Annotated in this window: 178 protein-coding genes and 4 tRNA genes (1 of these 182 cut by a window edge); 106 read left to right on the forward strand and 76 right to left on the reverse strand. The window is 36.9% G+C overall.

Features of this window, described 5'->3' with window-relative positions:
- Positions 1–497 precede the first annotated feature (497 nt).
- The 4 genes from IKK64_00005 to IKK64_00020 are packed head-to-tail and all read left to right on the forward strand — an operon-like array spanning position 498 to position 4,223.
- On the forward strand, positions 498–2,060 hold the full coding sequence (locus IKK64_00005) for an exo-alpha-sialidase (protein MBR4118443.1): 1,563 nt from the start codon (positions 498–500) through the stop codon (positions 2,058–2,060).
- 40 nt (positions 2,061–2,100) lie between these two features.
- The gene (locus tag IKK64_00010) at positions 2,101–2,649 is read left to right on the forward strand and encodes a TIGR00730 family Rossman fold protein (protein MBR4118444.1); all 549 of its coding nucleotides are present in this window, start codon (positions 2,101–2,103) and stop codon (positions 2,647–2,649) included.
- Between the two features lie 21 nt (positions 2,650–2,670).
- A complete protein-coding gene (locus tag IKK64_00015) occupies positions 2,671–3,282 on the forward strand; it encodes an SIS domain-containing protein (protein MBR4118445.1) in 612 nt (203 codons plus the stop codon).
- A gap of 38 nt (positions 3,283–3,320) precedes the next feature.
- On the forward strand, positions 3,321–4,223 hold the full coding sequence (locus tag IKK64_00020; GenBank protein MBR4118446.1) for a carbohydrate kinase: 903 nt from the start codon (positions 3,321–3,323) through the stop codon (positions 4,221–4,223).
- 221 nt (positions 4,224–4,444) lie between these two features.
- On the opposite strand, the gene tnpA is transcribed toward IKK64_00020, so the two are convergent.
- Entirely contained in the window at positions 4,445–4,891 is a 447-nt protein-coding gene (gene tnpA, locus IKK64_00025; protein ID MBR4118447.1) for an IS200/IS605 family transposase, read from the reverse strand.
- Between the two features lie 907 nt (positions 4,892–5,798).
- Between tnpA and IKK64_00030 the strand changes: the two genes are divergently transcribed.
- From IKK64_00030 to IKK64_00060, 7 genes are all read left to right on the forward strand, one after another.
- The gene (locus tag IKK64_00030) at positions 5,799–6,884 is read left to right on the forward strand and encodes a tyrosine-protein phosphatase (GenBank protein ID MBR4118448.1); all 1,086 of its coding nucleotides are present in this window, start codon (positions 5,799–5,801) and stop codon (positions 6,882–6,884) included.
- A 232-nt stretch (positions 6,885–7,116) separates the two neighbouring features.
- A complete protein-coding gene (locus IKK64_00035; GenBank protein ID MBR4118449.1) occupies positions 7,117–8,634 on the forward strand; it encodes a GH3 auxin-responsive promoter family protein in 1,518 nt (505 codons plus the stop codon).
- Positions 8,635–8,645: 11 nt separating this feature from the next.
- Entirely contained in the window at positions 8,646–10,688 is a 2,043-nt protein-coding gene (gene metG, locus IKK64_00040; GenBank protein ID MBR4118450.1) for a methionine--tRNA ligase, read from the forward strand.
- A 90-nt stretch (positions 10,689–10,778) separates the two neighbouring features.
- Positions 10,779–12,239, forward strand: coding sequence for a lipopolysaccharide biosynthesis protein (locus IKK64_00045; GenBank protein MBR4118451.1), 1,461 nt, complete (start codon positions 10,779–10,781; stop codon positions 12,237–12,239).
- Positions 12,236–13,138, forward strand: a complete 903-nt coding sequence (locus tag IKK64_00050; protein MBR4118452.1) for a glycosyltransferase family 2 protein — start codon at positions 12,236–12,238, stop codon at positions 13,136–13,138. The genes IKK64_00045 and IKK64_00050 overlap by 4 nt, the downstream gene beginning before the upstream one ends.
- Positions 13,135–14,388 carry a glycosyltransferase gene (locus IKK64_00055; GenBank protein MBR4118453.1) on the forward strand — a complete coding sequence of 418 codons (1,254 nt, stop codon included), beginning with the start codon at positions 13,135–13,137 and terminating at the stop codon, positions 14,386–14,388. Before IKK64_00050 ends, IKK64_00055 begins: the two co-directional genes overlap by 4 nt.
- Positions 14,388–15,104 (forward strand): glycosyltransferase, encoded by a 717-nt coding sequence (locus tag IKK64_00060; GenBank protein MBR4118454.1) that lies wholly within the window; start codon positions 14,388–14,390, stop codon positions 15,102–15,104. Before IKK64_00055 ends, IKK64_00060 begins: the two co-directional genes overlap by 1 nt.
- Before the next feature lie 87 nt (positions 15,105–15,191).
- Here the strand turns inward: IKK64_00060 and IKK64_00065 are convergent, their stop codons facing one another.
- Both IKK64_00065 and IKK64_00070 read right to left on the reverse strand, forming a co-directional pair.
- Entirely contained in the window at positions 15,192–15,947 is a 756-nt protein-coding gene (locus IKK64_00065; protein ID MBR4118455.1) for a DNA alkylation repair protein, read from the reverse strand.
- 53 nt (positions 15,948–16,000) lie between these two features.
- Entirely contained in the window at positions 16,001–16,966 is a 966-nt protein-coding gene (locus IKK64_00070) for an NAD(P)-binding domain-containing protein (GenBank protein MBR4118456.1), read from the reverse strand.
- 86 nt (positions 16,967–17,052) lie between these two features.
- On the opposite strand from IKK64_00070, the gene IKK64_00075 reads away from it, so the two are divergent.
- The 11 genes from IKK64_00075 to IKK64_00125 all read left to right on the forward strand — a co-directional run bounded on the left by IKK64_00075 (position 17,053) and on the right by IKK64_00125 (position 32,333).
- Entirely contained in the window at positions 17,053–18,585 is a 1,533-nt protein-coding gene (locus IKK64_00075; protein MBR4118457.1) for an arylsulfatase, read from the forward strand.
- Positions 18,575–19,819 (forward strand): anaerobic sulfatase-maturation protein, encoded by a 1,245-nt coding sequence (locus IKK64_00080; GenBank protein ID MBR4118458.1) that lies wholly within the window; start codon positions 18,575–18,577, stop codon positions 19,817–19,819. Before IKK64_00075 ends, IKK64_00080 begins: the two co-directional genes overlap by 11 nt.
- A gap of 30 nt (positions 19,820–19,849) precedes the next feature.
- Positions 19,850–20,419 (forward strand): manganese efflux pump, encoded by a 570-nt coding sequence (locus IKK64_00085; GenBank protein ID MBR4118459.1) that lies wholly within the window; start codon positions 19,850–19,852, stop codon positions 20,417–20,419.
- 8 nt (positions 20,420–20,427) lie between these two features.
- Positions 20,428–20,799, forward strand: coding sequence for a hypothetical protein (locus tag IKK64_00090; GenBank protein ID MBR4118460.1), 372 nt, complete (start codon positions 20,428–20,430; stop codon positions 20,797–20,799).
- A 262-nt stretch (positions 20,800–21,061) separates the two neighbouring features.
- Entirely contained in the window at positions 21,062–24,097 is a 3,036-nt protein-coding gene (locus IKK64_00095) for a SusC/RagA family TonB-linked outer membrane protein (protein MBR4118461.1), read from the forward strand.
- A gap of 12 nt (positions 24,098–24,109) precedes the next feature.
- On the forward strand, positions 24,110–25,492 hold the full coding sequence (locus tag IKK64_00100) for a RagB/SusD family nutrient uptake outer membrane protein (protein MBR4118462.1): 1,383 nt from the start codon (positions 24,110–24,112) through the stop codon (positions 25,490–25,492).
- Between the two features lie 37 nt (positions 25,493–25,529).
- Complete coding sequence (locus IKK64_00105; GenBank protein ID MBR4118463.1) at positions 25,530–26,798, forward strand: DUF4929 family protein; 1,269 nt, start codon at positions 25,530–25,532, stop codon at positions 26,796–26,798.
- A gap of 14 nt (positions 26,799–26,812) precedes the next feature.
- Positions 26,813–29,644 (forward strand): insulinase family protein, encoded by a 2,832-nt coding sequence (locus tag IKK64_00110; GenBank protein MBR4118464.1) that lies wholly within the window; start codon positions 26,813–26,815, stop codon positions 29,642–29,644.
- A gap of 114 nt (positions 29,645–29,758) precedes the next feature.
- Positions 29,759–30,625, forward strand: coding sequence for a ChaN family lipoprotein (locus IKK64_00115; protein MBR4118465.1), 867 nt, complete (start codon positions 29,759–29,761; stop codon positions 30,623–30,625).
- A 188-nt stretch (positions 30,626–30,813) separates the two neighbouring features.
- A complete protein-coding gene (locus tag IKK64_00120) occupies positions 30,814–31,743 on the forward strand; it encodes a helix-turn-helix transcriptional regulator (protein MBR4118466.1) in 930 nt (309 codons plus the stop codon).
- Between the two features lie 119 nt (positions 31,744–31,862).
- Positions 31,863–32,333: a T9SS type A sorting domain-containing protein gene (locus IKK64_00125; GenBank protein ID MBR4118467.1), complete on the forward strand. Its 471-nt coding sequence runs from the start codon at positions 31,863–31,865 to the stop codon at positions 32,331–32,333.
- 107 nt (positions 32,334–32,440) lie between these two features.
- Here the strand turns inward: IKK64_00125 and IKK64_00130 are convergent, their stop codons facing one another.
- Positions 32,441–33,460 carry an alpha/beta hydrolase gene (locus IKK64_00130; protein MBR4118468.1) on the reverse strand — a complete coding sequence of 340 codons (1,020 nt, stop codon included), beginning with the start codon at positions 33,458–33,460 and terminating at the stop codon, positions 32,441–32,443.
- A 193-nt stretch (positions 33,461–33,653) separates the two neighbouring features.
- Between IKK64_00130 and IKK64_00135 the strand changes: the two genes are divergently transcribed.
- From IKK64_00135 to IKK64_00195, 13 genes are all read left to right on the forward strand, one after another.
- Entirely contained in the window at positions 33,654–34,004 is a 351-nt protein-coding gene (locus tag IKK64_00135; GenBank protein ID MBR4118469.1) for a 30S ribosomal protein S6, read from the forward strand.
- A gap of 3 nt (positions 34,005–34,007) precedes the next feature.
- A complete protein-coding gene (locus IKK64_00140; protein MBR4118470.1) occupies positions 34,008–34,280 on the forward strand; it encodes a 30S ribosomal protein S18 in 273 nt (90 codons plus the stop codon).
- A gap of 18 nt (positions 34,281–34,298) precedes the next feature.
- On the forward strand, positions 34,299–34,742 hold the full coding sequence (rplI, locus tag IKK64_00145; protein ID MBR4118471.1) for a 50S ribosomal protein L9: 444 nt from the start codon (positions 34,299–34,301) through the stop codon (positions 34,740–34,742).
- A gap of 232 nt (positions 34,743–34,974) precedes the next feature.
- Positions 34,975–35,289 (forward strand): septum formation initiator family protein, encoded by a 315-nt coding sequence (locus tag IKK64_00150; GenBank protein MBR4118472.1) that lies wholly within the window; start codon positions 34,975–34,977, stop codon positions 35,287–35,289.
- Positions 35,290–35,334: 45 nt separating this feature from the next.
- Entirely contained in the window at positions 35,335–35,718 is a 384-nt protein-coding gene (locus IKK64_00155) for a hypothetical protein (protein ID MBR4118473.1), read from the forward strand.
- Positions 35,715–36,455 carry a type III pantothenate kinase gene (locus IKK64_00160; protein ID MBR4118474.1) on the forward strand — a complete coding sequence of 247 codons (741 nt, stop codon included), beginning with the start codon at positions 35,715–35,717 and terminating at the stop codon, positions 36,453–36,455. The genes IKK64_00155 and IKK64_00160 overlap by 4 nt, the downstream gene beginning before the upstream one ends.
- Positions 36,456–36,483: 28 nt before the next feature.
- A complete protein-coding gene (locus IKK64_00165) occupies positions 36,484–37,710 on the forward strand; it encodes a hypothetical protein (GenBank protein ID MBR4118475.1) in 1,227 nt (408 codons plus the stop codon).
- Between the two features lie 15 nt (positions 37,711–37,725).
- Positions 37,726–38,361 (forward strand): LPS export ABC transporter periplasmic protein LptC, encoded by a 636-nt coding sequence (gene lptC / locus IKK64_00170; GenBank protein MBR4118476.1) that lies wholly within the window; start codon positions 37,726–37,728, stop codon positions 38,359–38,361.
- A gap of 125 nt (positions 38,362–38,486) precedes the next feature.
- Positions 38,487–40,535 (forward strand): SurA N-terminal domain-containing protein, encoded by a 2,049-nt coding sequence (locus IKK64_00175; protein MBR4118477.1) that lies wholly within the window; start codon positions 38,487–38,489, stop codon positions 40,533–40,535.
- A gap of 133 nt (positions 40,536–40,668) precedes the next feature.
- The gene (gene rlmN, locus IKK64_00180) at positions 40,669–41,685 is read left to right on the forward strand and encodes a 23S rRNA (adenine(2503)-C(2))-methyltransferase RlmN (protein ID MBR4118478.1); all 1,017 of its coding nucleotides are present in this window, start codon (positions 40,669–40,671) and stop codon (positions 41,683–41,685) included.
- Between the two features lie 69 nt (positions 41,686–41,754).
- On the forward strand, positions 41,755–42,855 hold the full coding sequence (gene pdxA / locus IKK64_00185) for a 4-hydroxythreonine-4-phosphate dehydrogenase PdxA (protein ID MBR4118479.1): 1,101 nt from the start codon (positions 41,755–41,757) through the stop codon (positions 42,853–42,855).
- Between the two features lie 30 nt (positions 42,856–42,885).
- Positions 42,886–43,815: a CDP-alcohol phosphatidyltransferase family protein gene (locus IKK64_00190; protein MBR4118480.1), complete on the forward strand. Its 930-nt coding sequence runs from the start codon at positions 42,886–42,888 to the stop codon at positions 43,813–43,815.
- A gap of 13 nt (positions 43,816–43,828) precedes the next feature.
- Entirely contained in the window at positions 43,829–44,551 is a 723-nt protein-coding gene (locus IKK64_00195) for a 2-C-methyl-D-erythritol 4-phosphate cytidylyltransferase (protein MBR4118481.1), read from the forward strand.
- Between the two features lie 123 nt (positions 44,552–44,674).
- Here the strand turns inward: IKK64_00195 and IKK64_00200 are convergent, their stop codons facing one another.
- The 4 genes from IKK64_00200 to IKK64_00215 form a co-directional block, all read right to left on the reverse strand.
- Complete coding sequence (locus tag IKK64_00200) at positions 44,675–45,862, reverse strand: pyridoxal phosphate-dependent aminotransferase (protein ID MBR4118482.1); 1,188 nt, start codon at positions 45,860–45,862, stop codon at positions 44,675–44,677.
- A 277-nt stretch (positions 45,863–46,139) separates the two neighbouring features.
- Entirely contained in the window at positions 46,140–47,303 is a 1,164-nt protein-coding gene (locus IKK64_00205) for an NgoFVII family restriction endonuclease (protein ID MBR4118483.1), read from the reverse strand.
- A complete protein-coding gene (locus IKK64_00210) occupies positions 47,276–48,559 on the reverse strand; it encodes a DNA cytosine methyltransferase (protein ID MBR4118484.1) in 1,284 nt (427 codons plus the stop codon). Before IKK64_00210 ends, IKK64_00205 begins: the two co-directional genes overlap by 28 nt.
- Positions 48,560–48,904: 345 nt before the next feature.
- Entirely contained in the window at positions 48,905–52,210 is a 3,306-nt protein-coding gene (locus tag IKK64_00215) for an exo-alpha-sialidase (protein MBR4118485.1), read from the reverse strand.
- Between the two features lie 339 nt (positions 52,211–52,549).
- Between IKK64_00215 and IKK64_00220 the strand changes: the two genes are divergently transcribed.
- The 4 genes from IKK64_00220 to IKK64_00235 all read left to right on the forward strand — a co-directional run bounded on the left by IKK64_00220 (position 52,550) and on the right by IKK64_00235 (position 56,027).
- The gene (locus IKK64_00220; GenBank protein ID MBR4118486.1) at positions 52,550–53,794 is read left to right on the forward strand and encodes an OmpA family protein; all 1,245 of its coding nucleotides are present in this window, start codon (positions 52,550–52,552) and stop codon (positions 53,792–53,794) included.
- 48 nt (positions 53,795–53,842) lie between these two features.
- Positions 53,843–55,168 carry a hypothetical protein gene (locus tag IKK64_00225; GenBank protein ID MBR4118487.1) on the forward strand — a complete coding sequence of 442 codons (1,326 nt, stop codon included), beginning with the start codon at positions 53,843–53,845 and terminating at the stop codon, positions 55,166–55,168.
- 157 nt (positions 55,169–55,325) lie between these two features.
- A tRNA-Arg gene (locus IKK64_00230) sits at positions 55,326–55,402 on the forward strand.
- Positions 55,403–55,475: 73 nt separating this feature from the next.
- The gene (locus tag IKK64_00235) at positions 55,476–56,027 is read left to right on the forward strand and encodes a hypothetical protein (protein ID MBR4118488.1); all 552 of its coding nucleotides are present in this window, start codon (positions 55,476–55,478) and stop codon (positions 56,025–56,027) included.
- An 87-nt stretch (positions 56,028–56,114) separates the two neighbouring features.
- Here the strand turns inward: IKK64_00235 and IKK64_00240 are convergent, their stop codons facing one another.
- The 6 genes from IKK64_00240 to pyrB all read right to left on the reverse strand — a co-directional run bounded on the left by IKK64_00240 (position 56,115) and on the right by pyrB (position 61,988).
- Entirely contained in the window at positions 56,115–57,638 is a 1,524-nt protein-coding gene (locus IKK64_00240) for an SLC13/DASS family transporter (protein MBR4118489.1), read from the reverse strand.
- Positions 57,639–57,793: 155 nt separating this feature from the next.
- Positions 57,794–59,074: a serine hydroxymethyltransferase gene (locus tag IKK64_00245; GenBank protein MBR4118490.1), complete on the reverse strand. Its 1,281-nt coding sequence runs from the start codon at positions 59,072–59,074 to the stop codon at positions 57,794–57,796.
- Between the two features lie 97 nt (positions 59,075–59,171).
- Positions 59,172–59,882, reverse strand: coding sequence for a PorT family protein (locus tag IKK64_00250; protein MBR4118491.1), 711 nt, complete (start codon positions 59,880–59,882; stop codon positions 59,172–59,174).
- Positions 59,879–60,454, reverse strand: coding sequence for a flavin reductase family protein (locus IKK64_00255; protein ID MBR4118492.1), 576 nt, complete (start codon positions 60,452–60,454; stop codon positions 59,879–59,881). The genes IKK64_00250 and IKK64_00255 overlap by 4 nt, the downstream gene beginning before the upstream one ends.
- A 152-nt stretch (positions 60,455–60,606) precedes the next feature.
- The gene (locus IKK64_00260) at positions 60,607–61,068 is read right to left on the reverse strand and encodes an aspartate carbamoyltransferase regulatory subunit (protein MBR4118493.1); all 462 of its coding nucleotides are present in this window, start codon (positions 61,066–61,068) and stop codon (positions 60,607–60,609) included.
- Between the two features lie 5 nt (positions 61,069–61,073).
- Positions 61,074–61,988 carry an aspartate carbamoyltransferase gene (pyrB, locus tag IKK64_00265; GenBank protein MBR4118494.1) on the reverse strand — a complete coding sequence of 305 codons (915 nt, stop codon included), beginning with the start codon at positions 61,986–61,988 and terminating at the stop codon, positions 61,074–61,076.
- A gap of 292 nt (positions 61,989–62,280) precedes the next feature.
- Between pyrB and IKK64_00270 the strand changes: the two genes are divergently transcribed.
- The 4 genes from IKK64_00270 to IKK64_00285 all read left to right on the forward strand — a co-directional run bounded on the left by IKK64_00270 (position 62,281) and on the right by IKK64_00285 (position 67,730).
- Positions 62,281–64,659, forward strand: coding sequence for a transglycosylase domain-containing protein (locus IKK64_00270; GenBank protein MBR4118495.1), 2,379 nt, complete (start codon positions 62,281–62,283; stop codon positions 64,657–64,659).
- Between the two features lie 263 nt (positions 64,660–64,922).
- Positions 64,923–65,474 carry a hypothetical protein gene (locus IKK64_00275; protein ID MBR4118496.1) on the forward strand — a complete coding sequence of 184 codons (552 nt, stop codon included), beginning with the start codon at positions 64,923–64,925 and terminating at the stop codon, positions 65,472–65,474.
- 16 nt (positions 65,475–65,490) lie between these two features.
- Positions 65,491–66,513, forward strand: coding sequence for an FAD:protein FMN transferase (locus IKK64_00280; protein ID MBR4118497.1), 1,023 nt, complete (start codon positions 65,491–65,493; stop codon positions 66,511–66,513).
- Positions 66,513–67,730: an S-adenosylmethionine:tRNA ribosyltransferase-isomerase gene (locus tag IKK64_00285; GenBank protein MBR4118498.1), complete on the forward strand. Its 1,218-nt coding sequence runs from the start codon at positions 66,513–66,515 to the stop codon at positions 67,728–67,730. Before IKK64_00280 ends, IKK64_00285 begins: the two co-directional genes overlap by 1 nt.
- 98 nt (positions 67,731–67,828) lie before the next feature.
- Here IKK64_00285 and IKK64_00290 read toward each other — a convergent pair whose 3' ends face one another.
- The 8 genes from IKK64_00290 to prmC form a co-directional block, all read right to left on the reverse strand.
- Positions 67,829–69,895 carry a sialate O-acetylesterase gene (locus IKK64_00290; protein MBR4118499.1) on the reverse strand — a complete coding sequence of 689 codons (2,067 nt, stop codon included), beginning with the start codon at positions 69,893–69,895 and terminating at the stop codon, positions 67,829–67,831.
- Between the two features lie 39 nt (positions 69,896–69,934).
- Positions 69,935–70,426 carry a hypothetical protein gene (locus IKK64_00295; protein ID MBR4118500.1) on the reverse strand — a complete coding sequence of 164 codons (492 nt, stop codon included), beginning with the start codon at positions 70,424–70,426 and terminating at the stop codon, positions 69,935–69,937.
- 64 nt (positions 70,427–70,490) lie between these two features.
- Entirely contained in the window at positions 70,491–71,828 is a 1,338-nt protein-coding gene (gene argH, locus IKK64_00300) for an argininosuccinate lyase (protein ID MBR4118501.1), read from the reverse strand.
- A gap of 21 nt (positions 71,829–71,849) precedes the next feature.
- Positions 71,850–72,260 carry an SRPBCC family protein gene (locus tag IKK64_00305; protein MBR4118502.1) on the reverse strand — a complete coding sequence of 137 codons (411 nt, stop codon included), beginning with the start codon at positions 72,258–72,260 and terminating at the stop codon, positions 71,850–71,852.
- 30 nt (positions 72,261–72,290) lie between these two features.
- The gene (locus tag IKK64_00310) at positions 72,291–72,926 is read right to left on the reverse strand and encodes an orotate phosphoribosyltransferase (protein ID MBR4118503.1); all 636 of its coding nucleotides are present in this window, start codon (positions 72,924–72,926) and stop codon (positions 72,291–72,293) included.
- A 190-nt stretch (positions 72,927–73,116) separates the two neighbouring features.
- On the reverse strand, positions 73,117–73,821 hold the full coding sequence (locus IKK64_00315; protein MBR4118504.1) for a ComF family protein: 705 nt from the start codon (positions 73,819–73,821) through the stop codon (positions 73,117–73,119).
- A gap of 1 nt (position 73,822) precedes the next feature.
- A complete protein-coding gene (locus tag IKK64_00320) occupies positions 73,823–74,308 on the reverse strand; it encodes a RecX family transcriptional regulator (GenBank protein ID MBR4118505.1) in 486 nt (161 codons plus the stop codon).
- Complete coding sequence (gene prmC / locus IKK64_00325) at positions 74,293–75,132, reverse strand: peptide chain release factor N(5)-glutamine methyltransferase (protein ID MBR4118506.1); 840 nt, start codon at positions 75,130–75,132, stop codon at positions 74,293–74,295. The genes IKK64_00320 and prmC overlap by 16 nt, the downstream gene beginning before the upstream one ends.
- Positions 75,133–75,206: 74 nt before the next feature.
- Between prmC and ribD the strand changes: the two genes are divergently transcribed.
- From ribD to murI, 9 genes are all read left to right on the forward strand, one after another.
- The gene (ribD, locus tag IKK64_00330) at positions 75,207–76,223 is read left to right on the forward strand and encodes a bifunctional diaminohydroxyphosphoribosylaminopyrimidine deaminase/5-amino-6-(5-phosphoribosylamino)uracil reductase RibD (GenBank protein MBR4118507.1); all 1,017 of its coding nucleotides are present in this window, start codon (positions 75,207–75,209) and stop codon (positions 76,221–76,223) included.
- A gap of 149 nt (positions 76,224–76,372) precedes the next feature.
- The gene (locus tag IKK64_00335; GenBank protein MBR4118508.1) at positions 76,373–77,923 is read left to right on the forward strand and encodes a cadherin-like beta sandwich domain-containing protein; all 1,551 of its coding nucleotides are present in this window, start codon (positions 76,373–76,375) and stop codon (positions 77,921–77,923) included.
- Positions 77,924–78,010: 87 nt separating this feature from the next.
- On the forward strand, positions 78,011–78,682 hold the full coding sequence (locus IKK64_00340) for an outer membrane beta-barrel protein (GenBank protein MBR4118509.1): 672 nt from the start codon (positions 78,011–78,013) through the stop codon (positions 78,680–78,682).
- A 17-nt stretch (positions 78,683–78,699) separates the two neighbouring features.
- Positions 78,700–79,440 carry an isoprenyl transferase gene (locus IKK64_00345; GenBank protein ID MBR4118510.1) on the forward strand — a complete coding sequence of 247 codons (741 nt, stop codon included), beginning with the start codon at positions 78,700–78,702 and terminating at the stop codon, positions 79,438–79,440.
- Positions 79,437–82,076: an outer membrane protein assembly factor BamA gene (gene bamA, locus IKK64_00350; GenBank protein MBR4118511.1), complete on the forward strand. Its 2,640-nt coding sequence runs from the start codon at positions 79,437–79,439 to the stop codon at positions 82,074–82,076. Before IKK64_00345 ends, bamA begins: the two co-directional genes overlap by 4 nt.
- 110 nt (positions 82,077–82,186) lie before the next feature.
- Entirely contained in the window at positions 82,187–82,705 is a 519-nt protein-coding gene (locus IKK64_00355) for an OmpH family outer membrane protein (GenBank protein MBR4118512.1), read from the forward strand.
- Between the two features lie 54 nt (positions 82,706–82,759).
- Complete coding sequence (locus IKK64_00360) at positions 82,760–83,260, forward strand: OmpH family outer membrane protein (GenBank protein ID MBR4118513.1); 501 nt, start codon at positions 82,760–82,762, stop codon at positions 83,258–83,260.
- 68 nt (positions 83,261–83,328) lie between these two features.
- Complete coding sequence (locus IKK64_00365) at positions 83,329–83,835, forward strand: OmpH family outer membrane protein (protein ID MBR4118514.1); 507 nt, start codon at positions 83,329–83,331, stop codon at positions 83,833–83,835.
- Between the two features lie 91 nt (positions 83,836–83,926).
- Positions 83,927–84,757 (forward strand): glutamate racemase, encoded by an 831-nt coding sequence (murI, locus tag IKK64_00370; protein MBR4118515.1) that lies wholly within the window; start codon positions 83,927–83,929, stop codon positions 84,755–84,757.
- Between the two features lie 118 nt (positions 84,758–84,875).
- Here murI and IKK64_00375 read toward each other — a convergent pair whose 3' ends face one another.
- Positions 84,876–85,304, reverse strand: coding sequence for an amino acid-binding protein (locus IKK64_00375; GenBank protein ID MBR4118516.1), 429 nt, complete (start codon positions 85,302–85,304; stop codon positions 84,876–84,878).
- Between the two features lie 12 nt (positions 85,305–85,316).
- Positions 85,317–86,615 carry a phenylacetate--CoA ligase gene (locus tag IKK64_00380; GenBank protein ID MBR4118517.1) on the reverse strand — a complete coding sequence of 433 codons (1,299 nt, stop codon included), beginning with the start codon at positions 86,613–86,615 and terminating at the stop codon, positions 85,317–85,319.
- A gap of 132 nt (positions 86,616–86,747) precedes the next feature.
- Here IKK64_00380 and ruvX point away from each other — a divergent pair, with 132 nt between their 5' ends.
- The 3 genes from ruvX to IKK64_00395 are packed head-to-tail and all read left to right on the forward strand — an operon-like array spanning position 86,748 to position 88,494.
- A complete protein-coding gene (gene ruvX, locus IKK64_00385; GenBank protein MBR4118518.1) occupies positions 86,748–87,173 on the forward strand; it encodes a Holliday junction resolvase RuvX in 426 nt (141 codons plus the stop codon).
- Positions 87,170–87,727, forward strand: a complete 558-nt coding sequence (def, locus tag IKK64_00390) for a peptide deformylase (protein ID MBR4118519.1) — start codon at positions 87,170–87,172, stop codon at positions 87,725–87,727. The genes ruvX and def overlap by 4 nt, the downstream gene beginning before the upstream one ends.
- 35 nt (positions 87,728–87,762) lie before the next feature.
- Complete coding sequence (locus IKK64_00395) at positions 87,763–88,494, forward strand: hypothetical protein (protein ID MBR4118520.1); 732 nt, start codon at positions 87,763–87,765, stop codon at positions 88,492–88,494.
- An 82-nt stretch (positions 88,495–88,576) separates the two neighbouring features.
- Here IKK64_00395 and IKK64_00400 read toward each other — a convergent pair whose 3' ends face one another.
- Genes IKK64_00400 through rsfS form a run of 3 tightly spaced genes read right to left on the reverse strand, consistent with a single transcriptional unit; the run spans position 88,577 to position 91,885 of the window.
- Positions 88,577–89,431, reverse strand: coding sequence for a phosphatidate cytidylyltransferase (locus tag IKK64_00400; protein ID MBR4118521.1), 855 nt, complete (start codon positions 89,429–89,431; stop codon positions 88,577–88,579).
- A gap of 4 nt (positions 89,432–89,435) precedes the next feature.
- Positions 89,436–91,505, reverse strand: a complete 2,070-nt coding sequence (ftsH, locus tag IKK64_00405; GenBank protein MBR4118522.1) for an ATP-dependent zinc metalloprotease FtsH — start codon at positions 91,503–91,505, stop codon at positions 89,436–89,438.
- Between the two features lie 20 nt (positions 91,506–91,525).
- Positions 91,526–91,885 (reverse strand): ribosome silencing factor, encoded by a 360-nt coding sequence (gene rsfS, locus IKK64_00410; GenBank protein ID MBR4118523.1) that lies wholly within the window; start codon positions 91,883–91,885, stop codon positions 91,526–91,528.
- A gap of 254 nt (positions 91,886–92,139) precedes the next feature.
- Between rsfS and prfB the strand changes: the two genes are divergently transcribed.
- Both prfB and argB read left to right on the forward strand, forming a co-directional pair.
- Positions 92,140–93,250 (forward strand): peptide chain release factor 2 gene (gene prfB, locus IKK64_00415; protein MBR4118524.1). Its coding sequence is split into 2 segments (ribosomal slippage): positions 92,140–92,202 and positions 92,204–93,250, totalling 1,110 coding nucleotides; the frame shifts between segments, so codons are not numbered across the junction.
- A gap of 23 nt (positions 93,251–93,273) precedes the next feature.
- Positions 93,274–94,047, forward strand: a complete 774-nt coding sequence (gene argB / locus IKK64_00420; protein MBR4118525.1) for an acetylglutamate kinase — start codon at positions 93,274–93,276, stop codon at positions 94,045–94,047.
- A gap of 80 nt (positions 94,048–94,127) precedes the next feature.
- Here the strand turns inward: argB and IKK64_00425 are convergent, their stop codons facing one another.
- Positions 94,128–95,636 carry a catalase gene (locus IKK64_00425; GenBank protein MBR4118526.1) on the reverse strand — a complete coding sequence of 503 codons (1,509 nt, stop codon included), beginning with the start codon at positions 95,634–95,636 and terminating at the stop codon, positions 94,128–94,130.
- Between the two features lie 209 nt (positions 95,637–95,845).
- On the opposite strand from IKK64_00425, the gene IKK64_00430 reads away from it, so the two are divergent.
- Positions 95,846–98,587: a beta-N-acetylglucosaminidase domain-containing protein gene (locus tag IKK64_00430; protein ID MBR4118527.1), complete on the forward strand. Its 2,742-nt coding sequence runs from the start codon at positions 95,846–95,848 to the stop codon at positions 98,585–98,587.
- 132 nt (positions 98,588–98,719) lie between these two features.
- Here IKK64_00430 and galE read toward each other — a convergent pair whose 3' ends face one another.
- The 6 genes from galE to IKK64_00460 form a co-directional block, all read right to left on the reverse strand.
- The gene (galE, locus tag IKK64_00435) at positions 98,720–99,757 is read right to left on the reverse strand and encodes a UDP-glucose 4-epimerase GalE (GenBank protein MBR4118528.1); all 1,038 of its coding nucleotides are present in this window, start codon (positions 99,755–99,757) and stop codon (positions 98,720–98,722) included.
- 123 nt (positions 99,758–99,880) lie between these two features.
- Positions 99,881–100,183: a nitrous oxide-stimulated promoter family protein gene (locus IKK64_00440; GenBank protein ID MBR4118529.1), complete on the reverse strand. Its 303-nt coding sequence runs from the start codon at positions 100,181–100,183 to the stop codon at positions 99,881–99,883.
- Positions 100,170–101,564, reverse strand: coding sequence for an efflux transporter outer membrane subunit (locus IKK64_00445; protein ID MBR4118530.1), 1,395 nt, complete (start codon positions 101,562–101,564; stop codon positions 100,170–100,172). The genes IKK64_00440 and IKK64_00445 overlap by 14 nt, the downstream gene beginning before the upstream one ends.
- A gap of 15 nt (positions 101,565–101,579) precedes the next feature.
- The gene (locus IKK64_00450) at positions 101,580–104,729 is read right to left on the reverse strand and encodes an efflux RND transporter permease subunit (GenBank protein ID MBR4118531.1); all 3,150 of its coding nucleotides are present in this window, start codon (positions 104,727–104,729) and stop codon (positions 101,580–101,582) included.
- Between the two features lie 141 nt (positions 104,730–104,870).
- Complete coding sequence (locus IKK64_00455; protein MBR4118532.1) at positions 104,871–106,022, reverse strand: efflux RND transporter periplasmic adaptor subunit; 1,152 nt, start codon at positions 106,020–106,022, stop codon at positions 104,871–104,873.
- A 218-nt stretch (positions 106,023–106,240) separates the two neighbouring features.
- Positions 106,241–106,825, reverse strand: coding sequence for a hypothetical protein (locus tag IKK64_00460; protein ID MBR4118533.1), 585 nt, complete (start codon positions 106,823–106,825; stop codon positions 106,241–106,243).
- 249 nt (positions 106,826–107,074) lie between these two features.
- Between IKK64_00460 and IKK64_00465 the strand changes: the two genes are divergently transcribed.
- The 18 genes from IKK64_00465 to IKK64_00550 all read left to right on the forward strand — a co-directional run bounded on the left by IKK64_00465 (position 107,075) and on the right by IKK64_00550 (position 125,290).
- Positions 107,075–108,199 carry a chain-length determining protein gene (locus tag IKK64_00465; GenBank protein ID MBR4118534.1) on the forward strand — a complete coding sequence of 375 codons (1,125 nt, stop codon included), beginning with the start codon at positions 107,075–107,077 and terminating at the stop codon, positions 108,197–108,199.
- Between the two features lie 145 nt (positions 108,200–108,344).
- Positions 108,345–109,691, forward strand: a complete 1,347-nt coding sequence (locus IKK64_00470) for a hypothetical protein (GenBank protein ID MBR4118535.1) — start codon at positions 108,345–108,347, stop codon at positions 109,689–109,691.
- Between the two features lie 26 nt (positions 109,692–109,717).
- A complete protein-coding gene (locus IKK64_00475; protein ID MBR4118536.1) occupies positions 109,718–110,269 on the forward strand; it encodes a hypothetical protein in 552 nt (183 codons plus the stop codon).
- 5 nt (positions 110,270–110,274) lie between these two features.
- Positions 110,275–111,804 carry an oligosaccharide flippase family protein gene (locus IKK64_00480; GenBank protein ID MBR4118537.1) on the forward strand — a complete coding sequence of 510 codons (1,530 nt, stop codon included), beginning with the start codon at positions 110,275–110,277 and terminating at the stop codon, positions 111,802–111,804.
- Positions 111,805–111,810: 6 nt separating this feature from the next.
- Positions 111,811–112,596 (forward strand): glycosyltransferase, encoded by a 786-nt coding sequence (locus IKK64_00485; protein MBR4118538.1) that lies wholly within the window; start codon positions 111,811–111,813, stop codon positions 112,594–112,596.
- Positions 112,597–112,598: 2 nt separating this feature from the next.
- The gene (locus IKK64_00490; protein ID MBR4118539.1) at positions 112,599–113,669 is read left to right on the forward strand and encodes a glycosyltransferase family 4 protein; all 1,071 of its coding nucleotides are present in this window, start codon (positions 112,599–112,601) and stop codon (positions 113,667–113,669) included.
- The gene (locus IKK64_00495) at positions 113,666–114,856 is read left to right on the forward strand and encodes a glycosyltransferase (GenBank protein ID MBR4118540.1); all 1,191 of its coding nucleotides are present in this window, start codon (positions 113,666–113,668) and stop codon (positions 114,854–114,856) included. Before IKK64_00490 ends, IKK64_00495 begins: the two co-directional genes overlap by 4 nt.
- A gap of 61 nt (positions 114,857–114,917) precedes the next feature.
- Entirely contained in the window at positions 114,918–115,250 is a 333-nt protein-coding gene (locus IKK64_00500) for a lipocalin-like domain-containing protein (GenBank protein ID MBR4118541.1), read from the forward strand.
- A gap of 2 nt (positions 115,251–115,252) precedes the next feature.
- Positions 115,253–116,713 carry a hypothetical protein gene (locus tag IKK64_00505; protein ID MBR4118542.1) on the forward strand — a complete coding sequence of 487 codons (1,461 nt, stop codon included), beginning with the start codon at positions 115,253–115,255 and terminating at the stop codon, positions 116,711–116,713.
- 18 nt (positions 116,714–116,731) lie between these two features.
- Positions 116,732–117,295 carry an acyltransferase gene (locus IKK64_00510; GenBank protein ID MBR4118543.1) on the forward strand — a complete coding sequence of 188 codons (564 nt, stop codon included), beginning with the start codon at positions 116,732–116,734 and terminating at the stop codon, positions 117,293–117,295.
- A gap of 29 nt (positions 117,296–117,324) precedes the next feature.
- Positions 117,325–118,344 (forward strand): radical SAM protein, encoded by a 1,020-nt coding sequence (locus tag IKK64_00515; protein MBR4118544.1) that lies wholly within the window; start codon positions 117,325–117,327, stop codon positions 118,342–118,344.
- On the forward strand, positions 118,341–119,429 hold the full coding sequence (locus tag IKK64_00520) for a glycosyltransferase family 4 protein (protein ID MBR4118545.1): 1,089 nt from the start codon (positions 118,341–118,343) through the stop codon (positions 119,427–119,429). The genes IKK64_00515 and IKK64_00520 overlap by 4 nt, the downstream gene beginning before the upstream one ends.
- 45 nt (positions 119,430–119,474) lie before the next feature.
- Complete coding sequence (locus IKK64_00525) at positions 119,475–120,887, forward strand: MBOAT family protein (GenBank protein MBR4118546.1); 1,413 nt, start codon at positions 119,475–119,477, stop codon at positions 120,885–120,887.
- A 5-nt stretch (positions 120,888–120,892) separates the two neighbouring features.
- Positions 120,893–121,807 carry a hypothetical protein gene (locus tag IKK64_00530; protein ID MBR4118547.1) on the forward strand — a complete coding sequence of 305 codons (915 nt, stop codon included), beginning with the start codon at positions 120,893–120,895 and terminating at the stop codon, positions 121,805–121,807.
- A 10-nt stretch (positions 121,808–121,817) separates the two neighbouring features.
- Positions 121,818–122,390, forward strand: coding sequence for a hypothetical protein (locus tag IKK64_00535; protein MBR4118548.1), 573 nt, complete (start codon positions 121,818–121,820; stop codon positions 122,388–122,390).
- Positions 122,387–123,004: a hypothetical protein gene (locus IKK64_00540; protein ID MBR4118549.1), complete on the forward strand. Its 618-nt coding sequence runs from the start codon at positions 122,387–122,389 to the stop codon at positions 123,002–123,004. The genes IKK64_00535 and IKK64_00540 overlap by 4 nt, the downstream gene beginning before the upstream one ends.
- The gene (locus tag IKK64_00545; GenBank protein ID MBR4118550.1) at positions 123,001–123,861 is read left to right on the forward strand and encodes a polysaccharide deacetylase family protein; all 861 of its coding nucleotides are present in this window, start codon (positions 123,001–123,003) and stop codon (positions 123,859–123,861) included. The genes IKK64_00540 and IKK64_00545 overlap by 4 nt, the downstream gene beginning before the upstream one ends.
- Before the next feature lie 115 nt (positions 123,862–123,976).
- Entirely contained in the window at positions 123,977–125,290 is a 1,314-nt protein-coding gene (locus IKK64_00550) for a UDP-glucose/GDP-mannose dehydrogenase family protein (protein MBR4118551.1), read from the forward strand.
- Between the two features lie 314 nt (positions 125,291–125,604).
- Here IKK64_00550 and IKK64_00555 read toward each other — a convergent pair.
- From IKK64_00555 to IKK64_00625, 15 genes are all read right to left on the reverse strand, one after another.
- A tRNA-Gly gene (locus IKK64_00555) sits at positions 125,605–125,677 on the reverse strand.
- A gap of 77 nt (positions 125,678–125,754) precedes the next feature.
- Positions 125,755–125,828, reverse strand: a tRNA-Arg gene (locus tag IKK64_00560).
- Positions 125,829–125,981: 153 nt separating this feature from the next.
- Entirely contained in the window at positions 125,982–127,418 is a 1,437-nt protein-coding gene (locus IKK64_00565; protein ID MBR4118552.1) for a rod shape-determining protein RodA, read from the reverse strand.
- A 1-nt stretch (position 127,419) separates the two neighbouring features.
- Entirely contained in the window at positions 127,420–129,282 is a 1,863-nt protein-coding gene (mrdA, locus tag IKK64_00570; GenBank protein ID MBR4118553.1) for a penicillin-binding protein 2, read from the reverse strand.
- Positions 129,279–129,791, reverse strand: coding sequence for a rod shape-determining protein MreD (mreD, locus tag IKK64_00575; protein MBR4118554.1), 513 nt, complete (start codon positions 129,789–129,791; stop codon positions 129,279–129,281). The genes mrdA and mreD overlap by 4 nt, the downstream gene beginning before the upstream one ends.
- The gene (gene mreC / locus IKK64_00580; GenBank protein MBR4118555.1) at positions 129,788–130,621 is read right to left on the reverse strand and encodes a rod shape-determining protein MreC; all 834 of its coding nucleotides are present in this window, start codon (positions 130,619–130,621) and stop codon (positions 129,788–129,790) included. Before mreC ends, mreD begins: the two co-directional genes overlap by 4 nt.
- Before the next feature lie 19 nt (positions 130,622–130,640).
- The gene (locus tag IKK64_00585) at positions 130,641–131,660 is read right to left on the reverse strand and encodes a rod shape-determining protein (protein ID MBR4118556.1); all 1,020 of its coding nucleotides are present in this window, start codon (positions 131,658–131,660) and stop codon (positions 130,641–130,643) included.
- Between the two features lie 3 nt (positions 131,661–131,663).
- A complete protein-coding gene (gene purH / locus IKK64_00590; GenBank protein MBR4118557.1) occupies positions 131,664–133,187 on the reverse strand; it encodes a bifunctional phosphoribosylaminoimidazolecarboxamide formyltransferase/IMP cyclohydrolase in 1,524 nt (507 codons plus the stop codon).
- Positions 133,188–133,295: 108 nt separating this feature from the next.
- The gene (locus IKK64_00595) at positions 133,296–135,110 is read right to left on the reverse strand and encodes a U32 family peptidase (protein MBR4118558.1); all 1,815 of its coding nucleotides are present in this window, start codon (positions 135,108–135,110) and stop codon (positions 133,296–133,298) included.
- 7 nt (positions 135,111–135,117) lie between these two features.
- Positions 135,118–136,035, reverse strand: coding sequence for a homoserine O-succinyltransferase (metA, locus tag IKK64_00600; GenBank protein MBR4118559.1), 918 nt, complete (start codon positions 136,033–136,035; stop codon positions 135,118–135,120).
- A gap of 23 nt (positions 136,036–136,058) precedes the next feature.
- Positions 136,059–136,835 (reverse strand): PorT family protein, encoded by a 777-nt coding sequence (locus tag IKK64_00605; GenBank protein ID MBR4118560.1) that lies wholly within the window; start codon positions 136,833–136,835, stop codon positions 136,059–136,061.
- 22 nt (positions 136,836–136,857) lie between these two features.
- On the reverse strand, positions 136,858–138,081 hold the full coding sequence (locus IKK64_00610) for a PCMD domain-containing protein (protein ID MBR4118561.1): 1,224 nt from the start codon (positions 138,079–138,081) through the stop codon (positions 136,858–136,860).
- Positions 138,082–138,255: 174 nt separating this feature from the next.
- Entirely contained in the window at positions 138,256–139,194 is a 939-nt protein-coding gene (locus tag IKK64_00615; GenBank protein MBR4118562.1) for a ribose-phosphate pyrophosphokinase, read from the reverse strand.
- Positions 139,195–139,286: 92 nt separating this feature from the next.
- On the reverse strand, positions 139,287–140,960 hold the full coding sequence (locus IKK64_00620; protein ID MBR4118563.1) for an alpha-amylase family protein: 1,674 nt from the start codon (positions 140,958–140,960) through the stop codon (positions 139,287–139,289).
- 14 nt (positions 140,961–140,974) lie between these two features.
- Complete coding sequence (locus IKK64_00625; protein ID MBR4118564.1) at positions 140,975–141,274, reverse strand: Dabb family protein; 300 nt, start codon at positions 141,272–141,274, stop codon at positions 140,975–140,977.
- 141 nt (positions 141,275–141,415) lie between these two features.
- Between IKK64_00625 and IKK64_00630 the strand changes: the two genes are divergently transcribed.
- Together IKK64_00630 and IKK64_00635 are read left to right on the forward strand one after the other, a co-directional pair.
- Complete coding sequence (locus IKK64_00630; protein ID MBR4118565.1) at positions 141,416–142,828, forward strand: transporter substrate-binding domain-containing protein; 1,413 nt, start codon at positions 141,416–141,418, stop codon at positions 142,826–142,828.
- A 170-nt stretch (positions 142,829–142,998) separates the two neighbouring features.
- Positions 142,999–143,544 carry a DUF3332 domain-containing protein gene (locus IKK64_00635; protein MBR4118566.1) on the forward strand — a complete coding sequence of 182 codons (546 nt, stop codon included), beginning with the start codon at positions 142,999–143,001 and terminating at the stop codon, positions 143,542–143,544.
- A 106-nt stretch (positions 143,545–143,650) separates the two neighbouring features.
- Here IKK64_00635 and IKK64_00640 read toward each other — a convergent pair whose 3' ends face one another.
- From IKK64_00640 to IKK64_00685, 10 genes are all read right to left on the reverse strand, one after another.
- On the reverse strand, positions 143,651–145,966 hold the full coding sequence (locus IKK64_00640; GenBank protein ID MBR4118567.1) for a patatin-like phospholipase family protein: 2,316 nt from the start codon (positions 145,964–145,966) through the stop codon (positions 143,651–143,653).
- Between the two features lie 20 nt (positions 145,967–145,986).
- Positions 145,987–147,228, reverse strand: a complete 1,242-nt coding sequence (gene serB, locus IKK64_00645) for a phosphoserine phosphatase SerB (protein ID MBR4118568.1) — start codon at positions 147,226–147,228, stop codon at positions 145,987–145,989.
- 175 nt (positions 147,229–147,403) lie between these two features.
- On the reverse strand, positions 147,404–151,708 hold the full coding sequence (locus tag IKK64_00650) for a M60 family metallopeptidase (protein MBR4118569.1): 4,305 nt from the start codon (positions 151,706–151,708) through the stop codon (positions 147,404–147,406).
- A 201-nt stretch (positions 151,709–151,909) separates the two neighbouring features.
- The gene (locus IKK64_00655; protein ID MBR4118570.1) at positions 151,910–152,113 is read right to left on the reverse strand and encodes a hypothetical protein; all 204 of its coding nucleotides are present in this window, start codon (positions 152,111–152,113) and stop codon (positions 151,910–151,912) included.
- Between the two features lie 459 nt (positions 152,114–152,572).
- Positions 152,573–153,424, reverse strand: a complete 852-nt coding sequence (locus tag IKK64_00660; protein ID MBR4118571.1) for a hypothetical protein — start codon at positions 153,422–153,424, stop codon at positions 152,573–152,575.
- Positions 153,425–153,664: 240 nt separating this feature from the next.
- The gene (gene rsmI, locus IKK64_00665; GenBank protein MBR4118572.1) at positions 153,665–154,333 is read right to left on the reverse strand and encodes a 16S rRNA (cytidine(1402)-2'-O)-methyltransferase; all 669 of its coding nucleotides are present in this window, start codon (positions 154,331–154,333) and stop codon (positions 153,665–153,667) included.
- Between the two features lie 5 nt (positions 154,334–154,338).
- Complete coding sequence (locus IKK64_00670; GenBank protein MBR4118573.1) at positions 154,339–155,229, reverse strand: hypothetical protein; 891 nt, start codon at positions 155,227–155,229, stop codon at positions 154,339–154,341.
- Positions 155,230–155,254: 25 nt separating this feature from the next.
- A complete protein-coding gene (locus IKK64_00675; GenBank protein ID MBR4118574.1) occupies positions 155,255–156,421 on the reverse strand; it encodes a phosphoribosylformylglycinamidine cyclo-ligase in 1,167 nt (388 codons plus the stop codon).
- 32 nt (positions 156,422–156,453) lie between these two features.
- On the reverse strand, positions 156,454–157,065 hold the full coding sequence (locus IKK64_00680) for a riboflavin synthase (protein MBR4118575.1): 612 nt from the start codon (positions 157,063–157,065) through the stop codon (positions 156,454–156,456).
- Between the two features lie 113 nt (positions 157,066–157,178).
- Positions 157,179–158,852 carry a putative transporter gene (locus IKK64_00685; protein ID MBR4118576.1) on the reverse strand — a complete coding sequence of 558 codons (1,674 nt, stop codon included), beginning with the start codon at positions 158,850–158,852 and terminating at the stop codon, positions 157,179–157,181.
- Positions 158,853–158,983: 131 nt separating this feature from the next.
- On the opposite strand from IKK64_00685, the gene IKK64_00690 reads away from it, so the two are divergent.
- The 4 genes from IKK64_00690 (at position 158,984) to IKK64_00705 (ending at position 163,928) form a co-directional block, all read left to right on the forward strand.
- Complete coding sequence (locus IKK64_00690) at positions 158,984–160,177, forward strand: metallophosphoesterase (protein ID MBR4118577.1); 1,194 nt, start codon at positions 158,984–158,986, stop codon at positions 160,175–160,177.
- Positions 160,170–160,550: a 2-amino-4-hydroxy-6-hydroxymethyldihydropteridine diphosphokinase gene (locus IKK64_00695; protein ID MBR4118578.1), complete on the forward strand. Its 381-nt coding sequence runs from the start codon at positions 160,170–160,172 to the stop codon at positions 160,548–160,550. Before IKK64_00690 ends, IKK64_00695 begins: the two co-directional genes overlap by 8 nt.
- Positions 160,551–160,614: 64 nt before the next feature.
- Positions 160,615–162,054 (forward strand): ATP-binding cassette domain-containing protein, encoded by a 1,440-nt coding sequence (locus IKK64_00700; GenBank protein MBR4118579.1) that lies wholly within the window; start codon positions 160,615–160,617, stop codon positions 162,052–162,054.
- 5 nt (positions 162,055–162,059) lie between these two features.
- Positions 162,060–163,928 (forward strand): ABC-F family ATP-binding cassette domain-containing protein, encoded by a 1,869-nt coding sequence (locus IKK64_00705; GenBank protein ID MBR4118580.1) that lies wholly within the window; start codon positions 162,060–162,062, stop codon positions 163,926–163,928.
- A gap of 242 nt (positions 163,929–164,170) precedes the next feature.
- Here the strand turns inward: IKK64_00705 and IKK64_00710 are convergent, their stop codons facing one another.
- Positions 164,171–165,814, reverse strand: coding sequence for a diphosphate--fructose-6-phosphate 1-phosphotransferase (locus IKK64_00710; protein MBR4118581.1), 1,644 nt, complete (start codon positions 165,812–165,814; stop codon positions 164,171–164,173).
- A gap of 266 nt (positions 165,815–166,080) precedes the next feature.
- Here IKK64_00710 and IKK64_00715 point away from each other — a divergent pair, with 266 nt between their 5' ends.
- From IKK64_00715 to IKK64_00725, 3 genes are all read left to right on the forward strand, one after another.
- On the forward strand, positions 166,081–167,322 hold the full coding sequence (locus IKK64_00715) for an Ig-like domain-containing protein (GenBank protein ID MBR4118582.1): 1,242 nt from the start codon (positions 166,081–166,083) through the stop codon (positions 167,320–167,322).
- A 270-nt stretch (positions 167,323–167,592) separates the two neighbouring features.
- Complete coding sequence (locus tag IKK64_00720) at positions 167,593–168,294, forward strand: hypothetical protein (GenBank protein ID MBR4118583.1); 702 nt, start codon at positions 167,593–167,595, stop codon at positions 168,292–168,294.
- Between the two features lie 18 nt (positions 168,295–168,312).
- On the forward strand, positions 168,313–169,323 hold the full coding sequence (locus tag IKK64_00725; GenBank protein MBR4118584.1) for a GGGtGRT protein: 1,011 nt from the start codon (positions 168,313–168,315) through the stop codon (positions 169,321–169,323).
- Positions 169,324–169,470: 147 nt separating this feature from the next.
- Here IKK64_00725 and IKK64_00730 read toward each other — a convergent pair whose 3' ends face one another.
- Positions 169,471–170,250 carry a TerB family tellurite resistance protein gene (locus IKK64_00730; protein MBR4118585.1) on the reverse strand — a complete coding sequence of 260 codons (780 nt, stop codon included), beginning with the start codon at positions 170,248–170,250 and terminating at the stop codon, positions 169,471–169,473.
- A 388-nt stretch (positions 170,251–170,638) separates the two neighbouring features.
- Here IKK64_00730 and IKK64_00735 point away from each other — a divergent pair, with 388 nt between their 5' ends.
- The 3 genes from IKK64_00735 (at position 170,639) to IKK64_00745 (ending at position 177,071) form a co-directional block, all read left to right on the forward strand.
- Positions 170,639–171,085, forward strand: a complete 447-nt coding sequence (locus tag IKK64_00735; GenBank protein ID MBR4118586.1) for an NfeD family protein — start codon at positions 170,639–170,641, stop codon at positions 171,083–171,085.
- 34 nt (positions 171,086–171,119) lie between these two features.
- Positions 171,120–172,091, forward strand: a complete 972-nt coding sequence (locus tag IKK64_00740) for an SPFH/Band 7/PHB domain protein (protein ID MBR4118587.1) — start codon at positions 171,120–171,122, stop codon at positions 172,089–172,091.
- A 273-nt stretch (positions 172,092–172,364) separates the two neighbouring features.
- Entirely contained in the window at positions 172,365–177,071 is a 4,707-nt protein-coding gene (locus IKK64_00745; protein ID MBR4118588.1) for a hypothetical protein, read from the forward strand.
- 125 nt (positions 177,072–177,196) lie between these two features.
- Here the strand turns inward: IKK64_00745 and IKK64_00750 are convergent, their stop codons facing one another.
- A complete protein-coding gene (locus IKK64_00750; protein ID MBR4118589.1) occupies positions 177,197–178,561 on the reverse strand; it encodes a TrpB-like pyridoxal phosphate-dependent enzyme in 1,365 nt (454 codons plus the stop codon).
- A gap of 144 nt (positions 178,562–178,705) precedes the next feature.
- Between IKK64_00750 and IKK64_00755 the strand changes: the two genes are divergently transcribed.
- The 4 genes from IKK64_00755 to IKK64_00770 are packed head-to-tail and all read left to right on the forward strand — an operon-like array spanning position 178,706 to position 183,265.
- The gene (locus IKK64_00755) at positions 178,706–180,049 is read left to right on the forward strand and encodes a TolC family protein (protein ID MBR4118590.1); all 1,344 of its coding nucleotides are present in this window, start codon (positions 178,706–178,708) and stop codon (positions 180,047–180,049) included.
- Positions 180,050–180,087: 38 nt separating this feature from the next.
- A complete protein-coding gene (locus tag IKK64_00760) occupies positions 180,088–181,287 on the forward strand; it encodes an efflux RND transporter periplasmic adaptor subunit (GenBank protein ID MBR4118591.1) in 1,200 nt (399 codons plus the stop codon).
- A gap of 14 nt (positions 181,288–181,301) precedes the next feature.
- Entirely contained in the window at positions 181,302–182,045 is a 744-nt protein-coding gene (locus IKK64_00765) for an ABC transporter ATP-binding protein (GenBank protein MBR4118592.1), read from the forward strand.
- Entirely contained in the window at positions 182,045–183,265 is a 1,221-nt protein-coding gene (locus tag IKK64_00770) for an ABC transporter permease (protein MBR4118593.1), read from the forward strand. The genes IKK64_00765 and IKK64_00770 overlap by 1 nt, the downstream gene beginning before the upstream one ends.
- 76 nt (positions 183,266–183,341) lie before the next feature.
- On the opposite strand, the gene IKK64_00775 is transcribed toward IKK64_00770, so the two are convergent.
- On the reverse strand, positions 183,342–183,563 hold the full coding sequence (locus IKK64_00775) for a hypothetical protein (protein ID MBR4118594.1): 222 nt from the start codon (positions 183,561–183,563) through the stop codon (positions 183,342–183,344).
- Position 183,564: 1 nt separating this feature from the next.
- Positions 183,565–184,938, reverse strand: coding sequence for a D-alanyl-D-alanine carboxypeptidase/D-alanyl-D-alanine-endopeptidase (dacB, locus tag IKK64_00780; GenBank protein MBR4118595.1), 1,374 nt, complete (start codon positions 184,936–184,938; stop codon positions 183,565–183,567).
- Positions 184,939–185,027: 89 nt separating this feature from the next.
- Here dacB and IKK64_00785 point away from each other — a divergent pair, with 89 nt between their 5' ends.
- Together IKK64_00785 and IKK64_00790 are read left to right on the forward strand one after the other, a co-directional pair.
- Positions 185,028–186,122, forward strand: a complete 1,095-nt coding sequence (locus IKK64_00785) for an AI-2E family transporter (GenBank protein MBR4118596.1) — start codon at positions 185,028–185,030, stop codon at positions 186,120–186,122.
- Complete coding sequence (locus tag IKK64_00790) at positions 186,119–187,654, forward strand: sulfatase (protein MBR4118597.1); 1,536 nt, start codon at positions 186,119–186,121, stop codon at positions 187,652–187,654. Before IKK64_00785 ends, IKK64_00790 begins: the two co-directional genes overlap by 4 nt.
- Positions 187,655–187,699: 45 nt before the next feature.
- Here the strand turns inward: IKK64_00790 and sprA are convergent, their stop codons facing one another.
- The 4 genes from sprA to IKK64_00810 form a co-directional block, all read right to left on the reverse strand.
- Positions 187,700–195,208, reverse strand: a complete 7,509-nt coding sequence (gene sprA, locus IKK64_00795) for a cell surface protein SprA (GenBank protein MBR4118598.1) — start codon at positions 195,206–195,208, stop codon at positions 187,700–187,702.
- A 48-nt stretch (positions 195,209–195,256) separates the two neighbouring features.
- Positions 195,257–195,838: a Holliday junction branch migration protein RuvA gene (ruvA, locus tag IKK64_00800; GenBank protein MBR4118599.1), complete on the reverse strand. Its 582-nt coding sequence runs from the start codon at positions 195,836–195,838 to the stop codon at positions 195,257–195,259.
- A gap of 224 nt (positions 195,839–196,062) precedes the next feature.
- Complete coding sequence (locus IKK64_00805) at positions 196,063–197,361, reverse strand: sensor histidine kinase (protein MBR4118600.1); 1,299 nt, start codon at positions 197,359–197,361, stop codon at positions 196,063–196,065.
- A complete protein-coding gene (locus IKK64_00810) occupies positions 197,345–198,046 on the reverse strand; it encodes a response regulator transcription factor (GenBank protein ID MBR4118601.1) in 702 nt (233 codons plus the stop codon). The genes IKK64_00805 and IKK64_00810 overlap by 17 nt, the downstream gene beginning before the upstream one ends.
- Before the next feature lie 187 nt (positions 198,047–198,233).
- Here IKK64_00810 and IKK64_00815 point away from each other — a divergent pair, with 187 nt between their 5' ends.
- Genes IKK64_00815 through IKK64_00835 form a run of 5 tightly spaced genes read left to right on the forward strand, consistent with a single transcriptional unit; the run spans position 198,234 to position 202,868 of the window.
- Positions 198,234–199,286, forward strand: a complete 1,053-nt coding sequence (locus tag IKK64_00815; protein ID MBR4118602.1) for a hypothetical protein — start codon at positions 198,234–198,236, stop codon at positions 199,284–199,286.
- Between the two features lie 29 nt (positions 199,287–199,315).
- Complete coding sequence (gene pstS, locus IKK64_00820) at positions 199,316–200,374, forward strand: phosphate ABC transporter substrate-binding protein PstS (GenBank protein MBR4118603.1); 1,059 nt, start codon at positions 199,316–199,318, stop codon at positions 200,372–200,374.
- A 12-nt stretch (positions 200,375–200,386) separates the two neighbouring features.
- Positions 200,387–201,244 (forward strand): phosphate ABC transporter permease subunit PstC, encoded by an 858-nt coding sequence (gene pstC, locus IKK64_00825; protein MBR4118604.1) that lies wholly within the window; start codon positions 200,387–200,389, stop codon positions 201,242–201,244.
- Between the two features lie 2 nt (positions 201,245–201,246).
- The gene (gene pstA / locus IKK64_00830) at positions 201,247–202,113 is read left to right on the forward strand and encodes a phosphate ABC transporter permease PstA (GenBank protein ID MBR4118605.1); all 867 of its coding nucleotides are present in this window, start codon (positions 201,247–201,249) and stop codon (positions 202,111–202,113) included.
- Positions 202,101–202,868, forward strand: a complete 768-nt coding sequence (locus tag IKK64_00835) for a phosphate ABC transporter ATP-binding protein (GenBank protein ID MBR4118606.1) — start codon at positions 202,101–202,103, stop codon at positions 202,866–202,868. The genes pstA and IKK64_00835 overlap by 13 nt, the downstream gene beginning before the upstream one ends.
- Before the next feature lie 103 nt (positions 202,869–202,971).
- Here the strand turns inward: IKK64_00835 and IKK64_00840 are convergent, their stop codons facing one another.
- From IKK64_00840 to IKK64_00860, 5 genes are all read right to left on the reverse strand, one after another.
- Positions 202,972–204,678 carry an acyl-CoA dehydrogenase family protein gene (locus IKK64_00840; GenBank protein MBR4118607.1) on the reverse strand — a complete coding sequence of 569 codons (1,707 nt, stop codon included), beginning with the start codon at positions 204,676–204,678 and terminating at the stop codon, positions 202,972–202,974.
- Between the two features lie 4 nt (positions 204,679–204,682).
- On the reverse strand, positions 204,683–205,702 hold the full coding sequence (locus IKK64_00845; GenBank protein ID MBR4118608.1) for an electron transfer flavoprotein subunit alpha/FixB family protein: 1,020 nt from the start codon (positions 205,700–205,702) through the stop codon (positions 204,683–204,685).
- Positions 205,703–205,704: 2 nt separating this feature from the next.
- Positions 205,705–206,571 (reverse strand): electron transfer flavoprotein subunit beta/FixA family protein, encoded by an 867-nt coding sequence (locus tag IKK64_00850; GenBank protein ID MBR4118609.1) that lies wholly within the window; start codon positions 206,569–206,571, stop codon positions 205,705–205,707.
- Positions 206,572–207,071: 500 nt separating this feature from the next.
- Positions 207,072–207,398: a hypothetical protein gene (locus tag IKK64_00855; GenBank protein ID MBR4118610.1), complete on the reverse strand. Its 327-nt coding sequence runs from the start codon at positions 207,396–207,398 to the stop codon at positions 207,072–207,074.
- Between the two features lie 223 nt (positions 207,399–207,621).
- Complete coding sequence (locus IKK64_00860; protein MBR4118611.1) at positions 207,622–208,449, reverse strand: 4-(cytidine 5'-diphospho)-2-C-methyl-D-erythritol kinase; 828 nt, start codon at positions 208,447–208,449, stop codon at positions 207,622–207,624.
- 126 nt (positions 208,450–208,575) lie between these two features.
- On the opposite strand from IKK64_00860, the gene IKK64_00865 reads away from it, so the two are divergent.
- The 7 genes from IKK64_00865 (at position 208,576) to IKK64_00895 (ending at position 226,434) form a co-directional block, all read left to right on the forward strand.
- A complete protein-coding gene (locus IKK64_00865; GenBank protein MBR4118612.1) occupies positions 208,576–209,295 on the forward strand; it encodes a 1-acyl-sn-glycerol-3-phosphate acyltransferase in 720 nt (239 codons plus the stop codon).
- A gap of 103 nt (positions 209,296–209,398) precedes the next feature.
- Positions 209,399–209,469 (forward strand) — tRNA-Gln (locus IKK64_00870).
- Between the two features lie 277 nt (positions 209,470–209,746).
- Positions 209,747–213,604 carry a T9SS type A sorting domain-containing protein gene (locus tag IKK64_00875; GenBank protein ID MBR4118613.1) on the forward strand — a complete coding sequence of 1,286 codons (3,858 nt, stop codon included), beginning with the start codon at positions 209,747–209,749 and terminating at the stop codon, positions 213,602–213,604.
- A gap of 218 nt (positions 213,605–213,822) precedes the next feature.
- On the forward strand, positions 213,823–217,656 hold the full coding sequence (locus tag IKK64_00880; protein MBR4118614.1) for a T9SS type A sorting domain-containing protein: 3,834 nt from the start codon (positions 213,823–213,825) through the stop codon (positions 217,654–217,656).
- 243 nt (positions 217,657–217,899) lie between these two features.
- Positions 217,900–221,691, forward strand: a complete 3,792-nt coding sequence (locus tag IKK64_00885; GenBank protein MBR4118615.1) for a T9SS type A sorting domain-containing protein — start codon at positions 217,900–217,902, stop codon at positions 221,689–221,691.
- A 142-nt stretch (positions 221,692–221,833) separates the two neighbouring features.
- The gene (locus IKK64_00890; GenBank protein MBR4118616.1) at positions 221,834–225,679 is read left to right on the forward strand and encodes a T9SS type A sorting domain-containing protein; all 3,846 of its coding nucleotides are present in this window, start codon (positions 221,834–221,836) and stop codon (positions 225,677–225,679) included.
- 23 nt (positions 225,680–225,702) lie between these two features.
- Positions 225,703–226,434 (forward strand): SDR family NAD(P)-dependent oxidoreductase, encoded by a 732-nt coding sequence (locus IKK64_00895; protein MBR4118617.1) that lies wholly within the window; start codon positions 225,703–225,705, stop codon positions 226,432–226,434.
- A 152-nt stretch (positions 226,435–226,586) separates the two neighbouring features.
- Here IKK64_00895 and lgt read toward each other — a convergent pair whose 3' ends face one another.
- From lgt to metH, 3 genes are all read right to left on the reverse strand, one after another.
- Entirely contained in the window at positions 226,587–227,471 is an 885-nt protein-coding gene (gene lgt, locus IKK64_00900; protein MBR4118618.1) for a prolipoprotein diacylglyceryl transferase, read from the reverse strand.
- A gap of 17 nt (positions 227,472–227,488) precedes the next feature.
- Positions 227,489–228,385, reverse strand: coding sequence for a diaminopimelate dehydrogenase (locus tag IKK64_00905; protein MBR4118619.1), 897 nt, complete (start codon positions 228,383–228,385; stop codon positions 227,489–227,491).
- Positions 228,386–228,479: 94 nt separating this feature from the next.
- On the reverse strand, positions 228,480–230,686 hold the 3' portion of the coding sequence (metH, locus tag IKK64_00910; protein ID MBR4118620.1) for a methionine synthase. It continues 1,471 nt past the right edge of the window; 2,207 of the gene's 3,678 nt are visible here — the last part of the coding sequence; the start codon falls outside the window, past its right edge; the stop codon is at positions 228,480–228,482.

Consider the following 230,686-nt stretch of genomic DNA (forward strand, 5'->3'; position numbering starts at 1 on the left):
AATCCATTTTATGTTGTATACTCTTAAACTCCTCCCCTCAAGTAGGGGAGGTGGCTGTAAGTCGGAGGGGTAATAAACTGAGAGCCTCCAATGTTGTAGGGACTTGGCCGCCACGTCCGCAAAAACGGGTATCAAAAGTAGTAGGGACAGAGCATGCTCTGTCCGCCAATGGATTACGTAATCCATTTTATGTTGTATACTCTTAAACACCTCCCCTCATGTAGGGGAGGTGGCTGTAAGTCGGAGGGGTAATAAACTGAGAGCCACCCAAGCAGTAGGGACAGAGCATGCTCTGTCCGCCAAAATAGAAAAATGGTTGTCCTTTTGAGGGCAACCATTTTTATTGTCTAATTAGTCCAATAAGTCTAATTAGTCTAATTGGTCCAATAACTAATTCCTAACAGCCAACAACTAACTCCTAATTCCTAACTCCTCATTCCTAATTAAAATAAAACCCCTATCTTTGTAAAAAAATAAACATTATAAAAAACAATAATATGAGAAGGTGCTTTTTTATACTATCAACACTCTCGCTACTACTATTGGTGGCATGCACAAAATCGCAAGTAACTGTTACCTCAAATCAGTTATACTATAATCAATACGTAGGCAAAGGAACATCTGATGAACCTTTCGGCAGGGTTATGATGACGGTTGCCGAGAGCAAAGCAAAGGTTAATGACATTACAATTGATTTTAGCGGAACATCTGCTCTTGCCGATATAAAAAGTGTAAAACTGTTTGCTACTGCCGATACTGTTTTTTGTGATGCCTTACTTTTGGGTGAGATCTCCACTCCTTCAACTGCTACGGTTGTTATGCCTATTGGTGAGAAAATGCCTATTGGCAATCACGTATTATGGCTCACTTGTGATGTTAGGGAGGAGGCTTGTGAGGGAAACTCGATTACTGCTATGCCAACCTCTATTGCAATTGACGGGTGTGCATACCCCTTAGAGGCTACAAACTGCAAGAGGGATGTTCTTTTGGCATACAGCATAGTGTATGACTTAAATCAAGATGGCTCAAAATATTATCGTATTCCTGCATTGGTAACTGCCCCTGATGGTGCGTTGGTTGCCATATCTGATAAGCGCGGAGATATTCTGACAGATCTGCCCAATACTATAAGTATTGTTTCTCGTCGCAGTACCGATGGCGGTAGAACGTGGGAGGCTGCTGTTACTGTTGCTCGTGGCGATTCGCTCACTGGTAAAAAGTATGGCGATGCTGCTGTTGTTACCGATTTTGTAAACAATAAAATTGTTGCTGTGTTTGTGGGTGATAAAGGCTTATGGGACTCAACTGCCGAAGAGCCTCAACGTCTCTATCTCTCGGAGAGTTACGATTCGGGCAAAACTTGGAGCGAGCCTCGCGATATTACCGAGCAAGTTTATAAAGGTGTGTATGGCCACAGGGCAGGGCATGGAATGTTTGCAGGCTCGGGACACGCATTGCAGTTGGAGAGTGGACGTTTGATGTTTGTTGTGGCTGCACGTCACTCAGCAAAACCCTATCAGTCGTTGCATAACTATGCGGTCTATTCTGATGACTTTGGTAAGACATGGAAAGTGTCACAAAACTCGCCAACACCTTCGCCATCAAACAGGGGCGATGAGGCAAAGGTTGTGGAGTTGGCTAACGGAGATATTTTAATGAGTATTCGTAATCCCGAAAAGGGTTATCGAAAGTTTGCCATATCAAAAACCAAAGGAGAAACGTGGCATCCTGCTTACGTGTCGGATAACCTCATTGAACCAGCCTGCGATGGTGATATTTTGCGTTACACCTATGGTGGAAAGGATTTGTTGATACACTCTGTTCCCGCAAGTAAAACCGACCGAGAGAATGTTACTATATATATCAGCACCGACAATGGTAAAACATGGGATGTGAAACGCCAATTGGTTGATGGTATGAGTGCATACTCTTCACTAACCATTCTGCCTGACGGAACAATAGGCTGTTTGGTTGAGGTGGGCAGACACGTTGAGCCTACCGATATTGGTATGCGTATGATATATTATAACTTCTCGTTAGACTGGATTTTTAATAAATAGAACGTACTATTAAAAAATTTGTAGTATCTTCGCAAATAGTATGATAAATAGCATTGGAATATTCTGCTCCTCTTACGTTGATATTGAGGAATCGTTTTTTGATGATGCCCGATTGTTGGCTGCGTGGATTGGCTCTAATAAAAAGAATTTGGTCTATGGCGGTACCAACAAAGGAATGATGAACGTTTTTGCAGAGACGGTAAAGGCGAGCGGTGGTACGGTTACTGGAGTTATCCCTCAAACTATTATTGATAGAGGGTTTGCTTTTAAGGCTCTTGATAAGATGGTTGTTACAACATCGTTGAGCGAGCGAAAAGATTTGCTAATATCAAACTCCGACATTATAATTGCTATGCCCGGTGGCTTTGGTACTTTGGATGAGGCTTTCTCTACCATTGCACAACGCAAATTGGGATTTCATGATAAGGAGCTGATATTTTGCAACACTAACGGAATTTTTGATGAGTTGATAGCATGCCTTGAGAAACTATACTCCTCAAAGTTTGCTCCAACAGTATATAAAGAGTATTATAAAGTATTTAACTCAGCACAAGAGTGTATTGAGTATTTAAAAGAACTTGAAGATTAGTCTAATAACTAACACCTGAATATGAAATCAGAAGAGATAAAAGAGTTGCTTCAGAGCGAGGCTCAAGCAATATTGAATATACCTGTTACAGACAATTTTGAGAAAGCAATTAATTTAATTGTTGAACAAGTGAACAAAAAGGGTGGTAAACTTGTTACAAGTGGTATGGGTAAGGCAGGACAAATTGCAATGAACATTGCCACTACGTTCTGTTCAACAGGAACACCTGCAATATTTCTTCATCCAAGTGAGGCTCAACATGGAGATCTTGGTGTTATTCAAGAGAACGACATAATGTTGGTTATCTCAAACTCAGGTAAAACACGTGAGATATTGGAACTGTTGATATTGGCTTCGCGTCTTCGTCCCGAGCTTAAATATATTGTTATTACCGGTAACAACGATGGCGAGTTGGCAAAACGTGCCGATGTGTGTCTATATACAGGAAATCCTGCTGAGGTTTGCCCATTGGGATTGACACCTACCACCTCAACAACAATGATGACCGTAATAGGTGATATATTGGTTGTTGGAACAATGAAAGCAATAGGCTTTACAAAAGAGAAGTATGCACTTCGCCACCATGGAGGCTATTTAGGAGTGCTTTCACGCGGAGAAGAGGAACAGAATTAACAAACGAATCTTTGTTAGCTAACACAAACAACTGCATAATGCAAAAGGTTATTGGTATAGGAGAGACCGTTTACGATATAGTTTTTAAAAACGGAGTGCCCACAAAGGGTGTGCCTGGTGGTAGCGTATTTAATGCAATGATAACACTTGGCCGTTTAGGCGTTCCTGCTCACTTTATCTCAGAGGTGGGTAACGACTCTGTTGGTAAGAGCATAATATCGTTTATGCAAGAGAATGGTTTAGACACCACAAGTGTTGATATGTTTTGTGACGGACAAACTGCACTATCATTGGCATTCCTAAACGAAAATAACGATGCACAATATACATTCTACACCAACTATCCCGATACTCGTTTGAGTGTAGTGTGGCCAAGAATTGATCCTAATGATGTTTTTCTATTAGGTTCGTTCTATGCTCTTAATCCCGACATACGTCCAAAGATATTGGAGTTCTTGGAGTATGCCCGAGAGCGAGAAACAATTATATATTATGATCCAAACTTTCGTAAATCGCACGCTGATAAGGCAATACAGATGATGCCTTCGCTATTGGAGAACTTTGAGTTTGCCGATATTGTGAGAGGCTCAAGCGAAGACTTCTTCTATCTTTTTGGCGAGACAGATGCCGAGAAGATATATCGCAACAGAATAAGTTTCTATTGCCCAATTTTCATATACACTGCCGCTGCTAATGGCGTTGAGTTATTTACTCCACAAGGGCACCGTCACTATGATAGTGCAAATATTACCCCCATTAGCACCATTGGAGCAGGAGATAACTTTAATGCAGGAGTTATTTATGGTATCACAAAAGAGGGTGTTACTCGCGATGAGATACTCACCCTGCCTCTTGACCGCTGGGACAAAATAATTTCGTATGCACTCGACTTCTCAACCGAAGTGTGTATGTCGTACGAGAATTATATATCAAAAAGATAGTTTCTCAGTTTTTGTTTGTTATTAGCCTAATTGGATAAAAAAAGTTTGCATTTGTGCAAACCTTTTTTTTGCAGACAGAGCGTGCACTGTTCTACTTGCTTATGATATTCTCATTTGTCTGAAAGACAATGTTGAGCAAAGCGAAACTACGTAATAACCGCGGACAAAGTCCGTGGTTATTGATGTTTATTCTTCCTCCGTCTGCAAAGACGGGAAATTATTTATTGGGGGAAATATGGTTCGTTTGGAGATACGCCCATTTCAATTAACCAATCTCTGTATTCATCTCTAAAAGAAATCTTTTTATGATGCTCTTTCTGATTGGTTATATAATTAATAACTATGGGTATCTCTTTTGAGGAATATGAAAATGCGGCATACCCCTCTTCCCAACCTTGCCATTTGGGAATTATATTGTTTTGAGAAATAATAAAACTTGATTCTTGTTTTAATTTCTTTACAAAATTAGAGAGACTTAATTTGGAGGATATATCAACTAATATGTGAATATGATCAGGCATACCTCCAATTCTATAAGTATGACCACCATATCCATTTATAAGGTCATATATAATTTTGTATATATTTCGTTCAATCTCTAAAGAGATTAACTTTTCTCTCTCTCTTGTGCTGAATACAATGTGATAAACGGATTGGGTGAAACTCATAACTTACAGTTTATTTACAAAGATAAATTTTATTTTATTCTTATCAAAATTATACGTGGAGGTGTTTCCCTCTTTGCGGACATTGGAAGAACACCTCAATTATATTAGGATAAAGTTGTCTGAAAGACAATGTTGAGCAAAGCGAAACTACGTAATAGCCGCGGACAAAGTCCGTGGTTATTGATGTTTATTCTTCCCCCGTCTGCAAAGACGGGATACTCTATATTTTACTGCTTGGGTGGCACGTTTCCCGTCTTTCAGACGGTGGGTATGGTTGCTCTCCTTTCCGTAGGTTTGAAAACCTACGGCTATTAAGTAGGAGAACAAGTTCTCCCCTGTCTTCCAGACGTGGAAAAGTTACTTTAAAATAAAACCCCACAATTATAAAACAGAGTGAGAACTTGGGTTACTATCATTTGTCTGAAAGACAATGTTGAGCAAAGCGAAACTACGAATAGCCACGGACAAAGTCCGTGGTTATTGATGTTTATTCTTCCTCCGTCTGCAAAGACGGGACCTCTATGTTTTACTGCTTGGGTGGTACGTTTCCCGTCTTTCCGACGGAGAGGATGAGGGACCTCTTTTCCGTAGGTTTGAAAACCTACGGCTATTAAGTAGGAGAACAAGTTCTCCCAGGTCTTTCAGACCAATCCTGTTACATATGGTAGTATGTTCATCTATCTTTTAGACAAATGATAAATTTTACAAATATTTACTAAACTCGGTATATTTTCACAAATTACAACAATTTTCAGTTATTTTTATATATAAATGATTGTTGTGCTATGTACTATATATCTCTTTATGTAATATATTTGCAAAGGTAATTTCAGACTCTATAAAAGAGAAATTAGACACTTTAAAATAGAACTCTGAAAAATAAGAAATATATAAATACCTTTTGCCGATGATAAAAAAAATACCCCTTGCTATAATAACAATTATCATTCTGTTTTTGTTCTCTGCCTGTTTTTCGCATACACACGACTCTAACGTGTCGTGCGACATTACTATGGATAATGAGTATATCATCAAGTGGGAAATATTTCCAAAGGCAGAGGGTAAGGTAAAGATATATGTTTCTGACTCTCCCGATAACTTTGATACTTGGCAAGATCCTGTTTCGGTTGTCGATGCTGATGATGGTGTTGCGGTTTTTCCTACACCTGATCCCCTAAAACGTCACTATTTTCTGCTCGATTTTAATAACTGTTTCTCTCGTATTGTTGCTGCTCGTGCATCGTACATTAGAAGTGCATACGACTTCCGCGATATGGGTGGATATTCGGGTATATCTGGTAAGAAAACAAAGTGGGGAATGATTTACAGAACTGGTCCTTTGGATACTCTTTCTACTGTTGATATTCAGCGTGTTAAAAATATTGCACCCAAAACAATTATAGAGTATCGCGATAAGAATGAGTGTAGATATTCTGCATCGGAGTTAGGCGTGGAGAATGTTGTTTATATGCCTTATGTTTCGTTTGATGTTGACTCTATTATTAAAAGGGTTTATCAAGGCGATTTCACATCACAAGATGCTCGTGCGGTTATTAACGATTATTACTTCTCGGCTCTTACCGATGATGCAAAGCAGTGCTTTTCTCAACTCTTTGATGTTTTGCAAGATGAAGCAAACTATCCTGTAATCTTATCATCGCACTATGGAAAGGGTTGTAGCGACTTGGCTTCATTGTTTATCCTCTATTCGTTAGGTGTGGCTATTGATGAAGTTTATGAAGATTATACTTGGGCAAATAAGTATTTCTGCAAAGGGCGTATAATGTCAAAAATATCGCATCTGCCAACGGATGTTCGTGAGGCTGTTGCTTCGGTAATCCACAATAACCATCGCGATATTGCAAATGTTATAAATGCTCTTGAAGTTACTTATGGCTCTATTGATGCCTTTATGATTGATAGTCTTAATCTGTCACTTGATAAACGCAAAAATATCCACAAAATATTGTTGGTTGATGAGTCGGAACTTTAGGTCTTGGCCACCTTTGTCTAACAACTAACAACTGAAAAGTTATTTCTTATTTCTCTTTCAACGAGCTAATACTCGTTAATCAATAACTTTTTCAACTAAAAGTATCTGCAATCCTGCAAATTTATTGTAAATTTGTAGGTTATTTAGTATGTGTGCGTAATTGTGTGCCTACATATTAAAGCAAAGTATGTTTTTAATATTACTATAAAAACTTTTAGTTAAGAGATAAAAGATGAACTTAACCTTAACATCCTTAATACGACCATTCTTCTTGAAACGAATTAAAGAACTTGATTCGTTTACTAATAATGGGGAGGATATTCAACGTAAACTCCTTGCATCGTTGTTAGATGCGGCAAAGCATACAGAGGTAGGGCGTAAATATGGTTTCTCTGATATTAATGATAATTACCGTCTCTTTGCAGAGCGTGTGCCTGTTATCGACTACGAAGGTGTTAAACCCTACGTTGAACGTATGCTGGCTGGTGAACAGAACTTGATATGGAATACAAATATAAAATGGTTTGCTAAATCTTCGGGAACAACCAACGATAAAAGTAAATTTATTCCTGTTAGTGATGAGGCTCGTAAGGATTGCCACTATAAAGGTGGACAATCGTGTGTGGCATCATATCTTAATCTTAACCCTAATAGCCGTTTGTTCGATGGCAAGGCTCTTATTCTTGGCGGAAGTCACGAGATAAGTAATCTTGCAGGTCACTACCATTGTGGCGACCTTTCGGCAATCCTTATTCAAAATATGCCAGAGTTGGCAAATAAGGTGCGTGTGCCGTCAAAGGAGATTGCTCTTATGTCGGAGTGGGAGAGTAAACTCGAAAAGATTGCTGTTACTACAGTTAACGAGAATGTAACAAATCTATCGGGAGTGCCATCGTGGTTTATGGTTCTTATCAAAAAGATATTGCAGGATAACAACAAACAATACCTTACTGATATTTGGCCAAATTTGGAGTTGTTCTTTCATGGCGGAATTAGCTTTGCGCCATATCGTGAGCAGTACAAAAAACTTATCCCATCGGATAAGATGCACTACGTTGAAACTTACAACGCATCTGAGGGATTCTTTGCTGTACAAAACTCTTTTGATGAGCAATCAATGTTATTGTTGATTGATCTTGGTATCTTCTTTGAGTTTATACCAATGTCGGAGATTGGAAGTTCATCGCCTAAAGTATTACCCTATTGGGAAGTTGAGAAGGGTGAAAACTATGCTCTTGTAATCACCACCAACAGCGGATTGTGGCGTTATTTGATTGGCGATACCGTAAGAGTTGAGAGTGTAAACCCTGTCAAGATTACAATATCGGGACGAGTAAAGCACTTTATTAATGCCTTTGGCGAGGAACTTATGGTTGATAATGCCGAGAAGGGATTGGCTAAAACTTGTGCTATGACTGGTGCGGTAATATCAAACTACACTGCTGCTCCTGTCTTTATGTCGGAGGGTACCAGAGGTCGTCACCAATGGTTGATAGAGTTTGACAAAGAGCCTGCTTCTCTTGATGAATTTGCTCGTATATTGGATGCTTCGCTTCAAGAGATAAACTCTGACTATGAGGCAAAACGCTATAAAGGTATTGCTCTTGATCGCCTTGAGATTGTACCAGCCCGAAAGGGGTTGTTTGAGGATTGGCTTAGAGCAAAAGGTAAACTTGGAGGTCAACACAAAGTGCCTCGCTTGAGTAATAACCGCAACTACATTGATGATATGTTGAAATTAAATAAATAAAAATATATACTATGGAGAAAAACTTTAAAAGAACACTTGTTACCACTGCGTTACCATACGCAAACGGACCTGTTCATATAGGACACTTGGCAGGAGTGTATGTGCCTGCCGATATTTATACTCGTTACCTACGTTTAAAGGGCGAGGATGTTATTCTTATTGGTGGCTCTGATGAGCATGGTGTACCAATTACAATTAAGGCTCGTAACGAGGGTGTTACCCCACAGGATATTGTAGATCGTTATCATGGAATAATCAAAAAGTCGTTCGAGGAGTTTGGTATATCATTTGATATATACTCTCGTACAACTTCTGAGATACACCACAAAACAGCATCGGAGTTCTTCCGTAAACTTTACGATGAGGGTAAATTTATTGAGAAGACATCGGCTCAATACTACGATGAGGAGGCTGGACAATTCCTTGCCGACCGCTACATTACAGGTACTTGCCCTCACTGTAAAAATGAGAATGCTTACGGTGACCAATGCGAAGCGTGTGGAACATCTCTAAATGCAACAGACCTTATAAATCCAAAATCAACAATAAGCGGAAGTGTTCCTGTGCTTAAAGATACTAAACACTGGTATCTTCCTCTTGACCAACACGAACCATTCCTTCGTGAGTGGATTTTGGAGGGACATAAAGAGTGGAAAACTAACGTTTACGGTCAATGTAAATCGTGGTTAGATATGGGATTGCAACCTCGTGCTGTAAGTCGCGACATTGATTGGGGAGTTCCTGTACCTGTTGAGGGTGCTGAGGGCAAAGTGTTGTATGTATGGTTTGATGCTCCAATTGGCTATATCTCAAATACAAAAGAGTTGATGCCCGATAAGTGGGAGTTGTACTGGAAAGATAAAGAGACTAAACTTGTTCACTTTATTGGTAAAGATAACATTGTGTTCCACTGTATAGTCTTCCCTGCAATGCTTAAGGCTGAGGGTAGTTTTATCTTGCCAGAGAATGTTCCTGCAAACGAGTTCCTAAATCTTGAAGGAGATAAAATCTCTACTTCAAGAAATTGGGCTGTATGGTTGCACGAATATCTGGTTGACTTCCCCGGTAAACAAGACGTTTTGCGTTATGTTCTTACTGCAAATGCTCCTGAGACTAAAGATAATGACTTTACTTGGCGTGACTTCCAAGCACGTAACAATAACGAGTTGGTTGCAATTCTTGGTAACTTTATTAATCGTAGCATTGTTCTCACTCACAAATATTTTGAGGGTAAAGTGCCTGTTGCTGGAGAGTTAACTGAATATGACAACGCAACAATAGCAGAGTTTGCATCGGTAAAAGAGGAGATAGAGAAGTTGCTACAAAACTATCGTTTCCGCGATGCTCTGAAAGAGGCTATGAACTTGGCACGTATCGGAAACAAATATCTTGCTGACACTGAGCCTTGGAAACTTGCTAAAACAGATATGGCACGTGTGTCAACAATCTTAAATATAGCATTGCAAATATCGGCAAACCTTGCAATAGCATTTGAACCATTCTTGCCATTCTCTGCTGCTAAACTTCGCAAAATGTTGAATATGACAGAGTGCGATTGGAGTCGTTTGGGTGAGATGAATATTCTTGCTGAAGGTGCTGCTATCAACGCTCCTGAGTTACTGTTTGAAAAGATTGAAGATGCTGCCATTGAGGCACAAATTCAACGTCTGCAAGATACAAAGGCTGCTAACGAACAAAAGGCAAAGAAGGCAAACCCAATAGCAGAAAACATTGATTTTGAAGACTTCTTGAAATTGGATATTCGCGTAGGTACTGTTTTGGAGTGTACTAAAGTTCCTAAAGCCGATAAACTACTCATGTTCAAGATTGATGATGGTTTGGGTGGTAGAACTATTGTTTCGGGTATTGCAAAACACTATTCTCCTGAAGATTTGGTTGGTAAACAAGTTTGCTTTATTGCAAACCTTGCTCCTCGCAAAATTAAAGGCATAGAGTCGCAAGGTATGATACTCTCTGCCGAAGACTTTGTTAATAACAAATTGGTTGTTACCACTACTAACAGCGAGGTTTCACCAGGTAGTGAAGTAAAATAATTTATGAGTTTTTAGTTTTCGGCTTCGCCGCCCAGTGGGGTAGTTTTAGTTGTTGGAATTTTAACTGACAACTAACAACTAACAACTGAAATGAACCTAAAGCAAAAAACTGAAAAGGCACTTATATGGAGTTTCGTGGATAAGTTCGGACAACAGATTATATATTTTGTTTCTGGAATTATCCTCGCTAATCTCCTTATGCCTGGCGACTATGGTAAGATAGGTGTTTTGACAATATTTATTGTGTTGTCAAACATACTTATTGATAGTGGTTTCAGTTCTGCTCTTATCCGAAAGAAAGGGGCAACAGATAGAGACTACTCAACAATATTTTTCTTCAATCTGATAATATCGTTAGTGTTCTATCTGATACTCTACTTTTCGGCAATATTCATAGCAAACTACTTTGATATCCCCGATTTGGTGTCAATCTCACGTGTCTTGTTCCTTTCAATAATATTCAACTCGTTGGGATTGATACAGCAAACCCGAATGTTTAAAGAGATTCGCTTTACCGAGTATGCCAGAATAAATATTGTGGCTCTAACCATATCATCTGCATTTGCTATATGGTTGGCATCAAACGACGGAGGTGTGTGGGCTTTGGTTGTTCAAACTGTTGGATTATCAATACTTAAAACTTTACTCTTGTGGTGCTATGGCAGATGGTTTCCTAAACTGATATTCTCAATAGCCTCAATAAAAGAGTTTTTGAGTTATAGTGCAAACCTTTTGGGAACAGGGGTTCTCAATGCTGTTTTTAATAACATCTACCCCCTTATCATTGCAAAATCTTTTTCAACAGCAACAGTTGGATTTTATACTCAGGCTCAAAAACTGCAAGATATTCCATCTGCTCTCATTGCAAACATTTTCCGCAGTGTGGCATTCCCTGTGTTATCATCTATAAACGATGACAAACCTCGTCTTTTGAGAGTGTTTGGTAAGTATATCAGAACAACTGCTTTCTTTATATTCCCCATAATGATGTTACTCATTGTGGTGGCAAACCCTTTGATAATATCGCTTATTACCGAAAAGTGGAGTGCATCGGTGCCAATGTTACAGATTCTCTCTTTGGCAGGAATGTTCTCTCCGTTTATAATATTGTATTATGACCTCTTCAATACCGAAGGGCGTTCAGATATAAACCTAAAACTTGAAATTGCAAAGAAGATATTTCTTGTGCTATCAATAGCCGTTGTTCTTGTTCTGAGCAACTCAATAATAAACCTTATATGGGTATGGGTGATATATACAGTCCTTTCGCTTGTGGTAACAGCAATAGTGGCATCAAAGGTGGCTGGCTACAAGATAGCAACCCTTTTGAAAGATATACTCCCTTACTTTGCGGTGGCTCTTGTTTCGGCACTCGTTTCGCTTGTAACATATCTTTTTCTCAGCAATAGTTGGTTGCAACTTATAGTGGCAACAATAATATTTGTACTGTCGTATATTGCTATTGTGGCACTCTTTAAAATGGAGATTTGGCTGGAGTGCCTGTCGTTGGCAAAACGTAAATTAGGAATAACAAAAACGCCTGAATCATAATGACAGCACCAATAATACTATTTACATATCGTAGAGCAGTGCACACAAAGAGGTGTATTGAGTCGTTAAAACAATCTCACTTGGCAAGTGAGAGCATCCTGTATATCTTCTCCGATGCCGCAAAGGGTGGTGAAGATATGGTAGATGTTTTAGCGGTGCGAAGTTATATAAAAAGCATTACAGGTTTTAAAGAGGTAATCATTGAGGAGGCTACACAAAACAGAGGCCTTGCCGATAGTGTGATATATGGAGTTGGCAAGGTGCTTGAAAAGCATGGCAGAGCAATTGTCTTAGAGGATGATTTGGTGCTATCTCCTCACTTCCTTACCTATATGAACGAGGCTCTGGATATGTACGAAGATGTTGAGGAGGTGATAAATATAAACTCGCACGTATTGTCCTCGCCTATGACTTTTGATGATAACTTTCTTATAAGTTTTGCCAATAGTTGGGGATGGGCAACATGGAAGAGAGGTTGGCGTTACTTTGAACCAGACGCAAACAAACTTCTTGAAAAGATAAAAGAGGAGAAGAGAGAGCGTGAGTTTGATATGGGTTATCACTTTACACGAATGTTAAATGAACAGTGCAAAGGCAAGATAAACTCGTGGGCAGTACGTTGGAATGCCTCGCTATTTGTAAGCCGTAAGCTATCTCTAAATGTAGGTAAACCATTAGTAACAAACAGCGGTTTTGGTGCAGGAGCAACACACTGTAATACCCCTGATTTGTTCTCTGTAAAACTATATACCGATGAGTTACATCCACAAATGATAACTCCCGTTGAGGAGAACAAAGAGATGCGAAACAGGTTGCGTAAAACCTATATGATACGTACATCATATACAAATAAATTGAGAGTGGCAATAGTTGCAATGCTAAAACGAATATTCTTATGAAGGTAGCCCTTATAAATACCAAACAGAGTGGAGGAGGAGCAGCAATAGCGGCTCAGCGTCTGCACAAGGCTCTTTGTGAACAGGGTGTTGATGCAACTCTTGTTGTTGCTGAGGGCGAAGGAGGAGAGTCTGTTGAGGTACTCTCAAAAACTCTGTGGGGCAAGATAAGATACAAAATAGCATTTCTGTTTGAACGATTAGGTATATGGCTAACAAACCGCTTCTCACGTAAAAACCTCTTTACAGTATCAACTGCACTATTTGGAACAGATATAACAAACCTCAAAGCAGTAAAAGATGCAGATGTGATACACCTCCATTGGGTAAATCAGGGAATGGTGTCGCTAAAAGGTATAGAGAGTTTGGTGGCAATAGGCAAACCAATAGTAATAACTCCACACGATATGTGGTATGCAACTGCAATATGCCACCATGCAGGGGAGTGTAACAGATACACAACCGAGTGTAAAGATTGCCCCTATTTGGCAACCTCATCTGATAAAGACCTCGCTGCAAAAGTATGGCATAAAAAACAGAACCTATATAAACATAATGTAACATTTGTAGCAATAAGCAACTGGATGTTACAACGCCTGAACAGAAGTGCATTAACCTCTACAAACCCAAAAGAGGTAATCTGCAATGTGATGGATACCAATACCTTCCGCCCACACTCAAAAGAGGTGTGCCGTCAACGTTTGGGAATATTACCAACTGAAAAGGTATTAGCGTTTGGTGCAGCAAAACTAAACGATCCCATAAAGGGAGCAGATATGCTCTTTAAAGCAATAGAGGAGAGTGGCGAAAAAGAGAATTTGCTACTGCTGCTCTTTGGTGCAATAAAAAATGATGAAGAGCTTTTACAACGCATCCCTTGTAGATACATATATGTTGGAGAACAGTTAGATAAAGAGCAATTAGCACAACTCTATTCGGCTGCCGATGTGGTGGTGGTACCATCGCATTATGAGTCACTTTCGTTGGTTATAGCCGAAGCAATGGCGTGTGGAACACCGGCTGTGTCGTTCAACAATGCTGGGCAAACAATGCTGATAGACCATAAAAAAAACGGATACCTTGCAGAGTACCCATCAACTCAGGATTTTGCTGAAGGAATAAATTGGATATTGCAAAACTCTGATGAAAAGATGCGAGATTGTGCAATAGCAAAAATAGATAGAATAATGTCGCCCCAAGAGGTAGCAACCCAACACATTGAACTATACAAACGTTTACTAAACCAAGAGTAATGGCAACACCCGTAATATCAATAATAACAGTGTGCTATAATGCCGAAAAAGAGATTGAAGCAACCCTTAAAAGTGTAAAGGAACAAACCTTTAAAGGGTATGAGTATATAATTGTTGACGGAGCATCAAAAGATAATACCCTAAAAGTTATAGCAGATAGCGGAGTTACTCCCACACACTTAATAAGCGAAAAGGACAAAGGCATATACGATGCAATGAACAAGGGTCTTGCCTTGGCAAAGGGAGATTATCTGATGTTCCTAAATGCAGGAGATTCTCTATATAGCCCCAATACATTGCAACAGATAGCCGATGTAGCTAAAACCAACCCCGATGTAATATATGGCGATACAGCAATAGTAGATACCGAAAGAAATTATCTGCGTCCACGCCGTTTACGTCCACCAAAACACTTGACACGCAACAGTTTTAAAAACGGGATGTTGGTGTGTCATCAAGCCTTCTTGCCCAAACGAGAGTTGGCAATGCCTTACGATATGCAATACCGCTTCTCTGCCGACTTTGATTGGTGTGTGAAGATACTCTCAAAAGCAACCCATTGCACGCCCATTGAAGGGTATATGGTAAACTATTTAGAGGAGGGAGCAACCACTCGCAACCATGTAAAATCACTCAAAGAGCGATTTAGAATAATGGCACATCACTACGGATTGCTAACCACAATCTTTAAACATATTTGGTTTTTAGTAAGGTAGAATATATCTTTGTAGAGAAGAGATTAACTAAAAATAAAATATTAGAGTTATGAGAAAGTTTATGTTATAATTAATAATTCTAAATAATTATCTCTTCATAAACTCTTTACGCTCTTCTGGAGAGAACTTTTCTATAGCATAGCGGAGCATTGTGCGAGGCATAATGTTTTTATACTCGTTTAAGAAATTGCGAAGTTGGTTTTCATCACGTTTCCCTGCTTCGCGTAACATCCAACCCACAGCCTTCTGCATAAGGTCGTGGCGAGTATCCATAAATAGTTTGGCAAGAGCGTAGGTGTGAGTAAACTCCCCTTTACGAATAAACGTAAGAGTTGCTACAACAGCAATACGTTGTTTCCAAAGGTGGTTGCTTTTAGCAAATTCATACAACAGAGAGCAATTCCCATTATATAAATGATTCCCTACAATATTAGGTGCAGACAAATCTACCAAATCCCAGTTATTGATATAATGAGTATTAGATATATAAATATTAAAAATCTTTTCCCTTAAACATTCAGGTGAGTAACTCAGTGTGTAGTGGCGTGACCTGCCACGTCCGATAGAAATATTCATACTATCTTCATACATCTTTACCAAAAGCAATAGAGCGGTAAGACGAGCTTCGTGATATTCGCTGTGCAGTAGGCTTTCAATCTCAGTTAAATCAATATGGTTAACACACTCTTTAACAATCAACCTGACTTGTGGCACCATAACCCCTAAAAAGTTGTCGCCATAGCCATACTCTCCCTCGCCAGTCTTAAAAAATCTGAGTTGCACCTCCCTCTTCTCGGCAGATGCAACACCTTTCAACCTCTCTATAATATCATCTCTTTTCACTCTAATAACTAACAACTACCCCGCAGGGGCGGTGAAACCGATAACTAACAACTCTAAATATGGTTTACCTTAAACACCTCTCCTCCCTCAAAAAAGTTTATAATATTTTGCGAAACAACAAATGCCATTTCGTTGCGAGTCTCAATAGTTTGAGTACCCAAATGAGGGTTAAGAACAGCATTGTCGAGTGTGGCAAGTTCATCTGAAGGGTAATCGCCATTCTCAAACACATCCAATCCGGTACCCCAAATCTTACCCTCTTTAAGAGCCACTACCAAAGCCTTTTCATCAACCAAAGGACCACGAGCAGTATTGATAAGAATTGCCGAAGGCTTCATCAACTCAAACTCCGCTTCTCCAATAATATGGAACGTTTCGGGAGTATAAGGAGCATTAACCGAAACAATATCGGCACACTGCAAAAGCTCCTCTTTACTCATATATGTGGCATTATATTTTTGCTCCTCGTCTTCGCTCATACGATTACGTTTGGTATAGACAATCTTCATCCCTGCAGCCATTGCTCTACGAGCAAGAGCGCAACCAATTCTGCCCATACCAATAATACCCAGAGTCTTACCATAAAGCGAGTGTCCAAGATTTTCGAGCAATCCCACATGAACATTACCTTTAATTCTTATGCGTCTGTCCATTTCGGCAATACGGCGTGTAACAGCATATATCAAACCCATTGCTTGGTCGGCAGTAGGCTCGGTAACCGAGTGAGGAGTATTGGTAACTTGTATTCCCAATCGTGTGGCACATGCAACATCAATATTATCAAAGCCAACAGCGTAGTTCGATATTAATTTAAGTTTCCTGCCATTGGTCATAAGAGCCTCATCAACCTTAAAGTTGAACATCGATTGCAGAACATCATAATCCTCAATCATATCCAACACCTCTTCGTAGGTAAACGACTCTTGCCTTTCGGGCGGAAAAGTAACATCAAACTTCTTAATCAACTCGGCATAACCGGCCCTGAACATATTGTAAGTAACCAAAACTCTCTTTTTCATAATTGCGATGAATTTTATAGTGCGAAGATACTAAAAAATATATTCAAAATATTAACTTTGTAGATGTTTGAAAGTAAACATACACAATGAAACGTATCCCATTAATATTTTCAATAGCATCATTATCAATGATTGATGCAGTATCACAAGAGAAAGAAGAAAATCTCCAGCCTAACGTGATATTCATATATGCTGATGATATTGGTTATGGTGATTTGAGTTGTAATGGCTCAACAACAATATCAACACCAAATGTAGAGGCGTTGGCACACGAAGGGGTACGATTTACAAATGTTCATAGTGCGGCAGCAACAAGTACCCCATCGCGATATGCAATGCTCACAGGAGAGTATGCTTGGCGAAAAGAGGGAACTGGGGTAGCCAATGGAGATGCAGCTCTTATAATTCCGGAAGACAAATACACATTGGCAGATATGTTCGTTGATGCAGGATATAGAACAGGAGTAGTAGGTAAGTGGCATTTAGGATTAGGCTCTGTAAGCGGAGAGCAGAATTGGAATTCATATCTTTCACCCAATCCTGTGGATATTGGATTTAACTACTCATATATAATGGCAGCCACAGGCGATAGAGTGCCATGTGTATTCGTAGAAAATGGAAGAGTAGCAAATTACGATGAAGAAAATCCTATATATGTAGATTATAACAAAAACTTTGATGGAGAACCTACGGGGAAAGATAATCCAGAACTCTTAAAACTCTCTCCTTCTCATGGTCATGATTTCTCAATAATTAATGGAATATCTCGTATCGGATATATGAAAGGAGGAGGTAAGGCTTTATGGAGAGATGAAGATATTGCAGATGTGCTAACGCAAAAGGCAATAGAGTTTATAGAGAATCATAAAGGAGAACCATTCTTTTTATATTTTGCAACACAAGATGCCCATGTTCCACGCGTTCCGCATAGTCGTTTTGAAGGAAAATCAGGAATGGGGGCAAGAGGAGATGCAATAATACAATTCGATTGGAGTGTTGGAGAGATTGTTTCGGCATTAAAGCGATTTGGATTGTATGATAATACCATAATAGTATTATCAAGTGACAATGGTCCAGTAGTTGATGATGGATATAAAGATGAAGCCGTAGAACTGTTAGGCGATCACAAACCGGGAGGAGAGTTTAGGGGCGGTAAATACAGCTCCTTTGAGGCAGGAACAAGGATACCTTGTGTTATAAAATGGAGTGGTAAAAATAGAGGTAAAGTTAATAATGCACTCCTTTCGCAAGTAGATTGGTTTGCATCATTTGCATCAATGTTAGAGGTTACAATGCCTGAAGGTGCTGCTCCGGATAGCGAGAACAAGATTGATGCGTGGATGGGTAAAACCAATGCAGGACGTAAAACAGTTGTGTTGCAGAATGCACAAAACGTCTTGTCAATAGTGTCAGGCAAATGGAAATATATATCACCATCACAAGGAGAGTCATTTAACAGGTGGACCTCCATAGAGACAGGAAACAATCCACAGCCACAACTATACAACCTCTCAACAGATAAAGGTGAAACAAAAAACCTTGCATCAAAACGCAAAGTAAAAACAGCACGTCTTGCACAACAACTTGAACAAATAAGAGGAAAACAGAATGCAAAATAACTCTAAGACAGCAATATTCAATCCGTTGACTTTTCCCATATATGTTATGGCAAAGCCAATAGGGGCGTTGTGCAATTTAGATTGTCACTATTGCTACTACCTTGAGAAAGGAGAACTCTATCGAGGAACATCACCCAAGATGAGTGATGATATTTTGGAACGTTACATAATAGATTATATAGAGTGTCAACCCACACAAAACGTACTATTCACTTGGCATGGAGGTGAAACACTTTTGAGAGGAATAGATTTTTTTCGGAAAGCCATACGTTTGCAGCAACGCCATGCTCGGGGAAGAACTATTTCAAACTCAATACAGACAAACGGAATTTTACTAAACGATGAATGGTGCCGATTTTTTAAAGAGGAGAACTTTCTTGTAGGAATCTCCCTTGACGGTCCCGAACATATACATGATCGCTATCGCCGAGACAAGAGCGGGAGAGGAACATTTGCAAAAGTAATGAAAGGAGTTGAACTCTTGCAAAAGCATGGAGTTGAGTTTAATACCCTCTCGGTAGTTAACGATTATAGTGCAAAGTATCCGTTACAGGTATATAACTTTTTTAAGAGTATAGGAAGCCACTATATGCAGTTCTCGCCCATAGTAGAGCGTTGGGGAGATCGTGCCGATGGCTTAGAACTTCTTCCTCCGGGTAATAATTTTGAAAATGTTGAAATGCCACCGTGGTGCGTTTCTCCCGAAGATTACGGCAATTTCTATTGCACCATATTTGATGAGTGGGTAAGAAAAGATGTAGGGCAATACTTCATACAACTATTCGATTCAACGCTTGCAGGTTGGGTAGGAGAGCAACCAGGAGTGTGTATATATGCAAAGGTGTGCGGACATGCTGCTGCTATGGAGCATAATGGGGATGTATATAGTTGTGATCACTTTGTCTTTCCAGAATACAAATTAGGAAACATACGCACACGTACATTAACAGAGATGATGCTCTCGCCTGAGCAGATGAAGTTTGGAGAGAGAAAGTTTACCTCTCTGCCACGCCAATGCAAAGAGTGTGAATTTCTGCACCTTTGCAATGGCGAGTGTCCCAAAAATAGAATCTCAAAAACCTCCGATGGCGAAGAGGGTTTAAACTATCTATGCAAAGGATTATATAAATTTTTTGAGCACTCAAAGCCATATATGCTCTATATGGCGGAGCAGTTAAAGAGAGGTTTGCCACCAGCAGATATAATGAAAGTTTTAAAAAACAAGGAAATATAAAGAGTAAATAGTAAGATTTCTAATTGATATATGAGTATATTAGCACTAATAATATTGGCACTAGGGCTTTCAATGGATTCGTTTGCGGTTTCGCTATCATCAGGAGTAGCACTAAAACCATTTAAAATATCAAACGTTTTAAAGATAGCCTTATATCTATCATTTTTTCAAGCAGTTATGCCAGTTATAGGATGGTTTTTAGGGGTAGGATTTGTAGATATAATACATGTCGTAGATCATTGGATAGCATTTGCACTATTACTATTCTTGGGAGGCAAAATGATACTTGATGTAGTAACACAAAAAGAAGATGAGATGCAGTGCTGTTTTAACCCAACAAAAACAGTAACCCTTATTCAGATGGGTATAGCAACAAGCATTGATGCATTAGCGGTGGGAGTATCATTTGCATTCTTAGAGATAGCCTTACACCATGCAACCATAATAATATTTACCATAACATTTTTAGCCTCTGTTGTTGGTTGCTATATAGGTAAAATGTTTGGTACCCGTTGGCGAACATACGCCACATTGGCAGGAGGCGTAATACTTATTGCAATAGGAACAAAAATATTGCTGGAACATACTGTATTGAGTTAAAAAAGTCTATGTTAAAAAAAGATTATCTGTTGGCACAAATAACAGAGTTGGCAAAGAAGTTTGCATATCTCATAAAACGTAAAAGCGAGGGGGATGATATAACCCTTCTTGCCGATGGATATTACAGCGAACTCAATGTGTCGGCAGAGTGGTTAACGAATGCTGAGTGCGATGATATTATGCAACGCATAGGCGATTGGCAGTTGGTAGAACTCTTGGTTAAGATGATAATTGAAGATGTTCGTTTTGAACATAACCGCCTGATGATACAAAAAGCACAAACCCTCCTTTTTATGGTGCAGGAGTTAGATCGCACATACTCATTTGAGAGAATCGCTCTTGAAGAGAGAATTAAAGATAAGTTGTCTGTTTTCAGTTGAGAAACTTGCCTTTCCACTAACAGGGGTCGCTTGCATCATGCAACTATAATAATATTTGTCGATTTGACAATCATCACTATAAAAAAACTTAGAGAATCTAAAGCCCTTTGCAATTAACAAAGAGTTAATTTTTTTCAATTTCCTATATTTTATCAAATAAATGTTACATTTTGCAATATAATTTTGTAAATTTGAAACAAATTTGAAAAATGAGACTTTTTTATATGTAAAACTTTAAAAATAGATATAAAACAGCATAGCAATGTGGCGAAGTAGGATATTGCCTATATTGATAATTTTTTGTTTACCGCTATGTGTCGAGGCTCAAAAGCGACTAACAGGAAGTGTAGTTGATACCGATCGCAATCCACTGCCAGGAGCGGCAATACGAATACTTGACTCTCAGTTGGGAACTGTGTCGGATGCAGACGGAAATTATCAACTTGTAGGCGTATATAATGGGGCGGTTATAGAGTACTCATTTTTGGGAATGACAACCAAAACCATTAAATATAGAGGAGAAAAAGTTATTGATATAGTTCTAAGTGAAGATGAAACACAACTCGATGAGGTTGTAGTATCGGCAAAGACAAATATCAACGAGATAGATATACGTGCTAAAAGTGGAGTCGTTCAATCCATCGATATTAAACGCGTTGAGGAGAAACCTATGATAGATATGGGTTTGGCTCTTCAAGGCTCTGTGCCTGGTTTGAATGTGATAAATACAGGAGAGTTGGGTGCAGTCCCAGAGATTCGTATTCGCGGAAACTCTTCGTTGCGAAAAGGCAATGCTACAAACGAGCCTCTCTATGTATTAGACGGTCAGGTTATCACTGCTGAGACATTTTACAATTTAAACACCTCTGATATTCAGGATATAAAGGTTCTGAAAGATGCCGCTGCTTGTGCTTTGTATGGAGTAAAGGCGGCAAATGGAGTATTGGAGATAACCTCAAAACGCGGGTATGAGGGAAAGACCTCAGTAAACTACAATATGAATATTGGAGTAACCGCACGAGGTAGGCGAGGAATAGAGATGATGAACTCAGCCGAAAAGTTAGAGTTGGAGCGTCTTATCCAAAATCCTGAGACCCCGGGATATAGATATAGTGCCGACTACTATAACAGATTTCACTCAAACGATCCAAACTTGCAAAATCTTATAGCACAAGGAGCGTTGAAACTCGACTCAATGCGAAACATCAATACCGATTGGTTTGATGAACTACTGCATACAAGTCTATACCAAAAACACAACCTGAGTTTGAAAGGTGGAAGCGATGCAACATCGTACTATGTGTCTGCCAACTACACTCAACAGGGCGGAAGAATACCAGGAAACGACAAACAGAGAATGAGTCTGAGGTTAAATCTTGATCAACGACTTGGAAAGATTGGTTATTTGATGATGAGTGTAAACGGCGGATATTCAAAGACAAATACCCCTAACGGAACAACAAATGATCCAGCATCATTAGTTTATGATTTAAACCCTTATGAGCAGAAGTTTGGAGAGTTGTGGTCAAATCCAGGAAGAACATATAAAGACCTAATGAATCAGTTCTCCGAAGTTGGAACAGATACAGATGCAGGAGCAACAGCAAGTATAACCATAACGCCAGTTTCGGGGTTAGATATAGCTGCTGTTGGAGGAGTAAACTTTATGTTGGCAGAGAATCGTCAATTTACGCCCTCAACAGCATATAGCGAAACACACTCTGGTATTCCCGAAGAGGAGCGAGGTATATACTCAAAATCAAAACTATCAACAATAAACCTCTCTTCAAATGTTCGTATAACATATAGCAAGACCTTTAACGATAAGCACGACTTCACTATTGGAGCAAATACCGACTACTATATGACCTCATCAGATAATGTTCTAATGCGAGGCTATGGAGTTGGAACAATAAACTCGGCAGCAGCAATAAATCAGTCACTTCAGGGAAACCGTCAACCATACGTTAGCGGACTGCGGGACAAGAGTGCCCAAATAGGAATTGGAGTTGTTAGTGGATATACTTACGATGGAACATATGACCTTTTTGCAACCTATAAATTAGATGCTTCATCAGTATTACCAGCCGACAAACGATGGAATAGTGCATGGGCGGTGGGAGCAGGATGGACACCATCGCAATATCGTTTCTTTAAACGCCAGCGAGTGCTTACAAATCTAAATCTTAAAGCATCGTACGGATATATGGCAAACCTTAACGGAGTATCCATTTCATCAACCGTTGCAAGTTTTGCCTACTCAACATCAAAGTACGAGACACAAAGGCCATTAGATCTGCTTGCACTCTATAACAGTGATCTCAAGCCTGAACAGACAAAGAGTATTGATGCAGGATTGAGCCTTGAGTTCTTTAAACGCCTGACCATTGATGTCAATTGGTATAATCGTACAACCGAAGATGCACTCTTGGATGTGCCAATTCCTGCATCAACAGGATTCTCATCTTTGAAACGTAATATAGGTTCATTACAAAATCAGGGAGTGGAGTTGAGTCTTAATGCCAAAGTGGTTGACCTATACGACTGGACATTCATTATTGGTGCTAATATGGCTTATAACAAAAACAAAGTTTTAGACCTTTACTATACCGATAAGATATACACATCGGAGGAGTCAATAGTACCCGATTACGAAGTAGGCAAATCATACGATATGCTCTATGGACCACACTCTTTAGGAATAAATCCATTGACAGGTTATCCTGTATTCCTGCTTCCCGACGGAACAGAGAAACAAGCCACTGAGGCATTAAAAGCTGAAGATGTTATAGCATTGGGATATTCAACACCCCCATACACAGGAAGTTTTAAAGTGACATTAACATATAAATCATTCGATTTAGATGTAGATTTCTACTACTCATTGGGCGGAATACAACGCTATAACTACTCATATGTAAGAACAAAAGATGATATACATAAAAATGCAGTTGCAGGACAAACCGAAAATATGTGGTTCCGTCCGGGAGACCAAGATAAGTTATATCCAACACCATTCTACACCTCAACAACTGCAGAGAATAATATTTCGCTCTATCCCAACTCACTTACAGTAGGTAGTAGTAACTATTTAAGACTATCGTTAATATCGTTACGTTATCGCGTACCGCCCAAGTGGTTGGCACAACATATAAAGTTCATAAAGTATGCAAACTTTGCATTTCAGGCATCAAACCTCTTTACATGGACAAAGTATAGCGAGTCAGATCCCGAGAGCGGAACACTGGCAGGAACACTGCAACCAGTATATACAATTAATATGAGTTTAACATTCTAATACCTGCAAAAAATGAAGAGAAATATAAAACATATTATTTGCATACTTTTGGTAGCAATCTTTTGTGGGTGTTCGTTAAACATTCCGCCACCCGATCAATTTTCTGATCCCGATGCAATAACAACCGTATCAACAGCACGTTCATTGTTAACATCGGCATACATATCATATCCCCATTATGAGTATCAACTCTCAATATTGGGAGAGGACTTTTGCCCTACAAATCTATCAGGAAAAGATGTATCGCAACAAAATCTATATCGTTGGCAAGATAACTCTATAAACGAGTTGGCAGGAGAGATATGGAGTACATACTACACAACCATTGCTTATTGTGATGTGTTGTTAGAGCGTCTGCCAAACGTAGCAACAGCAAACACATCAGAAGAGAGTGAGAAGAAACAGATTGCAAGTGAAACAAAAACACTTAAAGCATTGTGTTACTTCAAATTATTACAACTATTTGCTACACCATATCATAAAAATATAAATGCCGATGGTGTGGTAATTAAAAAGAGAATAGGAGTTGAAGTAGTTGCACGTTCTTCAAAATCAGATTGTGTAACCTATATTCGAACTCTACTGCTCGATGCTCTTTCACAAAGTGCAGATACCGATAAAAACGGCTGGTTGTCAAAAACTGCAATATACCACATATTGTCGCAATTAGAGTTATATGCAGGAAACTATACAAAGGCAGCCCAGTATGCTGAGGATGTTTTGTCAGTGGCAGATGACAGTTGGTTTACAGGAACAAATTACCGTTATCTATGGAGTGCAAACTCATACGAAGGACGTATATTTGCATTCAATACCACCAATCCATACTACACCTCAATACAGTATGATGAGCCTAATGGCGACTATTTTGCAGTAAACCCTGAAGTGGAGTATGCCATGAGTGATGTTCGCCGAGAGTATAATCTCTATCCCTTTACAATGGCGGGGGAGAGCAGAAATCTCTTTGGTAAATACAATATGAATAATCGTAAAGGGGAGGCAAACAACTATGTAGATATGATGCGATATGCCGAAGCATATTTTATAGCAGCCGAAGCCTATTGTCGCAGTGGAGAAGAGAGTACAGGTATATCAAAGATAAACCATTATCTCTCACTTTGCGGAGCAAACACAATACCTGTTACACTTACGGGCGAGGAGTTGATAGAGAGAATAATATCAGAAAAATTAAACGAGTTTGTGGGCGAAGGTATAAACTACCTTGATATTAAGCGTCTTGCAAACAATGATTTAAAACGCTATACAGCATGGGGAAAATCAACATATACAACCATCAGAAAAGAGAGTTACAAATGGACTTTCCCTATACCTGCATCAGAGTACCGATATAACCAGGCAGTATCGCAAAACGATGGTTGGCCAATAAACAGATAAACATAAAAACATAATATTAACTAAAAACAAAACAATTATGAAACTAAGAAATTTTTTATTCTTATTGGTGGCATTACCAATAGTTGTGTTAACATCATGTTCAGGTGATGATGACTCAGAGAAAATGACAAACTATGTTCAACTAAGTGTTAATGGAGGAACAGGTGGAGTAACAACAATGGCAGAGGATGCAACAGAGCCTATTACTATCAAAGTCCTTTTGTCATACTTTGTAGAGGAGACAACAACTATCAACTTCGACTTGGTTGGTAACGAGGGAGATATTTTACGTCTTGAAGAGAATATAATTGAGATACCTGCAAATACAAAAACTGCGGAGTTGAAAGTATATTCAAACAACAAAAACTCTATAATAACAGAGCAATCAGTAACAGTTAAGATTGCATCATCAAGCAATGATAAAATTGTGTTGAGCAATCCTTGGACAATAAAAGTACAACCTGCTGCATCAATGCCTGAGTTAACCGAGGAGCAAAAAGCTTTGATTGCAGGATATAAAGAGAATCTTGGAATTGACCTATATCGTATGATGGGAAAAGTTGCTTGTACTGTAAAAGTATCATTCCCATATGTTGAAGGTGATGACAAAGAGTACTTTAATGAAGGAAACGATGCTCGTGAGTTCACATCAGAGACAATTATTACATTGAGCGAAAATGCAACAGCCGACAAACCGGTTTTAAAAATGGTATCAAACCCAATGGGATTGAACGACTTTATGTTTGAGATGTTGCGTAAAAACACAACCGAAGATGTTTACGAGGGATGGTATTCATACCCATACTCAATTGCTGCATTGGGCGCAGTAGGATATACTCCTGCGGAAGATGGCAAATTTATGATTGCGGCAAGTGAAACATTTGAAATGACTCTTGATGATCTTGCAATAGAGAATGATCAAATAACATTTACTCAAGAGGTAGAGGATACATGGGGAGATATGATTACATCAGTACCATTCTCTTATAACTTCTCATTATGGAATAAACTACAAGCAAAATCAGAAGAGATTGTAGAGGTTGATGAGTATGGCGATGGAGAGATGGTAGAATATACATTGAGCGAATTATTTGAGTATGGAGCATCAATGGATCCTAAACAATATCTATTGATAAGCACAATATCAGAAGACTACTTTGGTAATGAGCCAACTGACTGGGTAGAGCCAACATCTTCATACAACTTTGAGGAAGGAACATTCAAATTTGTATTCCCATTTGATATGTATAACTCATATGGTTATCAAAATGTAGAGGTAACATATGTAATGAATGCAGCAAAATAAAATAGTTGAGAATAATGAAACTTTTGCGAATATTATCGCTATTCATATTTGCACTATCATTGCAAACCACAAAAGCTCAATCGGTGTCTGACAAGATGCCGATTGAGTTACCATCTAATACCATTGAGGGTTGGCTAAATAATGGGTTGCACTATATTATTCGCCCCAATAATCATCCCAATAATAGCGTTGAGATGCGATTGGTTATGCGTTTAGGTTCGGTACAAGAGAGAGACAACGAGAAGGGTGCAGCACACTTCCTGGAACATGCCGCTTTTTTAGGAACAGAGAACTTTCCTGAACGTAAAATGATTGAGTATTGGGAGAGTGTAGGTATGAAGTTTGGACGCGATATTAATGCCTATACAGGTTACGACCGCACCATATATTCGGTAACAGTGCCTGTTGATAATCAATATGACACCGCAATTGATACCTCGTTAATTGCACTACGTGATTGGTTGTGTGGCATTACCTTTGAGGAGGAGAGAATAAAAAAAGAGAGGGGAGTGATATTAGAGGAACTTCGCGGTTATCAAATTGAAGATAACTTCTATTCGCTAAAGATTGGCAACGGACGCTTTGCCGACCATATACCTCTTGGAAGAGAGAAAGACATCAAACGAATTGATAATAAAAAATTAAAAGGTTTTTATAAACATTGGTACACTCCGCAATTAGCCTCTGTGGTTGTTGTTGGAATGGTTGATACCGCTGATATAAAACAAAAAATAGAGAAGATATTCTCTTCTGTACCCACTCATACACCTGAAGGGTATGAACTATATCCTTTAACCTACAAAAAAGGAACACAGATAAAAGAGGTGTGTGATACTTTGATGCGAAAATCAAAGATAGAACTTATAATCCCACACAAATGTATAGTGGGAAAAACATTAGAAACTGTATATCGTAGAGAGTTAGACAACCTGTTGGTAAGAGCATTGTCAAACAGATTTTCGGCACGAGGAATGAATATCTCAGTGTCCGATTCATGGTATCTTGCCGATAAGAAACATTTGGTATTCTCCTTCTCTGGAACAAGTAGAGAGGAGTTACTGCAACAAATATCGGAGTTGGTGTCAGAACTTCATTACGTATGGCATAACGGATTTACACCCGATGAAATGGCGGATGTAAAGTCAAGTATGTTACACTCACTAAAGATATATAATAACACTCTACCTTCATCAATGTGGTGTGAAGACTTTGCCGATTACATAATCTCAGGCGACAGATATATTCAAACGCAGCGCGAGATGGAGCGTTTAGTAGAGAAGATACTCAGAACAGAAGCACGTCAGTTGCTTTGGATGCTTAAACGTTGGATTGACTATAAGAACGAAACTCTGCTTGTTGCATATACAAACAAATATGGCAAAGAGGAGAGTATTTCAGTTAAAGATATTGATGAGGCATGGAGGCGAGGAACAACACTACAAGCCGAACCATTTATATATAAACAAAAAGAGGAAGAAGAGGAGGTTGTTATATCTACACCAGAATGTTTACAGGTTACAAAAGCCTTTAACCCCAACGATGTAGAATCAACCTACTATTACGAAAACATATCGGTATCGGAGATAAATCTTAAAAACGGATTACGAATACTACTCCGTCCCACTTGCGATGGCTCTGATAGAGTGCAACTCTCACTCTTTGCACGAGGAGGTGTGGCAGACTTAAGTGAAGAGGATTTGTATAAATACGATGCAACAGCAGGATATATGGAGATGGGAATGATTGAGGCTGTTCCATACGATACCATAACAACATATATGTTGCAAAACTCATTGGCACTAAATACAGGAATAAGTCCACATTGGCACGAACTATTAGCCTCTGCACCAACCTCAAAGGCAGGGGAAATGTTTAATCTTGTATATGAAAAGATACACCGACCAGAGCGTTGTTACTCCGATTTTGAGGAGGTAAAAGCAGATGAAGTAGAGTCATTTGGAGATGAAACATTACTGCAAAAGATGATGAAACGAGACTCTGAACGTATGTTGGTAAATCGTATGGATTATATATTGGGTAACACCTCGCACAAAAACATAAGAGCAAGAATAGTTGAAGATATAAAAAGTCTTAATCTCGATTCAATAGCAACATACTATACAACCCTATTCTCTAACCCACAAGGAACAACAATATTGCTAACAGGAAGTTTTGATGCAGATGCTATGGCACCTCTTATGGTCTCAACCTTTGCAGATATGCGTTCAACACCTGCTTCATACACCTTCTCTTCAACTCCATACGAACTCCCACAAACATATTATAGCGAGGCATTTGAGAGTGATAATCAAACACAAACAGCCTTTGATTACATATTGGCAGGAAACTATACACCATCGCTTAAAAACTCGTTAACGTTAAAATTGATGAGAGATGTGTTGCAAGACCGATTTCTGAAAGTATTTAGAGAGAAAGAGAATATTGCATACTCTCCCTACGTAGGAATTGTATATAACGGGCTACCACAACAAACATTCTATTTCGATTTTATGGGAGCTGTTGATAGCCATAATATGGCATTTGCAGAGGAGTTACTCTCTTCAATTATCCTCTCGTTAAAGAGTTCACCTATTTCAGATACAGAGTTACAAGCATTGAAACGCTCCTTTATAGTAACCAAACGTCAGGTGCTAAACGAGCAGGCAGTAGCCGATTGGAAAAACAATCTGATAAATCTTATTAAGAGCGGAGAAACTCTATCTGATTTCAACCAATATGAAGAGGTGCTTTCAGGGATTACACCCGAAACACTTCAAGAGGCATTTAATGAATATTTGCATCCTGAACGGGCAATATTATTATATATAGGAGATTATAAGAGATAGAATAAGAGCGTATAAAAAGGAGAATTTTGTCGTTAACCATGTTTTCGAAATCCTCATTTACGTTAATTAAACTGAGGTTTTTCAAACATCGGAAGCATTTAATAAAATAAATATATGAGATACATTATAATAACCTTTACATTACTTTTCACTCTTTCGGTGAATGCACAAAAGGGATATAAAAAGGCGTACACTATATTTGATTCAGAGGGTAAAGAGATAGGTTACGAAACTCTGATAAAAAAAATAACGCCCTACAATGTTGTACTCTTTGGAGAGATACATAACTGTGCAATAGCACACTGGTTAGAGTTGGAAGTGGCACGTTCGCTATACACTCAACATGGTAACGAGTTTACTATGGGAGCCGAGATGTTTGAAGCAGACAATCAGTTGATAATAGATGAGTATATGCAGAGGGTAATAACATACGATCGCTTTGAAGATGAAGCACGTCTATGGCCTAATTACTCAACCGATTACTACCCATTTGTATATTTTGCAAAAGAGAATAATATCCCCTTTGTGGCAACTAACGTACCTCGCCGATATGCCAATGTGGTAAAGAACAAAGGGCTACAATATTTAGATTCTCTTTCACAAGAGGCAAAATCATACCTGCCACCTTTGCCTGTAACCTTTAAACAAGAGGAGGAGAACTCGGCATTCTCTCTTATGCAGATGTTTTCAGGTAGTGAATCAAATGCCGAATATATGGCGCAAGCACAAGCGATAAAAGATGCCACAATGGCATGGAATATAGCAAAGAGTGGCAGTAAATATTTTTTGCATATAAACGGAAATTACCACTCTGACTTTAAACAAGGTATAGTCCCCTATCTTACCGAGTATGCACCCCAATTAAGAGTGGTAACAATATGCAACGTTCGTCAAGATGATATCACTTCGCTCGAAGATGAGAACAAAGGCAGAGCCGACTTCTATATAGCAGTACCAACAGATATGAGCGTTTCGTATTAATGAAGAATTATGAGTTAGAAATTGGGATTAATTTCTAACTCATAATAAATATTATAAATTGTTAAGCAGTAGTGTCTTAATAAAAATATTGTATATTTTTGCTTAAGAAATTTATATCTCAGTAAAGTAGGAATGTGACAAGCCACGTCAGCAAAAGAGAATATTGAGAGTGTAGTAATAAACAATTTATGATAACAGAATATCGCCCAACTCATAAAATGAGTACACTAATAAACGATAACAACTTGCTTATAATGGTAATGAGTAGGTTTGGAATATCATTGGGTTTTGGCGATAAAACTGTGCAGACAATATGCTCGGAGCAAGGCGTTGATTGTGCAACATTCCTTTCAGTAGCCAACTTTGTATCAAACAAGGTATGTGCAGTAGAAAATATATCATTACCCTCAATAATAAACTATCTAAAGCAAGCACACAATTACTTTTTGGATTTCAATCTTCCTGCCATCCGCCGCAAGTTAATTGAGGCAATAGATTGCTCGGGAAGCGACAGTGTGGCAATGCTGATAATAAAATTTTACGATGAGTATGTAGGAGAGGTGAGGGCTCATATGGAACACGAGAATAAAACTGTGTTTACATACGTTGATAACCTTTTGCGAGGAGTTATATCTACAAACTACTCTATATCTGTCTTTGCCGAGAAACATAACGGTATAGAGTATAAACTTCAGGAACTTAAAGATATAATTATACGCTATTATCCACAAAGAGAAAATAATCTCTTAAACTCTGCACTATTTGATATAATAAATTGTGAACAGGATCTAATGCTACACCGAATGGTTGAGGATAAACTCTTTGTTCCAGCGGTTGTGCGTATAGAGGAGAAGGTTGCTCGAGGAGAGTTTATAATGTCAAAAGCAGAAGATAAAGAGTTGACTGATGCAGAGAAGATACAAACGCTCAGTGAACGTGAAAAAGAGATAATAGTATGCGTAGCAAAAGGTATGAGCAATAAAGAGATTGCCGAGGAGTTATATCTTTCGGTACATACTGTAACCACTCATCGCAGAAACATATCTGCAAAATTGCAGATACACTCCCCAGCAGGTTTAACAATTTTTGCCATAGTAAATAAACTTATAAAGTGCTAATTATTATTATAATTATTTGCTATGTTAATATAAAACATATCTTTGTAATTATAAAAAGAATAAATTAATAAAATAAAAAGAATAAGCAACAAAACTACATTAAACAAATGTTGATGTTAATGGCATTCATACTGATAACGTGGATACCGATTCACGCAACAGACTATATGAATGTCTATCTAACATCTCAAGGCTCGTTTCAGTCAATCAATATTGATGAAATAGACAAAATCACATTCCCTTCGGAGGATGAAGTAAACATCACCATTTCTGGCGTGGCAACCCCTATGGCAATAGAAGATGTTGAAGTCATCACCTTTGGCGATACCGATATAACCTCCATAGAGGAGTCTGAGGTAGAAACTTCAGAGATAGAGATAATCTATATTGCATCGGCAGGTGAAGTACACATAACCTCCCCCGAAGTAATCAACCAAGTACAACTCTACAATATGCAAGGAGTGCTGATGCAGTATCAAACTCCTAACAGTGAGGAGGCAACTCTTAATGTCGGAAACTACCCCTCGGGCATCTATGTAGTAGCAGTACAATCAAAAGGAGAGATAGAAACTAAGAAAATAATAAAATAGTTGTTAGTTTTTAGTTGTACGGTACTTCGTACCTTAGTTTTTAGCAAAATAAAGACTCTAACAACTAAAAACTACACGGAGGACGGTTGAGTTTACGAAACTGACAACTAATAACAAGCAACAGACAACCATTTAAAAACAAACCTATAAACCCTGTCCCTTACTTCTGGTTTTGAACAGAGAAGGTCGTGCATACCACCAACAACTTTAAGGCGTTGAATATTGTTCCCTAAATTTTGAGAGTATTTGGCAATATCTTTGACATTCAAAACAGCATCGCCATGCATAAACTCTATGCTCCATTTGTTGCCATTCACACTATTGTCGGAGTACATTGCTAAAACAGGAACTTTAATATCTAATCCCCTCCATACAATTTTTTGAGCATTGTATATTGCCGAAATCCAATCGGTAGTAACATTGGGCGAGAGCATTAACTTTTTATCTTTGTCAAACTCCCATTCGCCATGAAACTCTTTCAAAAGACTCTCGGCGTATGCCGTAGATGCTCCTTGCGGAATTGAAATATCAGGTAAAAAAGGTGCTATAAAAGAGACTAATGGTATTACAAATTCATTCAATATTCCGCCCATATTAAACTTAAAAAATGGACTGTTTAAAATAAGAGCATCAACGGGGCAGTTATTACCCTTAGAGTGGCAGTATAGCGAGGTTGTAAGTCCGCCCGTAGAGTGTCCCATAAGAATAATGGTATCGTTTCCCTCACTTCTTATAATATTAATCGTGCTATCTAAATCAGCAAAATATTCATTAATGTTACGAGTGTTGCATCTTTTTTGATGAGGTAGTAATGAACGTCCATATTTCCTCAAATCAACAGCATAAAAGTTATAGCCCTCAGCATTAAAACGGTCAGCCATTTCTGCCTGAAAAAAGTAGTCGTTAAATCCATGCACGTAAAGCAGAGCCTTCTTGCTCTTTTGCTTACAATCCCTTTTTATGAGTGTACACACCACCTTGCCCTCATAATCATCAGGCATATCAATAGAGTTACGTAACAAACCGTTGCCCAACTCATCACTTTGGTATTGAGCAAAAGAGTTGAAACATAAAAAACTGGTAATAATAACTATTGCATATCGTATGCTTTTTATAGATACTCTCATACAAAAACTTTAATATATAACTAATCAAACGCAAAGTAAACAAGAAAAATTAGAATTAATAACTATTACCTCTTGTTTTTATTGTTTTTTGTAACCAACAACTCTAACAACTCACAACTGAAATATTTGCACGATTAAAAACTTTTTACTAATTTTGCACCGCAAATTTTATTAACTAACAAATTTATTAATTATGAATCATTACGAAACCGTTTTCATTTTGACTCCCGTTTTGTCTGAACCACAGATGAAGGAAGCGGTAGAGAAATTCACAAACATTCTCAAAGCTGAAGGAGCCGTAATAGTAAACGAAGAGAACTGGGGCTTACGCAAACTTGCTTATCCCATTCAAAAGAAAACAACAGGTTTTTACGAGTTTATTGAGTTCGATGCAGAACCTACCGTAATTGCTAAGTTAGAGGTAAACTTCCGTCGCGATGAGCGCGTAATTCGTTTCTTGACATTCAAACAAGACAAATACGCAGCTGAATATGCAGCGAAGAGAAGAAGTGTTAAATCAAATAACGAAGTAAAGGAGAACTAAATCATGGCACAAAACACTCAATCAGAGATCAGATATCTCACTCCCCCTTCAGTAGATGTAAAGAAGAAAAAATATTGCCGTTTCAAAAAGAGCGGAATTAAGTACATCGATTACAAAGATCCCGAATTCTTGAAAAAATTCTTAAACGAGCAAGGTAAAATTTTACCTCGTCGTATCACAGGTACTTCATTGAAGTTCCAACGTCGTATTGCTCAAGCTGTTAAGCGCGCTCGCCACTTGGCGTTGTTGCCTTATGTAACTGATAATATGAAATAAAATTAAGGAGGAACGACAATGCAAGTAATATTAAAAGAAGATATCCTAAATTTAGGTTTTAAGGGTGATGTTGTTAACGTAAAAAAAGGTTACGGACGCAACTATCTTATCCCTCAAGGAAAAGCAGTTATCGCATCTGAGTCAGCTCTTAAAATGTTGGCTGAGGACAATCGTCAACGTGCTGAGAAATTGGCTAAACTTAAAGCAGATGCAGAAGCATTGGCAACTTCATTAAACGGAGTTTCTATCTCAATTGCAACTAAAGCAAGTGAGACTGGTAAAGTATTTGGATCTGTAACATCAGTACAAATAGCAGATACTTTGGCAGAGAAAGGATTCACTGTTGATCGTCGCCTTATCGCTTTGAAAGAGCCTCTAAAAGAACTTGGTGCTCACAAAGTAGTTATTAAACTATACAAAGAGGTATCAGCAGAGATAGAGGTTGTAGTAGTAGCTGAATAATTAAAGAGTTCTACACAATAACAATGAGAACCACATTCGTAAGATTGTGGTTCTTGTTTTTTTGATAGATCTCTATTTGTTTGATTAAAAGATATATTAATTATCGGAATTTTGCCTCTTTAACTCCTATAACCTGCCTTATTGCTTTCGTTACCCAAAAACTTTTTATATCTTCGCATAAATTTAAGAGAGTTGTTGAAAAAAAAGAATATTATACATTTTAGCATAGGATATGAAATTTGAAAAGATAAAAAAGATCTTTAAAATATTGCGAAAATGGTGGTTGCCAATAGCCGTTGTTTTGTTTTTTGTATATCTAATGTTCTTCGATCAAAACAATATACGCGTTCGTATGGAGTATAAAAACGAACTTGACAGTTTGAAAGAGGTACTTGATAGTTACATAAAGCAGATGCAAGAGGATAGTATAAAAATAGAACAACTGAAGCACGATAAGGATGCAATAGAGGAGTATGCTCGAGAGGAGTATGGTTATAAAAAAGCCGATGAAGATGTTTTTATTATTAAATCTTCAGCTGGCGAGTAATCCCTTTTCGGCGTTTGTATGTTAAATAATAATAAGCAAAGAGAGATGAAGAAGATTAAAATAAATCCTAATATATTAGGTCTGATAACAGTTATAGCGGCAATCTCAATTTTGGCGGCAACAGTATTGTTTATGTTCCAACACCAACTATCAGTATATATGTTGGGAGCAGGAGGTGCGTGTTTGGCGTTTGTGCGACTTTTTAGAGACACAGAAGGAATGACTCTGCGTCAAAAGAGAGCGTGTCGCATAGAACTCTTTTCGGCATTGATGATTACAGCTGCCGCATGGTTTATGTATATGCGTCAACAAGAGTGGTTGGCACTGCTCTTGTCGGGAGCAGTATTGCAGTTATATGCTTCGTTTATAGTATCTCGCGAAGAGAAGAAACTAAAAGAGAAAGAAAACCAAGATAACAAAGCAAAGTGAATCTTATAGTTGATCAGGGAAATACCTCTATAAAGATAGCCCTTTTTGATGAAAAGGGTATTGTAGATGTCAAAACATTTGCCCTCTCTTCAGTTGAAGAGGTGATTTGCTATATTAGGGAGTTGAATTATCATAATGCCATATATTCAACATCATCTTTACCTGACAATGAGTTTCTGGCAACTCTGAAGGAGAATTCTACAACTTTTATTAATCTTACATACCAAACTCTAATACCAATAAAAGTTGATTATGCAACACCCCAAACATTAGGAATGGACAGAGTTGCAGCAGCGGTAGGAGCAAGAGAAATTTGTGGTGAAGTGCCAACTTTGGTAATTGATGCTGGAACAGCAGTGACTTACGACTACCTAACTGCCGATGGCGTATATAAGGGGGGTAATATAGCACCCGGAATATCAATGCGGCTAAAAGCCCTAAATCATTTTACAAAATCGTTACCGCTTGTTGAGGTTTCAGAAGAATATCCTCTGTTGGGAGTAGATACAAACAGTGCCATATTATCAGGTGTAATGAGTGGAGTGTTGTATGAATGTGAGGGATATATTGCTAAAATTTCTAAAAAAGAGGCAAATCTTAAAGTTATATTAACCGGAGGAGATCATTTATTGTTGTATAATCAATTAAAAAATAGTACTTTCGTACCTTTAATTGATGAGGAGTACCTTGTATTAAAAGGACTAAATGCAATTTTAAGATACAATGTTGAAAAATAGATATATATCAATAATAGTAATTCTTTTTGTGGCAACCATTTTCGCAAAGGCACAGACCCCTTTTTCGATGCACGGATTGGGAACTCTTGATGATTTCTCATTAGGAATCAATTCAGGAATGGGAGGCGTTGGTTATGGAATAAATAACAAAATGCAAATCAATCCTAAAAATCCAGCATCGTATGCTGCAATGGACTCTCTTACCTTCCTCTTTGATATAGGAATGAGTGTAGAGGTTGATTGGCGAAGAGAGGGAGCTCTTAAAGAGAAGCAAACCACAGCCAACTTCGATTATGCAGTGGCGCAATTTCCGATAGGAAAGCATTTAGCTGCATCACTTGGAATAGTACCATTCTCAAGAGTAAATTACGAGTACGGAAAGAAAATACCATTTGGCGAATATTCAAATTATGGAGAGGGGGGAATACATCAAGTATATCTCGGACTTGCAGCAAAACTTCATAAGAATTTATTTATAGGAGCAAATGTTTCGTATCTCTTTGGAAACATAACACACAACTCAACCATTATGCCATCGTCACAGTATAATGTTGTAGCAATGATTGCTCAAACAAAAATGCACATAACCGATTTTAAGGTCGATTTTGGAGTAAGATACACCCAGCCAATAAACGATAAACACTCAATAACATTAGGTGCTGTATATTCGCCCAAAAAGAAGATGTTGGGTAAAAGATATTATGATCTTTATCAGCTGGAGACAAGTGGCGAAACCTCTTTAACAGTTGAAAGTGATACTATATCGTTGAAAGGAGCATACGATATGGCAGAGAGCTATGGTGTAGGATTGGGATACAACTGGGGAGAGAAACTTATAGTTGGAGTTGATTTCACATATCAGCCATGGAAAAATGCAAACTATCTACCCTTTTGGAAAAAGAATTACACTGAAGAGACATTAAAAAACAACTTCAATAATAGATATAGAATATCTGTTGGAGCAGAGTACAAAAACGAACTCTACTCATTAAAATACGTTGACAGAATACGCTTTAGAGCAGGGGCATATTACGAAAAATCGTATATGAAAATTCAAGGCAATGCTTTGTACGAGGCAGGAGCAACAGTGGGAATGGGATTTCCTATAATGCGAGACAAATCATTAGTAAACGTATCAGTACAATACTTCAACAGAAAGATGCAACCCAATTCAAAATTGGTAGAGAACGGATTGATTTTCTCAATAGGAATATCATTTAATGAGTTCTGGTTCTTCAAGAACAGAATCGAATAAAACGCTCAATTCGTGATGAAAAGAAAAGATGCTTTCGCTTCAAAAACCTTACCAGTAATTGTTGTCTTACTGATGATTATTATGTTTAGTTGTGGTAAAGACAATAAAGAGGTAATAGAGGCTTTTGCCGATCCAAACGAAGTTCCTACCATATATAGCAAAGATGTATCAACACTTATATCCGATTCAGGAGTAACACGTTACAGGGTAGTTGCTCCCGATTGGTATATGTATGAAAACTCTGAAACACCTCGCTGGTATTTTCCACGAGGCATATATTTAGAGACCTTTGATGATGACTACAACGTAGCCGCATTCTTAGAGGGAGATACAGCCATATTTTACAAGAACCAGAGGCTGTGGGAGATACGAGGTGATGTCAAGATGGCAAACACCAACGATGAACGCTTTTTTACAGAGCAACTCTTTTGGAGTCAGGATGCAAAAAAGATATACTCCGATACCATAATACACATTGAACGAGGAGATAGAATCATAGAGGGATTGGGCTTTGAGTCCAATCAAAATATGACTCGATACAAGATATTAAAAACCACAGGAATATTCCCAATTGAGGATATGCGAAGAAAAGATACAACCACAACCGATGCTTTAGATACCCTGAAACAAGAGAGTGCGGTAAAAAACTGAAAAAATAATAACATAAATAGCAAAAACAACACCTATAAATTGGGATAAGCAGAGAAAAATTATTATCTTCGCACTTGGTTTTGAAAAAAAATAGTAAATAATAAACAAATTAAATATAAAAACAGATGGCAACACTACAAAAAATTAGAAATCAAGCAGGGCTTCTTATTGTTGTAATTGGAGTTGCATTGTTAGCATTCATCATTGGTGACTTCCTAAACTCAGGAGGCACATTCCTACAAATGAGCAAAAACAATGTAGCTAAAGTAAATGGTGACGCAATATCACCTGAGGAGTTCCAGTCAAAATTAGGTGCAGAGACTACTGATGCCGACAGAAACAGAATATTTACCGAAATGGTAATGACAAAAGCAATGTCGGATTGTGCCGAAAACATTGGTATTACAGTATCAGAAGATGAGTTGAACGATCTAATCACAGGCGACAACACATCACCATTGGTATTGCAACAATACACAAATCCACAAACAGGACAATTTGATAAAGAGATGTTGATGAGCTACTTATCACAACTTTTCTCAACTGATCTAACAACTTTAGATGAGGAGCAACAATATCAAATTGCAATGGCACAAGAGAGTTGGTACGATTTTGAGGATGCAGTAAAGAATGACCGAGTAAGTCGTAAAATGTTCAACCTTGTATCTAAATCATTGCTACCAAATGATGTTGATTTGGAGGCAGCATTTGCAGAGACAACAAAAAATGTTGATATAGCATACGTACCACAACTTTACACAGCAATCCCCGATTCATTAGTTGAAGTATCAGAGAGTGAGGTAAAAGCACTCTACTCTAAAAAACGCGAAAACTATAAAATCGATGAAAATCGCACAATAGAGTTCGTGGCACTTTCAGTTGCACCAACACAAGATGATTTCAAAGCAACAGAAGAGTTGTTTAACTCACTATCAGAGACTTTTGCAACAACAGAGAACGTACAACATGTACAATATGCTCAAGCACCAAAAGAGTATATGACTGTTTCAACAATGTCTCCCAAAATGAAAGAGTTTGTAAGCAAAGCAAAAGTTGGTGATGTATCGGAGACAATCTTTGAGAACAACACATACAAAAAATATCGTGTAATGTCAACAACCGTAGCACCCGACTCAGTTGAGGCACGTCACATTATGTTTGCTCCTACACAAGAGGCACTTTGCGATAGCATCTACAACGTACTTAAAAATGGAGGAGATTTTGCAGAGTTAGCAAAAGAGTATTCAGTTGATACAAACACTTCTTCAAATGGAGGAAGTTTCGGATGGTTTACTGAGCCTATGTTATCACAATTAGGAACTAAATTTGCTGATGCAGCATTCCGCGGAGCAAAAGGAGTACAAAAGGTAACAACTCAATTTGGAATACACCTATTAGAGGTAACAGACAAAACAAAACCAGTAGATAAAGCAAAAGTTGCACAACTACTTGTTGAGGTTAAACCAAGTCAAGATACTCGCGATGCTCAATACTACAAATTGAGCAAGTATATGACAGAGAAAGGTGAGACAGCAGAGTTCTCTAACGGAGATATTGATAATGGAATCTCAGTTCAAACAGCAAAAATTGGTAAGGCAGATATCAATCTTTCATATATCCCCAATGCTCGTGAGATAATACAATGGGCATTCAATGCAGATGAGAAAGAATTATCAAAAATCTTTGATGTAGACAAAAAATTCTATGTAGTTGCAAAAGTTGCTAAGATATCAGATGACGAGTATGAGTCATATGACGATTTAGCACCAATGTTAAAAACAAGACTTATTCAAGAGAAGAAAGGAGAGAAGATTGCAGAGTTGCTAAAAGAGTTCACTTCTCTTGATGCAGCAGCAGAGGCTCTAGCTTCAAAAGTTGATACAGCAAAATCGGTAGTATTCCGCTCTTCGGTAGTACCCGGAATAGGATTTGAACCTAAATTGGCAGGAGCAGCACCATACGCTCCGGTTGATGAGTTACAAGCACCAGTACAAGGAAACAGAGCTGTGTATCTATATAAAGTTGTAGCAAACAACGATGTATTGTCAACATTCGACAAAGCAAGTGAGACAAGCATCTACAAATCATCAATGACAAAATATATCTACGAGAGATATTTCGATTTGATTTACAATCTAACTGATATAGATGACAATAGAACATTGTTCTACTAATCAAAATGCAAAAAAAAGAATTTGGAAAATATTTTGAGATTATTCTCCTTAAAATAAGATTCCAATAAAACAGAACAAGGGGACGGTTTCAGCACAATTGAAATTGTCCCCTTATCATATAAAATAAGAGTAGATGCAAAATAGAACATTAGTTGGTAAAACACTATCGGAGTTAAAACAACTATCGCAAGAGTTAGGAATGCCAGCATTTGCAGGAAAGCAGATGTGTGAGTGGATATATCAAAAACGGGTAGTAGATTTTGCAGATATGACCAACATATCAAAACAGAATCGCGAAAAGTTATCAAAAGAGTGTGAAGTAGGAGTGGTTCCTCCAATGCACCAAGTAGTGTCGAACGATGGTACAGAAAAGTATCTCTTTCGCCTACACGATGGTCACACCATCGAAACCGTATATATACCTGACCGTGAGCGAGCAACACTCTGTGTATCCTCTCAGGTAGGTTGTAAGATGAATTGTCTCTTCTGTATGACAGGCAAACAGGGATTTCAACGAAACCTTACCCCTGCCGAAATAATGAATCAGATATTGGCAGTACCCCATAGCGAACAACTTACCAATATAGTATTTATGGGTATGGGTGAACCAACTGATAACCTTGACTCTGTGTTAACAGTAATAGATATACTAACAGCATCGTGGGGGTTGGCATGGAGTCCAAAGCGAATAACCCTCTCAACCGTAGGAATACGCAAAGGAGTAAAACGCTTCTTGGATGAAAGCAAATGCCATTTAGCAGTAAGCCTGCATGCGCCAGACGGACGTAGAGCGAGATATATGCCGGCCGAAAAAGCATTTCCTATATCAGATATGATAGCAATGTTGCGAGAGTATGATTTCTCACATCAACGCCGTTTATCTTTTGAGTATATAATGTTGCAAGGAGTAAACGATAGTTTAGAAGATGCTGCAAAACTATCAGAATTGCTCAAAGGATTAGATTGCAGAGTAAACCTAATACGTTATCATGCAATACCCGGTATTTCGTTACAAAGTTCATCTGATTCTGTAATAGAGGCATTTCGTGATGAGTTAAACAAACGAGGAGTAGTGGCAACAATCAGAGCATCGCGGGGCGAAGATGTATCGGCAGCGTGTGGAATGTTAGCATCGCAAAAAGGAGAATAAACACCCCAAACACTATGAAATAACCATAAATTTTGTAAATTAGCGACATAATTAAAAGATATAACCATTATGAAACAAAATAAATTAAGAGTGGCAATAACTCATGGAGATATAAACGGAGTGGGTTACGAAGTGATAATCAAAGCATTATCAGATCAACGTATGACCGAAATATGTACTCCCGTAGTTTATGGAGCAGCAAAAGTGTCAGGTTATTACAAAAAGGTGTTGGATGTGCCTAATTTACAATTTAATATAGTAGCTAATGCCGATAGTATATTGCCCGACAGAGTAAACTTTGTAAACTGCTTTGATGATGAGTTAAAAGTTGAGATAGGAAAACCATCGCAAGTAGCAGGAATGGCATCGCTAAAGGCGTTAGAAGTAGCAGTGCAAGACCTTAAAGATGGCAAGGTAGATGTGCTTGTAACAGCCCCAATAAATAAAAATACAATACAAGGAGAAGATTTCAACTTCTCAGGACATACTGAGTATCTGCAATCTCGTTTTGGAGGTGAGAATGAACCACTAATGATATTGATGAACGAAACACTAAAAGTGGCATTAGTAACCACTCATACACCAATAAAAGAGTTGTCAGAGAAGATAACAAAAGAGTTGATTGTCAATAAACTAAACATCTTCAATACTTCGCTTATACAAGACTTCAAGTTAGAGCGTCCAAGAATTGCAGTCCTCTCGTTAAATCCACATGCAGGGGATAACGGATTAATAGGAACCGAGGAACAAGATACAATTATCCCAGCAATACAAGAGGCATACAACAGCGGAATAGTATGTTTCGGACCATACTCAGCCGATGGATTCTTTGGAGCCGCACTATATAAAAACTTTGATGGAGTGTTGGCAATGTATCACGATCAAGGATTAGCCCCCTTCAAAGCAATCTCAATGGATGACGGAGTAAACTACACTGCCGGACTTGACTTTGTACGTACCTCGCCCGATCATGGAACAGCATACGACATAGCAGGAAAGAGTAAAGCATCTGCAAATTCAATGCGTCAAGCCATATATACAGCAATAGATGTATATAACAATCGTGCAATGTACAATGAGATAACAGCAAATCCACTTCGCAAGCAATACGTTGACCGAAGCGGAAAGGATGAGAGTGTAAACCTAATGGCAGAAACCGAAGCAGAGTAGGAGAGATTATAAAAAGCCAATCATCACGTTATGAGCCTTATTGATAATGTAAAAGCAACAATGAAGAGCCAAGATACCGAAGGCCCTTTTGAATTGTATATGACACGCACACCGGGTTATCTGTGGGCATTGCTCTTTAAGGCACTAAACGTACACCCGGTAGCAGTAACCATAATAAGTATAATAATAGGCTCGGCAACAGGATTCCTCTTTTATAGTACCGATTTAACCACCAATCTTATAGGAATGGCACTGCTTGTTTGGGCAAACTGGTTTGACTGTGCTGATGGGCAGTTGGCACGAATGACAGGCAAGAAAACCCTCATAGGAAGAGTGTTGGACGGCTTTTGTGGAGATGTGTGGTTCTTCTTTATATATCTCTTTTTGGCAATCCGATTAGGCGGAGAATTAATCCCTTTTACTGATGTAAAATGGGGTGTCACCATCTATTTACTATCAGCATGGTCAGGATTTAGATGTCATGGTCGCCAATGTGCCATAGGCGACTACTATCGTAACATACATCTCTACTTCCAATTTGGAGCTGACAAAGCAGAGTTAGACTCATCACAAAAGATAAGAGAAGAGATGCAATCCTTAAAGTGGGATAAGAGCGGATGGTTTAAAAAACTATACCTCTATTTCTATGCACGATACACAGGCTCACAAGAAGATCAGGTAAAGGAGTTTCATAAACTTATGCAACTCATTCAAAGCAAATATCCACAAGGAATACCAACAGAACTACGTCAAGATTTTTGCAGAGGAAGTAAGCCTATAATGCCACTAACAAACATCCTTACATTCGATTTACGAGTAATAATAATGTTTCTATGCGTAGGATTTAACGTGCCGTATCTATATTTTATATTGGAGTCAACTATTTTTGAACTACTCCGATTCTATACAATACGTCGTCACGAAAAACTATGTGCCGAGATATTAGAAAAATACAAATAGAGAGATAAAGTCGATGAACAAAAGTGTAGCACTAATATTAGCAGGGGGCGTAGGTAACAGAATGAATCTGACCATACCTAAGCAATTCTTTGTGGTTGACGGACAATCAGTCTTGCAACACACAATGAGAGCCTTTCAGCAACATATGCTCATAAGTGCAATATATGTAGTCTCATCGCCGGAGTGGCACCAAACAGTACAAAAACAAGCCCAAGAAGCAGGGATAACAAAATTTGCAGGAGTTATACAATCGGGCGAAAACAGTTTTCAGTCGGCACGAAAAGGAATATTAGCAATAGCAGAGGAGGAAGAAGAAAACACCGTAGTACTCATACACGATGCAGTGCGACCACTTCTCTCTCAAGATATAATAAGCAGTAACATCTCTGTCTGTCTATCGCGAGGCAACGCCATAACAGCACTACAAAGTCAAGAGAGTTATATGCAGGTTGAAAATAAAGGTGATAATAAAGATACCGAAACATACGACTATATCCTTCGAGAGGAGCTCTTACGAGCACAAACACCACACACCTTTCACTTAAAAGAGTTAAAACAGATGGTAGCGGAGGCAGATCAAAAAAATATAACCTATTCACAGTCAATCTTCACATTGGCATGTGAATTGGGGCATGTACCACTATACCCGGCCAAAGGAGAAATGATAAACTTTAAACTCACACTCCCCTCTGATATAATGCTCTTTCAAGCAATATTAAACCAGTTAAGTGAATAATCTTATTGATTTTTTGATATTTATATCCAATTAACCTAATTGGCCTAATTAGTAATTTACTACTTTCATAAAAAAACTCCCTAACTATTGGTTAGAGAGTTTTTAATATCAATTATTTAAATACTATTTCAATCGGGCAAGAGTCTCTTTGATTCTACGCATAGCCTCAACAATATTCTCGTCCGAAGTAGCGTAAGAGAAACGAAGATACTCAGGAGCACCAAATGCCTTACCTCCTACAGTTGCAACGTGTCCTACTTCAAGTAGGTACATAGCCAAATCTACTGCATCATTTATAGTACGTTCGCCATCGCTCTTGCCAAAGAACGAACTAACCTTTGGGAACAGGTAGAAAGCACCTTGAGGAATATTAACCTCAAATCCGGGTATCTCTTTTGCAAGCTCAACAACCAAGTTACGCCTACGCTCAAACGCTTTACGCATCTCCTCAACACAATCTTGAGGACCAGCAAAAGCAGCCACAGATGCCTTTTGTGCTATTGAAGAAGGTCCTGAAGTATATTGACCTTGAAGTTTGTTACAAGCCTTAGCCAGCCAAAGGGGAGCAGCAACAAAACCAATACGCCAACCAGTCATAGCGTATGCTTTTGAAACACCATTGATAACAGCAACGCGGTCTGCAATCTCTGGGAATTGAGCAATACTTTCGTGTTTACCAACGTAGTTGATATGCTCATAAATTTCATCAGCAATAACCACAATGCGAGGATATTTCTCTAAAACAGCTGCAAGTGATGCCAACTCCTCTTTAGTATAAACACTACCGGTTGGGTTTGAAGGAGAGCAAAGAATAATAGCTTTAGTTTTAGGAGTAATAGCAGCCTCCAATTGCTCAGCAGTTATTTTGAAATCTTGCTCAATACCAGCGTTAACAAGAACACTTTTACCCTCAGCAAGTTTCACCATCTCCACGTAACTAACCCATGCAGGAGTAGGAATGATAACCTCATCATCCTTATCAACAATACACATCACCACGTTACAAACCGATTGCTTTGCTCCGTTTGAAACAACAATCTGCTCGGGTGCGTATGTTAGATTATTCTCTCTCTTAAGTTTCTCAGAAATTGCTTTACGCAAATCCATATATCCGGGAACAGGAGAATAGAAAGAGAAGTTATTATCGATAGCCTCTTTGGCTGCCTGTTTTATATGTTCGGGAGTAAAAAAGTCTGGTTCACCTACACTCAAATTAATCACATCAACTCCTTGAGCCTTCAACTCTGCACTTTTTTGTGACATCGCCAAAGTTTCCGAAGGCGAAAGAGCATTTAAACGTGCTGAAATCATCTCTGTCATTTTTACTATATTGTTACTATTTTTTTGTGCTTAAATTTTTAACTCTGCGAAGATAGTGATAAAAGGTGTTATTTCAAACAAATTTCCACAAAAACATTAATAAAATTATCAATTATTTTCAAAACCCTACACATTTAATAAATATTTGAAACAAAATTAGCGTTTATTTATAATAATTGTAACTAATCAACCAACTATTACAATAAAAATAACTTTTGAATGATGTTGTCAGTTGTTTGTATCTCTATTCTTTTTAGTAATACAATATCTATTCTATAAATTCTTGGTAATTATCTTGATCTTCTGCAAATTCTAATCTATATATTTTTAAACCATCGTCATTTACGTTATGACTATTTATAACCATAATGCTATCAAATCCAAATGTATCAAGGTCTAATTTTGTAACAAGAGAGCCTTCTTTCTTCTTTAATATCTTTCGTAATATCCATTCTCCTAAATCAGAATTAGGATTAGACATTAGGGCTTTCCCTCCATCTTGACATATCTTTGCTGATAACTTCTTACCATCTGGAAGTTGCAACTCAAAAGGTTCATCTCTTTTAGGAAAAAAATTAGGATACAATATATGTATTTGAGATGGTACATGAATATACACCTCATTAGCATTTCTTTTACGACCTCCTGCGTTCCACTGGTTGAGACCACTTTTTTGAGGTACTTCACCTTTTTGTTTAGTGCTATATAATGGAAGAATTACATAGTCCGAACCTTTAACGATAGGTTTGAAAATATCAATAGATTTGTCAGTTAATAATTTTTCTAGCAATGTCAATGGATCTGAAAATATGTCAACAGGTATGTCTCGATATACTTCCGGAACAACAAAGCGTTTCATTAAAACGGTTTTACTCCTGTTGAAAGTATAAAAGTTTTTATCATCCTCGAATGAAAGGCTAGTACCATTATCCGATATATGAGTAATTTTGTCAATATTTATTCGTTCGTATGGAACATTAAAAACTCGCAATAGTCCAGAACATCGTCCAATGATGTGGTATTGAGATTCATTTACATTAAAAGTGTCATCCGCGAACCGCATACGTTCATTTCTGAATTCTGCTAATTTATATGCAAGATCCTTTCCTTTAAGATCTGCTAAATAAGGTCTTAATTTATTGAACTCTGCAATTTTTTCTATTGAAGTATTGTTTTTTAATATAAATGTTTTTATTCCTATCCCTAGTCTTGAAAAACGAGCATCGTATGCAGTGCATGAACGAGCATCATTTACGGCATTATAATATTTACAAAAAAGATTCTCGGTTAAACGGTAATCTAAATAAGGAACATCGTTTTCTGAAAATAATTTTGAAAGACGTGCCATAAGACCTAGCATTTCAAAATATTTTTCGTTAGAATTCCATCCTTTTAAGAATTCTTCTAAATTAGAGAAATTACTTGTTTGCATACTCTTTGAATTAAAGGAACAACAACAGAATTTCCTGCTTGTTTATACATTGAAGACTTTGCTATAATAGAAGGAAAGTAATAACTATCAGGAAAACCTTGAAAATTAAGGCATTCTTTAGGTGTTAATTTCCGAATACCTTTATTAGTTAATATTAAAGGAACATTATGTCCCCCTGTACCCATATTTGCTGTAAGAGTAGGACATACATTGTTTTTATTTTCTCTTACATATTGTCTTCTCCATTGATATATCGTATCCCTTGATTTGATGGATCTTACTAATTCTTCATAATGTTTCATTTTATCTGTGTAGAAATATTCAGCATCAGAAACATCGTAGTCTATACAATCATGTATTGTTTTTGTTAAATTCTTCTTTTCTGGAAAAGAGAATTTATCATAATTAGGAATTTGTTCAGGATCAAAACAAATAATAAAAATACGTTCTCTATTTTGTGGAATATTAGCATATTCCATTGCATTCATCACTTTAAAGAATACGATATACCCTAATCCTTCAAGTGTATTTTTTATAATTTCAAATGTTTTACCATTATCGTGCGAGCATAAATTCTTAACATTTTCAAGGAAAACCGCTTTAGGTCTTTTTCTGCGGATAATTTCTGCTACATCAAAAAATAGTGTTCCCCGTGTATCCTCAAATCCTTTTCGATATCCTGCAATTGAAAATGCTTGACAAGGAAATCCTGCGCATAATATATCGAAATTGTCAGGAATGTATGATTTAGTTTCTTCAGATGTAATATCTCCAAATGGTATTTCTCCATAATTAGTAAAATATGTTCGTTGGGCAGCATTATCCCATTCAGAAGAAAAAACACATTTTCCTCCAAGGTTTTGCATAGCAACACGAAAGCCTCCAATTCCCGCAAATAAATCTATAAATGTGAATTTAGGAATTTCGGGACATGGAAATGGGATATTAAAAACATCTTTGAATAAATATGTTTGAAACGGAGATTCGCTTGCAATATCGTTTTGTATATAATTTTTTAGTTTTTCAGAATTAGTCCATAAATCAATAAATTTCTTTGCCTTCTCAATATACGGTCTTTCAAACGGGGTTCCTTGCGTATGTAAATAATGGGTAACAATGGCTACTTGTGTGTCAAATTTAATGAAAGAATTATCCTCATTGATACAGCTTTCATCATACAATTGATAATCTCCAGATTTATTTAATCCTAAATCTAAGAGAGTAAAAATATGAGGTTTGCCATTATTTACTGTCATTGCAAATTTTCTATGTTTAATATAGTAGGTATTGAAATATATCTTTCTCTTTAGTTTGTTATGCTTAACTAAGCAAAGTTACTAAAAATCTCTAAATTCAACCAACTATTACAATAAAAATAACTTTTGAATAGAGCTGACTATTATTTGTTTTTTTGCAAACAGATTGTTAGTAATTTCTTAGCTTACCGCAAAGATAGTATTCGTAATATGCTATATTATGGCACAAAGGGTGTCTATTTTATTTTTTTGTATAAAAATTGCACACAAAAAGCGACAGAACTCTGTCGCTTTTTACTGATATCTAATAACTGATAACTATTAGTTGACAACTAACAACTAAAATTATTCAACTATAACTTTTTCACTTCTTCCGTTAAGTACAACAAGGTAGATGCCTTTGTTAACCTCAATTTGCTCATTGTCTTTTATGGTAACATCTTTTACAATTTGACCTGTTGTATTTATAACTTTAACCTCTCCACTATAACCGTAAATATTGATTGCTCCTGCCGATGCATACACTTTTGCTTCATCTGCATTGTTCTCCTCAATACTTGTTGGATATGTAATACGAAGTGTCATATCAACTTGGCTACCTCCGTTTGCCGCAATTGATTGAGTTGGGTTTCCGCATGCGTCTAATGAGTTCCAGTCAATCTTTACGCGTAAACGATAGTCGCCTTCATCAATATTGTAAGGAAGTGTAAATGCTGGAAGTTGTGAAAAGTCTCTTCCGCTACTTATTGAGGTTCCTATACTATTATAACCCTCGTAATAGTTGTACGAAACAACCTCTCCGCCATTTGTTCCGTTTACATTTAATGTTTGATTAAACTCTTTGTCACAATCATAATCAATATGTATATATCCGCACATCCATAATCCTACCCAATCTAAAGTTGGAGTAAGGGTAGCACCGGGTATAGCCTCAATAATTAAATCTGTTCTGTCAGAATATACATCGTGAGCGCCCGACTCAATTGTTCCACTATTGAAAGGAGTTAAAGTTCCTGAGAATTGAACAGATCTCAAATAACGGTCAGTTCTTGAACTGCGATTTTCATCTTTACAATAATCAGGAAAGAAGTAACGAGCTGTAACTATATCACTTCCACGTTTACCTGTTGCTACTGCAAAGGCTTTGATGGTTGTGCTTTCTGTAATGGTTATTCCTTCTGAAGTATATCTCTCAGACTCTATTGTAGGTATTGTTCCGTCAGTTGTGTAATATATTTTGGTATTACGAGCTACCGACTCAAATTTTATAACAGCACTCTCTTCTGTAAATGTAGTTCCACTTTCGGTTACAAACACAGGCTTGTTGGTTAACTCAGAACCATCGGGAAGGGAGTATGTATCTTCACCATCAGTTAACCAATCCAAAGTAAAGTTAAGGAAGAAGGTCGACATATCCGGAGTCATATAATCCTCTTCAGTATATACGCCAATTGTTCCATCAGGCAAGATACATATTGAAGAATATGCTCCATTTCCGGGGCAGATAGTTTTGTGAACGCTCCAACTCTCGCCCTCATCGTAACTTATGAATACACTCATATTTTTACGAGATACTGCATCGAATGGAACAGAGTGCAACAAACGGTTGCGATCATATCCATCCTTTGTAGAAGTATAGCGAATTAAATCTCCGTTACATCCGGGCTCATACATTTCGTTCCAAAGTTTAACTTCGCTCCAAGTCTGTCCGCGGTCTTTTGAAATTGTGTAGTAACGAGAGCCTTTGCTTTGGTTGCGGATACTTACCAGCCAACTGCCATCGTTCAGTTCAACTATTTTTGCCTCGTTTCCGTTATTTGGTTTACATACACTTGAAACCTTCCAAGTTACTCCATTATCCTCTGAATAATATACGTAGTTCGATACTGAACCAACACTCGAATCACTTGTTTCACGAACTGCCGCCACAAAGCAAATTGTTCCATCACGAGTTAATAATCCTGCACCTGAAGCACAGAACGAAGCGTTCCAATTTCTGCGAACAGGATCGCTACACTCACTACCAAATAGTTGTGGAGTAATATCTATTGGTGCTGTCCATGATTGTCCGTTATCGTTACTCTTACATATATATGTTCGGTTGGGGTCGGTTGGTGTTCCTCCAAAGAAACCTTTACCTCCCACAAATACGCAAATCAAGCCGTTCTCTTCGTTTGTTCTTGCCAATCCTGCATCACCAAAACCAGCTCCGTAGCCAGTACCTTGAGCAATAGTCAAAGGCTCGCTCCAAGTCTTACCGCCATCTGTACTGCGGTTAATAAGAACATCAATATCATCAGGAAGGTCGTTTTGGTTATTCTTGCGTTTATCAGTAGCAATAACCAACGAACCGTCATGAGCTGTTACAATGGCAGGAATACGATAGTTCTTTGATGAGTAATCGCCGGGAGAGTAAATCAATACTCTCTTCAATAAAATCTCTCTTGCCCCTTCCGATGCAGGAGTAGATACATTAAATGTTGAGTTTGCTGAATATGAAATAGAGTTAACACTTACATCAGCAAGGTTACCTTCTGTTGCTGTCTCTGAAATATCGTATGTTACCCATAGGTAGTTTGTTCCAACAGAAAGTGTTCCACTTAAAGGAATTTCAATATCTCCCTCAGCAGGAGTTGCTGTTCCCAATAGAGTATATTGCGAAGTTTTTTTAGGATTAAACAACTCGGTTGTTCCTGTTGAATATACCTTTATAGCAGTAATGTCGGCAATATCAGTTGTACCCTCCATATTAACGTTGATGCTACTTAATGATGCAGTCTCACCAGTTACCGAAACTTTTGCTCTAACAATAGGCTCGGCAATATTTCCACGTCCTGTAAAGTTGGGGTCACCTAAAAGAACAACATTCGAAATTGCTCCTGCTGAAGAATATCCAACCAAAACACCATTATGTCCGTTGCCACTAATGTCAGGGACAGAGGTCTCTGTCATATTCTCAAAGTCGTATGCAGCAACAAGTCCTTCTGTTGTAGCAGCTATGGTGTTGCTGTTTTTATCGTTAGCAATTTCAGTTGCACTCAAAGCCTTTTTGTAGAAACGAACATTATCCGCAGCCCCATCAAGGAAGTATGAAACTGTTGAGGCGTTTAATAATCCAGCACCAATATACACATCAAAATCGTTGTTTACATACCATGGAGAGATGTTTTTTGTTCCAGATGTACCAACTTGTGTGCCGTTGTGATAGAGATACATTTTTCCTGCCGAACGATCAACTACAAAAGCAACGTGAAACCATGTATTTAACGAGCCTCCAGAGGTTGACCATACACTCATTGAATTGGTGTGTGCTGTTGAGTTTGGACCGGGAGCATTGTTAGCAAAAAATCCAGAAGAAGCATTACCGTTTAATGCTCCCCATAATTCATAACCGCTTGTATTCTCACCCGATACACCCTCCATACAACGTTTTGAGATATAACGTTGTGCGGCCGAAACATTTGATTCGTAACTTGCAACCTTAAACCATGCAGTTACGGTAAAACTCTCGTTCTGCCCAATATTAAAATCGGCGTGGTTGGGTATTCTCATATACTGACTTGTTCCGTCAAGAGTTAAAAACTTACCCGATTGCGAAAATGCTGTTGTTGTCAGCAACAGCGTTAAAAACGTAAGTAAAACTTTTCTCATATTCATATATAATTAGTTGTTAAATTCTCTCCTATTTTGCAAATCTAAAACAATGAATATTAATATGCAATAGTATTAATTAATTTTAACTACTCAAATTAACAATTCGGTTATACTTTAATGTTTTTTGTGTAAAAGATGTTTCACAAAACGATAAAGCGATTATAAACTATTGTAAATAAACAATATTTTGTATATTTGCTGAATCAGCGAATATACTTTCATTCGCAGTAAAAAATATTAAAACAAGTTTTATATTTCTTGCTCGTTTATTCGTATATTTGCAACACTGCAAGAATATGTAGTCAGTAACTCTATTTTTAACCAAAGGTAATTGATATGATGAAAAAGTTTTTTTCTGTTATAATCATAATGTTGGTAACCTCAGGTGCATCATTTGCAATAGGGCAAGATACCTCGCAATTAGTTTATGAAAAAGGTAAACGAAATTGGTTTATTGAGGCTGGAGCAAATGCAAACCTCTATATGGGACAGATTGATGCTCAACTCGATTTTATTGACCGAATAGGATGGGGTGGAAGCTTTAATTTTGGAAAGTGGTTTACCCCATGTGTTGGTTTTAAAATGGAATTAAACGCTTCAGAGTATTTTGGAGCAGCATACAAGAACGAATCGGCAAACTTTATTCAAACTCATAAATATTGGAACAGACTTCATAATGAGGATAATGTTGATAACTATCAATATCAACACTATGTAACATTCAATCCTAACATTAGTATTATGATAAGTTTGCTAAACTCATTAGGCAAAGCAAAAGAGAACAGAGTGTATGATATGATACTCTCGCTTGGAGGTGGTGTGTATGTAAACAATGGAGCAAACGTAGAGGAGGAGTTAAACAGAGGAGGCGAAAGAATAATCCTCTCTCCAGCATTTAACGTAGGATTACAAAACAAATTTCGCTTATCGGAGCAAGTTGATTTTAATATTGATCTCAGAGCAGGTTATCTTTCAAATGCGTTCGATGGGCAAGACCTCTTTGGTAGAGGCGACCTGACTGCATCGGCAGGAATATCTCTAACCTATAAATTCAAACCACGCGGATATGCAAAAGCAAAAATCGTAGAAGACCGCTCGGCAGATTTAGAGAACTATCAAACACTATGTGCAAATCTTTCTGCACTAAACGACAGCCTTGAACAAGCAAATGCACAACTAAAAGAGAGTAATCAAAATTTAAGAACACGTCTATCATCGCAACAACCACAAGTTGAGTACAAATATATTGAGAGAGAGAACAACACTCGCATAATTGCCATATTAGAGTATAAGATAGGAGTTTCGGAGTTGACAAAAGAGAACAGAGCAAAACTAAAAGCAGCAGCCGAGATAATAAAAGCAAATCCAAAATATACATTCGAAGTGTGCGGATATGCCGATAATGAAACAGGTTCAAAAGATATTAATATTCGCTTACGCAACGCGCGAGCAAACCGAGCAATAGACCAACTATTGCACTATGGTGTAAATCGTAACCAAATATTTAAAGCCACCAACGATGGTGAGTTGCCAGGAACAACAACCCGAGCAATAGTAATTCGCCAGTTAGATTGTGATTAAAAGCGAGGATAAGTAAACAGGAGTATTATAAAAACTAAAAAATATATTATGATAAAGTTGTTGGATAAAATAGTAGAAATTATATACAAGCATTTGGGAGTATTCTTCTATTTAGTGATGGGGGTTGGAATGTTTTTTGGTCTTTTATCAGCAATGGCAGTCCCAAGTTGGTCATGGGGAGCATTCTTTATGATTATACCATTAGTGCTGTATTATCGTTATAACGAACTGTATGAAAAAGGAATAAGTAGATATTTAACCAGAGCAATAACCATTTATGCACTCTCGCTATATGTAACAGCATTTATAAATTATCAAATATTTATAGCGTTCGAGAAATTCACATACTTGACTATGCTCATATCGTCAATACCAATCTGGCTAAGTGCCTACAACTTGAATAGGGCAATAGATAGAGTAGAGGCAACACTAAAACATATTGAACTGCTAAAAACACTAAGATACGCAATGGTATTACCGTTATTCTATATCCTTTTAGGAATAAAATTGTGGAGTTACGATGCAGGATTATATACCTTTATTCCGTACGCATTGGTAGTAGCATTTCTTATGCATAAAGGAACAATACTATTTTCTAAAAAGAAATATGAAAATATAGAGGTAGATAAAACATCTGTTATGCAACGCCCTTACTCACCCACAAAAGCGTTGTTGATAGTATCTGTAATATGTATAGCAATACACTTTATATTTGAGTTAATACCCCAAGCCGGATTTGACTCAATGCTCCTGTTCGATTCATCATTCTTTAAAGTAGCACTACCACTATGTATATTAGGAGTAGTGATAATATTTGTATATCCAAAAATGGAGTGTAAGATACTTCAAATAGATGACTCTGATGACAAATATGTAGCGTATAGCGGACGCTTTCTACTCCTATCATTGATAAACGGATTGATTGCAGCATTGGTAGGATTTGAAGATTCAAGAGCAAGCGCAGCAATACTCTGCTATATGCCAATAGTGCTAACTTACGGAGCGTGTCTATATACTTATAATACAAACCGTCGGGTAATGTATGTAATATTTATCTTTATGATGAATCTGTTAGCAGGATTTATAGGTATAGCAGCAGTGTGGTTAGTCTTATTCCTTATATTACTTTTTATGTTCTTTGCAGGAGGATTGTCAATGATAATAGAAACTATATCAAATCCATTTGGTAATGGAGTAGTAGCATCAAGTGATATAATCAAAGTATGGGATCCTGATTTAGGAAAAACCTTTGAATTGCAAAGGAATGGAACAGATTTGCATGACCAACATGGTAATCCTTGGGAACCAACACTATCAGGAGGATATAAACCGCGAGGATCAGACAAAGCACCAATGTCGGGAAGAGAATTTTAGAAATAATCAGTTAAGAGTATATAACTAATTGCTCTTTTTAAGAATTGATTACTATTTTAGGAAAAGCAATAACGAAAGGCCTCAAAAAATTGCATAATTAAAATAAAGTTACTACCTTTGCGGTCGCAATACTGAAAGGTATAGCCATAATAAGGTCGGTCGGGTAGCTCAGCTGGATAGAGCAACAGCCTTCTAAGCTGTGGGTCCTGGGTTCGAATCCCAGCTCGATCACCATAAAGCGACAAGAAACCTTGTCGCTTTTTTTATAAGCAATAAACATTTTGCTAATATATTAAAACAAAAATATATGGACTACGAATTTTTAAACAGTTTTGAGACATCTCTACAAAATAACCTTTTGAAAATATCTACAACAAATGGTATGCTATCAGGAACACTGCTTGAGAGTGCCGATATAGAACAACGTTGGCACGATTTTGCACCCGAATATATGGCAGATGCTGTTAAGGAGATAGCACAATACCCAACAGTAGCATTAGTTTGGGCAGCTTATTTAGGTATGGGAGTAGCAAATATGTGGCATACCGATTGGGAAAAGTGTAACAAGATGACTTATCCAGAATTTTATGGCTCTCGTGGATTTGATGATATGGATGATAATATCCTTTTTAATATTATGGGAGTACCTCAAGCAAGTGCAGAAGCAGATCGCATCAAAGATATTATGCGTATAGTAGGAGACTACACACTATCGCAAATACAACACAGTGGAATAGAGCCTCAATCAATAATGGCATTTCATACATTCTCTCGTGCCTGTAAAGTACTCTTCCGCATAGGTGCTGCAATTGAACTCAATCGACTCGGCTATGAGTACAAAGCAGTAACTCTTAATTAAGTTGCACCCTCTCTAAATAATTAGTTACTACTATAAAAAAACAACCCCCAAATTTGGGGGTTGTTTTTTATTATCTAATAACTTCTATTAAATAATTCCGAATGATCCAAGAATGATAAGCATTGTGTATCCTAAGATTAATCCTATAACACCCATTATAATGCCAGTCTTAACCATATCTTTTTGCTCAATCATTCCAGTTGCGTGAGCCAATGCGTTAGGAGGCGTACTAATTGGTAATATCATAGCTAACGATGCTGCTATTGCAATACCTATTAATAGTGCCGAAACACCACCAAGAGGAGCAAGAGCGCTACCCATACCTTTTCCAATAACTGCCAAAATTGGAACCAACAATGCTGCAGTTGCAGTATTTGAGATGAAGTTTGATAGTAGGTAGCAGATTAATCCTGAGCCAATGATTACCAACAATGGAGCCCATGAATCAAAAGGAATAGAGTTTATCATGTGAGCAGCCAATCCACTTTCGTTAAGCGCAACACCAAGAGCAAAACCTCCTGCAACCATCCAAAGAACACTCCAGTTGATTTCTGATAGGTCGTTACGAGTAATAATACCAGTTGCACAGAAAACTCCAACAGGAATCATTGCTACAACGTTTGCATTCAATCCAGTTACTTTATCAGTCATCCACAATAAGATTGTAACAATGAATGTAATTTTTACAAGAGTTGAACGCCAATCTTTTTTGTTCTCACCTTTAATATCAAGCTCAATAGTTTTAGCCTTGAATGGGAACATCTTAACCAAGATAAACCAACCAATGAAGATTAAAAGAAGAGTGAAGGGTAGCATAAACATCATCCAGTCACCAAAACCAATGTTTAATCCTAAACCTCCATCCTCAATTGAAGTGTTTAAGGCTTTAAGAGCGATAGCATTTGGAGGAGTTCCAATAGGAGTTCCAATACCACCAATGTTAGCAGCAACAGGTATAGCCATAGCCAATGCAATTTTACCTTTACCATCAGCAGGAAGAGCTTTCAATACAGGAGTAAGGAAAGTAAGCATCATAGCGGCAGTAGCAGTGTTACTCAAGAACATTGAGAATATTGCTGTTACCAACAAGAAACCAAGAAGAACAAATTTTGATTGAGTTCCAAAAGGTTTAAGTAATGCTTTTGCCAATACAGAGTCCAAACCGCTCTTAGTTGCTGCAATAGCCAATACAAATCCACCAATAAATAGCATAATGATTGGGTCAGCAAAACATGCCATCAACGATTTGTATTTGATTGTTTTCCCAATTACTGCTGCATCCCCTCCTTCGGTAAGGAAATCTAATCCTCCGTCAGAGCAAGTTACAAGCAATAATACAACAACCATCATAGATGTAGCCCAAGAGGGAATAGCCTCTAAAATCCACATCAACACTGCAAATGCAAAAATAGCAATAACTCGTTGCTCAATTGCTGTTAAATTCTCGATACCAAAACTGTCAGAAGGCAAGAACCATAAGATAAGAGAAACAGCAACAACAAACAAAATCTTGATAAGTTTGGCGTTGTTGCTTTTTTTGTTATCCTTTTTTGCCTTTTTAGCCTTTTGGTATTTGTCAATAAGATCAAATCCTTTAAAACTTGTAAACATAATTATATAATTTAATAAATAGTAATTTGCTTAAAAAATGTAACTATTTAGCCTAAAACTCTTTCAAAAGAGTAGTATTAATAAGATATGTTATAACGCTAAAAAATCCGCACTTTGTTTTCTCGTGCGGATTTCTTTAGTAGTCATACTCTATATTAGTAAGCGAATAGAGGGTAATCTTTCATTGTTTTGTTTACCTCTTCTCTAACGGCTTTAATAACCGCTTCGCTTTCGGGGTTAGCCAATACTTGGTCAATAAGGTCAACAATCTTAACCATTAAGTCCTCTTTAGCACCGCGAGTAGTAATAGCAGGAGTTCCTACGCGAATACCCGAAGTCTGGAATGGAGAACGGCTGTCGAAAGGTACCATATTTTTGTTTACTGTAATATCTGCAGCAACAAGAACTTTCTCTGCAACTTTACCTGTAAGTTCAGGGAATTTAGTACGAAGGTCAATCAACATACAGTGGTTGTCTGTTCCGCCCGAAATAATTTTGTATCCTTTCTCAACAAAAGCGTTGGCCATACAAGCAGCATTCTTTTTAACTTGAGTTTGGTACTCTTTGTATGAAGGAGTAAGAGCCTCGCCAAATGCTACTGCTTTTGCTGCAATAACATGCTCAAGAGGACCACCTTGTACTCCGGGGAATACCGCAGAGTCTAACAACGATGACATTTTGCGAATCTCACCTTTAGGAGTTGTTTTGCCCCATGGGTTGTCAAAATCTTTTCCTAACAAGATGATACCGCCGCGAGGTCCGCGAAGTGTTTTGTGAGTTGTTGAAGTTACAATGTGAGCATATTTAAGAGGGTTCTCTAATAAGCCGGCAGCAATAAGACCAGCAGGGTGAGCCATATCAACCATAAATATAGCTCCAATCTTATCTGCTATCTCACGCATACGAGCGTAATCCCATTCGCGAGAGTAAGCCGAAGCACCTCCAATAAGCAATTTTGGACGTTCGCGAAGAGCAACCTCCTCCATCATATCATAATCAACATATCCGGTATCCTCTTTAACACCATACTCCAATGCTTGGAATACAAGTCCTGAGAAGTTTACTGGAGAACCATGTGAAAGGTGTCCACCATGAGAAAGGTTTAAACCTAAGAATTTGTCTCCGGGATTCATACATGCCATAAATACAGCCATGTTTGCTTGAGCTCCTGAGTGTGGTTGAACGTTTGCCCATTCAGCACCATAAAGTTGTTTAATTCTGTCAATAGCAAGTTGCTCCGATTCATCTACAACCTCGCAACCACCGTAGTATCTTTTTCCGGGATAACCTTCGGCGTATTTGTTAGTAAGGCATGAACCCATAGCCTCCATTACTTGCTCGCTAACGAAGTTTTCCGAAGCAATAAGTTCGATACCCTTCATTTGGCGTTCTCTCTCTCTCTTGATAATGTCAAAGATTTTGTTATCTCTTTCCATAAAATATGATATGTTTTTAAAAAAAATCTGTTTTATTCAACATCCCCAAAACAGTAGGGATTGAAATGAGTTGCAAAGTTACTCAATAAGTTACTACTTACAAAATAACTCCTAAAGAAAAACTCAACAAATTTATACTTCTTTTAGCATAAAATGTACCTTCCGAAATCAAAACACTATTTTCGTATAATGAGAATGTTCCAGGTTTGTTGTGTTCGGTTATTCCAAATTCATATCTAAAGTCAATTAGAACTCTCGAAATTTTTGTTCCCATACCAATAATTACACATGCGGTAATAGGGTTTATATCTTCGTTAAGATTGAATGTTATATTCTCTGGGTTATTTATATCCTCTTTGTTTAAGTAAGTATATCTTAATTTAGGACCAACAAATAAAGATAACTCATATTTATCGCGTTTAATAAAGTTGTATCCATATATGAGTGGAATGTCAAGGGTAAGTGCAAAATTCTTTGAATCAATATTTAGGTTACTTGAATACCCAAACTCTTTAATATCCATAGTAACAACATCTCTTATAACCGAAGTTCCTGCCTCTAATTGTAAATAGTGATTTTTTAAATTAACCCTGCCGAATAGCGATATACTACCAGCCATTTTAGTTTCGTTTGAAGGTTTGCTTACCACTATGTTGTTGACTAAAGTTTTTCTGTCGTGTACAAAAGGAGCATTTGCCGATAGAGAAACACCATAGTTAAACTTTTTGCTATCCTTTGTCTTTTTCTCTTGAGCAAAGGTTTGAGGTAATGCTATAAAAAGCGATATTATAATTAAAATAATTCTCATTTTTTCTTCTTTTTTTTCATTACCGACCAACCAAATTTACCAATCTCTTTACCCAATCCGTAGTAGTGGCCATGTGAGTATGCTAAAAGATTAGCCTTCTCTAACTCAAACTTTTCGTTTTCTGGGTTCAGATATTTATCATCAGCCAATACTTGAATAACTTTGGCAATAAACATATCGTGTGAGCCTAATTTTATAATTTGCTCCACTTTACACTCAATACATAAAGGCGATTCTTTAATGTAGGGAGCATCAACAACTTCCGAAGCGATAGGCGTAAAACCGGTAAGAGACCATTTATCGCAATCTTTACCACTCTTAACACCGCATAAATCAACAGCCTTTGCCATTGCTTCAGTAGTGAGGTTTATGACAAAGGCTCTGTTTTTTTCAATGATAGGGTATGAGTGTCGTTCGGGACGAACAGATATGTAGCACATTGCGGGATTGGTGCATATTGTACCTACCCATGCAACCGTAAGCATATTGTACTCCTCAGGAGAACTACCGCAACTTACAAGAGCTGCCGGTAAAGGATATATCATTGTTCCGGGTTTCCAAGCAACGTGCATCTTTATTTAAATAAGGAATGAGGAATTATTAATACTTTACTAACAACTAACAAATCTGCGGTTAAGCGAGGGCAAAATAAGTTTACTTAAACTTTGCCGAGCGTGAGCAGATTCAACGAACGTATGTTCGTTAACTAACAACTGACAGCAGATTATGCAAGTTTGATATCCTCAAAAGTTACAACCTGTTCGCAATATTTACATTTAACCCTAATGTTTTCTTTGTCTTGAATATAAAAAACAGTGTGCATAGGCTCGTTGTTTGTTATGCACTTAGGATTGTTGCATTTAATAATATCTCTCAATTCATCAGGAAGTTCAACCTTATACTTCTCAGTAACTTCGTAATTTCTAATTATATTGATTTTTGCCTTAGGGGCAACAATCGCAATTCTGTTAATATCTTCCTCTTTAAAAAAGTAGTCTGCAATTTTAATAATACCCTTCTTGCCAATCTGTTTGCTTGTAAAGTTATTGCCAATAGTAATAGCTTTATCTAACTCTGAAAGGTTAAGAATTTCAACAACTTTAAAAAGTTTATCTGAAGGAATATGATCAATAACAGTTCCGTTTTCTAAAGCGGCAACCTTCAACTCTTTTTTCAATTCAGTCATAGCAATTAAATTTTAATACCCAATACTTTACAAATTATAGCCTGACGTGCATATACTCCGTTTTTAGCTTGTTGAAAGTAGTATGCTTTTGGATTGTTGTCAACGTCGTATGCAATCTCGTTCACGCGTGGAAGTGGGTGAAGAATTCTCAAATTTTCTTTTGAGTTATCCAACATACTGTTCTTAAGAACATATACATCTTTAACCTTCTCATAAACCATAAGGTCGGTAAAGCGTTCGCGTTGAACACGAGTCATATATAGTATGTCGGCATTATTTATAACCTCTTGCGAGAACTCAGTATGCTCATAATACTTTATGCCTTTTGACTCGCAGAATTTTTTGTAGTCATCGGGTATTTTAAGTTCATCGGGAGCAACAAAGTGGAATGTCGGATTAAAGTGTGACATTGCCATAATTAGTGAGTGTACGGTGCGGCCATATTTCAAGTCTCCCACCATAGTAATATTCAAACCTTCTAACGTTCCTTGAGTTTTGTAGATAGAGTAGAGGTCGAGCATTGTTTGAGATGGGTGTTGATTAGCACCATCACCTGCGTTGATTATAGGTTTGTCCGAAACCTCAGAGGCGTACCTCGCTGCGCCATCCAAATAGTGACGCATAATAATTAAATCAACATAGTTGCTGACCATCTTAATAGTATCGTTCAATGTTTCGCCTTTAGTAGAACTTGTAGTAGAGGCATCGGAAAAACCAATAATTCTACCTCCCAGACGAGTTACTGCAGTTTCAAAACTCAAACGTGTTCTTGTTGAAGGCTCAAAAAACAGAGTGGCAACAACTTTTCCTTCCAAAATCTTTTGATTGGGATTCTCTTCAAAATGTCTTGCACTCTCCAATACCTCTAAAATCTCCTCTTTGGAGTAGTCGGTAATAGAGACCAAACTCTCACTTTTCATAAAAGAAGCAATGTAAAAAATTAAATCGTTAATAATGAGTGTGTTGCAAAATGTTACAGATACACAACATTCCTCATTACAAAACTATAAAAAAAAACAGACTTATTGTAACATCCTTAACAAAAATATTAAAATGAGATATAAAAAATTTTTTCTTGTAAATAAAAGGTCAGTTTTAAACAATATTGACACCTTCAACTAAAAAAAAAGATTATCTTTGCGAAATATAAACTACTGCGAACATAGACGCTATGTTTGTCTCCAATAGGATAATCCTAAAACAGATTTAGAAATGGGAATTATTAAAAATAGAAAAATAGAAAATAAGGTAATAGGAGCATTGTGGATATTATTTGTAGTAGCAATACTTGCTGTTACACTAATCTTTGTGCTTATATCTAACGGAAAAATTGGATATATGCCCCCTATTGAGGAGTTGGAAAATCCAAAAGATAAATTTGCAACTGAGATATACTCTGCCGATTTGAAAGTGATAGGAAACTATCATCAAAGTCAAGGAAACAGAGTATATGTTGAGTATCAAGATATATCTCCCAATCTAATAAATGCTTTAATAGCAACTGAGGATATACGTTTTTATAACCATTCAGGAATTGACCTTCGTGCATTGGCGAGAGCAGTTGTAAAAGGAGTTCTTGGAGTTGGAACAGCAGGCGGAGGAAGTACTATAACACAACAGTTGGCAAAGCAACTATATTCGCCCAGTGCCGACAATAAATTAGAACGTCTTTTTCAAAAACCGATAGAGTGGGTAATTGCCCTAAAATTGGAGCGATTCTATACCAAGAAAGAGATTATAAAAATGTACTTTAACAAATTCGATTTCTTGTATAATGCCGTAGGAATACAATCGGCCGCATCAGTATATTTCAGCACTACACCCAATAATTTAAAAATTGAGGAGGCGGCAATGCTTGTGGGAATGTTAAAGAATCCAGCACTATACAACCCAGTTCGCCGAAAGGAGAAGACAGAGGGACGTAGAAATGTAGTACTCTCACAAATGTGTAAAGCAGGATATATAACCGAAGCAGAGTGCGACTCATTAAGTAAAATACCCCTGACATTAAAGTTCCGAAAAGTAGATCACAAAGAGGGAACAGCGCCATACTTTAGAGAGAAGCTGCGTTTAATGTTAACAGCCAAAGAACCTAAACGCTCAAATTACAGAGGATGGCAACGCCAACAATATGTTGATGACTCAATAGCGTGGGCAACAAATCCACTATATGGATGGTGTGAAAAAAACAGAAAGCCCGATGGCTCTAAGTATGATATATATACCGATGGATTAAAGATTTATACTACTCTCGATTCTCGAATGCAGGCGTATGCCGAAGAGGCAGTAAAAGAGCATATTGGAGGCTATTTGCAACGAGAGTTTTTTAAAGAGTTACGAGGTAAGAAGAATGCACCCTTCTCTGAAGATGTAACCCTTGAGGAGGTAGAGTCTATATTAGAGCGTAGCAAAAAGCAAAGCGACCGTTACCTTACAATGAAAAGAGCGGGTAAATCAGACAAAGAGATAGACGCCGCATTTAAGACACCTTGCGATATGCAAGTATATACATTGCATGGAGTTGTTGATACAACAATGACGCCAATGGACTCAATTCGTTACTATAAATCATTCCTACACACAGGATTTATGGTATTAAACTCTAAGAACGGACACGTAAAAGCATACGTTGGAGGAGTGGATTTCCGATATTTCCAATACGATATGGCATCGGTAGGTCGCCGTCAAGTAGGCTCAACCGTAAAACCCTTCCTGTACACTTTGGCAATGGAGGAAGGCTTCACACCATGTGACCTTGCACCAAACGTACAACCCTATATAGTAGATAAATATACAGGTGATGTATGGGCACCACGCAACGCATCCGACAAGAGAGTGGGCGAAGATGTTACACTCCGATGGGGACTGACAACCTCAAACAACTGGATATCAGCATGGCTAATGAATCAGCTTTCTCCACAGGCGTTGGCAACACTTATGCACTCATTCGGAATACGTAACTACATTGATCCCGTTGTGGCACTATGTTTAGGACCAGCCGAAGTGTCAGTTGAGGAGATGGTTACAGCATATACAGCATTCTCAAATGCAGGAATTCGTGTCGACCCCATGTATGTAACACGAATTGAAGATAATTTTGGGAATGTAATATCAACCTTTACTCCAAATATGACAGAGGTAGTAAGTCAACAAGCCTACTACAAAATGTTATCAATATTAAAAGACGTAGTAAACGAGGGAACAGGTGTTAGAATGAGATATAAGTACGGAATAACCGCACCTATGGGAGGTAAAACAGGAACCACAAACAATAATTCCGATGGTTGGTTTATGGCATTCACTCCTGAACTTTCAGCAGGAGTATGGGTAGGAGGAGAGGATCGCTCAATACACTTTGACCGTATGTCGGTTGGACAAGGAGCATCAATGGCACTTCCAATATACGGACTATTTATGCAAAAGGTATATGCCGATCAAACACTTGGATATTCGCAAGATTTAGATTTTGAAGTTCCAGAAGAGTATCAGGATGTATGTGGAGAAGGAGATTTGGAAGAATCTTCAATAACAGCAACAATTACAGAGGAGACCAAAGTTGAGGAGGAGATAATGGAGGGAATGTTTGATTAAGAATAGACTGCACAACTCACCTTAGGTTAAATATCAAAAATCAAGATAAAAATTATAGCGAAGGAGTTTCTTAATATTTGGGAAACCCCTTCTTTTTTTGTAACTTCGCAAAACCTATGATAAAGAGATATAAATATATAATAATTGCAGTTTCGGTGCTCTTTCTTGTTGTTGTGGTAGCAATGACCATAAATAAGTATATGCCCAAAGAAGAGGTCATAATAAAACCCACTGAAACATACTATATAACCGTAGAAAAGGATATAAAGACCAACTTTAAAGGATCGTACCGCAGAACATTTAACGATAAGAACGATCTCCATCTTGATGCTGCAAAATCGTATGGAATAGTATCTCAACCGGTAGATATAGAAAAATCGTTAGAGGATGGAGCATTAGAAGAGGTAGTAACATGCGATTATTACGAAGTTGATAAACTCACACACTCGCACCCCTATTTAGTGCCCCATGCAAAAGCACGATTAGATGAGTTGGGCGAAGCATTTAACCAAGCATTAGCGGAGCGAGGAGGAGGAAGTTACCGATTTATAATAACCAGTGTGCTTCGTAAAGAGACAGATATAAAACGATTACGAAGATGGAATGTAAATTCCACCGAAAACTCGGCACATCTATTCGGGACAACCGTAGATATAACATACCGCAGATTCAGCAAATACACCCCACAGTTTATAATATCTGACCTTGATTTAAAACTACTACTTGCCGAGACACTCCAAAAATTTAGAGAAGAAGGCAAATGCTATGTAAAATACGAAGTAAAACAGGGGTGCTTTCATATAACATTCCGATAAAACTATTTAAAAATATATGAACTATATAAGAAACTTTAAAGGATGGGTAGCATCAATAGTGGTATTAGTAGTCTTCTTGCTTATACGGCTATTTTCAAACGATACCAAAGAGGTCGCATACAATGAGTGTGTAGGAGAAAAATTCTCAACCTTTTATAGCGTAGCATATAAATCAAGTGAGAATATTGATACATTAATAGTTAAACTCTTGAACGAGTGCGACCTTTCTCTATCTCCCTTTAATAAAGAATCGCTCCTTGCTGCAATAAATAATAACGACACAACCGTAAGAGTTGATAAAATGTTGAGCAATGTAATAACCCTGTCTCAACAAGTTTACGGAGCAACATCAGGAGCATTTGATCCTACCATTTCACCTCTTATAAATGCGTGGGGATTTGGGTTTAAAACAGAAACAATCCCAACCGATACACAAGTGGCAGAGTTAAAAGAGTTGGTAGGAATGAACAAAATAGCACTAACCACTGATGGACAAGTAGTAAAATCAAACCCTAAAATAACCCTAAACTTTTCTGCAATAGCAAAAGGCTATATAGTTGATAAAGTTGCACAACTCTTAGAGGATAACGGAGTAACCGACTATTTAGTAAACATAGGGGGCGAAATATCGTGCAAAGGAGTAAACTCGCGAGGTGAGAGTTGGAGAGTAGGCATAGATAAACCCGAAGAGAGTAATCTTGGAGGAGATATCCTCTCCATACTACAACTATCCGATAAAGCATTGGCAACATCGGGTAATTACCGAAAATTCAAAGTAGAAGATAACCAAAAAGTGTGGCATATAATTGATCCTCGCACAGGTTACCCAACCGAGTTGCGAGTATTAAGTGCAACCGTAATAGCCAACGATTGTGCAACAGCCGATGCATATGCAACAGCTCTTATGGTACTTGGCGTAGAGGAGGGAATGAGAGTAGTAGAGTCAGACACAACATTAGAGGCAATGATGATATGCCCGGGTGACACAACGCACTATAAAGTATATTACAGTAAAGGATTTGAAAAATATATAAAGTAATGGAGCAAGAGTATAAAAAAATATCGATGGAATCGTACGACTATCCGCTACCCGATGAGAGAATAGCAAAATTTCCATTACCCCAACGCGACACTTCAAAACTACTATTATATAAAGAAGGAGCAATATCGGAAGACAAGTTTAACACCCTCCCTTCGCATCTGCCAGAGAACTCTCTTTTGATATTTAATAATACCAGAGTAATACAGGCACGACTACACTTTCAAAAAGAGAGTGGAGCCTCAATAGAGATATTCTGTTTAGAGCCACACACCCCAGCCGATTATGCACTATCGTTTCAATCAACAACCGAATGTATATGGGAGTGTTTGGTTGGAAACTCAAAAAAATGGAAAGAGGGAAAATTAACACGCACTATCACACTTGACGGAGAAACCGTAAATTTCTCAGCCGAACGGATAGGAGCAGGCTCTCCCCAACCCATACGTTTTTCGTGGGATAACCCCTCATTTACTTTTGCTCGATTATTAGATGAGGTAGGCGAATTGCCTATACCTCCGTATCTTAATCGCGAAGCAGAGGAGAGCGACAAAACCACCTATCAAACCGTATATTCAAAAATTGAAGGGTCTGTTGCAGCGCCCACAGCAGGATTGCACTTTACCCCACAGGTGTTTGATGCATTGCGAGAGAGTGGAGCAGAAACCGCCGAAGTAACCTTGCACGTAGGAGTAGGAACATTCCGCCCTGTAAAGAGCGACACCATAGGAGGTCACGATATGCATACCGAATTAATATCAGTGCCCCTCGAAGTAATCGAAAAAATAGCAACAACAAATCGCACCGTAATAGCCGTAGGAACAACATCAGTACGCACCTTAGAGTCGCTATACCATATAGGAGTAGCATTGGGCAGAGAACCACAAAACCCCGAGTCATTAAAGGTGTCACAGTGGCAACCCTATGACTGCCCCTCTGAAATATCACGCTCTGAAGCATTCCGTAATATCGTAAACTATCTAAAGAAAAATGGCTTGTCGCAACTTGTAACCTCAACACAAATAATAATAGTGCCAAGTTATAAATTCAGAGTAGTTGACGGAATAATCACAAATTTTCACCAACCCAAAAGCACCCTGCTATTATTGGTATCGGCCTATATAGGCGGAGAGCGTTGGCGAGAAATTTACGATTACGCCCTTGCAAACAACTTCCGTTTCTTAAGCTACGGCGACTCATCATTGTTGTTAAGGTAATATTATCCCCGTTATTAACAAATTAGACTAATTAGTCCAATATGACCAATTAGTCTAATATTTTATTGATAGTAATTAGTTGAGGATAAAAGTTTGACTTAATACTTAAACGTACTTGCGGGAAGTCCGTCACCATTAACAAGGTTTGCGTTGGTGTATGGTTGCCATCCGTAGCGGATATATTTAGGCTCTTTAACCTCTACACACCACACTTTAAGTTCACCTTTGTTGTTCTCAACAATAGCAGGGTAGAATATCTTATCCTCTCCAGCAATTTCAAAACCTAATATGGTATCGCCACTTTCTGCTCTTAAATCCTTGCCATACTCAAATGTTGGGTATGCAGCACCCTTTTTAAAGTCAACTTTCTTAATCATAGGACCGCAAGGAGTCAACTTCTTCATATTATATGTTTTATTAAGAGCCAAACGGGCAAGTCTTGCACCAATCTCCTTCTTTTGTTTAGGATGAACATCAAGAGAATCTCCTTTATCCGATGAAACCACCATCCCTACATTAGGGATAGTCTCGCTCAATATACGTTGACTATTGCGGAAACTACACCACGATGGGCGGTTTAGGCTTGATAGTTGCACAAAGTAGAATGGCATTTCGGGGTTGTTCTGCTGTTTACGCCAACTCTCAACAACCATAGGGAATAGTTTTTCATGTAACTCAATATTATGAGCATTACTCTCGCCCTGATACCAAAGCATACCTTTTACGGTGAAATCGTTAATCCATAGTTCATTTACAGCATATAGGTACGATGGCTCGTATGGGTGGCGTTGTCTCTTAATCTCGTAAAGTTTACAGTTGAGTTCTGCTCTCTCTCTAACCCAATCCTGAATGTAATCACTCTTGGTCCAGTGATAGAATATATCGGGAATCTCCATTTCAAGAATATCTCTGCTTATCCACGCCTCAGCACCTGAGCCTCCTATAGCATTGCATATCACACCAACAGGAACATTCAATGAATCTGACACTGCTTTGGCAAAATGGTAACCAACTGCCGAGAATGATCTCACACTCTCTTCGTTACACTCTTGCCACTTAGTAGGTTTGTAGTAGTCCAATCGGTTAAGCGAATCAAGGAAAGTCATACTCCAAGTAGAAGTATCAGTTAAGTATGTAGGTTGCATATTAAAGAGACGGATATTAAAGTTGTCGGCAGTAGCAATATCCTCTTCTGCAGTTGCACTCTCACCAACAGTAAATGCCATATTCGATTGTCCTGAACACAACCACACCTCTCCGGCAGCAATATTTGAGAAAGTTAAACTCTTCTCTTTGGTAGCAACTGAAAGAACATATCCTGTATCTGCTTTTAATGGTTTTATTGTAACACTCCATTTACCATTTTTACCACAATTGGTTTTGTATTTTTTACCTGCTATTGTAACAGTTATATTATCCCCAGCATTTGCAATACCCTTAATCTCAAGAGGAGTGTTACGTTGCAATACCATATTGTCTGAGTACATAGGAGACATTTTTAATCCTCCATAATTACCAGTAATAGCCGAATATACAGTTCTTGCAATAATCTTGGCTCCATCAATGTTTGGATGTAGAGCATCGGGTAACATATTTGGAATGTTGTAAAGAGGAGTTTGAAGGTCAATTACCCCCACCTCTTTAATCTTGGCAATATCCTCTATTCGTTTTTGAATCTCTCTGTACCAATCGCGAGTGCCCGATTTAAATCTCTTATGTTCGTGAGTTATTGGCGACATCTTACAAATCCAAACCTCACATTTAGGATTAGCACTCTTTATAGAGTCAATTAAAGCGTAATAATCTTTTTCAAAATCATCACTATAATTAGGCCAATTGCGAGGGTCTGTATCGTTTAATCCTAAGTGAATAACGGCAATATCAGCCTTAAATGCCATAGCCTCTTTAAATTCATCTTGTGCCATATATGGACAGTGGCCTCTATTTAATAGTGTAGCACCACTCTTACCAAAGTTGCCAACCATAAAGTTATCTCCCAGTAGATTTTGCAATCGAGTAGGATAGGAGTTATCCTCTCTGTATGGGAGGAGGTATCCGTATGTAACACTATTACCAATACAGGCAACTTTAATTCTGTCGGCATATACCGAAAAAGATATTACAAGCGATAATGCCAAAACTGATAATCTCTTTAAAACTTTCATATTGCGATGATTTTAATTGACTTTTTAAATAACAAACACTTAATTTATAATCATATAAGAACCAGTAGTTGTAATATATTTAATATTGTATTTGCGAAGTGAATATCCGTTTATAGCCGAAGGACCTTCGATAGGAGCTCCGCTACCATAGAAAACATCATAAACTGAACCACACTCTCTACAATAAGCGTTGAGAGATTCATTAATGGCAATTCTAATGTTGGGATTGTGTTCAAAAGGACAACTCAAATCAAACGCAAATAGTTCGTTATCAAAACCACAAACCTGAAGTACGCCACCATAGCCAGTTGTGGCAGAAATGGTGTATGGAAAACCGTATGGGATGTTTGGCTTTAAGAAAGAAATATATGTAGCGGGAACATTAGCCCACCACTCTGGGTTTTGTTGTTGAGCAAGAGTAACCTCTATTCTAACACTTGTAAGTGGTATCCTCTCATCGTTAATACTTGAACACCCCCAACAAATCATTAGAATTATAAAAAGAATCGTTATAACCTTTTTTCTCAACATACTTTAATCCCCGCAACTAACAACTACCCGTAGGGCGGCGTAGCCGACAACTAACAACAAACAACTATTTTAGCAACTCCTCTTGAGCCTTTTCGTATTTGTCAAAAGCAAAACCTTTGATGATGCTCTCCTCTAACTCAACAATTTTGTCGTTGCATAAGTTGCCTATACTGCCTTCGTGGGTGTGGCAAATATTTTTATTTGGGGTAAAGCACCCTTGTTCAATCTCAATACCCACCTGCTTGTAGGCATCGCGGAAAGGAGTTCCCTCTTTTGCTCTGCGGTTTACCTCTTCCACACTGAAAGCATATTTATAACGGTCATCCTCAATAATATCCTCTTTAATCTCAATTAATCTAACCATTTCAGTTGTCATAATCAAGCAATCTTTAAGTTCAGCAAAAGCAGGAAGGAACGACTCCTTAATAAGTTGCATATCGCGGAAGTAGCCCGAAGGCAGGTTATTTGCAATCAGAGTAATCTGATAAGGCAATGCTTGAAGTTTGTTGCATTTGGCACGAGTCAACTCAAACACATCAGGATTCTTTTTGTGAGGCATAATGCTCGAGCCTGTTGTGTATTCATCAGGAAGACGAATAAAACCAAAGTTTTGAGAGTTGAACATACACGCATCAAAAGCAAGTTTTGAGATAGTTGCGGCAATAGAAGCCATAGCAGTAGCAACAATACGTTCTGTTTTACCTCTACTCATTTGAGCATAAACCACGTTGTAGTTCATTGAGTCAAACCCTAAAAGGTTTGTAGTCATAGTTCTGTTCAGTGGGAACGAAGAGCCATAACCAGCGGCTGAACCAAGAGGGTTACGGTTAACAACCTTATATGCTGCTTGTAGCACGTTAAGGTCATCAACAATACTCTCTGCGTATGCACCAAACCACAAACCAAACGAAGATGGCATAGCAACTTGCAAGTGAGTATATCCGGGCATAAGCACCTCTTTGTAGTTCTCACTTTGAGCAATAAGAGTCTTAAAAAGTTTGTCGCAAAGAGAGACAATCTCTTTAATTTCGCTACGCATAAAGAGTTTAAGGTCAACCAAAACTTGGTCGTTACGCGAACGTCCACTATGAATCTTCTTGCCAATATCTCCAAGTTTGCGAGTTAACAAGAGTTCAACTTGCGAGTGAACATCCTCAATACCCTCTTCAATTACAAATGAGCCATCTTGAGTAGTTTTGTATATGTTTTTTAACTCAGTAGTTAAAGTTTTAAGTTCGCTCTCAGTAAGTAGACCAATAGACTCCAACATAGTTATGTGTGCAATAGAGCCAAGTACATCAAATGGAGCAAGAAACAGGTCTAACTCTCTATCCAGACCAACAGTGTAACGCTCAATCTCTGAGTTAACAATAGTGGTTTTCTGCCAAAGTTTCTCTGCCATATCTTTTTTTTGTGAATATGATTAATAGTTTATAGCAGCCAAAGTATCTGCAATTCTCTCAATACCCTCTTTAATTTTGTTACCCACCATACCGCGTAAGAACATATTAAGTTCCAAGTGGCATGTAACCTTGATTTTTGAAGTAGTTTCAGTAACAGGCAACATCTGAATCCATATAAATACAGGTAGAGGAGAGTTTTCGGCAGTAAATTTAACTGTCTTATTCTCTTCTCTGTCGCAGATTATAAACTTAACTTCTCCAACAGGATCAACCCTTAGCGAACAACTATCTCTGTCAAATTTAATATCTTTAACTTTGTCTGCAGGGATTCTATCCTTAACCCTCTCAATATTGTTTAAGTCAGAGAGGGTGTTATAAATTGCGTCAACAGGAGAGTTTACACTTTTTACAGAACTTTCGTATTTACTTATACTCATTTAAAATATTTAAATCTTTTGTGATTATTCTTGCATCCATTGTGATGGATTCTCTCTCCAGACTTTAAGAGTCTCAATATCCTCGCTGTTGATATAACCAGTTTCAGCAGCAGCCTCCAATACAGCGTTGTAGTTGCTCAAAGTATAAAGAGTAACACCAGCCTCTTTAAATTTCTCTTCAGCAAGAGGGAAACCATATGTAAAGATAGCGACCATACCAACAACCTCGCAACCTGCTTGGCGAACAGCCTCAACAGCCTTCAAACTACTACCTCCGGTTGAAATAAGGTCTTCCACAACAACAACTTTTTGACCAGGTTTAATGTCGCCCTCAATTAAGTTACCCATACCATGATCTTTGGCTGCGGAACGGATATAAACATAAGGCATGCCAAGTTCATCAGCAATCATAGCACCTTGAGCAATAGCACCAGTTGCTACACCAGCAATAACATCAAACTCTTCAAATTTCTCGGCAATAAGGCGAGAAAGTTCAATCTTAACAAAAGTTCTAACATCAGGGAACGATAAAGTTTTTCTATTGTCTGTGTAGATTGGAGATTTCCATCCCGAAGCCCAAGTAAAAGGATTTTTAGGTTGAAGTTTAACTGCACTGATACCTAATAACTTTTTAGCCAATAATTTGTCAACTGAATTCATGATAAATATATTTTTTAAATTAATATTTCTAACCTCTGTCCTTAGTTACTATTTGATTTAAAAATCAAAGTTACATAATAATCTGCAAATAGCGAAAGCAAAAATAAAATTATTTTTCAAGTAAAAATATTTCTAACAACTAAAAACTGACAACTACCACGTAGGGGCAACTTTAGCCGGCAACCAACGACTATTTATTAGCATACGCCAAAGTAAGTACCGATATATTTTTGTACCCACCCTCACGCAAAGAGATTATACAAGCGGCAATAGTAGCACCAGTTGTGGTGACATCATCCACAATAAGAATCTCTTTCTCTATATCATCACGTGTAGCAGGAGTAGTCTCAAAAGCATCTTTAATATTTTCCCAGCGATCAAATCTCATCTTTTTGGTTTGAGACTCCGTCTCGCTCTTTCTCGATAAAATATCCTCTCTTACAACACCACCAAATACATTGCTAATACCCTTTGCGATATAAAAACTTTGGTTATACCCTCTGCTCTTTTTACGCTTAGGGTGTAGTGGAACAGGTATTATGTAGTCAAATTTCAGAGTTATATTATCAACCAAAAGTTCTTTGGCGTACATCTCACCTAAATATTCTGCCAGATTGTAATTGCCTCTATATTTGAAGTTGTAAATAAGTTTAGCAAATTCGCTTTCGTGAGAGTGAAAAAACCATGAATATACACTCTTTGCATAAGCCTTGCCGGCAAATGACTCTTCCGCAATATTTCTCATTGCAGTATGAAAATTTGTGCGAGGTATAGAGGCAATACACGAAGTGCAAATATGCTTCTCGCTACTTGTAAGAGCAGTACCGCAAACCAAACACAGTCTGGGGTAGAACAGATCCACAATCGCCGATATAACCTCTCTTATCTTTTCCATACTACTCATTACTAATTTCCCTGAACGCTTTGTTTATAAGATCCGCTTCAAACCCTCTTGATAAAGCAAAATTATAGACCGATGCCCTCTTTTTAAAGTCCGAGATATCGCCTTTGCTTTTACTTAATATAAGTTGTTTAAGTATCTCAAAATATTGCACATCATCAATAACGTCCATAGCCGAAGATATATACTCTTCTGCAACCTTTTTTTGTCTTAGAGCATAACCAATCTTAATACGTCCCCAGTGGCTTAATCTAAATTTTTCCGAAACAAAACACTCAGCGTATCGCCCTTCGTTTATAAAGTTATTATCGCAAAGATATTCTATTATTCCGTTCTGGGTGTCGCAATCAATCCCCCATTTGCGGAGTTTTTCTCTGATATCCCAAATAGAGTATTCAGCCTTAGAACAAATCATACAGCATTTATTTAAAGCCTCCTCCTTCTCTATACTTCGCTTAGCTTTCTCTATATCTTCGTACATGCAATAAATCTCTTACGTTCGTTAATGTCGTTTATAACCTCAATATTTGCATACCCTTTTGATATGAGCATTTCTGTCAACTCTTTGTAAAATAAAGGATTAATTTCAAAGAAAAGATTGCCACTACTCTTTAAAATTGAGCATCCCAATTCTGCGATTTTATCGTAAAAAACAAGAGGGTTATCATCACTAACAAAGAGGGCAATATGAGGCTCATTATCCAATACGTTGCTCTCCATCTTCTCCTTCTCAAATTGACAAATATATGGAGGGTTACTAACGATTATATCGTAACAATTTTGAATTTTTGGAGTATCTGTAATAACATCATACTCATTAAACTCAACATCAAGATTTAGACTCTCGGCGTTTTTACGAGCAACCGAAATAGCACCAAGTGAAATATCAACGCCCTCAACACTTGCTTTAGGAATACCATTTTTAAGAGCTAAAGCAATACAACCGCTACCTGAACAAATATCAAGAATCTTAGGAGCTGACTCTTTGTATCTCTCAATAATCAAACGGCAAAGTTCATCAGTCTCGGGGCGGGGAATAAGAACATTATTATCAACGCCAATCTTCAAGTCGCAAAAGTATGAGTATCCTAAAATATATTGCAAAGGCTCTCCATTTAACAGTCTTTTTACTATAACCTCAATTTTTTCTCTATCAACTTCCAAAAATTTTGTATCTTTGACCAAAATATCAGAATAACTCATACCCGATAACTCTTCAACAATATAACGAGCAATAGAGTTGCACTCCCTTGCATCGTAGCACGAAGAGAGGTGGTTTGCGATATATCTGATAGAATCTTTCATTTGCAAAGGACGATAATTTAATATACAAAGTTATAAAAAAAATGAACTCACTATCGGATTGTGATAAAATTTATATGCAAAGAGCGTTACAACTTGCACGTTGTGGCGAGGGTAATGTTTCTCCCAATCCGATGGTAGGAGCAGTAATAGTGTGCGATGGAAAAATAATAGGAGAGGGGTATCATCGTAAGTGTGGAGAGGCACATGCCGAAGTAAATGCAGTAGCATCGGTAAAAGATAAAACCCTTTTGAAAAGTAGTACAATGTATGTAACGCTTGAACCCTGTTCGCATTATGGTAAAACACCACCTTGTTGTAACCTTATAAAAGAGTGTGGGATACCACGAGTAGTAATAGGAATAAAAGATCCCTTCCCTGAAGTGGCAGGTCGTGGAATACGTATATTGCAAGAGGCAGGAGTAGAGGTAACAGTAGGAGTTTTGGAAGAAGATTGCAGATTTATAAATCGTAAGTTTATAACAGCACATACTCAAAAACGCCCATACGTTTTACTAAAGTGGTGCGAAAGCAGTGATGGCTATATAGCCGCAATAAAAAACGGAAAGCCAACACCTGTTCAACTCTCATCACAAGTATCCTCTATTTATATGCACAGAGAGAGGTCTCTCTGTGATGCAATAATGGTAGGAACAACAACCGTTTTAACCGATAATCCAACGCTTACCGTAAGAGGATGGAAAGGTAAAAATCCGTTGCGAGTAGTAATTGACAGAGATGCAAAACTTCCACATGATAGAAAAATCTTTAATAACGAAAGTCAAACACTAATATTTACTAATTTAAGCCAAACTACGACAGACCAACGCTATATAAAAATAGATTTCTCTGAAAATATAATACCACAAATACTCAAAGAATTATATAGTCGTGGAGTAACCTCTCTAATGGTTGAGGGAGGAACAAAAACACTTCAGTCGTTCATTGATTGCGGCGTATGGGATGAAATCCGCCGAGAGGTATCGCCCATTGTTATTGAAGAAGGAATAACCGCTCCTAAAATATCTTTTGATGAAGCACAAACATCTGAATGTGGAAGTTCCAGAATCTATCATCTTTATAACGATAAATAACAGAATTACAAAGGGCGAGTCGCCCTTTTTCTTCTTTTTAGTTATATTTTAAACTTCTATTAACATATTCGCACCATATTTGTTACCTTATTTATAAGGGAAAAGCAAAAAAAACTTACTATCTTTGCAAATTGTAAAATATGATCAAAATGAAATTTCTGAAAAAAATAACAATATTAGCAGTTGTATCGGTTATTGTTTTGCTATCATCGTGCGGAAGTTTGGAGGAGGATGGTATATACTATTCAAAGCAAAACACAATGATATGTGCCTTCTCCTTACAAAAAGATACCTCTGTGTTGTCAAACCTCGATAGTATATTCTTTACAATAGATCTTGACAGAAGTCTAATCTACAACGCAGACTCGTTGCCCAAGGGAACCGATGTATCTAAAATAGCGGTAAAGGCAACCTTTATGAATCCTGCCAACGTATATGTAAATTACGAAGATGAAAACGGAGCAATAAAGAGCTTTAGTTATTTGGCAACAAGTCACGCAACAATTGACTTTAGAAAAAGCGAAGAGAATAAAGTTAAAATGAAGGTAATTGCTGCCGATGGTCACACTTCGCAAACCTACACCTTAAAAGTAAATGTCCATAAAGTTGTTGCCGATTCGCTATATTGGAAAAAGATTGAGACCGCATCAATCCCAGTACAGCAAAACAATGTAGCATCTTCAAAATGTATATCGATAGACAACGCATACTATCTATTTGTTCAAGACAAAAGTGGAGAATTAGCAGTATATCGTACAACAAATTTTAGTGAGTGGGAGAGTAGTACAAAAGTTACATTGCATAGCATGGATTGGCGTACTCTAACATACGATGGGACATCATTATATGTTCTCTCTGCCGATAACAAACTATATAGTTGTACCGATATAAATACTCTTCAATTTGAGGAGTCAACATTAATGGGAACGTACACTCCAATATCGTTAATAGGAGTATATGAGAATAATCTATTGGCAATAGTAAAAGATAACGAAAAATATAATCACGCAACAATAAATGCTACAAATCAAACCATAACACTCTCGCCAATGAACGATGAGTTCCCCATAAAGGGATTCTCTCAATCAGTAACATTTACAAGCAAGTGGACTCGCGATCAAATTGTAATTGCATGTGGAGAGAAACGTGATGGCTCTCTAACTAATGCCGTTTGGGGATTTGATGGTAGCAACTGGGCAATACTGAATAATGCAGTAAGTGGAGGCACCTTAATAACACCACGCTCAGGAGTTGTAATGTTTACATACTACACCTATGAATATAACTCAGAGATAGATTTACATACCAAAGTCCTCACATACTTTATAGTAGGAGGTTGGGATGGTGAAAAGATGACAAATGATCTCTATTACACTACAAATCTCGGAGGAAAATGGAAAAAGGCAGGAGCAACCTCGCCTATGGCATTACCTTCAACAATAGTTCCACGCATGGGGGCTGATGTGTTTGTGTTGGATTCTCCCGTAGAAATGAAGTCTGATGCACAAGGTCCAGTGTGGCGTGATATAGAGTTACTAAACACAAAAAATATAACAAAACTAATGTCGCTCACCAACGAGGAGACTCAAACAGTCCCATTCGTATATATGGTTGGCGGAAGCAGTGAGTTACAATATAACTTTATAAATGAGGTATGGAAAGGAGTTATTTGGCGATTAACATTCCCTCCAATACCATAGAAAATTTATAAAAAAGCGATAAGAGATAATTTTATTTAAAATTTTACGTTTAAATAAACAAGGGTGTAAAACTCTTTACAAAAAGCAATGAATAAAACGCTGTTAATAATATTATTTCTTATCACAACAACCATTATCAGTGCGCAATCTTATAAATATGAGATTGGAGCGGGAGCAGGTATGGGATTTTATATGGGCGATGCCAACCCAAATAAACCATTCCGTAAGCCCGGAGCGGCATTCGATATGACGTTCAGATGGAACATCAACTATCGTTGGGCATTAAAGTGTGGTCTATCAACCGCAACAATGCGAGGAGAGAGTTCTGGATTAGGGTTATATTACCCTTCGGCAGCAACCTACTCATTTAAAAGGCAGTTAGTTGATTTAGGAGTTCAAGGCGAGTTCAACTTCTTTAATTACGGAATTGGACAAACCTATCTGAATACAAAGAGAATATCGCCCTACATCTTGGCTGGAGTATATTTTGTAATGATTCCACAAGCAGGAGACGGATTCTATTCAATATCTCTCCCATTAGGAGCAGGAGTCAAATACAAAGTAGGCAAAAGATGGAATATGATGTTGGAGTTTTCGATGCGAAAAACATTTGGTGATAAACTTGATGGAAAAGCATTAGATGACCCCTACAAAATTGAGAGTGCAGCACTGAAAAATACCGATTGGTATTCATACTTAATGTTTTCTGTGACCTACGATTTTGGTCTAAAACGTAGAGTATGTAACAATATAGATTAAGAAGTAATATTATAGAGATGACATCTTATTTAGAGCAAATAGACAAAACCCGATTGCCAAAACACATAGCAATCATTATGGACGGAAACGGACGTTGGGCAAAGGCACAAGGGTTAGATCGTTCATACGGACACAAAAAAGGAGTTGATTCGGTGCGTACAGTAACCGAAGCGGCTACTGAACTCGGAATAAAATACCTTACACTATATACTTTCTCAACAGAGAACTGGAACCGCCCTCAAGAGGAGGTTGATGCTTTAATGGCATTAATGGTTATGGCAATAGAGCGAGAGACTCCCGATTTGATAAAGAACGGGGTAAGACTTCAAGCAATAGGAAATATTAGTCGTATGCCAGAGGAGGTACGTCAACGATTAGATAAATGTATCTCTGATACAGCACAAGGAACAGGAGTAACACTTGTATTGGCATTGAGTTACTCATCGCGTTGGGAGATAGTAGATGCAGTTAAGAAAATATCATCTAAAGTAAGTAGTGGAGAGATATCAGTTGATGATATAACCGAAGATACAATCTCTCAATCACTCACAACAAAAAACATTCCCGATCCAGATTTGTTAATCCGCACAGGAGGAGAGGAGCGTATAAGCAACTTCCTAATGTGGCAAATATCATATTCAGAGTTATATTTTACTACTGAGTATTGGCCGGATTTTGGAAAGGAGAGCCTATATAAGGCAATATGCAACTATCAATCTCGCGAGAGAAGATTCGGAAAAACAAGCGAACAATTATGATTTTGAACAAAACATATTCAATACATAAATTAATACTATACATAGTTTTGCTCTTAATAGTGTTACTTCCAGCACAATTAAAAGCACAAACCACTGCCACCGATACTATAACAACGCCAAAGGTAAACTACTCATATCCAAAAAAATATGAGATAGCAGATATTACAGTTACAGGAGCAGAAAGTTATGACGACTATGTAGTAATAGGTTTTTCAGGATTAACAAAGGGACAAATAATCACTATACCGGGAGATGAAGTAACAGCAGCCGTTAAAAGATTCTGGAAACAAGGCCTATTTTCAGATGTATCAATAACACTTACCAAAACAGTAGGTAATCAGGCGTGGATAAATATTGACCTGACTGAACAACCTCGAGTATCAGATGTTCGTTTTCAAGGATTAAAAAAGAGCGACAAGGATGACCTGTCGGGAAAAATAGGAATAGCAAAAGGCTCACAAGTAAATCAAGATATAATTGATAGAGCAAAAAAGATAATTAAGAAGTTCTTTGATGAAAAGGGATATAAAAATGCCGAAGTCAGAATAGTAACCCATCCCGATTTGTCAAAAAAGAACTATATGATAGTTGATATATATATTGATAAGAAGGCAAAGGTAAAAGTACACAAGGTCTATATATCGGGCAATGAAGTAATTACCGATAAAAAACTTAAGCGTACAATGAAAAAGACCAACGAAAAGGGTGATATATTAAAACTATTTAAATCAAAAAAATTCATAGAGAACGAATATAAAGGCGACCTTGACCTTATAATTGAAAAATATAATGAGTTGGGATATCGCGATGCTCGTATTGTAAGTGACAGCATTGTACCCTTTGAGGAGAGTATGGTTGACGTTTATATTGAGGTTGATGAAGGACAAAAATACTATCTAAAAGATATAAACTGGGTAGGAAATACCGTATATCCAACTGAGGTACTTAATCGCTTGTTAAGGATGAAACCGGGAGACGTATATAACCAAAAGTTACTACGTCAAAGAATGACTGAGGATGAAGATGCTATCTCAACCCTATATATGGATAACGGATACCTCTTCTTCAATATAGAGCCAGTTGAGGTAAATATTCAAAATGACTCAATAGATTTGGAGATTCGTATAATGGAGGGTCCTCAGGCAAGAATAAATCGCGTAATAATTAAAGGAAATGACCGTCTATATGAAGAGGTAGTGCGTCGTGAGTTGCGTACACGTCCGGGAGATCTATTCAGTAAATCAGATTTGATGCGTTCTGCTCGTGAGATTGCACAGATGGGACACTTTAATCCTGAGACAATGGATATTCGTCCTGAACCAGATCCCGAAAGCGGAACAGTTGATATTATATACGGATTGGAGTCTAAGGCAAATGACCAGATAGAGTTCTCGTTAGGATGGGGACAAACAGGAGTTGTCGGAAAAGTAAGTCTTAAGTTTACAAACTTCTCATTTAAGAACCTATTCAACCCAAAATCATATAAGGGAATAATACCGCAAGGACAAGGACAACAATTCTCAATCAGTGCGCAAACCAATGCACGATACTATCAATCATATAGTATATCGTTCCTCGATCCATGGTTTGGAGGTAAACGCCCTAACTCGTTCAGTTTCTCGGCATATTACAGCCGTCAAACAGACGTAAGTTCAAGTTACTATAACAATAACTACTACGATCCCTATTCATACGGATATTACGGAGGATATGGATATGGAGGATATGGATATGGTTATAACAACGGATATAGTTATGGCTACTCGTATGACCCTGATAAGTCATTACAACTATTTGGAGTATCAATAGGATTTGGTAAACGACTAAATTGGCCTGATGACTATTTCCAATTCTCAGCCAGTTTAAGTTATCAACTCTATGTCTTAAAAGATTGGCAATACCTATACTATATGCAAAACGGAAAATCGCATAGCATATCATTAGGATTAACCCTTTCGCGTAACTCAATGGATAACCCACTATATACACGTCGTGGATCAGAGTTTGTACTGTCGTGTCAAATAACACCGCCATACTCGCTATGGGAGAATGTCGATTATGCAACAGCAAAAGATTACGAGAAATACAAATGGATTGAGTACCACAAGTGGAAGATAAAAGGACGTATATTCTTACCCATTACACGATACGACTCAAAATATACATTGGTGCTTATGGCAAGAGCCGAAGCTGGTATTTTGGGTTCATACACCCGAGCAAAGAAATCTCCATTTGAAACCTACTACATGGGAGGAGACGGAATGTCGGGATATAGTAGTACATACGCAACTGAGACCATCGCATTGCGTGGATATGAGAACGGATCGTTAACTCCATACGGATATGACGGATATGCCTATTGCCGATTTGGATTAGAGTTGCGTTGTCCTATCCTTATGGAGGGCTCAACAACCATATATGGATTAGCATTTGTTGAGGGAGGTAACGCTTGGACAGATGTTCGCGACTTTAACCCATTCCAACTTAAGAAATCAGCAGGAGTCGGAGTCCGAATATTCTTGCCTATGATTGGACTTATGGGAATTGACTGGGCATACGGATTTGACAAGGCATTCCCATCAAACGACAAAGTTGGAGGAAGCCAAATCCACTTTATTATAGGTCAAGAATTTTAGACATAAGAACTATGTTATTCTTAATTAAGAAAGAGTAACTGATGGTTATCATTAAACCAATTCAAATTTTTGTTGTCAAAAAGACAGAAAACAACTTAAAAACAGAAATTATGAAAAAGTTATCAATCATTCTGGTAGCGTTTATCGCACTTTTAGCAGTAGAGGCAAAAGCACAAAAGTTTGCCCTAATAGATATGGAGTATATATTGAGTAATATACCTGCGTATGAAATGGCTAACGAACAGTTGAAACAAGTATCTCAAAAGTGGGAGAAGGAGATTGAACAACAAGCTCAAAAGGTTGAAGCAATGTATAAAGATTACCAAGCAAACCAAATCTTCTATACCGCTGATCAAAAAACAAAAAAAGAAGAAGAGATATACGAAGAGGATAAAAAAACTCTTGAAATGAAACGTAACTATTTTGGACCGGAAGGCGAGTTGTATAAAAAACGCGAAGCGTTAATGAAACCAATTCAAGATGATATTTACGAAGCCGTAAAAACCATATCAACAAATAAAGGTTATCAAATGATACTTGACCGAGCATCGGCTGTAAGCGTAATCTATGCAACACCAAAAATAGATATAAGCAACGAAGTATTAGCAAAGTTGGGATATTCAAAATAAATATATAAATTTGCAACTGAAAACATAGTAATTAACCATTAAACAAAATATATCATGTTAAAGAAACTTTTAGTAGTGGCACTTTTAGCGTTGCCAATATGTGTTTCGGCACAAGACCTTAAATTTGCAACAGTAAACTTACAAGCAATCTTTCAAGTAATGCCTGAGACTTCAGCAGCAACAGCAGCATTACAAGATAAACAAAAGAAATATGAGAGCGAGTTGTCAAAAATGGCAGAAGAATTACAAACAAAATATGCTGCCATAACAGAGCAAAAAGACTCACTTCCTGAGAATATCCTAAACGCACGTTTAGCAGAGTTACAAGAGATTGAGCAACGCACTGAGAATTTCAGAAGAATGGCGGCAGAGGATATCCAAGCAGAACAAGAGAAACTAATGGCTCCAATTCAAGAGAAATTGATGACAGCCGTAAAAGAGGTTGGAACAGAAGGGAACTATGTGTATGTTCTTGATGAAACAGGAGTAGTCTTCAAAGGGACAATGACCGAAGATATTACCCCAAAAGTAAAAGCAAAATTAGGAATACAATAGAACTCAATTTCTGAAAAATATAAAAATAAGGGAGTTAGACACTCTCTTATTTTTTTAAACATTATATTATGAAAAAGATATTACTATTATCACTATTTGCTATAATCCCAATGTTGGCAATCTCTCAAATCCAGTTGAAGTTTGCAACAGTAAGATTACAAGAAATTTTTGATGCGATGCCCGAAACTGAAGAGGCAAATAAAAAATTAGCAGATTTGGCTCAGAAGTATAAGGAAGAGAATGAGAGCATAAAGAACGAGTATGAGAACAAATATACCGACTATGTAAAATCTCGTCAAACAATGCCTGAGAATATTAGAGCACGCCGAGAGCAAGAGTTGCTAACCATATCACAAGCAATAGAAGATTTTATGATGGTTGCACAAAATGATATTAAGCAACAACAAGAACTATTGATGATGCCAATAAAAGCAAAACTTATGGAGGCAGTAAAGTCGGTAGGAGATGAAGGCGGATATATGTTTGTAATAGATGAAGCACAAATGCTCTACAAAGGAGCAAATTTTGAGGATATAACCATCTTTGTAAAGGCAAAATTAGACCTACTCAAATAAAAAGATTAAAAAATATAGAAGAGAGTTACAGTAAAAGACTGTAATTCTCTTTTTTATTTGTAAATTTACGCCATAAATAAAAAACTATAAGATGGAGATGCAGAGAGGACCGATAGCAGTATTCGATTCAGGATTTGGAGGACTTACAATTCTGAAGGAGATAGTTAAGGCAATGCCCCAATATGATTATATCTATTTGGGAGATAATGCAAGAACACCATACGGAACACGCTCATTTGAAACCGTATATGACTTTACGCTTCAAGCCGTAAAGCAAATGTTTAAGATGGGAGCTCCACTTGTAATATTAGCGTGTAATACAGCATCGGCAAAAGCACTCCGATCAATACAGGTAAGAGATTTGCCCAATATTGATGCCACACGACGTGTATTAGGTGTAATACGCCCAACAGTTGAGGCGATAGGTAATTTAACCAAAACAGGTAAAGTGGGGGTATTAGGAACAACAGGAACAATACAATCTCAGACTTATCCGTTAGAGGTAAAGAAACTCTTCCCTGAAGTTGAGGTATTTGGACAAGAGTGTCCAATGTTTGTACCGTTGGTTGAAAATTCAGAATATGACAAACCCGGAGCCGATTACTTCGTAAAAAAATATATTGATGCACTAATGTCACAATCGCCGGATATTGATACTGTAATATTAGGTTGTACGCACTATCCAATATTAGAAGATAAGATACGAGAGGCACTCCCCAAAGGAGTAAACCTTATACTACAAGGCGAATTGGTAGCAGAGAGTTTAAAAGACTATCTTATGCGTCATCCCGAGATGGAGCAACGTTGTACAAAAGGAGGAGAGAGGATATACCTTACAACCGATTCGGTTGAGAAGTTTGAGAAAACTGCAAAAATATTTATGCCCGACAAAGTTGCTGCAAACAAAATAACCATTGATTAATATGGTAGTGATATGGTAATGTTCCGGCAAATGTAACCAGCACTCAAAACGGACATAAACAAAATAGACCAATTAGTCTTACTAATTGGTCTATTTTGTTTATTATAGGATATCTCTTTTAAATTAGAGTTGACAAATCCTTCTCTGCAACAAAATTAAGTTTGTTAAGCATAATAATTTCATGAGCCTTCTCAGAATCTTTAGTACGGAAAATAAGAATACCCTTATTGCCTAACATAAACGAATACAAGTACGAAATATCAATACCTGCATCACTAAATAATTTAATAGTGTCGGCTGCTTTACCAACTTCATTCTCCAACGTAATAGCAAATACGTCAGTCAAGTTAACCGAAATACCTGCCTCTCTCAATGTTTCGTAAGCACGAGTAGGTTCAGAGCATATAATTCTGTAAATACCATAGTCGGTAGTATCAGCAATAGTTGATGCTATAATTTGAATATTACCCTCTTTTAAAAGGTCAAGAACGCGTTGAATAGTTCCCGATTTATTTTCGGCAAAAACCGATAGTTGATGAACTGTCATAATTATAATAAATTAAAAAGTTTTACGAAGATCTTTAACTCTCACAGCCTTACCTTCACTCTTAGGAAGTGAGCCTTTTGAAACCAAACGAACATGAGGAGTAACCAAAATCTCATCCTTAATTTGGCGAGTAATCTCTTTAGTAAGTGATTGTAAACGACCATAATCATCGGTAAACATATCGTTCAACTCAACATCAATAGTCATATCATCGTTACTATCTTTAGTTTCAAGAGTAATCAAATAATCAGTGCTTAACTCCTTGAATTGGAGAAGAATAGTCTCAATTTGAATAGGGAATATATTAACACCTTTAAGAATAATCATATCATCGCTTCGTCCTTTCATTCGGTCAAGACGTTTGTGGTGACGACCACAAGGACACTCTCCGGGTAATACTCTGGTAAGGTCGCGAGTACGATAACGCAACAAAGGCATAGCCTCGCGGTTAAGAGTAGTAAGAACCAACTCTCCAACCTCGCCCTCAGCAACAGGTTCCAAAGTGTCAGGGTTAACAATCTCTACAATATAGTAATCTTCCCATATATGCAAACCATTCTGTTCGGTACACTCAAATGCAACGCCGGGGCCACACATCTCTGACATACCAAACGAGTTATAAGCCTTAACACCCAACATCTCCTCAATACGTTTGCGTTGCTCCTCCGAGTGAGGCTCTGCACCAATAATCAAAGTTTTAAGTTTAGTATCCTTTCGAGGGTCAATACCCATCTCAACCATCACCTCATGAAGGCGAGAAGCGTAACTTGGAATAGCGTGAAGAGCAGTAGTGCCAAAGTCTGTAATAAACTTAATTTGACGCTTAGTATTACCAGCGGCAGCAGGAACAGTAAGCATACCCAAATGTTCAGCACCATACTGAAAACCTAAACCACCAGTAAACATACCATAACCCGATGAATTTTGGAATACATCAGAAGGGCGTAAACCAACCATATGAAGGCATCTTGCAACTGCCTTAGCCCACTCTTGAAGGTCTTTCTCTGTATGCAGAATAACGGTAGGGTTCCCAGTAGTACCACTTGAAGAATGAAGTCGTGTACACTTCTCTAATGGTACCGAAGCAATACCAAAAGGATAAGTATCTCTCAAATCTTGTTTAGTAGTAAAAGGAATCTTCTTAAGATCATCCAAACTCTTAATATCTTCTGGTTTAAGATTAATCTCTTCAAAACGTTTCTTATAAAATGGAGAGTTCATACAGTGTTTAACAACTTTCTGTAATCTCTCTAATTGAAGTTTCTCAATCTCGGGACGACTCATCGTCTCCAACTCTTTATGTAAATACATTGTTCTAAGATTTAATAAATTTCAAATAATCATCAAATTTATTAAAACAAAATAAAAAAACAAAGAGAAAACCAAACAAATAGAACTAACTTTTTGCCAATACCCCCTTATTTTGTAATTTTGTAATCAATTATGGCAAGAATATTATCAATAGACTACGGAGCAAAGCGAACAGGAGTAGCAGTAACAGATACCCTGCAAATAATAGCAAATTCGTTGGCAACAGTTGCAACCCATGAGTTAATGAAGTTTCTTACCGACTATTTTGCAAAAGAGGAGGTAGAGACCGTAGTAGTTGGTCTGCCCAAACAAACAGACGGAACATTAAGCGAAAATGCTGCCCGAGTAAAAACCTTTGTTACCAAATTTAAAGAGAAATTTCCACAAATGAAAGTAGTAATGCACGATGAACGATATACAACCGTATTGGCACATCAAGCAATACTATCTGGAGGAGTAAAAAAATCGGCGCGTCGCGATAAAGGACTCGCTGATCGTGTGAGTGCAGTGATAATACTACAAAGTTATTTAGAGCAAATAAAATACAATAAACTATGATATTACCAATCTATCTATACGGAATGCCCGTATTACGTAAGCAAACACAAGATGTAACCCCAGATTATCCCGATTTGGATAAATTGTTGGTGAATATGTACGAAACCCTTACACAATCCGAAGGAATAGGTTTGGCAGCACCGCAAGTGGGATTAGCATTAAACCTCTTAATAATTGACCTTGATCCTATATCAGATACCTATCCTGAGTATAAAGGATTAAAAAAAACAATGATGAATGTAGTAATAGAGGAGTTGGAAGGAGAGAACATTACACGTCCTGAAGGATGCTTAAGTCTTCCGGGAATAAGCGAATCTGTAACACGCAAAGAGAAGATAAAAGTAAGTTATGTAGATGAAAGATTTGAGCCACACACCGAGTGGTTTGAAGGTTATATAGCACGTGTAATACAGCACGAGCAAGACCATTTGCAAGGCAAATTGTTCATCGACCACACCTCGCCCATACGCAAGCAGCTGATAAAAGGAAAACTCAATAATATTCTAAAAGGCAAAGTCTATTGCGACTATCGTACACGAGGAGCAAAAAAGTAATTCGTTTAAATTAATCTCTTAAGCAAATCCTATATATGAAATTCAAGTCAATAATATTATTGATTATAGCACTAATTTCAGTTAATACAATAGCGCAAAACAAAGTTGAAATATATAAAGGAGGAGAGTTAATATATAGTGAGTATATATCAGAGATAGATAGTATAAAATTAAAAAGAAGTATAAACGGACATACCTACGTTGATCTTGGCTTATCTGTAAAATGGGCAACTTGCAATGTAGGAGCCACTTCACCTGAAGAGGCTGGAGACTATTTTGCATGGGGTGAAACAGCCTCAAAAAGTTGGTACGATTGGACTACATATAAATTGTGCGAAGGCTCCCGGGAAACAATGAATAAATATTGTAGTAAATCAACTTTTGGAACAATTGATGATAAAACCCAACTTGATTTAGAAGATGATGCCGCACGAATTACTTGGGGAGGAAGTTGGCGAATGCCAACAAAAGAGGAGCAAGATGAATTACGCGACACAAATAACTGTGAATGGTTTTTGCAGACAATTAATGGCGTAAGTGGATATACTGTAAAAAGTAAGAAAAACGGAAATACAATATTCTTGCCAATAGCAGGATATTATAATGAGAATAAGAATCTTATGACAGCAAACGGCTATTATTGGTCAAGTACTCTTTATATAGATTATTGTAATAATGCGAGGTTCTTGCAATTGACATTAGATAATATATCATCAAGTCTTGCTCCACGATATTATGGATACCCTATCCGTCCTGTGAGTGAGTAGAATATGCATATTTAAAAATCAAGCGAGTTATCCAGAGATAACTCGCTTGATTTTTATCAACTAAGATGGATAACATCTCCTCTTACATTACAATACTTAGGTATATATAAGCTGCAGGAGCAGCCATAAATACACTATCAAAGCGGTCCATCATACCACCATGTCCGGGAAGTATCTTGCCTGAGTCTTTAACTCCGTAAGTACGTTTCAAAAGAGATTCAGTTAAGTCACCCATTGTAGCCGAAACTACCACAACAACAGCAAAACCTAACCATTTATATAGTTCCATTGAGTTTAAACCATAGTTCTCAAGAATAGCATAAATACCCCAAGAAGCGAGTAGAGCAAAACCTACGCCACCCCAAAAACCTTCCCACGATTTTTTTGGAGAGATACGCTCAAACAAACGGTGTCTTCCAAAAGTCATACCAGTAACAAAGGCACCAGTATCATAAACCCAAATAATAACCAATAGGGCAAGTAGCATTGTAGGTGTATATATTGAGAGAACTGATAATCCACTAAAAGCAATAAAACTCAAAAGCCCAACGGGAAGAGCAATATATAAGTGACCTGCTAAACTCTTAGCAGCGTATGTAAAAGGCTCCTCTCTCTTAGCATAAAGTTCAGTTATGAAAACAATCATAACATATAACAAGTATGGAGCGTAAGTTATTGCCTTATTCTCAGTTGCATCCATTACCATAGTAGACTCCATCCAAACAATAGTAGTAAGGTATATACCGGCAGTAATGTGCATCATATATTGCATAAAGGTAAACTCGCCTTTGAAAATAATCTTGTAGAACTCATACAATGAAACACCAGTTATGATAGCAAGTAACGCCCATAACGATATAGGATTATACATTATTGCCCATACAACAAAAGCAATAAAAAATATACCTGTGATGCTTCTTACAATAACACTTTTCATAAAATTAATCTTTATCGGTTGTACTATCAGTTTTCTCTTCCTCAACCAAAATGTTGTTAGTTATTACCTCCTCTTCTTCTACGTTCTTTTTCTCGCTTTTCTCCTCTTCACAACTATTGCTTGTTTCAGATGATTTCTCTTCTATGAATCGTTTCTCCTCCTCTAATCTTTTCTCTTCAGCCTCCATAATCTCTTCGGTGCGAGAACTCCATTGACGTTTTCCAAAAATCTTCTCAACATCTTCAGTAAATATAACCTCACGCTCTAAAAGAATTGAGGTAAGAGCGTGGTGTCCTTCGGCTTTCTCCAAAAGAATTTTTTTGGCTCTCTCATATTGCTCTGCAATAAGTCTGTTAACCTCTTTGTCAATTAATTTAGCAGTATCTTCGCTATAAGGTTTAGTAAAACCATAACCTTGACCAGATGAGTCGTAGTACGAAATATTTGGCAACTCAGGGCTCATACCAAAATATGTTACAAGAGCATACGCCTGTTTGGTAACACGCTCTAAGTCGTTAGCCGCACCAGTAGATATTTTGCCAATAAATAACTCTTCGGCAGCACGTCCACCAAGAATAGCACAAATCTCATCTTGAATTTGCTCCAAAGTTGTAATCTTACGCTCTTCGGGTAAGTACCATGCCGCACCTAAAGCCTTACCTCTTGGAACAATAGTAACCTTAACCAATGGATTGGCATATTGTAACCACCAACTCAAAGTTGCATGACCGGCCTCGTGAATAGCGATAGAACGTTTCTCCTCTTCGGTAGTAATCTTTCCACGTTTCTCCAAACCACCAATAATCCTATCAACAGCATCCATAAAGTCTTGGCGGCTCACCTCATTTTTGTTTCTACGAGCCGCAATCAACGCAGCCTCGTTACAAACATTAGCAATGTCAGCACCTGAGAAACCAGGAGTCTGTCTTGCAAGTAAGTCAACATCAACACTCTCATCAATCTTAACACCTCTTAGGTGAACATTAAATATCGCTTTGCGGTCATTAAGTTCCGGAAGTTCAATATATATTTGGCGGTCAAAACGTCCAGCGCGTAAAAGAGCCTTATCCAGAATATCAACGCGGTTAGTAGCGGCCAAAACAATAACACCACTGTTAGAACCAAAACCATCCATTTCGGTAAGAAGTTGGTTTAGAGTATTCTCACGCTCCTCGTTTGAACCCATACCAACATTCTTGCCTCTGGCTCTACCTACTGCATCAATCTCGTCAATAAACACAATACAAGGAGCCTTCTCTTTAGCCTGTTTAAATAGGTCTCTAACGCGTGAAGCACCCACACCCACAAACATCTCAACAAAGTCAGAGCCAGAGAGCGACAAGAAAGGGACATTAGCCTCTCCTGCAACAGCCTTTGCTAAAAGAGTTTTACCAGTTCCTGGAGGGCCTACAAGCAATGCACCTTTAGGAATTTTACCACCTAATACAGTATATTTTTTAGGATTCTTCAAGAAATCAACAATCTCCTCAACCTCCTGTTTTGCCTCGCTCAAACCGGCAACATCATTGAAAGTAACCTTAATAGGTCCGTTCTTGTCAAAGACTTGAGCCTTTGCCTTACCAACGTTGAAGACACCTCCGTTGCCGCCTCCACCGCCGCCAGACATTTTACGCATTATAAAAATCCAAAATACCACGAGTAGTAGTATAGGACCAAATCCCCATATAATATCAGTAAAATCACTACTATCGTCGTATGTGATAGGAACATTAAAGTTGTTCTCTTTCTTCCACTCCGAAGCCGACTCGCTAAAATTATCAGCAGAGGGGATATTAACAATCAAAGTTGGATTCTCCCCAACCTTAGTAATATCTTTCTCAAAAATCTTTGCGCCTAAACTATCTGTAAGAACAGCCTCAATTGTTCCACTATTGCGGAACACCTTTATGGTCTTAATGCCATTGTTCTCGTTTTTGGCAATCTCTTCAAACGTACTCCAAGGAACCTCTTTACTCACCGAATCGTCATTCTTGTAGTAAAGAACGATAAGGGCAATTGCGATGAGCGAATATACCCAATATAAACTTATTTTAAATCCTCCTTTTTTACTCATAAATCTTTTTGAACATGTAATTAATCAAGATCGGGAATCTCTGTTATTTTAGCATCGCTCCAAAGTTGTTCTAACTTATAAAAGTTTCTAACCTCAGGTAAGAACACATGAACATACATGTGTCCATAATCAATAACAATCCATTGAGAGTTTTTGTAACCATCGTATCCATAAGGTTTAATACCTAAGTCAACACGAACTTTCTCTCTAATGTTATCGGCAACAGCCGCAACTTGAGTTGTAGATTTGGCAGTACAAATAATAAAGTTTCTAACAGTTGCACCCTCAATATCAGAAAGGTCTGCAACAATAATCTTACTACCCTTTTTATCTTGAATAGAATCAACAATAGTTGAAATAAGTTGTTCTTGAATATCCATTAAAATCTCTATCGTTATTTATTAATAAAATTACACAGAATTAAAGTACAAAAATAGTGCCAATGGTTAAATTATACAATTATATGCCAATATGTCGTATAACTATGACAAACTATCTTTGCAAAGATAACTCTTAAATGGCAAACCTACATAATCTATAATAGTAAAAATATGCTCTGTAATCAATCTTTTAAGAAAGTTTGGCAAATCCCACAACAAATATTAATTTCGCTGTTGCAAAAAATGTAAAATAGATGATAACAATAGAACAACTGAAAGAGACAGAAGAACGCAAGTTGGCGTTGAGGAGGTATCTTTGACCCCGATGGTAAGAAAATAGAGTTAGAAGAGGAGGAACTTCGTACTCACGTTCCAGATTTTTGGAACGACAGAGACAAAGCGGAGTTGCAGATGAAGAAGATAAAAGAACTCAAATACTGGATTGACGGATACAACCAAGTAGCAGCGGCAGTAGAGGAGTTACAACTTGCCTACGAATTTTTAAAAGAGGGAGTTGTTGAAGAGGCAGACGTTGATAAAGCATACGAAAGAGCAATAAATTTGGTATCAGAATTAGAACTTCGCAATATGTTACGACGCGAAGAGGATAAAATGGATGCCGTAATAAAGATAAACTCAGGAGCAGGAGGCACTGAAAGTCAAGATTGGGCAGAGATGCTAATGCGTATGTATTCGCGCTGGTGCGAATCAAAAGGATACAAACTCGCAATAGACCACCTGATAGAGGGCGATGAAGCAGGAATAAAAACCGTAACCATGCATGCCGAAGGAGCATTTGCATACGGTTACCTAAAAGGCGAAAACGGAGTACACCGTTTGGTAAGAGTATCACCATATAATGCACAAGGAAAACGAATGACATCCTTTGCATCAGTATTCATCACACCCCTTGTAGATGACTCAATCGAAGTAAAAGTAGATGTCTCTGCAATATCGTGGGATACCTTCCGTTCTGGAGGTGCAGGCGGACAGAACGTAAACAAAGTAGAGTCGGGAGTACGCCTACGCTATAACTACAAAGATCCCTATACAGGCGAAGAGGAGGAGATATTGATTGAGAACACCGAGACTCGCGACCAGCCAAAAAACCGTGAAAATGCTATGCGACAACTCCGCTCAATACTATACGACAAAGAGTTGAAACACCGTATGGAAGAACAGGCAAAAGTAGAGGCAGGAAAGAAAAAAATAGAGTGGGGCTCACAAATACGCAGTTACGTGTTTGATGATAGAAGAGTAAAAGATCATCGCACCAACTATCAAACATCCGATGTAGTAGGAGTAATGGACGGAGACTTAGATCAATTCATAAAATCGTACCTAATGGAGTTTGGAGGAGAGTAAAACCCTAAAAAGCAGAGCAAAAAATGGAACAACTAAAAGTAATAAAAGTAGGAGGCAAAATAGTAGAGGAGAGCGATACCCTTAATGTACTATTAAATGATTATGCAAAGGTAGAAGGATGCAAAATACTTGTACATGGAGGAGGACGTTCAGCAACAAAAATATCGGCACAATTAGGCATTGAAACCCAAATGATAGATGGTCGTAGAGTAACCGATGCCGAAACCCTTAAGGTGGTAACAATGGTATATGCAGGATTAGTAAACAAAACCATTGTAGCATCACTACAATCTCGAGGCATAAACGCCATAGGCGTATGCGGAGCAGATGCAGGAATAATCCTGTCAAACAAACGCCCCGCAACACCAATTGATTACGGATATGTAGGAGACGTGGTAAAAGTAGATGGAGAAATGTTAGCCAACCTATTACAAGGCGGAACATACCCCGTAGTAGCACCAATCACACACGATGGAAAAGGAAATCTGCTAAATACCAATGCCGACACCATAGCAAGTGAAGTAGCAAAAGGCGTAGCCGAAAAGTTTAATGTAACCCTAATCTATTGTTTCGAAAAACCAGGAGTATTAATGGATGAGAACGATGACAACTCGGTAATACCACTAATAAACCGCGAGAAATTTGAAGAATTAAAAGCCGCAGGCATAGTATCGGGCGGAATGTTACCCAAACTCCAAAGTGCCTTCAAAGCATTAGAAGCAGGAGTAAAAGAGGTAGTAATTACTCACGCATCGGCAATAGACAACCCTCAAGCAGGGACACATATCGTATTATAGTTTTTAGTTGTTAGTTTTAGCATATAATCTGCTATTCTAACAACTAAAAACTATCCCAGCGAGGTGGCGTTAGCCAACAACTAACAACTACTTGTTGCCTCAAACCTCTCTTTCTGACTCATACCGGCCAATGATTTAACAACCTCCAGATCGAGGTTAAGCATCTCTGCCAATCTTGAGCCATACTCAGTATCGGCAAGGTAGCAGTGAGCACAATGACGCAGTTTCACATTCTCGGTAACAGGCATAATATCAGCAACCGTATTTTTTAGTAACAAGCAACGCTTCTCCTCGCACATTAAACGATATAAATTACCAGGCTGATAAAAACAATTATCATCCCTATCCTCATAAGGGTTATACCTCATACTCTCCCCATCAGTAGGAGAGTAGGAGTATGCAGCACCCTTAGTCTGCCACTCTCCAATACTGTTAGGCGAATAACCCTTGGTAGCACCCATATTACCATCAACACGCATCTGACCATCCCTATGGAAACTATGCATCGGACACCTTGCCCTATTAACAGGAATTTGGTCGTGATTAACACCCAAACGGTAGCGTTGAGCATCGCCATAAGAGAACAATCTACCCTGTAACATCTTGTCAGGCGAAAAACCAATACCAGGAATCACGTGAGCAGGATTAAAAGCAGACTGTTCCACTTCGGCAAAATAGTTTTCAGGATTACGATTTAACTCCATAACCCCAACCTCAATAAGAGGAAAATCCTTATGGCTCCACACCTTAGTAAGGTCAAACGGATTCTCCTTATAGTTTTCGGCTTCCTCCTCTGTCATAATCTGGAAATATAGTTTCCAACGAGGAAAATCTCCTCTGTTAATAGCATCAAACAAGTCGCGTTGATGGCTCTCCCTATCTTTGGCAATAATAGCCTCAGCCTCTTCGTTCGATAAGTTCTTAATACCCTGCTGAGTAACCCAATGAAATTTAACCCAATGCCTAACCCCATCCTTGTTAATCAAACTATAAGTATGAGAACCAAATCCATGCATGTGTCTATAAGAAGCAGGAATACCCCTATCCGACATCACAATAGTAACCTGATGCAGAGCCTCAGGCAGCATAGTCCAAAAATCCCAATAGTTTTGAGGTGAACGCATATTAGTGTGAGGGTCTCGTTTAACAACATGATTTAAATCAGGAAATTGCAGAGGATCACGCAAAAAGAAAACAGGAGTATTATTACCAACCAAATCCCAATTACCCTCATCAGAGTAAAACTTGACAGCAAACCCTCTAATATCACGTTCCGCATCAGCCGCACCACGCTCCCCGGCAACGGTCGAGAATCTCACAAAAAGGTCGGTCTTTTTGCCCACCTCAGCAAAAACGGTAGCACACGTATATTTAGTAACATCTTTAGTAACAGTAAAAACCCCGTATGCACCACTCCCTTTAGCGTGCATCCTACGTTCAGGAATAACCTCTCTGTCAAAGTGAGCAAGTTTCTCCAAATACCAAGTATCTTCCAATAACATAGCCCCCCTTTTACCCGCAGTAAGCGAGTTGGTGTTATCCTCAACAGGAGCCCCCACCTCATTAGTCAAAAACTTCTTATCCTTCATAATACAAATAAATTTACATTATAGAATAATAACCCCCATCTCCCCAATTTTGTTGAAGAAATAATACTATTTCTCTCTAAATTTATACAATATCATCATTTTGCCCTAAATCAACTTGTTGAGTCAGATAAAATGGTTATATTTGCAATTAGTGTGTATAAAACCACAAAAGGTAAAGAGATAATCAAAAACAAACATCTATATAAACTATGTTTAAAATCAGATTTTTATCAATCGTAATGTCGGCTCTATTTTTGATGAGTTGTACGGCAGAGTTAAAAGTGCGTATTAACCCAACACCTCAAAAAATTGAGATGGCTAAAAAGGGTAGTTTGAATGTTGCAAAAGGTTTTGCACCTGAAGGAGAGTCGGAGTTGGTTGCCCAATCACTTGTTCATTTAAATATAACAGAGAATGGTGTGCCCACTTCGTTTATCATTGATAAGGCTATTGCTCAAACAGATAGTATGCTTGATAAGAGTGGAGCATATATCCTTGAAGTAAACAAAGAGGGTATATTTGTTTCGGCATACGATGAGCGTGGAGCATTCTACGCAATACAAACACTAAAACAACTATCAACTGAGAACGAGATTCCATATATGACAATAACTGACTATCCCGATATGCCATATCGCGGAGTAGTTGAGGGATTTTATGGAACACCATGGTCGCACGAAACACGCGTTTCGTTACTCGATTTCTATGGTAAGTTCAAAATGAACTCATACCTATATGGTCCCAAAGATGATCCATATCATAGTTCTCCCTACTGGCGTTTGCCATATCCCGAAGAGGAGGCTCAAAAAATCAAAGAGTTGGTAGGAGCATCAAAACGTAACTATGTTGATTTCATCTGGGCAATTCATCCAGGAAAAGATATTAAATGGAACGAGAGTGATTACAAAAAACTATATGAGAAGTTTGAATCGATGTACGATTTAGGTATTCGCTCATTCGCTCTATTCTTTGATGACATTGAGGGAATAGGAACACGTCCCGATATGCAGGCTCAACTTCTCAACCGCCTACACACCGAGTTTGTTGAGGTAAAAGGAGATGTTGCACCATTGATTATTTGTCCAACCGACTACACTAAACTTTGGGCAAATCCTGCACCAGATGGATATTTGGCACTATTGGGCAAAGTGTTACATCCATCAATACACGTAATGTGGACAGGAGATTTTGTTTGTGGCGACATTACCCCTGAAACACTCGATTGGGTAAGTGAGCGTATCAAACGCCCATCGTTTATATGGTGGAACTACCCTGTAACCGACTATGTTCGTAACCTTATACTTCAAGGACCAGTATATGGATTAGACAGTACAGCAACAACTTCTACTATGGCAGGATTTGTAAGCAACCCAATGGAGCATGGTGAGGCATCAAAATTGGCTCTTTACGGAGTTGCCGATTACACTTGGAATATTAGTGATTACGCTCCTATGGATAATTGGGAGAATGGTTTGCAAGAGTTGATGCCTAACGCAAAAGAGGCATACCGCACATTCGCAATTCACTCATGCGATACCGAAACAGGATACCGCCGTGATGAATCGTGGGAGACCGAAACATTCACAGTTGAGGAGTACACGCAAGCACAATACGATGCATTAATGGCAGAGTTTAAAAAGATAGAAGCAGCACCTGCAACAATCGACTCATTCTGTATAAATCGAGCATTGGTTGAGGAACTCCGTCCATGGTTGGTTGAGTTTGAGAAACTTGGAGTAAGAGGACAAAACACCCTTGAGTTGATAAAACTTTACGAGGCAGGAGAGTATGAGAAGTTCTGGAACTTGTTTGAAGAGAATCGTATGGACTTTGATGAGCAAGCAGCATATCTTGCACACAAATCGGGAACATTAAAACTACAACCCTTTATTGAGAATACAACCGATGCATTGGCAAACAAATACTACTCAACCGTATCGGGAACGCCTCTTGCAGTACGCAAAGCAATAGGAACATTTGCAAACCTTGCAACTACACAAGTAAAGCCAATGTTTGATGGCGACAAAAATAGTTTCTACACATCTGGCGATGCTCAAAAAGATGGCAGTTGGATAGGTATGGACTTAGGAGAGGTAACAGAAGTTAAAACCATCATAATAAATCAAGGTCGCAATGTTCCCAACGATGTTGACTACTTTGATATGGCGCGATTAGAGTACTCTCTTGATGGCGAAAACTGGCAACTCTTACGCGATAACATTAATGGCGTATATGATGTAATATGGGAGGGAGCACCTATTCAGGCACGTTATGTACGTTTGGCACGTAACGATGAGTCGGAGCGAAAGAACTGGGTAGCAGTTCGCTCATTTGAGGTAAACCCTGTAAAACGCGAAGCATCAATATATACCAATGTTGAGCGACTTGCAAATAACCGAGTAACAACATTCAAAGATCAAATAGTAGTAAAACGCGTATTGGAGGTTATAACTCTTAATCCGGGCGAATATGTAGGAGTTGAGTTACCATTTATTGCAACCATAAAGAATGTAGATACAAAGTTTAATGCTCCACTTGTAGCAGAGTATTCACAAGATGGAGAGAAGTGGAGTACAAACTCAATGCCATGCCGTTATATACGTTATATAAATAACTCTTCTTCTGCCGTTGGAATGAAGATGGATAAATTTGACCTTACAGCCGACCTGTCAGGAGCAAACGGAACAGAGAATGTATTTGACAAAAATTTTGAAACAACATACACCCCAACCGAAGAGGCTACAATCATTTTACCCGAAGGCGTTAAAGAGTGTACAATTCTAATGCGTTCAGCAAATGGAGTAAAAGTAAAACAACTATCAGCAACAGGCGAGGAATTAGCAACTGCCGATGTAACATCGTTATACTACTCATTTGCTCCAGTAGCAGAGGTTAAGAAAATCGCAATCACAGGTAACCCCGAAATTTGCGAGATAGTATATAAAAAGTAGTTTTTAACTACAAAATCATATAAGAAAAGGTTGTAACGTGAGCGTTACAACCTTTATCGTTTATTAGTCTAATAAAAATTCTTAATTTCTAATTGTGGCTTTAGCCACGAACTAATTCCTAATTAATATAAATTACATAATACCGTCTCTGCGAAGTTTCTCTTGCCATTTCCAAGCCGAAGCTAGAGTATCTTCCAAGTTCTCTTTTGCAACCCAGCCAAGAACGTTGTTTGCACGATCAGGGTTAGCCCATACTTTTTCGATATCACCTTCGCGTCTGCCAACAATCTTATAGTTAAGTTTAACTCCTGTTGCTGTCTCAAATGCGTTGATAAGTTCAAGAACTGAAACGCCACGACCAGTACCAAGGTTAAATATCTCAACTTTCTCTTCCGATTTGTTGGTTAACATTCTGTCAACTGCTATAACGTGAGCCTTAGCAAGGTCAACAACATTAATGTAGTCTCGGATACAAGAACCGTCGGGAGTATCATAGTCGTCACCAAATACGCTCAACTCTTTGCGAATACCCATTGCTGTTTGAGTAACAAAGGGAACAAGGTTTTGAGGCACTCCATTAGGTAACTCTCCAATCTCAGCAGTTGGGTGAGCACCTATTGGGTTGAAGTAACGAAGAATAATTGCTTTGTAAGGAACTCCTGAGTATATTGCATCTCGAATAATCTCCTCGTTAATTTGTTTAGTGTTTCCGTAAGGCGAAAGAGCAGGTTTAATAGGAGCAGTCTCATCAACAGGAAGAATATCGGGTTGTCCGTAAACAGTACAAGAAGATGAGAATACAATACCCTCAACACCATACTCAGGCATTAACTCCATAAGAGTCATCAAAGAGTCTAAGTTGTTGCGATAGTACATCAAAGGTTTTTGAACACTCTCACCAACAGCTTTACTAGCAGCAAAGTGAATAATACCTCTAATACCTTTGTTGTTCTCAAAAACATCTTTCATAGCAACCTTATCGTTGCAATCAACTTGATAAAATGCTGGACGAGTACCGGTGATACGCTCAATGCCGTCAATCATATCGGCGTTTGAGTTAGATAGGTTATCAACTATAACAACCTCGTAACCTGCATTTTGTAATTCAACTGTGGTATGTGAGCCAATATATCCGGCACCACCAGTTACCAAAATTTTTCCTTTGCTCATATAGCGTTTATATTTAATAAATTAATATTTCCATATCAAGGTTATGCAAAGTTAAACAAACGTATTGATTTATCAAACAAAAAATAAAGGTTGTTTAAAAAAATAAAAAACAACATTATAAATTTATTTTTTGAACTCCTTAATAATGTGAGTAATTGCATCAATAGGGTAGAAGAGTAACATTCTTGGTCCAGCATATCGCATCACCTCTCTAATCTTCTCTCTCATATTTGATTTATAGCAATGAACTTTACACTTTTTACAACTACCTTTATCATTACCAAAAGGGCAGTTATCAAGTTTTGCAAATGCATACTCTTTTAACTCTTTGCAATCACAACATAAAACTCTATTGCCCTCTTTGTATCGGCAATAGAGTTTTATCATTCTTTCCACAGTTCGTTTCTCTCTTTCAATCTCTGTCATAAACTTCAATCTCTCTGCCGCCACCAAGAGCGTGGTAAAGCGAGGTTATAGCATTGAGTTTTTTTAGTTGGTCTTCAGTTTTTGTAAGTTGAGCCGACAGTAATGATTGTTGAGCATCCAACACCTCTAAATATGTTGAAGAGCCTAATGTCAATAACTCTTTAGTATATTCAACAGCATTAGATAGTTTTTCAATTTGCAACTCTCTTTTGCTCTCTTTCTTTAGTTCTGCATCATAAACCGCCAAAGCATCGCTAACCTCTCTACCTGCATCTAACAACACTTGCTTAAAGTTGAGTTTTGCTTGTCCCTCTTGAGCCTTAGCAATTTTAAGTTTTGCAATATTTACACCCTTGTTAAAGATAGGTTGTGTAATAGAGGCAAGAGCGGAGAGTATTAAACCTCCAGGATTTGTTATTGCCGCCCCTGCAGCATTAGTCCAACCAAGACTTCCTCCAATTGATAGTTGGGGATAAAATGAACTACGAGCAATATTAGTGTTGTAATACATTGCAGCTAACTGATACTCAGCATTCTTAACATCAGGTCTGTTTGAGAGTAGCTCAATAGGAATACCTACCTCAATAGGAACATCGCACTTTTGTGAGTCAATTGAGTTTCTTGCGATTGACTTTGGAAAATCTCCAAGCAAGGTAGCAAGAGCATTCTCTTGTTTAGTAATCTCAGCCTTAACGTCTGGTATTGCCGCCGCAATAGAAGCGTGATAAGCCTCATATTGAGCAACGGCAGCCTCATTTGTCATACCACCCTCTTTCATAGCCTTAATAGTCTCAACGCTCTCAGCCCAGCTCTTTTCTGTAATAGTATATATAGCAAGTTGTTTATCCAAAGCAGTAAGAGTAAAGTAGTAATCTGCAATTGTTGCAATAAGTTGAGTGCGAACTGCTTGTTGATACTCCTTGTTTTGAAGTAGGGCAACTTGTGCTTTACGTTTAGAGTTTAACAGTTTTCCAAACAGGTCAATCTCCCAACTTGCGCTTGCACTTGCATTATAACTCCACGATGCAGCGCTACCATCAAAACTGCTTACGCCACCTTCGGGAGTAAGAGAAATTGATGGCAAGAACGACAATCTTGCCGAAGTAAGAGCTGCTTTAGCCTCATTAACCTTCTCTATTGCAATAAGCAAGTTGGTATTATTTAGCAGACCATAATTAATCAACTCCTGAAGTTTTTCATCAGGATAAATATCTGTCCACTCCAAATTACCAATATTGTTTGTAGAGGGTGTGTTGTTCATACCCTCAGGCATACGATATGCACTTGCAACATTAATATCTTCGGGGCGTTCATACTTCTTGTAAATATGACAGCCACTCAATAAAACAGCACTAATGGTTATATATATAAATTTTCTCATCCTTCTTAAAACTAATTATTTAACCTCTGCAACACTATTTTTAACCTCAATAGGTTTAAACCTCTCTTGTAACTTTTCAAACACAATGAATAGGGCGGGAACAACCAACACTTGGCACACCATACCAATAAGCATACCACCTATTGCACCCGAACCTAATGCACTATTACCATTTGCCCCAACACCTGAGGCAAACATCATAGGAAGCAAACCAATAATCATTGCCAACGAAGTCATTAAAATAGGACGCAAACGAGCAACAGCAGCATCAATTGCCGACTCCACAATGCCCATTCCATTTTGTCGGCGTTCAAGAGCAAATTCAGTGATAAGAATTGAGTTCTTAGCTAACAAACCAATAAGCATAATAAGAGCAATTTGTAGATATATATTGTTATCAATACCCATCATCCATGCAAAAATAAATGTACCTGCAAGACCAAAAGGAATAGAAAGAATTACCACCAAAGGCAAGATATAACTTTCATATTGGGCACTTAGTAGCAGATAAACAAATATTATACAAATAGCCAGAATAGCACCAAGACCACCGCTTTGGCTCTGCTCTTCGCGAGTCATACCCGAATATTCGTAGGCATAACCTTGAGGTAGAAACTCTTTGGCAGTCTCTTCAATAGCCTTAATTGCCTCTCCCGAACTATAACCAGGAGCGGGGCTACCATTAACAAGAATTGAGGTAAACAGGTTAAAGCGTTTTATATTATCTGGTCCGTAAACCCTCTTCAAATCCATAAATTGAGTAATAGGAGTCATCTCATTACCATTCTTAATCTTAATACCATTAAGGGCATCTTTGTCAATCCTCAACTCGGGGCGAGCCTGAACCATAACTCTGTAAAGTTTACCAAACCTATTAAAATTTGAAGCGTATAAACCTCCCATATAACCTTGAAGGGCACTCAAAACATCAGATGGAGCCAACCCAGCCTGTTTGCATTTAGCCGCATCCACCTCTACAATATATTGAGGATATGTAGGATTGAAACTTGTTTGAGCAGCAGCAATCTCGGGGCGTTCATTAAGTTTTGCCAAAAACTCTTGCGAAACCTCATAGAACGACTCTATCGTTCCACCTGTCTTATCTTGAAGGTTAAATTCAAAACCATTAGAGATACTATAACCAGTAATCATAGGCATTGAGAATGTCATCACCCTACCATCCTTAACAAGCTCCCTTGCTTGAGCAGCAATTGAGGCATTAATAGCATCGGCACTCTGTGTCTCATCACGTTCCTCCCAGTCGTGAAGTTTGCAGATGAACGAGCCATACGAACTACCAGTTGCCGAACTCAATAAACTGAATCCTGAAATAGCAGTGTATGTTCTGATAGCAGGATTTGACTCAACAAGTTTTTGAATTTTATCCATACTCTCTTTAGTCTTGTCGAGCGAAGTACCGGGCGGCATATCAAGAGTAACAAATATAGTACCGGTGTCCTCATTCGGAACTAATCCCGTAGGAGTAGTAGCCATTAAGAACACAAGCAAGGCACAACCTGCCGCAACTGAACCGAATGCTAATATCTTATGCTTTATAAAGAACGATACACCTTTAGTATATTTCTTTAATGTAGCATCGTATGCAGCGTTAAATGCAATATGGAAACGTTGAATAAATGATCTCTTCTTCTCTCCCTCTTCGTGGGTATGAGGTTTTAAGAACATAGCACATAGGGCAGGAGACAGGGTAAGAGCATTAATTGCCGAAAAAGCAATAGCAATAGCCATCGTCAAACCAAATTGCTGATAGAATGTACCGGTAATACCCGACATGAAACTAACGGGAATAAACACAGCCATCATAACCAACGTAATAGAAATCAAAGCACCCGAAATCTCATTCATTGCCTCTATTGCTGCTGCTTTAGCACTCTTAGCACCCTCTTCCAACTTGGCATGTACAGCCTCAACCACCACTATGGCATCATCCACCACAATGGCAATGGCCAGAACTAAAGCACAAAGAGTAAGAAGGTTAATGCTAAATCCAATCAATTTTAAAACGAAGAAAGTTCCAATCAATGCAACAGGTATTGCAATTGCGGGGATAAGAGTAGAGCGGAAATCTTGTAAGAAGATATACACAACTAAGAATACAAGGATAAAAGCTTCAATCAAAGTTTTTAACACCTCGTGGATAGAAGCAAACAAGAAGTCATTAGTGTTAAGCAACACATCATATACCATACCTGGAGGAAAATCTTCAGACTCTCTGTTAAGTAACTCAGTAATCTCGTTAATGATTTGAGTAGCATTAGAACCGGCACTCTGGTAAATCATAGTAGTAATACCCTCGTGACCATTCGATTTAGTGTCAAGAGCATAACTCAATGAGCCTAACTCAATATCGGCAATAGTCTTAAGGTATAACACCTCACCATTTTTATTTGCCCTAATAACAATATTCTCAAACTCTTCGGGAGTTTGCAAACGTCCCTTATACTTTAACATATATTGGAACGAAACATTCTTGGCATTCTCGCCCAACTGACCCGGAGCAGCCTCAATGTTCTGTTCATTAAGAGCGCTTACAACATCTTGAGGCATCAAGCCATATTGAGCCATAATGTCGGGTTTTAACCAAATTCTCATAGAGTATTCCGAGCCCAATATAAAGGCATCACCCACACCCTCAACACGTTTAATTTGGGGGATTACATTAATCTTAAGGTAGTTGTATATAAAGTTTTGGTCATACGAGTCATCTTCGCTAAAAACGGTAAACGCCATAAGCATACTCGACTGCTTTTTACTTGTAGTAACACCGGCCTTTGTAACCTCCGAAGGCAAAAAACCTTGCGCCTTGGAAACTCTGTTCTGCACGTTAACCGCAGCCATATTTGGGTCGCAACCCGGCTTAAAGTATATGGTAATAGTAGCATCACCGGTATTGGTGGCAGTAGAGGTCATATAGGTCATCTCCTCCACACCGTTAATCTCCTCTTCCAAAGGAGCAATAACACTATTTACCACAGTTTGAGCATTAGCACCTTGATACGAAGCCTTAACCTCAACAGTAGGAGGGGCTATATCTGGGTATTGCAAAATGGGTAACGACATAAGACCGATAACACCGAGAATAACTATAAGAATAGATATTACGGTCGAAAGTACCGGGCGTTCAATAAACTTATCTAACTTCATAATGAATAAATTCTAAAATAATTTCTTTCTAGTTTGAGCCTTGAGAAACTAAAATATATCAATTTCTATATCTGTATTTAAGTCCTAAAAGTCTGACAACTAACAACAGCCCTAAGGGCTACGTTAGCCGGCAACTAATAGCTACTTCATTGTTGCTGCTTTAAGTTTAGCCTCCGATTGCTCTTTAGTAATAGGAGTAATTTTCATGTTATTTTTAACAGATGAGCCAACACCCTCAATAACAACTCTATCGCCAGCCTCCAAGCCTTTAGTAACAATATAGTTTTGGTTGATAGTTAAAGGCTCAACCTCAATCTGTTTATTAACAGTAACGTTGCTATCGTTAAGTACATAAACAAACTTCTTGTCTTGTAACTCGTAAGTAGCAGTTTGGGGAATTAACAACGCATTCTTAATAATTTTGGGAATAAGAACATTACCAGTGTTTCCGCTACGCAAAAGTTGTTTGGGATTCTTAAACATAGCACTCATCTTAGCCGAGCCTGTTTTAGTATCCATAACACCGCTAATAGTCTCAATAACACCCTTCTCTTCATAAACCTCTCCAGTAGCAAGCTTAAGCTCAACGTTAGGCATAAATTTTAGAATATCATTAACACCTCCCTTTTCTGTATAGAATAACATAAACTTCTCATCAATAGAAAAGTTAGCATACACCTTGCTAATATCCGAAACAATAGTTAAAGGCTCAGCAGTAGAGGGCGAAACCAAATTACCAATGCTAACAGGAATATTGCCAACAACACCATCCGAAGGACTCTTTATATAAGTGTAATCTAAATTAGTTCTTGCATTATCTAACATAGCACGAGCCTGCTCCAATTCCGCAACCGATTGAGCCAAAGCGTTCTCAGCAAGTTTCTTTTCGTATTCACTTATAATCCCCTTCTTGGCAAGATTAGCTTTGTTCTGGGCGGTAAGTTTCGAGGTCTCAACCTTAGCCTCAGCAACATGAAGTTGAGCCAAAGCAGTATTATACTCTGCTTGATAAATATCGTGATCTACCTCAAAAAGAACATCACCCTTTTTAACCATATCACCCTCGCTGATATTTATCTTTACTATAAACCCCGAAACCTTACTCCTGATTTCGGCATCAGAATTACCTCCAATAGTAGCAGGAAACGAGTTTTTAACCGTAACGCTATCCTCTTTAACAGTGATAGTTGCATATTCAGGAGGAGTTTGTACTTTACTCTCCTCTTTACACGCAGTAGCACTTAAAACAATACCCATTGCAAGTGCTGCATTTGCAAAAAATCTAAAATTCATTATTGTATATTTTTTAATTTATTATCAATAAATATCACGAATAAAACAATATAAAACTATACCATTTCAACAGATGCAAATTTAAAATATTAATTTACAATATTAACATAAAAATAATAAAATATTATAATATATATATTGTGAATAAGTTAAAAAATAAAAAAAGAGACCACAGTAAAGGTCTCTTTAGTAGAAAGTATAGTATAATTATGTTACATCTATTTCTTAATGTATTCAAACTTATTCTTTTTCATAAAATCATAGAATCCAACCTCGTTTAAGTCTGACGTAATACCAATAGTTCGTAATCCTTTATAATGTTTTTCAAACAACTCTTCCAAATACTCTTTTGAGAGGCGTTTCTCTTCTGGGTATAAAAGCTTTTCGTGTTCCAATATCTGTTCAATAGTAAATTTGGCAGAGATGATTTTTGCAGGAGAACCAACTGCAACAGCGTATGGAGGGATCTCTTTATTAACTAATGAGTTTGCTCCAATTACAGCACCACGTCCAATGTGAGTTCCTGCCAACAAAGTAACCCTTGCACCAACCCAAACATCTTCCTCTAAAATTACGTCTGTCTCTTTATCATTAATATGCGAAATAGCCAAAGAATATTGAGGAATCCCAACGGTAGGAATATGGTTCCCGGTAACAACAAGTAAATCAATTGAAGCACCAGAATACTCTTTCATTATAAATTTACCTGTGTAGTTGTATATAATATGTCCTTTTTGAAGTCGGCTATAATCGTGGAGATAAACTAATTTAGGGTTACTGATAACAGAAGGAAAGTCAAACATAACTTTCTTACCAAATAATCCAAACCCCATTCTTTTAATTTTAATTTTACGAGCAAGGTTGTTGTATCTCCATATCAAATGATTGTATGCTCTTTTAAGAAAATTCATAGTATTGTTGTTGAAATATTATTTTCTTTGGAGGCAAAGATAATAATATATGAATTATAATTCAAATTTAAATTTGAATAAAATTTGTATTACAGATAAATTTACTATATTTGCACTTAATATAGATAAAGAGTCTGAGTTATGAGCGAAAATATTGAAAACACAAAAGAAAATAAGAAAGATGATTCATTGGATTTAATGAAATACATAAAACAACTTCTTCCATATAAAAAACAGATAATAAGGTTAAGTTGTGTAGTATTTGTTTTATCCGTTGTGATTGCTCTATTTATCCCAAAACAATATACAGTAACTATGACATTGGCACCTGAAGCAGGACAAAATGGAGAAGGAATGTTGTCGGGAGTAGCGTCAATGTTTGGTATTGGAGGTATGGGTATGGGAGAGAATGCAGATGCTTTAACAGCTCAACTATATCCCGATATAGTTGCATCAACTCCATTCTTAGTAGATATGCTTGATACTCGAGTAAAAACAGCAAACGGAAAGATAGATACAACATTAGATGTGTATATCTTAAAGCACTATATAACGCTATTCCATAAAATAAAGGGTTTTCCTAAACGTGTAAAAGGGATGATAACAAAACTATGGAAAGAACCCGTTGTTATAGGAGAAGGAAGTAGTTCAAATTACCTATCAGAGATAGATAACGCAAAAGTTTTGATACTTAGGCAGTTATTTGAGGTTGTAGTTGATAAAAAAACAAGCGTTACAACTATAATGGTTACTCTTAATGATCCTATGGTAACAGCTATGGTAGCAGATGCTTTAGTAGAAAAACTACAAGCTAAAATTACTGAGTATCGTGTGGCTAAATCCGTTGATGATTGTGAGTATTGGGAACAAATATATACAGAAAGTAAAGAAGACTACTTTTCAAAACAAGATGAATATGCTCGTTATGTAGATGCAAATAAAAATCTTGTAAAGCAGAGCGTTATAGCGGAACAAGAGCGTTTGTCTAACGAAGCAATATTGGCATATCAAATATATAGCAATGTTGCAACTCAATTACAAGTTGCTCGAGCAAAAGTGCAAGAAGCAAAACCAGCATTTGCAGTAGTTCAGCCTTCAACATTGCCATACGAACAATCAGGAACAGGAAAAACAACAATTGTCTTAGTACTCACATTTTTAGGTGTTGCAGCAATAATAGCATGGTATCTATTTGGAAAAGATTTTTTGATAAAAGCAAAAAATAAATATAAAGAATTTATAAACAAGACAAAGGAATTCAATTAAATCAACTATTAAGAAATAAGAATAGAGAGAGGCTCTCTCTATTCTTATTTAAATTTTTTTAGAAATAATTCTTTATAAATATAATAAATATGATATTCGTTACGTTAACCTTTTAAAAGGTTAACATTTTTTTGAAAAGAGGATTATGTTTATATTTCTGTTGTTAGCACTCTGGTGGTTTAAGAAAGGAAAAAAAGAGTTATCTATTATTACCTTTTTTGGATTCCTAACAGGAGGCTTTCAACTAATACCAGATGCCGTATTTGCATTCCCTGTCTCAATAAAACCAACTGATTATGCAATACTCTATCTTTTAGGAGTAATAGCAATGGAGTATTTTTCAGGTAAACGAAAAGAACTCATTGATGTACTCCCTAAATTTACTCTCATATTTCTCTCATTCATTGTATTAGCAGCAGGAGTAAGTATTTTTATATATCATATTCCTATTGTAGAGGTTATAAAGAATACAAGGCAATATTTTCTTCTATTATCTCCAATACTCTTTTATACACTCTCAAAAGAAGAACTACAAAACGTAGTAAAATTTCTTTTTAAAATAACTCTCTTTTTGAGCATTCTTTACTCTTTGCAACCTATGTTGGATATGCCTATATTACAAGGCCATTATACTGAGGGAAAAACACCCCTCTTTGGAATGTTTGAAATAGCACGCTTTTATAATACACCAATATATCATAACTTTTTCTTCTTATTCGCTTTATATAATTCAGAGTTTACAAAAAAACAGAAATTAGTATATCTCTCAATATTGGTATTGCCAATATTTTTGTGTATGCACAGAAGTTTATTATTGGCATTTATATTGGTTGTCCTTTATAATCATTTTAGAGAAAAAATAAAAAAGATATATCCTATTCTTATTGTGATATTTGTTGCATTAATACCTTTCTTAGGAGTAATACAAGGTAATCTCCTTGAGACAAAAATTGCACAAGATATTATTGGCTCTGTTGAGATAGAACCCGAAGATTTTGTAGCAGGAACATTAGATGATGCTACATTTACTTTTAGAGTATTACACTTTTTGGAACGGCTCTATTATGCATCAGAAGATTGGATAACATTACTATTTGGGTTGGGATTTATGTCGGAGGGTTCTGACTATACAATTAATAATTTTGACTTTATAGTAGGGCTTGAGAATGAGGAGACGGGTTTTGTTGATCAGGTGAATACTGCTGATATAGCATGGTCTCTATTTGTAATACGTCTTGGTTTAATAGGAACTATTGTATATTTAATTTACTATTTCTTATTGATGAGGTTTTTTAATAAGAGATATAATAAACCCATCGCAAAATCAATATTTTTAGCAATGTGTCTAATATTTATATTAACATTTACAGGAGTAAGAATATTAGATATGGAAACAATAACTTTTATTTTATTAGTCTATGTCTTGTTGCAAAAGAATGAAATAAATGTAAATAATGAAGAAGATAACCTATTGTCAAAAGAGAATAATTAAACAAAGTATAATACTAAAAGAATTCAATGTATTATAATTACAATTTGAATATGACGCTCTATCCTTATAGTGTTGAGGAGATATTAAAACTATATAAACAACACCCTGATGGAGCAACCTTTACATTTAGGATTTTACACTTTTTAGAGCGTCTATATTACGCATCTGACGAGTGGATAACTTTACTATTCGGTTTAGGATTTATGTCTGAAGGCTCTGATTATACAATGAATAACTTCGATTTTATTGTGGGTATTGAAAATGAGGAAACAGGTTTTGTAAATCAGGTTGATACATCAGATATTGCATGGTCTCTATTTGTAATACGATTTGGGATAGTAGGAACAATACTATACCTGATCTATTATTTTACCATAGTAAACTTCTTTAATAAAAAATATAAATCTGATACACTTGCAAAGGTTGTATTCTCTGTATTGGGCGTAATATTTATAACCTCATTTACAAGCGTACAAATATTAAGCATGGAGTTTATATCGCTGATATTACTTGTCTATATTTTACTAAAGAAGCAGGAGATAGAAAATACTGCAAATAAGGAATATTTAAATAGTTAATATATATGACACAAAAAAGTCTATTGATAAAAAATTCAACAATTGGTATACTTAAGATTGTGGCAGTAGCCATATTAACCTTTTTGTGTGTACCAATATATATTGATCACTTAGGAGTTGAGTCTTATGGGGTTTTTGCTCTTGTCTCAATACTTGGAAATTTGAACGTCTTCTCTTCATTTGGTTTAAATAGTGCGTTGTTGGTATTTCTCTCAAAACAAGGAAAAACAGAGGAATCACAACGCGATATTGTTGTAGTTCTATTCTCAACAATAGTGATAGCAATATTACTTTGCTCTTTACTATATATCTTTAAAACACCCATAATAGAGAATATATTTGGTGTGCCTCAAGAGTTTGTATATTCATCAAGTTGTTTATATGATTATCTGTTGTTGGCTAATCTTTTATTGATTGTGGGGCAGGTTGCTGTATCAATAATAGATGCATTGCAAAAAATATATATATCAAATATAATACAATTTATATATAATTTAATATATTGGATAGGTCTTATAGTAGTGGTTATTAGTGGAGGTACTTTAGCTGAAGTTGGAATACCTCTATTCTTATCTGCCTTAGTATGGTTTATCCTAATATTTTGGAAAGCACGCTCATTGTGGGGAAGTTTTAAATTGACACAACCCATACGTCCTCACTTAAAAAGAGCCTTTCTAAAACAATTCTCATACGGGGCAAAAATATTTACAGCAGGTTTTTGCAGTTTCTTTTTAGAACCACTATCAAAAATATTGGTGTCAAAATTTGTTGGAATAGATTTAGTTGCGTTCTACGATATAGCACTCCGTATAAAACATCAAGTAGCAGGATTGTTCCAAAAAGCTACATATCCGCTCTTTCCCTATATATCAGAACAACACAAATCTCCTCAATTAAACGAGAAGATTGCAGATATGAGTAAAAAAATACAGCTGTTGGTTACCTCTCTCGCTATGGTTATCCTATTTACATTTCCTGTTTTAGTAAAACTTTGGTTGGGAGAAGATTATACAACAACAACTCTGATATATATATTGGCAATAACTATATCATATATTCTTTTTTCACCAACTATTATACCTATATACTACTATTTACAATCAAAAAATATGGCAGATAGGAATATATATATGCACTTAGGAGGGGTAGTTTTAAATATATTGGTATTCTTTATGTTATATAAAATTACAGGAGAATATGCTATTATTATTTCAAATACGGCATCTGTCTTATTTGGATATTTGTTAGGTCTTTATTATATGAAAAAGTATAATGATTTAAAAGTTGTATCACTATTAAAATATTATATAACAATACTTTTATGGGTTGTAATTTCCGGAGGTATCTGTTATGTGTTAAAATGCTATATTGTGCCGGAAACTATTTTTGATGTACTGCTCTATCCTTTGGTAATAATATTAATTTTAGTTATCTTTACCAAAACAGGATATTTGATAAATAAATCAGATATAGAGAGATATTTGGGAACAATGCCCAAAGTAAGAAATATTGCAACAAAACTTTTAATAAAATAAAGAGATATGGAAAAAGAGGACGTATTGGTAACCATTGTAACTCCCTCATATAATCAAGGACAATTTATAGAGGATACAATTAAGAGTGTACTTAACCAAACCTATAAAAACATACAATATATAGTTGTTGATGGAGCATCAACCGATAATACAATGGAGGTTGTTGAGCGTTACCGCGATAAGATTGATATTATAATAAGTGAAAAAGATAAAGGACAAACCGATGCTATAAATAAAGGATTTAAGTTAGCAAAAGGGGAATTGGTGGGTTGGATAAATTCTGATGATATGCTCTATCCTTATTGTGTTGAGGAGATAGTAAAACTATATAAACAACACCCTGATGGAGCAATATTTTATGGTTCAAGAATAGAAATGATTGATTCTAAAAATAATCATATAAGATTTTGGGATAACCATATAAAAAACAGGAAAAGACTCCTAACAGAAAATTATGATGTTTCACAGCAGGGATCATTCTATAAGAGAGATATAGTTCATAAAGTGAATTATTTGGATGAGAGCATCTATTATTGTATGGATTTAGATTTGTTTCTTAAATTATTAAAATTTGGAGATATATACTCTATTGATGATAAACCTTTGGCTCAATTCAGGCTATGGGAAGAGGCTAAGACTGCAACAGGTAAAATAAAATTTATTAAAAATATTCGTGAGAGATTATATCTTTATGACGCAAAAATTTATAATAAATCAATACTTACCACATACTATTGGCAGATACGATTCATATTAACAGATATTATAAAAGCAATTCTTAGAATAAAATAGATATGAAAATTGTTCACGTTGTATATGCTTTCGACCTTGGAGGTATTGAAACTATGCTTGTAAATATTGTAAATGAGCAGGTGTCATTAGGACATGATATTTCCATAATATGTTTAAATGATTTAGTGAATAAAGAATTGCGAGAAGCAATAGATGAACGAGTAAATTTTTGTTGTATAGGACGTCCATTAGGTTCAAAAAACCCATACTATATTTTTAAATTTAACTATAAAATATATAAATCAAACGCAGATATAATACACGTTCATTCTCCTTCGTTAATAAAATATTTTATATTACATAGTTTAAAAAATAGAACTTGTGTAACCCGTCATGATGTTTCAAATATTGTAGAGCAGAGATATTTGACAAAATACGTAAAAGCATTTTCAATATCCGAAGCAGTAAAAAATGATATATATACTTCCGTCGGTGTTGATTCAACAATAGTGTTAAATGGTATTAATATATCAAAAATAAGAAGTACTATATCACTAAAAAGAGGACCTGTATTTAAAATACTTCATATAAGCAGATTAATTCATCAAAAGAAAGGTCAACATATACTTATTGAAGCAATAAAAAGAGTAAAAGATAGAGGTTATAAAGTTTCTGTAGATTTTATTGGAGAAGGACCGTCATTTGATTATTTAACAGAGTTGATAAAAAAATTAGAGTTAGAGAATGAAGTTAAACTTATAGGTGCAAAATCACAACAATATATATTTGAGCATCTTTGTGAGTATGACCTATTTGTTCAGCCTTCAATATTTGAAGGTTTCGGACTTACAGTAGCAGAAGCAATGGCAGCAAAAGTACCCGTGTTAGTATCTGAGAATCAAGGACCTTTAGAGATAATAGATAATGGCAAATATGGATATTCTTTTAAGAATGGCGATGCTGAAGATTGTGCAAATAAAATTATTGAAATAATAGAACAAGGAGTTGATAGCAATATGATTGAAGCAGCATATAAACGAGTTGAAGAAAACTACTCGGTAAAGCAAACTGCAATTAATTATATTAACGAGTATAAAGCTATATTAGAATCTAATAAGCATAAAAACGTATGAAACAAAAAATTTTGTTAGTAAATAAATTCTACTATAATAGAGGAGGAGATTGTATTCAAACCATAAATCTCCGTAAAATATTAGAAGAAAATGGACACGAAGTTGCAGTTTTTTCAATGCAATTTTCTCAAAACATTCCTTCGGGATATGATAACTATTATCCATCAGAAGTTAGTTTTTCTGGTGGTATAAAGAATAAACTGAAAGCCGCAGCACGTATATTTGGTATAGGTGATGTTAAGAAACAATTTCTTAAATTGCTAAAAGATTTCAATCCTGATGTGGTTCATCTTCATAATATACACTCATATCTCTCTCCAGTGGTTGCCAAATTAGCAAAGAGGCAAGGATGTAAGGTAATATGGACAATGCACGATTATAAATTGGCATGTCCGTCATATTCATGTTTATACAATGGAAAACCTTGTGAATTGTGTCTTACGGATAAAATGGGAGTGCTTAAAACTCGCTGTATGAAAGGTAGTTTGGTTGCAAGTATATTGGCATATTTAGAGGCAAGATATTGGAACTTGAAGAAATTAATTAAATATACCGATACTTTTATCTGTCCAAGTGAATTTATGGGACAGATGATGATAAAAGCAGGAATTCCTAAATCTAAGATAGTAGTAAAGAGTAACCCTATCTTAGAACAAAAAGATACATCTGTTGTAAAAGAGAATATATCAGACTATTATTGTTATGTAGGTCGTCTATCTCAGGAGAAGGGTGTTGAAACTCTATTAAAAGCTGCAAGCGAGTTACCATATAAACTCAAAATAGCAGGTTCGGGACCATTAGAAGAGGAGTTTAGAAATAGATATAGTTCAGACAAAATTGAATTTTTAGGACAAATATCTCGTGAAGAAGTAGTAACTTTGTTATCAGAGGCAATGTTCTCAGTTGTACCTTCGGAGTGGTACGAAAATAATCCAGGTAGTGTAATAGAATCATTATGCATGGGAACTCCTGTAATTGGAGCAAAGATAGGAGGTATTCCAGAACTAATATCAGAAGATAACGGATTATTATATGAGGCATTTAACAAAGAGTCATTAAGTAATGCTATATCAGTAATGGCAATAAAATATCTGGAATACAATAGAGAAGCAATGACAAAAAAAGCAAATATGAGATTTGTTGCTCAGAATTATTACAATGAAATAAAACTTATATATAGTGCATAAATATTATTTTATACTATTATTTGTATTGTTCCTCTCTTGCTCAAAAGATAATGAAGCAAAGTTGGAAGGAAGGTGGCAAACAACTACAATAGAGTCTGCTCAAAATTTTCTTGAAACAGATTCTCTCTTTTGGTGTTTCGATAGTGGAGTGTGTGAGATACAAACTTTGCAATCAACAACACCACATTATGCTGAGCGTATATATGCAAATTATCTTATTAATGATAATATAATTAAGATATCAGTTCCTAAAACATATTTTAGTAAGGCAAAGAACAATAAATATTTAGACTGGAATACTCCAGAACGCAAATTTGAAATAAGAGAGTTATCTGCAAAATCATTGAAGTTATCAGTTAACGATACAATATATTCATTCCGTAAATATTATTGAGTATGAAGCGTATAATTTTATTTGTAACATTGACGCTTTCTCTAATGTTTTCGGCGTCAGCAAAAGATTTTAACCTCTCATACAATGCTGAGGCAAACATTATATGTGGAGGAGGAGATTACACTCCGTTCTGGATGATGAACAATACTCATGGAGTTGTATCGGATAAAAACAATAGTGGGTATTTACGATTAGGGTTATATAAAGAGGTTGCGGAGGATAAGAAATTTTCATATTCATTTGGATTGGAGGTTGTGGGGGCATACAGAAATGAAGCACCTATATATCTGCAACAGGCATATTTTGATGCCAAACTAAAAAATTGGAGCATATTTGCAGGTGCAAGAGAGGAGAAAACAATTCTATGGGATGAGGAATTGAGTAGCGGAGGAATGGTAAATAGCGGGAATGCTCGTCCTATCCCTCAAATATATGTAGGACTTCCTCAATTCACACAAGTACCAGGAACAAAAGGTTGGTTTCATGTGCGAGGAGGATTATCGTATGGATGGTTTGTTGATTACCCCTATCAAAAAGATTTTAAGACAGATGGAATGCAATACACTAAAAATCTATTGTATCATCGTAAGAATATAGTCTTTAAAATAGGTCATAACGCAAAACCTTTATATGGTTTAATAGGTATTGATATGGCAACTCAATTTGGTGGTACGGTATATGATTATAGAGGTAATCAGACTGTTGTATTTCCATCAGGGATAAAAGAGTATTTAAAAGTTTTTATTCCTCTTTCTGGAGGAGAAGATTCTCCCGATATTGATCAAGTAAACGTATCGGGTAATCATTTGGGTATATATATACTTGCTTTAGGTTATAAGAAAAAAGATTGGGAAGTAAAAGCATATTACGAACACTTTTTTGATGACCACTCAGGAATGACCTTCCGCAATAAGTTTGATGGATTATGGGGTTTGTCTTATCGTTCAACCAAACAATTCTATATCGAGGGTGTAACATTTGAGATAATGAATGCAACAAATCAGAGTGGACCATTTCTTTGGGATGAAACCTCTGAAATTCCAGTACAAGTGAGTGCAGGTGACAACTACTATGCACACGTTGTATATAATGGTTGGGTTCATCGCGGACACACAATGGGTACTCCGTTTATAACATCTCCTTTATATAATAAAGATGGATATTTAGGATTTACAAATAATATAACTCGAGCATTTTATGGAGGGGTTGATGGAACAATAATAGAAGGATTACGATATAAACTACTTGTTTCGCATCAACGAGGTTGGGGAACACCCTATGCTCCATATACAAATATAAAACATCAGTTTGCATCAAAGTTGCAATTGAGTTATACTAACAAAAAAGTGAAAGGATGGAACTTCTCTCTTGCAGGAGCATTTGATAAAGGAACGCTATTTGGCGATAATTGGGGAGTACAAATCGGAGTACGAAAACAAGGCTTTTTAATTGATAAAAAATAATTTTAAAATAATATAGATATGGGAATTATAAATCGATCAAAGGTAAAACAGTTTTTAATATCAGGTTGTTATGATACACCTGAAAATTATCTTCGTAAACATGGAGTAAAAATAGGTATAGGTTGTAGTATCTCTCCATGTCATTTATCTACATCAGAAGGCTATTTAATAGAAATAGGAGATTATTGCCGTATTGCAAAAGATACAGAATTTTTCACACATGGAGGGATTTATTGTTTGCAAATACGGTATAATGATCCAGATTTAGATTGGTTTGGAAAAATTAAAATAGGAAATTATGTTTCAATAGGTGAGGGGTGTAAAATAATGGCAGGAGTAGAAATTGGAGATAATGTAATAATTGGTGCAGGTTCGGTAGTTACAAAAAGTATCCCCTCTGGATATATGGTTGCAGGCAATCCAATTAAACATATAGGTTATACCGATGAGTGGTATAAAAAACTGAAAGAGGTTGATTTGAAAACTGGCAGAATGAATATGACTGATAAAGAGAAATATTTATTATCTTTGCCAGATGATAAATTTGTGAAGAAACCTTATATTAAGTGTAAAGAAAAATAATAGAAAACGACCAATAAAAAATAAAAATTATGGGAGCAGTGCAACAACCAACAGATATGTGTATTATCGTTACATATCGTTGTCCAATGAAGTGCCAGATGTGTAATATCTGGAAGAATCCAACAGAGAAAAGTGAGGAGATAACAATTGAACAAATAAAGAAACTTCCTAATGTAAAGTTCATAAATATAACAGGAGGAGAGCCTTTTGTAAGAGAGGATTTAGAAGACATTATTGAAGTCTGTTTTCAAAAGTCACCTCGTGTAGTAATCTCAACATCGGGTTGGTTTGAGGATAGAGTAATTAAGATGGCTCAACGTTTCCCAAATATAGGAATAAGAATAAGTATAGAGGGGTTATCTCAAAAAAATGATGAGTTGCGAGGACGTCAAGGAGGATTTGATAAAGGCTTAAGAACTCTATTGACATTAAAGAATATGGGCATAAAGGATATAGGATTTGGAATAACTGTATCAAACCATAATTCTGCCGATATGCTTTCGTTGTATAAACTATCAAAATCATTGGGAATGGAGTTTGCAACAGCAGCATTCCATAACTCATACTATTTCCATAAAGATGATAATCAAATAACAAATAAAGATGAAGTATGTGGAAACTTTAAAACACTAATGGAGTGGCAATTAAAGGAGAATAGTCCTAAATCTTGGTTTAGAGCATACTTCAATATGGGACTTATTAATTATATACATGGTAATCGCCGTTTATTACCATGCGAAGCAGGCCTTGTAAACTTCTTTGTTGATCCTTTTGGAGAGGTATATCCTTGTAATGGAATGGAGGAGAAACATTGGAAAGAGAGTATGGGTAATATAAAAGATGTTGAGTCGTTTGATGAGATTTGGCAAAGCGAACAAGCAAATAGGATAAGAGAGAAGGTCCGTAATTGCCCAAAAAATTGTTGGATGGTAGGAACAGCATCTCCCGTGATGAAGAAATATATTACAACACCCATGAAGTGGGTAATGAAAAATAAATGGAATACAATAACAGGAAAACCCATTTCAATAGAGCTTAACGATAAATGAAAATTGTAGTTACAGGTACTCGTGGAATACCAGGGATACAAGGTGGCGTAGAGTCGCATTGCGAGGAGTTATATCCTTTGTTGGTAGATGATAATCATCAAGTTGTTGTGGTTCGCAGAAAGGAGTATATATCTAAAGGATACGAAACTACAGAATATCGTGGTGTTAAAATCAAAGATATTTCATGTTTAAAGACAAAACATTTTGAAGCGGTAATCCATACCCTATTGGCAGTATTATATGCAAGATTCACAAATGCAGATGTAGTACATATTCATGCGATAGGTCCTTCAATAGTTGTCCCATTTGCTCGCTTATTGGGGTTGAAAGTGGTAACAACTCATCATGGTCCAGATTATGACCGCCAAAAGTGGGGTAAATTCTCAAAGTGGATATTACGATTAGGTGAAAAATGGGGTGCAAAATACTCTAATAGGGTGATAGTGATATCAAAGCATATAAAGAATATAATAAACACCAAATACCCATCGCAAAAGCAAGTTCACTTAATACATAACGGAGTAAATTTAAGTTGCACATCCAATTCGGCAGATTATCTTAAAGAGTTAGGCTTAGAAAAGAGTTCATATATCTTAGCTGTTGGACGATTTGTAGAAGAGAAAGGTTTTGACCTTTTAGTTGAAGCATATAAGAATATTGGATGTAAAGAGAAATTGGTAATAGCAGGAGGAGCTGATCATGAATCAAAATACTCTCTAAAACTCAAAGAGATGGCTAAAGAGAATGGTGTGATTTTAACAGGCTTTATCCAAAAAGATAAACTTTCGCAACTCTACTCAAATACAAAACTATTTGTTCTCCCATCATATCACGAAGGCTTGCCAATTGCTCTTTTAGAGGCAATGAACTCTAAAGCAGATGTATTGGTAAGTGATATACCTGCAAATACAGAGGTGGGATTAGATAAAGATTGTTATTTTGAATGTGGTAATATAAAATCGTTAGAGAAACAATTAACTTCAAAATTATCAAACGAGAGTAATAAGGTTGAGTATGATATGTCAAAATATAATTGGAATTATATTGCTCAACAAGTAAAAGATGTATATGATTCGTTGATGTAGATTCATAATATAGGAAAATAAAATATATAAAAGTTTCATTACTTTATGCTATTTAATTCATTAAGTTTTTTACTATTCTTTCCAATAGTATCCATATTATATTGGGTGTTACCTCATAAATTCAGAAATAGTATGCTTTTAATAGCAAGCTATTATTTTTATATGAATTGGGAGCCCATTTATGCTATTCTTATAGCAATTACTACAATAACAACATGGTTTTGTGGTAATATGTTGGAGAAGAGTAGTGAGCATAAAAAGATATATCTATCAACAGTTATTATCTTAAATCTATTAATATTATTTATATATAAATATTTGAACTTTGTAACCGAATCGGTTTTTTGGGGTCTTGAATATTTAGGAATAAGAATGGATGTTCCCCACTTTGACTTATTACTTCCAGTGGGTATATCATTTTATACATTTCAAGCAATTGGTTATATAATTGATGTTTATAGAGGAACTATCAATGCCGAAAAAAATTTAGCAACATATGCTCTATTTGTAAGTTTTTTCCCTCAATTAGTAGCTGGACCTATAGAACGAGCAAAGAATCTATTGCCACAATTTCATACTAAACATACTTTTAATGGAGATATTTTTATTGAAGGTATAAAATTAATGGTATGGGGATATTTTATGAAATTGGGTATCGCCGAAAATGTAGCACCATATGTTGATGCAGTTTATAATAATATGGTGCAACACAATGGAACATCAATATTATTTGCAACCTTCCTTTTTACATTTCAGATTTTTTGTGATTTTGGAGGATACTCTCTTATTGCTATTGGTGCTGCTAAATGTATGGGCTTTGATTTGATGCAGAATTTTAACAGACCATATTTGGCAAGATCTATGAGAGATTTTTGGAGACGATGGCATATCTCATTATCATCATGGTTTGCCGATTATGTATATATTCCTATGGGCGGAAGTAGATGTTCTGCAATAAAGCATCAAAGAAACCTATTTCTTACAATGTTTATAAGTGGTATATGGCACGGTGCCAATTGGACTTTTATATTATGGGGTGTATATCATGGTATTTTGCAGGTACTAAATGCTATAAAACGTAAAATCTCTTGGCTCGATTATGGAGAAGGTAACATATTTGTAAAAATAGGAGAAGTTATATTTACTTTCTTGTTGGCAATGTTTGGTTGGATATTCTTTAGAGCAAACAATGTAAATGATGCGTTTATGGCATTTGAAAAAATATTTACTCAGCCAGGATTGTTATATAACGGAGATGGAAAACCAACAACCATAATGTTTTTGGGATTGATAGCACTCTTAATGTTTAAAGAACTTAAAGACGAATTAAAACTAAATATACACCTATTACATAATAAAAATTATATAATATCTTCAGTAGTCACAGCATTAATGATAATCTTACTTCTAATGTGCGCGAAGTTTGAAGGTGGACAATTTATATATTTTCAATTCTAAATAATATGAAACGATTAGTTATATTTCTTGTTATAATTATAACTACTATATTCTTAGTAGATATTCTCTTTGGAATATTTAGTAGGCATTATGTTCAGAATTATAAAATACCAGGAGATTATAGAACTATTGATTATTTAATTAAGGATACAAAAGATGACGTTATTATTATAGGGAGTAGTGTCGCATTAAATAGTGCAATTCCACAAATAATAGAAGATTCTTTAAATATGACAGTATGGAATGGAGCATGTAATGGACAAGGATTACCCTATTTTGAGACAATGTTGGAAGCAATATTTTCTCATCATAAGCCTGATATTATTTTATGGGGAATGAGAGAAGATGAACTAAATAATTATAATAAAGGAAGTCGATATAATATGCTTGCTCCTTATTATGGGCTTGGATACAAAACATTAGATAATTATATTGAAGAAGGAACGTGGTTTGATAAATTAATGGCTAAATCAAACCTTTACCGATATAATACAATTTGGATTAGGATATTACTATATAACTTTATTGAACCTGGCGAAAAAGGAGAAAGAGGCTTTATTGCAAAAGGAATACCTTCGTTGCCACCATATATGATAGAGGAGACAGGTGATACAGAAATAGAAAAAATAGGTATTGATAAGTTTAAAACAATTGTTGATTTGTGTAATAAGAATAATGTTGAGTTAATATGTTTTGTGCCTCCTGTATATAAGAAATATATTAAACAATCTCAGGCTCTTGAAGTAACAAAGCAATTATGTAGAGAAAAAAATATACTTATATATGACGCATTGCAAGATAGTACATTTATAAATGACTCATCACTCTTCTTTGATAATGACCATTTAAACATTGAGGGTGCAAAAATTTTCTCGTATAAACTATCAAGTTATTTGCGAAATATAAGTATAAACAATTAATAATCAATATATGAAGTCAAAGATAATAATATTCACACTATTTTTTTTAATAATATGTGGGTGTAAGAATGAGGATGAGAGATGGCTCTCATTTATTGGGGACTCAGAAGTGGCGAGATGGGATTTGCAGTTTTATTTCCCGAATCTTTTGACAGAGAACAAAGGTAAGTCTGCTTCAGGAATTGATTATATAAAGAGTATGGCATACTCAATGACAGGAAAAGATGTAGTAGTATTATTCGGAACAAATGATATATATAAATTAACAAATGAGGCTAAGTTAAATGAATATGTTGCAGAATATATTAATGCAATAACATCTTTAAATGCTGACAATACCTATCTGATTTCAATATTACCCCGAAATTTTAATAATGAAGGTAAAGGTATAAATAAAAAGATAGAAGAACTTAATGATCGGATAAAGCAAGAGGCGATAAAACAGAATATAACCTTTGTTGATGTATATAGTAAATTATTGAAAGATGAATCAATAAATATGCAATATTCATATGATGGTTTACATTTGAACAATTATGGCTACGAGTTACTAACTTATGAACTTAATAAATATTTAAAATGAAAAGTAGTACTAAAAAAATATTCCTATCTATTTGTTTGCTATTTTGCATTAATAATATATATTCTCAATTAAACGTAGGATTGAGAGATATTAGATATGCTTATGTGTCATATGAATTTAAAAATGACTGGGAGGCAAAGTTAGAACATTCAATATACTCCGAGAAATTTGGATTTCAGAAAATCAGAGCATATATGGCATATCGCCATACATGGGGTAATTTCACATTAAAAGCAAATGCATATGCAAGTACATTGTGGAATGCCGATTATCAAGATTTTGGAGCTAATGTTTCTGCTGGATACAAAATTTTAAAACCATGGAATATTGAGGCAACCGTAAATCCTCATTATGATACAGAAAATAAATACAAAACCTTTTTCAATGTCTCTACCGATGTGCAAATAATTAAATATTTAGGAGTAATTGCGCAATACACCACCATACCTGAGTATCGTTTGTCTGAGAATAGGGTAAGAGCAGGATTTATATTCTCTTATGGCGGATTATCAGTAACACCAATGCTTTCAATACCAGTAGATGGAAAGGTGAAATCATTGAGAGTTTTATGTAGTTTTGAGTATAAATTTAAATTTAGAAAAAATAAAGCATGAGAAGATTTATTTCAATAATATTTTTTTTTATTGTATTTATAACTTTCGAATCTAAATCACAATCATTCTATACAATAATAGATGATGATGCATCATCTGTAGAGAGTATAGATAATATTAAAAATATATGTGATAAAGAAGGAGTAAAGATTTCATTTGCAGTTATAGCTCAGAACTTAATAAAAAATGAAACCATAAAAGACTCTTTATTATCATTTCAACAACAAGGATTTCATATTTGTAATCACTCTTTAACCCACAAAGCATGTGTATGGGAAGATGTAGATATTGTTGCAATAGAAGAAGAGATACAAACTTCAAACTATATATTGGATAGTTTAGGTTTTGTGAATCATAACTATTTTGTTTATCCTTACGGAAAATTTTCAGAAGAAGATTATTTCAATATACTCCCATATATAAAAGATAAATATAGGTTAGCATTTAATAGTAGGGGATATGATTGCGATTTAAAAGATTTTAATAGGTATTATATCAATCGATTTCCGGTGAGTAAACATGAGAATATATCAATAGTGAAAAACAAGATTGATAGAGCAGTAGAAAAAGGAAATTGGATAGTTTTTCTAACGCATAGTGCTAATCAACGAGATTATTCCTCAGAATACTTATCAGAAATAATAGAATATTGTAATAAAAAAGGATTACAATGTTTAACAGTAGATGAGGGATATGAAAGAGTTTCACAATTAGAGTCTAATAGTAAAATATACGAATGGAAAAATAGAGATGAGTTATATTCGGCGATAATGATGCATATTTGGCATATTCTGTTATTTATAACACTTGCCTCTCTGGTAATAGTATTACTATATATATTTAAATATAAAAGATAGAAGATTATAATTGTAACGTTATTCTTAATAAGAAGTATTTTATTTAACTTAAATCAATTATATGATTTATCTATAATAATTAATTATCTTTGCCGTAACTATATAAACAATATTAATGAACATAGCAGTAGTAGGAACGGGATATGTAGGTTTAGTAAGTGGCACTTGCTTTTCGGAGATGGGTGTTAATGTAACCTGCGTAGATGTTGATAAAAATAAGATAGAGGCACTTAAAAATGGTAAAGTGCCTATCTATGAACCGGGCCTTTCAGAGATGGTAATACGTAACCAACGCGAAGGTCGTTTATCGTTTACTACTTCGCTGGCAGAGTGCATTGATGATGTTGAGGTAGTTTTTAGTGCCGTAGGAACACCTCCTGATGAAGACGGAAGCGCCGACTTACAATATGTTCTTGCTGTTGCAAAAACATTTGGAGAGAGCATAAAAAAATACACAGTTCTTGTAACAAAATCAACGGTACCTGTTGGAACAGCGCAAAAGGTAAAAGCCGTAATTGAACAAGAATTGGCAAAGCGAGGAGAGCAGATACCCTTTGATGTTGCAAGTAATCCTGAGTTCTTAAAAGAGGGAGCAGCCATAAAAGATTTTATGAGTCCCGATAGGGTAGTGGTAGGAGTAGAGAGTGACAGAGCAAAAGAGTTGATGACAAAACTCTATCGTCCATTCTTGTTAAATAACTTCCGTGTTATATTTACCGATATACCAAGTGCTGAAATGATTAAGTATGCGGCAAACTCAATGTTAGCAACACGAATAAGTTTTATGAATGATATTGCCAACCTATGCGAGTTAGTAGGAGCGGATGTAAATATGGTGCGTAAAGGAATAGGAAGCGACTCTCGCATTGGAACAAAATTCTTATACCCGGGTTGTGGATATGGAGGTAGTTGTTTTCCAAAAGATGTAAAGGCTCTTATAAAGACAGCCGAGAGCAAAGGTTACTCAATGGAGGTATTAAAGGCTGTTGAGAGTGTAAACGAGAAGCAAAAACATATATTATTTAACAAACTCAATACCTATTTTGGTGGTGAGTTAAAAGGAAAGCATATTGCACTTTGGGGTTTATCGTTTAAACCGGAAACAGATGATATGCGAGAGGCAACATCTCTTGTAACCATATCACTCTTAAAACAAGCTGGAGCGGTAGTAAAGGTGTATGACCCAGTTGCTATGGATGAGTGTCGTCGCCGTTTAGGAGAAGATGTTGAATACGCAACAGATATGTACGATACCCTTTTAGATGCTGATGCTCTGCTAATACTAACCGAGTGGAAACAATTTCGCCTACCAAACTGGCAAGTTGTTAAGCGAGTAATGAGTAATCCTCTAATAATAGATGGCAGGAATATTTATGATTCAGAGGAGTTGATGTCACTTGGTTTTGATTATTATTGTATAGGAAAATAGATATACTTGATAAGAAAAATTAAAACAAGCAATATAAATAAAGGACAGAGTATTCTGTCCTTTATTTATATTGTATATTGAATAACATATCAAAAATAAGTTATTTATATCTCTTTTATAGTATTAAAATATAGATATAAAAAAAAGAAGCTTGAAATTGTCATAACTGCTCTTTTATGGCGTTACACTTGACAATTCAACTTCTTGGGCGAATATATATTGTCATCCTAAATTTGGCGGTCTGTATTACTCTACAAACCTGTGAGAGTGTTTTTCATATTTACCGCTGTACCCTCACTCGTTTTGGATGTTAGAGCGGGAAACGGGGCTCAAACCCGCGACCCTCAGCTTGGAAGGCTGATGCTCTATCAACTGAGCTATTCCCGCATTTTTAGTGGAGAAGTTTCCCTTTAACCACTATTAAGGTTTCCCTTAAAAAAAACTGTACTTAAGTACAATCTTTGTGATTCCAGCAGGATTCAAACCTGCAACCTTCTGATCCGTAGTCAGATGCTCTATTCAATTAAGCTATGGAACCGTTTTCCGAATGCAAAAGTACTACAATTTTTTTAATTGGCAATACTTTTATTCAACTTTTTTTTAAAATATTTTTTATGTTCTTTCTATATTATTGATTGATAGCGAACTATGATACTACTATGTTTTTCAAAAAGGTTGATAATATATTCATTTAATAGCCTCTTTCGGTACGAGAGGCATCAATCCGTAGCAGAATAAATAGTAAAATAGTAAACGACCACAACGAAGAGCCTCCGTATGAGAAGAAGGGTAGGGGTATTCCAATTACAGGAGATATTCCCAGAACCATTCCAAGATTAATTACTATGTGAAATATAAATATAGATGCAACACAATAACCATAAACTCTTGCAAAGGCATCGCGTTGTCGTTCTGCCAAAGTAATAATCCTTAATACTAATGAAACGTACAATAAAATTAAGAATGTTGAACCAACAAAACCAAACTCCTCGCCTACGGTACAGAATATAAAGTCGGTATCCTGCTCAGGTACATATTTAAGTTTTGTTTGTGTTCCCGATAAGTATCCTTTGCCAAAGAAACCTCCGGAGCCAATTGCTATTTTAGATTGGTTTACATTATAACCCACTCCTCGTGGATCATCTTCCATACCAAACGAAACCTTTATTCTTGATTGTTGGTGAGGTTCCAATACATTATTAAACATGTAATTTACTGATAGCATAAAAAGTATTGATGCCACAGCAATACCTATTGGTAAAAGTAGTTTTGTTGTGTTTGTCTTAACAGATAGAATAAAGGTGTATATTGATGTAGCCAAAATCATTGCATACAAAGCATATTCCCAATTTACAGGAGTAAATATGTTTATAATTCCAGTGATCAATGCAATAGAGGAGCATATTATAAGCATATTTCTAAACGTTCCACGCTTCTTATATCTCAATGTTGTCATCATTACCAATACTCCTAATATTAAGATTAGTACCAATAAATCACCAACGCAAGTTATCCCCCAGAATGTTTCGGCATATTTAAGAGCCAATATAAAATATGTAATAGAGCCAACTCCTGTCAAAAGAATTAGTCCCGACATTCCCTCTCTGAAAAGAACTAACGTAAATGCTAAATATACGAGAGCCGATCCTGTCTCTCTCTGAAGTATTATTATCAAAGCAGGAACTACAATAAGCAATATTGCCTTAACAAGATTTGATAAATTTTTGAGTGTAAAGTTATATGCACTTATAAACCGAGCAAGGCATAATGCTACTGTAAATTTCGAAAACTCAGCAGGTTGTACCCTTACAGGTCCAAGAACAATCCACGAGTGTGAGCCTTTTACATTTGGAGCAATAAATATGGTTAATATCAGTATAAATATAGTTAAGGCATATAGGGGATAGGCGTATGCTTCAAATTTGCGATGATCTATTGATAATATACCAAAAGCCAAAATTGTAGTAAGTCCCATCCATAAAAGTTGCTTACCGGCACGGCTATCCATGCTAAAAATTGATGTGTCATCAAAGTTATAACTTGCGGCATAGATGGTAACCCAGCCCCATAAGACCAGTATTATATAGAGAACCAACGTAGGTTTGTCAATTTGTGACAATATGTTTATGTTAGTGTTTCTTGACGCCACTGTAAATAATTGTGTTTGAGTTAGCCATTCTCTCTTCTAATGGTTTGCGGTCTGTTGCAATAGTGTCGTTTAGGAACTTCTCCATCATTAAACTGCCTATTGGAACTGCGTATGTTGCACCAAAACCTGCGTTCTCAACATATACCGCTATAGCAATTTTAGGATTGTTTTTAGGAGCAAATCCCATAAATGCTGAGTGGTCTCTACCATGAGGGTTTTGTGCAGTACCGGTCTTACCACAAACATCTACTCCTTCAATCTCTCCTATGCGGCATGTTCCGTCAGTTACAGCCATACGCATACCCTCAACAATATCTTCATAGTATTTACTTTCAACCATTGTGGTGTGGCGTTTAGTGTATATAGAGTCAATTTCAGAGTCTTGTATCTGCTTTACAACGTGAGGGGTATAATAGTAACCACGGTTGGCGATAGTCGCAGATAGGTTGGCAATCTGTAAAGGAGTTGCTAACACCTCGCCCTGACCAATAGATACTGAAATTATAGTTAGTGCCTTCCAGCGTCCTTTTCTGTAATACTTGTCGTAATATTCGCTATTGGGTATAAAACCACGTTTCTCTCCGGGTAGGTCAACACCTAATTTATAACCATATCCCATTGAAACCATATAGTCTTTCCATAGAGTAAATGCCTCATCTGTACGTTCATATTTTGTTCTGTTGTCGAGCATTGCCTTAAATCCGTAGCAGAAATATGCGTTGCACGATGTTGCTAATGCAGGTTTCATAGCAATAGGGGCACTGTGAGGGTGACATCCCACTTTAAGCCTTCCTGAGATAAATCCTCCATGACAAGGGTATGATGTAGATGGTTTTATGATGCCCTCTTGTAAGAATATTAACGATTGAGTTGGTTTAAAAGTAGAGCCGGGAGGATATGTTCCCATGATAGTCCTGTCGTACAAAGGTTTATATTTGTCTTTTACAAGTTTTGCATAGTTTTTACCTCTTTCTCTACCAACCAGTGATGAGGGTTTGTATGTAGGAGCAGATACCATAGCCAATATCTCTCCGGTAGATGGCTCAATGGCAACTATTGCACCAATTTTATTTTGCATCAAATACTCTCCGTATGCCTGAAGTTCGGCATCAATAGAGAGTGTTAAGTTTTTGCCCGATACAGGTGCTTCGTTATATTTACCATTCTCATACTCTCCCTTAATTCTACCCTTTGAGTCGCGAAGAAGAATTTCAATACCCTTCTCTCCACGAAGATATTTCTCATACGATTTCTCAATACCCAAGTCGCCAGTATAGTCTCCTGATTTGTAGTATGAGTCATTCTCAATATCCGATGAGGAAACCTCTCTGATATTGCCTAAAAGAGAACCGGCAATGTCATATTTATATTCTCTGATAACCCTGTTCTGAACATATATACCGGTGAACTTATACAAAACCTCTTGAAGTCTTCCGTACTCCTCAGCCGACATTTGAGATATTAAAAGTTGCGGAGTATATGATGAATAACTTGGATTGTAGCGTCTATCCTTCATTCTCTTTACCTTTTGTTCAAACTCCTCTTTTGTAATATCTATTGCATTACAAAAAGCCAAAGTATCAAACTCCTTAACTTCGCGTGGAATCATCATCACATCGTAAGCCGATTGATTATAAACCATCAAACGTCCCTCTCTGTCATAAATCATACCTCTTGACGGATATTGAACCTTTTTCAGAAAAGCATTGCCCTCGGCAAAACGCCTATAATCGGTATCAACTATTTGTAGCATAAATAGTCGAACAATATATATAATGGCAATAACAACAATAAATCCGCCAATAATATATTTCCTCTTTTCAAGATTGTAGTCCTTTCTCATCTTTTCTCTTTAAGAATATACTCTGCACACATAATCATTATGTAAGTAAACAGAGTGCTGGTTACTATCTTAAGTATAAGATGGAGAGGGGAGTATAGTGAAAACGATTGAACTATAAATACTAAGGCAGAGAATGTAAATGCTGTAATAAGGGCATACACTGTAAATGGAGCAGTACCCAATGTCCTTATTGAAGGGTACATTGTTCCATAGTCATCCTCATGTTGTAAAACCAAAGTAATGAAAGGTCTTCGCATAAAAGCTGTGACAACTGACGATAATGTATATACCCCGGGTGTTGAGAAAAACATATCTATTGTAAGTCCCATAGCAAAAGCAACGGTCATAACAATATTGGGAGAGGTAGAAACAGGAAGTTTCATTATTAGATATAAAAATAAAAATGGTGTAGCAACACCCCATAATGCAATGTTGCTAAGTAAGGTTACTTGCAAAATAATCAATACAACTGCAAGTATAAAATAATATCCTACTGTAACCCTTTTCATTTTGCTTTTAATAACTCTTGTTCTTCTCTCTCTATGTTGTCAATAATGCAAACATCTCCTAGTTTAAAGTAGTCAGTAGATAGTTTAACTTTTATAGCATTAAAGTTGTCGTTCTTCTGACGTGATGACTCCTCAACTGTTCCAATCATCAAACCTTCGGGAAACACAGAAGAGTATCCACTTGTTATAATAGTGTCGCCTCTCTCAAACTCAACGTGTCGAGGTAACTCTTCAAGGATAGCATATTCTGCCGATTTGCCATCCCATATTAAAGAGCCAAAATAGCCGCTATTTTTAAGTTTGCAACTCAATCTTAATTTGGGATTGAGAATTGAAATTACCAAAGAGTAATTATCAGATACTGTGCTTATGATACCAACAACACCCGAGCGGTTTATCACACCCATTCCCTCTTTAATGCCGTCAACTAAACCTCTGTTTATAGTTATGTAGTTGTGTGCATTAGTAGTTGTAACATTCACAGGACGGGCAATCCCAATAAGTTTGTTCTTTTGAATAAGCCCTTTTGAGTATTCCTCAATATTGCTCTCTTCGTTTATTTGTTCAATCTCCTCTTTTAGTAGCGATAGTTGTAATTGTAGTTCACTATTGCTTTGTTGTAGTTCGGTATTGATTTCTCTTAACCCAATATATCCGGTAATATTATCTATTATTGAGTAGTATCTACCGGCAACAGCATTTGCCGAATTAAAATAGACACTCTCTTGGTATGGGTTAAAACGCAACAACAGTATAATCGATATTGTAACATAAATTACAAATACGAATATACTGCTATGTGCTATTATAAAATCAATCAACCTGCGCATATCGCAATATTAGAGCCGATTATCGCATTAAGAAGTTGAAACGGTCAATGTTCTTCAAGGCAATACCAGTACCTTTTGCAACCGAGTGTAATGGATCCTCTGCAATGTGGAATGGAATACCAATCTTGTCGGTTAGACGTTTGTCCAAACCTCTTAGTAATGCACCACCACCTGCAAGATAAACTCCGTTTCTTACAATGTCGGCATACAACTCAGGAGGAGTTTGTTCCAATGCGCTCAAAACAGCGGCCTCAATTTTTGAAATTGATTTTTCAAGGCAGTGAGCAATCTCTTGATAGTTTACAGGAACCTCCATAGGAAGAGCGGTCATTCTGTTTGGACCATGAACAATGAAGTCTTCTGGTGGGTTATCCAACTCAGTTAAAACCGAGCCAACGTTTATTTTAATCTCTTCGGCAGTTCTCTCACCAACACGAACATTGTGTTGACGGCTCATATAGTCTTGAATATCAGAAGTTAGGTCATCGCCTGCAATACGTATTGATTTGTTTGACACAATACCTCCTAATGAAATAACAGCAATCTCGGTAGTACCACCACCTATATCAACAATCATATTTCCTTGTGGAGCCTCAACATCCAAACCAATACCAATAGCCGCAGCCATAGGTTCGTATATCATATATACATCTCTACCTCCGGCGTGTTCGGCAGAGTCACGTACTGCACGAATCTCAACCTCAGTACTTCCCGAAGGGATACATACTACCATTCTTAATGAAGGAGCAAACCAGTGTTTGTGTGTATCAACCTTCTTAATCATTCCGCGAATCATTTGCTCAGCTGCATAGAAGTCGGCAATCACACCATCGCGTAATGGACGTATAGTGGTAATGTTGGGGTGGGTCTTTCCGTGCATTTTGCGCGCAACCTCACCAACGGCAATAAGTTTGTCTGTTCTTTTATCCAAAGCAACCACCGAAGGCTCATCAACAATCACTTTGCCGTTTTTTATAATAATTGTGTTGGCTGTACCCAAGTCAATAGCCAACTCTTGTGTAAATGAAAATAGTCCCATTTTTTAGTGTTTAAAGTGGCGAACGCCAGTAAATACCATTGCAATGTCGTTATTGTTGCAATATTCAATAGTTTCGTTGTCTCTAACTGAACCACCGGGTTGAATTACGGTATCAATACCCTCGTTGTGAGCAATCTCTACACAGTCAGCAAAGGGAAAGAAAGCATCCGAAGCCATAACAGAACCGTTAAGGTTAAATCCAAATGATTTTGCTTTCTCAATAGCGTGACGTAATGAATCAACGCGAGAAGTTTGTCCAACACCGCTTGCATAAAGTTGTTTTCCTTTTGCCAAAACAATAGCGTTAGATTTGCTATGTTTTACAATTTTATTAGCAAATAGTAAGTCTTCAACCTCTTCAGGAGAAACGGCTTTGTTTGTAACTTGTTTCAACTCTTCAGGTAACTCAACTTTTAAGTCACGCTCTTGCATAAGCACACCATTCAATAGTGAACGATATTGAACTTTTGCATCAATACCTCTCTTTTGAATAAGGATGATACGGTTTTTCTTTTGTTTTAAAATATCTAAAGCCTCTGCGGTGTACGAAGGAGCAATAATAATTTCAAAGAAAAGTTTATTAACCTCTTCAGCAGTAGCAGCATCAACCTCAGCATTTGCTATTAATACACCACCGAATGCCGAAACAGGATCTCCTGCAAGAGCACACTTCCAAGCCTCAAGAAGAGTGGGGCGAGAAGCCAATCCGCAAGCGTTGTTGTGTTTAAGAATTGCGAAGGTGGTCTCATCAAATTCTGAAATCAAACTTACGGCAGCATCAATATCCAACAAGTTATTGTAAGAAATCTCTTTACCATGAATTTGTTCAAACATTTCGTTGAAGTTACCAAAGAACGCTCCTTTTTGGTGAGGGTTTTCGCCATAACGCAACGATTTAGCATTGTCAGCAGCAGCTCTGAAAGCCGATTGCTCACCACCATCAAAGTAGTTGAAGATAGCAGAATCGTACGAAGAAGAAACCGCAAATGCCTCTTTGGCAAACCAGCGACGCTCCTCTAATGTTGAGGCTGCACCGTTTTTGTTAAGCATCTCCATTAAGGGAGCATATTGTCCTTTTGATGCAACAATTACAACATCGTTATAGTTTTTTGCTGCACCTCTGATTAGAGAAATTCCACCAATATCAATTTTCTCAATAATATCAGCATCGCTTGCTCCCGATGCCACAGTCTCTTCAAAAGGATACAAATCCACAATAACAAGATCAATCTCTTCAATACCATATTGTTGAGCTTGTTGCATATCTTGTTCAAGGTTGCGGCGGCAAAGAATACCACCAAAAATAGCAGGGTGCAAGGTTTTAACGCGACCACCAAAAATAGATGGATATGTAGTTAATTGCTCTACTGGAGTACATTCAATACCTAATGACTCAATAAATTTTTGAGTACCACCAGTTGAGATAAATTTAACACCTTCAGCGTCTAGCTTTTTAATAATCTCGTCTAATCCGTCTTTGTAAAATACGGATACTAATGCTGTTTTAATTTTTTTAGTCTCTATCATAGTAAAAAGAATTTTCAAACTACAAATTTAGAAAATAATCTCTACTTTCCCTCATATTTTGAAAGAAAGTTTTAAACAATATAATCTATCAATTTTTTGAGAGAAAAGTTATATTTTTTTTATAACCATTTTACACTCCTTGCAGTTGAAGTGGAGTTGTAATTTTGTTTTACCCGAAACAAGGAATAGAGGATCTTTCCACTCTTTTCCGTTGCAGGTTTTTAAACATTTGCCACAAGTGCGGCGAATGCAGTGTAGAGTAGTCATCAATGGAGCATCCTCAACAGGATTTAATTCGTATGCACGAGATATTTTTTTTACTCCACGTTCAAGGTAAAACTCTTCTGCTTTACTATTTGCAATGTTTAGCTCAAAACTTAATTCCTCCTGATGATAACAAGGGAGTGAATCTCTTTTTCGTTCAGGTCGTGTATAGTTTTTCATACGACTTCCAATAAGACGTTCAACGGCATCACGCCTCATCTTTGCCAAGATTGAAGAAGGAATAAATAAATCTTTAGTCTTCTCTATCGCAATCTCTATTGCCACAAAAGGAGTATTCCCCAGTTTAGAGAGTTGTGTTTGTTGGTTTACCTCTTGAGCAGTTTTAGCAACTTCTAAAACTTTAATCTCCTCTTTAATTGTAACAGAATTATTATCCTCATCACAAATTTGCAACATTAAAAAAGGTTGAGAGTAACTCAAACTCATTTTTATAGCAATTCTACGCTCGGCAGTAGGCGAGGCGAGGAGTTTTGAGAACTTAATATCACTATTGCGGAATATTATATCACCACACTTAATCTCTGGCATTGAAGAAGGATACAATCTATTTCCTTCCACCCTGTTAACGCCAAAACCTGAGAATTTTCCATCTTTAGAGGTAAAGCAAAGTCCGTCACCATTGTGTAGCTCTACATTTGAAGAAACTTCGATAAAATTAGAGTTAACCAATTTAACCATACCAATCTCCTCTCCAATAGATTTAGGAGTGTTGATAGAGGCAATATTACAGAAACTCTTATCTCCAACGTAGTAGGGTGTAAATCCCCTATTAAAACTCTTATATGGGTTTGGTGTAAAATTAACTTTTACACTTCCCGAAGAGGCGGCAACATACTCCTTGCGTCTAGAGAAAATCTCATCCAAAATTCCTCGATAGTAAGAAGTTATATTTTTTACATACTCAACATCCTTAAGCCTTCCTTCAATCTTTAATGAGGTAACACCTGCATCCAGCAGAGCCTCAATAGAGTTGCTTCTGTTCATATCTTTTAGCGACAAAAGATGCTTATCCTTAGCAAGTATATTACCATCAGCATCTTCAAGATTATATGCTAATCTACAAAACTGAGCACACTCACCTCTGTTGGCACTTCTGTTTGCTAAAGCCTGACTCAAGTAGCATCTTCCACTATAACTAACGCATAACGCCCCATGAATAAAAACCTCTATTGGAACATTTGAGTTGTTGCAAATCTCTCCAATTTGAGAGATGTTGAGTTCTCTTGCTAATACAATTTGCGAGAATCCCGATTCCTCTAAAAACTTAACTTGCTCAATGGATGTATTGTGGCATTGTGTACTTGCATGAAGTTGAATAGGAGGTATGTTCATCTTCGTGATACCCATATCCTGTACAATAAGAGCATCAACACCTATTTCGTATAGAGAGGTGATTATCTCTTCAACCTCTTTAATCTCCTCGTCCTTTATGATTGTATTAAGAGCAACATAAACTTTAGCCCCATATAAGTGAGCAAACTCAACCAGCGAGGCAATTTCATTTATGCTGTTTCCTGCCGCAACTCTGGCACTGAACTTTGGAGCACCTATATACACAGCATCAGCACCATGGAGAATTGCTTCTCGTGCAATATTAGTATCTCGTGCAGGGGATAGTAACTCAATACGACGAGGCATAATACTCTTATTTAATTGATTTTATATCGTATGGAGTCTCTTGATATACAAAGTAGTTTAACCAATTTGAAAATAGTAAATTGGCATGTGCTCGCCACTTAACCTGAGGATCTTTTGAGGTGTCGTTATTAGGGAAATAGTTTTGAGGAATTTGAATTTCCAATCCTTTATTTTTGTCTCGGAAATACTCATCTTTAAGAGTATTGGGAGAGTATTCAGAGTGACCGGTAATAAAAATCTCACGACCATTTCTTGCCATAAGCATATATATACCGGCTTCATCACTCTCTGAAAGAATCTCTATCTCTTTAATCTTATCAATGTCTTCTCTTCTAATTTCAGAGTGTCTACTGTGAGGAGCATAAAACTCATCATCAAACCCTCTGAATATAGGATTCTTACGATTATATACCGAATGGCAGAAAACGCCAAACATCTTTTCCGAAAGAGGATATTTAGGAACTTTATAGTAGTAGTTCAAAGCAGCTTGTGCTGCCCAACATATAAACAAAGTAGATGTAACATGAGTTCTTGCCCAATCAAAAATTTCTGTAAGTTCGTTCCAGTACGAAACATCAGTAAATTCAAGTTGTTCAACAGGAGCTCCTGTAACAATCATACCATCGTAGTTGTCCTTTTTTATAAGAGAAAACTCTTTGTAGAAAGCCTCCATATGTTCTATGGGGGTATTCTTTGAAACATGTCCCGAAATCTTCATAAAATCAATCTCAATCTGTAAAGGGGAGTTTGAGAGTAATCTTATCAAATCAGTCTCAGTTGTAATTTTGAGAGGCATTAGATTTAAAATCACAAGTTTAAGCGGACGAATATCCTGTGATGACGCCCTTTGAGAGTCCATCACAAATATATTCTCTTGCTTTAATAAATCTACTGCAGGAAGATTTACGGGAATAGTTAAAGGCATACTCTTCTTTTAATATTAGTTAATTAAAATACATAACCAAAGCCTATGTTGAAATAGACATTGAACATATTAAAACTCATTGCGGTAAAGTCGCTTTTGAAAAGAGGAATACAACCCCAAGTCAAATCTCCTGATATTAAAAGGTGTTTATAAGGGATAAAGTCCACTCCAACTTGCACACCGGCATCAACCTTACGCATATCATCCGTAAAGTCATAAACTGCATCAACGCCATCAACACGAGGTCCTATTGGAGAACCATCACGCATATATCCGTTAGTTGCAGTACCCGAGAACTCTCCATTAACCATAAATGAAGCATATCCACCAAATTTAAGGTCCCAACGTGGAGATATATCGTAAACTGCCAATAGAGGGATAGTTATGTAGTTATTACGAACTTTTGTTGTAACATCACCAGTGAAAACACCTTCAATAGTAGAACCATCCATTGATACTACCAGTTGATAATTCTTCACCGAGGTATCAGTTTGCATACCTTTTATATCAAATTTAATACCCGATTGCAAACCCCATTTGTTGTTGAAATTATATTGGGCAGTACCTGATATTGTAAAAGAGAATGTAGGCTTAAATGAATTAATTGTTCTAATCTCAGCGGGGAGTCCCATAGGAGCAGTACCTCCAAGATTAAAACCAGCCTTTGCTGCAAAAACAAATCTGTCGGCAGGAGCAGCCTTTTCAATACGTTTTTCTCTAACTCTTACTTTAGCGGCGTTTATATCCTCAATAGTCAAGCAAGCCAATATAAGAACCAATATTATATATATCTTTTTCATTCTTTATCTATTTAAAATATGATTATTCGCAAATTAACTCAACATCATCAACCCAAAGTTTACTACCGGGGGCACCTTGGAACTCTGCTCCATAGTAACTTGATGAGAATACGATAGTAATACTATACTCGTATTTAGCCAAACGAGCAGGATCTATCTCTTTTGAGAAGGTAAATGGTAACTCTTTAAATACATATTCGTTAGGATAACCCTCTTCGTTAGTAGGAGTTCCATATTTATCATTGTCAGAAAGAATTGCTCTACCAACCTCAGCCTCACTCGAAAGAATAGTCTTACCATCTAAGTAATTTTTACCTTTATATAGTTCTTTCGCTTTAACGTTGTCAAACATTACGGCATATATAGCAGCATAGTCTTTGTTGTCAATGTTTTGATTATTTCCGCTATTGTCGTTGTCTTTTGTACGTATGCCAGTAATATCTCCATTGGCATCATAAATATTAATTTCACCACCGCTTTTGTACTTAAACCAAACTTTTAGAGATTTAGGTTTTTTATTGAAAGGCATACCAAAGCGAGTCGCTTTCATCTGCTCTTTCATAATGTTGATACCTTTACCTGAGAACTCTCCAATAAAAAGGTTTCCAGCTGCAAGAGGAGAGCCTTGACCAATTGCACCAACATAACGAGTCTCCAATATTGTAGCGTATGCCCCATTGTGAGCATCATCTTGAGATAGCGTTTTGTAGGTAGGATAGTCAGAAGGTTTTTTACCATTACCAGTAATTCTGTATCCCATATTGCCCGAAGCCCAGATGTAAAGATCCGAAACATTACCGTCTTCATCCATTAACTTCTCAAAACAGTCATCATATACACCAGTAGTTGAGCGGTTCTCCGACCAATTCTCAAAATAGTATTCAGTAGGGAATGTCATATCGAGGATTCTCACTTCGTGAGTCTTTTTCCAATTACCATCCTCTGATATAACCTCAATTTCATGAGAAGTAGAGTAGTCAAAATTGTCATTACCTCTAATAATTTTTGCACCCTCAGATAGAACAAACGAAATGTCAGTTATATTTTTTCTATCACCATATGCACCAGGAGAGATAAATATGGTTATACGTTCATTCTCAACTTTTTTACTTATTATAACATCTTTTCCCAATAATACATCAACAATATCGGCCTCTGCATTAGGTAACTCATCTTTAATACAACTGGTAAAAACCATTAAAGGCAATACCGAAGTAAAGATAATTTGCTTAATCGATTTTTTCATTCTTAAAGTGTTTAATATTTCTCTGTTATTTTTCGGGTGCAAAGATAATCATTTTTAGCGGAATAACCTCTAATTCTGCCCTAAAAACCAAATGAACTCTATCATAATAAAAAAAAGACTATCTCAACAAATTGTTGGATAGTCTCTTTCGGTAAATAATAATGTAGTATAATATTACATTATGTATTGTGAACTAATAGACTCATTATTGTGAGCACGACGAATTGTCTCTGCAAACATTTCGGCAATACTAATGATATGAGCTTTAGGACAATCTTTAGTAAAAGGTATGCTGTCTGAGAATATTAACTCTGTCATTTTTGAGTTTGTTACTCGTTCACTTGCAGGGTCAGACATTACGGCGTGACTTGCTATTGCACGAACCGATTTAGCACCTTTCTCAATCATTAGGTCGGCAGCTTTTGTAATTGTTCCCGCTGTATCAACCATATCATCAACAAGAATAACGTTTTTACCTTCAACATCACCAATAACCATCATACTCTCCACAACATTTGCTTTTGCTCTTTGTTTGTGGCAAAGAACAAGAGGTACACCAAAATATTTAGCGTAAGTACTTGCACGTTTTGAACCACCAACATCAGGCGAAGCAATAACCATATCCTCAAGTTTTAGAGATGCTATGTAATCAACAAAAACCGAAGAAGCATATAGGTGGTCAACAGGTACATTAAAGAAACCTTGTATTTGGTCAGCGTGAAGATCCATAGTAATCAATCTGTCAATACCGGCAACACTAAGTAAGTCTGCAATAAGTTTTGAAGCAATTGATACACGGGGACGATCTTTACGATCTTGACGTGCCCATCCAAAATATGGAACAACAGCAATAACTGATGCTGCTGATGCACGTTTAGCCGCATCAATCATAAGCAAAAGTTCCATCAAGTTGTCCGAGTTGGGGAATGTTGATTGTACTAAATATACCTCACAACCACGAATTGATTCTTCAAACGAAACAGCAAACTCTCCGTCTGCAAAGTGTTGAATAATCATGTTGCCGAGAGGACATCCTAAATTCTCACAAATTTTCTCTGCCAAATAGCGTGTGTTTGTTCCTGCAAATACCTTTACCGGTCTTTCGTTGCTCATTGTAGTCAGTTTTATATTTATTTTTAAATTATAGTCTCTCTTAAAAGTTTTACAAAAATAGTAATTTATTCTATGAAAATATTATAAAAGAACTATTTTTTTTGGGAGCATTTCCATATTGCTGTTTCGTATGCCAATAATTTAGTAGCAAAAGGAGTTTCTTGAGATATATTTCTAATCTCTTTCTCTCCCGAAATCAACTCTTTACAATTATATTCTCCTTCAGTGATTTTGAAATAATCAAAAAGATGCGAAGGAATATTAATGTTCAATTCAGCCTCTTGAGAGCGGAAGTTAACAGCCACAATATACAAATCTTTTTTATAGAAACGAGCAAACAGATAACTTCTACCTGTTGAGATAGCATCATTATTACCATTAACATACATCAAGTCAAAGAACAGACCATTGCTTATGGCTTTCTCTTTTGCTGCAATGTTAAGTAGTTTTTTATATTTATTTCTAATATCTTTCTGTTCTGCGGTTAAACCACGTAACCCTTTTTTAATCCAGCCCCTTACAGAGGGAACACTCCAATAATCAAAAATAGTAGTTCTTCCATCAGCACCGCTAAAGCCTTCAGCCTCTGTAGCCTTTTCACCAAGTTCTTGACCAAAATATAGCATAACAGGGTTGTTGTCAATTAATGCCGACAATGCAAACAGTGGGAATGCTCTATGAGGATCACCTGCAAAAAATTGCGAAGCAGAGCGTTGCTCATCATGGTTTTCTGTAAAGTGTAGCATATTCTCTTTAACATCGCCAATAGATTGCCACCATTTAGTAATAGCACCAGTGTGACGGCCTCTAACAATATCCTTAAGAGTGTCATAAAGTCCTACCTTATCATACAGATAAGTAAAACCGCCACGCTTAACATAGTTATAGTATTGGTTAGGATTATACACTTCAGCAATGAAAATAATATTAGAGTATCTCTCTTGAACTTGAGCAATACACCATTCCCAAAACTCAACAGGAACCATCTCTGCCATATCGCAACGAAAGGCATCAATGCCCTTTGAAGCCCAAAATAGGAGAATATCCCTCATTTTATACCAAGTGTCGGGTATAGGATTAAAATGACACCATCCAGTAGCGTAATCAACACCATAGTTCAATTTAATAGTCTCGTACCAGTCGTTTATTGAAGGAGAAGCAGTAAAACAATCGTTACCTGTAACCTTTGCAGGAAACTCGTTATAATGATTTTCACCCTCTCCAATGGCAAAAATCGGACTAAAGTTTTGCCCTGGTAAATAGTAGAAATTGTTTTGAGTTGAAAAAGCCCAATTATTGTTGTCATTGCCGCCCAAATCAACAGTGCCTTCTGGTGCAGCATCTGAAGCATATTGACGAGCAACGTGGTTAGGAACAAAGTCCATAATAACTTTCATTCCTGCCTCATGAGTTCTATTAATCAAAGCCTCAAACTCTTTCATTCTCAAAGGAACATCATCAGCCAAATCAGGATCAATATCATAATAATCCTTTATAGCGTAGGGTGAACCAGCCAATCCTTTAACAATAAATTTGTTATCTAGTTTAATACCATATTCCGAATAGTCGGTAGCGGTAGCGTGTTCAATAACACCTGTGTACCATATATGAGTAGTACCTAAACTTTTAATCTCTTTCAATCGTTCGGGAGTGAAATCCGAAAATTTACCAACTCCATTCTCCTTCAGTGTTCCGTTGGGAACACAATTTTCTGTGGTATTACCAAACAAACGAGGTAGTACCTGATATATAATAATTTTTTCCATTCAGTCTTTAAATATTAAAAAGTATAGTCAACACATGCTCTACCTGCTGCAACAGCCTTAAATATTGAAGCTGCGGCAACGTGGTCGGGATGAGTAGCGTAAGTAGCCAAATCCTCGTAGTTATTAAAAACGGTAGTAAGTGCCAAATCAAAACTTTCAGCAGGATTTTCGTTTATTTGAGCCTCAATAGAAACAAGACAAGAGATTTTTTCTGGCAAAGCCATAAGGGCATCTCTAAATTGTTCTAAAACTTTACGCTTATCTTCGGGGTTTTCAAAATCTTTAACCTTAAACAGAACTATATGTTTTACCATTTCTAATAATTATTTTTGTATCTTTGTAATAGTATTATCAATTTTTCATCTAAAAAGTAAGGATATTGAAGTATTTCAATAGTTTTACTTTGCAAAGATACGAATAAGTGAGCATATAACAAACAACTTGTTTCTTGTAATATGATTTCAAATAGATATAGATCAATTTTTAAAATAGCATTAATATCGTTACTGCTTATATATATCACCTCATGTGCTAATCGTGATAAAAAGGTTGTATATCGCGATTGGAATGAGATAAAAACTGAAGGGGTGCTACGAGCAATAACAATGCAAAACTCCACCTCATACTTTATATATCGAGGAGAGGAGATGGGGTGTGAATATGAACTTATAAAACAGTTTGCCGACAAACATAATCTACAACTCCAAATCATTGTAGCACAATCCTACGAAGAGATAATCACATTATTAAAAGAAGGGAAAGGCGATATTGTAGTATATGATATGCCACAGAATCTAAAAAAACGAAGAGCCTTCACCTATTGTGGCCCAGAGATGGTAACAACACAAGTATTGGTACAACGCTCCGACTCCACAGTAATAAAAAAAGTAAATGATTTGATATCTAAAACAGTGTATGTAGAGAGAGGAACTCGATATGAAATTCGGGCAAAAAACCTTAATGAAGAGTTAGGAGGAGGAATAACCATTCTCTACAACACACAAGATACATCAACCACCGAAGGATTTATAGATGCAGTTGCAAATGGAGAGATAGATTATACCATAACCGACAATGTAACAGCAGCACTGAACAAGAGTTACTATCAAAATCTAAATATAGGATTAACAGTAGGCTTTTCTCAAAGGAGTTCATGGCTGGTAAATAAAACAAGTAGTCAATTAGCAGATAGCGTAAACCTTTGGGTGGAGCAAAACAATAAAACTCAAAAATATATCACAACTCTTCAAAAATATTTCAAGATGAGTAAGTGGGGAAGTGAGCATATCTCTCCCAATGAGATGGCAATATCACTAAAAAATGGAGTAATCTCACCCTACGACCACTTATTTAAACAATATGCAGACTCTCTAGGCTGGGATTGGCGAATATTAGCATCAATGGCATATAACGAGTCTCAATTTGATTCATCACTTGTCTCGTGGGCAGGAGCAAAAGGAATGATGCAGTTGATGCCGGTAACAGCAAGATATTTTAGTGATGAGGGATGGAGTATGACAAATAATAGAGAAAATATTGCGGCAGCAACACGATATATAGCATCATTGAACAAAAGTTTAAGAAAAAGAGTTGAAGACAAAGAAGAACGAATAAAATTTATATTGGCATCATACAACTCAGGCTTAGGTCACATATTTGATGCAATAGCACTTGCCGAGAAGTATGGAAAGAATCCGCAAGAGTGGTTTGGAAATGTTGATGAAGCGTTGCTATTAAAGAATTTTCCCGAATATTATAACGATTCAGTATGTAGGTGCGGATATTTTAAGGGAAGAGAGACCATTGCCTACGTAATAAAAGTGATGGAACTCTATCAGTTTTATAAACAAAATATGCCTGAAGATTAATAGATTAAAAATCTAATCATCTTTTGAAACATTTTTTTATTTAAAAAAAGTAAAAAAAATATTGTTTATATAAATTTAATTATTTAGTTTTGGAACAATATTAAACCAATAAACTTTATTATTAACAGGAGCATTGCTCCATAGTATTCACTTATAAATTTTTATTTATTATGAAAAGAAACAAACTAAACATTGCGTTGGCATTAGTATTATGCTGCAGTTTGACTTTCTCATCTTGTATCGGATCATTTGGTCTAACTCACAAAACTCTTGATTGGAATAAGAGCATTGGTAGCAAATGGGTAAACGAAGTAGTATTCTTCTGCTTTATGATTATTCCTGTATATGAGATTACAGCATTAGCAGACGTATTGGTTATTAACTCAATTGAGTTCTGGAAAGGAACTAACCCTGTTTACGGAAGCAAATTTGTAGAGGGAGAGAATAGCAAATATGTAATCAACAACCACGAAAAAGGATATACTATCACAGATGAGAACACAAACGAAACTGTTGAGTTGGTATATGATAACACAGACGACAGCTGGAGTGCAGTAGTAAACGGAGAGAGCCACAAATTCTTAACATTTGTTGATGACAACAACGTAAACGTTTACGACCAATTTGGAAATGCAACAACAGTTGAGTTGAGCGAAAGCGGAGTATTGGCATACAAAGATGCAGTAAAAGCATTAATGCCTGTTGCTATGAAATAATCTAAACGCAACATAAGTAAAATAGGAGTATCAAGTAGATGCTCCTATTTTTTTTGTTAAACACAATTTATTGCAAATGAATATATGATATATATAATTGAATAATCTACTCAATAAATTTAGGGTTATACATAAGAATACCAAAGTTGATGCCAAAGTTCCAGTTTTTACTTGGGTATGAGTAGTAGTTGCCAAACAAACTAATTGAAGCAAAAGGCAAATTGTAAGCAAGAGTAATCTCTCCTAAGAACTCAGGATTTCGCATAAATTTACCATAAACAGTTTTATCCGGGTTAGTTGCTGATTGTTCAATCTTAAAGAATGGCATAAAACAATAAAAGTCACCTCTAAGTTGTAGATTCTTAACAATATGCCAAATAGGAATAACACCTGTGGCAATATATTGATTTGCTCTAAATGCCTCGTTAAATACCGTTTTACTATGAGGCGTTGGAGTAAAGGCGGGGGCTTGAATAATTGTAGAAGTATACGTATTATTAAAGTTCTTTGTAGAGAATAAAAAATCCCCTAAAACACCTATACCAAAATGTTTGTTAGGGTTAAAATATTTACTTGCATTAGCGTGCATAACCAACCATGAGTGTTGTTTATGGTATGTAGCACTACTCGCATTACCCGGTATATATTTTTCTTTACCCGATATAAACTCACCAACAATAGTAACCCTATTGCCAACCCAAGGATACATTAAATTATTAAGAGTGTTATGTTCAAATTTAACAGAACCCATAAAGAGACTATAATTACTCTTGTCGTTTGGAGTATTAGCATAATCAACAACATTTGTAGGGTAGTATTTGTCAGTTAAGTAACCATAACCCAACGAAATTTCTGCTTTACTACTAGTCAAGAATGGTAAACCAATTCTCACTTTAGCAAAGGCCTCTTGGTTTAAAATAAATGTAGGAGCCTCTTTCTGGACAAACAGACGTTCACTCTCGTAATACTTTTTTCTTGAGAATACTCCCATTAATTTTAAATATACAGGAACTTTGCTTGGTAATTCAAACTTAACCGAGGCCATTCCTGAGTTATATGCCCTACCAATATATCCGTTAAGGTCAACATCTAACGAGTAGAGACTTAGAGTTTTATATTTGGCATCTAAGTACATCATATTTGTGCTACCCGAAGAAACGTATCCACCCAATCCAAACTCAAAATTATCTTTGAGGTTTGCGTTAAGAACTAACGAGAATACCCCTGTTGAATCGTTGTAAACGGCATGAGGAAGCATATCCGAAATCTTATTATCCGACATAAGTTTATAATAAGCATTCTCCATACCTTTTATGTTGAGAATACCGGCAGAATCTTTTTCAACCTCAAACTGTTTACGTATAAATGATTGTTGAGTATTATTACCACCGTTAACAATAATCTTATCAAAAACAAGCTCAGGAGTTTTGCTCTTCCACTCAGCACGTTGCATGGTTTTAGCAGCAAGAGGAACACGCCTGTCAATCCTACTCTTAATAGAATCAGCCATATCCAGACCTTTTTGATAACCCAATGCAAAAATCATATCTGCTTCAGGAAAGTCCAATAATCCAACTATCGTATCCAGTTTAAAAGAAATCAGCACTCCCTCATCTTCATCAACATTGTAGTCGGTTTTTTGCATAACCATGGCATCAATTTGAGCCATAAGGTTGCCATCTTTGGGATTTGTTGGATTACTTGCAACTTTGCTGCCAATAATAAAATCGGGAGCAAAATCCTCTCTCATAACATCAATAGGGAAGTTATTATATATCCCACCATCGTATAGTAAGATACTATCCTTCTCAATAGGCTTGAAAACAAAGGGGAAAGTCATTGACGCTCTAACAGCATCCCCTAAATCGCCACCTCTAAAAGTAACCGCTTTTTTGTTATATACATCTGAGGCAACGCATCTAAACGGAACAAAAAGATTATCAAAATTGCCATTCGATTGAGCAGTGTATATTGAAAAGAGTTGAAGAAATCCGTAGTTCATAGGAACAGGATTAATCAAACTCGAAGGCAAAAAAGTTGTAGTCACCTTTTTACTACCTTCGGCAAGTCCCATATTTAAAGAAACAAAGCGAGGAGAAGGATCGTTTTTTCTAAAGTAGTATTGTTGCTCTTTGTTAATAATCCCGGTACTCCAACTCTCAAACTGAGAAGATTTAACAACCTCCATCATCTCCTCAGGGGTATATCCCATAGCATAAAGAGCTCCAACGATAGCTCCCATCGAAGTTCCTGCTACGTAATCGATAGGAATTTCATTCTCTTCAAGAGCCTTAATAACACCAATATGAGCAATACCTTTTGCACCGCCACCACTCATAACCAAACCCACACTTTGAGCAAAAGTGTGGGTTGTAGTAATTATAAGTATAATAAAAAGCAAAAGTTTATGAATAAATCTCATATTGCTCTAAATTGAAAAGTTTAGTCATTAAGAGGAGAGTTATAGTAAGAATCTTTAAATCCTAAGAAATAAAGAATACCATCCAATCCAATAGTCGAAATAGATTGCTTAGTATTAGCCTTAACTTTTGGTTTTGCGTGGAATGCTATACCCAGACCAGCAGTGTTTAGCATAGGGATATCGTTAGCACCATCACCAACGGCAATAGTTTGAGCAATATTCACATTCTCTATTTGAGCAAGTAAACGCAAAAGTTCTGCTTTACGTTTGCCATCAACAATATCTCCAACATAACGGCCGGTAAGTTTGCCATCAATCACTTCAAGTTCATTAGCATAAACATAGTCAATGCCAAATTTACGTTTAAGATACTCTCCAAAATAAGTAAAGCCTCCCGAGAGAATCGCAATTTTGAAACCAACAGTTTTAAGAGTTTTCATTAAACGCTCAATGCCTTCTGTCATTGGTAGGTTTTCAGCAATATCTTTCATAACGCTAACATCCAGACCTTTCAGAAGAGCAACTCTTCGAGTAAAACTTTCATGGAAATCAATCTCACCCCTCATTGCCGATTCGGTAATCTCTCTTACCTCTTTACCAACACCAGCACGGTCGGCAAGTTCATCAATAACCTCCGTCTCAATAAGAGTAGAGTCCATATCAAAGCAAATCAATCTACGAGTACGTCTAAAGATATTATCCTCTTGGAACGAGATATCTATACTCAATTTTGAAGAGAGTTCAATAAACGATGCTTGCATCTTGTTTTTATCCCTAGGAGTACCTCTGACCGAAAGTTCAATACATGAAACACCTACTTCAGTCTCAACCTCTTCCAAAGGCATACGACCGGTAAGTCTTCGTATAGCATCAATATTAAGTTCATTCTCGGCAACTATTTTTGTTACCTCGCCAATTTGTTGAGCAGTAACACGTCTGCCCAATATAGTAATAATATATCTGCTCTTACCTTGTCTGCCAACCCAGCTATTATACTCCTCTTCGCTAACGGGCGAGAATCTAATATTTATACCAATTTCAGTAGCTTTAAAAAGAAGTTCTTTGATAATAAACCCAGAATTAATACTATCAGTAACAAACAAAATACCCAAAGACAAAGAGTGATGAATATCAGCCTGACCAATATCCAAAACAATAGCATTGTACTTAGCCAAAATGTTTGTTAAAGCACTTGTAACACCTGGACGATCATCACCTGTAATTTGAACAAGAATAATCTCTTTTTTATTAACCTCTTCCATGATGAATGAAAATTAGCGACAAAACAAAAATATTATATGGCGAAGTTACAATTTTTTATTAATAAAACACAATATCAACGCAATAAATAAAAAAAATCATATCAATACCTAAAAAACAAAAAGCGGAAACACTTGTTCAGAGTCTCCGCTAATTTGAAATTAAAATATAAAATTACTAATCTTGCCAAATAATTTTTGTGCCATTTACAATGTAAATACCATTTGAAAGGCCTTCAAGAGAGTCAGCATTTATTCTAATCAATCTTCCGTTCAAATCATACACATCGGCAGGGAATATCGAGTAGTCATTAGTTGGAATCTCAATCCCGGTTGCCTCTCCATTGAACGATATAATATATCTGTCAAAAACCTCACTGTCATTAATCTGTAACATAGTCTCAAAGGGTAACCACTCCTCTTGTAACTTCTCAAATCCACCAACAACGTACTCATAAAGGTTTCCTATTGTAGCACTTTCCTTATAACTGCTTACTAATGAAGCATTGCTATCTCCAATAGATATTGCGTTTGGAGTCGCCTTGATAGTTGTGTTCTCTAATGGAGCAACAATATTATCACTGCTCTCTGAGTAAATCAAATAAGGAGTATTGGCACTTAATACCCCACTATATGAAGTAAAGTTTACCATATTACCCTCAACCTTGTCAAAAGCGTAAACATCACCATTAATACTATTACTATTCACATCAAACGGAACAACCAACAATCTCATTTCGTTAGCATCAATACCTCTGTCAAAATTTACCTCAGCAGCAGTAAAGTTGTAGGGAGCATAGAAACCAACATTATCTTTTAAAACAACCTCAGAAGCCATATTATAGGCATTAATAACATTTTGGCTATTTGTCAAAGTTGAAGGGACATCATATCTGTTGCTACCGGTAACAAAAGCAAGAGCATTATCGGGTAGGGTAATAGCCTCTCCATTTGAGTAGATAGTCTTCTTCTCATTCTTGCCATAATAAACATCTAAATTATATAGAGTTTCATTTGCATTAGCAATAGTGATATCCTCGCCATTACTTTCAGTTGCCATAATTTCAAAGTTACTACCTAATGAGTTTAAAATATCGGTTGGTATAGTAAACTCTTTAGTATTTGATATATAAACTAACTCTCCGTTTTGGTCATACACTTTAAAACCAACAGCCCCCTCACCCTCAATAGTAACATTACCATTGCTTGAAGTAAACTTGTAACCATTACATTTAAACTCTTCAGAGTAGTCGTTATATTGACCAACGTCACCAACCTCACCTATTGGGTGTTCATTATTAAAGTCGCCTCTTAAAGCACCAATAGGCATCCCATCGTAGTTTGCAGGAGATGGTTTAATACGGTCATCAATAAAGATGATGCTGCTATTTTTAGGATAGTTTTTACTCTTAATATACTCAAGAGTAGCCTCAATATCTTCAGCCGTAGTAGTTGGGTTTGTGTCAATATAGAAATCACCATAATCGTCCTTGTGGAAACCTAAATCATTACCATTATTTTGTGGCGTTTCGAAGAAACCAAATACTTTGAAGAACTCAGTTAAGTCCTCTCCGGCAACATCGCATACGTGGCGGACAAATTTCAAACTCTCATCTTTAAGCCTTATGGTAACACCCTTTCTTCTGTCCAACGGATCGTTACGCAACGATCTAAACAAGTTGGGATAGAACTCGGGATTATTACCCAAAACATGGTAATAGTAATAAAGTTTTGTGTACATTAAACATTGCTCCCAAATATCACGAGCAGTCCAATGCACATTGTTTGCAAAGTTATTAATGGTAGTAGAAAGTTCATCGGCACGCATTGTAAAACGACCTTGCTTATATACCGCAACATTTGAAAACAAGTTATTGGAAACCTCTGTGCATCCCACCATATTAATAACGTTTTGGTGAATATGTCCATTCTCGTGAGCAGGACCCCAGATAGCACCGGTTGCGTTCATCTCCTCATAGTTCATTACACTTGGCAGAGTAGTTTCGTTATAATATGTACCATACGAACTTGCATACATATAACTATTCCCTATTGATGCAGCAACAAGCAAGTTGTTAAAATAACCCTCATAATCCTCAAATCCCATAAGTTCGCGTTGCGACTTAATAATATTATCCCAAATATTTAAAAGTTCAACCATATATACAGGGCAACATTGTTTAACCAACTCACAATTCATATTAAACATCAAGTAGTCAGTCTTTAAGTTAATCACCTCACTATCTTTGAGCAGGTAAGATTGCAACTTGCTCCAGTCAATGTTGTTATCTCCTTTTGTGAGGTCAAAATATCCGTTAACGCTACCACCCTCAATATGAATCTTTATATCAGCAATATCCGAAAGTTTAGGATAAGAGTAGTTGCCATAACCATCGTTGGTAACATCGGCAGTGTAGTATATAAACAAGTTTGCATCTTCACTTAAAATAATAGAGTTTAAACCTTTTGCGAGAGGAGAAGTAACTCCGGCGCTACTTGTACCATTAACTGCCTCTATTTGTAGCGACACACCGTTTGGAATATCACTATCAACAAAAACCAAAATAACATCGCCACTCTTACCGCAAATACCGGTAGGGTTACTCAATCTGCTAAAACAATAGCCATTTTGAGTAATAGCAGTCCAAGCATCCCAATCCCAATCGCTATAAACCTTATAGTCTGCAATACGGAATCTCTTTTCGGTCTTATCCCAAGCAATATCGTAAGTTTGCCAACTATTGTTTTTAACTTTAAGAATCATCTCTTGCAATAGAGGATTGGAAATATCTTTATTCTCCAAGTTCATTAGTAAAATATCATCGGTCATCGATTGATATTCAGCTTTAAGAGTTGTGCAAGCATAATCTTCAAAGAAATACATTAAACGAGTTTGAATAGCAGCTTTGTTATCTTGTAAATCCTTAAAAGCATTATAACTTTCTTGGGCTTCTTCAATCTCGTTGTCAGTTAAATTAACTGATTGAACACGCCAAACCGAAGCATCTGTATTTGTATACCATCCCACAACATAGTTCTCTTGTGAAGAGGCACAGTGTAAACCAACAGTACTATAATCAGTAATGGTAAACGAAGATATCCATTTATCTCCTCTGCTATTAATAGCAAAAGTATGTTGCGAAGTTCCGGTAGAGTAGGGAACAGAAAAAGTACCTCTTTGAGCCTGAATATATCGTTCAGTTAAAACATTTTGTAAAATATAGTTATCTCCGTTGGCAATCACTCTCCAATATTGAGCAAAGTTGTTCTCATCAAGAGGCATACATTTAACGGAGTTATTTGTGAATAGTTCAGTCATAACATTCCCGTATGAGTTGCTGATAAATCTGTAAATCTTGCCGGCAACAACTTCTGTATCCACACCAGCCATTTCTGTAAAATGGTCTTTTATATTATCTTCTGTAATATTAGTAACAACCTCCAAGGTCCAATCCGAAGCTGTGGAGTTTCCACCACTTCCTGCATCCCAAACCACGAGGTTTTGTCCACCACCTGCACAAGCATAGTTTTGATGGTGCAAACTATTTCTCCCCGAAAAATCATCAGTAGCACTAATAGTAATATAGTTAGTACTTGTGCTTGAGTTATTATCTCCGTATTTAATATAATAAACTTTTGGTTCAGAACTTGAAGAGCTTGTAGAGCCTGTTGATAAATCATTAATATACCTGCCCGAATTAGCATTACGCAAAGTGTAACCATTACCATTAGGCTCAATAATCCAAATTTGAGAGAGGTCCGTATCAGAGCTCTTATCCTTAATGCTTAAATTATTATTATCGTTTTCCGATAGCATAGGGTTACTCCAACCGGTAGAATAAGCATTTCTGTTTTTAAGTCTGAAAAGGGAGTATTTATCTAATTGATATTCCAAAAGTTCTGCACCCGATAAATTGGTTGGATTACCTAAAGTAACAGGGTATAAAGCCCAGTCGTTATTGCCATTAGTGGAAGTTACATTACCATATCCCCAACCTGCAAGTGAGGCATCGCCGGGACCATTGGCATCCATAATCATATTGTTGCCATCGTTAAAATAGAAGTGCCCAACATTTCCGTTAATAGTATTACAACTATAAAGCACACTCTTATTGGCAGTAATACCATTATTGTTACCTTCAGTTAAAGTTCCAAAATAGTTACCATTGCCTGTTTGTATATAGTATTTATCGGTAGTGCCACTCTCCACCAAACGAATTAAAAAAGCACTTTTTGAGGAGGCATTATCTCCAACAACAGGAACTTCGCTATTTTTAACGTAAATCATACCATTAGAGCGTTCGTAGGCGTATGTGCCTCTACCTCTATTATACATCAAGTACCATTGATTAGTAGTAAAAGATGAAGTTTCACTGCCAATCGCATTAATAACTTTACCAGATAGTTCGCTCAACTGAGCCATTGCAGGAGTTGTAAAACAAAGTAACAATACCCATAAAATAAGAGTACAAAACTTTCTCATATTAAATTTATATAATATCTAATTTTGCAAAATTAACTCAAATTGCAAAAATAGTTACAAACATTATTAAAATCAAATAATTAACCCCAATATATATTAAATAAAAAAGAAAATAAAAAAACAGAGCCATAAATTTATGGAACTGTTTTTCTTCTTAATGAGAATCTATAATTAGTTACTTAATAGTTATATGTTATTTTTTTACATTGCATCATAGATAAACGATTTTTTCAGTACTTCTTTTATTGGTACTCCTTCTATTTGAGCCTCTCTATCAAACTCCTCAAAAGTTTTCCATTCTCCAAGAATCGATACTTTCTCATAAAAAGCAAACGGGCATTTTCCTATTAGGAACTCCCTATCAAGGGTTTTTACAATAAAATCTCCTTTTAATTCTGTAATCATATAGCAAAGGTCGTATGTGTAGAAACAAATTGAAAGGACAATAAATGGATATTAAAATTTTTTACTATCTTTGCATCAAGTATTAGATGTTCATCGGGAAGTGGGCTACCCCTGGGCGGTGGCCATCCGCAAGGGTGGTATCTAAGTAGTAATACAGAGTGAGACATCCCCATTCGTGATCTCATAAAGCAGTGGATAGCCACTGCTTTTTTTTAATTATTATGATGATGCACATGAATTCGCTTCCCTGCAGATATTACTATTATCTCTTTAAACCTTATGCGTTTGTGTTGCTCAAATAATTTTATACCTTCTTCTATATCTTTTTTAGAGAATCTTCCATACTTATCATATATAACAGTCTCCCGGATAGAGATTCTCTCAAATAATCAAGTTCATCAATATATACCAAGTTGTCAAATGTTGGAATATAATTAAGAGACTCTTTTCTCAAAATTTTTACTCCACTTCAATAACCAAATATTTTGAAGTATTCCAGAAAAGTTGGGGATCCAAAATTTTAAGAGTTAAATATCCGTTACTATCCTTGTCAATAGAGTAACTACCATTAGGATGAGTAGTTAAAATGTCTGCCTTTTTACTGCCAATCTCTAACGCCGTAACATCACGCATATCAACCTCTGTAAAGTACTCTTTGTTGAAATCACCTTTTAGAAGATTACGACCACGCTTCTCTATAATCTTATTCTCTCTTAACTCTTTCGAAGTGCCAAAAGCATAATATACTCTGTTGAGTTCGCTATCTTGAGAGAGTATCATATCACTTTGAGAAGCATTAATTTGGGTAAGAGTGGTAACCGCATCATCAAGTTCAGCAATTCTTATATCGCGTTTAGCAAGTTCGCTTTGAAGGTTGGTAATAATTTGAGTCTTCTCATCCATCATCTCATTTAGCGAGTTGATAGTCTCTTTAAGTTGGACAGACTCATTTTGGCTATTACTAAGTTGTTTTTGAAGTCTGTTAATCTTCTCTCTGTTCTCTTTGAGAATATTTGAAATAAGAGTCATATCCGAAGCAATCCTCTCTCTTGTACTCATGCTTAAATCATCACCAATGTTGTTGTTAACAACAATGTAGTTTTCGGCACTCTTGATCTCGTTAAAACCTGCCTGAATTTCGTTTATAAGCATTAAAACCTCTTCAAACTCTGCCTTTGTTTGAGCGTTTACCAACATTAAAGAATCGTTCTCTTGCTTTAATGCCGCACTCTCATCATTACTTATTTTCTGACACGAAACAACACACAATATACAACCACTAAATAGTAGCGATAATAAACTCTTATTCATAAATCTATAATTTTATATTTTTCACGAAAGTATATATTAGAAATGCAATTTCAAAAAATGTAAAAATTTTTTATATCAAATTAATATTTATTTAGAGGAGAGTTTTTTTAAATTAGGGTTTCTGTGATTGAGCAAGAGCCGAGCCAAATATGTTTGAACAATGCCGAGCGAGAGCAGATTCAACAAGCATAGGCTTGTTAACGGGGCTGAGTAATTAATATTAATACTTAATTATAAATGCTATTTTCCTGCAACAACAACAACAAACTCGCCTTTAGGTTCGTGAGTTGAGAAATGAGCAATAGCATCAGCAATAGAGCCTCTTACAATCTCTTCGTGAAGTTTTGATATTTCTCGGCAAACGGCACACTCTCTTTCGCTTCCAAATATCTCAGAGATTTGAGTAAGAAGTTTAACAATGCGGTATGGCGACTCGTAAAATATAATAGTACGCTCTTCAGTCGATAGTTCGGTTAATCTTGAAACTCTGCCTTTCTTTTGTGGTAAAAAGCCCTCAAAACAGAATCTGTCACAAGGTAAGCCCGAAGCCACAATGGCAGGAACAAAAGCGGTAGCACCGGGCAGACACTCAACCTCAACACCTTGTCTGGCACACTCTCTCGATAGTAAAAAACCGGGGTCTGAGATACCGGGAGTTCCGGCATCTGAAATAAGAGCAATATTTTCGCCACCTTTTATGCGTTGGGCAATACTCTCAATAGTCTTATGCTCGTTGAATTTATGGTGTGGTTGTAGTTTTGATTTTACATCAAAGTGTTTCAGTAGAATACCACTCGTTCTGGTATCCTCTGCCAAGATGCAATCAACCTCTTTCAATACTCTTAAAGCACGTAGAGTTATATCTTCGAGATTACCAACGGGAGTGGGAACAATATATAGTTTTGCCATCTCTTTTATTCAAAACATTGTTTAACTCTCTCAATAAACTCAATAACCAAATCTTCAGTCTCAACATCAGAGGCAAAATATTCGTTGATATACTCCATCGCATCATTAAACGACTCTGCTTCATCTATGCTATCAAACATATCGGTCATATCAACGTCGCTGTTACCAAACAACTCTCTTTTGTATAGGAATATGTCATTTATACTCAATACCGAGCGAATCTTTTTGTGATTACATTTTTTGAAACTCTCTTTTGTGGCAAAGAGGTCAATATCTTTATTGGTTGTAATAGAGTTTTCATCATCCTCAACACACTTCTCAACCTCTTCTTTATCATCAATGTACTCAACATCAAATGGAGGCTCATCTTCATTTTCAAGGTCACTATAAACGTAAGTATCCTCTTTCTTTTCTATTGTTTCCTCCACTTCTGTATCTTGGGTATCAATGTAATTATCTTCCTCTGTCAAAGAGGTATCCTCGTCAATTTCAAACTCTTGAACATCAGTCTTAACCTCTTGTGGGGTATAATCATATTCTCTATTATCAACCTCAATATCTTCGCACTCTTCTTTAACTTCCTCTGTTGGCTCGTTCTCATTGTCAGAGTCTATAACATCATTTGAAGTGGTATAAATCTCATCTTCAAAATCTTCAACCTCTTCGCTCTTTTGACTCTCTTCAACATCATCCACTTCCTCTTCGTTTTGTGTTGTATCTATTTTATACTCAACAACATCTTCATCCGGGCAAAGAGCTTTATAAATTTCAGAACACTTTTCAACAGCAAGTTCTTTAAGAATTTGCGGAGTGTTGTTGCCACTATCCTTAATAACAACTAAAAGGTCCGATAACTGTCTTAGTTTATCGATAATCTCTTTTGAAACAGTGTTCATAGGTCTTTTATTAGAAAGTTAAGAATTAATATTCAAAAGTTCCGAATTCAGATTTTATGATAAGTTCTTTTTTCTCCGAAGCCTCAACACGTCCCACAATTTGAGCATCAATATTGAAACTCTTGCTTATAGCAATAACCTCTTCAGCGTACTCAGGACTTAGATATATCTCCATGCGGTGTCCCATATTGAACACTTTGTACATCTCTTTCCAATCAGTACCCGATTGCTCTTGAATGGTTTTGAATAGAGGAGGAACAGGGAATAAGTTATCTTTAACCACTCTAACGTTATCAACAAAGTGAAGAACTTTTGTTTGAGCACCACCAGAACAATGTACCATACCATGAATTTTAGAACGCATAGCATCTAAAATCTTCTTTATAACAGGAGCGTATGTGCGTGTTGGTGATAACACCATCTTGCCTGCATCAATATCCAATCCCTCAATTGCATCGGTAAGTTTCAATCCACCTGAATAAACCAAATCATCAGGAACAGCGGCGTCGTAACTCTCAGGATACTTCTCTGCGAGATATTTTGAGAATACATCATGACGAGCCGAGGTAAGACCATTGCTACCCATACCGCCATTATACTCTTTTTCGTATGTTGCTTGTCCGTATGATGATAAACCGACAATTACATCGCCCGGTTGAATATTGTGATTTGATATAACATCACTTCTCTTCATTCTGCAAGTAACAGTACTGTCAACAATAATAGTTCTAACCAAGTCGCCAACATCGGCAGTTTCGCCACCAGTTGCGTATGCGTTAACACCAAGTTCACGCAACTCAGCAAGAAGTTCATCAGTACCGTTTATAATAGCCGATATAACCTCGCCGGGGATAAGAAGTTTATTTCTTCCAATAGTAGAAGATACCAAAATATTATCAGTAGCACCAACGCAAAGAAGGTCATCAATATTCATAATCAAAGCATCTTGAGCAATACCTTTCCAAACCGAAATATCTCCGGTCTCTTTCCAATATAGGTATGCTAATGAAGATTTTGTACCGGCACCGTCAGCGTGCATAATGTTACAATACTCATCATCACCACCTAAAATATCGGGAATGATTTTACAGAATGCTTTTGGGAAAATACCCTTATCAATATTTTTAATTGCGTTATGTACATCCTCTTTCGATGCTGAAACTCCACGAAGGTTATATCTTTGGTCGCTCATAATATTTAGTGAACTTATTTTAGTTTTATAAATTAATCTTGTGATGTATATTTTTGAAGACGGCTAATATATTTGCCAATAATATCAAATTCAAGGTTTACAACTGTGCCAACTTTGAAAGTATGAAAGTTAGTATTCTCAAAAGTGTAAGGTATGATAGCAACACTGAATGAGTTGTCGCAACTATTACAAACAGTAAGGCTGACACCATTAACAGTAACAGAGCCTTTTTCAACAGTCATATAACCTTCAGCTGCCATCTTTTTATCAAACTCATACTCAAAGGTAAAGTATGTACTTCCGTTGCACTCACTAACTTCGGTGCAAACAGCAGTAGTGTCAACATGACCTTGAACAATATGCCCGTCTAATCTGCCATTCATCATCATGCTACGTTCAACATTAACTTTATCGCCAACATTCAACAAGCCTAAATTACTTCTCTCTAAAGTCTCTTTAATAGCAGTAACGGTATATTCCTCACCATTAATCTTTACAACAGTCAAACACACACCATTGTGAGCAACACTTTGGTCTATCTTAAGTTCCGAAGTAAAACTGCACTTCATTGTAATGTTTAAGTTTGTACCCTCTTCTTCAAGGCGAGTAACAGTAGCAAACTCCTCTACAATACCTGAAAACATTATATCTCTATTAAAAAATAATTAATCAATAAAAAATTTCTCTTCTTCTCGTGAGTAGTAGAATAGTACAAATATATACAAAAGTTAAACTATACCCAACTCAAAAAAGCAATTTATGCACAGAATATTAAAATCAATAACTGAGCAGTTAAAACACGCATAAACATAGTAAGTGGATATACAGTAGAGTATGCAACAGCAGGAGCATCATTATTTGCTAACTTATTAGCGTATGCAAGAGCTGGGGGATCTGTCATACTACCACTCATTAATCCCATCATGGTACAATAGTTTAGTTTGAATTTAAGACGTGCAATAGTACCAACAATCAAAAGAGGTAATGTAGTTATAATGAATCCCCAAAGAACCCACCAAAGACCATCACCACTTACGATAGTATCAACAAAACTTCCACCTGCCGAGAATCCCACACTGGCAAGGAATAAGCAGATACCAATCTCGCGTAACATTAAACTTGAACTTGTTGATGTGTATGTAATAAGTTTTAGTTTATATCCAAAGCGGCCAATTAAAATAGCGGCAATTAGCGGACCACCAGCCAAACCAAGTTTCATGGCGGTACTCATTCCGGGGAATTGGAAAGGAATACTTCCTAAGATAATACCTAATAGAATACCTACAAAGATGGTAATCATATTTGGCTCATTCAAGCGTTTCATTGAGTTACCCATACGGTCAGCAAGACGGTTAATATCCTCTAACTTACCAACAACAGTTATACGGTCACCCATTTGAAGTTTTAAGTTAGGAGCCGCAACAAGGTCCATACCAGCACGATTTACGCGGGTAGCGTTAAGTTGAAAACCTGCATGAAGTTTTAGAGAACTGATAGAACGACCATTGTATTCAGGTTTAGTAATTAATATTCTGCGAGAAACAACAGGAGCATCAATAGCATCCCAATCCATCTCAACTCTTTGACCAATGAAAGCCTCAACAGCCTCCTCATCTGAAGGAGAGAGTACCAAAATCATATAGTCACCTTTGTTTATAACGGTAGTTGATTGAGGGATTATAACCTCTCCACTCTCTTTCTTAATACGCGAGATAACAAAATCTCTTCCTAAGAAATCAAGAATTTGTTTAAGAGTTTTACCATCTAACATTTTGTTCTCAACCATAAGACTAACAATCATAGGTTTTTGAACAGATGCTTCGTTCTCCTCTTCAATAAGTTTGCTCTCTTTGGTGGCACTTATTTTAAAAATCTTCTTGATTACAATCATTGATATAATTATACCTACAACTCCAAGAGGATAAGCGGCAGCATAACCGGCAGCAGTGCTTGGAATATCAGAAGATTTTCCTAACTGTTCAAGAGCCTGTTGGGCAGCACCCAATCCGGGAGTATTGGTAACAGCACCTGAAAGAACTCCAACCAAATCTTCCATTCTTGCATCGGTTAAGAAGTATATCGAAATAACAGTGGCAATATTCAACAGGATAACACCTAATGCTAAGGCATTAAGAGTCATACCACCTTTTTTGAAAGATGAGAAGAATCCTGGTCCAACTTGTAAACCAATAGAATAAACAAACAAGATAAGTCCAAGTTCTTTAGCAAAATCCAATACATCTTTGTTAATTGAGAAGTAGTCGGTAAAGTGACCAACTAAAATACCAATAAACAAAACAAATGTAACACCAAGAGAAATACCAAAAATTTTTCTCTTACCCAACCAAACTCCCGCAGCAATAATAAATGAATATAATATTACAGTATTTGCTAAACCTGGAGTAAAAATAAGATTACTTAACCAATCCATGATTTATATATAAATATAATTATATGCGTAAAAAACTTATATCGTGCAAAATTAATTATAAATAATGATATGATGGTAATTTTAAACAAAATAATTTGTGTAATTTTGGAACATTATAAAATATTGAGAAAATGAGAATTTCATTATTGTTGTCAATGATACTATTAGCAATTAATATATTGTCAGATATATACATCATTAAACAACTTCCAAATCGTTTCAGGAATACCATTTTTAAGGTGGTAATATGGAGTATAAATACTTTAGTATATATACTTTTTTTAGTGTTTGTGTCACTAATATTTGTAAAAAATACAACTATAATAAGCCAGAATATTGAACTTGTAGTATTTATATTCTTTCTTATCACTCTACCCAAAATAATATTCTTAATAATTTCGCCATTAGATTATCTTCAAAAGATATGGAGTAAAAAACGAAAATACTATTTTACCATAGTAGCAACAATAATCTCTATTGCTCTATTTACAACATTACTATACGGTATGGCAGTAGGCAGAAAAAAGATAGTATGTAACAACGTTGAAATAACGTCTAAGCAACTGCCCGTAGCCTTCAATAACTTTAAAATAGTTCAAATATCAGACCTGCACTTAAAAAGTTTATATGGCGATACCACTCTTATTACAAGTATGGTAGAGAAGATAAATTCTCTAAATCCTGACATCGTATGTATAACAGGCGATGTAGTAACACTCTCTGCCGATGAACTACTCATATATAAAACTCAACTCTCAAAACTGAAAGCAAAAGATGGCGTATATTCAGTATTAGGTAATCACGATTACGGCGATTATGTAAATTGGAAAAACCTCTCTGAAAAACAAAACAACTTGCAAAATCTTAAAACCTATCAAAAAGAGATGGGTTGGATAATGCTTAACAATGAGAGTAACACAATCGTTAGAGAAAGAGATTCAATAGTGGTTATTGGTGTTGAGAATTGGGGAAATCCACCATTTCCGCGTTATGGCGATTTGAATAAATCGTATCATACACTCAATGATAATAAATATAAAATCTTGTTATCTCATAACCCTGAGCATTGGCAACAGGTGTTAGATGAAACAAATATAAATCTAACACTCTCTGGGCATACCCATGCAATGCAACTAAAATTCTCGTTTGGAGATACACAATACTCTTTAGCATCGTTGCGAGGAGATTGGTGGAGTGGATTATATCAAGAGGGAGAACAATCACTCTATGTAAACGATGGAATAGGATGCACGCTCTTCACCTTCCGTTTAGGAGCATATCCCGAGATAACATTAATAACCCTAAAATCGCATAATAATGAATAGAGCAATAATAGGTATTGGTTCAAACATACCCACAGCAAAGCAAAGAGTAGAGGAGTGCTGTGCAGATATATTAAAGATGGTTAGTGAGGTGCAATTCTCATCAATATATGAAACCGTAGCCGTTGGCTCATTACCCCAACCCAACTACCACAATTGCGTAGGAGTTATTACCACATCGGCAACATTCGAAGAGTTAAAACTCCGCCTGAAAGAGTATGAATGCCAAGCAGGACGTTTACCAGAGCATAAAGCAGAAGGAAAAGTAATAATTGATATAGATATAGTAGTTTGGAACAATGATGTAATAAAACCAACCGACCTCGCTCGCTCCTATATGACAATAGGAATGAAAGAGTTGAATATAACAGCATAACAGTGTTAATATTTCATATCTCCCCAAAAGGTAGTAAATTTGTACTTCAATAGAACAAAACAATATGAACACTCTAATATCACTAATACACCCAGTTCCACGAATGTCTGAGTTTAGGTTTAAAACACCCATAATGTGGAATATAAACAAAGGCGAGCAGTGGGCTATTGTAGGCGCAAATGGCTCAGGAAAATCGCTATTAGCAAATATGATACAGGGGCGAATAGCCTTGCGTGATTTAGACGGAGAGATAAAATATAACTTTAACGAGCCACTATTTGAAGCAATACGCACAATAGCATTTAAAGATATATATACAATGGTAGATGGCACAACCGCCTACTATCAACAACGATGGCATTCGCAAGATGCCGAAGGAGTTGTAACTGTAAAAGAGATACTACAACCCATAGCACCACTCTCTGAAATTGAACAACTCTTTGAGATGCTAAATCTAACAGATATACTTGATAAGAGCATAATATTTCTGTCAAGCGGAGAACTCCGAAAATTCCTATTAATAAAAGTAATACTAACGCATCCCAAACTATTGATAGTAGATAACCCATATATAGGATTAGACTCGGCATCTCGAAAAAGTCTCGATGCGATGTTCTCTTCAATGGCAAAGATAAACGGAATGCAACTATTACTACTATTATCAAATCCTGCCGATGTTCCCGAGATAGTAACACACGTAATGCCTGTTAAGGATATGGAGTGTATGGGAGCAAGAACACGACAAGAATTTATTGCAGATACAGCATTACATACCCAACTATTCAACTATTCTTCGGTTGAACCTTTGTTACCCGAGAAACTAAGAGAGGCATCAGAGCATCAAGTAACCTTTAGAATGGAAGATGTAAATATAGTATGCGGTAACAGGACAATACTGAAGAATATTGATTGGGAGGTAAAGAATGGCGAGAAGTGGGCATTAACAGGTCCAAATGGCTCGGGAAAAAGCACACTATTGAGTTTGGTCTATGCCGACAATCCAAAATCATATTCAAACACACTATATCTATTTGATCGCAAACGCGGAACAGGAGAAAGTATTTGGGATATAAAATCCCGAATAGGATACGTATCTCCCGAGATGCACCTCTATTTTATGGAAGATATACCTCTGTTGCGTATCGTGGCATCAGGATTTTTTGATTCAATAGGCGTATTTCGTAAATGCACTCCAGAGCAAGAGACTATTGCAATGGAGTGGATAAAATGTTTTGGAATAGAAGATATAGCACACCGCTCGTTTCTGACGCTATCATCAGGAGAGCAAAGGTTGGCACTATTGGCACGAGCCTTTGTAAAAGATCCTGACCTTATAATATTAGATGAACCACTACACGGATTAGACGTAGCAAACAAAGAACGAGCATCAAAAATAATAGAGAGTTTTTGTGACCGCAAGGGAAAAACACTTGTCTATGTAACACACTACACACACGAGATACCCCAAGCAGTAACAAAAGAATTTAAGTTAATAAAACATTAAAGCAAGTGATAAGTTACCTACAAATAGAAAACCTAACCAAGTCGTTTGGAGCAAAAGTGCTATTTGAAAATATCTCTTTCGGAGTAGCAGAGAATCAGCGTATAGCCATAGTAGCAAAAAATGGAACAGGAAAAACAACCCTCTTAAATATAATAGCAGGGGAGGAGGATTACGATTCGGGACGAATAACCTTCCGTAACGATTTACGAGTAGGCTATCTATCACAAACACCTTCATTTCCGGCAGAACTCACAGTGTTAGATGCCTGTATGCGTTCCGATAATGAGGTAGCACAAACCGTAGCCCAATACGAAAGAGCAATGCTCAATCCCGATACCGAAAACCTTGAAGAGATATTGGTAAAGATGGATATGCTCAAAGCATGGGATTATGAATCGCGAGTAAAGCAGATATTAGGAAAACTTAAAATTCACGACTTTAATCAAAAGATAGGAGAACTCTCGGGTGGACAACTAAAACGAGTAGCATTAGCCAATGTTTTGATAGGAGAACCAGACCTATTGATATTAGATGAGCCAACCAACCACCTCGACCTCGAAATGGTAGAGTGGTTAGAGGAGTTTTTACGTAGAATATCGGGAGCGTTGCTGATGGTGACGCACGACCGTTACTTCCTTGATAGAGTATGTACAGATATTATAGAGATTGATGCACTTGGGCTGTATCACTATGAAGGCAACTATCAATACTACCTCACAAAACGAGAGGAGCGTTTAGCTGTGTTCAATGCCGAAACAGCCCGAATGAACAACCTCTATCGCACCGAGTTAGACTGGATGCGCCGTCAACCACAAGCACGAGCAACAAAAGCCAAATCACGCATTGATAGATTTTACGAGATAGAGCAACGAGCAAAGATGCGTCGCGAAGAGCGAAACGTAAAACTTGCAGTAAAAGCCACCTATTTAGGTTCAAAAATATTTGAGGCAAAATATATCTCAAAATCTTATGGCGACCTCAAAATCCTCGATCAGTTCTACTACAACTTTGCCCGATACGAAAAGATGGGAATAGTAGGAAAGAACGGAACAGGAAAATCAACATTCCTAAAAATGCTGTTAGGAATGGTAAAACCCGATAGTGGCTCGTTTGATATAGGCGAAACCGTATCGTTTGGATATTACAGTCAGGACGGATTGCAGTTTGATGAACAAAAAAAAGTAATAGATGTAGTTCGTGATATAGCCGAAGAGATAGATCTCGGAGGAGGCAAAAAAATGTCAGCATCACAATTTCTGCAACACTTCCTCTTTACCCCCGAAACCCAATATAACTATGTATATAAGTTGAGCGGAGGAGAGAAACGCCGACTATATCTCTGTACAGTATTAATGCAAAATCCCAATTTTCTTGTACTTGATGAGCCTACAAACGACCTTGATATAGCCACAATGAACGTGCTGGAAGATTACCTATGTACCTTTAAAGGATGCGTAATAGTAGTATCGCACGACCGCTACTTTATGGATAAAGTCGTTGATCACCTATTGGTATTCAATGGAGATGCAAAAATAAAAGATTTTCCGGGAAACTACACCGACTATCGAGAGTGGCGAGAGTTAGAAGAGGAGGAGCAAAGAGAACAAGCAAAACAACAAGAGAAGAAAACCTCACCTAAACCAGTAGAGACGAAAGAACGACCACGCAAAATAACCTATAAAGAGAAAAAAGAGTTAGAGGCCCTTGATATTGAAATACCCCAATTAGAGGAGGAGAAAGTCGATGTTGAAACACAACTCTCATCTGGCACCCTTTCGGCAGAAGAGATAACCTCTCTCTCAAAACGCTACGAAGAGTTAACCCTTTTGATAGATGAAAAAACAATGCGTTGGCTTGAGTTATCGGAGATTTAGTTTTCTTGTTAGGAATTAGTTCGGCACTGTGTGCCAATTAGAAATGAGTTCGTGGCTAAAGCCACAATTATGAATTAGTATGCAAAATTTCCAATTGCCCTTGCTATCTTAGCCATCCTAATTATCCTATTAACCCTATTTGCTTAAACCTCCAATTATCAACACACAATAACATAACAAAAGCGAGGCATGCCTCGCTTTTGCTATATGTATTAGTAAATAATTGCTTCTAACAACTCTTCTTATTCTTGCTCCAATTTCAAAGTTTGAGTAGGTTGGTCGCAAACTGAAGAAGGACCAAAGTATTGGATAGGACCTGGGTAAACATAGCAAGTATTCTTAGCCCACTCCTCGCGTTTTGAAGCGAAGTATTTGAATGGAGCACCATCCAATTTAACCAAAGCTTTTTGGATAACTGGTTTCATCTCTCCGTGACGACGCTCCATGTTCATCATCATAGTAACGGGGATACCACCAGCAATCCATTCATCTGCTGGTTTAGTAGTGTTGCGAACTGATGACATATAACCTGTTTTACCTTGACCAATAAGCATTGAAGCATTGTAACCAAGAGAGTAGCAGTAGTCAGCATCAAAGTTTGAAGGAGCAGCACAACGACCTTCGTAACCGAAGAAGTGGTGTTGAGCTGAGAATTTACCAACAAATTTGCCCTCTTTCTTCCACTCTGCCAAACGGCGAGCAACCATTTCGCTAAGAAGTTTTTCAGTTTCGATAAGAGAAACTTGAACGTTTCCGTGAGGGTCGCGGTCTAATGAAAGTTGACGAGCAACACCTTCGGGAAGGCTTGTATAGATAGCCGAGTTCTCAGCAGAAATTCTATCAGCAATAAATTTGATTTGCTCTGCTTGAGGAACTTTAGCAAACTCTTCGCCATTAGCAGCAAGGAAGTCGTTAAGTTCAGCAATAAGTTTTTTCATTGCAGGGATGAACTCAATTAAACCTTCAGGGATAAGAACAGTACCAAAGTTATTACCCTCAGCTGCACGACCAGCAACAATGCTAGCAATGTAATCAACAACATCACCAAGAGTCATTTGTTTAGCCTCAACCTCCTCAGAGATGATACAAATGTTTGGTTGAGTTTGAAGAGCACACTCAAGAGCAATGTGAGAAGCAGAGCGTCCCATCAATTTAATGAAGTGCCAATATTTTTTAGCAGAGTTACAGTCACGTTGAATGTTACCGATAACCTCAGAATAAACTTTACAAGCAGTATCAAAACCGAATGAAGTCTCAATCATCTCGTTTTTAAGGTCACCATCAATAGTTTTAGGACAACCAATAACTTGAACACCAGTATTCTTTTGTTTGTAGTACTCAGCAAGAACACAAGCGTTAGTGTTAGAGTCGTCACCACCAATGATAACAACAGCCTTAATATTTAACTCTTTGATAATCTCTAAACCTTTGTCAAATTGCTCAGTAGTCTCAAGTTTAGTACGACCAGAACCAATAATATCAAAACCACCAGTGTTGCGGTAGTCATCAATAATATCAGAAGTAAGTTCAATATATTTATGCTCTATAAGACCGGCAGGACCTAACAAGAAACCATAAAGTTTAGAATCTTTGTTCATGGCTTTGATACCATCAAACAAACCAGCAATAACATTGTGTCCACCAGGAGCCTGACCACCTGAAAGGATAACACCGATGTTAATAGCAGGATACTCTTTAACTTCGTCAGAAGGCTCAAAAGTAAGAACAGGCATTCCGTAAGTGTTAGGGAATAATTCTTTGATAGCCTCTTGGTCTGCAACCGATTGAGTAGCAGCACCCTCTTTTAATGTAAGAGAACCTTTTAACGCTTTAGGTAATTTAGGCTGGTAAGCAGCACGAGCCTCTTGTAAAGCACTTTTTTTCATAATTGATAAAATAAATATTAGTTAATAAAAAATTAGTATTCAAAAAAGTATCCCAAGGAGTGGTGTGGAAAAATCATACCACCCTCAAAATCGATACAAATTTCGTTATTTTTTTTCATACTGCAAAACTAAATTTGGTTAGTTTTTAGTTTTTATTATTTAATAGAGTAAAAACGGAGTAAATACTTTGCTGATAAGCCAATATTTTGTACCTTTCCACCATGAAAGTAAAACAAGACAAATTATAGAATAAAAATATGAGGATAATGAAGAGATTGCTTATATCACTTTTAATTGCTTTTGTAGCACTCCCTGCCATATCGCAAGATTCACTACTTATATATAAGAAAGATGGAACAAAAGTACCATTTGTATTAGCCGAAGTAGATAGTATAAAATTTGTAAAGAAACCCAACGTTCAGGTAAACTCAATATCACTCAATCGAACAGCAATCGGACTTCTGCAAGGCAACACCTATACACTTCAAGCCAATGTAGATTATCAAGGAGAGGTATCACCTATTATAGAGTGGAGTTCATCAGATACTTCTATTGCAACTGTCGATAGCAATGGAAACGTATCTTCACAAAAAGCAGGATCAGTGACAATCACAGCCACCTCGCATGGGAAACAAGCCAAATGTGCAATCACCGTAGTGGCAAATGGAGAGTCAGTTTATCGCCATGGATATTCCGAGTTGAATGAAAGTGATAAAGCAATATACAACTACATATTAAAGCAAATATTAGCATTTGAAAGCAATGCAACAACATACTCTGATATAAACCATAGAGTATATCTCGATTTCGCTTCACAAGGAATGTCGGTAGATCAAAACAAAGTAATGAAACTCACAAACCTTATCATCAAAGATGTTCCCGAAGCATACATATTAGTAAACTATATCTATCGTTATGATTATAGCAAATATCAATATTACTTACGAGTAATAATATCATACACCCCAGAGAAATATGCCGAAGAGATGGCACAAGTATATGAAGCATGTAACACAATAACAGCATCCATAACACCCACAACAAGCGAGTTTGATAGAGCAAAAATCATACACGATGGATTTATCGACTGGGCAGATTACGGAGGAGTAAGCAATGCAAATTGTGGAAATATAACAGGCTCATTTATAACCAAGAAAGCAGTGTGCGAAGGATTCTCAAGAGCATACCTGATGTTGTGCCAAAGAGTAGGGTTGAAGTGTGTATATGTAACAGGCTCAATGATGACATCAGCAACTAGCGAAACATGGGGCAACCATGCGTGGAACGTAACCGAAGTAGATGATGTGTGGTATATGGTTGATATAACAGGTGACGGCGGATTTCCAGGACTATGTGGCCATAGTAACTTTTTGATAGGAACCGACACCTATTCCTCAAATTATAAATATGAAAGCACAGGAGGAGCAAACGAAAACACCGATAGTGTAGGATATACATCATTGCCAACCATTTCTGCCACAGATTACGATTGGGCAGACAGACCATAACTATTAGTTGTTAGTTGTTGGTTGTTAGTTGTTAGCTATCAGATAGTCTAGTTGCCATAGTAATCCTAGTTACCCTATAGTCCCAGTATTTACTGCCTAATATTAAACACTAAAATAAAAAAGTGCAAAAATTTGGCAAAAAATAGAATATTCACTATTTTTGTGTCTTGTATGGCGAACTTTGTTTATGAATATAAGTTTACCAATTGAGAGAGATAAGTAAAGGCAATTTTAAATTAAGCTTAATTATAAACACTAAAAGTAAGAATTATGATTTATTCTCACGAAGTAGAACACATGTGTGTTGTAAAAAAAGGCCCAAATCATGGAGCCGCTCCCATACCTGAAGAGGGAAAATGGGTAAAAGCCAAAGAGGTATCTGATATTTCAGGACTTACTCATGGTATTGGATGGTGTGCACCTCAACAAGGAGCATGTAAACTAACTCTTAACGTAAAAGAGGGAGTTATTCAAGAGGCATTAGTTGAAACAATCGGTTGTTCAGGAATGACACACTCAGCAGCAATGGCATCTGAGATTCTTCCTGGAAAAACAATCCTTGAGGCACTAAACACAGACCTTGTATGTGACGCAATCAATACAGCAATGCGAGAGTTATTCCTACAAATCGTTTACGGACGCACACAATCAGCATTCTCAGAAGGAGGTTTGATGATTGGAGCAGGACTTGAGGACTTAGGAAAAGGACTACGCAGCCAAGTAGGAACACTTTACGGAACACTTGCAAAAGGTTCACGTTATCTTGAAATGGCAGAAGGTTACATCAACCGCATCGCATTAGACAAAAACGATGAGATTTGCGGATACGAGTTCATTCACCTTGGAAAATTCATGGATGAAATCAAAAAAGGAACCGATGCAAACGAAGCACTTAAGAAAGTGACTGGAACATACGGACGCTTTACTGAAGAAGCAGGAGCAGTTAAATACATTGATCCACGTAACGAATAATATAGGAGGACACAGACTATGATTAGAGAAGTAAAATTTGAAAGCCAAGATCGCCGTATCAATCAAATACTTGCAGCGTTAAACGCAAACGGCATCAAAGACATCGAAGAAGCAAACGCAATATGCGAGCAATATGGTCTTGATCCTTATATGACTTGCGAGGAGACACAACCAATCTGTTTCGAGAATGCAAAATGGGCATACGTAGTAGGAACAGCAATCGCACTTAAAAAAGGATGCAAAACTGCAGCAGAAGCAGCAGAGGCAATCGGAATCGGACTACAAGCATTCTGTATCCCCGGATCAGTAGCAGACGATCGTAAAGTAGGTATCGGACACGGAAACCTTGCAGCAATGTTATTACGCGAAGAGACAAAATGTTTCGCATTCCTTGCAGGACACGAGTCATTTGCAGCAGCAGAGGGTGCAATCAAAATTGCAGCAAAAGCAGACAAAGTACGTAAAGAGCCTTTGCGTTGTATCCTTAACGGACTTGGAAAAGACGCAGCACAAATCATTTCACGTATCAACGGATTTACATACGTACAAACACAATTCGACTACTACACAGGCGAGTTGAAAGTAGTACAAGAGATAGCATACTCAGACGGACCACGTGCAAAAGTAAAATGTTACGGAGCAGACGATGTTCGCGAGGGAGTAGCAATCATGTGGAAAGAGGGAGTTGATGTATCAATCACAGGAAACTCAACAAACCCAACACGTTTCCAACACCCAGTAGCAGGAACATACAAAAAAGAGCGTGTACTTGCAGGAAAACCATACTTCTCAGTAGCATCAGGAGGAGGAACAGGACGTACACTACACCCAGACAACATGGCAGCAGGACCAGCATCATACGGTATGACTGACACAATGGGACGTATGCACTCAGATGCACAATTTGCAGGATCATCATCAGTACCAGCACACGTTGAGATGATGGGATTCTTAGGAATAGGAAACAACCCAATGGTAGGATGTACAGTAGCATGTGCAGTTGACGTAGCACAAGTATTGAACAAATAATCAGGGTAATCCCAATACACAATAAAAAGCGGGTCCATGACTCGCTTTTTTTGTATCTATAGTAAAACTCTCCCGCAGGGGATAGGCAAACTAACAACTAAAAACTAACAACTACCCCGTAGGGGCAACGAAGTTGACAACTAACAACTATTTAATCCCCCTTGCCTTATAAATAATATCTTTGGCGTTGTTAATATCTTGAAGTTTCTTTTCGGCAGCCTTTCTAATATCATCACCAAGAGAAGCCACACGATCGGGGTGATGTTTCAATGCCAATTTTTTGTAAGCCTTTTTAATCTCATCATCCGTGGCATTAGGATCAATTTCAAGAACAGCGTAAGCCGCTTCCAAACTATTACCACCAAGATTAAGCATAGAGTCAACCTCTTTAGCCGACAATCCCATTGCACGGGCAACCTCTTTCAAAGCATCAATCTCAGCAGAGCAAACATTACCATCACTTTTAGCAATATTGGCAAGAAAACTCAGTAGTTGAAGACGTTGCTCATAACTCATATTGACTTTTATTTGCTCTCCACACTCAAAAATAGTATTTCGGAAAGCCATAGGATTTTGAGCATTCATCCTTTTCTGTTGCTCAAAAAGTTTAAGTAGAATGTTGTTGCCTTCACTAACAGCATTTTCGCCAAAGTTTGCACGAAGGAATTTTCTGACAAACTCCATTTCGCTATGCATAACCTTACCATCAGCCTTAATAATATAAGAACACATTACAAGCAACGAAAACAAAAAACTATTTCGTTGTCCATAATTAGTTCTACTATTAATATCTCTACCACTATAATTACCAGAGTTGTCACTATCACTATTATCAAGCAGAGATCCCAACGCATAACCAGCCAAAGCACCTAAAGGTCCACCTGCCATAAAACCGATAATACCGCCAATCCATTTACCAAATCCCATATTCTATCTTTTATTTATCAGTTACAAAATTAAATTTATATAATGCGAAGATACAAAAAAAGACAAATACTTACCTTAAAAAGTATATTTATATCAAAATATATTATATTTGTGATAGTTAATAAAATCAATGTATGATTACCCCATTACTGAACCAGGTAATAATAGGGCATTCAATAAGAGTAACTATATGGTAAATTATAATACAATATTTTATTGTTACAATAAAGATTAATATCTTTGTGTAGAGTATAAACAAGTGGTTGCAGCACCTTTATTCAAAAAGAATAAAAAATAGTGATAATGTTGCAGAAAATTAATTTTATATTCCCTTAATTATATCTTTGCAATATAGAAACAAAATAGAATATTATAAACACATACAATTATGGAAATTTGGGTAATGTGGCTTATAGCAACAGCCGTATTGGTAATAATAGAGTTAATGACAGGAATGGTTGCATCATTCTGCTTGGCAATAGGATGTTTGGCATCAATGATAGTTTCATTATTCTCAATAAGTGTAAATATGCAACTATTAGCATTGGCAATAGGAACAATATTGTCGTTTATCTTTCTTGCTCCTGTAATACGCAAGTGGCAACAACAGAAAGGCGAAAAAAATCCCAAAGCTCAAAATAGTAATATGGATGCCCTTATTGGCCGAATGGTAGTGGTAACACAAACCATTCCAGCCGATGGTGAGTTAGGAAGAATCCGTATTGATGGAGATAATTGGCAAGCACGAAGTATAAGTGGAGCAGAGATAGAAGAGGGTAGAAAAGTTCGAGTAGTATCGTACGATAGTATAATAATAGAGGTAGAAGAAGTTTAGATAAAAAAATTTAAACCTATAAAAATAAAAGATTATGCAAGTAGTATTAGGTCTGTTAGTATTAATAGCAATAATAACAGTAATTGCAGGAGTAAAAATAGTGCCTCAATCAGAGACACGAGTGATTGAACGATTAGGACGCTTTCAAAGCGTGCTATCACCGGGTATCAATATCATCTGGCCGTTTATCGACAAACCAAGAGCTATATATATACGTAGTGCAGCAAGAGGGTTTGATGGCAGATATGTGACACGTGTAGCATCAACTACTCGTATCGACCTTCGTGAGCAAGTTTACGACTTTCCCTCACAGCAAGTAATTACAAAAGATAACGTAACAACAGAGATTAACGCCTTATTGTATTTCCAAATAGTAGATCCTAAAAAGGCGGTTTATGAGATTGATAACCTACCAGTAGCAATCGAAAAACTAACACAAACCTCGTTGCGTAACGTAATTGGAGAGTTGGAGTTAGACGAAACCCTAACCTCACGCGATACTATAAACTCACGTTTGCAAACAATCCTTGATGAAGCAACAAACAAATGGGGCGTAAAGGTAAACCGTGTAGAGTTACAAGATATTACACCTCCAGAGAGTGTGCGAGAAGCAATGGAAAAGCAGATGCAAGCAGAGCGTAACCGCCGTGCTGAGATTCTAAATGCCGAGGGAGAGAAAAAATCTTTAATCCTACGTTCAGAGGGAGAGATGCAATCACGCATTAACGAGGCAGAGGCTCTAAAACAATCTGAGATATTAAAAGCAGAAGGAGAGTCACAAGCCAAAATCCTGCAAGCACAAGCCGAAGCAGAGGCAATCCGTAGAGTAGCCGAAGCAATAAGTGCATCAAAGACCGATCCGGCAACCTATATGTTGGCAATAAAATATATTGAGACACTAAGTCAAATGACACAAGGAGATGATACTAAGACTGTTTATATGCCATTTGAAGCAACAGGAGTTTTAAGCTCAATAGCCTCAATAAAAGAGATGTTTAATAAATAGAAAACGGCATATAACTTTTTGTGAGTAATGAGAGGTTGTTTCGTACGAAGCAACCTCTTTTTTTACCCTTTTTTATCTCAATTATACATGAAATTTTGAAGTTAATATAAAATATTGTTAATTAAAAAGTATAAGTATCTGTAAATCGGTGTGTTTACCCCTCTCATTTTTATTTAACAAGGCGTGAATATTGGTTATTCCTTTTTAATTTAGTAATTTTGCACTCCTTAAAAAGGATAAAGAAAATTAACAATAATACTAAGAAAATAGGAGATGAAAAAACACATATATATCCTATTGATGCTTGTAGTTTATGCTGCTACATCATTAGCTCAAGTTGAGGAGGGAGTGTGGTATAGAATAAAGCATGTTGAGACAGGTTTATATTTAAGTGCGGAGAATTATGACCCTCACCCTACTTGGATGGATCCTGCAGGAGGTGTAAAGTGTGTAGAGTATGCTGAGAGCGACAATCAAATATTTGAATTTATACCCGAAGGAGAAAACTATAAGGCAAAGACTAAATCTGGCTATTATATCTATTGTCAGGCTTACCAAGTTGACGCTTTGGTAGATGAATACACAGAGTTGGCTTTTGAAGAGGCTGATGGTGGCTATTTCATTAAGAATATGACTTATGACTACTCTGGATATATAACTTATTTTTACGCCTCTAATATGTCAGAGTTGTCATGGACAAATCCTCTTTCAGCAGGAGAGGGATATTATCCTTTTTGTAATGCTGAAAAAGGAGGAGAATCACTTCCCCAAGCATTTGTTTTTGAAAAAGTTGAGATACCCTTAAGAACAATTACTGTTGAGTCAAATAACACCGAATGGGGAACAGTTTCTGGTGGCGGAACAGATAAAGATGGTATTACTATTACAGCAACTGCTAATGTAGGATATAAGTTTATAAGTTGGACAGTTAATGGACAGGTTGTGGCAACAACACCAACATTTGTAGATATGACAGATGGGGATAAGAACTACGTTGCAATCTTTGAACCCCTACTACAATTAGAGGTTGGTAAATGGTATAGGATAAAGGATATTGCTTCACAAACCTATTTGAGTGCCGAAAGTTATGATGCTCACCCCGAAGGTTCGGCAGGAGGTCTTAAGAGTGTAGAATATACCGATGTTGCTAACCAAATATTTACATTAGAGGCAGAAGGTGATAACTACAGACTTAAATGTATATCGGGTTACTTTGTCTATTGTCAAGCATGGAATGTTGATGCTTTAAAAGAGCACTACACACCTCTATCATTTGAAGCAACAGCCGGAGGTTATTACATCAAAAATATGAGAGATAATACCTACTTTAAGGTGGGTTATATGCAATATGACGATGAGTGGATGTCGCAACCACTTCCTGCAGGAGACGGATACTATGCCTTTGGCGATGGCAGATATGGCGACCCTCATAACACAATATTTAACTTTGAGAGTGTTGATGTAGCCTCTTTGAGAACAATCACAGTTGAATCAAACAACCCGGAGTGGGGAACTGTTACAGGTGGAACAATTGCCGACCGTGCAATCATCATTGAGGCAACACCAACATATGGATATAAGTTGGTGAATTGGAGTGTTGATGGAGAACCCGTAGGAAAAACGCTAACTTATGTCGATTACACATCGGGCGATAAGCACTATGTGGCGAATTTTGATGTCAGACTTATATATGATGTACAAGTAGAATCTGCAAACTACGAACATGGATTGGCAGAGGCAACTCAGACGGGTGGCGTAATGGAACAAGAAGAGGTAACATTTACGGCAAATCCCAGATACGGTTACCGATTTGTAAACTGGACAGCAAACGGAGAGGTTGTCAGCACCAAAAATCCGTACTCTCTAACCATTACAGAGCCTGTTGAGTTGGTTGCAACCTTCAAAGAGATACCGGATATGGTGCATATTGTAGAGGGAGAATGGTATAGAATACGCGACATTGAAACAGGAACATATATGAGTGCTGAGAATTATGATGCTCACACCGATGGTCCCGGAGGAGGTGTTAAGTGTGTTGACTATGCTGCCGATGACAATCAAATTTTCAGATTTGAAAAAGACGGAGAGTATTGGAGAGTAATAAGCCGGTCGGGCTACTCCCTATATTGCCAAAAGTGGAATATTGATGCACAAAAAGAGCAATATACGCCTCTCATGTTTGTTGAAACCAATGATGATGCTTGTTATATAAAAAACACTGCAAAGGGAACATACTTTAAGGTAGAGTATATTATCAACTACTATTGGGAGCCAATACCACTACCTGCAGGAGAGGGATACTACCCCTTTGGAGATTCAAATCCTGATATGGGAATGCCAATCTCAAAATTTGCTCTTGAGAGTGCAGATGCAGCACCATGGCGTAGAATTACAGTATCTGCCAACAACGATGAGTGGGGTAATGTAACAGGTGCTAAAGCTGATGGTACTACCATTGAAGGAGAGGGAAATATTATCATTGAGGGCGAAGGCGATATTACCTTAGAGGCTACTCCAAGTGAAGATTATAGGTTTGTAAATTGGACTCTTAATGACTCTGTTGTATCAACAAAACCTGTTTATATTGACCACACAGCGGGCAACAAATACTATGTAGCTAACTTTGAGAAACTCCCCGAAATTGTACCTATTGAGATTGGTAAGAAGTACAGAATTATGGACCTTAACACTGGTTTGTATTTAAGTACAGAGAATTATGAGGCTCACCCTGCCGGCGAAGGAGGAGGAGTAAAATGTGTGGAGTATGCCGATAGCGACAAACAAATTTTTATCTTTGTGGAAGATGGTGATAACTATAAAATAAAAAGCGAATCGGGTTATTACATCTATTGTCAAAGATCAAATGTCGATGCCTTGTCAAATCAATATACACCACTATCACTTATAGAGACATTGGGAGGATATTATATTCGTGATATGATTGACTCAAAATATTTCCGTGTTGAGTATCTTGCAAGTCACACATGGGACGAATTTCCACCCCCAGCAGGAGACGGATACTATCCTTTTGGTGATGCTGAAATAGGAGATACACACACAGCAATATGGGTATTGGTTCCTGTTGAAACTACACCTGAGCGAACAATATCTGCATCTGTAATTGTAGCAGAGGGAGGAAGTGTAACTATCAACGGAGATAATGTCTCATGGATAACTGATGATGATTTTATAACTCTTCAAGCCACAGAAAACGATGGATATAGATTTGTGAGTTGGACACTAAATGATTCAATTGTTTCAACCACTCCAACCTATGTCGATATGACAGCAGGAGATAAACACTACATAGCAAATATTCAACCATTCTCTGCAGTTAGAGCCTTAAGAACAACACCTGGAGTGTCGAGAGTAAAGATAAAGACTGATGCAGATGCAATTATAAAAGTGTGTGGTGAAGAATATTCAACCATCGAAGCCAATTTCGGAGTAGAAGTAATGGTGCCTGAAACCGTAGCTGACGATATTACAATCGAAACCATAGGCGCAAATCTAATAAGTGTAGATTTAGGTGCAAATCTATTGCCTGTTAAGATACCTGAAACTGTAACAGAGATAGCGTTGCGTAATGTAGAAGCTGATGATATTGATTTACATGTTGGTGTCAATAAAGTAATAGTTGTATCTAACGCCGATAATCAAGCTGTCAATATAAGTCCCTCATCAGACTTTAGCCAAGGCATTCAGTTGGTAGTAGAGAAAGAGATATACACACCAAAAACTGTTGAAATAGATGGAAAACTATCAACACCAACTATCTTCAACTTCTTGTCAATGCCGTTTAATTTCAATACTTCAGAAATCAAATATTGGGATGGTAATAGCTGGGAGTATATAACTCCCGAGAAACAGATAAGATTTCTTATGTATGACTCTCAAATAAGAGCAAACAACGACTATGACAACACTTGGAGAACTTTACAGGAAACTGAAAATATAGATGTTCCTGCAAACGTTGGATTTGTAGTTGTTGGTAATAATGACTTAGGAGAGATAATAAAACTTCAATTCAAGTCAGCTCTTGATGCATACAATGGATCAGAAACAACAGTAACAGCATATCGCTATCGTAGTGAAATAGGTAATACCTATATAAATGATGCCGATTGGAACATTCATGGAGTGCCATATATGACAAATGGTAAGTTTATCGGAAATTATACCCTTTATACATACGATAATGTAAAACGAGACTGGAGAGACCATACCCCGGCAGAGGGATTGCCGATAATGTCGCCATATAGTTCGGTAATGTATCAAGCAGAAATGGGAGATATTCAATCTAAAGAGATTGCTATAGAACCTATATCTTCAGTAAGCAGAACAAAATCATCAGACGACGTATTTGCAAGAGCATATATAGCAATAGATGATGCTAACCCTGCTAAGATATTATTAAGTGATGAGAGTACAGAGACGTTTGTTGTAAACGAAGACGCATGGTATATGGCATCGTTGAACTCTTCAACACCTGCAGCATACTTCAACATTCAAGGAGCAAATGCAAAAGTATCTGTTCAGCCTGTGGCAAACGAGTTACCAATGACAGTTTACACCGGAGCAGGAACAACTCACCGTATTGCATTAACTGCAACTGACGGAAACTACGATGTATATCTAAAAGATGCAGTAACAGATGAGGTAGTTTGCTTGAACGATGAGGATTACACATTTACAGCTAAAGCAAAAACAACAATAGCCAACCGCTTCACAGTATCAATGGTTGAGCCAACAGGAATAACCAATGCACCAAGAGCAGAGGGAACAATCAAAGCCGTTGTAACAGCTAACGGAATCAAATTGTTCGGAACAGAAGAGGGCGACGAAGTTACTCTTTACAATGCAAACGGTATGTTGTTAGCCAACACAGTTGCAGCGGATGGTGTAACTCGTATTGAAACAACTGTAACAGGAGTGATAATCATCAAAGTTGATGATGAGATAGTGAAGGTGATTAAGTAGTCAGTTTTAGTTGTTAGTTTTTAGTTATTATAAAAGCCACAAGGTTACCGATAACCTTGTGGCTTTTTATTGCTCCAATTAGACTAATTAGTCATATTGGTCTAATTAGCCAAACAAACTAACAACTATATCCTAAACTCTTCAACATCTTTTAGGTTGCGAGTAATCTCCTCTTCAGTAACAGAACCATTGGTAAGGTCTCCCGCAATATATCTGTCGTAAGCTGCCATATCAATAAGACCATGACCTGATAGGTTAAATAATATAACCTCTTTTCTACCTTCCTCTTTTGCTTTTAGTGCCTTACGAATAGCAACTGCAATAGCATGCGATGATTCTGGAGCAGGAATAATGCCCTCGCTCTTAGCAAACAGAGTAGCAGCATCAAAAGCCTCAAGTTGGTTAACATCCTCAGCTCTCATGTAACCATCTTTTTGAAGTTGACTAACAATAGAACCTGCACCATGGTAACGCAAACCACCAGCGTGAATATTTGAAGGCATAAAGTTATGACCAAGAGTGTACATAGGAATAAGGGGAGTATATCCAGCCTCATCGCCAAAGTCGTATTGGAAGCGACCTTTTGAAAGTTTTGGGCAAGATGCAGGCTCAGCTGCAATAATCTCAACATCTTTGCCCTCGTTAAGTTTGTGGCGAAGGAATGGGAATGCAATACCCGAGAAGTTCGATCCTCCACCAAAACAAGCAATAACGCTATCAGGATACTCTCCTGCCATCTCCATCTGTTTTTCAGCCTCTAAACCAATAACAGTTTGGTGCAAGCTAACCCAGTTGAATACGCTACCCAAAACATATTTACAGTTTGGAGTTTGCATAGCAAGTTCCACAGCCTCAGAGATTGCACAACCCAAACTACCTTGGTTGTTAGGAGTATCTGTCAAAATTTTACGACCCGCTTTAGTCGACATACTTGGCGAAGCGATAACTTGTGCACCAAAAGTTTGCATTATTGAGCGGCGATATGGTTTTTGGTGGTAACTTACTTTTACCATATAAACGGCAAGTTCCAAACCAAAAATCTTTGAGGCCATCGATAGAGCAGCACCCCATTGACCAGCACCAGTTTCGGTAGTAATGTTAGTACAACCATCCTCTTTGCAGTAGTATGCTTGAGCAAGAGCCGAGTTAAGTTTATGAGAACCAACAGGGCTAACACTCTCATTTTTGAAATAAATATGAGCAGGAGTATCCAAAGCCTTCTCCAAGCCGGTTGCTCTAACAAGAGGAGTTGGACGCCAAATTTTATATAAATCGCGTACAGGTTCCGGAATCTCAATCCAAGCATCAGTAGTATTAAGTTCTTGTTTTACTAACTCTTTAGCAAAAAGTTGTTGCATACTCTCCTCTGTAACAGGTTTTCTTGTCTTAGGGTCAACCATTGGCAGAGGTTTGTTTTTCATATCAGCAACAATGTTATACCATGCAGTTGGTATATCCTGTTCTGTCAATATAAATTTTTTTGTACTCATTTTCTAAAAAAAAATAAAAAATTAAATAAACCATTGTATCTTTAAGTTGTCTTACAAATATCTTAAAGTGTGTATGGTTGTGCAAAAGTACTACAAAACTATTTTAGGACAAAGAATTAAGATAAAAATAATGTTATAAAAATTATGAATAAAGCTTTTTTAGTTACCCTAATCTCCCTCTTTTCGGCATTTTCTCTTATGGCGGAGGAGAGTAATGTATGGTCATTGAATAGATGTATCAATTATGCAATCCAGAACAACATTAAACTACAACAAAGTCGTTTGGCTTATGAGCAGAGCGATGTAGATGTAAAGATGGCACGAGCCGATATGTTTCCGTCACTCTCCTTTTCAACCAACCACAATTTGGTCAATCGTCCATTTGATGAGAATAGTAGCACAGTAAGCGGAAGTGAGATTATCTCAAGCGACCGCAAATCAACCTATAACGGAAGTTATGGAATAAATGCAAATTGGACAGTATGGAACGGAAACCGACGTCGCAATCTAATAAAACAGAGTAAAAGCGAACGCGAGATAGCAAGTTTGAATGTAGAGGAAGTAGAAAACCAATTAAAAGAGCAGATAACACAACTATATATACAAATATTGTATGCCAATGAAGCAGTTAAGATAAACGAGAATACACTTGAAGTCAGCAAAGCAACCCTCTCTCGAGGAGAAGAGTTGTATCGTGTAGGATCTCTGTCAAAAGTAGATTTATCACAACTCGAGACTGAAGTTGCAAACGATGAGTATCAGTTGGTAATGAGTAAGAATGCACTTCGCAACTATATCCTTGATTTAAAACAATTACTTGAAATACCGGGAACAACACCAATGGAGTTGCAAATAATAGAGTTAGATGATAGCGACGTATTATCTCCATTACCCAATCATGAGGAGATATATTTAGCCGCACTTCAATTACGCCCTGAGATAAAAAGTGGACAACTAAATATAGAATCTTCAAAATTAGACGTAGCAATAGCAAAATCAGGCTACTATCCGCAAATATCAATAAATGCCTCAACTGCGAGCAACACAAATAGTGCAAGTGCCGATAATTGGGCAACACAAATGAAACATGGATGGAATAATATGATAGGAGTAAACCTATCGTTACCACTATACGACAATCGCCAGACTAAGAGTGCAAAACAAAAAGCCGAACTACAATATAACTCAATACAGATGGAGATGGCAAACATACAAAAGGAGTTATATCAAACCATTGAAACAATGCGACTCGAAGCCGACAATGCACAACAACAATACATTGTGGCATCATCAAAACTAAAAAGTAGCAAAACAAGTTACGATATGATAAACGAGCAATTTACGCTCGGAATGAAAAACATAGTAGAACTCCTAACCGAGAAGAACAACTATCTATCAGCACAACAAGAGGTAATACAGGCAAAATATATGGCAATATTAGAACGAGTGTTACTAAACTTTTATGCAGGAAATCCAATAGAGTTATAAAAAGCAACCATATCAGAAAGTAATAAAAACAAAATATCATGAGCAAAAGTAAAAAAATCATCATCTCAGTATTACTACTTGTTATAGTAGCAGTTATATGGTGGATATTCTCATCACGCGAAGAGAAGAGTAAAGTAGAGTTCCTCACAACAAAAGTAGTTGTAGGTGAGATAGGAAGTTCGGTAACGGCAACAGGAACAATCGAACCAGTTATCGAGGTTGAAGTAGGAACGCAAGTATCAGGAATAATTGACCGCATATATGTCGATTATAACTCGGTAGTAAAAAAAGGGCAGTTGATAGCCGAAATGGATAAAGTAACCCTACAAAGCGAATTATTATCAACACAAGCACAATATGACGGAAATAAAGCAGAGTATGAGTACCAACAAAAACTCTATGACAGAAATAAAATATTACACGAAAAAGAGTTGATAAGCGAAACCGATTACGAGCAGAGTGCCTACAACTATCAACGAGCAAAAAGTGCATACGAACAAAGTTCCGCAGCACTAGCAAAAGCAGAGCGAAACCTATCTTATGCTACAATCACTTCGCCAATCGATGGAGTAGTAACAAGTCGAAGTGTGGAGGAGGGGCAAACAGTAGCATCAGGATTTGAAACTCCAACACTATTCACAATTGCGGCAGACCTAACAAAAATGGAGGTAGTAGCCGATGTAGATGAGGCAGACATTGCTAACGTAAAAGAGGGCGATTATGTAGTATTTCGTGTAGATGCATATCCAAATGATGAGTTTATCGGAGAGGTACGACAAGTACGATTAGGAAGTACAATATCCGACAAATCAGTAACCACTTCAACCAATACCGTAGTAACATATGAGGTTGTAATTTCGGCAGAGAACCCTGACTTAAAACTCAAACCCCGTTTAACAGCAAACGCCTCAATATATACATTCTTCAAAGACAATGTAATAATAGTACCCTCAAAGGCACTACATTTTACGCCAAATGCCGAGTTAGCAGTAGGATATACAATAGAAGATTGTGAAGCACCAGACAAAGTGTGGATATTAAAAGATAAAAAGTTCACAGCAGTACCAGTTCAAGTAGGACTAACAGACGGAATAAACACCGAGATCGTAGCAGGATTGAGCGAAGGCGATGAGGTAGTATCCGATATGGTATTTACTGAATTAGCACCTGCTGCAGGGGCATCACAAGAGCGAAGTCCCTTTATGCCACAACATCCGGGAAGTAAAAAGAAAAAATAAACAAACACTTCAATATGAGAAAAGTAATAGAACTCGACAATATACGTCGCGACTTTCAAGTAGGCGAAGAGGTGGTACACGCATTACGAGGAGTATCCTTTTCGATAAACGAAGGCGAATTTGTAACCATAATGGGAACATCGGGTTCAGGAAAGAGTACATTGCTCAACACATTAGGATGCTTAGATACTCCCACCAAAGGAGAATATTATCTCGATGGGATATCTGTCCGAACAATGAGTAAAAGCCAACGAGCAGTTTTGCGAAACCGAAAAATAGGATTTGTATTCCAGAACTATAACCTATTACCCAAAACAACAGCAGTTGAAAATGTTGAGTTACCACTAATGTATAACACATCGGTATCGGCAAAAGAGCGACGTAAAAGAGCCATTGATGCCCTTGTTGCGGTGGGGCTTGGCGACAGATTGGAACATAAATCAAACCAAATGTCGGGAGGACAAATGCAACGCGTTGCAATAGCACGAGCATTAGTAAACAACCCGGCCGTTATATTGGCAGATGAGGCAACAGGAAACCTCGACACACGCACCTCATTTGAAGTATTGGTATTGTTTCAGAAACTACATAGCGAGGGGCGAACAATAATATTTGTAACCCATAACCCCGACATCGCACGATACAGTAGTAGAAACATCCGATTACGTGATGGAAAAGTGATAGAAGATACCATAAATACAAATATACAATCAGCAGCAGAAGTTCTAAAAGCACTGCCTAAAAATGATGAAGAGTAATGAATATAACTAATCTCTTTAAAATAGCATTACGAGCATTAGCAAATAACAAGATGCGAGCATTCCTTACCATGTTAGGAATAATAATAGGAGTAGCATCAGTTATTGCCATGTTGGCGATAGGACAAGGATCAAAGATAAGCATCCAGAATCAAATCTCCGATATGGGAGCAAATATGATAATGATACATCCCGGAGCAGACAGACGTGGAGGAGTACGTCAAGATCCATCAGCAATGCAAACCCTCAAATTAGAAAATTTTGAGGCAATACGTCAACACTCAAAGTTGGTGTCAGCAGTAAGTCCCAACGTAACCTCATCGGGGCAACTAATAGCAGGAGCAAATAACTATCCCTCACAAGTAACAGGCGTAAATGGCGACTATCTCCACATCCGTCAATTAAAGGTAAAAGAGGGAATAATGTTCTCCGAAAACGACATCAAAACATCAGCAAAAGTATGTGTAATCGGAAAAACCATAGTAGACAACCTCTTCCCTGATGGCTCATCACCAATAGGCAAAGTAATCCGATTCAATCAAGTACCCTTCAAAGTAATAGGAGTGTTACAACCAAAAGGATACAATGCAATGGGCTTTGACCAAGACGCAATAGTATTAGCACCCTATACCACCGTTATGAAACGTCTGTTGGCGCAAACCTATTTAAACTCAATATTTGCATCAGCAGTAGAGGAGAAGTATTCGCCAATGGCAGTAGAGGAGATATCACAAATACTACGTAGGGAACACAATCTGCAAGAGTGGCAAGAAGATGACTTTACCATTCGAACACAAGAAGAGATAAGTTCAATGCTCAATACCACCACAACCCTGATGACAACCCTGCTTGCCTGTATAGCAGGAATATCTCTTATTGTAGGAGGTATAGGAATTATGAACATTATGTATGTATCTGTAACCGAGAGAACAAAGGAGATAGGATTACGAATGTCGGTGGGAGCAAGAGGAGTAGATATACTCTCTCAGTTCTTAATAGAAGCAATATTAATAAGCATAACAGGAGGAATAATAGGAGTATTGTTTGGATGCGGAATATCATTACTGATAAAATATGTAGCAAATTGGCCTGTTTTCATACAACCCTGGAGCGTATTATTATCATTTGCAGTATGTACGGTAACAGGAATATTCTTTGGATGGTATCCAGCCAAGAAAGCCGCAAACCTTGATCCAATTGAAGCAATCCGATATGAGTAATTAGAAATTAGTTTGTGGTTTCACCATAATTAGGAATTAGGAATTAACAAAGCATTTCTAATTCCTAATAAAACAACTAACAACTCTGCTTTACATACATATCGTAAAACCAGCCAATAACATTATCACCAATCTCATCGGCAACGTTCAACTCCATCATCAATCTACCAGCCTTATTTACAATGCTGAAAATAGCATTATACTCCTCATCGTTAGCACTATCGGGAGTAAGAGTTCTATTAATAAGAGCCTTAAGTACTCTATCCTCAAGTTCAGTAAGTTCAATTTTGTAATCCATATCAATTATTATTAATTAAATCCTCAATAAGTTCACCAATCTCGTTTTGAATATCTTTGCGACTACCCTTAAAGTTGTTTACCATAATAACAATAGAGTATAAACTGTTGCCATCATCGTAATATCCGGCATAACATTGTACGCCCTGCATACTTCCTGTTTTAAGAGAAAGATACTTAGCAATGGGCGACTCCTTCATAAAGTTCCTTACAGTACCCTCAGCCCCCACTTTGGGTAACGACATTCTAAAGCCATCGTTATATGCAACAGAACATAGAATCTTTGATAAACAATTAGGAGATATTCTATTTTTGGGAGAAAGCCCACTACCATCATACAGTGAGCAACCACGCATATCGATACCCATATCACACCAATAACGCATAATGCAGTTAATACCTCCATTAGTAGTAGCATCGCCACCTCTCACCAAACCGCACCATTTCAATAAAGTCTCAGCATAAAGATTATTGCTTTTGTGATTAGTAATTCTTACAATTTCTTGTAATATAGGAGAGTATATAACGCCTAATGCAATATTCCTATTGTTCAGAGAGATAGGTTTATTGTTCTCAATCCATTTACCTCTCGAAATAAGATAATTACGAAACTCCCTTTCAAAAACAACAGAAGGAGAGGGGATAGATCCCTTAAGTAAATACTCTTTCCTGTTACAAGGTATTCTTCCGTTCAATACTCTTATATTACAAAAATCCATACCAGTAATATAAGCACTATCCTTACCTTGGCCCTTAACCTCTAAGCGGTTAATAAATTCAAGTTCTGGCATCTGAGGAACACACCTCACAATATAGGCATTACTACCCTCACTACCACTGTTTATAAATAGAGAATATAAGTTGTCAATAAAATTAAAGCCATAACTCTCAGCCGCAAAGTAGTTACCCAAATCCTCCGCTAACCATGCACCACGTTCACCATTATAGGGGAATAGAGAGGCATCACAAACAATCTTGCCACAAAAACTTTTAATACCATTACGTTCAAGTATTGCAACAATATCCCCGAACACCCTCTCTTTTGAACTATCAATATAAGAAGAACCCAATGTAGGATCGCCACACCCCCTAATGATAAGTTTACCATACAACGTACCATTAATTATATTACCATTATAATCAATAGCCGTCTCAAACCTCTTTTGAGCAGGAATAACATTCAAAACAGTAGCAGTAGTAACAAGTTTAGTAACCGAAGCAGGAACAAGAGCCATATCTCCATTCCTTTCAGCAATAACCCTATTATTTTTAACGTCTACAATAGAGTAGCCAACTAAGGAGTTATCAAGTGAGTTCTGTGCCAATGTCGCAAAACAAAATGCAAAAAGAACAAAATATATAATTAAATGTTTCATAAAAATCAACCTTAAAATACAAAGGTAGTTATTTATATTTTAAAAAATGAAATTAAAAAACTACCTTCGCAAAATAAAAGAAAAATATTATGGAAGAGAGACGTCCTTACACATTCGACAGAGTAGTCAGAATAGTTATAATAATAGCATCTATCGTAGGAGTATTCTATCTAATAGATATCCTAAAAGGAGTGTTGTTGCCATTCCTGATTGCATGGTTAATGGCATACCTAACACATCCGTTAGTAAATTTCTTTCAAGTAAAGTGTAAACTAAAAAACAGAGTATTGTCCATAGCAGTAACCCTGCTATCCTTACTCTTGGCAGTAGTAGTAATCTTAACTGCGATTTTCCCCTTAATAATTGAGGAGGTAAATATGACAAAAGATTTAATTGTCAACTATGCCCATTCAATAAAAACAATAACAATACTTCCCGAATCGTGGCGAGACTATATTGTATCGCAAATTAATTGGGAGAACATATCACAAATAGCAACATTTGAGAATCTCAAATCGGTATTAAGCGGACTATTTTCGGGAGGAATATCAATATTATCAGGAACAACCTCATTGATAATGACGCTATTCGGACTATTTATAATTGTCCTATACCTAATATTTATACTATTAGACTATAAAGAGATACAAGAAGGATTTCGCTCAATGATACCCGAGAAATATAAAGCAACAGCAATATCAATAATTGATGATATAGAGACAAGTATGAATACCTATTTCAGAGGACAAGCAACAGTTGCCTTCTGTGTAGGAATACTCTTTGCAATAGGATTTTCAATCGTAGGATTACCTCTTGCAATACTTTTAGGTCTATTCATAGGAATGCTCAACATAGTACCCTATTTGCAGACAATAGGATTTGTACCTGCCATAATACTGACAATGTTACAATCAGCACAAACAGGCGAACCATTCTGGTGGTTGTTTATGTGGGTATTAGTAGTATTTATAGTGGTACAAGTAATACAAGATATGTTCCTCGTCCCTAAGATAATGGGTAAAGCGGTAGGACTAAACCCGGCTATTATATTACTCTCACTTTCAATTTGGGGAGCACTATTAGGTTTTGTAGGATTGATAATAGCACTACCTTTAACCTCCCTTTGCATATCATACTATCGCCGCTACGTACTTAAAAAAGAGGATAAAAAAACCGATAAATGAAGTTTACAAAAGGAATAGGAACTATAACCTTTTTATCACTTCTATGTGGAACTGTAGAAGCAGAAGAGACACAACCAAATATCATTCTATTTTTAGTAGATGATATGGGTTGGCAAGATACATCATTACCATTCTATTCTCACACAACACCTTTAAATGAACGTTATCATACGCCAAATATGGAACGTTTGGCTGAGATGGGGACTAAATTTACACAAGCCTATGCTTCAAGTGTCAGTTCACCTTCGCGATGTTCACTTCTTACAGGAGTAAATGCCTCTCGTCACCGAGTTACAAATTGGACACACAAAAAAGATACCCCAACAGATGAAGAGCATCCACAATTAAATATGCCCCAATGGAACATAAACGGAATACAGCCCCAATCTGGTATTGCCAATAGTTTTCCCGCAACATCATTTGTACAACTTCTGTCTCAAAACGGATACTCTACCATACATTGTGGTAAGGCACATTTTGGGGCAACAGATACACCCTCAGCAAATCCACAAAATTATGGCTTTGATATTAACATTGCAGGACATGCAGCAGGAGGGCTGGCATCGTATTTAGGACAAGAGAGATTTGGTCATAATGTCAATGGAGAGCCAATAAGTGGTTTTGCAATACCCGGGATGGAAGAGTATTGGGATAAAGATATATTCATAACCGAAGCCCTAACCCAAGAGGCGCTAAAAGCTTTAGATAAAGTTATTGAGAAGGATAATCCATTTTTCCTATATATGTCGCACTATGCCGTACATATTCCACTACAAGCCGATAATCGTTTTTTAGATAAATATCTGCAACAAGGATTAACCTACTCCGAAGCAGCGTATGCAACAATGGTCGAAGGAGTAGATAAAAGTTTAGGGGATATAATGAACTATCTTACAGAGAAAGGAGAGATAGAAAATACAATAATATTGTTTATGTCTGATAATGGAGGATATTCTCTACAAGGTAGAACACCTCCATTACACACCCATAATCAACCATTACGATCAGGTAAGGGGTCGGCATATGAGGGAGGAATAAGAGAGCCAATGATTCTCTATTGGAATGGAGTAACCAAACCCAACACCACCATTGAAGAGAGCGTAATAATAGAAGATTTCTTCCCCTCTATATTAGAGATGGCAAATATAGAGGATTATAATACCATACAAAATATAGATGGTATAAGTTTTATACCATTGTTAAAAGATAAGAGAATAAAAAACAAAAAACGCTCCCTTATATGGAATATGCCCAACAATTGGATTTCGGGCAATAATAGAGAAGCAGGAGTTGGCCCCACTTGTACAATCCGAAGAGGAGACTACAAACTTATATATTGGTATGAGGATGGCAGAAAAGAGTTATATAATATACATACCGATATAGGAGAAACTAAAAATTTGGTCAAAACTCATCCTTTAAAAACAAAGATATTAAGCAAATATCTGTCAAAAGAGCTCCAAAAATACAATGCACAACGTCCCTCATTCAAGAATACTGGAGAACTTTGTCCTTGGCCAGATGAAAAGTAGAATATCAATACAACAAGCGAATGTTTCTCATTTAATAACTGAATATTACTCCCTTCTTGATAAGTTCAATTGAACAGCAATACCATAACTAATATCAGTTGTAGGGTATGCAGTAGAAGATATAAGCGGAGTATTTATTTGATGATCATAGAATGCTTTAAGAGTAAGCATACGACTAACTGCATAATTCGCTGAAATCTTAATAGAGAACGTTTTAGCGCCCGATGTTGCTTGAGTTAAGTACTCCTCAATCTTACGAATTAACGCAGTAGAAGTTCTGTACGAAATATCTGCTTGAAGTTTAAGATCGCTACTGAAACCACCAGCATTACGAGACCCACCCTTACCAAACTTAAAGTTTACGAAAGTATAGCCAGCACCAATAGAAAGTTCTCTTGATGAAGACTCAACAATCTGTCCCGATGAAGGATTAAGAGTAACAGTTCTGCTATCTTTATAAGAAGATCTTACAGAAACACTATTTCTCAAAGTCATATCAATACCCAACAGAGGATTGAAACTTTCAGTTAAAACAACCGAGCCAATATCGTATGGCGAAGAGGGAAGAGGAGCACCAGTCTGCTCATCTTTAACAAAACCATAACCATCTCCAGCATCAGCCCAGTTTAAGAACGAGGTAAATGAGCCCACACTATAAACGCAGCTATAAGCGTGAGAGAAAGTAAAACTCTTAAAGTGTTCTTTCATCTTTTTGAGTTTACTCAAACCATCGTATGTAATACGCCAGTTAGGAAGGATACGCTTCATACTTGGGAATGCAGTAAGTTCAATAGATGAAGCATCTCTTCCGGTATATGCCGCAATAAATGCAGGAATCATAACATCCGAAGATGTCTTCTTTACACCACCATTCTTAGTATCATAAGGTTTACCGTTAAGCATCTTATCGTTAATAAACTTAGCCGAAGGATATTTAACACCTTTATAAGCGTTCTCAATTCTACCCGCAACAATATCTCTATAAGCAAGGAAATTATCAAAATTATCCGATTGATAACCCTTATCAGCATTCATGCTTTTGAATATACCTTGCATACCAACAGTAGTCATTGAGAAGTTACCACCGCGAGATGTAGGTCTTCCGTCAAACATAAACTGAATTTGGTTATTGTTGCTCTTTGAGTAAGTTGCAGTAAGAGTAATTTTTAATCCTTTAATAGGCTCAACAGTAGCATCAACCATCAAATCTTTCGAAATCATTGCAATGGCAGGAGATACCAACGAAGAATTATTTGTAATCAACCACCCCTTATCAATAGCCTTATCAATATAACCCTCACCAGGCATACCAAAGGCAAAATCAAGACCTGGAGACAACGAACTAGTAGCAGTATTTTGTCCCAATATATCCGACACACCAGGAGTAAACGAAGGTAGTGTCATAGAACTTGTCTGCTTATACTGTACATTAACATTACGCAACATCATAGCAAAACGAGCAAGGTACTCACCGGTCTTGTACAACTTACTATCCTCTTTGTTGGTAGCAGGAACAGTTCTGCTAATCTTAACAGTAATATTAATAGAGTCTAAGTTATTAATGCGTATGCTGTTTTTGTTAATAGTTTTGTATTTTAAGGTATAAAGTTTACCCTCGTTAGTACGTCCTACAATACGTAACTTCTTGGTATCTAAGTTGTGTTGTACAACAATACCACTATCTTTCGATAGAGTAATCTTCTGTTCAAAACTATTTTTGTTTGCACTCTTCTTAGCGGCAGCCGATGATTTTGAACTACTCTTCTTCTTAGAACTACTTCTTGAGCCTTTTGAAGAACTTGAGAATTTACGGTTAACCTCTTTCAAATATTTCGATTTATTATAAAGAGTTTCAAAGTTAAATTTACCGGTGACACCAAGTTGAGCATTATTGCTGATTGTATTACCAATAACAGTATTTTCGTCAATAAAAGCACCTCTATCCCAAGTATATGTGGCGGCGTAAGAACCTTGTAAGTTAATCCAATCCAATATAGGGCTCTTTGAAAGAGGAAGAGTTATCGATGCGTTAAACGATTGATTATATTTCCAAGGAGTACCAAGTTTTAGAATACTTTCGGTAACAGTATCTTTCCACGCCTTAAACTCATCGGGGAATAGAGCTTTATTAACGACACCCGAAGGCTCATCAATATGAGCATTAGTCATTGATGAGAACGAAAGATTAGTACAACGAAGTATGTTCCATTGAATAGAGAATTGTCTATCCCAGTAGAAGTTCTTATTAACCGATACAGGAATTTGAGCAGTAACGTCATTCTCTATATTACGCTCCTGTTGCTCATTGTACATACGCGAAATATTTGTTGCGAAAGTAATTGAGTTTGGAACATAATTAATAGCCATCTCTTTGAAAGTATCAAGATGTTTTGATTTACCTTTCAACTTCTCAAAGGGTTTCCAAGGCTTAACAAAAGGAGTATATGCGTAATTTAGATTAAACCTACGGTCTCTTGAATTTTCGAATGTGCTTGTAATAGATTGATTATCTTGTTTATTACAAGAGTAACTCATAGTTAAGTTTGCAGGGTCCCAAGGCATTGGATTCTTACTTTGAATATCAAATTTAAAACCAGTAAGACTAAAGTTACGAGAGCGAGACCTATCTAAAACAATATTTTTAATTGAGTCCCTCTCTGTTTCAGTAGCACAAGCCTCCAAAGCATCACTCATCAAAACATCTTCATCCAAAGGATTATATTTAGGCATATTTCTCTCCTCAAAGTATGAGTAATATAGAGGAGCTTTAAGTTTGACCTTTTCAGGGAGGAATCTACCGGCATCAATAACAAACGAGAAGTTATATTGATAGTAATCTTCTAATCTTCGTTCATTAAGAGTTTGGTCAACACCACCAAAACCAGCAGTCTCAATATGAGTACCACCAGCAATAGTGGCAAGGTCCGAGATATTAAGATTAGCATCTGCTTTGAATCCCCAACCGCCATCTTGTTTAAAACCAGAGAGACGTAACTCGTTAACCCATACAATAATATCTTTTGTAGTAGCCGAGTTGTTTCTAATACCAATAACCACCGACTCCATATTAGATATAGATGGATTACCAACCACAGTAACGCGGTTAGTCTTCTTCTCAGGGTCATATATTGAGTAAGGATTACCAAACGAAACACCTGCTTCGCCTCTCGATTTAGCACTGTTACGTTGTTTTTTAGCCTCAGTAAGTAATGCCAATGGGAAGTCAATCATATTACTCTCAGGCCAAACCGCCTCTTGGTCGTTAGTATTGTATGTGTTGTAGTTACCTTCTGGTGTAAGTTTAAGAGGTACTTCATATTCATAATAGTTTGAACGGATATCCGAGCCAACCCTTATAAACACCGAAATCTCACCATCCTTCAAACTTGTTTTATCATCAATAAGTTTTTCAGCGTGAACAAACATTTGTAATCTCTCATAGTTTCTCACATCCAAGCCCGAAGTCTTATATATGGCGCGAGCATTCTTTGAAGGGAGGTTAGTAACCTTCAACGAAATAGATTGCTCATTAAGTTGAGTAATTTGCGATTGGTCAGGCGAGATAATACGAGTAACACCCGGAGGAAGAACATAGTTTACAGGTTTTTGACCAGCATTCTCCTCAATATTAACAACCGAAACATCCAAATCTCCTTCAGCGGGTAGGGTAGTACCACCACTCTTATCATCATTATGGAGTCTCAAGTTATAACTACGCCAATCACCTCTTACAAGTTCCAATGAAGCAAGGCGAAGGTGAATCTCCTTTTTGAAACCAGTCATAAACATACGAGCAAAACGTATAGTCTTAAAGTCTTGAATAGAACCAACTGTTTCGCGAGGCATGTGGCTGCCATCACCAGTAACCTCTTTCAAAGGAATTTTAAACTGATACCATTTAACAGTAGTACTCTCTCCGTTACGAAGAGTAACAGCACTCTCTTGTTCAGCAGTAATATAGTTCCTGCCAACAACAAGATCTTCAGGAGTAATTTTTATACCATATTGGTAATATCTCTCATACTCATCAAGAGTATTATCTTGGTTAATATCCTCAACATCGGGAACACTCTTTGAAGATTGATACTCAGAATCCTCTGCATCGTCAGGAGAGTTAGAGTTAGCTTCAGTACCATTATATCTTTTATATCGCTCTAATATTGAGTATTCAGCATCATCGTAATCAGCACCTCTGTAAAAATGATAATTATCACCAGCGGGGTCATTAAATGGAGAGAATTGGTCGTATGAATATCTCTGTTGAGTCTCTTGAGATAGAACCTGTCTAAGTCTATCAACGTAGTTTTTGTATTCGCCAAAATTTCGTTCCTCTTCAGAAGATAAACCATCCAGACCAACATCCTGTTTCGCTCTTCCCTCAGAATTGTTATCAAAAGCGTAAGTAACAGACTGCTGACGTGATACCTTACCCCAAACGGTATTTTCAACCATATCGTTGTTCCCGTCTGTTGGCAAACCATTCTCGAACGACTTTTTACCATCTTTAAGAATATCCTCCGAAATCTCACCAAAGTTAAAGTATAGATAACCACCATTATTTTTGTCGTAGATAAATGGATCTAACATCCAGAATTGCAAATATTCAATATTCGCTGACTCAAAATCGGTGTTGTCCATCTTACGCATAATACCACCCCAACGCATCTCAGGATTTTGTAGTGAACCATCGGGGTTAATATTTGAAGCATCCAAAGAGTAAGGACCACGCTCTGTCGGGTAGAACGATAAGTTCAATACTTGAAGCAAAGAAGACTCGCCATAACTCAACTCCCTATTAGGAAATACCTCCGAAGATTGCACCTCTCTAACGTAGTGGTTCGAGAGTTGGTCAAGGTCATTCTTTATATGAACAGGAGTTAAATTAGAGTTCTTTTGAGTAAATAACCTGTCAATATAATACCATGCAAACAATGCTCTGTTTTTACCGTATGCAATATCGTTCGATAATTTAGACTCTGGGAACATTGAAGGAGTTGAAGCCAAGTTCCAAGCGTAAGGTAATCTAATATCGTTCTGTGATTGAGAGTATTCAAAGTCATCAATATAAGATACCGCTTTCGATTGCTTAGTAGAAGGAATTAGCTGAGCAAACTCTGCATTAATAGTAAGTTTTGAGGGTGCAGTAGCATTAACCGTAGGAATCTTGTTAAACAGATTAGTAAGCCATTGAAACTCTGTAGTATATGAAGTGTTGACACCCCAAATAGTATTATTTATAACCTCGTTACCAACGGTAAGTTTCTCGGTTAAAGCCTTTTCTCCCATGTGCATAATAGTAGCACCAACTCTAAAGTTTTTAGTAAAGTCGTAGTTAAGGTCAAGACCAACAAGTGTCTTCCGTTGCATATTAAACATCTCCTGACTCTCAAGAGAAACCTTAATGTTACCAGCATCGGCATAACCCTGATTAATGATGGTAACAGTACCCATTGTATAATCAACAGTATAGTCAACATTCTCAACAAGAGTAACACCACCAGCAGTAACCTTAACCGATCCTCTTGCAACATTCATAGAGTTAAGCTGAATAGTATTACCCGATGAGGCTTTATATTCTCCTTGAAGAGTAAACTTGTTCTTATCGGTAAACTGACGAGCAACAGTTTGAGTAGAGTCGTAAAGTTCCTGATATATATACTTATCAACATCAGGAACAGAACCACCAATCATCTTTTTCAAGTGCGAACCAAAAGGCTCAAGAACTGGGAATATAATCCTTCCCTTATTCGATGTAACAGTATAACCCTCAACGTAGTCAAACACACCATCAGGGTTAGGTTCATCCTTAGAGTCTAACCTGTCAAGGTTCATAACTTTAATAAGTTGTTTACCCTTAATATCCCCTAAACTCATATAAGTTACCTGAGTTCCCGAAGTATCGTTACGGAAATAGATCTGCAATTTAAACTTATCCTTTTGAATTTGATATGCCTCAAGCGAGTAGATGTTTTTCATCATCAAATCCCAAATAGGTTCCGAGGTCATAACGGTAGTAGATTTAAGCATCTTAACAATCAAACTCGAAGAGGCATCACTAATGTCAGCCGCAAACTCTCCCACCTGAAATACCTCTCCATTTTTAGTATATTCGTATGCAACAGCAATAACCTCATCAGCATTTATGCGTTGATTAAGCGAGATATATCCCAATTGAGTGTTAATTGAGTATTCACTTGCTTCAAGACGTCTTGCACTCTCAATCTTAACATAATCCTTACCACCGCTAATACCATAACTCTCAAGCGGAGCAAGAACTTGTCCAACAAGAGAAATATTACGAGCATCAGGATATGAATTTACAATCTCTTTGTAAAGAGTATTAGCATCATTAGCAGGGTTAGCATAACCAGTTGCTTGCCAGTGAGAGTTTGAGATATGCTCTTGTTTCTCCTCTCCCAAATCAGCAAAAGCAATAAGGTTGCGAGTATTACCATAACTGCTTTTTTTGTTGGTAACCCACACCTCTATGCGGTTGATAGTAACACCCGAAGAGATAAAAGGAAGTTTAGCAACACTTGTCTCGTAGTTGTCGCGGAAGTTGTGAGCAAGAAAGAAGTGTCTGTTCTCATCATACTTATCAACACCCATTGTAAACTCGGTAAGTTGAGCGCCATTCTTTGAATTAACCTGTTTTGATTCAGCCTCTTGTTGTGAAGCCAAAGCAGTTAAAGTAAGTTTACCAAATTGAAGTTGAGTTTTAATACCAAACAACGAAGTTCCTCCTTGAATAAGAGAAGAGTTTGTAGTCATGCTTACATTACCCGCTTCAATACTCTTAATTATTTGATCCTCTTCACCCTCGTATTTTAGGTTAAGTTTTTGAGAGTCAAAACTAAAAGTAGCATCTGTATTGTAGTTCATTGAGAAGTTCAACTTATTACCAACCGAGGCCTTAATGTTAGCCTGAATCTTCTCATCAAAATCAAAGTAAGTCTTTCTCCTTGCCTCCATTGATAGAGCAGGGTTGTCAGTTTTGTTAGTTTTGATAGCCATCTTCAGTTCAGCCGATCCTTGAGTAGTAATTCTCACACCACCGGGGCCAAACACTTTATCTAAAGGACCAAGGTTAAACTGCATATCAAAGATATCAAATTTCTTCTTGCCACCCTTAATATTCTCGTTATTCTTCTCGTGGTAGTATGCCTGCATTGATTTTCTTAAAGAGTAGTCGCCATACTCTTTAGCAGTAAGCATCATAGGAGTAGAGATCTCCATATCCGCAACACGAGTTTTCATAATATAACACCCAGTTATGGGGTCATACTCAATCTCTGATTTAACATTATCAGGAGTCTTTAAGTCGGCAGGAGCAACAGTCTCTAAATCTTTGTACTCCTCAATAGTAGTTTTTTTAACAGAAAATCTTGGTTTTTCATGTTTTTGAGGCTGAGGGGAGGGATTAACCGAGATAGTATCGGTCGAAATAACCTCTTGAAGTTCGTTAACTCGATTATATGCAGCAAAAGCAGAATAGCATCCTATTCCGCTTATTGCCAATATTGTGAATATAATCAGTAATCGAATCTTTTTCATTAAAACCGCACCTCTTTTGTTAATTACTACAAAAGTGGAACGGATTGTTTATAAGGCTTTTAGAGCCGCCTTGATAAGTTCTTCCACTTTGTAGGCAGGGTTCTCTTTTGAGATTTTTTGCACCACTTTTTTTGCGGCAGGTTGAGGGTATCCCAACATAACCAAAGCAGCAATAGTCTCCTCTTGAACCTCTTGTTCTTCACGCGTACCTATAATAAACGTAGAATCACCCACTTTTATTTTATCTTTAAGGTCAACAATTATTCTTTCTGCAGTTTTTGTGCCAATACCTTTTACATTTTTGAGCAAACCAACATTACCAGAGGCAATTACATTTTCCAATTCAGAGGGGGTAAAAGACGATAAAATTATACGGGCAGTATTAGGACCAACACCCGATACAGAGATTAGTAAAATAAACAACTCTCTCTCTTGTTTTTTTACAAAACCATATAGCAGATGAGCATCCTCTCTAATAGCCTCATAAATATATAGTTTACACTCTTCACCCTCTTTTAGAAGGGAGTATGAAGTAAGCGAAATATTAACATCATATCCCACGCCATAGCATTCAATAACAGCATTAGCAGGAGTAATTTCTGTAATCTTACCTTTAAGATATTCAATCATAATTTTTTGTAATTATTTGATAATATTTAATCACTTTACAAATATACGATTAAGCGAGCAAAATATAAAGCATGCTTTAATATTTTACAGTGAGCGGTAGTATTTTCGCAGCAGTTTCTATTGCAAAAATACGATTAAGCGAGCAAAATACAAAGTAAGCATTAATATTTTACATCAAGCGGAAGTATTTTGCAGTTTATTGCAAATAATGTATGAGCGAGATATTACACGTTACTTTGTTTGCATAAGGTAAAATCAAATCTCAATCCTCCATCAGGTCTATTGCAAACACTAATTCTTCCTCCATGAAATTGAACAGCGTGTTTAACTATCGCAAGTCCCAGACCAGTGCCACCCTTTTGTCGTGAACGTCCTTTATCAACACGATAAAATCTTTCAAACAATCTAGGTAGTTGTTCCCTGTTAACACCCTTGCCATCATCCTCAAATCTAATATGGCACATTTTATCATTGTTCTCAATCAATGATATATAGATATTTTTACCTTCCGAATAAGCAATAGCATTTTCGGTTAAGTTACGGAAAATAGAGCCAATAAGAGAAAGATTTCCATTAATGCGAACCTCGCTACTGAAATTTGAATGAAGAGTTATTCCTTCTTCATCGGGAAGAATATCCAATTCATTCCCAATTTCATTTATTATATCGTTTATAATAACAGGCTCTTTATTTATCAAGGCACTTCCGTCCTCCATTCGTGTAATAAGAGAGACATCATCAAGGAGTCTGCGAAGACGCACATTATTGGAATAGCATCTACCTATTAACTCCTGTCTTTTTTCATCACTTAAACTAATTCCCGAGAGTAAGGTTTCAAGGCAAACCTGTATCGAAGCCACAGGCGTTTTCAATTCGTGATTGATATTGTTTGTGAGTTGTCGTTTAATGCGAATACTCTCTTGTTCTGCCTCATACCTATTCACTCGTTCAATATCTTTACCGAGTTTGCGAGTAGAGAAATATGCTATCACGCTCATTAATAATGCAATAGAAATCATAACAACCAAAAACGACCAATCTGTAGCCAATAAGTCCTGTAGAGTGTTAGAATAGGGTATAGCCGTACGAACGATAACTCTTTCGCCGTATGTGGCAGAGTAGAAATATTCTCTACCATCACTTGTTGATTGTCGTCCTATATGGTAGCCTGAGCCTTTATGTAAAGCATCAGAAATCTCAGGCCTGTTAATATGATTATCAAGAGAGTCGGTAGAAATTGTATTGTCGTATATTACTGCACCAGACTTGGTTATAAGAGTTATTCTAAGATCGTTAAAAGGTTTTTCGTGACTATTTATATATTCATTGTAATCTTCGCCATCTTCAATAGCAACTAAAAGATGTCTGTTGAATTGTTGCAGTTGAGCATTCAGGAACTCTGACTTATACTCCTTTTCTCTTATATATTGATAGCCAATAAAGCATACCACCATAACCCATGAAAAAATAATGAGTTGCAAAAAGAGTTGTTTATGAAAAGATAATTTAGTCGCGGAAGCCATAACCAAAACCAGAACGAGTAACTATATAAGAACCATATTCACCAATTTTTGAGCGTAGTCGAGTAATGTTCACATCAATAGTGCGGTCAAGCACTATCACCTCATCACTCCAAACTCTACTTAAGATCTGCTCTCGAGAGCAAATTTCACCTCTGTGGCGTATTAAATAAGCCAATAATTCAAACTCTTTTTTTGCAAGTTTAACCTCAGTACCATTTACTAAGCAACGTTTAAAACCCAAATCAAGAGTTAATCCTTCAACTTGTAGTATGTTATTTTTTTCAATAAAGTTATTACCGGTATTTTTACTAGAAGATGTTCTACGTAAAACACTCTTTACACGGGCAATAACATTTCTAATAGTATAAGGCTTCACAATATAATCATCTGCACCAAGATTTAACCCCATAATCATATCATCTTCACTATCTCGTGCTGTGCAAAAAATTATAGGAATCTCAGAAGTATTTAAATCGGCTTTTAACATTTTAGCCATTTTTATACCGCTGATTTCCCCCATCATAATATCAAGAAGAATAAGAGAATACGATTGTAAATTTAAAGTTAAAGCCTGTTCTGCGCTATAAGCAATATCCACCTCATAACCCTCATTTTCAAGATTTAACTTCAGAACTTCGCATAGAGTCTCTTCGTCATCAACTATCAATATACGATTTGTAGCCATAATCTTTATTAATAAAATTATTTCACAAAATTATAGAGATTTATTTAATCTACTGCACCCGATAATCAGATTTAATAAAAATGTAACAATTTATTGAATTTACGATTTAATCAAACCCTAATTATTTTGAAACATTTCTGAAACATTCCCAAGATACCTTTGCAGTGTCAATTTAAAAATTACGGTAATGAAATTAAAAGGAAATTTGTTGATGATGGCAATACTTGCCATTCTATGTACTCCAATGAGAGCACAACAACAGTCAGAGAGAGATACAAATCATTTAGTAGAACAAAATGCTGATACGTTATCTTCGGTATCAAAAAAAGGCAAAGAGAAAAAAGGCGAAGGAAAGGTAATTTTACAAGCGTTTGCAAACTTTAATCTACAATCAAAAGGAGGCGATACCAAATTAGGTTTTGCACTTGACAGAACCTATTTAGGTTATGAATACTCTTTTAACAATGGAATAAAAATTAAAGGAGTAGTTGACTTTGGAAAACCATCTGCGATAGATGATTATAACTATGTAGCGTATATAAAAAATGCACAAATCAGTTGGACTAAAGGAAATTTTACAATCAACGGAGGTATGATTTCAACCACCCAGTTCAATATGCAAGAGAAGTTTTGGGGCTATCGCTATATAATGAAATCGTACCAGGATGAGTATAAATTTGGAAGTAGTGCCGATTTAGGAATATCAGCATCATATAAATTCACAAATTATTTCACAGCAGATGCTATAATAGTAAATGGAGAAGGCTATAAAAAATTCCAAACAAATAAAGGACTACTATATGGACTTGGTTTAACATTTACACCCATTGAAAATTTAAAGATTAGATTATACGGAGGCTTTAACGACGCATCAGAATCAGGAAAAAGCGATATAGCAAATTATGCAGCATTTGTAGGTTACAAAAATGACAAATTCTCTCTTGCAGGAGAGTTCAATATGATTCAAAATTCAGGAAACAAAAAGAGCGCAAATAAGTTAGGATGTTCAGTATATGGAACTGCAAAAGTACACAAACTTATAAATGTATATGCTAGATATGATTTCTTGATATCAAATAACCGCTGGAACACCGCAGAAGATAAATCTATGATAATGGCTGGATTTGAAATAGTTCCCTGTAAATACGTGAAAATTGCACCAAACTTCAGAATGGATATACCCAAAACACAAGGAGAAAATAAGTATATGGGTTATATAAGTTGCTATTTCGGATTATAAAAATATAAGTAAATCAAAAATAAATTATTATGAAGAAGACTTTAAAAAATCTATTAACATTAGCCATAGTTTTAGCATTTACAGCATGTGGCAGTAGTACAAAAAGTGGTGCTCGTGAGGCACAGGAATTATCAGGAGCAGGAGCAACATTCCCACTCCCTTTCTATAACGTAGTGTTTGAGAACTTTGCTCAAGTAAGTGGCGATCAAGTGGCGTACGGAGGTATTGGTTCAGGAGGAGGAGTCCGAAATTTACGAGATAAGATTGTAGATTTTGCAGGAAGTGATGCGTTCCTTTCAGATAATGAGATGGCAGAAATGGCTCCAGTTGTTCATATACCAACTTGTATGGGAGCAGTAGTATTAGCATACAATCTTGAGGGTGTAGAAGACCTAAAACTATCGGGCGAGATTATAGCCGACATCTTTGCTGGAGATATAAAAATGTGGAACGACGAACGTATAGTTGCTCTTAACCCAGATGCAAAACTTCCCAATGAATCTATAATTCCAGTATTTCGTTCAGATGGTTCAGGAACAACATTCGTATTTACCGATTATCTCTCAAAAGTTAGTCCAAAGTGGTCAAGCAACTATGGAACAGGCAAGTCTGTAAACTTCCCATCTGGACAGGCGGCAAAGGGTAATCCAGGAGTAGCAGGAGTCATTAAACAGACAAAAAATACTATTGGATATGTAGGGTCAGAATATGCTTTTGCACAGAAGATTCCATATGCACACATTGAAAACGCAAGAGGCGAATTTGTACTACCTTCACCAACTACAATTTCGGCAGCGGCATCGGGCGAGATACCAAATGATACACGTTGTTCAATTACCAATTCTGATGCAGTTGGAGCATATCCAATATCAACATTTACATGGATAGTAATCTATAAAGAACAAAACTATTCAGATCGTACAAAGGAACAAGCAGAGGCAACGCTCGACCTGTTAAAATATATCCTTTTAGATGAAGCACAAAGTATAACCTCTGAGGTACATTATGCTCCGTTACCAGTAAAAGCAAAGGAATTAAGTATGACCAATTTAAAGAGTATAACCTTTAATGGTGAGGCAATATGGTAATAACAAAATACTATGAACGATAAAATATATAAAGTTATATTATTTGCAACAGCACTTATAATACCAATTGTGTGCGGGGGTGTAATTTACGCCCTCGTCACAGACGCATATCAGGCGTTTGAACATTTCGGATTCTTTAAGTTTCTGACCTCTTCAGAGTGGAGTTATACTGAGGGGGCAGAGCAGTATGGTGCGTTGCCATTCATTACAGGAACACTAATGACAACCCTATTGGCACTTATTTTTTGTATCCCTTTTTCACTGCCGGTAGCACTGTTCGTTGGTGAGTATTTCAAAGGAACACGTATTGCAGCCATACTTAGTACCGTAACAGATTTGTTGGCAGGTATTCCATCTATTATTTATGGCTTATGGGGCTTCTATACTTTACGACCTATTATTATGGCACTCAATATATCGCCACAAGGTTCAGGTATTCTAACAGCTTCGTTGGTATTGGCAATTATGATAGTACCATACGCAGCCTCACTAAGTGCCGAATTTATCAAGATGGTACCTAACGACTTGAAGGAAGGAGCTTACAGCCTTGGAGCAACACGAGCCGAAGTTATTAGAAAGGTTGTCTTTCCAGTTGCAGGTTCAGGAATATTTTCATCATATATTTTGGCTATTGGTAGAGCGTTAGGAGAGACAATGACGGTAACAATGCTTATAGGAAATACCAATAATATTCCCGAATCAATTACCTCAACAGGAAACTCTATGGCATCAATTATTGCCAATCAATTTGGAGAAGCAGATGACTTGAAACTATCATCACTAATAGCCATAGGTTTAATACTGTTTTTGATTACGGCATTTATTAATCTGGTAGGTAAAATAATGATTAAACGAGCAAGAATAGCATAACTATGGATAAACAAAAAAATCAAAATCGTTTGGCAAAGGATAAGGCAATGTTGTTGGTAATATGTTTATTAGCAGCTCTCACAGCCGTTCCTTTATTTGCTATATTAGGAGAGGTGTTTCTACGAGGCTACGATCAACTCTCATGGACTTTCTTTACAGAACCAACGCCAACAGCATATAGGGTAATGAAAGCTATCGAGAATGGCGAGCCCATACCAGGTGGTATTGCCAATGGTATTGTAGGAACAATGATTATGCTCATTATGGCAGTTATAGTTGCGGTACCATTGGGTATTCTGTGCGGAGCATTTTTAGCAGAGAATAGCAAGAGCCGATTTGCTAAGTTTGTAAGTTATCTTACCGATTTGCTACAAGGAACTCCATCTGTAATTATTGGTATAGTAGTCTATATATGGGTAGTTGTCCCAATGAAAGGTTACTCTGCAATAGCAGGAAGTGTAGCACTTATAATTATGATGTTGCCACTTATTATTCGTTCAACCGAAGAAACCCTAAAGATATTACCCGTATCGTTAAAAGAGGCAGGACTGGCACTTGGTGGTAATCGGGCAAGAGTAATGTTGAAAGTACAACTTCCAGCTGCGTTTGGAGGAATATTTACAGGCGTTTTGTTGGCTATTTCGCGTGTAATAGGAGAAACAGCCCCACTTATGTTTACCGCACTTGGATGTTCTTTCGTTCGCTATGCAATAGACAAACCAATATCAGCAGTACCATTACTTATATGGGAGTTTTTCAATGATCCCAATCTCCAAGAATTGATCTGGGGAGCATCACTATTCTTATTATTATTTGTTCTAACGTTAAATCTTACAGCTAAATATTTTGCAAAAAAATGGAATCAGTAAAACCTATACTTGAGTTTAAGAAGACATGTGTATCATACACAAAGCAGACAATGGCGGTAAAATATGTATCAGCAGTCATTGAACCAAATACAATAACAGCCATTATGGGCCCATCTGGATGTGGAAAATCCACACTCTTGCGTGCGGTAAATCTTATGCACAACCTTTATCCTAACATTCGTGTCGATGGAGAAATCTTATTGAATGGAGAGAATATACTATCAATGGAACCTATCGATGTGCGTCGTAGGGTAGGAATGGTTTTTCAACGTCCTGCACCATTTCCTACAATGAGTATCTACAACAATGTACTTTCAGGTTATTCGCTCAATGGAATAAGACTCTCAAAAGCCGAGAAAGATGCCACAGTTGAACGATGCTTAAAGAACGTTGCACTATGGGATGAAGTAAAAGATGTATTAAATAAGAAAGGCACATTTCTTTCAGGAGGTCAGCAACAAAGATTGTGTATCGCCCGAGCATTGGCAATGAAACCCGATGTGTTACTTATGGATGAGCCAACTTCGGCACTTGATCCAATTGCTACTGCACATATTGAAGAGTTGATGCAAGAACTTCAAAAAGAGGTCACAATCTTAATAGTGACACACAATATGGGGCAGGCAATGCGTATATCATCAAAATCAATGTTTATGTACTTGGGAGAGTTGGTAGAATACGGAGACACAGAAACACTGTTTACCAATCCAATAGATGAACGCACAAAAGCCTATCTGACAGGAAAAATGGGATAAAGAAATAATCTTTGGAGTAAGTAAACTTAAATCTATTTAAATAATAAGAGGTTGCTTTTATAAAAGCAACCTCTTATTGGTAATATTTATCAAAAACAATCTGTTAGTTGTTTAGATAGTTTTCAATACTTTCAGGTTTGAAGTTCTCAATGAACGAAGCATTTTTGTTAGTCTCTGCCTCTCCGTAGCGAATATAGTTCTCAGTAGAGCGTTTAAATGATTCGTTACGCATAGAGTCTTGTAACAAAAGATAACCCATAATAATATGACCGGCAATCTCAACCAAACGGCGAGCGTGGAAGTCAATATATTGAGCATCCTTATCAGCAGTAACAGTAGCAACGCTCTTCTCATAAAGAGCAGTCATTGCCATCAATTTAGCCTTCATCTCTGCCAATTCAGCAGGAACCTCAATAGCCTCGTACTCTTTAATAATATTCAAGTAAGTACCGCTACCAACGTGGCGAATAGCAGCCACAACTTGAAGTTGAGTAGTACCCTCGTAAATTGAAGTAATACGAGCATCGCGATATATACGCTCACAAGGATAATCTTTCATAAATCCCGAGCCACCATGAACTTGAACGCAGTCGTAAGCATTTTGGTTACAATATTCACTACTCATACCCTTAACAAGCGGAGTAAGAGCATCAGCCTTACGTTGAGCCTGTTTCATCTCCATACGCTCCTCTTTCTCTAAAGAACGCTCTTTAGCAATAGCCTCAAGAGTTTTGTATAGGTCAACATAGCGAGTAGTTTCGTATAGCAATGAGCGAGAAGCATCAAGTTTAGCTTTCATTGTAGCAATAATTTCGCTAACAGCAGGGAAATTTATGATAGCTTTACCAAATTGGAAACGCTCTTTAGCATATTGAAGAGCCTCGCGGTAAGCAGCCTCAGAGATACCAACCGATTGAGCAGCAATACCCAAACGAGCACCATTCATAAGAGCCATTACATATTTAATCAAACCAAGACGGCGTTCACCGCAAAGTTCTGCTTTAGCATTTTTGAAAACCAACTCACAAGTAGGAGATCCTTTAATACCCATTTTGTTCTCAATACGGCGAACAACAACGCCGCCATCGTTGCGGTCATATATAAACATTGACAAACCTCTACCATCTTTTGAACCCTCCTCAGAGCGAGCCAAAACAAGAGCAATGTGTCCGTCACCATTAGTAATAAAGCGTTTAACACCGTTTAATCTCCAAGTGCCATCCTCTTCGCAATAAGTTGCTTTAAGCATAACTGCTTGAAGGTCCGAACCAGCATCAGGCTCAGTCAAGTCCATAGCCATAGTCTCACCGGCACAAACTCTTGGTAAGTAACGCATCTTTTGCTCCTCACTTGCAAACTCGTTAATAGTCTCGGCACAATCTTGTAATCCCCATATATTAACAAAACTTGCATCAGCACGGCTAACCATATCAGCAGCCATTATATAAGGAACAAGAGAAAAGTTCAAACCATCATATTGGCGAGGAAGAGATATACCCATAAGACCTGCTTTAACAAGAGCGTCAAGGTTTTTCTCTGTTGCTGAAGCATATTTAACATGTCCGTCAATTACATGAGGACCCTCTTGGTCAACGCTCTCGGCATTAGGGGCAACAATTTCGCCACTAATCTCTCCTGCAATTTCAAGAACTTTTTCGTAACTATCCATAGCATCCTCAAAATCAAGAGGAGCATAGTCATATTTTTCAGCCTCAGTAAAGTTACGCTCGTGTAACTCAACAAGGCGACGCATCATCGGGTGATTAAGATGATGTTTTAAGTCCGCATTATCAGAATAGAAATTTGACATATCGTTATTTGCTATTTTTCTTGTAATATTTAATTAATTTAGGAAGAACCTCTTCAACGCTACCGGTGATAACATAATCAGCAATAGCATTAATTGGAGCCTCAGGATCGGTGTTAACCGAAATAATAATAGAACTATCTTGCATACCAGCAATATGTTGTATTTGTCCTGAAATACCACAAGCAATATACAATTTAGGACGTACAGTTACACCAGTTTGACCAATTTGACGTTCATGTTCTGTATAACCGGCATCAACCGCTGCGCGAGAAGCACCAACCTCTCCACCCAAAACAGCAGCCAAATCGTAAAGGAGTTTAAAGTTCTCTTTCGAGCCAACACCATAACCACCAGCAACAACAACAGGAGCGCCTTTAATGTTAACTTTAGATTTAGCAATCTGACGATCAATAATCTCAACCACAAAATCCTCATCTTTAACATACTTGTTAACATCTAAGTTAACAATCTCGCCGGTATGGTTTTCGTTATAAATCTCACGTTTCATAACGCCCTCTCTAACTGTTGCCATTTGAGGACGGCAGTCAGGGTTAACAATAGTAGCAACAATGTTACCGCCAAAAGCAGGACGTATTTGATAAAGAAGATTTTCGTAAGTTTTACCACTCTTATTGTCAGTGTGAGGTCCAATCTCCAACGAAGTACAATCAGCAGTCAGACCGCTGTGAAGAGCCGAAGAAACGCGAGGACCTAAGTCACGACCTACGCAAGTAGCACCCATTAAACAGATTTGAGGTTTGATCTCTTTGAATAAACCAGTAAGAATAGCGGCGTGAGGAAGAGAAGTATATGGAGCAAGACGTTTGTCATCTGCCATATAAATTCTGTCAGCACCATAAGGGAAAATTTGTTTTTCAACACCTGCAAGCTCCGAACCAATAACAAGAGCCTCAAGTTGGCAACCCAACTTATTTGCAAGAGTACGACCTTTGGTCAATAACTCCAAACTAACATCGGCTATAATGCCGTTATCAATTTCGCAATATACAATTAAATTATTCATAATTAGCCGATGGTATGGTTAGCAATCAATTCTTTCATTAATTCATCAATCTCTTCGTCAGCAGTAGATAAGCGTTTGCTCTCTTTAGCTTGGAAAACAACGTTTTCAACTTGTTTAACCTTAGTAGGCGAACCAGCAAGACCAGTTTGAGTAAGATCTGCATCAACGTCAGCAGCGCTCCACTCTCCGAGATTTAGATATGGTCTTTGCTCGTAAAGAGATGTCTCTGCCAATGAAGCCTTCTCTGAAGGAGTTTTAGCATATTTATTACGTTGCACCATTTTTGTGTTTCTTGGGCGACACTCATCTGCCGAACCATTAACAGTAACTAAAAGCGGAAGTTTTGCTTTAACAGTTTCAGTACCATGCTCAAGACGGCGAACAATAACAATTTCGTTATTTTCAACTGATACAATCTTCTCTGCATAAGTAACTTGAGAGATACCAAGTTTCTCAGCCACTTGAGGACCAACTTGAGCAGTATCTCCGTCAATAGCCTGACGACCAGAGATAATAATGTCAGCATCACCTATCTTTTTAACTGCACAAGAAAGAGCGTATGAAGTAGCCAAAGTATCAGCTCCGGCAAAGGCTCTGTCAGTTAAAAGAACACCACCATCTGCACCGCGATAAAGTCCTTCACGAATAATATCAGCTGCGCGAGGAGGTCCCATAGTTAGCAACGTGATTGTTGTTCCGGGATTTTTCTCTTTGAGTTGTAATGCTTGTTCCAGAGCATTCAAATCTTCGGGGTTGAAGATAGCAGGAAGAGCGGCACGGTTAACAGTACCGTCCTCTTTCATAGCATCCTTACCCACATTTCTGGTATCGGGTACTTGTTTTGCAAGTACGACAATCTTTAATGCCATTTTGTTTTCTATTTTAGTTTATACTAATAAAGTTCGTTTTTTATAACAACAATATGCAAATATAACTCTTTTCTTTGAAAGAACATATTTATACATATTATAAAAATAGTGAATTTTAAAAACCTCTGCAAAGATACACAAAAATAATCACTATGTGCAATTTTAATAAGAGTAATTAAATGAAAAATTTATTCAATACCCATAGGGTATTGCAAATAAAGACATTAAAAAAGTATAAACTTAAAGGCGAGAAAAAGTTTAGCCTGTTTAAATAGACTGAAATAATAAATATATCTACTCTTTTTACTTAGCAGTGTAGGTGAATATAGAGATAAAAATGAGAGAATGAAACAGAAATAGTAGAGAATAAAAGTAATAATCTGAGAGAGTAAAATTACCCCAAGTCAATTTTAAGGATTAGATTATTAACTCTCAACGTATAAACAAAAAAAAGAGATTAGTATGCTAACCTCTTTTTTGTTCTATATTTGTAAATTAAATTAATCCTCTTTTCTTCTGCCCTTTGATAACAATCTCCATGCGTATGCACCACCTAAACCAAGTATTCCTAAAATACTCTCAATTATGGGAACTTCGTTAGGGTTTCCAGGATTTTCTTGATCTCCTAAACCTTTTGTAATAGGAGTTGTAATATAATCACCCGCAAATGATGATGTCTCTGTTGTTATGTTATCGTCTTCATCTTCATTAATTGAAGAAGCAAATCCTCCAAAAGAAGGGCGAGTAGCAGAACTTGTAGGCCAATCCTGTGCTACTACGTTTGCTGTAAAAAGCAATATTGAAATGAATAATAATAATTTTTTCATAATTTTTTTGAACTAAGCCAATCTTTTCTTCTTTCAGGGTACAAAATTAATACATAAAAAAATAATAAACACATTTAAACAAAAGAAATTTCTAAAAATCAGTAAAATAATAATTCTTGATTATTAGATTATTAACCAATTTAGGTTTATATATAAAGGGTTGGAATCATTGCTTAATATTGAGTTTTGTCTGTTTTTTAATGATTGAAAAATAGATGAAAATTTATTTAAGTTGTTCAATAAAAATAAAATCATTCTCCATTAAGATTGTTTTTAACCCATCTATATTAGGTTCATTTTTAAAGATTCCAAAAATTGAGGATCCTGACCCCGACATAGAAGCATATTCAGCTCCAACCTCATAAAGACTCTCTTTAATCTCTTTGAGACGAGGATATTTAGGGAAGAGTGATTTTTCAAAATCATTCTTAACAACACCTCTCCATTCGCAAATAGGTTGCTTTATAACATCCTTTAAACTATAATTTGGAATGCAAGGAGTAACACCAGAGTATGCCTCTGCGGTTGAAATAGCAATATCTGGTTTAATTAAAACAATAAAGTATCCATTAAGAGATAAATCTATATCGCTAAAATCTGTTCCAATACCCTCTGCAAATACAGGTTTGTTCTTTATAAAAAACGGAACGTCAGCACCAATGTCTTTCCCAATTTCAAGCATCTCCTCTTCACTTATTCTATTGATAAACATCTCATTGAGGATTTTTAGCATATATGCGGCATCAGCAGAGCCTCCGCCTAATCCGGCAGCAAAGGGGATACATTTTTTAAGAATAACTTCAATTGGGGGAATATCGTACTTATCAACTAATTTTAGGTATGCCTTCTCTACTAAATTTTGTTTTCCGTCATCAGGAAGGTCCATAACCTCTAAACTAAAACTTCTTTTGTCTTTCTCGGCAGGAATAACCTCCAGAATATCGTATAAAGGAATGGGGTAAAAAATGCTCTCGATGTTGTGATAACCATCTTCTCTTTTACTTACAATATTCAGACCTAAATTAATTTTAGCGTTTGGAAAAACAATCATATTTATAAATATTAAAAAATCTCCAATATCAAAATTTACTTCAAAAGTACGAAATATTTTTAAAACAATTCTTAAAAATTCCATAATATGTATTATTTTTGTCACCAAATAAACAACATATAAAATATGAAAATATTATTGTTCTTTTATGAGATATTTATAATGGCGCCACTATTATTGTTAATAACAATTTTAACCACGTCAACAACAATAATAGGAGGTCTTATAGGAGATCCGTCATTTTGGGGGTACTATCCACCTAAAATTTGGTCAAAACTATTCTGTATAATATCGTTAGTAAAAGTAGAAGTAAAAGGAAGAGAAAATATAAAGCCTAATGAATCGTATGTGTTTGTAGCAAATCATCAAGGAGCATACGATATCTTCTTGGTTTACGGATATTTAAATCATAATTTCAAATGGATAATGAAGCACACATTGCGTAAAGTGCCTATGGTAGGAAAAGCATGTGAAGCCGCAAAACATATATTTGTAGACAGAACAAATCCCAAAGCAATCAAACGAACAATAGAGGAGGCAAAGAAAACTCTTCAAGGAGGAATGTCCGTTGTAATATTCCCTGAAGGAACACGTTCGGCAGATGGCAAAATAAAGAAATTTAAAAGAGGAGCATTTCAAATAGCTGTAGATTTGAATATGCCAGTAGTCCCAATGACAATAGATGGATCATATAAAATATTATCAAAATCATCATTCTTTGTAAATCCGGGGAAATTAACTCTTCAAATACATAAACCAATAATACCTCCAGCAGAAGGTTTTGATATGGATACACTAGTAGAAGAGAGTTACAATCAAGTTAAATCTGGATTAAAAGAAAATTAGAATTTAGAGGTTGTTGAAATTGTTCGGTATAACTCAAACAATTTTGGATTTGTCGTATATATAATCGTTATTAACCATCTCTCATTTCTAAGTTAAAAAAACTTGTCCATTGGTGTAATGGTAGCACATCAGATTCTGGCTCTGCCAGTGGGGGTTCGACTCCCTCATGGACAGCGAAGTAAAACATTAAATAGCTGATTAATAGCTATTTAATGTTTTGCTTTTTTTGATGCTTTATGCAAAGTAATAAAATTATCCAAGATAATCTAAAAACAGCGCTTTTTCTCTGTAAATTATATAATTGTATTGAGTTTTGTTTATAAATGTTTATATATATAATATTTTATGTAAAAAGTTTTATAAACCAAATAAAACATTTATATTTGCAATTAATACTATATTGTTTATTGTGACTATATATTAACTAACTATATTTTTACCCAAAAAAACTATGAAAAAAAGTTTACTTTTAGTAGCATTGGCAATATTCCCAATGTTTGCTTATTCTCAATCAGCTCCTCAGCACGAAAAGTATGTGCAAATAGGCTTAGGAGAAGCAGATCGTGCAAATGCTTATGCAGCATGGACTCCAGGACAACCTTTTTATAAAGGTTACGGAGAAGATATGGAGGATACCGAGAACTTTAATATTTCTCGTATTAAACCTCGTGAACGTTTTATAAATGCGGCAACACAAGTTCGTACCGCACAGGATCCTGACCGCAAACTATTATGGTGGTGTCCAATAGGAGGTGACGGATGGAATGCATTATCATCTTATTTCTTTGGCGGTGAGGTATGGACAATGTGGAGTTATACCGATGTTTGGGGAAACTGGACAGCCCCTCTTTTGAGTATGCCAGCACCTATGCTTGACGTTTGTCACAAAAATGGTGTAAAAATTTCAAGTTTAGCACCTATTGCATGGTCAGCATATATCTCAACATCAGATGTTAGCGGTTACGGATATTTGTTGAAAAAAGTTTTAACAGACACAGGGGGAGCAGATAAATTCTTGAAATTCTTAAAATATTATGGAATTGATGGAATTGGATTTAACTCAGAGTTTTCATGGAATGGAACATTGTCAGGAGGAAATTATTCTGGACAAGCATTCCATACAGGTATGAAAAACTTTTTGGGAGATTGTTATACAAAAGCAGCTGATTATGGTGTGCCATTCCATAATTGTTGGTATTCATTAACAACAAATAGCGGTTCTCTTGGAGGTTCGGCATCATTGGATGGAACAAACAGAGACTGGTTTCACTATAATGGAAAACCAACATCAACAGTATATTTCTGTAACTATGGTTCAAGCCTTTCAACATCACAAAATACAGTAACATTGAATTTCCCAACTCGTTCTTCATATGATGTTTACATGGGAGTTGACTACCAAGCAGGAGGTCCGGTAGGTAACTGGACATCTTTGAATAACTATAAAATCTCAATGGGACTTTGGGGAGCACACAATCGCAACCTAATATATGAGACTCGTGGTGAGAGAGGATCGGATCCTGTACAACAACAAAAAACTTACCAAATGATATTGGAGAATGTCTTTACAGGTTCAACTAAAAACCCAGTTAACCCACCTAATATATCAACAACAACTCGTTTTAATTCAATGTCAACTGACGCTTATGGATGGGCTCAATTCATCACAGCACGCAGTACATTGATGTGTCAAGATGGAGGAGATTTATCAACAGATCCATTTGTAACAAACTTCAACTTAGGTAACGGAAAATTCTTTAATGTAGCAGGAGAGCGTAATGCAGATACTGAATGGTATAATATCGGTATGCAGGATTTTATGCCAACATGGCGTTGGTGGGCAACATCAACTTATATGGGACGTACAGCGGCTGAAGTAAGCGATGATCTACAATATGAGTTCACTTGGGATGATGCATGGTTAGGGGGTTCATGTTTGCAAATATCAGGAGCAACAGATCAAACATATTTGCAACTATTTAAAACAAAATACGAAACAGCAAAAAGCGGAGATTATCTAACAATACGTTATAAAGTTCTTTCAGGAACAGGAACATTAGCATGGGCGTGTTCAAAAGAGGGATCAGAGACAACTGTTGTAGAAAAAACAATAAGCTCTTCAAAAGTTGATGAAAATGGTTGGACAACAGTAAATACATCAATTGGAGGACGTACAGGTATTAAACTTGAAAGTTCTACAATTGCACAATTAGGTTTGAAATTTACAGACACATCAGACGACTTCAAAGTCTTAATTGGACAAATAGCTCTTACGAGAGGAAAACCGGGAACATACCAACAACCTCAAGCTCCAGTAGTAGAGAAAACAAAAATGATGGCTCGTAACTACAAAGGTGTAGATATGATGATTATATTCAATATGGATAATGCTTATACAGGTGCAACTAAAGAAGCATGGGAGCCTGTATATAATGCAGATGTAAATACATCTTACTTCCGTATTTACACACAACAAGAGGGTAAAGAACCCAAAGTTTTCACTGCAACAACATCATGGGCAGCATACGTAGTAGCAGCACCCTATATAACAGAGGATGCAGGTAAAATGCGTATTGGAGTATCAGCAGTAGGTTTAGATTATGAAACAGAGTCTCTTATAGCATGGGGTGATTGGATGGAGCCTATGACAATTAATCCTACAATTGTTGAGGGAACAGAAATAGATAAACCTATTATCAAAGCAGGAGAAGAATTCACATTGAAATATATCGATGTAAACCATGCACCAGCAACATGGGAGGTAATAAATTCTACAACAGGAGAGTCGGTTCAAACATTCCCTAACACAAAATCAATTACAATGTCATTGGCTGAAGAGGGATCGTACGATATTAAGATTACAAACCCAGACGCATCAGTTGCATACACTCGAGGAATTATTCAAGTATCACCAGCGGCAACAGGAGCATTACCAATCATTGCTTCTTTAGATGCAAACAAAACTCAAGCAGAGGTGGATGAGGTAATATCGTTAAATTATACTGTATCACGTTTAGGAGAGGGAACTGTATCTCGTTCGGTTAAAGTTGAAGACCCCAATATGCTACGCTTCCCTGAAGTAGTAGGTTCACGTCCTTATACATATATGATGTGGTTTAAGGTTGATAAATTTACACATGGATCAGAGGGAACAAACCTTATAGATAAGAGAAGTTTCAATGATGTATGGCCACACAATAACTGGGGTGATATTTGGGTAACAATCCGTTCATATCCACAAGATGGAGGTGCATATCCTCGTTATGAAACAAGTTCATCAGGAACAGCACAAGCAGATCCTCATCCAGCAAATGAGATATCATTCAATACATACGGCTGGACAGAGCACGATGCACCTAATGCAAATATGATGTCGAACGATCATAGTGTAAACGAAGGACAATGGACACACGTTGCTGTAACATTCGGAACAGACAATAAACAAAAAATGTACTTTAATGGAAAGAAAGTTGCGGAGACTACAATTCAACATATAAATAGTAATGGAGTTCGTTCTCCGGGATCGCCAGTTTATATTGGAGGAACAAGTGTTTATAAAGGAGGATACAATGGTTGGGTAGATGAATTCCAAGTATGGGATCGTGTATTAAATGAAGATGAGATAAAGACAGCAATGAAAGGATACGCAACAGCACCTGCGGGACTACAAGGATATTGGACATTTGAAGAGATTGTAAAAGATGCTAACGGTAACAATGTATTCCCGAACAAAGGACAAAAAGGTTCAGGATACAATGCTGCAATTATTACAACTGTTGGTCAAAAAGGAGAGAACACTTCAGAAGTTGTACAAACAGTAGTAAATGGATCAAATGATGAATTGGGTAACCCAATGATTGGAGGAAGCTATCAAGTAACAACATCCGCAGAGTGGACAGCTCCGGGAGCCTCACTTAATGTATCTTCAACATCAGCAAATGTTGTATATGATGCAGCAGGTACATATACAGCAGGTCTTACACTTAAAAATATGTGGGGTAGCGACAACAAAACTATTGATTTCGTAGTGGTGTCTAACCTTGACGGAATTGAGGATGCAACAATTGAGGAGATGGGAGTATATCCTAATCCATTTACCGATTTTGTTAACCTATGTTTCTCAAATGAGGGAACATATACGATAGAGATTGTAGCCCTTGATGGTAAATTGATAGAAAGCAAACAAATCAATGTATCAGCAAACGAGGGAGTACGTCTTGATGTCAATGGAGAAAAAGGAATGTACATTATTAAAGTATTGAATGCAAACAAAGCAGCAGTTCGCACATTGAAAGTGGTGAAAAAATAATAATAAATACAATCTACAATAAAATAAGGGAGATGGGTCATCTCCCTTATTTTGTTTTATATCTTAATTTCTTGTGTGGTATATAAAATTCTAATATATTATAAGTTAAAAAAGAGATTATATTGATAAATAATGTTATAATATAAAAAAAACTCCCTATATTTGCACTATTAAAGTAAAATAATATTTAATAAAACATAAAACAAAACTATTTAAAAATGAAAAAGGGATTACTAATTGCAACATTAGGTATGCTATTGCCAATGTTTGCTTATTCGCAATCATGTCCCCAGCATGAACAATATGTAAAAATAGGATCAGAAACAGTAAATTGGGGAGATGCTTATGCGGCTTGGTCTCCAGGTAGAGCATTCTATCAAGGACTTGATACAGAGGCAGAGGAGAATGAAAACTTCACTATTTCTCGTGTAAAACCACGTCAAAGATTTACTAATGCACAAACCCAAGTTCGTCCCGAACAAAACTCAGACCGCAAACTATTGTGGTGGTGTCCCATAGGAGGAGACGGATGGAACGCATTAGCATCATACTATTTTGGCGGAGAACTTTGGACAATGTGGAGTTATACCGATATATATGGAAACTGGACCGCTCCTTTTGTAAGTGTGCCAGCACCGATGCTTGACGTATGCCACAAAAACGGAGTACAAATATCATGTCTTGCGGCAGTACCATGGTCGGCAAATATCTATTGTACAGATGCAAGCGGGCATGGGTATTATTTAAATAAATTAGTATCCGATGCAGGCGGAGCAGATAAATTCCTAAAATATTTGAAATACTATGGAATTGATGGAATAGGATTTAATTCAGAGTTCTCATGGCGAGGAACATTAAGCGGGTCAGGACCATATTCAGGTTACGAGTTTCACACAGCAATGAAAAAATTTTTAGGAGATTGCTATACAGGAGCATCAGAGTACGGTGTGCCATTTCATAACTGTTGGTATTCGTTAACAAACAATTCTGGATTTTGCGGAGGTTCATCAGCATTGAATGAAAACAATAAAGATTGGTTCGATTACGAAGGAAAACCAACATCAACAGCATACTTTACAAACTACTATGCTGCACCATCACATTCACAAACATGTGTCGATAACTATTTCCCAAATCGTTCATCATACGATGTATATATGGGAGTTGACTATCAAGCAGGATACTCATTGCAAAACTGGTTAATACTACCCAATTATAGAATTTCATTAGGATTATGGGGTGCGCACAATCGAAATATGATATATGAGCAACGCGGTGAGAGAGGATCAACACCATTGCAAATGCAACAAACATATATGAAAATAGTGGAGAATGTATTTACAGGATCAAGCAATAACCCTGTAAACCCTCCAGCAATGTCAGAGACAACCAAATTTAATTCAACAGCAGAAGATGCTTGGGGTTGGGCTCAATTAATAACAGCACGCAGTACATTGATGTGTCAAGAAGGAAGAAACCTATCAACCGATCCATTTGTAACAAACTTCAATTTAGGTAACGGATTCTTCTTTAACGTAGAAGGAGAACGTCATGCCAATACCGAATGGTACAACCTTGGAATACAAGACTTTTTGCCAACTTGGCGTTGGTGGTTTACCAAAACATATATGGGAAGAACAGCAGAAGAGGTAAGTGATGACTTAAAAGCAGAGTTTACTTGGGACGATGCATGGTTCGGAGGTTCATGTTTGCAAATATCAGGAGGAACAGATAAAACATATTTGCAACTTTTCAAAACCAAATACGAAGTAAAACAAAACGACTATCTAACAATCCGTTATAAAGTTTTATCCGGAACAGGATCAATGGCATGGGCATGTTCAGAGTGGGATGCCGCATCAATTGAAGTTTCAAAAGATATTAAAACAAATGCCGATCCAGATGAAAACGGATGGATAACAGTTGAGACACCCATTGGTGGACGTTCAGGAATAAAACTTAACGATAAAGTGATAGCACAGATAGGTTTAAAATTCCAAAATACCAGTGATGATTATAAAGTATTAATCGGACAAGTCTCATTAACTCGTGGTAAAGTAGGAAATTCAAATAGACCATTAGCACCAACAGTAGAGAAGAGTCGTATGATGGCTCGTAACTACAAAGGAGTAGATATGAAGATTATCTACAATATGAATGATGCATATTCAGGCGAGGCAAAAAAAGCATGGGAGCCTATATATAATAACGAAGTAGAAACATCGTATTTCCGTATCTACACCCAACAAGAAGGAGAAGAAGCAAAAGTGTTTACAGGAACAACCTCTTGGGCATCATACGTAGTAGCAGCACCTTACGATGCAGTAAAAGGTGGAGGTTTGCGTATTGGAGTAGCGGCAGTAAGTTTAGATTATGAAACAGAGTCAGAAATTGCATGGGGCGAGTGGTTGTATCCAACAACAATTGAACCAACAATTGTTGAGGGAACAGAAATAGACAAACCAATAATCAAAGTAAACGAAGAATTTACATTGAAATATACCGATCCAAACCATGCCGCAGCAACATGGGAGGTAATAAATTCTCTAACAGGAGCATCAATACAAACATTTACAAATACAACATCAATCACAATGTCGTTACCAACAACAGGATCATACGATATTAAGATAACAAACTCAGACGGAACAGTGGCATACACTCGAGGAATTATCCAGGTATCACCCGATGAAACAGGAGCAATACCCGTTATTGGCTCTCTAACAGCAAATAAAACACAAGCCTATAAAGATGATAATATAACACTAACAGCAACAACATCTCGTTTAGGCGAAGGATCAGTATCACGAGCTGTAAAAGTAGAAGATCCAAATATGTTACGTTTCCCCGCAGTAGTACAATCACGTCCATATACCTATATGATGTGGTTCAAAGCAGAAAAACTAACACATAACAATCAAGGAACAAACTTGATAGACAAAAGAGATATTGAAGATATGTGGCCTCATGGAAACTGGGGAGACTTCTGGGTAACAATACGTCCCGAGATGATGGCAAACAGAGAGGTTGGAGGAAGTACATATTCAGACAGAGTACACCCGGCAAATGAAATATCATTCAATACATATGGTTGGACAGAGCATGATGTCCCCAACAGCAATATGATGTCAAACGACCATAGTGTAAAAGAGGGACAGTGGACACACATTGCGGTAACATTTGAAACAGATGGAAAACAAAAAATGTATTTCAATGGTAAGAAAGTTGCCGAAACAACAACAAATAAAATTACAACTAACGGTGTTCGTAAAAGTGAAAGTAATGTATATGTAGGAGGCTCAAATGTTTACAAAGCAGGTTTTAATGGCTGGGTAGATGAATTCCAAGTATGGGATCGAGTATTAACAGATACAGAGATACAAACTGCAATGAAGGGATACACAACCGCACCAAACGGATTACAAGGATATTGGACATTTGAAGAGACAACAGAAGAAGGCGGAAATGTTGTATTCCTAAATAAAGGTAATAAAGGAGCATCATATACAGCAGCATATATAACAATGAAAGATACAGATGCTGGAAAAGTAGAGCAAAATCTTCCATTCTCTCCCAATGAGTTAGGAAATCCAATGATTACAGGAGCTGTAAAGGTAACAACCGAGCAAGAGTGGAATTTACCAAGTGCAACAGTTGTAGGTCAAACAGATACTAAATCAATAATCTCATACAATGCAACAGGAACATACACCGCTGGATTAACCCTTAAAAATATGTGGGGAAGTGATACAGAGGTTGTAGATATAGTAGTAGTTCCATGGCCTGATGGAGTAGAGGAGTCAGTAATAGAGGAGATGGGAGTATATCCTAATCCATTTACCGATTTTGTTAACCTTTCATTTGCAAAAGAGGGAACATATACAATTGAGATTATAGCCCTTGATGGTAAATTGATAGAGAGTAAACAAGTAAGTGCCACAGCAAATGAGTATGTTCGCGTTGATATTAATGGAGAAAAAGGAATGTATATCATTAAAATCAAGAACACAAGCGGAACAGCAGTTCGTACTTTGAAGTTAATCAAGAAGTAGAATAAACTTAAATAATAATCAATAAAAGGGTTACACGTTAAAAGTGTAGCCCTTTTTATTATTTAAACTAAAATTAAATAAATTATAACATAAACAATTTGTAAAAACAAATAAAAATAAATAATTTTGTAATTGGAGTATAGCGTACTAAGAATAGTATGGTCTTTTTCAATTATTCCAAAGTGCATATACTTAAAAAATAGGAGTTTGATCATAAATACATTCTTTAAATAAAATTTATAAATGAAAAAATTACTATTGATGACTTTGGTCATTGCAATGTACGCAGGAAGCGTATTTGCACAAACAGTACCATCTCACGACAAGTATGTTAAGATGGGAAGTTCTATTAGTTGGTATCAAGCATACCAAAATTGGGAGCCGGGAGTCCCATTGTATAATGGCGATTCAGAAGCAGCTGCAAACGAGCAATTCTTTATTTCTCGTGTAAAACCTCGTAAACGTTTTACATTTACTGCAACACAAGTAAAAGAGAGTCTTGATCCAGAACGTAAAGTTTTATGGTGGTGTCCAATAAACGAATCATCGTGGAATGCACTTCCATCATACTTCTTCAATGGAGAGGCATACTCAATGTGGAGTTATACCGATACATACGGAAACTGGACAGCACCATTAATCCAAGTACCAGCAGCCTTCCTTGATGTATGTCATAAAAATGGAGTACGTTCAGGATGTGTAGCATCAGTACCATTTGGAGCAGGTCCATCACCAAATGATGGAGGTCACGGATCAAACATCAATGCCCTTGTAAATGGTGGATATGAGAAATTGCTTAAATACCTTCGTTACTATGGTGTAGATGGAATAGGATTTAACTCAGAGTTCTCATGGAGCCTTTTGAATCCAACAGGTTTCAAAAATATGATGGGAGATTGTTATGCAAATGCTGAGGCTTACGGAGTGCCATTTAACAATGCATGGTATTCATTTACTTCAAATGGAGGAAGTTACGGAGATTATAGTGTACTTAATAGTGGATGTGTAGAGTGGTTCCACTATAATGGGAAAAAAGTATCAGATGCATACTTCTTGAACTATAACTGGTATTCATCTCAATTATCTACATCACAAACAACAGCCGAAGGAAAAGGTCGCTCAGGATATGATGTATATGGAGGAATGGACTTTCAAGGTCGTTCATCAGCATCATGGGTGGCACTACAAGATTACAAAGTATCATTTGGTATTTGGGGAGCCCACAACACTAATATGATTTTTATTAATCAAGGAGAAAATGGATCAACTCCTGTTCAAAAACAACTAACTTACCAAAAAATTAGTGAGAACGTATTTACAGGAGCATCATATAACCCGGTAAACACACCTCCAGTAACAAATCTATTATGTCATACTTCAAAATCAACAACGTTCCACGGATTTTCAAGTTTCATTACAGCTCGTAGTACCTTAACACCTCAAGATGGAGGAAGTTTGGCAACAGACCCATTTGTTACATATTTCAATATGGGTAACGGACAATTCTGGAAAGAGAATGGCGAAATTGCATATAATGGAGTATGGTATAATCTAGGAATGCAAGACTATTTGCCCACATGGCGTTGGTGGTGGACTAGTACCTTTATGGGTAAAGATGCAACAGAGGCAACAACCGATATGGAGGCAGTATTTAATTGGAATGACTCATGGTATGGCGGAACATCTTTAGAAATTAACGGAGAAACAGACCAAGCATATTTGCAACTCTTCAAAACAAAATACCCAACAAATACAACAGGAGATTATTTAACAATTCGTTATAAAGTGCTTTCAGGAACAGGAAAAATCTCTTGGGCATGTTCAAAAGAGTCTGCACCTAAAACTGAGGTGTCAGCGTCTATCGCAAATATCACATCAAGCACAGAAATAGGAAAATGGGTTGAAAAACAAATTCAGATAACCAGCGGACGTAATGGTATAAAATTACAAAACGATGTTATATGTCTATTAGGATTAAAATTTGAGGATACATCATCTGATTTCAAAGTGCTTATTGGTGAGATAGCATTAACAAGAGGAAAACCCGGAGTTATAGCAGCACCTTCAGCACCAAAAATTTTATCATCAAAGGTTCTTTCATATAACTATAAAGGAGCTGACGTAAAAGTTGTATTTGATATGACAAGCAATGATACAAAAGCAGCTGGACGTCAAGCCTACCAAACTATCTATAATAGTGATGTAAACACTTGGTTCTACAAAATATATGTACGTCAAGCAGGAGGAGAGCCAAAACTTTGTACCTCAACAACATCATGGGCATCATATGTTGTAGCAGCCCCATACGATGCAGAGTTAGGAGGTAAAATACAAGTAGGAGTAAGTGCAGTAAGTTTAGATGGACGAAAAGAATCTACAATTGCGTGGGGACAAGAGATGTCATTGCCAGCACCAGTAATTATAGAAGGAACAGAGGTTGACAAACCAGTAATCAAACCAAACGAAGAGTTCTCGGTTAAATTTGTTGATCCCAACCATCAAAAAGCAACTTGGACTATAATAAGCTCAGCAACAGGAGAGACAGTTAAAACCGTTAATAATGCATCAGGAGTAACAACATCCCTTCCAGAAGTAGGAATGTATGACGTTAAGATTACATCAGGATCAAATGAGTCATACACTCGTGGATTAATTCAAATATCTCCAGAGAGTACAGGAACAATACCTTTAATTGAATCTCTGACAGCAGATAAAACATCTGCAAATACAAATGAAAAAATCAATTTGTCATACATAGCAGAACGATTAGGCGAAGGTAAAGTATCGCGTAGTGTTAAAGTAGATGATCCATATATGTTGCGATTCCCTTCATTGAAAGGAACAGCACCATATACCTATATGATGTGGTTTAAAACAGAGTCTATATCTCACGACACACAAGGAACTAACCTTATAAGCAAAACAACATTTACAGATGTATGGCCACATGAGAACTGGGGAGACTTCTGGGTACAAATAAGACCTAAAGTTACAGCTCATTCTGTTTCATATACAGCTGCAAACGAGCATGCTGAAAATGAGATATCGTTTAATGTATATGGATGGGATGCTCACGATGTACCACGTGATGGTATGATGTCAACAGGATATAGCGTAAACCTTGACCAATGGACACACATTGCAATAACATTAGATACAGATGGAAGCGAAAAAATGTATTTCAATGGACGTCTTGTTGCATCATCAAAAGACTACGAAGTTGAGAATAACGGACAAAGAATGAATGGAGATGTATATATTGGAGGAGCAGGAACATATAAAGCAGGATTTACAGGTTGGATTGATGATTTCCAAGTATGGGATCGAGTATTAACAGATTCTGAGGTTAAGACAGCAATGAAAGGATATGCAACAGGAGCAACAATTCCAAGCGGATTATTAGGATACTGGGACTTTGAAACACTCGAAAGTGATGGAGAATCATTTGCTAACCGTGGAACCGCAGGTGCTACCAAGTATGCTCAATATGTAGAGAAGATAACAGGAAACGGACCAGCATATTGCGAGACAAGAGCCGTAAATAACGAACAGTTGGGTATGCCAATTCTTCATGGAACATTAGAGGTTAAAACATCTGCAAAATGGGATGTCGCACCCGGAACATTAACAGATAAAGGAGGAACACTTGCAGCAGGAACCGTTAATGTATCATATTCAGCAGAGGGACAATATACTCCAAAACTAACTCTTGAGAATATGTGGGGTAGTGATAGCAAGACAATAGATTTCATAACCGTAACTACCGGTTCAGGATTAGAGGATGCCGTAGTTGAGGAGATGGGCGTATATCCTAACCCATTCACCGATTTTGTAAATATTATGTTTACACAAGAGGGTGTGTACACCGCTCAAATAGTTGCACTTGACGGACGCTTAATAGAGTCAAAAGCATTGTCAGTTGCAGCAAATGAGGGAGTAAGAGTAGATATTAACGGAGAAAGTGGAGCATACATCTTACGTATTCTAAATGAAAACGGAGTAGCAGTTCGTACAATGAAGATTATCAAAAAATAATCATACTTGTTAAACAACATAGTCAAAGAAGGAATCTCTTGTTAGAGGTTCCTTCTTTTTATATATTTCCTTAATAATGGTATAATTATCTAAAAAATATTATCTTTGCAATAGATACCATAAAAACAAAAAACAGAGATATATGAAAAAGGTCTTATCTATTGTAGTCGCACTATTATTACCAATATGTGTATACTCACAATCATCACCTCAGCATGAAATGTATGTGAAAATAGGTTCAGAGAGTGCAACATGGACCGATGCCTACACAAATTGGACTCCAGGAAATACATCATTATATCAAAATCTTGATGATGAAGCTGCCGAGAATGAACAATTTTTTATATCTCGCGTAAAACCGCGTACACGATTTACAAACTCTTTTACACAAGTAAGAATATCTCAAATACCAGATCGAAAATTCTTATGGTGGTGTCCAATTGGTGGAGATGGATGGAATGCACTACCATCATACTTCTTTGGTGGTGAAGTATGGACAATGTGGAGTTACACCGATATATGGGGAAACTGGACAGCGCCCTTTATGAGTATGCCAGCAGCAATGCTTGACGTATGTCACAAAAATGGAGTAAAAATATCGTGTGTAGCCCCTATTACTTGGGCGTCCTATTTATCTCCAACATCAGAAGGATATGGCGAGATGCTTGCCCGAATGTTGATTGATGGTCCGGATAAGTTTCTTAAGTACCTTAAATATTATGGAATTGATGGAATAGGATGGAACTCAGAGTTTGATTTTAGTCGAACAAAACTAATGTCAGGTCCATATATAGGAAAAGAATTTCATACAGCAACAAAACTATTTTTTGGAGACCTCTATGAAAAAGCCGAAACATACGGAGTACCTTTCCATAATTGTTGGTATTCGATGATACATAATTTAGGAACAATGCCATCACCCTCACCACTCTCAGAAACAAACAAAGATTGGTTTCATTACAATGGTAGGCCTACATCAACGGTGTATTTTACGAACTATGGAGCAGATCTATCAGTATCTCAAGAGACGCATGCTGCTAACTTTCCAGAACGTTCACTATTCGATGTATTTATGGGAGTGGATTATCAGGCAGGAACAGCACTAAAAGAGTGGAAACAATTAAACAATTATAACATATCTTTAGGAATATGGGGAGCCCATAATCGCAATATGATATATGAGCAACGCGGAGAACGAGGGTCAACACCACTTCAAATGCAAAAGACATATCAAGAATTGCTTGAGACCGTATTTACAGGTTCATCAGGTAATCCTGTAAATCCTCCGGCAATAAACAGTTATACAAAATTCAGCACTACCTCAACCGATGCCTACGGATGGGCACAATATATAGTAGCAAAAAGTGTACTAACCTGTGATGATTTAGCAGCCGATCCCTTTGTAACAAACTTCAATTTAGGAAACGGAACCTTCTTTAATATAGCAGGAGAACGTCATGCAGATACAGAGTGGTATAATATAGGAATACAAGACTATATGCCCTCATGGCGTTGGTGGGCAACCAGTACCTATATGGGAAGAACCGCTGAAGAGGTTAGCAATGATTTAACCGCTGAATTTACATGGGATGATGCTTGGTTTGGAGGTTCATGTTTACAAATATCAGGAGCAACAGAGCAAACCTATTTGCAACTCTTTAAAACAAAATACCCAACAGCAAAATCTGGCGATTATTTAACAATACGCTATAAAGTCTTGTCAGGAACAGGAACAATGGCATGGGCATGTTCAAAAGAGGGAGATGAGGCAACAGCCGTAGAGAGAGTGATAAAAACAAATGCAACAGTTGAGAGTGGCGATGAAGATGCGAATGGCTGGGTAACCCTAAGCACACAACTCAGTGGACGACAATTCAAACTAAATAGTTCTACCATAGCACAAATAGGTTTGAAATTTACCAATACAACCGAAGACTTTAAAATTTTAATAGGACAAATAGCACTCACACGAGGCGAATTAGGAAGTTCGCTAATTCCTGCCACTCCAGTTGTTGATAAAGTAAAACTGATGGCTCGTAACTATAAGGGAGTAGATATGAAGATAATCTTCAATATGGCAGATGCTTATACAGGAGAACCCAAAGAGGCATACGAGCCAATATACAATTCCGATGTAAATACCTCCCACTATCGTATCTATACCCAGCAAGAGGGTAAAGAAGAAAAAGTCTTTACAGCAACAACCTCATGGGCATCGTACGTTGTTGCAGCACCTTACGACACCAAATTGGGCGGAGGTTTGCGTATAGGAGTATCAGCAGTAAGTCTTGACGGAGAGCAAGAGAGTGATATAGCGTGGGGAGAATGGCTATATCCAATGAATATCCAAGCAACAATAGTAGAGGGAACAATAATAGACAAACCAATAATAAAAGTAAACGAAGAGTTTACAATTAAATATATTGATATAAATCACCCAGCTGCAACATGGGAGATAATAAACTCGGCAACAGGAGCATCTATAAAAACATTTGCAAACACAACATCAATAACCCTATCATTGCCAACCGAGGGCTCATACGATGTTAAAATTACAAATGCTGATGGTACAGTAGCCTACACACGAGGTATAATACAAGTATCGCCAATAAACACAGGAGCAATACCGGTTTTAACATCACTGACAGCAAATAAATCAGAAGCTTATAAAGAAGATGATATAACACTTTCATATACAGCATCGCGAGTAGGAGAGGGAACAGTATCACGCTCGGTAAAGGTTGAAGATCCAAATATGCTACGCTTCCCTGAAGTTGTAGGTTCAAGACCATACACATATATGATGTGGTTTAAAGCCGACAACTTAACGCACAATAGTCAAGGAACAAACCTGATAGACAAACGCAGTTTTACGGAGTCATGGCCACACAATAACTGGGGTGATTTTTGGGTGACAATCCGTCCCGAGCAGATGGCACTAAAAGAGACAAGTGCAACATCAACAACCAATGATAAAAAACATTCAGCCAATGAAATATCGTTTAATACATACGGATGGACAGAACACGATCTACCCAATTCTCAAATGATGTCAACAGACCACAGTGTAAACGAAGGTCAATGGATACACATAGCAGTAACATTTGGCGTGGATAATAAGCAAAAAATGTATTTCAACGGAAAGAAAGTAGCTGAAACAACAATCCAGCATATAACCAACAATGCAGTGAGGGTTGCAGGAAGTAGCGTATATGTTGGAGGAACAAGTGTATATAAGAGTGGATTTAATGGCTGGGTAGATGAATTCCAAGTATGGGATAGAGTTTTGACTGATGTTGAGATACAGACAGCTATGAAAGGATATAACATCGTCCCGAGTGGATTACAAGGATATTGGAATTTTGAAACAACTCAAGAGAATAGCGAAGGTAAAAAAGTGTTCCCAAATTTAGGACAAAAAGGCTCATCTTATGTAGCAGAGTTGGTATCTACAATAGGAGAAGAGAATGGCGATTCAGGAATAGTAGAAACCGTAATCAATGCTTCAAACGATGAGTTAGGTAACCCAATGATTTCAGGAAGTTATCAAGTAACAACAACACCAGAGTGGAATACACCAGAGGCAAAGTTAATAACCACAACAAATGGAGCAAAAATCTCATACAATGCAACAGGAACATATACAGCAGGGTTAACCCTAAAAAATATGTGGGGAAGCAGTGAAACCAAATCAGTTGATATAATAATAGTACCATATCCCGATGGAGTAGAGGAGTCGGTTGTTGAACAAATGAGCGTATATCCAAACCCCTTTACCGATTATGTAAACCTATCATTTGCAAAAGAGGGAGCATATACAATAGAGATACACTCCATTGACGGAAAATTGATAGAGAGCAAAACTCTATCAGTTGATACAAATGAGATTGTAAGAGTGGATATAGATGGCGATAAAGGAATATATATTCTCAAAGTAGTAGCCGAAAATCAATCAGTAGTACGCACAATAAAAGTAGTTAAGAGATAAGAATATATTCATACCAACGGAATATGAAAAAAATAGTAATAGTAGGAGCAACATCAGGAATAGGAATGGAGAGTGCAAAACTATTCCTGCAAAACGGATATATAGTTGGATTAGCAGGGCGAAGAGAAGAAAATTTGCTCTCTCTACAAAAAGAGTATCCTAAAACTTCTTTTATTAAAAAGATAGATGTAATAGCACCAGAGGCACCACAAATGCTCTCTGAGTTGATAGACGATATGGGAGGAATGGATATATACCTCCATGTCTCAGGTATAGGTTTTCAAAATAAAGAATTGGAGCCACAAATAGAGATAGATACTGTAAAGACAAACTGTTTGGGAATGACACAAATGGTAGTAAAAGCATACGACTACTTCTCAAAAAACGGAGGAGGTCAAATAGCCGTTGTCTCATCAATAGCAGGAACCAAAGGTTTAGGAGTCGCACCATCATACTCAGCCACAAAACGATTTAACAATATCTATCTTCAATGCTTGGCACAACTATCAAGAATGAGAGGAGATAAAATATCATTTACCGATATACGTCCAGGATTTGTTGAAACAGCCCTGTTGCGCAATGCCAACTACCCAATGAAGATGCAAGCCCCTTATGCAGCAAAAAAACTGTATAAGGCGGTAGTAAACAAAAAGAGAGTGGCAATAATAGATTGGAAATACTCCATATTAGTAGCCTTTTGGCAATTAATCCCAAACTTTATATGGGAACGCCTCAAAATAGTAAAAACAAAGTAGTTAAATGTAAATTTATCTTGCGTGAACCTAAATAACCTATTATAGATTTAAACAGTATAGCAAGGAGAGGAGGTTTGTCTGAACAAACCTCCTCTCTCTTTTATAATAAGCAATGTTAAGACATTGCTCTATCAAAACATATAAGAATGAATCTATTTCTTATAGTGTCTATGAATATGCGAATGTCTGTGGGATATTTTACCGCTCTTTTTAGTTGCTTTTAATCCTCTTATAGTAAAATATATACCTATGATTATAAATGGAATACTCAATATTTGTCCCATATTCATACCAACTCTCTCCATCAACTCAATCTCAAACATCTCTTGAGGAAGTTTCAAGAATTCAATTGCAAATCTAGAACCAAATACCCATAAGAAGAAGACTCCAAATAATAAACCTCTTTTATCCCCAGCGTCTTTCTTCCAATACATAAACATTAGAGTAACAAAGAGAGTAAAGTATGATAAAGCCTCATATATTTGAGTAGGATGCGATGTTGGAGAATATTGAGGTGAAGCGCCATTTTGCCACTCCGAGATATTAGTAATAAAATTAAAACCCCAAGGCATTGTGGTTTGAGTACCATAAATCTCGTGATTCATTAAATTACCAAATCGTATCATTGCTCCAACCAAAGCAATAGGTATAACTAAACGGTCAAACACCCAAAGAGCATTTCTGTGTGTAACTTTTTTAGCATATATAAGAACTGCAATAATAATTGCTATTGTACCGCCATGACTTGCCAATCCACCTTCCCATATCTTAAATATCTCAATAGGGTTGCTGGTGTAATAGTCCCAATCATAAAAAAAGCAGTGGCCTAATCTTGCACCAATAATAGTAGCAACTATAACATATACAAAAAGTTTATCGCACCAATCATCGGGAGCTTTATCGTTTTTAAATATTTTAGCCTCAATATAATAACCAACCAAAAAACCTATGGCAAATAGTAAACCATACCATCTTATCTCAAGAGGTCCTAAAGAAAATATGGCAGGATCAGCATTCCAAACTACAGAACTAAGCATATTAATACTCTATAAAATTAAACCAAATGTGAAATCCACTCTTCTCTATCTCCTGGCAATAAATCTATAACAGGCACTTCGGGCATTGTATAGCAACCGGGTTGTTGACGGAATGTTGCACGAGCAGCATTAACCAACATTTGAGCAGTAAGAGCAGGGTTGTTAATCTTCATATTAAACTCAAAAAGTTGATTTTGTGTTTTGCCCGATACTCCCTTGCGACACATCATAACGCCATGCCCCATATCCAAAAGGTTGTCAACACACTCAACCTGCATAACATGAGTCTCATCATTAACAAAGTATGCATCAGCCTTAATCGCTTTAGCAACCTCTTCAAACTTATACCCGTCTTCAACTTCAATATATACCATTCTCCTGTGAATACCAGTTCCAACAGGAATTGTCATAGAGAGAGCAGCCTTAACACCCTCTATTGCTTTAACAGCAACAGTGTGTCCCATACTCATACCGGGTCCAAAGTTGGTATAAGTAATACCTTTAGGTGCGGCAGCCTCCATTAGAGTACGAACAACAGAGTCGCTACCCGGGTCCCAACCGGCCGATATTATAGCCACAGCTCCACTCTCTTTTGCAATCTTATCAAGGTTTGCCCTTAATGCAGTAATACCCGAGTGAATATCAAAACTATCGGCAGTATTAATACCCATTGCCAATATCTCTTTTGCATACTCCTCAACTTTACGGGTAGGAGTGGCAAGAATAGCAACATCAACATTTTCAAGATCCTTAATATTGCTAACCACTTTATATTTTTTTATCTCTTCAGGAATATCATTGACATTACGTCTAACAATTCCCGCAACCTCCATATCGCACGAAGCCTCAATGGCATCGATGGTAAATTTTCCAATATTGCCATATCCAACAACGGCAACTCTCATCTTTTTCATATCTATAAATAAATTTTTGACACACAAAAATAATATATTGTTGCTAAAAATAATCGAAATTAAATATTTTTAAATAAACTATAAATATAATTATCTATACCGCAATCCATTTCTTCGCATCATCTAAAGCAATACCTCTCTTTTTGCAATACTCTTCTCGTTGATTATCATCAATAGTTAAGGTAAAATATCTTGCATTAGGGTTAGCAATCATAAAACCACATACTGAGGCATTTGGGTACATGGCTCCGTTCTCGGTAACTTCAATACCCAACTTGTCAAAATCAACAAGATTTTTCATCTCAAACATAAGTGATTGGTCGGGTAGGGAAGGGTAGCCTATTGCCGGTCTAATACCAATACAATTACCTTTAATAATATTTGCAACATTTTTCTCTTCTGTTACGTAGCCCCACAAATCAGTTCTTACAAGGTAGTGGGTATATGCAGTAGCTGCTTCTGCTAAACGGTCAGCAACAGATTGCAAAAGTACCGATTTATAATCCTCTCCGCTGCTTTTCAAATGCTCTATATATGATTGAATATCTCTACCAACAGTAACAGCAAAAGTTGCAATATAGTCCTCTAAGCCACTCTTCTTAGGTAGAATAAAATCAGAAAGAGCAAGATAGCCATCCTCGTTATTTTCCCTCTTCTTCTGTTGGCGTAGGGTTGGAATTATAACATCATTATCACTTTTAATAATAATGTTATTATCTTTTGAGCTCGCATTGTAGAATGATACAGATGCTTTAATCTTTGGATTAAGTTTATCGCAAATCTCCTTTATAATCCTTAAACAATCTTTATGTAGTTGCATAGCCTCTGAAGCCTCTTTTCTTTCCTCTTCAGCAAAAGATGTAAGCCACGATGCTTTGCAGTGGTCACATCCATTAAGATATGCAATAGAAGCAAACTTGCCACTCAATTTCCAAACATTAAAAAGTTGTCCCCAATTAATATAATCAACAAGTTCGCTAATTTCAAAAGATAAATCTATCTCTTTGTTCAGTACCTTAGGGGTAGTAGGAGTATAACCATTGCAACAACTCATATCTCTTAACCCTTCGGCAACAACCATAGGAACAGTCTCGTCACATTTAGTACACTCTCTCAAAAGATGTTGTCGCTCTTTAATCTCTTTAATATAACTCTCTCTAACCTTCTCATTAGTCAGTTTGGCTGCAATAATTGGGTCTTGCGAGGCATCCTTAACATACACTACCGCACCACTATAAAGAGGTGCAATTTTAACAGCAGTATGCAACTCCGAGGTTGTTGCACCACCAATTAACAAAGGAATATCCAACCCTCGTTTTTCAAGTTCACGAGCAATACTGCACATCTCGTTGAGCGATGGAGTAATAAGTCCGCTAACGCCTATAATATCAGCACCAACTTCAACCGCTTTATCAATAATAGTTTCGGCTGCAACCATAACACCAAGGTCAATAACCTCATAATTGTTGCACCCTAAAACAACCGAAACAATATTCTTTCCAATATCGTGAACATCGCCCTTAACTGTAGCCAAAACAATTTTACCGGCACTCTTTTGTGAAGAACTATTTTCGTTCTTAATATAAGGTTGAAGAATCTCAACGGCACACTTCATAGTTCTGGCACTCTTAACTACTTGAGGTAAAAACATCTTACCTTCACCAAACAGAGAGCCAACCCTATTCATTCCATCCATAAGAGGACCTTCAATAATAGCAACTGCCGAGCCATATTGTGTTAAAGCCTCATTAATATCACTCTCCAAGTTGTCGCTATTCCCTTTAACAAGAGCATTGCTTAACCTCTCTGCAATGGTAAAATTTTCTTCTGGTATTATCTGTGTCGCATTACTTTCCACCTTAACCTCTTTAACACTCTCAGCAATCTCAATCAAACACTCTGTTGCATCATCCTTTCGGTTAAGAATAACATCCTCAACAGCCTCTAAAATCTTCTCGGGAATATCATTATAGTTTACGTTCGTTGTAGGGTTAAGAATTGCCATATCCATACCTGCATTAATAGCATGGTATAAGAATACAGAGTGCATAACCTCTCTGATGTAGTTATTTCCTCTGAACGAGAACGAAAGGTTACTTACACCTCCGCTAACCTTTGCGTGAGGAAGGTTTGTCTTTATCCAACGAGTAGCCTCAATAAAGTCTTTAGCGTAATTTTTATGTTCATCAATACCTGTTGCAACAGCCAAAATATTGGGGTCAAAAATAATATCTTCAGCCTTAAAGTTGCACTCAGTTGTCAATATATCGTACGCTCTTTTACAAACAACAATTTTTCGGT

It is taken from the genome of Bacteroidales bacterium (assembly GCA_017521245.1).
Lineage (GTDB): Bacteria > Bacteroidota > Bacteroidia > Bacteroidales > G3-4614 > Caccoplasma_A.

Bases quoted from the DNA above. Each gene is read 5' to 3' on its own strand.
- IKK64_00005 (MBR4118443.1), top strand. From the start codon at position 498: ATGAGAAGGTGCTTTTTTATACTATCAACACTCTCGCTACTACTATTG.
- IKK64_00010 (MBR4118444.1), top strand. From the start codon at position 2,101: ATGATAAATAGCATTGGAATATTCTGCTCCTCTTACGTTGATATTGAG.
- IKK64_00015 (MBR4118445.1), top strand. From the start codon at position 2,671: ATGAAATCAGAAGAGATAAAAGAGTTGCTTCAGAGCGAGGCTCAAGCA.
- IKK64_00020 (MBR4118446.1), top strand. From the start codon at position 3,321: ATGCAAAAGGTTATTGGTATAGGAGAGACCGTTTACGATATAGTTTTT.
- tnpA (MBR4118447.1), bottom strand. From the start codon at position 4,891: ATGAGTTTCACCCAATCCGTTTATCACATTGTATTCAGCACAAGAGAG.
- IKK64_00030 (MBR4118448.1), top strand. From the start codon at position 5,799: ATGATAAAAAAAATACCCCTTGCTATAATAACAATTATCATTCTGTTT.
- IKK64_00035 (MBR4118449.1), top strand. From the start codon at position 7,117: ATGAACTTAACCTTAACATCCTTAATACGACCATTCTTCTTGAAACGA.
- metG (MBR4118450.1), top strand. From the start codon at position 8,646: ATGGAGAAAAACTTTAAAAGAACACTTGTTACCACTGCGTTACCATAC.
- IKK64_00045 (MBR4118451.1), top strand. From the start codon at position 10,779: ATGAACCTAAAGCAAAAAACTGAAAAGGCACTTATATGGAGTTTCGTG.
- IKK64_00055 (MBR4118453.1), top strand. From the start codon at position 13,135: ATGAAGGTAGCCCTTATAAATACCAAACAGAGTGGAGGAGGAGCAGCA.
- IKK64_00060 (MBR4118454.1), top strand. From the start codon at position 14,388: ATGGCAACACCCGTAATATCAATAATAACAGTGTGCTATAATGCCGAA.
- IKK64_00070 (MBR4118456.1), bottom strand. From the start codon at position 16,966: ATGAAAAAGAGAGTTTTGGTTACTTACAATATGTTCAGGGCCGGTTAT.
- IKK64_00075 (MBR4118457.1), top strand. From the start codon at position 17,053: ATGAAACGTATCCCATTAATATTTTCAATAGCATCATTATCAATGATT.
- IKK64_00080 (MBR4118458.1), top strand. From the start codon at position 18,575: ATGCAAAATAACTCTAAGACAGCAATATTCAATCCGTTGACTTTTCCC.
- IKK64_00085 (MBR4118459.1), top strand. From the start codon at position 19,850: ATGAGTATATTAGCACTAATAATATTGGCACTAGGGCTTTCAATGGAT.
- IKK64_00090 (MBR4118460.1), top strand. From the start codon at position 20,428: ATGTTAAAAAAAGATTATCTGTTGGCACAAATAACAGAGTTGGCAAAG.
- IKK64_00095 (MBR4118461.1), top strand. From the start codon at position 21,062: ATGTGGCGAAGTAGGATATTGCCTATATTGATAATTTTTTGTTTACCG.
- IKK64_00100 (MBR4118462.1), top strand. From the start codon at position 24,110: ATGAAGAGAAATATAAAACATATTATTTGCATACTTTTGGTAGCAATC.
- IKK64_00105 (MBR4118463.1), top strand. From the start codon at position 25,530: ATGAAACTAAGAAATTTTTTATTCTTATTGGTGGCATTACCAATAGTT.
- IKK64_00110 (MBR4118464.1), top strand. From the start codon at position 26,813: ATGAAACTTTTGCGAATATTATCGCTATTCATATTTGCACTATCATTG.
- IKK64_00115 (MBR4118465.1), top strand. From the start codon at position 29,759: ATGAGATACATTATAATAACCTTTACATTACTTTTCACTCTTTCGGTG.
- IKK64_00120 (MBR4118466.1), top strand. From the start codon at position 30,814: ATGATAACAGAATATCGCCCAACTCATAAAATGAGTACACTAATAAAC.
- IKK64_00125 (MBR4118467.1), top strand. From the start codon at position 31,863: ATGGCATTCATACTGATAACGTGGATACCGATTCACGCAACAGACTAT.
- IKK64_00130 (MBR4118468.1), bottom strand. From the start codon at position 33,460: ATGAGAGTATCTATAAAAAGCATACGATATGCAATAGTTATTATTACC.
- IKK64_00135 (MBR4118469.1), top strand. From the start codon at position 33,654: ATGAATCATTACGAAACCGTTTTCATTTTGACTCCCGTTTTGTCTGAA.
- IKK64_00140 (MBR4118470.1), top strand. From the start codon at position 34,008: ATGGCACAAAACACTCAATCAGAGATCAGATATCTCACTCCCCCTTCA.
- rplI (MBR4118471.1), top strand. From the start codon at position 34,299: ATGCAAGTAATATTAAAAGAAGATATCCTAAATTTAGGTTTTAAGGGT.
- IKK64_00150 (MBR4118472.1), top strand. From the start codon at position 34,975: ATGAAATTTGAAAAGATAAAAAAGATCTTTAAAATATTGCGAAAATGG.
- IKK64_00155 (MBR4118473.1), top strand. From the start codon at position 35,335: ATGAAGAAGATTAAAATAAATCCTAATATATTAGGTCTGATAACAGTT.
- lptC (MBR4118476.1), top strand. From the start codon at position 37,726: ATGAAAAGAAAAGATGCTTTCGCTTCAAAAACCTTACCAGTAATTGTT.
- IKK64_00175 (MBR4118477.1), top strand. From the start codon at position 38,487: ATGGCAACACTACAAAAAATTAGAAATCAAGCAGGGCTTCTTATTGTT.
- rlmN (MBR4118478.1), top strand. From the start codon at position 40,669: ATGCAAAATAGAACATTAGTTGGTAAAACACTATCGGAGTTAAAACAA.
- pdxA (MBR4118479.1), top strand. From the start codon at position 41,755: ATGAAACAAAATAAATTAAGAGTGGCAATAACTCATGGAGATATAAAC.
- IKK64_00190 (MBR4118480.1), top strand. From the start codon at position 42,886: ATGAGCCTTATTGATAATGTAAAAGCAACAATGAAGAGCCAAGATACC.
- IKK64_00195 (MBR4118481.1), top strand. From the start codon at position 43,829: ATGAACAAAAGTGTAGCACTAATATTAGCAGGGGGCGTAGGTAACAGA.
- IKK64_00200 (MBR4118482.1), bottom strand. From the start codon at position 45,862: ATGATTTCAGCACGTTTAAATGCTCTTTCGCCTTCGGAAACTTTGGCG.
- IKK64_00205 (MBR4118483.1), bottom strand. From the start codon at position 47,303: ATGCAAACAAGTAATTTCTCTAATTTAGAAGAATTCTTAAAAGGATGG.
- IKK64_00210 (MBR4118484.1), bottom strand. From the start codon at position 48,559: ATGACAGTAAATAATGGCAAACCTCATATTTTTACTCTCTTAGATTTA.
- IKK64_00215 (MBR4118485.1), bottom strand. From the start codon at position 52,210: ATGAGAAAAGTTTTACTTACGTTTTTAACGCTGTTGCTGACAACAACA.
- IKK64_00220 (MBR4118486.1), top strand. From the start codon at position 52,550: ATGATGAAAAAGTTTTTTTCTGTTATAATCATAATGTTGGTAACCTCA.
- IKK64_00225 (MBR4118487.1), top strand. From the start codon at position 53,843: ATGATAAAGTTGTTGGATAAAATAGTAGAAATTATATACAAGCATTTG.
- IKK64_00235 (MBR4118488.1), top strand. From the start codon at position 55,476: ATGGACTACGAATTTTTAAACAGTTTTGAGACATCTCTACAAAATAAC.
- IKK64_00240 (MBR4118489.1), bottom strand. From the start codon at position 57,638: ATGTTTACAAGTTTTAAAGGATTTGATCTTATTGACAAATACCAAAAG.
- IKK64_00245 (MBR4118490.1), bottom strand. From the start codon at position 59,074: ATGGAAAGAGATAACAAAATCTTTGACATTATCAAGAGAGAGAGAGAA.
- IKK64_00250 (MBR4118491.1), bottom strand. From the start codon at position 59,882: ATGAGAATTATTTTAATTATAATATCGCTTTTTATAGCATTACCTCAA.
- IKK64_00255 (MBR4118492.1), bottom strand. From the start codon at position 60,454: ATGCACGTTGCTTGGAAACCCGGAACAATGATATATCCTTTACCGGCA.
- IKK64_00260 (MBR4118493.1), bottom strand. From the start codon at position 61,068: ATGACTGAATTGAAAAAAGAGTTGAAGGTTGCCGCTTTAGAAAACGGA.
- pyrB (MBR4118494.1), bottom strand. From the start codon at position 61,988: ATGAAAAGTGAGAGTTTGGTCTCTATTACCGACTACTCCAAAGAGGAG.
- IKK64_00270 (MBR4118495.1), top strand. From the start codon at position 62,281: ATGGGAATTATTAAAAATAGAAAAATAGAAAATAAGGTAATAGGAGCA.
- IKK64_00280 (MBR4118497.1), top strand. From the start codon at position 65,491: ATGAACTATATAAGAAACTTTAAAGGATGGGTAGCATCAATAGTGGTA.
- IKK64_00285 (MBR4118498.1), top strand. From the start codon at position 66,513: ATGGAGCAAGAGTATAAAAAAATATCGATGGAATCGTACGACTATCCG.
- IKK64_00290 (MBR4118499.1), bottom strand. From the start codon at position 69,895: ATGAAAGTTTTAAAGAGATTATCAGTTTTGGCATTATCGCTTGTAATA.
- IKK64_00295 (MBR4118500.1), bottom strand. From the start codon at position 70,426: ATGTTGAGAAAAAAGGTTATAACGATTCTTTTTATAATTCTAATGATT.
- argH (MBR4118501.1), bottom strand. From the start codon at position 71,828: ATGGCAGAGAAACTTTGGCAGAAAACCACTATTGTTAACTCAGAGATT.
- IKK64_00310 (MBR4118503.1), bottom strand. From the start codon at position 72,926: ATGAATTCAGTTGACAAATTATTGGCTAAAAAGTTATTAGGTATCAGT.
- IKK64_00315 (MBR4118504.1), bottom strand. From the start codon at position 73,821: ATGGAAAAGATAAGAGAGGTTATATCGGCGATTGTGGATCTGTTCTAC.
- IKK64_00320 (MBR4118505.1), bottom strand. From the start codon at position 74,308: ATGTACGAAGATATAGAGAAAGCTAAGCGAAGTATAGAGAAGGAGGAG.
- prmC (MBR4118506.1), bottom strand. From the start codon at position 75,132: ATGAAAGATTCTATCAGATATATCGCAAACCACCTCTCTTCGTGCTAC.
- ribD (MBR4118507.1), top strand. From the start codon at position 75,207: ATGCAAAGAGCGTTACAACTTGCACGTTGTGGCGAGGGTAATGTTTCT.
- IKK64_00335 (MBR4118508.1), top strand. From the start codon at position 76,373: ATGAAATTTCTGAAAAAAATAACAATATTAGCAGTTGTATCGGTTATT.
- IKK64_00340 (MBR4118509.1), top strand. From the start codon at position 78,011: ATGAATAAAACGCTGTTAATAATATTATTTCTTATCACAACAACCATT.
- IKK64_00345 (MBR4118510.1), top strand. From the start codon at position 78,700: ATGACATCTTATTTAGAGCAAATAGACAAAACCCGATTGCCAAAACAC.
- bamA (MBR4118511.1), top strand. From the start codon at position 79,437: ATGATTTTGAACAAAACATATTCAATACATAAATTAATACTATACATA.
- IKK64_00355 (MBR4118512.1), top strand. From the start codon at position 82,187: ATGAAAAAGTTATCAATCATTCTGGTAGCGTTTATCGCACTTTTAGCA.
- IKK64_00360 (MBR4118513.1), top strand. From the start codon at position 82,760: ATGTTAAAGAAACTTTTAGTAGTGGCACTTTTAGCGTTGCCAATATGT.
- IKK64_00365 (MBR4118514.1), top strand. From the start codon at position 83,329: ATGAAAAAGATATTACTATTATCACTATTTGCTATAATCCCAATGTTG.
- murI (MBR4118515.1), top strand. From the start codon at position 83,927: ATGGAGATGCAGAGAGGACCGATAGCAGTATTCGATTCAGGATTTGGA.
- IKK64_00375 (MBR4118516.1), bottom strand. From the start codon at position 85,304: ATGACAGTTCATCAACTATCGGTTTTTGCCGAAAATAAATCGGGAACT.
- IKK64_00380 (MBR4118517.1), bottom strand. From the start codon at position 86,615: ATGTATTTACATAAAGAGTTGGAGACGATGAGTCGTCCCGAGATTGAG.
- ruvX (MBR4118518.1), top strand. From the start codon at position 86,748: ATGGCAAGAATATTATCAATAGACTACGGAGCAAAGCGAACAGGAGTA.
- def (MBR4118519.1), top strand. From the start codon at position 87,170: ATGATATTACCAATCTATCTATACGGAATGCCCGTATTACGTAAGCAA.
- IKK64_00395 (MBR4118520.1), top strand. From the start codon at position 87,763: ATGAAATTCAAGTCAATAATATTATTGATTATAGCACTAATTTCAGTT.
- IKK64_00400 (MBR4118521.1), bottom strand. From the start codon at position 89,431: ATGAAAAGTGTTATTGTAAGAAGCATCACAGGTATATTTTTTATTGCT.
- ftsH (MBR4118522.1), bottom strand. From the start codon at position 91,505: ATGAGTAAAAAAGGAGGATTTAAAATAAGTTTATATTGGGTATATTCG.
- rsfS (MBR4118523.1), bottom strand. From the start codon at position 91,885: ATGGATATTCAAGAACAACTTATTTCAACTATTGTTGATTCTATTCAA.
- argB (MBR4118525.1), top strand. From the start codon at position 93,274: ATGGAACAACTAAAAGTAATAAAAGTAGGAGGCAAAATAGTAGAGGAG.
- IKK64_00425 (MBR4118526.1), bottom strand. From the start codon at position 95,636: ATGAAGGATAAGAAGTTTTTGACTAATGAGGTGGGGGCTCCTGTTGAG.
- IKK64_00430 (MBR4118527.1), top strand. From the start codon at position 95,846: ATGTTTAAAATCAGATTTTTATCAATCGTAATGTCGGCTCTATTTTTG.
- galE (MBR4118528.1), bottom strand. From the start codon at position 99,757: ATGAGCAAAGGAAAAATTTTGGTAACTGGTGGTGCCGGATATATTGGC.
- IKK64_00440 (MBR4118529.1), bottom strand. From the start codon at position 100,183: ATGACAGAGATTGAAAGAGAGAAACGAACTGTGGAAAGAATGATAAAA.
- IKK64_00445 (MBR4118530.1), bottom strand. From the start codon at position 101,564: ATGAGAAAATTTATATATATAACCATTAGTGCTGTTTTATTGAGTGGC.
- IKK64_00450 (MBR4118531.1), bottom strand. From the start codon at position 104,729: ATGAAGTTAGATAAGTTTATTGAACGCCCGGTACTTTCGACCGTAATA.
- IKK64_00455 (MBR4118532.1), bottom strand. From the start codon at position 106,022: ATGAATTTTAGATTTTTTGCAAATGCAGCACTTGCAATGGGTATTGTT.
- IKK64_00460 (MBR4118533.1), bottom strand. From the start codon at position 106,825: ATGTTTGACTTTCCTTCTGTTATCAGTAACCCTAAATTAGTTTATCTC.
- IKK64_00465 (MBR4118534.1), top strand. From the start codon at position 107,075: ATGAGCGAAAATATTGAAAACACAAAAGAAAATAAGAAAGATGATTCA.
- IKK64_00470 (MBR4118535.1), top strand. From the start codon at position 108,345: ATGTTTATATTTCTGTTGTTAGCACTCTGGTGGTTTAAGAAAGGAAAA.
- IKK64_00475 (MBR4118536.1), top strand. From the start codon at position 109,718: ATGTATTATAATTACAATTTGAATATGACGCTCTATCCTTATAGTGTT.
- IKK64_00480 (MBR4118537.1), top strand. From the start codon at position 110,275: ATGACACAAAAAAGTCTATTGATAAAAAATTCAACAATTGGTATACTT.
- IKK64_00485 (MBR4118538.1), top strand. From the start codon at position 111,811: ATGGAAAAAGAGGACGTATTGGTAACCATTGTAACTCCCTCATATAAT.
- IKK64_00490 (MBR4118539.1), top strand. From the start codon at position 112,599: ATGAAAATTGTTCACGTTGTATATGCTTTCGACCTTGGAGGTATTGAA.
- IKK64_00495 (MBR4118540.1), top strand. From the start codon at position 113,666: ATGAAACAAAAAATTTTGTTAGTAAATAAATTCTACTATAATAGAGGA.
- IKK64_00505 (MBR4118542.1), top strand. From the start codon at position 115,253: ATGAAGCGTATAATTTTATTTGTAACATTGACGCTTTCTCTAATGTTT.
- IKK64_00510 (MBR4118543.1), top strand. From the start codon at position 116,732: ATGGGAATTATAAATCGATCAAAGGTAAAACAGTTTTTAATATCAGGT.
- IKK64_00515 (MBR4118544.1), top strand. From the start codon at position 117,325: ATGGGAGCAGTGCAACAACCAACAGATATGTGTATTATCGTTACATAT.
- IKK64_00520 (MBR4118545.1), top strand. From the start codon at position 118,341: ATGAAAATTGTAGTTACAGGTACTCGTGGAATACCAGGGATACAAGGT.
- IKK64_00525 (MBR4118546.1), top strand. From the start codon at position 119,475: ATGCTATTTAATTCATTAAGTTTTTTACTATTCTTTCCAATAGTATCC.
- IKK64_00530 (MBR4118547.1), top strand. From the start codon at position 120,893: ATGAAACGATTAGTTATATTTCTTGTTATAATTATAACTACTATATTC.
- IKK64_00535 (MBR4118548.1), top strand. From the start codon at position 121,818: ATGAAGTCAAAGATAATAATATTCACACTATTTTTTTTAATAATATGT.
- IKK64_00540 (MBR4118549.1), top strand. From the start codon at position 122,387: ATGAAAAGTAGTACTAAAAAAATATTCCTATCTATTTGTTTGCTATTT.
- IKK64_00545 (MBR4118550.1), top strand. From the start codon at position 123,001: ATGAGAAGATTTATTTCAATAATATTTTTTTTTATTGTATTTATAACT.
- IKK64_00550 (MBR4118551.1), top strand. From the start codon at position 123,977: ATGAACATAGCAGTAGTAGGAACGGGATATGTAGGTTTAGTAAGTGGC.
- mrdA (MBR4118553.1), bottom strand. From the start codon at position 129,282: ATGAGAAAGGACTACAATCTTGAAAAGAGGAAATATATTATTGGCGGA.
- mreD (MBR4118554.1), bottom strand. From the start codon at position 129,791: ATGAAAAGGGTTACAGTAGGATATTATTTTATACTTGCAGTTGTATTG.
- mreC (MBR4118555.1), bottom strand. From the start codon at position 130,621: ATGCGCAGGTTGATTGATTTTATAATAGCACATAGCAGTATATTCGTA.
- IKK64_00585 (MBR4118556.1), bottom strand. From the start codon at position 131,660: ATGGGACTATTTTCATTTACACAAGAGTTGGCTATTGACTTGGGTACA.
- purH (MBR4118557.1), bottom strand. From the start codon at position 133,187: ATGATAGAGACTAAAAAAATTAAAACAGCATTAGTATCCGTATTTTAC.
- IKK64_00595 (MBR4118558.1), bottom strand. From the start codon at position 135,110: ATGCCTCGTCGTATTGAGTTACTATCCCCTGCACGAGATACTAATATT.
- metA (MBR4118559.1), bottom strand. From the start codon at position 136,035: ATGCCTTTAACTATTCCCGTAAATCTTCCTGCAGTAGATTTATTAAAG.
- IKK64_00605 (MBR4118560.1), bottom strand. From the start codon at position 136,835: ATGAAAAAGATATATATAATATTGGTTCTTATATTGGCTTGCTTGACT.
- IKK64_00610 (MBR4118561.1), bottom strand. From the start codon at position 138,081: ATGAAAAAATCGATTAAGCAAATTATCTTTACTTCGGTATTGCCTTTA.
- IKK64_00615 (MBR4118562.1), bottom strand. From the start codon at position 139,194: ATGAGCAACGAAAGACCGGTAAAGGTATTTGCAGGAACAAACACACGC.
- IKK64_00620 (MBR4118563.1), bottom strand. From the start codon at position 140,960: ATGGAAAAAATTATTATATATCAGGTACTACCTCGTTTGTTTGGTAAT.
- IKK64_00625 (MBR4118564.1), bottom strand. From the start codon at position 141,274: ATGGTAAAACATATAGTTCTGTTTAAGGTTAAAGATTTTGAAAACCCC.
- IKK64_00630 (MBR4118565.1), top strand. From the start codon at position 141,416: ATGATTTCAAATAGATATAGATCAATTTTTAAAATAGCATTAATATCG.
- IKK64_00635 (MBR4118566.1), top strand. From the start codon at position 142,999: ATGAAAAGAAACAAACTAAACATTGCGTTGGCATTAGTATTATGCTGC.
- IKK64_00640 (MBR4118567.1), bottom strand. From the start codon at position 145,966: ATGAGATTTATTCATAAACTTTTGCTTTTTATTATACTTATAATTACT.
- serB (MBR4118568.1), bottom strand. From the start codon at position 147,228: ATGGAAGAGGTTAATAAAAAAGAGATTATTCTTGTTCAAATTACAGGT.
- IKK64_00650 (MBR4118569.1), bottom strand. From the start codon at position 151,708: ATGAGAAAGTTTTGTACTCTTATTTTATGGGTATTGTTACTTTGTTTT.
- IKK64_00655 (MBR4118570.1), bottom strand. From the start codon at position 152,113: ATGATTACAGAATTAAAAGGAGATTTTATTGTAAAAACCCTTGATAGG.
- IKK64_00660 (MBR4118571.1), bottom strand. From the start codon at position 153,424: ATGAATAAGAGTTTATTATCGCTACTATTTAGTGGTTGTATATTGTGT.
- rsmI (MBR4118572.1), bottom strand. From the start codon at position 154,333: ATGGCAAAACTATATATTGTTCCCACTCCCGTTGGTAATCTCGAAGAT.
- IKK64_00670 (MBR4118573.1), bottom strand. From the start codon at position 155,229: ATGAACACTGTTTCAAAAGAGATTATCGATAAACTAAGACAGTTATCG.
- IKK64_00675 (MBR4118574.1), bottom strand. From the start codon at position 156,421: ATGAGCGACCAAAGATATAACCTTCGTGGAGTTTCAGCATCGAAAGAG.
- IKK64_00680 (MBR4118575.1), bottom strand. From the start codon at position 157,065: ATGTTTTCAGGTATTGTAGAGGAGTTTGCTACTGTTACTCGCCTTGAA.
- IKK64_00685 (MBR4118576.1), bottom strand. From the start codon at position 158,852: ATGGATTGGTTAAGTAATCTTATTTTTACTCCAGGTTTAGCAAATACT.
- IKK64_00690 (MBR4118577.1), top strand. From the start codon at position 158,984: ATGAGAATTTCATTATTGTTGTCAATGATACTATTAGCAATTAATATA.
- IKK64_00695 (MBR4118578.1), top strand. From the start codon at position 160,170: ATGAATAGAGCAATAATAGGTATTGGTTCAAACATACCCACAGCAAAG.
- IKK64_00700 (MBR4118579.1), top strand. From the start codon at position 160,615: ATGAACACTCTAATATCACTAATACACCCAGTTCCACGAATGTCTGAG.
- IKK64_00710 (MBR4118581.1), bottom strand. From the start codon at position 165,814: ATGAAAAAAAGTGCTTTACAAGAGGCTCGTGCTGCTTACCAGCCTAAA.
- IKK64_00715 (MBR4118582.1), top strand. From the start codon at position 166,081: ATGAAGAGATTGCTTATATCACTTTTAATTGCTTTTGTAGCACTCCCT.
- IKK64_00720 (MBR4118583.1), top strand. From the start codon at position 167,593: ATGATTTATTCTCACGAAGTAGAACACATGTGTGTTGTAAAAAAAGGC.
- IKK64_00725 (MBR4118584.1), top strand. From the start codon at position 168,313: ATGATTAGAGAAGTAAAATTTGAAAGCCAAGATCGCCGTATCAATCAA.
- IKK64_00730 (MBR4118585.1), bottom strand. From the start codon at position 170,250: ATGGGATTTGGTAAATGGATTGGCGGTATTATCGGTTTTATGGCAGGT.
- IKK64_00735 (MBR4118586.1), top strand. From the start codon at position 170,639: ATGGAAATTTGGGTAATGTGGCTTATAGCAACAGCCGTATTGGTAATA.
- IKK64_00740 (MBR4118587.1), top strand. From the start codon at position 171,120: ATGCAAGTAGTATTAGGTCTGTTAGTATTAATAGCAATAATAACAGTA.
- IKK64_00745 (MBR4118588.1), top strand. From the start codon at position 172,365: ATGAAAAAACACATATATATCCTATTGATGCTTGTAGTTTATGCTGCT.
- IKK64_00750 (MBR4118589.1), bottom strand. From the start codon at position 178,561: ATGAGTACAAAAAAATTTATATTGACAGAACAGGATATACCAACTGCA.
- IKK64_00755 (MBR4118590.1), top strand. From the start codon at position 178,706: ATGAATAAAGCTTTTTTAGTTACCCTAATCTCCCTCTTTTCGGCATTT.
- IKK64_00760 (MBR4118591.1), top strand. From the start codon at position 180,088: ATGAGCAAAAGTAAAAAAATCATCATCTCAGTATTACTACTTGTTATA.
- IKK64_00765 (MBR4118592.1), top strand. From the start codon at position 181,302: ATGAGAAAAGTAATAGAACTCGACAATATACGTCGCGACTTTCAAGTA.
- IKK64_00770 (MBR4118593.1), top strand. From the start codon at position 182,045: ATGAATATAACTAATCTCTTTAAAATAGCATTACGAGCATTAGCAAAT.
- IKK64_00775 (MBR4118594.1), bottom strand. From the start codon at position 183,563: ATGGATTACAAAATTGAACTTACTGAACTTGAGGATAGAGTACTTAAG.
- dacB (MBR4118595.1), bottom strand. From the start codon at position 184,938: ATGAAACATTTAATTATATATTTTGTTCTTTTTGCATTTTGTTTTGCG.
- IKK64_00785 (MBR4118596.1), top strand. From the start codon at position 185,028: ATGGAAGAGAGACGTCCTTACACATTCGACAGAGTAGTCAGAATAGTT.
- IKK64_00790 (MBR4118597.1), top strand. From the start codon at position 186,119: ATGAAGTTTACAAAAGGAATAGGAACTATAACCTTTTTATCACTTCTA.
- sprA (MBR4118598.1), bottom strand. From the start codon at position 195,208: ATGAAAAAGATTCGATTACTGATTATATTCACAATATTGGCAATAAGC.
- ruvA (MBR4118599.1), bottom strand. From the start codon at position 195,838: ATGATTGAATATCTTAAAGGTAAGATTACAGAAATTACTCCTGCTAAT.
- IKK64_00805 (MBR4118600.1), bottom strand. From the start codon at position 197,361: ATGGCTTCCGCGACTAAATTATCTTTTCATAAACAACTCTTTTTGCAA.
- IKK64_00810 (MBR4118601.1), bottom strand. From the start codon at position 198,046: ATGGCTACAAATCGTATATTGATAGTTGATGACGAAGAGACTCTATGC.
- IKK64_00815 (MBR4118602.1), top strand. From the start codon at position 198,234: ATGAAATTAAAAGGAAATTTGTTGATGATGGCAATACTTGCCATTCTA.
- pstS (MBR4118603.1), top strand. From the start codon at position 199,316: ATGAAGAAGACTTTAAAAAATCTATTAACATTAGCCATAGTTTTAGCA.
- pstC (MBR4118604.1), top strand. From the start codon at position 200,387: ATGAACGATAAAATATATAAAGTTATATTATTTGCAACAGCACTTATA.
- pstA (MBR4118605.1), top strand. From the start codon at position 201,247: ATGGATAAACAAAAAAATCAAAATCGTTTGGCAAAGGATAAGGCAATG.
- IKK64_00835 (MBR4118606.1), top strand. From the start codon at position 202,101: ATGGAATCAGTAAAACCTATACTTGAGTTTAAGAAGACATGTGTATCA.
- IKK64_00840 (MBR4118607.1), bottom strand. From the start codon at position 204,678: ATGTCAAATTTCTATTCTGATAATGCGGACTTAAAACATCATCTTAAT.
- IKK64_00845 (MBR4118608.1), bottom strand. From the start codon at position 205,702: ATGAATAATTTAATTGTATATTGCGAAATTGATAACGGCATTATAGCC.
- IKK64_00850 (MBR4118609.1), bottom strand. From the start codon at position 206,571: ATGGCATTAAAGATTGTCGTACTTGCAAAACAAGTACCCGATACCAGA.
- IKK64_00855 (MBR4118610.1), bottom strand. From the start codon at position 207,398: ATGAAAAAATTATTATTATTCATTTCAATATTGCTTTTTACAGCAAAC.
- IKK64_00860 (MBR4118611.1), bottom strand. From the start codon at position 208,449: ATGATTGTTTTTCCAAACGCTAAAATTAATTTAGGTCTGAATATTGTA.
- IKK64_00865 (MBR4118612.1), top strand. From the start codon at position 208,576: ATGAAAATATTATTGTTCTTTTATGAGATATTTATAATGGCGCCACTA.
- IKK64_00875 (MBR4118613.1), top strand. From the start codon at position 209,747: ATGAAAAAAAGTTTACTTTTAGTAGCATTGGCAATATTCCCAATGTTT.
- IKK64_00880 (MBR4118614.1), top strand. From the start codon at position 213,823: ATGAAAAAGGGATTACTAATTGCAACATTAGGTATGCTATTGCCAATG.
- IKK64_00885 (MBR4118615.1), top strand. From the start codon at position 217,900: ATGAAAAAATTACTATTGATGACTTTGGTCATTGCAATGTACGCAGGA.
- IKK64_00890 (MBR4118616.1), top strand. From the start codon at position 221,834: ATGAAAAAGGTCTTATCTATTGTAGTCGCACTATTATTACCAATATGT.
- IKK64_00895 (MBR4118617.1), top strand. From the start codon at position 225,703: ATGAAAAAAATAGTAATAGTAGGAGCAACATCAGGAATAGGAATGGAG.
- lgt (MBR4118618.1), bottom strand. From the start codon at position 227,471: ATGCTTAGTTCTGTAGTTTGGAATGCTGATCCTGCCATATTTTCTTTA.
- IKK64_00905 (MBR4118619.1), bottom strand. From the start codon at position 228,385: ATGAAAAAGATGAGAGTTGCCGTTGTTGGATATGGCAATATTGGAAAA.